Genomic DNA, 230,686 nt, shown 5'->3' with positions numbered 1-230,686 from the left:
CCACTATGGTCAGTCTGTGTCCGCTCCTCGGTCTGTTGGGAACCGTTACCGGCATGATTGAAGTGTTCAATGTACTGTCTGTAACTGGTGGTGGTGATGCTAAAGAAATGGCCGGTGGTGTATCGAAAGCAACAATCCCGACAATGGCGGGTATGGTTGCAGCACTGTCAGGGCTTTTTGCCAACACCTATCTGACTCGCATAGCCAACCGTGAAAATCAGTTGCTTGCTGACCATCTAACGATGGATCACTGAGGCTGGCAGACACCAACCAGTTAAAAGAGAATTGCCATGAGCAGTAGAAACCAAGCCGAAGAAGATCAGGCTGGAGCCATTGACTTGACTCCGATGCTGGACGTGGTCTTCATCATGCTGATCTTCTTTATTGTGACTGCAACGTTCATTAAAGAGACCGGGGTGGAAGTCGAACGTCCCGATGCGACGACGTCTGAAGAGAAGAAAAACGCCAGCATTTTGATCGCGATCACTGGTGATGATGAGATCTGGATCGACAAGCAAGAAGTGGATCCGCGTGGGGTGCGGGCGCAAATTGAGCGTCTGCTTGCAGATAATCCAAACGGCACTGTTGTTATTCAGGCGGATACTGAGGCGAGTGTAAAACTGCTTGCTGAGGTGGCCGATACCGCTCGTCAGTTGAGTGTGAGTAACGTAGCCGTTTCAACTGTGAAGAACTAGGCCGCTATGAATTTTGGAAGAGTAATAATTTCGATTGCATTAGCGGTGGGCACGACGTTTGGCCTTCTATTTCTGATGCAGGCATTGATTAACACCGATCTGAAGGCCGACGATCAAGAAGAGACGGTTCGGATTGAAGATATTCATATGCCAGATACCACCATCGAAACTCGCTACGAAGCTGCAAAGCCGGACAAGCCGGAAACCCCGGATACTCCGCCGCCAGATATTCCTGAGCCTGATTTCGATACCCCTGAGATCAACCCGCAAGCCTTGAATATGGACGCCCCTAACCTGGGCTCCGATATCAATATCAGTACGTCTGGTTTGGGTGGTGATGGTGAATATCTGCCGATCGTAAAAGTGGCTCCACAGTACCCGCGTCGCGCAGCGCAGCGTGGTATTGAAGGCTTTGTAACCGTTGAATACACCGTGACAACAACCGGGGCGACCCGAGACGTTGAGGTGATTGAAGCGATTACAAAAGATGGCGACGAAACCTCCATCTTTAACCGAGCCGCGATTCGTGCCGCCGAGAAATTTAAATACAAGCCGCGGGTTATTGACGGTACTGCGATTGAAGTACCTGGCGTTCGCAACCGCTTTACCTTCGAGCTGCAACAGTAAAGGTGGTGAAAATGAAGAAGTTGAAGTCCGTAATTTCCAACACCTTGCGTAAATCGGTTGCTGTTTCAGTGATTGCTGCGGCGCCTATGGCGCTGCTTAGCTCAGCTGATGTGTATGCGTTAGATGTGGCGCCCGCGAAAGCGCAGGCGTTGCAGCCCGCCGAAAAGCGTCCAGATCCACGTCGTTTGCCGGGTTTGCCACAGTCTTTTATTAAAGATTATGGTGAAATTACCTCGACACTGGAGCCTACTGAGGAGCAAGTTGCAGAGGGTGCCAAACCAAATCCTGCCAAAGCCTTTGAAATGGCCAAGGATATGGAAGAGGACGTCGAGGATTTGAACCCGTATTCTAAGGCTATGCTGTATCAGGTGCTGGGTCAGATCTACTACGAGCGCGAAGATATGGCGAATACCATTCGCTACTTCGAAAAAGTGGTTGCGCAGAGCCCGAACTTACCGGCCGGTACTGAAGCTCAGTTCTACTACTTTTTGGGTCAGCTTTATGCCCAGGAAGAGAACGAAGCCAAAGCTGTAGAGTATTTGGAAAAGTGGTCGAAAATGGTGGCAATGATTTCTGCCAGCCAGTACGCGACGCTTGCGCAAATCTACTATGGTGCCGACCAGCAAGAAAAAGCACTGGCCAACATGCTGCAAGCTGTGAGCATGTTTGAAGCCGATGGCAAAATTCCTCGTGAGGATTGGCTGAGCTTTTTGCGCGCCATGTACTACTTTAAGGAAGATTATCGCTCTACTTTAAATGTAGTTAAAGCGATGGTACGTCATTACCCGAAGATGAGTTACTGGTCGCAGTTGTCTAGCTTGTATTATGAGCTCGGCGAAATGGAAAACTTTAGTCGCACTCAAGATTCCATGTACGTTATGGGCGGTCTGAAAAAAGAGACTGAACTGAAAGGTTTGGCCGGCTACTTTATTGAGAATGAAGCGCCTTACAAAGCCGCCAAAATTCTTGATAAAGCCATTAACCAAGACAAATTGGTTAAAGCTGATGCTACTAACCTGGAGCTGTTAGCGAATTCTTGGCGTCTGGCTCAGGAAACTGAGAAGGCTCTGGTCGAGATGAAACGCGCAGCCGCGAAATCAGACGATGGTGATCTGTCGTTTAATTTGGCTCGGTTGTTGTTCTCGCGCGACGATTTCAGTGGTGCTTCGTCAGCGGCAAAAAGCGCACTTAGGAAAGGCGGTTTAAGTCGCCCGGATCAGGTTCATATGACCATTGGTCAAACCGAGCTTGAGTTAGGCAATTTTGAAGCCGCGATTGAAGCCTTCAAAAAAGCCGCACGTGATAAGCGCAGCCGTCAGTTTGCCAATCAGTGGATCAAATTCACTGAGGGTGAGAAGAAGCGACAAGATGCACTGAAAGATGGCTAGTTTTTCATAGACCATCGCTAAAAAAACCGGCCGCTGGCCGGTTTTTTTATACCGCAAGATTACTGGATATAAAAAAGCCCGCGTATGCAGGCTTTAAGGCAGTGTTGCTTAATCGCGTTTCTAGTCGAGCTTGCTCAAATCACGAACCGCGCCTTTGTCGGCGCTGGTGGCGAGCATGGCGTAGGCTTTTAGCGAAGCACTGACTTTACGCGGGCGGGCTTCTACCGGTTTCCATGGGTTTTCACGCGCATCCATCTGTTCGCGGCGCTCGTGCAGTTCGCGCGCGGATAGCTTAACGTCGATGGTGCGGCTGGGAATATCGATACGAATGATATCGCCACTTTCTACCAGGCCAATAGCGCCTCCTGCGGCGGCTTCGGGGGAGGCATGGCCGATTGAAAGTCCTGAAGTGCCCCCGGAGAAGCGGCCGTCGGTTAGCAGTGCACAGGCTTTACCCATACCCTTAGATTTAAGATAACTGGTCGGGTAAAGCATTTCCTGCATACCCGGCCCACCGCGCGGTCCTTCGTAGCGAATAATCACTACGTCGCCTTCCTTGACCTTGCCTTCCAGTATATTTTCCACGGCAGCTTCCTGGCTTTCGACCACGTGTGCCGGGCCTTCGAATACCAGGATGGAGTCGTCCACACCCGCGGTTTTAACGACACAGCCGTCCTCGGCGATATTGCCGTAAAGTACTGCGAGCCCGCCCTCTGTAGAGAAAGCGTGATCAATATGACGAATGCAGCCCGTTTCGCGATCGCCATCCAAACTGGGCCAGCGCGCGGCCTGACTGAAGGCAACTTGGGTGGGGATGCCACCGGGTCCGGCTTTGAAAAAGTCCACCACTTCGGGGCTAGGGTCTCGCATAATGTCCCAGGTATCCAGCGCCTCTTTCATGGTGTCGCTGTGAACGGTGGGCACTGAAGTGTCGAGCACACCGGCCCGATCGAGTTCGCCGAGAATGCCCATAATGCCGCCGGCGCGGTGTACATCTTCAATGTGGTACTTCTGTGTATTGGGAGCCACTTTACAAAGCTGAGGTACTTCACGGGAAATGCGGTCGATGTCCGTCATTCCGAAATCCAGTTCGGCTTCTTGGGCGGCGGCCAATAAGTGCAAAATAGTATTGGTAGAGCCGCCCATTGCTATGTCCAGTGCCATGGCGTTACCGAAAGCTTTTTTGCTGCCAATGGCCCGCGGCAGCAAGTGTTCTTCGTCGTCTTCGTAGTAGCGTTTGGCGATTTCCACAATGCGGTGGCCGGCACGTTTAAACAGTTGCTCACGGTCAGCGTGGGTGGCGACGATGGTGCCGTTGCCTGGCAGGGAAAGCCCCAAGGCTTCGGTCAGGCAGTTCATGGAGTTGGCAGTGAACATGCCTGAGCAGCTGCCGCAGGTCGGGCACGCGCTGCGCTCTACTTCGGCAAGTGTTTCGTCGTCAACGCTGTCGTCGGCCGCCATTACCATGGCGTCAATCAAATCGAGGCCGTGATCGAGCAGCTTGGTTTTCCCGGCTTCCATCGGTCCGCCAGAGACAAAGATCGCGGGCACGTTGAGACGCATGGCGGCCATTAACATTCCCGGAGTGATTTTGTCGCAGTTGGATATACACACGAGCGCATCGGCGCAGTGGGCATTCACCATGTATTCTACGGAGTCGGCGATAATGTCGCGCGACGGCAGCGAGTACAGCATGCCGTCGTGGCCCATGGCAATGCCGTCATCAACGGCAATGGTATTGAATTCTTTGGCGACACCGCCGGCTTTTTCGATTTCACGCGCAACTAGCTGGCCCATGTCCTTGAGGTGCACATGCCCTGGCACAAACTGCGTAAAGGAGTTGGCGATCGCAATGATAGGCTTTTGAAAGTCATCGTCTTTCATGCCCGTGGCGCGCCACAGCGCGCGTGCACCTGCCATGTTGCGGCCGGCGGTAGTAGTTCTGGAGCGGTAGGTAGGCATAGTATCCCCGGATTTGCTAAAAAGCCCGTTGGGCTCATATCGATTAACCCGAAAGGATACCAGATTTCAGGGCGTGGCGAGAACCGGCGACGCCTAAATGGGGCCGCCGGTTGGCTGCGTTAGAGGTCTTTGAAAAATATTTTAGAGCCGCGCTGGTAATTGTAGAGTGACTGCTTTTTCATTGGCAGCTCGTCAATCTTGCCGGGTACAAACCCCTGTTCTAAAAACCAATGGGCGGTTTGTGTTGTCAAAACAAATAAGCGGCGAATTCCACGGCCGCGGGCACCCTGTTCGAGTTGCTCGAGCAAAGCCTGGGCGCGCCCACCTTTGCGATAATCTGGGTGCGTGGCAACGCAGGCGAGCTCGGCTATATCGTCGTAGGGGTAGAGTGAGGCGCAAGCGATTATGGTGCCGTCTTTCTCCATAACATTAAACTGGTCGATTTCGGTTTCCAGCAGCTCCCGCGAGCGACGGACTAAAATGCCCTCGCTTTCGAGCGGCGCGATCAGCTCAAGTATGCCTCCGACATCTTCAATGGTTGCCGAGCGCAGCTGCTCATAGTGGCCGGAATAGACCATAGTGCCCATGCCGTCGCGAGTAAACAGCTCTCCTAGCAGAGCCCCGTCTCTGGTGAAATTAACCAGCTGCGAACGTCTGACGCCCTGCAGGCAGCTTAGGTAGGCGCTCTGTAGTGCTAACCCCACCAGCTCGGGCAGCTGCCCTCCGCGCTGTTCGAAATATTGTTTGCACTGATTGAGGGTAAACTGACGGATCAGTGAGCCCTGCGAGTCAGACACACCATCGGCATCGCAAAACGCGAGAAGCTTGTCGGCGTTAAGAGCCGCTGCAACGTGCGTCGCGACATCGGCGTATGTCAGGTTAAACACCTCGCCGGTCGCGGAGTAACCCAGTGGCGATAGCAGGGCGATGGCGCCGGCATCGAGAGAGCGCACTAGCTGTTGCGTATTAACACGGCGAACTTTGCCTGTGTGTTGTAAGTCGACGCCATCAATCACACCGTGTGGCATGGCCGACACAAAGTTACCACTGATGACCTCGATGCGTGAGCCGTGCATGGGCGAGTTGGGCAGGCCAGTGGAAAGAGCCGCTTCCATGGTGATTCTGGCCTCGCCGATAGCTTGCAGTACGCCGCTTAAGCTGGCGCTGTCGGTAATTCTCAGCTTGTTGTGAAACTGTGACGGGCTATTGCTGGAGGCCAGGCGTGCATCAATTTGCGGGCGCGCCCCGTGCACCAATACAAGGCGCACCCCCAGGCTTGCCAGCAGCGCGAGGTCGTGAATGATGTTGCTGAAATTTTCATGGCTCAACGCTTCGCCAGGCAACATGACCACAAAGGTTTTTCCCCGGTGGGCATTGATGTACGGCGAGGAGTGGCGAAACCACTTTACATAATCCGTTTGATTGTCGTCACTCATGTTTTGCCCTAGCTGTCTGCCATACACAGAGTTTCAATTAACCCTTTAAAGCTGTTCACGGCCGGTTGGAGCTGGTCGATAGCAATATATTCGTTGCTTTGATGCGCCTGATCAATAGATCCGGGTCCCATTACCACGGTTTGCATACCCATTTCCCGGTAAAAAGGTGCCTCGGTAGCGAAACCAACGCTGGCGGGAGTTTGCCCGGTTAATCGTTCGCACGCTTTAACCAGATCGGAATCTGTGTCCTGATAAAACGGGTCGACACCCTCAAACAGCGTTGAGAAAACTATATCAACTTTGCGCCGCTCGGCCAAAGGGGAAAGTCTGCGGCTGATTTGTTCGCGCAGTTCGTCATTGTGCATGCCGGGTGTCGAGCGCAAATCGAAATGCAGCTCGCACTCGCCGCAAATGCGATTGGCGCCGTCGCCGCCGTGAATACAGCCCAGGTTCAGTGTTGGGATGGCTACTGAGAAGCCCGGGTTGCAAAAACGTTCCTGCAGCTCGGTGCGATAGCTCATCAGCTCGCCCATTACCTCGTGCATGGCCTCCAAAGCGCTGTTACCCAGTGCGGGGTTCGAGGAGTGACCGGCAGCGCCCACAACGCGGATGGATTCCATCAAAATGCCCTTGTGCATATGGATGGGCTGCAGGCTGGTAGGCTCACCGACCACCGCATAGCGCGCCTTTAGGCCGCCGGTCGCTACCAGGTGGCGAGCTCCGCTCATACTGCTCTCTTCATCGGCAGTCGCAAGTACTATGACCGGTTGCTGTAATTTGCCTTTGTCGATATCGCGAATGGCCTCGAGAACGGCAGGGAAAAACCCTTTCATATCGGTCGCACCAAGTCCGAACAGTCGGCCATCGCGCTCAGTCAGGCTAAACGGGTTGCTCTGCCAGCGCTGCTCATCATAGGGCACAGTATCGCTGTGGCCGGCAAATACTAAGCCGCCATCGCCGCTGCCCAAAGTTGCCAGCATATTAAATTTGCCGGGGTGCTCGGGGACGGGCAGCACCTCGGCTGTAAAGCCGAGCTCGGTGAGCCAGTTGGCGAGCAGTTCCACTACCCGCTGATTGCTCATGTCCCAGCGGGGGACGGCGCAACTGACGGAAGGTTCGGCCACCAACTGGCGCAGGTGGTCGGTGTAACGTTTAAGGTTGAGTGACATCGATGTGCTCCACAAATCAGCGCATCAGTGTAATACAGACACAGATGCAGCGGTATGGGTAAGAAAAGCTGTCACACACTTGCCATTGAACCCTGAAACTCTATAGTCATTTAATGGCGTATTACATTTTTAAGGGGCAGGGGGATATATGGACAAAGTATCGAGTGTTTGGTTGAAGGTATGGTTGTTGGTGGCGGCGTTAGTCGTGCCCAGTGTGGCCGCGGCGCTGGACTTTTTGGCAGCTACGCCGGTGGGCAGCTGGCAGGTGCGTGAAGAGGCAACCACAGACCACAAAGGGCGGCAGTCAGTGGCGGTTGTGCGTACCTCAATGGTCGGGCAGGAGTCGCGCGGAGCCGATACTCATTACTGGATAGAGGTTGAGCTAACTAACTACCAGGTGAAAAAAGGCAAGCGTAAGCAACAAGGGGAGCGCTCAATTATTAAAGTGTTGGTGGCTGAAGCTGCACTCACCCGAGACCCCGGCGACGTGATGACCAACCTGCGTGGTATCGGCAGCGAGATTATCATGCAGACCGGCGATCAGCAGCCCATGCGTATTTCCGGGGGCGGCGCTATGGCCGATGCTATGCTGCAGGCGATGGGAACGCAAATGGAGTACGACTTCCAGCAGGGTGGCGCTAAAGAGGTCACCGTGCCGGCTGGCACCTTCAAATGCGAAGTACAGCGTGGCAGTGGCTATACGGAAATGAAAGTGATGTTCAAAACGTTTCGGGTCGAGAGTGAGGCCGAAATGTGTTTCTCTACTGAAGTGCCCTTTGGCATTGTTGCCAGTCAATCAAAAAACACCACCAATGGCGACACGTCCGCCACCGAGGTGACTTTGCTGGAGTTCGGGGCCAGTGGTGCGGAGTCGAAAATTAGCGGCGAGCCGAGCGAGGCCCCGTCCCTGCCGAATTTGTTTAACTAGGCAGTAAATTTGGCTGCTCGGTAAGTGGCGGGAGGGGCGGGCCCTCCCCCGCAGGGCTTAACCGAAAATGCCCTTGAAGAAGAAGAAAAATAGAATGGCCAGGCCGGCACCGGCGGGCAGGGTCACAACCCAGGACATAAAGATCGAGCCCACAACGCCAAGATTCAACGCGCCAATACCGCGCGCTAAGCCCACGCCAAGTACCGCACCTACCAAGGTGTGAGTGGTGGAGATGGGCAGGCCGGTACCAGAGGCAAGTACTACGGTCGCAGCTGCTGCCAGCTCAGCGGCAAAACCACGGCTTGGGGTCAGTTCGGTGATTTTTTTGCCAATGGTGGCCATTACTTTGAAACCGTAGGTGGCAAGACCAATCACAATACCGACACCGCCAATGAGCAGCACCCAGCTCGGCATAGCCGATTTTGCGGTTACGCTGCCTGTTTTCACCACGTTGATTACAGCGGCCATGGGGCCTACGGCGTTGGCTACATCGTTGGAGCCGTGGGCAAAGGCCATGGCGCAAGCGGTAAAGATCATCAGTACCGCAAACATCTTCTCAACACTGGCAAAGCGATTGCCACTGTCGGCTTGCTCTGGCTCCACGCGGCGCAACATGACAACCCCGATGGCGCATACGATACCGCCAATGACACCGGCAATCAGCATGCTCTCGAGAAAGCTTAGAGAAAATCCAGAGTCTTTGAAGACGTGCTTGAGCCCTTTTAGGAGGGTTACCATCGCGATCAAGAAGCCTACCGCGAACATATAAAATGGGATGTAGCGCCTGGCTTGAGTGAAGGGGTCCTCGGTATTGAGAATCAGCCTCTGCACGGATCGAAATATAAAAAAGGCTATGGTGCCGGCAAGCATCGGAGATACCACCCAGCTGGCGACAATGGAGAGCACTTTACCCCAGGCCACGGCCTCAGTAGAGATGCCTATTGCCGCAAAGCCAACGATGGCACCGACAATAGAGTGGGTCGTCGATACCGGCCAACCTAATATGCTGGCAATCAGCAACCAAGTGCCAGCGGCGAGCAATGCCGACAGCATCCCGTATACCAAGAGTTCCGGGGTGCCAGCCATTATCGCGGGGTCGACTATTCCTTTGCGTATGGTCGAAGTTACCGCGCCACCGGCGAGGTAAGCCCCTAAAAATTCAAAAATCATGGCGACGAAAATCGCCTGTTTAATGGTCAGCGCTTTAGAGCCTACCGATGTGCCCATGGCATTGGCGACATCGTTGGCGCCCACGCCCCAGGCCATAAACAGGCCGAATACGCAGGCGAGGATAAGTAGTATCTGGCCGTATTCTGCGATAACGGTCATGTGGCATTCCCCAGTATGATTTCAGAGTTGTTCGGTTAATTTTTATACTATTGGTTAGCGAGCCAGCAGCAGTTGCAGGCGGCTACCCACGGATTGGGAGCGGTCCGCCAGCTCACCAATCCAGTCGATGACCTGGTAAAGGAACATCACATCCACCGGTGGTAGGTTGGCTTCGAGCTTAAACAGCGCTGCGCGTATTTTCACCTGCAGGGCGTCATTGGTGCGCTCATACTGATCGAGCTTCTCGATCATGTTTTCGACAATATCGAGTTCGCGGCCACTAAAGCCGGTTTCCAGCAGTTCGTCTAGCTCATTAATAGCGATCAGCGCCTGTTCTGCGGTGTGCAGTGCGGAATCTACAAATTCGACAAAATCTTGCTGGAGCGTAGCGGGGATGGACATCTTGCGGCCAAGCATAATACCGGAGATATCCTGAGCCTTATTGGCAATGCGATCCTGCATGCTCAGCAATTCCAGCAAATCGGTGCGCGGAACAGGCAGGAACAGGCTTTTGGGCAGGTGCAGGCGCAACTGCTTTTTCATGTCATCGGCCTGATGCTCAATATCGGATATTTCTTTCTGGATTATGGTGGCCTTGTCCCAGTCGCCAGCAATAACCGCTTCAAAAAAGTCAGATAGGCGACTTGAGGCCTTAACGGCGACACTCATGTGCTCTTGCATGGGCTTAATCGGGGACTGCCCAAACATATTGGAAAAGGGGTTACTAAAGGCCATATTGATATCCTTCTGTAGAATTAGCGCGCAGTATATGAATTATATGCCCCGAGGTCACCCCAAACGGCCGCCGGATTGTCGATCTGGTCGTGACGGCTGGTAGTTGCAGAGGCTACAATCGACTCAACGCTATTACTACATAAGGCACAGGGAGCCCGCTATGCAGCAACAGGCCGCCGCGCAAGCGGTGTTGGACTTACGCTCGTTGATCAATGATTTGGTCAACGATGGCCGGATGAGCCAGGAAGACGCCAATGTGTTATTGGGGGCCAATCGCACACGCAAACAGTCGGTGATGCACCCTCTGGCCTACATCGCCACCCAAAACGTAGAAGATGTCAGTCGAGCGGGCAAGCTGCTCGATGGCGAGGCGCTTACGCAGTGGATGGCCGATCGCGTCCACCTGCCGATTTTTCATATTGACCCACTCAAAATTGACGTGCCTAAGGTCACCGCAGTCGTTTCCTACGCCTTTGCCAAGCGCCACGAAATTCTCTGCGTGGGGGTTACGCCGGATGAGGTCGTGATCGCCTGTGCACAGCCCTTTGTCGAGGGCTGGGAGCCGCAGGTTGAGCACGTGGCCCGCCGCAAGATTAAGAAGGTCTTTGCGAACCCAGCCGACGTTACCCGCTACCAAATCGAGTTCTATACATTGGCCAGGTCGGTGTCCGGTGCCAGTGGCGGCAAAAGCTCGGTGGTCACCAACTTTGAGCAGCTGGTAGAGCTTAAATCGCTCGGTGATGCAGAGGCCGATGACAAGCATATTGTCAATATTGTCGACTGGTTATTGCAGTACGCCTATGACCAGCGCGCCAGCGATATTCACGTCGAACCGCGCCGTGAGGTCGGGCGCGTGCGGTTTCGGATTGACGGGGTATTGCACGATGTATACGAGTTTCCGGCCAGTGTAGCCATGGCCGTCGTCAGTCGCTTTAAAGTGTTGGGGCGAATGAATATCGCTGAAAAGCGCAAGCCGCAAGACGGCCGCATTAAAACCTTGCGGGCGGATGACAGCGAAGTGGAGCTGCGCTTATCCACTTTGCCCACGGCGTTTGGTGAAAAGTTGGTAATGCGGATTTTTGATCCTGAGGTGTTGCTGCGAAGCTTTCATGACTTGGGGCTAGTGGGGGACGATTTTAAACGGTGGGATGGCATGCTGTCCCGTCCCAATGGGATTGTGTTGGTTACAGGGCCCACCGGATCGGGTAAGACCACGACGCTTTATTCTTCATTGCGTAAGCTAGCGACGAGCGAAGTTAATGTCAGCACGATTGAAGACCCGATAGAAATGGTGGAAGAGAGTTTCAATCAAACTCAAGTTCATCACAAAATTGAGCTGGACTTTGCCGCCGGCATTCGCACTTTGATGCGGCAGGATCCGGATATTATTATGGTCGGTGAGATGCGGGATTTGGAAACTGCGCAGATGGCCGTACAGGCTGCTCTGACCGGCCATCTGGTGTTGTCTACACTGCATACCAACGATGCCCCGGCATCTGTCGCTCGCTTGTTGGATTTAGGCGTCCCCGCCTACCTAATTAACGCCACAGTGCTCGGCATTATGGCGCAGCGATTGGTGCGAACCCTCTGTCCGCACTGCAAAGAGCCCGGCGAGATGAAGCGCGATGACTGGGATGCGCTGGTGTCACCCTGGAAGGTAAATATGCCGGACACCGTGTATCGCCCGGTAGGTTGTTTGGAGTGCCGCAATACCGGGTACCTGGGCCGACAGGGTATTTACGAAATCATGCTGATGAGTGACCCGGTAAAAGACATGGTGGGCGAAAACTGTAATTTGCAGGCACTGCGTAAACAGGCGATGCGCGAGGGTATGCGTACCTTACGCTTGTCCGGTGCGCAAAAGATAGCGGCGGGACTGACTACCATGGAAGAGGTGCTGCGCGTAGCGCCGCCACCGGAACGGGCGGAGCGGTAATTGTCTCTGAGTTTAAGTGCCCATTAAAGCAGGTGTTTCGTGTGAGCGGCACACATAAAATATTTCGAAGAGTCGGCCAACCATAACAGAAATAATCGATAGCGCTGGAGTTTAGATGTTTGCACTTTCCCCACTGCCCGATGCACTTGTTCATGATGCGCAAAGACAGCGCAGTGCATTGGAGCAGGCCTTTTCTTCTGCAGGCCTTGATGATTTACAAAGTGTACTGGAGCAAAGTCCGGTTCCTCTGAGTTGGCATGAATTCGAGGCTCAGTTGCATCGACTGTTAGCCACGAGTGAATTCGTCGCGCAAACCTGTATTCGCAACCCCGGTCATTTGGCCCAGCTGATGACCAGTGGTGAGTTGTTTCAGCCGCAAAGTCATGTCTATTTGACGCAACTGGCGCAGGAATTAGAAGCTTGTGCCGATGATACCGCTCTGGATCGGGCCCTACGTATAGCGCGTAATCGTGCCATGGTGCGAATTGTTTGGCGGGACTTTACCCGTCAGGCAAGTATGTCGGAAACCACAGCCGAGTTGTCCAAGCTTGCCGACACCCTAATCGATAGCGCCCTGAATTGGCACTACCGGGCATTGGTCAAGCGGTTTGGCGAGCCTGTCGGGCGCGATTCCGGCGCTGTGCAATCTATGGTGGTATTGGGCATGGGTAAATTGGGTGCCCTGGAGCTGAATGTTTCGTCCGATATAGATTTAATTTTTGCCTACCCCGAATCCGGGGAGACCAATGGCGATCGAAAAAGTCTGTCTAATCACGAGTTTTTCGTGCGGCTCGGGCAAAAGCTGATTCAGTCTCTGGATGCGCAAACCGCCGATGGCTTTGTGTTCCGGGTGGACATGCGCTTGCGGCCTCACGGCCAGAGTGGCGCTTTGGTGCAAAATTATGATGCCCTGGAGAGCTACTACCAATCGCAGGGGCGCGACTGGGAACGCTACGCCATGATCAAGGCGCGACCCGTTGCCTGGACACCGGGGGGCGAATTGGCCAGTCAAGATTTGATGGGCATGTTAGCTCCCTTTACTTACCGGCAGTACGTGGATTTTAGTGCGATTGAGTCGCTGCGTGAAATGAAGGGTCTAATTAACCGGCAGGTGCAGCGCAAGGGTATGGACCTCGATGTTAAATTAGGCGAGGGCGGTATTCGTGAAGTCGAATTTGTGGTGCAACTGTTTCAGTTGATACGCGGTGGGCGTGAGGTGGCGTTGCGTGAACGGCAGGTGTGCAAAATGCTGCCGATGCTAGAGGCGCAAAAATACCTGCCGCCAGGCAGTGGCGAGGCTTTGCTCCGGGCGTATATTTTTTTGCGCAATACCGAGCACGCCATTCAAGGTTTTCAGGATCGTCAGACGCAGTCCTTGCCTATGGACGAAAAGGGCCAGTTGCGCTTGGCTACGGTGATGGGTTTTGCTGACTGGCCAACCTTTTTGGCGGAGTTAAGCTCCCAGCGCCAGTGCGTCAACCGCGAGTTTCAGGAGGTTATTGCCGACCCGGATCAAAGCCAAACTCTGGATGAAGGCGAGTTGGATGACTGGCGTAGCCTCTGGGATGGTTCACTGCAAGGCGAAGAGGCGCTGGAGTTTTTGTCGGCGCATGGCTGCGAACAAGGTGGTGCGGTCATAGCGTTGTTGGAGGAATTGAAAGGCGCTCGTCAGGTAATAGCGATGCAGGCATCAAGTCGCAGTCGGCTTGATCAATTTGTGCCCCGGCTGCTGATTCACATTGGCAGTGAGGCGGATCTCGATTTTGCCGACACACTGAAGCGCATATTGCCCTTTGTCGAGTCGGTGGCCAGGCGCAGTGCCTATCTTGTACTTCTGGTTGAAAACCCCACAGCGCTCAAGCAAATGGTGCATTTGAGTGCCGCAAGCCCCTGGATTGCGGATCAATTGGCCCAGCACCCCATTCTGCTCGATGAACTGCTGACGCCCGAGAGCCTTTATAGCCCACCTGACCGCGACGCTCTGCAGGACGAGCTTAGGCGCGAGCTACTGCGCTTTGGGTGGGATGATCTGGAAGGGCATATGGAGACGCTGCGTTATTTTCGCAGTGCTCATGCCTTGCGGGTGGCGGCCAGTGAGGTAACCGGAGCGCTGCCGCTTATGCAGGTCAGTGATTATTTAACTTACATCGCCGAGGCAATTCTGGAGCATGTGCTGGTGTTGGCCTGGGAGCAAATGACCGCGCGCCATGGTTACCCGCGCCGCAGCGATGGTGTAGAGGAGCGCGAGCCCAACTTTATTGTTGTCGGTTATGGCAAACTCGGCGGCATTGAATTAGGGCACGGTTCGGATCTGGATTTGGTGTTTGTGCATGACGGCGATACCGGAGGCGCGACCAGCGGTGAAAAATCGGTGGATAACCTTACTTTCTACACCCGGCTTGGTCAGCGAATTATTCATATTCTCGATACGCAGACCGTCTCGGGCAAGCTGTATGAAGTGGATATGCGGTTGCGGCCGTCGGGCAACTCCGGAATGTTGGTGACCTCTTTGGGCGCTTTTGAAAAATACCAGAGGACTGACGCATGGACCTGGGAACATCAGGCTCTGGTGCGGGCAAGGCCGGTAGCGGGCAGTGCTGAGTTGGCGCAGCGCTTTGACGCCGCGCGCGCCGAGCTGCTTAGCGAGCAGCGCGATCTCGGCAAGCTGCGCACAGACGTGACGGATATGCGGGAAAAAATGCGTGGCCACCTCGGAAGCGGTACAGATAGCAACAAATTTCATCTCAAGCAGGACAGTGGTGGTATCGTTGATATTGAATTTATGGTTCAATACGCCGTTTTAGCGTGGGCCCACAAAGCGCCTGCGCTCACCCGGTACACGGACAACATCCGCATACTCGAAACCCTTGAGCAAGAGGCTTTGCTGCCCGGTGAGGTGGTTTCGCAATTGATTGACGCCTACAAGGCTTATCGATCCACCGGTCACCGCCTCGCGCTACAGCGACAAGAGGTGGTACTGCAAGGTGACGATGCTTTCGCTCAAGAGCGTGAGCAGGTTACTGGGCACTGGCGACAGTTAATGCTCGATGCGACAGCTTAGGTTGGGTGCGTTATTGGGCCTTGATCTTTTTCCCGAATGACAATTGAGACTTTTTAGGAGTTGGCTATGTCACTTGCCGATCGCGATGGCGTAATTTGGCTGGATGGCGAACTGGTACCTTGGCGTGACGCTAAGGTGCATGTACTGACCCACACCTTGCACTATGGCATGGGTGTGTTTGAAGGCGTGCGTGCCTATGAAACCGCTGAAGATGGCACCTGTATTTTCCGTTTGCAGGAGCACACTGACCGTTTGTTCCGCTCGGCGCATATCATGCGCATGAAGATGCCGGTTGGCAAAGACGTGTTGAACGAAGCCCAAAAACAAGTGGTGCGTGAGAATGGCTTGCATGAAAGCTACTTGCGGCCGATGGTGTTTTACGGCTCCGAAGGTATGGGGTTGCGCGCCGACAACCTCAAAGTGCACGTGATGGTCGCAGCTTGGGATTGGCCTTCGTACATGTCGCCGGAGGCGCGCGATCTGGGTATTAAGGTACGTACATCGAGCTATACCCGTCACCACGTGAACATTTCCATGTGTAAGGCTAAGGCCAATGGCCACTACATCAACTCGTTGTTGGCCTTGCAGGAGGCTCTGGATAGCGGCTGTGAAGAGGCTCTGTTGCTGGATAACGAAGGCTATGTGGCAGAGGGCAGCGGTGAAAACGTTTTTGTCATTCGCGATAAGATCATTTACACCCCGGAGCTGACGTCGTGCCTGGATGGTATTACCCGTAATACCATTTTTAATCTGGCGGCGGAATGCGGGTATGAAGTGCGTGAAAAACGCATTACCCGCGATGAGGTGTACGTGGCCGATGAGGTGTTCTTTACCGGAACCGCCGCTGAGGTTCTACCGATTCGCGAACTTGATGGCCGCATGATTGGCGAAGGTAAGCGAGGCCCCATGACGACCGAGCTGCAGTCTCTGTATTTCGATGCAGTCAAAGGGCGCTTGTCACAGCACAAAGGCTGGCTGGCCCCTGTTAAGGGTTGAGCCCCGCTGTTTGGCGTGAGAAGTCGTAAGTGAGTACAGCGAAACGCGTACTGATCGTCGGCCCTTCTTGGGTGGGCGATATGGTGATGGCGCAGTCCTTATTTAAGGCGCTGCGTCGGCACTCCCCGGATATGCACATTGACGTATTGGCGCCGGCCTGGAGCCGCCCTATTACCGAGCGCATGCCCGAGGTAGCCACTAGCATTGATATGCCCGTTGGCCATGGCAAGGTCATGCTAAAGGCGCGCTGGCGTTTAGCGCGCGAGCTCGCCAAAAGCGGTTATGATCAGGCGATTGTCCTACCCAATTCACTTAAATCGGCCTTAGTTCCGGCATTTGCCGGTATTGCGGTGCGTACCGGGTGGCGCGGCGAATGGCGTTATGGCTTGTTGAATGACATTCGCACGCTCGATAAAGAGCAATTCCCGTTGATGGTCGATCGTTTCGTCGCGCTGGGTGCTCCATCCTCGGCGCCGTCTCAGCTGGCTGCGCCCTGGCCATCGCTAAGCAGTGATCAGTCTCGTTTGCCTTCGCTGTTACACAGATATAATCTGCGTACGGATTCGCCGGTATTAGCCTTGTGTCCAGGCGCTGAATTTGGTCCAGCCAAGCGCTGGCCTGCTATACACTACGCCGCGTTGGCGCAAGCGCAAATTGAAGCCGGTTGGCAGGTTTGGGTGTTTGGTTCAGCGAAGGATGCCCCCGTTGCGCAAGACATTGTGGCGCATTTGCCCGAGTCCTCCCGCGCGCAGGTATACTCTTTGGCGGGGGAAACCACCCTTGCCGATGCTATTGATTTGCTGGCAGCCAGTGACGCAGTAGTGAGCAATGACTCTGGCTTAATGCATATTGCGGCGGCACTGGGGCGGCCGCTGGTAGCTGTGTATGGTTCCACCAGTACCGCATTCACCCCTCCTTTGGGGGACAAGGTGAAAACTGTGTCATTGTCGCTGTCGTGCCAGCCCTGCTTTGCCCGACAGTGCCCTTTGACGCACCAAAAGTGTTTGGTCGACTTAGCGCCGGCACAAGTTATTGACGCCGTGCGCTCCCTTGTTTCAATTTAGCGGTTGCGTTTTTTAACATTTAATTAGCGACTGGGACTGGGGGGCTGTGGCTTCTTGTGTTTCAATGACATGCGGCCAATTTGTTCAGGTTAGGTTCAACTTAGTGGTCGCACAATGGAGTTTGCTAAAATTAAGAATAGATACGCGCATGTTTATAGAGCCGGATTACAAATACATGCCAACCACTACTGGCATCTCGTTACCTTCCCCTAAAGGCAGTCGCTTTGTTGCGAGCTGCATCGCTTTGACGTGTGTGCTGTGTTTCGTTTTGCCTTCAGGATACTCGTACGGCTCGGCACTGCTGTGTCTTACCTGTATTCCACTGCTGTTGTGGTTTCGCCCCGCACTGAGCTTGACTCGGGAAGATCTCTGGATCTTATCGGCTTTAGTGTTCTATGTCATAGCGCACTTTGTCATTATTCAGTATCACGGGTCTGCCTCCAGATATTTTGAGGAGCCCAGTCGGTTTTTGTTGGGTATATTTGTATTTTTAGCGGTTATAGGGTTTAAACCTTCTGAGCGTAGCTGGTGGCTTGGCTTGGCGATAGGCACCATTCTCGGTGGTATGGTAGCGCTGTGGCAGTTGTTGCAAACAGATTTACCGCGTGCCCAGGGCTTTATGAACGCCATTCAATTTGGCAACTTATGTCTACTCATGGGGTGTATGTGCCTTGCAGGGCTGGGGTGGGCACATCAGCAGGCCTGTCCAAGGCGCTGGGTTTGGTTGTTGATACTAGCCGCCGTGATGGGTTTGGCAGCATCGTTCTTTTCGGGAGCGCGTGGCGGTTGGGTGGCATTGCCGTTTCTGTTGGGGTTGTTGTACTTGTGTTTTCGTCATCGCATGCAGCGTCGGTTTTTGTTGATTGGCTTGACACTAATGACCGCGCTAGTGGTGACCTTATACCTTATTCCGCAAACCGGAGTGCAGCTGCGTATAGAGCAAATGTCATCTGGTCTAGGCGGCTATATGCAAGGCACACACGTCGACCAGTCTATAGGGGTTCGCCTGGAAATGTGGCGCGCAGCACTGGCTGTGGCGTCCGAAAAGCCCTGGATGGGTTGGGGCGAAACCGGGTATGTCGAGCCCTTGGTGCAGTTAATATCGGATGCAGCCTCACGCACCCAGGTAGCCGAGCTAGACCACCTGCACAATGACATTCTTGATACCTTGGTGAAGCGTGGGGCGCTAGGCGTTATTGCTTTGTTGGCGGTGTATCTCATGCCGTTAATAGTGTTCGCACGTGTATCGTTGCGTGCTTCGCCTGAGGACTATAGGTTGCGGGCGTTTTCTTTGTGTGGCTTGCTGTTGGTCACTGGTGTGATTATGTTTGGTTTCACGCAGGCCTTTCTCCGTCACAACAGTGGCGTTACACTCTTTGCCTTTTTTATGGTGGTACTTTGGGGCTATGTAAGATTGGCTGAGCCTAAAGTCCACAGCGAATAACACGGATACCCCTCAGTTATGTCCGAGTCAGTGCTGCTCAGTGCTGTCCTGATTGTAAAAAATGAACAGGATAAGCTTTCCGAATGTTTAAAAAGTCTGCAATTTGCTGATGAGATTGTGGTTGTGGACGCTGGCAGTACCGATAATACGGTGCCGATCGCGCACGAGCTTGGCGCACGGGTTGAAGTTGCCGCCGACTGGCAAGGGTTTGGTGTGCAGCGCCAACGCGCGCAAAGGCTGGCAAGGGGGCGCTGGATTTTATGCATCGACGCAGATGAGCGGGTTAGCGCGGAATTGGCCAAGGAGATTGAACGGGTTATTCAGGGCGATGACGCCATTTACGAATTAAACCGTCTGAGTTGGTGCTTTGGTCGTTTTATGAAGCACACGGATATGTATCCGGACTGGATTCCTCGTTTGTACCCGCGTGAGCGGGCGAGCTTTGATGACACGTATGTCCATGAGCGGTTACAAAATTCCAGTCGGTTGCCCGTAAAGCGCCTTTCGGGCGATTTATTGCATTATGTTTACGACAGTGTCCGTCACCTGGTGACTAAGTCGGCCCTTTATGCTGAACACTGGGCGGTTGCCAGGGCGGCCAACGGCCGTAAAGCGTCTCTGTTTGGCGCCTGCCTGCATGGTTTTTTCTGCTTTATCCGCATGTACGTGCTGCGCCGTGGATTTCTTGATGGTGGGCAAGGATTGCTGATAGCGCTGGTGATGTCCCATGCGACTTTTGTAAAATACGCGGATCTTTGGGTTCGCACAAAAGCCGACCCTCCAGTTGGCGACCGTTAAGGGTACTATGGCTTCCTCTAAAAACTCACCGAACACAACGTCGGGCACGGGGTCGCTCTCCGTCTATCTAAGGCTACTTGCCTATATCAAGCCGCACTGGATGAGCTTTTTGATCAGTGTCTTGGGTTTTATAGTCTACTCTGCTTCCCAGCCGGCAATGGCGCAGTATATGGAGTATCTGCTTAACTTTATTGAGGCCGAGCAGCGCCCACCATTATGGCACCCCTCTGCCATAATAATTGCCATTATTTTTGTGCGCGGGTTTGGCGGATTTATTGGCAATTTTTTCATTGCCAAGGTTTCTTTTCGCATTGTTGATACGCTTCGAGTGAAGCTGTTCAACCATATGGTCTACTTGCCCGGCGAGTATTATGAGCGCAATGATTCGGGGCAATTGATTTCCCTGATAAATTTTAATGTTAACAATGTAACCACCGCTTCCACCGAGGCGTTAAAAACCATTATTCGTGAAGGGACGACAGTGGTTGCTCTTTTGGGTTATCTCTTTTACAAGGATTGGGTGCTAACACTATTGATGATGGGGGTGGTACCCGTAATCGCTGCGTTGGTTGGTTTTGTGGGTAAGCGATTGCGGCGCCTCAGCACGAAAGTACAGCACAGCATGGGTGATATCACACAGGTAACCTCAGAGATGGTTAATGGCTATCGGGTGATGCGCAGCTTTGGTGGCGAAGAATACGAGAAGTCTCGGTTTGCCGAAGCAAGCTGGCGCAACTATGTGCAAAATATAAAAATTGTTCTGACCTCAACACTCAATACCCCTTTGATTCAAATTTTGATTTCACTGGCAATGGCCAGCTTGTTGTGGGTTGCACTGGGCCAAATGCAAATTCAGGATGCGGGTGCTTTTGTTGCCTACTTTCTTGCGGTAGGTATGGTGCTCAAACCCATGCGCCAGCTGAGTGAAACCGTACCTATGATTCAAAAAGGGGTTGCGGCAGCTGACAGTATTTTTCAAGTGCTTGACGAGACACCTGAAGAAGACAATGGCAAGCATGTACCGACAAATATTCGCGGCCAGGTCGAGTTTAATAATTTAAGCTTTCGCTACAAAGGTAGCGATCGAGAGGCACTCAGCAACATCAACTTAAATGTCGAGCCTGGGCAGGTTGTCGCTCTGGTCGGGCGCTCGGGCAGCGGCAAGTCGACTTTGGTCAATCTTTTAGCGCGCTTCTACGGTGGTGCGCAGGGGAGTATTTTAATTGACGGTACTGACATTACGACTTTCACTTTAAAGGGGTTGCGCTCGCAGATTGCTCTGGTAACTCAACAAGTGGTGCTTTTTAATGATTCTGTCGCCCACAATATTGGCTACGGCGGCCTCAATCAGACACCGATCGAGCAGATTAAAAATGCCGCTGATCTCGCTTTTGCTTCGGAGTTTATTGAGCAGTTGCCCGAGGGATACGATACATTTATTGGCGAAGGTGGTGCCAAGTTGTCCGGTGGGCAACGTCAGCGGCTGGCCATTGCCCGCGCGATTTTAAAAGATGCGCCTATTTTGATTTTGGATGAGGCTACATCAGCACTGGATAATGAATCCGAGCGGCATATTCAAAATGCTCTGGAAACTGTGTCCAAGGGGCGCACCACTTTCGTTGTCGCACATCGTTTATCCACGATTGAGAAAGCTGACGTTATTGTGGTGATGGATCAGGGCGAAATTGTCGAGACCGGGACGCACACTGAATTGATGAAAAAGCAAGGTCATTACACGCGTTTGCACAACGCCAATCAATCCGATTCACTGACTCTTTAACCGCTGGAAAATTAGTATGCAACTGCCGTCACCACGTTATGATCAATCGCAAGTTCTGGTTATTGGCGATGTCATGCTCGATCGTTATTGGGTGGGCGAGACTTCGCGAATTTCACCTGAAGCGCCGGTTCCTGTTGTCAAAGTAAATACGACCGATGACCGGGCCGGTGGCGCTGGTAATGTTGCGCTCAATATTGCAGCGCTGGGTGCGGCCGCCTCCTTGGTGAGCGTCGTTGGCCGGGATGAGGCCGCCGAAGTGCTGCGTGGCCAGTTAGGTGCAGCGGGAATCTTGACAGATTTTCAGGTTTCTGTAGATAAGCCAACTATTACTAAGCTGCGTGTTATGAGCCGTCACCAGCAATTAATTCGCATGGATTTCGAACAGTCTTTTGGGCCAGATGACTGCTCGAAATTTGCGGACAAGGCTCGTCAACTATTGTCTGGGGCTGGCGTCATGGTCTTGTCAGATTATGCCAAAGGCTCGTTGGCAAACTGCCAGGCATTGATTGCGGCTGCGCGCGAGCAACAGGTACCGGTGTTGGTCGACCCCAAGGGCAGTGATTTCTCTCGCTATAGAGGCGCGACATTGCTTACACCGAACATTCACGAGCTGGAAATCGTTGTCGGCGCTTGCCCTACTGAGCAGGTCTTGGTGGATAAAGCATCACAGCTGATGCAAGAATTGGAGTTGTCGGCGCTGTTAGTGACACGAGGTGAGCATGGAATGACACTGTTGCGCCCCAATCAACCTGAACTGCATTTGCCCGCAAGAGCGCGCGAAGTGTTCGATGTAACTGGCGCTGGCGATACAGTTATTGCAGTGTTAGCATCTTCTCTGGCGGCGGGCTATTCGCTGCCGGAAGCAACAGGGCTTGCCAATGTGGCAGCGGGTATTGTGGTGGGCAAGCTGGGTACTGCGACCATTAGTGGTCCGGAGCTACGTCGTGCGGTTGGTATGGAGCGTGGAGTTGAACGCGGTGTAGTGAGCGTAGATCAGTTACTTATTGCGCTGGAGGAAGTCAGACAACAGGGTGAGAAGGTTGTATTCACTAACGGCTGCTTTGATATTATACATGCAGGCCATGTTGGTTACTTGGAGCAGGCGCGTGAGCAGGGCCACCGCTTGGTCGTTGCCATTAACAGCGATGAATCTGTATCCCGTTTGAAAGGCCCGTCGCGCCCTATTAATCCGGTTGAGCGGCGTATGGCGGTATTGGCAGGATTGGAGGCTGTCGACTGGGTGATTAGCTTCTCTGACGATACGCCCGAAGAGTTACTGCGCCTAATTAAACCCGATGTATTGGTGAAAGGCGGAGATTACTCCGAAACTGAAGTGGTAGGCTGGGAAATTGTCAAAGCCTATGGCGGAGAAGTTGCAGTGCTCAACTTTTACGAAAACTGCTCGACGACGGGCATTATTGAGAAAATCCACGAAACATCTTAAAAGCGTAAACAAGATCTTTAGCGTTACTGATCGCGTGTCTCAATAGAAATACTCTCTAATTATTATAACAAATCACATTGACCCCTGGTGACATTGCCGTTGCCATGGGTGTTTGTGTTTGTTGGTGAAAATTTTATCCGATTTTATAGTACAGGACGTATTGTATGGAAAAGCAAATCGCATTTGTCAGCAGTGATCGTATGGGGGATTCTCTTATCGGCATGGTGGCTGTTAATAATTTGTGTCGGGCAGGTTATACGGTGACGGTATTTAGTGATTATCTGTTCCAATTGCGGGATTGGTTTCCGGGCTTTTCAATTCGGTCTTACCCACACACATTCAAAAGCAAGGTTGATTGGCAGGATTTCGAACGAGTCGTAGTGCTGTTTGATCGCCCGTTTGTTTCAGACTTAAAAAGTCACCACCGTCACGTTGAAGTGATGAGCGAGTCTGAGTTGTTCCGGTCATCGAAGTCAATGGTTGATATTCAATTGGATTATTGTCGGTGTCATTGGGGTATTGCTAATCCAGTAAGGGATAATGGCATTGCATCAGTCAAGACAACGGGGCGACTCGAGAATAGGGTAGTGCTTCACCCCACCTCAGTGGACCCATTTAAAATTTGGCCGCAGGAGAAGTTTTTACGGTTGGCAGAAGCGTTGCGACGTGATGGCTTGAAGCCGGTACTGGTGGTTGCACCTAATGAACGACCCGACTGGCAACGCGCTATAGAGCAAGGTTATGAAGTGGCATGTTTTGAGTCTCTGTCAGAAGTGGCAGGCTTTCTGGCCGAGAGTCAATACTTTATCGGTTGTGACTCGGGCCTGGGGCATTTGGCATCGTGTCTAGGGGTGCCTACGGCAACCATTGCTATTCGCAAAGGTACCGCGAGGCTGTGGGCGCCGTCGTGGCATGTCAATGAAGTGATACTGGCACCATCGTGGTTGTTTTGCCGTCCGCTGAAAAGCCGGTTCTGGAAGCGCGCCCTGAGCCCTCAGCGCGTGATGAGTGGTTTCCGGCGAGTAAAGGGGCGCGCGCAAATAAATTGATTTGGAGATTTTAGCGGGCGGCTAAGTAAATTCTTCGATAAGCAAAAAACGCCAAAATAAACGTGTAAGGAGCTCCGAGCTCCAGTACCTCTTCGGCGATGGTGGTGAGTATCTCATTGTGCTGCGTAACAACTACGCCAAAATCAGCCGCCTTGCGGCTAATGCCATCCAGTGTTCTGGCCAAGACAAGCATGCCACCCGCGAAGCAGGTTATAAAAGAAACCGCTTCTAAGTGAAAAAAGCTCGAGATCAGCGTCCTCCAGTAACGCTTGATCAGCAATATGGTGAGCGATGCAATAGCAGCAATAATGACGATGGTAATGCCCTTTTCTAACAGTGACACGTCACTCGCTTTAAGGGTGGCCGATTTAAACAAGCCATAAGTGGAAAATTTCTTGTCTAGGTCTAACTCGCGCATGCCTAACAAAGCGAGCGAAAGCATTAGGGGCCAGTGGTAGCGAATGACATGGTAACCGCCAAAGATGAGCATGGTGGCGACGCCAATAAAATATCCTAGGGCTGACGACCAATCAATCAGGTTGCCTTCCTGAGCTGCGGCTTGTGCTATTTCATCAGGGCCGCTCACGTAATAGCTAATGATCAGTAATTGAGCCAGCAAAATGGCGGCCAATAGGGAGATATAGCGCAAGGGGCGAAGTGGAATAATAGATTGAGATGTCTGCATTACTTTTATCTAAGGGCGCTATCGTGACTGGAAAATACGCATTGTAGCTGGCTTGGCCGCTTTTTGCGAAACTCTATGTAGGTAAAGGATCGTATCAGCTGGTGCCACTAAGGTTAGTCGCTGACAGGATGGAACTTAAGAGGTTGTACGTCGGGGTCCCTCGACTGGCCTGCTTGTTCAAGTGCAGTTAAATATTTACCCCAGTATTGATCATGGTTTTTGCATAATTCATAAAGTAGAGCCCAGGTATAGATTCCGCTGTCGTGGCCGTCATCAAACACCAGTTTGATACCATAGTTGCCCACGGCCTCTAAGTCCTGTAGCTGTACATGCCTTTTGCCTGTCTGAAGTTTTTCATTGCCCGCGCCATGGCCGCGAACCTCGGCGCTCGGTGAGTGTACGCGTAAGAACTCTGCGTCGAGGCGAAAGGTGGTGTCGCCATAGCTGAGCTCGAGTTCAGCGCTTTGGCGTAGCAATTTTACTTTGGTTGGTGTCATGCAGCGGCGCTCATTGGCCATGTCTATTTGAGAGGTCAACAACTCAAATAGACATGTGACTTAGCGTTTAAAGTATGTAACGGCTAAGGTCTTCATCTTGAGCCAGCTCGTTGAGATGACTGTCGACATAAGCCGCATCGATGGTAAAGCTCTGCTGGTCGCTACCTGCATCAAAGGAAATATCTTCCAGTAGGCGCTCCAGTAGGGTGTGCAGGCGGCGGGCGCCAATATTTTCGGTGCGTTCATTGACCTCGTAAGCGGTTTCAGCGATGCGGCGAATACCATCCTTGCTAAACTCGATCTTCACCCCCTCGGTTGCCAGCAGAGCCTGCTGTTGCTCGGTCAGTGAGGCAGATGGTTCGGTGAGAATTCTCTCAAAATCGTCCGGTGTCAGAGCGCTGAGTTCCACCCTAATGGGGAGGCGTCCCTGTAATTCCGGGATAAGGTCGGAGGGCTTTGACAGATGGAAGGCGCCAGAGGAGATAAATAATATGTGATCAGTTTTCACCATGCCGTGTTTGGTGGTGACGGTGCAGCCCTCAATGAGAGGGAGTAAGTCGCGCTGCACACCTTCGCGAGAAACGTCGGCACCGCCGCCACTGTCGGCTCGCTTGGCAACTTTATCGATTTCGTCGAGAAAGACGATGCCATTTTGCTCCACCGATTCAATGGCCATGGCCTTAATGTCTTCGTTGTTTACCAGCTTGGCCGCCTCCTCTTCTTCGAGCGCTTTCATTGCTTGTTTAACCGTCATTTTGCTGGTTTGCTTGCGGTCATTAGACATCGAAGAAAACATATTTTGCAATTGATTCGTCATGTCTTCCATGCCAGGAGGCGCCATGATTTCTACGCCCACAGGTGTGGCCGCCAGATCGATTTCAATTTCTTTTTCGTCGAGCTCGCCTTCGCGCAACTTCTTGCGGAAAACCTGTCTGGTATTGGCACCGCTGTCGCTGTCTTGTTCACCGCGCGCTTTGGGTAGCAGGGCGTCAAGCACACGTTCCTCGGCCGCTTCCATGGCGCTTAGTTGCACGCGCTTCATGGCTGTTTCACGCTGCATTTTCATGGCACTTTCCACCAGGTCGCGGATGATGGATTCGACGTCGCGGCCAACGTAGCCCACCTCAGTGAATTTAGTGGCCTCCACCTTTATAAACGGCGCGCCGGATAATTTAGCCAGACGACGGGCAATTTCGGTTTTACCTACCCCCGTTGGTCCAATCATCAGGATGTTTTTCGGCGTGATTTCTCCGCGCAAGTCGGCGTCTACCTGCATGCGGCGCCAGCGGTTGCGCAGGGCTATGGCAACGGCGCGTTTGGCGTTGTTCTGACCGACGATATGGCGGTCTAGCTCGTGAACTATTTCACGTGGCGTCATACTGGACATAATGAGCTCGCAGTTAAAATTCCAGAGTTTCAATGGTGTGATTGTGATTGGTGTAAATACAGATATCACCGGCGATCGTCAGGCCTTTTTTGACAATGTCTTCGGCGGTCATCTCGGTATTGTCCAGCAAGGCGCGGGCAGCCGACTGAGCAAATGCACCACCTGAGCCTATTGCGATCAGGTCATCTTCGGGCTGTATTACATCGCCGTTACCGGTGATGATTAGCGAGGCCTCTTTGTCTGCCACCGCGAGCAGTGCCTCTAGGCGGCGCAGCGAGCGTTCGGTGCGCCAGTCTTTGGCTAATTCTACGGCGGCGCGTGTCAGCTGACCGTTATACGCTTCGAGTTTGGCTTCAAAGCGTTCAAACAAAGTAAAGGCATCCGCCGTGCCACCAGCGAAGCCCGCAATGACTTGATCGCGATATAGGCGGCGCACTTTGCGCGCATTGCCTTTCATAATGGTGTTGCCGAGCGACACCTGACCGTCACCGCCAATAACGACGGAATTGCCGCGGCGAACGGATAGTATAGTGGTACCCCGGTATTGTTCCACGAGTACTCCTTAAGCTGAGTTATATTGAGTGTATTGGCTAAGAGATAGGTCGTTTATGGGGGCTGCCCTGAAATTTTCAAGGCAGCTCGGTGGCCCTTACCGGGCTTGGTTATACGTCTGCAAGCAATTAACTTTCAGTTTTGCGTTTGAGTACCAGGGCGCTATATCGGTTGGAAACCAGCGTGGAGCGTGCTTTGGACATGCGGCTTTGATTGTCAAAGGGGCCTACCACCACTCGGTGCCACTGCTCGCCGCCACGTATCGTAACCCGCTCGGTGTAAGCGTCAAGATTGAGCAAAATCAATTGCGCGCGTAAATTATCAGCATCCTGGGCGCGGCGAAAAGAGCCCACTTGCAGCAAATACTCAACGGGCGCTGCGGCTGTCGAGTCAGTTTCTGCAGGCTCTGTGGCGGGCACAATTTCTTCGCTTTCCTGCAGTAGTTTATAGAAATCAAAGCGTGGCTTGGGCAGTTCTTGTTGATCTGCGGCAGGTTCCTCTGTGGTGTCGCTGACAGCGGGCGCCTGCTCTGTCACTGGCGTGCGCGCCGTTAGGTCGACAGGTGGTACACCTGACAAATACACCAAAAACATAATAAAGGCACCGAGGATAGAGCCAATAAACAGCCATACCCAAGGGGGGACCTGAGATTTAGGTGCCGCTTTTTTTGCTTGGGCGGGGGGGCGTTTTTTCTTAGCGTAATCGCGGGTCATCAAGTTAGCTCTAAGTAAAAGCCACTATTTTACGACTGGCGATGCGCGGGGGGCAATGCGAACCTGCTATTTGTTTTTACGGCTAACGCAGGACGGGATCGATGAGCCGGGCGTCAATCTATGGGATGAGCGAGAACTGGGCCGCTTACTGAGCAGGGTGCTATCCGTATTGAGCAATATTAACCCATGTCTTGTGGATCAACGTCGATCGACCAGCGCAGATCGCGGGGAGCTTTATTTGCCTCAAGTCGCATGCTCAAAGTCGCTAGAAATGTTTGCAGTGCGTGACGCGTATGGGCCTTCAATTGTAATTGGTGACGGTAGCGCTGGCCTTTCTTTTCCATAAGTGCCGGCATCGGGCCTAACATTTGTACTTGATGTTGTTCGGCCAAAGCGCTTAGTTGGTGCTTAAGTTCAGTAAGAAAGTGGCGAGGGCTATCGGCATTTAGGGCATCTGCACGAATAAGTGCTATGGGAGCGTAGGGCGGCATTTGCGTTATTTCACGCTCACTGAGCAGCGCGTCGGCAAAGGCGCCATAGCCTTGATGAATTAATTGTTGCAGCAGAGGGTGATCGCGGTTTTGACTTTGCAAAATCACTTCGCCGCGGCGCTCACCGCGCCCCGATCGTCCCGCCACCTGAGTAATAAGTTGGCCTAAACGTTCGGGGCCACGAAAGTCGGCACTGAGCAAGCCGCCATCGACATCAAGAATGACCGCAAGCGTTACCTTGGGAAAATGATGTCCCTTGGCCAGCATTTGCGTGCCCACCAAAATGCAGGGTTCTCCGCTGTTAATGCGGTTGAATAGGGACTCCAGAGCCCCCTTGTTGCGGGTGCTATCCCGGTCAATGCGCCACACGGGAAACTCCGCAAAGCGCTTTGCCAGTGCTTCTTCGCTGCGCTCTGTGCCCTGGCCAATGGGTTCCAGGTTGCGGCCATGACAACTCTCGCAGCTGCGCAATACCCCGCGCTGAAAATCGCAGTGATGGCAGTGCAAGTGTTTAGGGGTGTGATGTAAGGTGAGTCGGGCATCGCAGTTGGGGCAGCAGACTACCGTACCGCAATCGCGGCATTTAAGCGTCGGCGCATAGCCTCGGCGGTTAAGAAATACCAGAACTTGGTTGCCTTGGTGCAAGTGCCGTTTAATCGCCTGCAGGCTTGGTATGGCTAATCCTTGGTTGTGCTCTACGGTATCAATAACTTCAATAAGTGGGGCAGCTTGACGGTTGGCGCGTTGTTGCAGGGGGAGCGTTTGAAAGCGTCCCATCTTGGCGTTGTGCAAACTCTCCAGTGCCGGCGTAGCGGACCCAAGTATTAAGGGAATATTGAGGGATTTGGCGCGCACGCAGGCAAGGTCGCGCGCCGAGTAGCGGAACCCATCTTGCTGCTTAAACGACGTGTCGTGTTCCTCGTCGATAATAATCAGCCCCGGGGTGATCATCGGGGTGAACAACGCTGAGCGCGTACCAACGATGATCTGAGCTTCGCCAGTGGCTGCACGAACCCAGCTATTGAGGCGTTCACGATCGTTGAGCCCCGAGTGTAAAACCGCGAGAGTGCCGCCAAAGCGCTTTTTGAAGCGGCCAATGGTTTGCGGGGTGAGGCCAATCTCCGGTACCAGAACCAGCGTTTGCGCGCCAGCTCGCTGCTGCTGTAGTTGGGCGATGGCTTGCAGATAGACCTCTGTTTTCCCGCTCCCTGTGGCGCCGTTTAGCAGGTAGGTTTGATAGTGTTTGTAGCTAATGGCATCGAGAGCGGCTTGCTGCTCACTGTTAAGCACTAGGGGACGCTCAGTGGGCGCTGGCGGCGGTTCTTGGGCCTCTACAGCCAGCCCTTTGCCCCGCAGGCGCAGCAGTGTGTCCCGGGCGTAGCCTGCCTCTTTTAACTTACTCCAGGGGCAGCATTTGTTTGCGCGCAGGTGTGCCAGTAGTAGCGCCTGCTGCGGCGCTTTACGCAGCGCGTTGTCGGGCAGGCCAAGGCCCTCCGTTGTGAGTTGCCACCACTGTTCGCTGGTTGAGGTTTGCGCTTGCAGTGGGGCGCCTTGACGGAGTAGAACTGGCAAGGCTGTTTGCAGAGCTTCGCCGATGGGGCTTTGGTAATAATTCGCGGCCCAAATGATAAGGCCGAGCAGCTCGTCGTTGAGCACAGGGGTGCGGTCAATAACCTGCTTAATGGGCTTGAGCTTTTCTCGCGGGGTGTCACTTTGGTCGCTAAAACTAACCACTATGCCTATCAGTGTACGATTCCCGAAAGGCACTTCAACCCGAGAGCCTGCCGGGCAGTGGGGGCTATCCGCTGGCCACAGGTAGTCAAATACCCGGCGCAGGGGCACGGGCAGAGCGATTTGAACCAAGTTTAGAGGTGTCATAGCTTTGGGTGGTTATTCACTGGCAGGGGCCTAAGTGTTGTCGGGATGGTGATGCTAGACAGTTCATAGAGGCGGCTACCAGGGTTACTTTTGAGTGCGATAGCTTAATGCATTTAGTGATAGGCTTCAGCGCCCTATCCGCACGCCAGCCCAATCGTGTGAATATTGCACATTTTTTCTTGATTTGGTCGTTAGCTGTGGTAGTATCGCCGCCCCTAAGTACTTAGCAACCTGAAGTACCGTGCTCGGCACAGAGGCTGATCTAGTTTTATGATCGGGTGGCGGTATAGACAACACGGGCAATGACCATGAAAGCAGATATCCATCCAAAATACGAAGACGTAACTGCCACGTGCAGCTGCGGCAACAAAATTCAAACTCGATCCACTCTGGGCGAAGACTTCCATATTGATGTCTGCTCTGAGTGTCACCCATTCTTCACCGGCAAGCAGAAGGTGGTAGACACTGGTGGCCGTATCGACCGCTTTAACAAGCGCTTTGCTACCCGCATTGGCGGCAAAAAGTAAGCGATTGTTAGCGAGATCGAGTTTAAAAACCCGCTTTTAGCGGGTTTTTTTATGCCTGTAATTGAGTGGCAATAGTATTGTCTGTTAAAAAAGCTCTTCCGGCAGTATATCGACCGTGCCATTGTCTTGGGTGTTGGCGTCAGTTTCAGGTGCCGTGGGGACACTGTCGGCACGGAAAATCTCAAAAATTGCATCCGGGTCGTTAGCGGATGCGCGCTTGCCGGTTTCGGGGTCAATCCGAACGGTTACGATTCCCTCTGGTCGGCGCGCGGGAACCTCGGGGTGATCCTTAAGTGCTTCGCGCATATAGTCTATCCAGATGGGGAGCGCCGCGGAGCCGCCATATTCGTTATTTCCCAAATTGGTGTTGTTGTCGAAGCCGAGCCACGTAATGGTGGTGATATTGGGGTTATAACCTGCGAACCAGGCGTCGCGAGGGCCATTGGTGGTACCCGTTTTACCCGCTATATCGCCGCGTTCTAGCACGCGAGCGCGTCTACCTGTGCCGCGCGCAATGACGTCGCGCAGCATTGAATCCGCAATAAACGCCGTTTCGGCGTCGAGCACTCGCGGTGCGCGGGGGAGTTCCGGTTGTGGGTCTTTAGCAGCCGTATCGGCTTTGCTGCCAAGCAGCTCTTCTAAAGTTTGCGCCTCTGGGGCTTCCTCGTTCACGTGGGGCGCCAGAGATTTTCCTTCACATTCACGACAGACGGTGGCGGGTGCCGCTGCAAACAAAACTTCGCCATCTACATTCTCGATGCGAGAAATTAAAAAAGGGCTCACCTTGAACCCGCCGTTGGCGAAGGTGGCGTAGCCCTCCGCGAGTTGCAGCGGTGTTACATCGTGGCTTCCCAGTGCCAGAGACAGATCATAGGGAAGTGCTTCAGCGTCGAAGCCAAACCTGCCGATACCGCGATGAGCGGCCTCCATACCGATAGAGCGCAAAATTCGAATAGAGACTAGATTTCGCGAACGGTACAGGGCAGTGCGCATGCGCATTGGACCGAGAAAGCTGCCCCCGTCGTTGACAGGTCGCCAAGTGCCTTCGAGGCTGGCGTCTTCAATAACGATAGGGGCGTCATTGATTATGGTGGCTGGGGTAAAGCCATTCTCGAGCGCGGTAGTGTAAATAAAAGGTTTAAAGGATGAGCCGGGCTGGCGAGTCGAAAGCGTCACGCGGTTGAAATTACTTTTGTTGAAGTCAAAACCGCCGACAAGGGACACGATAGCGCCGTTTTCCGGGTTGAGAGAGACCAGCGCGGCTTCGGCTTCAGGAAGCTGAGAGAGCTTCCAGCCTTCCTCGCTCGCTTTTACGCGAATGACTTCTGCGGGCTTAACTATATCGGAGGTGGTTTGCGGACGCTTGCCCCTGTAGCTCTCGTTTACGTAAGGGCGTGCGCTGGACAGCCCATCTTCCCATTGCAGTTGGTAGGTGCTTGCGTCGGCAAACTGAATGTCGGCGCTCTGTTCGTCAATTGCGGTCACGACAGCGGGGCGTAAATCGCCGAACGTAGGGAAACTGTCGAGCTGGTCAAGCCAGCTGTCTGGGTTCTCTAATCCGAGATTGGCCTCGGCGCCCCGATAGCCGTGGCGTTGATCGTAAGTGATAACGCCTTCGACCAGTACCTGCTGGGCGACTTCCTGTAAGCGTGAGTTTACGGTTGTGTAAATAATGTAACCGTCGTTGTAAGCCGCATTACCGAATTGGTCGATTGCATATTGTCGCGCCATTTCGGCAACGTAGGGGGCGTAGAGTTCTGGTGTCAGGCCGTGATATTTAGCACTAATGGGCTCCTGGATTGCACCGTTATAGGTTGCCTGGTCAATATTGCCCAGCTCAAGCATACGACCCAGAATCCAGTTGCGTCGAATCAGCGCTCGCTCTGGGTTGGCTAGAGGGTTGTAGGCTGAAGGCGCTTTCGGTAATCCGGCAATCATCGCCCACTGAGCTAAACTTAACTCGCTGATGTCTTTTCCGTAATAAACGTTTGCGGCAGCCTGGATACCATAGGCTCTGTTACCAAAGTAAATTTTATTGCTGTAAAGCTCGAGGATTTCAGCCTTGGTGAGTTCGCGTTCGATCTGTAAGGCGAGCAATATCTCATTGAATTTGCGGGCAAAGGTCTGCCTAAAGGTTAGGAAGAAGTTGCGTGCCACCTGCATAGTGATTGTACTGCCGCCGGATTGAATCTGGCCTGTTTGTAATAATTGTGATGCCGCTCGCAAAAGTCCTCTGATGGACACGCCGTTATGATCGTAGAATTGAGCGTCTTCTGCCGAAAGTAGTGCTTTTATATATAACGGCGGGATCTCGTTATAACTGATGGGGGTGCGGCGCTGTTCACCAAATTCACCAATCAGCTTGTTATCACTTGAATAAATGCGCAGTGGAGTCTGTAATTTAACCTCCCGCAGAGTTTGTACATCGGGCAGCTTAGGGGCGAGGAACAGGTAAAGGCCGGCAAACGTGACGCCGGTCACACCGCATCCCGCGAGGAATAGCCAGAAAACGACTTTGAAAAAAGAATATTTTTTAAGCATTTTTTCTATGGGAATTAGTGGGTTAGCGATTTTTACCGCATGGTGGGCGCATTATACGGGGTTTTTTCCTGTTTACATACGTACGTTCTTGTTGCAGGCTTAACTTAAAGTGCTATAACATAAACGACGGCTAAGTTACGGATATAGATAGAAAAATGGGCATTTTCGGGTTCCTGGATAAAAAGACCAAGCCGGTGTTAGGGCTGGATATCAGTTCTACTTCGGTCAAGCTCCTGGAGTTGAGCCGCAATGGCGACCGCTACCGGGTTGAAACCTATGCGGTCAGACCATTACCGCCGAACGCTGTCGTTGAGAAAAATATCAACGACGAAGAAGCGGTGGCGGAGGTGATACGGGCGTTGGTCAAACAGTCGAAGACCAAGTTGCGGCAAGCTGCAGTTTCTGTGGCAGGCTCTGCTGTGATCACTAAAGTGATCGAAATGCCCGCCGGGTTATCAGACGATGATCTGGAAAACCGCATATACATCGAAGCCGATCAATATATCCCATTCGATACCGACGAGGTATCCATTGATTTTGAAGTTCAGGGGGAGTCGCCCGATGACCCAGAACAGGTGCAGGTCTTACTCGCCGCCTGCCGAACTGAGAATATCGACACTCGCGTGGCAACCATACAGCTAGCTGGCCTTGAAGAGAAGGTGGTTGATGTCGAAGCTTACGCTATGGAGCGCGCCTTTGAGTTTGTCCTCGAGCAACTGGAAGATCAGGACAATCAAGTGGTCGCGGTGCTCGACGTCGGGGCCACCATGACAACCTTGAGCGTGCTAGTGGACGGTAAAACCGTATACACCCGTGAGCAGCTGTTTGGCGGCCGTCAATTGACTGAAGAAATACAAAGGCGCTATGGGTTGTCAGCGGACGAGGCAGGCCTTGCTAAAAAACAGGGCGGTCTGCCCGATGATTACGAATCGGAAGTGTTGCAACCATTTAAAGAAGCTGTGATTCAACAGGTTACCCGCTCGTTACAGTTCTTTTTCTCCGCCAGTGAGTACAACGATGTCGACTACATTGTGTTGGCAGGTGGCGTTGCGTCAATGGAAGGCTTGACTGAGTTAATCGAAGAGAAACTGGGTACTCAAACCCTAGTGGCAAACCCGTTTGCCAATATGTCGGTGGCCTCAAGGGTAAATGCGGCGGCTCTGGCGAATGACGCTCCTTCATTGATGGTGGCTGCGGGCTTGGCGATGAGGAGTTTTGACTGATGGCGACAATTAACTTACTACCCTGGCGCGACAAATATCGCGAGGAAAAGAAGAAAGAATTTATAGTCATAATGCTTGGCGTGGCAGTGATCGCTGGATTGGTGGCGTTTGTCTGGATATCTCATGTAAACGGCAAGGTGGATCACCAGCGACAGCGTAACCAAATGCTAGAGCAAGAAATTTCCCAGCTCGATAAAAAAGTCAAAGAAATTGAAGATCTGCAAACCCGTCGCGAAGAATTACTTGAGTTGATGAGGTTGATTAGAGACCTGGAAGGTACCCGTTCGGTCATTGTGCATCAATTCGATGACTTGGTTCGCGCCCTGCCTGACGGTGTGTTTTTAACTGAGCTTTCGCGGGTCGGAAGTATCGTCAGTATTTCAGGTATCGCTGAGTCGAATAACCGCGTATCGAGTTTTATGCGCAACCTAGCCGCTTCCGATTGGTACGACGAGCCTAACCTGTCCTCGGTTGAAGTGGCGCCAGAGGAGGGTGGTCAGGCTAACTCATTTGAGATGACTGTTAAGGCAGTGTTGTCGCCAGAGCTCCGCAAAGCGGCCGAAGAGGAGGCGAACTAATGTCTTGGAAAGATTCAATAGAGCGAGCGCGGGAGTTTGATTATAGCGACTCAGAAAAACTGGGTGTATGGCCTCTGCCGACGAAGATTCTCATTTGTTTGTTTATCGCTGGCGCTCTTGTTTTCGCGGCCTACTGGTTCAAGGTGAAGACTATTGAGCAGCAATTGTCTGGTGAGCAAGCGAAAGAGCGAACACTTTGGAGTTCATTTGAATCGAAGGCCGCGCAGGCTGCCAACCTGGACGCTTACAAAGAGCAAATGCAAGAGATGAAGGCATCCTTTGAGTCACTGCTTTCTCGCTTGCCGACAGATACAGAAGTTGCCGGCTTACTAGACGATATAGATGCGCGCAGTGTCGAGAGTGGGTTGGGTGATTTTAAATTAGATTTGCAAGCAGAGCAGGATGCAGAGTATTACGTTGAAAAACCCATACAGGTGAGTGTTAGGGGTGGATACCACGATTTCGGCGGTTTTGTCAGTGGGATTGCTGGCATGCCGCGTATCGTTACTTTGCACGACTTCTCGATTGAGCAATCCGACGGCGGTGGTGATCTTACCATGCAGATTACGGCTAAAACGTATTATTACCAGGGAGGGGAGCAAGGCGATGCGCAATAGATTCTCCAAATTGGTAGTGGTTCCAATGGTGCTAATGTTAGCGGCTTGTGGTGGCGGTGGCGATCTTAACGGGTTGCGAGATAAGATCGAGGAGACCAAGCGGCGCCCTGGGAAACAAATAGAGCCATTGCCAGTATTTCGCCCGTTGCCGCCATTTGCTTATGCTGCGATGACGTTGCGTAGTCCTTTTGAGCGGCCGATTGAAGAGTTGGCCAGCGTGAAAGGCGGTAAAACCGTAGAGCCAGATTTAAGTCGCCCCAAAGAATATTTAGAAAACTTCAGTATCACCAATATGAGTATGGTGGGTACTGTAGAGCAGAACGGTACCCTTTGGGCGTTGGTAGACACCGGGCCCGGAAGTCAGCGCAGTGTTGAACCGGTTACTATTGGAAATTATATGGGGCGGAATCACGGCAAAATCATTACGGCATCACCCAATCAAATTGAAGTGATGGAAATTGTTGCCGATGGCGATGGCGGCTGGGTCGAGCGTCCTCGTATTATTAAATTAGAAGAAAAGGAATAGGCAGTCATGCGTGCTTTGTTCTTAGTGGGGTTTAAGATGAAAAACACTCTAGCTTTGTTATTGGTGTCGATGCTGGCTCCACTGGTTGGGGCTGCTACCCTCGACGATATTCGCTTCGCCGAGCTGCCTAATCAGCGCTTTGAGGTACAGTTGACCTTTAGTGATGCACCACCGGAGCCGGAAGGCTACACCATAGAAAGTCCCGCACGTATCGTTCTGGATTTTCCCGAAGTCGTTAGCAAGTTGGCCGAGCGTCGGTATCCTCTGGCTTTTGATAATGGCAACAGTGCATTGGTTCTGACATCAGGTGAACGCACACGCTTGATCATCAATCTGGAGCGCTTGTCTTCTTACAATGCCCGGGTTGAGGGAAATACCTATTTTGTCGAAGTGGGGGCGGGCTCGTCAGAGCTGAAAGTCAGTAATCGTAAGACCGAAACTGCCACTGCGGTTGAGCAAAGTAAAGGTGGGGATGTCGGTGGTGAGCGTGAGATATCGGCTGTTGACTTTCGTCGGGGTGAGGACGGTGAAGGTCGTATTATTGTCGACTTGTCTGACAGTACAATCAGTGCTGATATGCGCGATACTTCTGAGGGTTTGCGGGTTCGCTTTTCCAACACCTTTGTGGCACAAGCGTTGCGCCGCCGTCTGGATGTCATTGACTTTGCCACTCCCGTCCACCTGATTTCTGTCGATAATGACTCGGGCGATGCCGTTATCAATGTTAAAGCTGAAGGTGATTACGACTACCTTGCCTATCAGACGGGCAATCGTTACGTGGTGAGCGTCAAGCCGCTAACAGAGCGAGAAAAAGCCGAGCAGGAGCGGTTGTTTGAATACACGGGGGCGCGTCTATCCTTTAATTTCCAGGATATTGAAGTGCGTGCGGTATTGCAGATTATTGCCGACTTTACTGATCTCAATCTGGTGGCGTCCGATACGGTACAAGGGCGGATTACACTTCGTCTGGACAACGTACCCTGGGATCAAGCGCTGGATATGGTGCTAAAAACGAAAGGGCTCGACAAGCGTCAGGAGGGTAACGTCTTGATGGTAGCGCCAGCTGCAGAAATTGCCGAGCGCGAGCGTCAGGAGCTGTCTACCAAGCGGCAGCTAGAGGAGTTGGCACCGCTGCGTACTGAATATATTCGCATCAGTTATGCCAGTGCCGAGGAAGTATTTAATATCGCAATGGGTGGGGAAAGTGGAAATCGTCGCGACAGTAATCGAGGAGCGACCTACTCGCTGATGTCCGAGCGAGGCCATGCGGTGGTTGACCAGCGTACTAACTCAATCATCATTACAGATACCGCCGATCGCGTTGAAGCTTTTAAGCGTTTGCTAGAAGAAATTGACGTGCCGATTAAGCAGGTCATGATTGAGGCGCGACTGGTAATTGCTAATAAAGACTTCCGCGAAGAGCTGGGGGTTCGTTGGGGCGGCGTTGGCGCAAGCCTGACCAGCGACGCACTGTTTGAGGTGGGCGGCTCTACTTCGGGTCTGGACTCCTCCCCTGGTAGTCCGGCTGATTTCATCTACGGTGGTGGGTCAATGAATCTGAATGAAAATATGATGGTTGATCTAGGGGTCGCTAACCCTGTAGGAAGTATTGCGTTTGGCCTTTTGACTGACAACACCTATCTTGATCTTGAGCTTTCTGCCATGGAGTACAACGGCTATGCGGAAATTGTTTCGCAGCCAAAAGTTGTGACGGGCGACAAGCAACAAGCCGTGATCTCTACCGGTAGTGAAATTCCGTATCAGGAGGCCTCTGCCAGTGGTGCTACAGCAGCCTCATTTAAAGAGGTATTGTTGGAGCTGGATGTGACCCCGCAGATTACGCCTGATAACAACATTATTATGGATTTGATTATCAAGAAGGATCTGCTAGCTGAGTTTAACCAAGAGTTTGGCGTTCCCATTATCGATGTAACGCATGTGCAAACGAAAGTGTTGGTGAACGATGGCCAGACAATTGTACTGGGCGGTATTTTTGAAATGGAGCAACTCAAGGGTATCGATAAGGTGCCATTCTTGGGGGACATTCCTTACCTTGGTCGATTGTTCCGCCGAGATACAGTAGCGACAGAAAAGAGTGAGCTACTCGTGTTCATTACTCCGCGCATTATGTCGGATGAGCTGACCGATTGATCCATGAGTAAGCCCCACGTATTTCTTGTCGGCCCCATGGGGGTCGGCAAGTCCACTATTGGTCGACTTCTGGCCAGCGAGTTAGGTTTGCCTTTCGTCGATACTGACCGGGTTATTGAGGAGCGTACCGGCGCCGATATTCCCTGGATTTTTGATATGGAAGGCGAAGAAGGTTTTCGTCTGCGTGAAACCAATGTACTCTCTGATCTTTGCCAAATGCGGGCTGCGGTCATTGCAACCGGCGGTGGCATAGTGACTCAGGAGGCCAATATTGAGCTTATGCGCAATCACGGTTCGGTCTGTTATCTGCGTGCCTCACTTGAGCAGTTGGCTGAGCGTACCGCTCGCGACAAGAAGCGGCCTCTGCTTCAAGTCGAAAATCCTCGCGAAAAAATCGCTCAGATTCTTATGGAAAGAGAGCCTAGCTATACGTCTGTGGCAAATTTCACGGTAAACACCGACCGTCACGGTCCTAAAGCGGCGGTTCAGGAGATATTACAGCAGCTTGGGCGTAGCAGGAGCTAAGGCTCTAGTATGCTAATATAGCGGTTTTTAATACAGATGGGCTGCTATGAAAAAGTTGAGTGTCGAGCTGGGTGAGCGCAGCTACCCTATTTATATCGGTTTTGACTTAATACAGAACGATAATCTACTGAAGTCCCATATTCATGGGAGACAGGTTTGCGTGGTCACGAATGAGACCATTGCCCCTCTTTACTTAAATCACTATCGACAATCACTTGGCAGCGCAGGCTTTGAAGTCTCGACAGTAGTGCTTCCCGATGGTGAATCTCATAAAAACCTGGCTACGTTAGACCGTATCTTTAGTCATTTGCTGGAGCAGCGCTTTGATAGGTCTTGCACGTTGATTGCGTTGGGCGGTGGTGTCGTCGGGGATATGACAGGCTTTGCTGCGGCCAGTTATCAGCGCGGGATAAATTTCATCCAGGTACCTACAACGCTCTTATCTATGGTGGATTCCTCGGTGGGAGGGAAAACAGGCGTTAATCATGCACTGGGCAAGAATATGATCGGTGCGTTTTATCAGCCGCAAGCAGTGATCGCCGATGTCGCACTGCTCGCGTCACTGCCCAGACGTGAACTCGCCGCGGGGGTTGCCGAAGTAATCAAGTATGGGTTGATTTGCGATGCCCCGTTTTTCAATTGGCTCGAGTCGAACATTGATAGTGTGATGGCCGGTAATGTAGAGGCTCTGTCCTACTGTGTTGAGCGCTCTTGTGACGACAAAGCTAAAGTGGTTGCCCAGGACGAGCGCGAGGGCGGTGTTCGTGCCATTCTCAACCTTGGTCACACGTTCGGCCACGCTATCGAAAATGCTCAGGGTTATGGTGTTTGGTTACATGGCGAGGCCGTTGCCACCGGGATGTTAATGGCAATAGACCTGTCTGTGCGTATGGGGTTGTTGGCAAGCGATGTTCTCGATCGATCAATTAAATTGATTGAGCTCGCGGGTCTACCGATCAAAGGGCCAGCCAATATGACAAACCAGCAGTATCTAGACCTTATGTCAGTTGATAAGAAAGTTCAGGATGGTCAGCTGCGTCTTATATTATTGAAGAGCCTAGGTGAGGCCTTTGTGACGTCCGATATTGATAGTGAATTGTTGTTGCAAACCTTGGACGCTTTTCGAACATAGGTGGAGAGGCCATTGCCCATTATTGATTATATGGACGAGCTGGATTTACATTCGGATCCATTTACTTCTGAGCAAGACGAGCTCTGGCCCGGGTTGGTTCAGCTGGGCCAGCTGCTGGTACACGAGCTTGAATTCTCTCAGTCTTTAGCTTACCTCAGCGGATGTGCTGGGGAGGGCAAGACAGTTCTCGCTCAGTGGGCATGCCGCCAGCTAGGGGCGAGCCATGAGGCGCTATTTTTAGATGCACAGAAGGGTGAGGGGGCACTCCAGATCGCTCACAAACTCAATGATTGGTTACTGTTGCCGCCCCCAACTGGTGGTGAACCAGTCGAATGGTTTGCCGGCGCGGCGCAAGTGATCAATGGGGAAGGTTTAGGGATTGTTTTTATTGTTATCGACAATATTGATCGTATTCCTGCGAAACAAACTATTGATTGGCTGTTAGCTTTAGACCGGCTGCAGGTTTTTCAGACCGGTCGGCTCAAGGTTTTGCTCTTAGGGCGTGTACCTGCTTGTGATGTTATACCAGAAAATTTGACCTGCACTACATTTACGGCTGCTCTGCCAAAGCCCGATGCAGCTGAGCTAACCGCATGGCTGAATCAGCGATTTTTACATGCAGGTGCAGATGAGCTAGTGTTCGATCTGAAAGTAGGTGAGCATATATGGCAGGTAGCTGATGGCAGTTTCGCGCGAGCTCTTGAATTGGCTCGCAGGGAGATAATGGAAAATGGTGCGGCTATTAACCAAGTCAAACCAAAGGCCCGGCACTCATTACCGGTTGTGCATATTGTCGCTGTCGCCGCCTTAATCGCAAGTCTTTCCGTAATCTACCTTTATAGTTCTGATGATGGACCTGAGGAGTCGCTGGTCACAAGCAGGCTCGAATTGCCAAGGAGCGCACAGCTAGAAAAACCGTCAAATAATACTTCACAGGCGGAGCATTCAAGCAGTAGCACTGCTTTTCAAGCCCCTGATCGTGTTATTGATCGGGAATTGGACCTTGGTGCGGGGCATGAGTTTGACGAGTCGTTGGAGCCTAAGGGTATTGTGGCTGATCAGGCTTTGGAGGAGGGGGGGCACTCAGAGGCGGCTTCACCTCAAAGTATTACCTCAGAGCCTAACGTGCCGGTGGAGGAGCAATTTTTCAGTGTCAGGCCTGAGTGGATTGAATATAGCGATGATGAGCTTGAGTTGTTGTCGTGGATAGCAAGTGACTTTACTTATCAGGTGTTAGGTGTGAGCAGTTTACGCTCGGCAAAGCGCTATGTGGAGGAGCAAAGCAACTCTGATATATTGCGTATCTACAACACAAGGCGAAAAGGAAAGGCTTGGTTTGTTGTAGTGGCCGGTCGGTTCGCGACTAAGCCAGAGGCACAAGCGGCTAAAGATACCAGTTTAAATTCAACGCAACTGGCTGCGGGGCCGTGGCTGAGACCGCTAACGGATATTCAGAGGGAGATTTCTAAAGATTAGGTTTGCTATGGGTTTTCTGCTAAAGCTGAAAGATTGTTAGGTGACAGCAAAAAGGTAAAATACACAGGTCTCTAGCGCAATCAGCAAAGCCCCTTGTCGTTGTCGATAAGGGGCTTTGCTCTGGGCAGGGAATAGCCGTTTAGTCTTCTTCAATAACGCTCGAGCTAGTGACGGAGATGAAAACCGTTTCAATAACGCTGCCGCCAAAGGGGCCCGGAATTTCTATGTTGATAGCAGCCAGGCCACTTGGTAGCTCGGTTGTGCCTCCAACAAATACAACCTGCATAATTCCAGGTTCTTGCGATTTGGCCACGCCCCCGTTGGGGTAAACTTCGGCTGAATCAATACCTGCACCGGTGAAATCCAATGAAAGCTCCGTACCGCCAGGGATGCCATTGCCATTGCAGTCGGCTAGCAGCATTGCGATTGAGACCACGCCTCCCAATGGCACATCAACAGCCTGAGTGGGTTGCCCGGGAAGCCGGCCGTCGCTGGTGCGCAAGGTGCTGTTGCACGACATGACCAGAAGCATGTCATCGCGGACCAATATAGGCGCGCGACTGCACAAGCCCGCTGTCTCATCTTCGGCGCGACACAATACGCCATTGTAAATTTCATTGCCGTAGTTATATTCCTGATCGACCTCTTCATTGATTGTTGCTATTTCTTCTTGGGCATCGTACCGGCCGTTGAAGTTTCTATCTATGTAGGGATCTCCTAGGTCGTCGCAACCGTAGGCGTCGGAGTTCTGCGACGTTTGGTGCGAGGCAGAGCCTGACGTGGGGACGTTATTTAGACAATTCTGTCGGCGGGCCGCAGGGTCGCCCTCCTGGCTGTCCTCGTTGTAAAACACATCTACTTCCGGATCGTAGAGGCCATTGCCGTTACTGTCTATAAAAGACTCATTACCTATGGTTGTGGCGACAATTTTAAGTCTTCCGTCCCGGCACTCCGAACCATTGGTGCCGGCCCGATTGCCATCAGGGCATATTAAAGTTAAATTCTGCTCGTCGATGGTGAAGTTTTGATCAAACTCGGGTCGAGGGTTTTGACTCTGCCAGGTTACACTGCAGCGGCCCGAAGCGTCATCATCAAGGCTGGTTGAAACTAAGCAGGCCGAGCTAATCGCGCCGCCGCTTGTGGTGAAATATACCGGGGTACCGTCTGGGGCGGGGTTATTAAAGGCGTCTGCTACGTTGACGGTAATCTCCGAAGTAACACCATTAAAGTTCCACGAGTTAGGAGCAATATCAGACGCCGCAATGCTCATGCTGTTCTGGTCGGGGAGGCCTGTTGAAACTACTACTTCACTCGACTGAGTTGATATTCCACCATCGGTTGTGGCGGTGATTCGAACGCTTGTTGGCACTGTGCCAGATTGCACGGTTGTGCTGACGTAGCCGTCGTTATCACTGATGGCGCTGTCGTTAACGAGTTTCAGGCCGCCGGCGGTAGTATTAAGTTCAAAACTAACATTGACGTCTTTCATGGGGGCACCGGTACTGCCCTTAACACGAAAGCGAATAGAGGTGGATTCGTCTCCGCCCGTGCCTTTCAGTGAAATAAATTGTGGATCGGCATCAATGTAGCTAAGGCTGCTCACCGTGTCGGCTTCTACTTCGATGGTAGCAGAAGCGGAAATTACGCTACCTCCGTAGCTGGTTGTCGCCTGAATGCTGTCTGAGCCTACACAGCCATTAGCGATGTAGCGGATAGAAGCTTGTCCGTTACTGGTGTTAACAACGTTGGTGGGGCAGTCCGCATCGCAGGTTAATCCACCGCGCGGCTCAAACAGGGACTCCTCGTTGGCAAAGCAGGGTGATGTAAAGGTAACCTGCACGCTGTCGGTGATTAGGCTGCCGTTGTTGACCACATTTACGCTAAGCAACGTGTTGCCGCCCGCGGAAAGTGCAGATTCGCCGATGCCAACGTTTATCTCGCCGGCGCGAAAGTCGGTACCGTTACCTGCGCCAATTTGCGCAAGATCATTGCCGGCATCTCCACCAGCACTGCTGCTGCTTCCACCACCGCCATTGATGCCGTCAAGCGCAGTGCCGCTGCTACCGCCGCCACAGGCCGCGAGACCTGCGGTCAGTATTAAGATGCTGGTGAGTGTCGATGCTCGTGACCCGAATGTCTGTATCCGCATGTCTATGTCCTGAAGTTATCGGTATTGTCTTATTTCCTGGCCACCGAATTCTATATGCCTTTGAGTTTGACTGTGCTTATCTTCGGTGTGAATTCTGGGTTTACGAGCACAAAATACTCGAAACACCGCTCCAATTGCTTAAACTAGCGCAATTTTCGAGCGGGATAAAGGCCTGATTGGATTAAAATGTCGATTAGTGACACATTTTTACAAATTCTTTTAATTTCAGGCTCTTGTTGGTAGGTGTTATTGTAGTTTCTCAGTACCGGCGGCGCCAATTTGGCGATTGTGTGTTGCAATTTTGAGCGGTTGCCCCTAATCTCGAAACAACAGTTCTGGCACCTCAAATCTAACAAAATCTGTACGGTCGTGAATGGCCGGCATTTTGCTCGCCCGCTTGCCTAAAATGGCTCCAGCGGGTAATATTCTGCGCCCATTTGTATAGCCCCTCTAGTTCAGGGGCTTTTTTGTCTGGCGCACTGCAATGGGCTGATTTATGCGACGGTGCGAGTTTAAACAGTATTAATTGAGAGACAGCGTATGACCACTGGTCTGTACAGTTTGGACGAGTTCAAAGACAATTGTGGCTTTGGGTTGATTGCCCATTTAAAAGGTAAAACCAGCCACCGCTTACTCGAAACTGCTATCGAATCATTGACCTGCATGACCCATCGCGGCGGCATTGCGGCAGATGGCAAAACCGGTGACGGCTGTGGTCTACTGCTGCAAAAGCCCGATTCTTTCTTGCGCGCGGTTGCGCAAGAGGCTGGCTGCAACCCCCTCAATGAGCTCTACGGTGTAGGTTCTGTCATGCTAAGCCGCAGTGTTGAGCAGGCCGAAGCGGCACGCAAAGCGCTGGAAGAGGCGTTGCAGGGCGAGGGACTTGAGGTGGCCGGGTGGCGTGAAGTCCCGGTGGACTCCAGCTGTTTGGGGCCAATGGCGCTTGAATCGCTGCCGCTGTTTAACCACATCTTTATTAATGCTGCGGACGACATCCCGAAAGAAGAGTTCGGTGCCAAGCTGCTGATGGCCCGTCGCCGCGCTGAGTTGGCGCTCAAAGACGATCCGTCATTTTATATTGCCAGCCTAAGCACCGGCATTTTGTCTTATAAAGGCTTGATGATGCCGGTGGATTTGCCCCAGTTCTTTACCGATCTGGCCGACGAGCGTCTGGAAACAGCAATCTGTGTATTCCACCAGCGTTTCTCCACCAATACCTCACCCAAGTGGCCGCTGGCTCAGCCGTTCCGTATGTTGGCGCACAATGGTGAGATTAATACGGTCATGGGTAACCGCAATTGGTCTGTGGCGCGTACCGATAAGTTCTCTACGCCGCTGCTGCCAAAAATCTCCGAAGTGGCACCTTTGGTGAATCGCACTGGCTCCGATTCATCCAGCTTAGACAATATGCTTGAAGTGCTGCTGATCGGTGGCATGGAGCTACACCGGGCAATTCGTATGCTGGTGCCGCCTGCGTGGCAGAATGTCGAGCATATGGATTCTGACCTGCGCGCCTTCTATGAATACAACTCAATGCACGTCGAGCCCTGGGATGGCCCTGCCGGTTTGGTGATTACCGATGGCCGTTATGCCGTATGTACTCTGGATCGCAATGGCCTGCGCCCGTCGCGCTGGGTTATCACCAAGGATGACTTGATTACGGTTGCCTCAGAAGTAGGCGTATACGACTACAAACCCGAAGATGTGGTGGCTAAAGGTCGTTTGGGGCCAGGTCAGATACTATCGGTAGACACTCAGACCGGAAATTTGTATCACACCAAAGATATCGATGAACAACTCAAGCAGGGTAAGCCTTACAAGCAGTGGCTGAAAGACAATGCGGTTCGTATAGAGTCCACGCTTGAGTCTGATGTGGCAGAAAATGGCCTGGCCGCCGATGTCATGAAAGCCTATATGAAGCAATATCAGGTCACCTTTGAGGAGCGCGATCAAGTGTTGCGCCCGCTAGCTGAAGGTGGTCAGGAGGCCGTAGGATCGATGGGGGATGACACCCCTATGGCTGTGCTCAGCAGTAAGCAACGTCAGCTGTACGATTACTTCCGTCAGCAATTTGCGCAGGTAACTAATCCTCCGATCGACCCGTTGCGCGAAGCGATCGTCATGTCGCTGGAAACCTGTATAGGTCGTGAGCTATCGGTTTATGAGGAAACGGAAGAGCATGCCAACCGGGTGATTCTGACCTCTCCGGTCTTGTCGCCGTCCAAATTCCGCGCGCTGAAAAACTTAGGTCGTGACGACTACCGGGCACAGACGTTTACGCTGGCATACGATCCGGACGTTACTCATCTGCAACAGGCCATTGAATCGCTGCGTAGTGAGGTGGCTGAGGCTGTGCGAAGCGGTGTGGTCATCGTTATATTGAGTGATATGGGGCTGTCCAAGGGCCAGGTGCCAATTCATGCCCTGCTGGCAACCGGTGCGGTACACCACTACCTGACACAGGAAGGGCTGCGCTGCGATGCCAATATCGTTATAGAGACCGGCACTGCACGTGATTCGCATCAGGTGGCGACTTTGATTGGTTACGGCGCTACCGCGGTGTACCCATACCTCAGTTACTATGTGATGAATGACTTGATCAACAAGGGCGAGTTGCTCACCGATGTGGATCACGCCTACAAGAATTATCGCAAAGGTCTCGATAAGGGGCTGTTAAAGATTCTGTCTAAAATGGGTATCAGCACCATTACCTCTTACCGCGGAGCCCAATTATTTGAAGCGATTGGCTTGGCAGAAGATGTAGTTGATATGTGCTTTACCGGCACTGCATCACGCATTAAGGGTGCCCGGTTCGAAGATTTAGAGGCCGACCAAAAAGCGTTGGCAAAAACTGCCTGGCTGGATCGCAAGCCAATCATTCAGGGTGGTTTACTCAAATACGTTCACGGTCAGGAATATCACGCCTTTAACCCCGATGTGGTGCAAGCGCTGCAGGTTGCGGTTCAGTCGGGTGATTGGAAGCACTGGCAAAAATACTCGGATCTGGTGAACGATCGTCCGGTTGCCACACTGCGCGATTTGATAAAAGTGCGCGGCGGTGTCAATGAACCTATTGCGTTGGATGAAGTTGAGCCGATAGAAAAAATTATTCAGCGCTTTGACTCTGCCGGTATGTCTTTGGGTGCACTGTCGCCGGAGGCTCACGAAGCCTTAGCTGAGGCTATGAATAGCCTAGGCGGCCGCTCTAACAGTGGTGAAGGTGGTGAAGACCCTGTTCGCTTTAACTCCCCTAAAGTGTCGAAAATCAAACAGATTGCTTCGGGCCGTTTTGGTGTAACGCCGCATTACTTAGTGAACGCAGAAGTTTTGCAGATTAAAGTTGCTCAGGGCGCCAAGCCTGGTGAGGGTGGACAGCTGCCCGGCGGTAAGGTGAATGATCTAATCGCGCGTCTGCGCTATTCAGTGCCCGGTGTAACCCTGATTTCACCGCCGCCACACCACGATATTTATTCGATCGAGGATCTGGCGCAGCTGATTTACGATCTCAAGCAAGTGAACCCGGATGCACTGGTGTCTGTGAAACTGGTCTCTCGTCCGGGCGTGGGCACCATCGCCGCGGGTGTAGCGAAAGCGTACGCTGATTTGATCACAATTTCCGGTTACGACGGTGGTACAGCGGCCAGTCCGTTAACCTCGATTCGTTACGCGGGTTCGCCTTGGGAGTTAGGCCTGTCGGAAACCCATCAGACCCTGCGTGCCAATGACCTGCGCGATAAGGTGCGGGTGCAAACAGACGGCGGCTTGAAAACCGGCTTAGACGTTATTAAGGCTGCCATGTTGGGTGCCGAGAGCTTCGGCTTTGGTACCGCCCCAATGGTGGCGCTGGGCTGTAAGTACCTGCGTATATGCCACCTGAACAACTGCGCGACTGGTGTTGCTACCCAGAACGACAAATTGCGCCGCGATCACTATATCGGCACGGTTGAAATGGCAAAAAACTTCTTCCGCTTTGTGGCTGAGGAAGCGCGTCTGCTGATGGCAGATCTTGGGGTTCGCTCGCTGGCGGAGCTGGTCGGCCGGGTGGATCTACTGGAGCTGACCGAAGGCGTTACCAACAAGCAAAAGCAGTTGGATTTGAGCCCAGTGGTTCATACCGACGACTTCTTGGCGACTAAGCCGCAGCTTTGTGGTGTTGAGCGCAATGTGCCTTTCGACAAAGGCGAAATGGCAGAAGCTATGGTGCGCGAGCTGTTGCCAACCATCGAAGCGAAATCTGGTGGTGAATTTTCTTTTCATATTACCAACTGCGATCGCTCCATTGGTGCGCGCATCAGCGGTGAAATAGCCAAGCGCTACGGCAATCAGGGTATGGCCGAGAAGCCTATTAAGCTGAACCTGACCGGGATTGCCGGCCAGAGCTTCGGCGTATGGAACGCTGGTGGTTTGGATATGTACCTTGAAGGCGATGCCAATGACTATGTCGGCAAAGGTATGGCCGGCGGTAAAATTGTTATTCGACCACCGAAGGGCTCTGAGTTTGCATCCAACAAAACCAGCATCATCGGTAACACCTGCCTGTATGGTGCTACCGGCGGTAAGCTGTTCGCCTCGGGTACGGCCGGTGAACGCTGCGGCGTGCGCAACTCTGGCGCACACGTTGTGGTGGAAGGTGCAGGTGATCACTGCTGTGAATACATGACAGGTGGTGTGGTCACGGTGCTTGGTGATACCGGTGTTAACTTCGGTGCAGGCATGACCGGTGGTTTCGCTTACGTGCTCGACGAGAACAATAACTTTGTTGATCGTTACAACCATGAGCTGGTAGAGATTCATCGTGTTGATACCGAATCTTTGGAAGCGCACCGCAATCACTTGCGCGGCATAATTGAAGAGTTTACTCGTGAAACCGACAGCACTTGGGGTGCCGAGCTGCTGGCTAAGTTTGATGATTATGTGGGTAAGTTCTGGTTAGTCAAACCTAAAGCAGCCAGTTTTAAAAGCTTGTTAGAAAGTTTTAAAACACACGGCGAATAATTCTTTAGGTTGAACAGTTTAGAGGCATAAAATATGGCCGATCGTTTAAGTAACAACTTCCAGTTTCTCGATGTGGGTCGTCAGGACCCGTCGAAAAAAGATATTGCTACCCGCAAACATCAGTTTGTGGAAATTTATGAACCCTACAGTAAAGAGCAGGTGGCCGACCAATCCCATCGCTGTTTGGAGTGTGGCAATCCCTACTGTGAGTGGAAGTGTCCGGTACACAACTTTATTCCTAACTGGTTGAAGTTGATTTCTGAGGGCAATATTTTTGAAGCTGCCGAGCTGAGTCATCAGACCAATACCTTGCCTGAAGTGTGTGGCCGTGTTTGCCCACAAGACCGCTTGTGTGAAGGTGCATGTACTTTGAATGACGGTTTTGGTGCGGTGACTATTGGTAATGCTGAAAAGTATATTACCGATACTGCCTTTGCCATGGGCTGGCGCCCTGACATGTCCAAGGTAACCTGGACAGATAAAAAAGTTGCCATTATTGGCGCCGGTCCTGCCGGGCTGGGCTGCGCTGATGTGCTTGTGCGCAATGGTGTGAAGCCTGTAGTGTTTGACCGCTATCCCGAAATTGGCGGATTGTTAACGTTTGGTATTCCAGAGTTTAAGCTGGAAAAAACCGTTATGAGTCGTCGCCGCGAGATTTTTACTGATATGGGTGTTGAGTTTCGGCTCAATACTGACGTAGGTAAAGATGTCACCATGGAGCAGCTGCTTAGTGATTATGACGCTGTGTTTATGGGTATGGGTACTTATACATACATGAAGGGTGGTTTTGCCGGTGAAGACTTGCCGGGCGTTTACGATGCGTTACCCTTTTTAGTCTCTAACGTGAATCGCAATTTAGGCTTTGAAAAAAGCGCTGATGATTTCATTAGTGTTGCCGGCAAGCGTGTGGTTGTCTTGGGTGGTGGCGATACCGCTATGGATTGTAACCGTACCTCAATCCGACAAGGCGCAGAAAGTGTTGCGTGTGCTTATCGTCGCGATGAAGAGAATATGCCGGGATCTAAGCGCGAAGTAGCTAATGCGCGTGAAGAGGGGGTTGAGTTCTTGTTTAATCGCCAACCTGTTGCCATTGTCGGTGAGGACAAGGTGGAAGGTGTTAAGGTGGTTACTACCCAGCTCGGTGAACCCGATGAAAATGGCCGTCGCCGTCCCGAACCTATCGCTGGTAGTGAAGAAATATTACCTGCGGATGTTGTTCTGATTGCGTTTGGCTTTAGACCTAACCCTCCCGAGTGGTTAAAAGATCACAATGTCGCGGTCAATGGCTGGGGCGGAGTGGAAGCTCCTGAAGAGCAAGAATTTAAATTCCAAACCAGTAACCCTAAAGTATTTGCCGGCGGTGATATGGTGCGTGGCTCCGACTTGGTGGTTACTGCCATTTGGGAAGGTCGCCAAGCCGCGGATGGCATCCTCGACTACCTGGAAGTTTGATCGAAGGCCGGTCTTAAGACCGGCTTTTTTTTGCCAAATGGTTTATCCACTGTGTGATGTGCCCACCTTATTGAAATGAAGACCGCAGAATTGAAGTTATGAGTGAGTTAAAGAACGACCGTTTTCTTCGTGCCCTATCGCGTCAGCCTGTAGATGTAACGCCCGTTTGGATGATGCGTCAGGCTGGACGCTATCTACCTGAATATCGCGCATCCAGAGCCAAGGCTGGAGACTTCATGGGCTTATGTGGCAACCCGGAGATGGCTTGTGAGGTGACCTTGCAGCCGCTCGAGCGCTACCCTTTGGATGCAGCCATTTTGTTTTCCGATATTCTGACCATCCCCGACGCAATGGGCTTAGGCTTGTACTTTGAGACCGGTGAAGGCCCAAAGTTTAGAAAGCCTGTGCGTACAGAATCAGACATTCAGGCCCTTCAGGTTATCGACCCCCATAAAGATTTACCCTACGTCGTGGATGCTGTCAGCTTGATTCGCCGTGAGCTAAACGGACGGGTTCCTTTGATTGGTTTCTCCGGTAGTCCCTGGACGTTGGCCACCTATATGATAGAGGGCGGCTCCAGCCGAGATTTTCGTCGCGCCAAGCAGATGCTCTATAACACGCCAGAGCTTATGCATCAGCTTCTAAACACTTTGGCCGAATCAGTCATTGTGTATCTAAATGCACAAATTGAAGCCGGTGCCCAGGCGGTACAAATTTTTGATACCTGGGGAGGGGCACTCTCCCACTCAGCCTATCAGGAGTTTTCGCTCAGTTACATGCAAAAGATTATTGACGGTCTAATTCGCGAGCGTGAAGGCCGAAAGGTGCCTGTCATACTGTTTACCAAAGGCGGAGGGCAGTGGCTGGAGTTGTTGGCGGATACCGGGGCAGACGGATTAGGTTTGGACTGGACGACCGATATCGGGCAGGCCCGTGCGCGAGTAGGCGAGCGAGTAGCGCTGCAGGGCAATATGGATCCGACAATACTCTACGCCTCACCTCAGCGTATACGCGAAGAAGTTAGCCGTATTTTGCAATCCTTCGGTGCAGGTTCCGGGCATGTATTCAATTTAGGACATGGCATTACCCCAGAGGTTGATCCTGAGCATGCCGGTGCCTTTATTCGGGCCGTGCACGAATATTCGGGTCCTTACCATACTTGATTATGCTCTATCTAGCGTAGCGATAGAATATTGATTAAACTGCCCTTAGCTTCGTATTGCCTTCAATGCCAAGGTGGCGACATTTCAGGAAACGCTAAAGGGGACGTTTGTGGGTATTAAGCAGTTAAAGCTCAATGTCAATGAACTGACAATAGGGATGTTTGTCTCCGGCCTGGATCGGCCGTGGACGCAAAGCCCATTTCCTTTGCAAGGCTTTTATATACGAGACATGGAAGAGCTTAAAAAGCTTAAGGGCCTGTGCAGCCATGTATATGTCGACGTGGTCAAGGGGCGCGCGCCCGTGGCCGCTAATCTAAAAAACATTGTCCCTGACTCGTCGCGCCCAAGCCCTAAAAGTCGCTCTTTTGGCGGTGCCCCCGTTGCGCCCTCCATCCCGGTAAAACCCATCAAAGTAAATCACAATCAATATCCGCTGGTTAAGGGATTGCATCGCGAAGTCAAAAGCGCCAAGCAACTCCACCAAAAGGTTTACACGGCGGTAGGAGAGATTCTTCAGGGGTTCGATTCGGAGCACGCTCACAATATTCCAATTGCGGAAACACGTAAGCTCGCCAGCGATATGGTCGACAGTGTGGTTCGCAACCCCGATGCCTTAACGTGGCTCACGCGGGTAAAAGAAGCCGATGATTACACTTACTCGCATGCTTTGCGCGCATCGGTGTGGGCGATTTTATTTGGTCGCCATATTGGCATGGCGAAAAAAGAGCTCGACGTGTTGGCGTTAGGGGTTTTGCTCAAAGATGTGGGTAAGACCAAATTGCCCCGACGATTGCTGGTAAAGTCAGATCTGTCCCCTGAAGAGCAGGAGGAATACCAGGCTTTTGTCGAGTTGGGCGTGGAGATTTTGCGCGAAACCGAAGGTGTAGAGCCTAAGGTTATCAGTGTAGTACGCACTCACTGTGAGCGACTGGACGGCAGTGGATTTCCCAAACATTTAGTAGGCGACAAGATACCCCTTCTGGGAAAGGTTGCCGGTATAGTGACCTATTACGATAAGGTCATTTCACCTCGAGGTGCAACAGTACCCACGGCGCCCTCAAAAGCCGTTGCTCAACTTTATGAGCAGCGAAATACCAGCTTTCAGGAAGATTTGGTGGTTGAATTTATTCGCGCGATTGGTCTTTACCCAACGGGTACATTGGTTGAGCTAAGTACCGGTGAGGTGGGTGTGGTGGTCGAACAGAACTTTGAGAGACGCCTAAAGCCCAAAGTAATGGTTGTTTTGGACGCGATTAAAGAGCCCCTGGATAAAACCAAATTACTTGATTTGTCTGAAGACGATCGACGCAAACAAGCGCTTATCGATGCCGGCAAAAAGACCCTGGCCGAGCTGCAAAAAATAGAAATCGTACGCGATTTGGAGCCCGGCAGTTATGATGTTGACATCATAAAAATCCGCGATGAATACTTAACCGCCGGCGCTAAAAAAGGTATTAAAGGACTGATTAAACGCCTAACCAGTAGCTAAAGAGCGCAGCGTATTGGTTAAGCGGGTCACGAGCTATGAGTGTTGGCTCAGCCTGCCCAGTACTTCTCCCATCTTAGTGGCTGCACCTGCGGTCAGATCGGGCTCCCATTGCGCTTGGTCCTTTGCGAACAGGACAATGGCGGTCGACCCGAGTTTGAATCTACCCATTTCTTCTCCCTTTGCCAGTTCAATGCGCGCTGGTGTTGCATCGCCGTAATGAGTGGTACTGATACGGCGTTTAAGGGGGGCCTGCGTTCCCGCCCAAGCTGTTTCAATACCCGCGACAATCATAGCGCCAACTAATATCACCGCCATCGGGCCGGCGCTGGTATCAAAAATACACACCACACGCTCATTGCGCGCGAATAGCCGGGGCACATTCTCTGCTGTGACTTCATTGACCGAAAATAGGTCGCCGGGGATCGTTTTCATAAGTCTCAGTTTGCCCGCTAGCGGCATATGCACCCGATGATAATCTTTGGGTGACAGGTAAATGGTGGCAAAGTCACCTTGGGCAAACTCTGCGGCGAGCGCATTATCGCCACCAAGCAGTTCGGTTGTACTGTATAGCTGCCCCTTGGCCTGAAATATTCTACCGTCATCGATATCGCCCAACTGACTAATGCTGCCATCGGCTGGCATGACAATACTGTTAGGCGCGGCATCAATAGGGCGAGCTGCAGGTTTGAGAGCCCGGGTAAAGAATGCATTAAAAGTGGAATACTCTGTAAGGTCTTCAATTAGCGCTTCACTCATATCAACTTGATAGCGCTTGGCAAATGCTTTGATCAGCAAGTTTTTCAGTCCAACCAGTTGGCATTCGGCCAGTAAGCCAACCAAACGCGACAGCAAGTGTTGGGGAATGACATACTGCAACACAATAAATAATTTATCTTTCATATGACTCTCGTTGTTGGCCGGTGTTGACGCTCTGTGGTCATCGAATGGCCTTTGGGTGCCAGCCTCAGGCTGGTAGAATGCTCGATCAGCTATGATGCATCGGGGGCAACGTGCTACACGTCGAAATTATACCGGTTACCCACTACCAACAAAACTGTAGCTTTATCTGGTGTGATGAAACGCTCGAGGCGGCCCTGGTCGACCCCGGTGGCGAGCCAGAAAAGTTAATCGCCAGAGTGCAACGCTCTGAGTTTACCTTGACCAAAGTATTACTCACCCATGGTCATATGGACCATGTGGGTGCCGTTACACCGATTGCCCGTGCTTTTGACACCCCTGTTGTAGGTCCCCACCGCGCTGAGAGCTTCTGGTTGGATATGCTAGACAAGCAGGCGTCGATGATGGGCTTTGCGCCTTGCGAGCCTGTAGTGCCGAGTGTGTGGTTGAATGATGGCGACGTCGTCACCCTGGGTAACCGGCACTTACAAGTTTTCCATTGTCCTGGCCATACTCCGGGACATGTTGTGTTTGTTGACCTGGATGCGGCTATTGCGTTTGTCGGAGATGTATTGTTTAAGGGCTCGGTCGGGCGTACAGACTTTCCGCGAGGCAATCAGCAGCAGCTAATTGACTCAATTCACAGCAAATTGTGGCCCCTGGGTGACCATATTCAATTTGTTCCCGGCCATGGCCCAACGTCAACCTTTGGTGCCGAGCGCGCATCCAACCCCTTTGTGGCAGACAAGCATTTTGGCTGATTCTTTTCCCTGGCCATTGGAATACCGGTTTTCTCAGAGGCGTAAATCGGTCGGATTAGAGGTGCGCGAAGGGCGAGTTATCGTAAGAGCACCGGCTGGTTACCCGAGCGTGTTATTGGCGCGTATCGTGCGCAACAAGGTGCGTTGGATATCGGCCAAGGTCGCAGAGCAAAGCGTGCGTATGGCAGCCAGGCCGCGCTACAACTATCAAGATGGCGACCTTCTGCCTTACCTCGGGAGCCATCTCAGATTGCGGGTTGGTGCCGGCCGCAAGCAATCGGTAACACGTGAGGCTGATACCCTGTCGGTTTGCACGAGTGCACGCTCCAATAAAACAACCCGGCGACAAACGTATGAAGAAGTGAGCCTGTGGTACCGGCAGCAGGGTTTGGCATTGTTAACGGAAAAAACTCATAATTTGTGCGCGCGCCAGGGGTTAGAGTGCCGCTCTGTCAAGGTGCGGCTGACCCGCTCAAAGTGGGGGCATTGTACTCGCACAGGGGATATACAGTACAGCTGGCAAATACTGCTGGCCCCCGAGCCTGTGGTGGATTATCTTGTAGCCCACGAAGTCAGTCACCTGCGCTACCCGCATCACGGAGCGAGTTTTTGGCGTTATGTTGAGCAGCTTTACCCTGGCTTCGAGCCTCAACGGCAGTGGTTGCGTGACCATGGCCACACTTTGATTTTACCGGCACCGGAGTAACCCTATGGAACCACTAAGCGACGATTTTGAGGAAAATGCCGATCGATTTATCGTCGAGGGTATTCAGTCGGGGTGTGTCTGGGGGCTGGAGGGGCCGGATGGCTGGGCTCTGTGCGACTCTGATCGCTATGAGGAGACCGATGTCATGCCCTTGTGGTCCGACCGGGAGCTGGCGGCGGCGGTCTGTGTTGATGAGTGGAAAATCTACAAGCCAGTGGCTATCGCGCTAGAGGAACTGCTGGAAGAATGGTTGCCCGGTATGCACGATGATGTGCTGCTCATCGGCCTCAATTGGACCGGTGAACTGGAGGGGGACGAGTGGGAGCCCCTGGACCTATTGGCTGAATTTGAAAGTGAGCTGCGCTAGTGAGCCTCAGCCGATACCCTCTTAATTTACTTACCCGGCCTGATTGGCCGCCTCGTCAACCCCAAACAAGTAGTCGTGCAGTATATCTACCTGATTATCACAAACGTAGTGTTCCAGCTGCTCGAGTTCTGAAAATGCAGGGGTGATTGCAAAGTCAGGGTCACCGCTGAAATCAGCCTTTGTCAGCACTACAACGCGTCGCGGCGCAGCGGTTTCAGACTCTGGACTGAGAAGTAATTGAAGCACCTTAAACTTAAAATCCAGGCAAAAGCGCATCAGGTTTGGGTAGATCGACTCCTGTCGGTTGTTGAAGCGTATTTCCCTGCTGCCAAGCAGTGCCTGGCTTATTGAGCGGTGGTCAGACATAGATCCTCATTCACCAGCCGAAGGGGCGTTAAATTATTGCCCTGATTAGAGCACACTCACATTTGCCACATTGTGATCTGTGTCACAAAAAGGCGGCTGTTATTATCTTTCGCTATGAAAGCATGGGGCGCCTTAGAACTAAAATTGTAAAATCCGGCCGTTGTAATCACCACATTTAGCGACAGCCGTATCTGTATATAATTCATCGCCTAGGCGCCGGGCGCCGAGTCAGGTATTGCGCAGCCATTTGTCGGCGAGCGGGATTCCCTATAGCATATCCCTCAACAGAGGCTGGCACTGTTGGTTTTGGTTGGCATTTGCGCTTGCTTGCAGGATGATTGACCAAACAGGCCCCGAATAAGTAAAGCACTTGCGCACTACAGCGTGGCAAGTGAACAACAGGAAACTTTATGTCTGAGCACACGACATTTGCGGAAGCAGAAGAATTTATCTCGTTGAAAGAGTATGCCGAAAAGGCCTATCTCGACTATTCCATGTACGTCATTCTTGACCGCGCTCTACCGCACATCGGCGACGGTCTGAAACCGGTTCAGCGCCGGATTGTCTACGCAATGAGCGAGCTGGGCCTGAAATCAACAGCCAAGTTTAAAAAATCCGCCCGTACGGTCGGCGATGTCATTGGTAAGTTTCACCCGCATGGCGACTCTGCGGCCTATGAGGCAATGGTGATTATGGCGCAGCCATTTTCTTATCGCTATCCTCTGGTGGATGGGCAGGGCAACTGGGGATCTCCCGATGACCCTAAATCATTTGCCGCAATGCGTTATACCGAGTCCAAACTTGCCCGATATGCCGAAGTATTGCTGGAAGAGCTGGGGCAGGGAACGGTAGATTGGCAGCCTAATTTCGATGGTACCATTGATGAGCCAGAAGTATTTCCGGCCCGGGTGCCCAACGTCCTGCTCAATGGTACCACCGGTATTGCTGTGGGCATGGCGACCGATATACCGCCACACAACTTGCGTGAAGTGGTTAGTGCGTGCGTGCATTTACTCGACAACTCCAAAGCGACCATCGAAGAGTTGTGCGAGTTTGTGCAAGGTCCGGATATGCCCACGGAAGCGGAGATTATTACGCCGCGCAAGGATATTCAGGCTTTGTACAAAACAGGCCGCGGCAGCTTAAAAATGCGCGCCCTGTGGACACTGGAAAAAGAGACTGGAGATTTCGTGGTAACCGCATTGCCACATCAGGTCAGTGGCGCCAAAGTGCTGGAGCAAATAGCAGCACAAATGCAGAATAAAAAACTGCCTATGGTGGCCGATTTGCGCGATGAATCGGATCACGAAAACCCTACTCGGCTGGTTATTACGCCGCGCTCGAATCGTGTCGATGCTGAGCAGGTAATGCAGCACTTGTTTGCCACCACAGATTTAGAGAAATCTTACCGTATCAATATGAACATGATTGGTATTGATGGTAAGCCCGCGGTAAAAGACCTGCAGAAGATTCTCAGTGAGTGGTTGAGCTTCCGGACGGTCACCACTCGCAGGCGGCTGCAGCACAGATTGCAAAAAGTCGAGGAGCGCCTGTTGCGTTTGGCGGCATTGATGATTGTGTATCTCAATGTCGACGAGGTGATTCGAATTATTCGCGAAGAAGATCATCCCAAGCCAATACTCATGCAGCGATTTAACCTGGTCGAAATGCAGGCGGAGTACATCCTGGAAACCAAGCTGCGCCAGTTGGCCCGCCTGGAAGAAATGAAAATTGCTGAAGAGCAAGACAAGCTGGAGAAAGAGCGCGATAAGCTCAACAAAATTCTGGGTTCAGCGGCAAGACTAAAAACCTTGGTTCGTAAAGAGCTGGTTCAGGTGGCCGAAGAGTTTGGCGATGATCGTCGCTCGCCGATTGTTGAGCGTGCCGAAGCGCAGGCTTTCAGTGAAACTGATTTAATCACAGTCGATGCGGTAACCGTGGTCTTGTCTGATAAAGGCTGGATTCGCGCTGCGAAAGGTCACGATGTTGACCCCGTGGCCCTCAACTACAAGGCGGGTGACTCATTCAAGCTGGCCGTCCTTGGCAAGTCAAATCAGTCCGTTATTTTACTGGATTCCACCGGTCGCAGCTATGCCATAGCAGCCCACACATTGCCATCGGCGAGAGGCCAGGGAGAGCCGGTTAGCGGGAAGCTTAACCCACCTAATGGCGCAACGTTTGAAGGGTTATTGATGGGGGCAGATGCCCAGTCAGTATTACTGGCAAGTGATGCGGGTTATGGCTTCGTGACCAGCATGGCGGATTTGTACAGCAAGAACAAAGCAGGTAAAAGTACTTTGACTTTACCGAAGGGAAGTCAGGTGTTGCCGCCAATATTGGTAAAAGATCCCGAGCAAGACTGGGTGGCGGCTGTCAGCAATGAGGGGCGCTTATTGGTATTCTCTATCGCTGAACTGCCAAGGCTCGCGCGCGGCAAAGGCAATAAGATAATCAATATATCAGCGGCTCGGGTACAATCGCGTGAGGAATATGCTATTGCGATTGTCGCATTTAGCGCAAGCGACTCTTTGACGGTATACTCAGGCAAGCGACATTTGACCCTGAAGCCTGCCGATCTTGAACACTACCATGGCGAACGCGGTCGCCGTGGTAACAAATTGCCTCGCGGCTTTCAGAAAGTAGATAAGTTAAGTATTACTGAAAAATAAAAGGTACTTGTATGGACGACAAGCGCGATCACCTGCGAACACCTATGGTTTGTCAGATTAAAATATGTCACGAGCAGCTAGGGGAGTTGTTGGTGAAAACCCGAGATATTTCCGAAGGTGGCGTGTTTGTTATTCTCGACTCCGATCATAATCTTCCCATCGGGGCCAGGGTTACTGGTCAGATACAAGGGTTGTTAGACGATGCTCCAGTGGTTGATATGGAGGTTGTTCGGGCCGAGCCTGAAGGCGTTGGCTTAAGGTTTATATCTGAATAGGGATGAGTGGTGAATTTTATAGCCTGGTTCATTGGTGGTATTGGTTTATCACTCAGCGCTTTATCTATTGCGCAGGTATATACCTGGAAAGATGAGTCAGGCAAGGTCCATTATTCTGATCAGCGGCGAGCTGACAATGCCGAGGCCACGCAAATTGATATTGGTGCGATGCCGCCACCCATATTGGTTAATGCGCTAGCTCCGGTGAGTTTCTCAAAAAATGCAGCGCCGTTGGTACTTGATGGATTCTATTACGCTCAAACTGTAAGCGTCAGCGAAAAAGAGCTGATTACTTACTATTTCGGTGGCGATTGTGTCTCCCCTACCTCGCAAGACTTTAATCAGTTGCGAACCACTTATCCTAATGTATTGCGCGAAGAAAAAAATTTAATGGCGGATGTATTTCGCGCTTTCAGGCTGCAGGGCTATGGCAACTTGTACCGTTCAGGGCACTACAGTACCCCAGATTTGTCAGCGGTAAACGCCGTCACCTTGAGTGGTGAAATTGTTGATTTGAGCATCAATGCATGCCGAAGTCAGCTAATGAGCGGCGCCCGAACCGGAGACTTGGAAAACTCAAGCGTTGGTCAGTTCGATTTGTTGAACGCATGGCTGCAAGTGCGTTGGCGGGTAAGCCTCGCGGGTGAGTCAACCCCTTTATTTGAGATCGAAACCGAAGGTATGGCCGCAACACGGCTGCAGGAGCGACTGGGGTTAACCAGCGCGGTGCGGGTTGCATTTGAAATGGCTGTCAATAATTTGATTGCCCGTGAAGATTTCCGCCAGTCGGTGACATTCCCCGGCGATCGTAATGCTTATGATGTAACAACCAAGGAGCCTCGCCATGTTGACGACGAGCCCCTTGCCGTTAATCCGTTAGATACGGAGCGGAAACTGTACGAACGGGCCTTGCTTCAGTCCAGCTTTAGCCAGGCGTTACAGAGATTGTCGTTGTTAAAGATTGGTGTGGCAGAGTACTTTCATATACAGGGCAGTATGCCGCTGACAATTGACGACCTCGGCTACAATGCAAAGGCGATATCTGCCAATCGCTATATTGATTCCGTTAAAATGCGCGCACCTGGCGTTATTTATGCCGAGCTGTCTGAGGAACACTTCCCCGGCTCACACTTTATTGAGCTTGCGCCCGAGGTGGAGGAGGGGTTTAGCTATATCCAGTGGGCCTGCCTAACCAGTATGCCTAAATACATAGCTCCGGGCGTCTGTCATCAACCATGAAGCCGGGCAAATTCTTTTTCCTGTTTCTTGCATTTCTCTTATCCACCCAATCAAGTGCTGGGGTAATCCTCTTGTATCATCATGTCAGCGATGATACGCCCCCTGTCACATCCATCTCACCTAAGCTTTTCAGGCAACAGTTAAATTATTTAGTAGAGCAGAATGTTAAAGTGCTCCCACTTAAGGAGCTGCTTGATCAGCAGTTAGCCGGTGTGCAAAGAGCGCCTTCGGTGGCGATTACCTTCGATGATGGGTACAGCGATATTTATGAAATAGCTGCGCCGGCCTTACTGAAAAATAATTTTCCTTTCACTGTATTTATCAATACGGAATCAGTGGGCGCGCCAGGGTATATGAGTTGGTCGCAACTTAAATCCTTGCAAGAAATGGGCGCGAGCGTGGCCAATCATACTGTTACTCACCCGCACTTAATGCGCCGACAAGAATCAGAAAATCGCAGTCAGTGGCGCCGACGCATAAAGCGCGAGATTGTGGAGGCACAGTCTGATATCGAAGCGCATCTGGGGGAATCGCCGCTTTTATTCGCTTATCCTTACGGTGAGTTCGATGCTTCAGTAACGGCGCTTGTGCAGTCACTGGGTTACAGGGGATTGGGGCAGCACTCTGGCGCCGTGGGTAAGTTAACAGACCCTTTGCGCATTCCGCGGTTTCCCATGGGCGGGAATTACGGTGAACTGGACAGTTTCGCAACTAAGGTGGCATCACTCCCGTTGCCGGTGGTAGAGGAGGGGGTAGTGCAGCGCAGCGATGGGTTGAGTGACGCCTACGTTCTGTTGGCAGGGCAAACGGCGACCCTGAAACTGGCGTTGGCAGAGCCCGGCCTTGGCAATCGTCTCAATTGTTTTTTTCGGGGTGAGCAGATTGATGTGGTAGAGAAAACGCCTGAGATAGTGCATGTGCCCTTACCGGATGCGCTAACAGCCGGCCGAACAAGGGTTAATTGTACAGCGAAAGAGGCGGGTGGGAATCGTTACTACTGGCACTCTTATCCATTGTTTATTAAGGGCGAGGACGGCGCATGGAAGCATCAAGACTGAATGCAGTGATTCAATTTTGGTTTGTAGAGCTCTCCAGTTCAGACTGGTTTGGCAAGAATCCCGCGGTTGATCAACTTATTAAACAGCGTTTTGCTGGATTGCACAGTGCGCTGGTGCAGGGCGAAGGCCAAGAGTTGGCGTGTAGTGGAGTTAACGTGCTGTCTCAGGTCATTGTGCTGGATCAATTTTCCCGGAATATTTACAGAGACGATGGCCGCGCGTTTGCGTTTGATGATCAGGCGCTGGCGTTGTCACGGCAGGCGATAGAGCAAGGCTGGGATGAGGCACTTAAAGACGATCAGCGAGCCTTTTTGTACATGCCTTTTATGCACAGCGAGCGCGCTGAGGTGCACGAGCAAGCGCTTGCGCTATTCGGTCGGCTTGATAATAAAAACTACCTGGAATTCGAATACAAGCACAAAGCTATTATTGATCGTTTTGGCCGTTACCCGCACCGCAATAAACTACTGAACCGTGTCAGTACTGACGAAGAGCGCGCTTTTCTCGCGACACCAGGGTCCTCGTTTTAATCAAAACGCGTTAAGCGGTTGTAGCGGATGAGCTCCTTAATCTCTTCTACGTACGGCTGTCCGCGACTAGAATAGCTCGTTAGGTGTTCTGCTAACTGAATTCCGCTAACGCTTTTATTTTGTTGGTGGTATGCCAGTCGTTCACTGCGCAGTTCTGTGTAGGCTTGGTGCGTATTAAGGTTGCGAAAGTAGGCATCGATGGCCGGTTCAAGGGCCGCAAACTTTTGTACTTCATGTCGCGCCCCGCGCGAACGTCTTTTAGGAACGAGGCCGCAGCCTTTGCGGTAGCACCACTGGCCAAATAAATTATTGGCTTGGCGGGCGAAGCGCGATGTACCCCAGCCGGATTCCGCCGCAGCCTGGGCCAACACCAATGATGTGGGAATCGTGTCGAGCCTTCTAAGCAGGGCGCGAACTCTGTTAGCGACACTTTTTTCCTGTTGTTCGGTGAGTCGGTAACGTTTTTCCAGGCGCTTTAGCAATACCATGTCTTGGTTGGCGAGTTCACCTTGCTCAAGCTGTTGTTGCCACTGTTGCAGAGTCTGTCGCAAGCTGCTTAGCTGGCCGTTTTTCTGCTCAATAAGTGGCGTTAAGGTATCGATAAATGTTTGCTTGCGAGTGGGGATATCGCGAATGGCTCGCATGTCCGGTAATTGGGTGTTGCCGCTCAGTAGGCCAAGGCTTGAGGCGGTAGGGCGGTGTTGCGAGAGATACATAACGAAAGCAAATGTGCCCACCGCGTAGAGGACAAAAATCCCGGCCAGAAATAAAGACTTACCACGATCCATAATCAGAACATCCGGTTGTCAATTTTGTTGAACTCAGAGCTAGCGCTCACTCAATCATTAATACGTTAAAGGTCAAGCTCGCTGCGCAGAGCCTCAAGTCGGCGCTGGTTTTCCTCGCGCGACAGAGGTGTTTCGATATTTTCGGGCAGCGCAGGGGCATTGGGCTGGGGCAGTCTGATGCCGTTTATGACTTGTTCGCAGAGTCTTTTGTAATGCTGTGCGAACACCGGGTAGGCCGCTCGCTCGGACGAGCTCGCTAAAAAATACCAATCACTGGCCTTGCCTGCGTAATATACGGCCGGATGGCTCCACCTGTGAGCCGCTTTAGGTGACGGAGCGTGACAGGCTTCAATATAGGCCGCGTGAGGCTCCTTGAGCCCGTGCTTGCTTAAGCTTCCCTGACACGCAGCAATCATGCGGTGCAGCGTCGGCAGATAGTCTGAGGTCTCAATGACTTCGCGCGCGCCGCGGCGGATGGTCTCGGGTTCAAAGCGCACCAGAGACTCCAGCCAAAGTTTTTTAATCTGGGCCAGAACCGTAGAGTCGCTGTAAGCTTTGTAATACTGATTGTGATAGTTGATACGAAACAAGGCGAAGACCTCGTTCAGCGCATCAATGTGGCCATCAGTCGCCTTAGCGGCGGGTTCAGCTTGCCCAGCTGCGGTCTGTGAGGTCTTCGATAAGGCTTCGATCTCGCGTTGCGCTTGCTCCAGCAGATGGTTGCTGTTGGACATGGTGATTACCTTGAGTTGCCGTGTTAGTAAGCGCGTGCTGGCGCGCCCAGTGATATTTTACATGCTGCAGAAACTTTGTGTTCCACGATGAATATAGCTTATTGCTCTCCCGCCAAAATAGCACAAATTCGGCAACCTGCCGCTTAGCAAATTCCAGGTCAATATTGGCCAGCGTCAGAACATCATAGGCATCCTCGCTGGGTTGCCAGTTGTCGGGGATGCGCTTGGGCTCAGTATCGTGCTCTATGGCGCTGGTAAAACGAGCCCACTGGCGTTTTACATGCTGGGTAAACTTACTGTTCCAAGTGCGACCAATTTCGCCTCGCTCCTGCCAATAAAGAACAAACTCCGGTATGGCATCTTCGACAAAGGTAAGGCTAATACCCGAGTGGCGCACCAGCAGCTCGACCGCGTCGCGTGACGGTCGCCAATCGGCGGTCATGGCGGTGTCCTGATCGCGCTGAAAAAGCCCGGTTTGGTGCTCGCGCCAGCGTCGCACTACCTGTTTAAGAAACTTGTTGCCCCAGGCGTGATGCGCTTCTGCGCGCTCGCGCCAGTAGGTGACAAATTCTGGAACCTGCTGGCGAATAAAGTAATCGGGAATACTGTACTGGGCCAGTTGGGCCATCAGCTCACTGTCGGGTTGCCAATTAGGGGCAATTTGATTGCTTTGTCTGCCCGTTATGGGGGCCGGGCGCGGTGCCTGGGGGGCGGAGGGGGTTGCCGCGCTTGACGGCTCTGTCGCCAGCACCCCTTCGCTAAAACACCAGGCGATGCTCTGGCTTTGCAAGTAGGGGGCTCCGGTCAGCGTGACAATGCCTTTTTCTTGCAGATTCTTGCTGATGCGTTGGACATCAGCGTCGGACCAAAATGGCAGTCGCCGTTGAATTTGCTGGCGGTTAAGATGGTATGCGGTGCCAACCTGATGCAGAGCTGCATCGCTCAGTACCGCCAGCAATATAGCCTCCTCCAGGCCAATTGTTGCGGCCAATGAGGGGGAAATAAGCAGTGGCTGTTCAGGGATAAGTGATGATTCCATAGCGCGCACTTTACCCTGAAGCGGCTGTCGATTGTAGTGGCTTAACGGTTTTCCAGCCGATTAAAATCCAAAAGCCCCGCTCGCTGAGGTTGTTGCTCAGCATAGGCGCTGTGGATGGCATCGCTGATTTCCCAGAAGTTGGGGTCTGTTCGTCCAATGCCGAAGCGCGCCCGCAAAATGCGGTAATCTTCAGGTGTCTTTAGATTGGCGACGTCCTTACCGAACACCGGCCAGTCCGCCTCGTTGAGCAGCCAGAAGCTGTTGGGGTGAGATCCGACAATCCCCTTGGTTATCACTAATTGGTCGTTTTCTGGCCGACGGCGCGATGACTCATCCAGCATTGACGTTACATTGCTGTGGGCGCTGGTTCGAATTATGGAGTAGACGCCATCTTGCGGCACCCATATATGGCTGACTTCCGGCATTAACGTGGCGGCCTGGCCGCGGATGGCTTGTAGACCATTAAATGTCTCGCGTAGGGCGTCCGGCCAGGCCAGTTGACGTACATAAGGGCTTGCGTTTAGCGCTGGATCTAATTGCACATTTAACCGGTTTAACAGTTCATCGCGTGGCTCATCGGTTTGATATTCCAGCACATGCAAGGGCGACAGTCGATCAAGGTAGTGCTCCAGGTAATCGTTAATATCGTCCTCTGCCCCTTGATACCAGTGTGCAAGTTGTTGATCTTGAACGTCCTTGGGGAGGAATGCGACGAAATTCATTTCCCCTTCAATACGTAAAAAGTCCATATACAACCGGCTCAGTAACTGGTGAGATACATTGCCGTAGACATCGAATCCGGCCACCAGTAGGTAATGGATGCGTTCGAGCAGGGTGTAGTCGATGACCCAGCTGGTTTTTGGTTTCGGGCCAATCAGGCCGCGAGTAACGCTGGCGCTATCGTTGTGGCGAAAAATTGTCAGCGCGGCGTTGTCATTCACGCCGTCGCCATCCCAAATGACATCCAGAGTTAGTTGGGGCCGCTGTTCAATGCGCTGGTTAACATAGTCGGCTCGCACCTCCATGTAGTCTTTTTGCAGCTTGGCGTATTGTCGCCAGTGATGGAGCGGGCGAAAGGTGTTGCCGGCCTCGGCCGGTAGAGCCAGATAGTGGGCGTTGTCGGCCAGAAAGTCGGCTCCCGACTTGGTGTCCAGAGCGTCGGGTGAGATAAAAAACACCCAAAAGTGGTCGCGGATTACGTTAAGCGCCACTTGACCTCGACACACCGGGCCTTTGATAAAGTTCATTATAGTGAACTCGGCTTCGTCTAATAAAAAGCGATAGCGACCATCAATAGGCAATTCGGCGAAGGTGGCAAATGGATTTGACGCGACTTTAAGCTCGTAGGTCGGTAATTCCGATACCTTGTAGTTGCCTTTGAAAAACCACTGCTGCCACTTTGCCATACGGTTGTCGTTGAGCCGGTAAACCATATTGCTTTTGGTGAGCGCGGTTGAAGGGTCTCGCCATAACCGGTAGTAAACCCGGTCGACATGCGGGTTGTCGAATGGACGACGTGTCGCGATTCGATCGATTGGCTGGCCCGGAGGCGTTTTGGAGCGCACAAGCTTAAAGTGATGGTCGGGGTCTGTGTCGAACGTTAAATTGGCGAGAAACAAATGCTCGTACAGGTAGCGGCTCACCAGTTGTGTTTTTAAATCATCGCCGTTAAAAAAGCGTTCCCATCGGGCCTGCTCGGTAACAAGCTCGGGGCTGGGTGCGTAGGGTGGCGCGGCCGCGTAGCCGCCGTCCTCTAGCCAGGCAATGAGCGTATCGTGATTCTCCTGCGACAGCCCCGGCAAGCCATAGGGCATGCCCCATAAGGGGTAGTGTTCGCGATAATCCGCGATTTGGTCGGGCTTGGGACACTGTTGATTGCGATTAATGCCGAGGTCAAAGCTCTCGGGCAGCACAGGGGTCGCTGGCTGCGGGTTCTGCTGCTTGAGCAGCAACAGTTGGGCCAGCACATTATTTTCCAGCCCAGCCCCCTCATTATTAATGACGGGGTAAAAATCCTTGTTTCGCCAATCCGCCGTGTTGTTGCCATCCTCGAACAGTCGGGTTAGCTCACCACCGAGCAGGCGTGCACCGTCGTAGACTTTCGATTTGTGTGCGCCGCGCATAAGCCCGGCTGCGGCATCCAGTTTCAGTTGGCAGGGGGCATCGTAACAGCCATGGCATACCGTACAACGGGCCTCAATGATCGGACGGATTTCTGTGTTGTAGCGTAAATTTTGTGCAGCTGTGATTGGTGGATCGGGAGGAGAGTCCTGATCTGTCTGGTTATTTTCAAGTACTTTACAACCGGCGACGAATACAATCGCCATGAATATCCAATAGAGTTTGGGCATTAGCCACCTCGCAATCACAGGTTCCAATAGCATATCACAGCCGAATTGCACTAAAGTGTGAACGAGCGAAGACTAATCAGGAGATTTTATGCCTTTACCACCGGCCAACAAACTAGCCGATCCTAAAACGCATTTGACGGTACGCAATGCGACACTGGCGGATGTGGATGCCATTGTGGCTTTATCCAAACGTGTCTACGAACCTGTGAATATGGAGGCCTATGCGCCCTCGGCCGTGGTCGGCCAAATTAACAATTTCTCCCAGGGGCAAATAGTCGTTATGGTGGGTGAAGTGCTCGTGGGGTACTGCGCCACCTTCCGTATTGCAGGGAAATACGCGCTCAAGCCGCATAATTGGGTCGAAATAACCGGCAACGGTTATGCTTCGCGACACGATATTCGCGGCGACTGGCTTTACGGCATGGAAGTGTGTGTGGATGACGACTATCGGGGTTACCGCATTGGTCAGCGCCTTTATGACGAGCGCAAAAAACTCTGTCAGTCGCTGGGCTTAAAAGGTGTTGTGTTTGCCGGCCGTATGCCAAACTTGGCAAGGCGAATAAAAAAATTCAAAACGGTAGAAAACTACGTCGATCAGGTGGTGCATAAAAAAGCCAAAGATCCCGTACTGTCGTTCCAGTTTCGCAACGGTTTCGAAATGATCGGCATCCTTGAAGATTACCTCGACGAGGATAAGCAGTCCCTGGGCTATGCCGTGCACATGAAATGGGAAAACCCCAACGTGCCGGCCGAAGATGACAAGCCGGCGAAAAAATACGGTGTGAGTATGCCCGAGGTGGTGCGCGTGGCCACCGTGCAGTATATGCAGCGCAAAATATCCTCATTCGGTGAATTTTTGAAATACATTGAGTATTTTGTCGATGTGGTGGCCGACTATAAAAGTGATTTTGTGGTATTTCCGGAGTTGATGACGCTGCAGTTGCTGTCTATTGAAGATCAAGAGCTGTCACCGTTTGAGTCCATCGAGGCGCTGACCAAGTACACGCCCAGGCTTAAAGAAGCATTTCGCAATATGGCCCTGCACTATAACGTGAACATTATTGCGGGCTCTCACCCTACTCGTATGGAAAATGGCCGCATCGAAAACATTGCTTACATATTCTTGCGCGACGGACGGATGTTTGAACAGCCCAAGATTCACCCCACTCCCAACGAAGTCTACTGGTGGGATATCGAGGGCGGCAGTAGTTTGCGAGCAATCGACACCGATTGCGGGCCGATAGGCGTATTGATTTGCTACGACTCAGAGTTTCCCGAGTTGGCTCGTCACTTGGCAGATCAGGGTATTCACTTTTTATTTGTGCCTTTTTGTACCGATGAGCGCCAAAGCTACTTGCGCGTGCGTTACTCCTGTCAGGCGCGGGCGGTAGAAAATCAGTTCTATGTAGTAATGTCCGGCAATGTTGGCAACCTACCTAATGTTGCCAATATGGATATCCAATACGCACAAAGCTGTATTCTGACCCCCTGTGATTTTGGCTTTGCGCGCGATGGAATTGCGGCAGATACCGATCCAAACGTAGAAACTGTCGCTTTTGCCGATCTTCGGCCCGAGGCCTTGTTGACGGCGCGAAACAGCGGTACTGTGCAAAATCTGAAAGATCGTCGGCACGACCTGTACCGAATGATCTGGAAGGGCGATAGAGTAAGACCCATAAAAAATAGCGGTCAGTGACCGCAACAGTGAGCCTGATGATGATTTCCGTTATGAATTGCTTCACAAGCGAAAAGGATTCATCGTAATGATAAAAAATATATTTCTACTATTGACCTGTTTGGCTATATTCACAGGCGTAAGCGTAGCCGCTGCGCCGGACAATGAAGACAAGTCACAAGCGGATAAGGTGATCATTGGCTATGTCTTTAGCCCCGATAAACCACTCGATCCTGCCACCATCGCCGCCGAAAAGTTAACGCATGTAAACTATGCATTTTCAAATCTGGTTGATCATAAAATAGTGAACGGGTTTGAGTTTGATGACCAAAACTACCGCCGACTGAATGATTTGAAAAAGCGTAACTCTAGCTTAAAGATACTGTCATCGGTAGGCGGTTGGACCTGGTCGGGCGGGTTCTCTGATATGGCGGCCACAGAGGAATCTCGTCAAATTTTCATCAACAGCGCAGTAGAGTTTGTGCGTCGTCATCAGTTGGATGGTATTGATATCGACTGGGAGTATCCGGGCTTGCCAGGGGCCGGTAACAAACACCGCGCGGATGACGGCACGAACTTCGCCTTGGTGCTAAAAGGCCTGCGCGCGGCTTTTGATTCTTTAGAGGAGGAACTAGGTCGCCCTTTAATGCTGACGATTGCCACAGGTGGCTTTCCGGATTTTTTGGCGAAAAGTGATATCGGCGAGTGGCAGAAATACCTCGACTACATCAATATCATGGCGTACGACTTTAATTTCCCTCGCGCAGGCGGTACCACGGGCCATCACACTGCGCTCTACAGTCGTGCGGAAGATGACTCTGGTCAATCGGCCGATGCCGCAGTGCGCAACCACAATGCCGCTGGCGTGCCCTTACATAAACTGGTAGTCGGCGTTGCGTTTTATGGGCGCACCTGGGTGAATGTAAATTCACAGGAGGCAGGGCTAAACCAACCTGGTGACGCCGGAGAGCCCAGTTTTGGCAGTGCGCGCTATAACAATTTAGTTGCGTCAGTTATAGGCAAGGGCACTTACCAGCGACATTGGGACGATATTGCAAAAGCGCCCTGGTTGTGGAGCGCGCAAGAAAAAACGTTTGTCAGTTACGACGACCCAGAGTCTATTGCTGCGAAAGTTAAGTATATTCAGGAGCGGGGCCTGGGCGGGGTGATGTTCTGGCAGTACACGTCAGATCATAATAACCAGCTGTTGGATGCCATTAACAATGCGCTGGAGCGGTAGTTGACGGGGAATGGGTAACGGGGTGTTGATGGAGAATGGTTGACGGTAAACGGGAAGTATAGAGTGATCGCCAGACGTCTGATGCAAAAGTAATATATGGATTGTATAGGCTACGGTAGTAGGGTTGATATAATTTTTTCACCGTTCACCGTTCACCGTTCACCGTTCACCGTTCACCGTTCACCGTTCACATCCGACTTTCTGTCTCCCAACCCAACATTACTTGAACGCAAATGTAAATCTCGCTGCGGGAAGGGAATTTCCACACCGGCTTCGCGCAGTGCATCGTCTATCGCCCATATGTAATCTGAGGTGACTTGGGTGGGACGTTTTACCGCGTCGGGCTCTACCCATACACCCAAACTGAAATCTAGGCTGCTGTCGCCAAATCCGGTCATCCAGACAATGGGTTTGTGTGAGTCGTCTGTTAAGGTGTAGCTGACTTTGGCGGCCGCTGCGAGTACGGCATCGCGCACCTTGTTTTTATCTGAGCCATAGGCGACGCCAAAGGGGATGCGAAACCGGCGCACGTTTTCTTCCAGTGTCCAGTTAATGACCTGGCCGCTAATAAATTCTGAGCTGGGCACTAGAATGTCGATGTTATCGTTGGTGCGTATCAGGGTCGAACGCAGGCGTATTTCTTTTACCTCACCCATTAAGCCCGTGCCGAGCTCGATAAAGTCCCCCACCTTGATCGACTTTTCCAGCAAAATAATAATGCCTGAGACAAAATTATTGACGATGGATTGCAGCCCCAGACCAATGCCAATACCTAGAGCGCCACCGACCAACACTAATTTATCGAGCTGAAAACCAAGTACCGATAGCGCACCAATAAAGCCGATGACAATCACGGCGTAATAGACAATGCGGTTGATGGTGTAAATCTGGTGGCTGACGTGGGCGGGGCGAAGTCGCGATAAGCGATTAATGGCCCGGCTGATAAGCCCGGCGATAATAAAGGTAACAATTACAACGCTAATACTGGCGACTAATGCGCCGCTGGTAAGCGTGTAGTCGCCGACGGTCAGTAAAGTGACGTTGAGCCAGTCCACAGGGTTAAATCTCCACCGGGGTGTCTGGGTGGTTGCCCCACTCAGACCAGGAGCCGTGATAACCTTTTATATCGAAGCCCAATGATTTGCCCACTAAATAGGTAAAGCCCGATCGATGGTGACTTTGGCAATGGGTGACAATGGGCTTGTCACCGGTAATGCCGCGTGCTTGTAAATACTCGCGAGCGTCTTCGCGAATGCGCAGGCCGTTGTGGCGATTCATAAGCTCCGTCCACTCCACGTTGATCGCTCCGGGAATATGGCCGGCTTTTTGGGCCAGTACCTTGGTGCCGTTGTACTCACCGGGGCCGCGTGCGTCCCAGATTTGGATGCTGTTATCCTCCAGCCCAGTCAGTATGTCGGGAATTTCCACTAAATGATTGGAGTCAATCTCGACGTCGACTTGCTGGCTTTGCGGGTCTACCACGTCCGCGGTGACGGGGTACTCTTCACCCAGCCAGGCGTGCAAGCCACCGTTCAAATAACTATATTTTGTATGGCTAATGGTATCGAGCGTCCAGATAAAGCGTCCCGCCCAGCCGCCGCCCTCGTCATCGTACACAACCAATTGCGTATCTGGCGTTAGCCCCAGGTAGGTGAACAGTCGAATTAATTGCTCAACGGGCGCAATGCGACCTGGCGCCGGAGGATGATTGCACAGTAGCATTTGCGGTGGCACATGCACCGCGCCGGGAATATGTCCACGGCGATAATTGTCTTCACTGCACAGGTCGATAATCAGTGGCGCCTTTGGGCTATCGAGTAGTGGTAAAAGTTCAGCGGGTTCAAGAATAAGTGGCAGCTCGGGCATAAAAAATCCTTTAACAACTAGAGCAAGTGACAGCTATCGATTGGGGTGCATATCCGCCAAAATACGGCGGTAACCGTCCAGTCGACCTTCGGTGATTTTACCGTCATCCAATGCTTGTAAGATAGCACAGCCGGGTTCATGAGAATGTGAGCAATCCCGAAATTTGCAGCCGCCCATGAAGGGGCGAAACTCTTTAAAGCCTGCCAAAACGTCTTCCGGCTCAACGTGCCACAGGCCAAATTCGCGAATGCCCGGAGAGTCTATCAGTCTTCCGCCGCTCGGAATGTCATAAAGTGTGGCGTTGGTGGTGGTGTGGGTGCCGGTTTGCCGTTCGCTCAACTCGCCAACCCGAATATTGGCCTTGGGTAGCAGCGCATTGACCAAGGATGATTTACCCACGCCGGATTGGCCCACAAACACGCTGGTAAAGTGCGATAGATAGTCACGCAGCGGTTCCAGACCGTGGTCTTGGGTGGCGGAGGCGAGAATGACGGTATAGCCAAGAGACGTGTACAAAGCTTGAATATTGGCAACCTTGTCACGCTGCTGGTCGTCGATTAAATCCACCTTGTTAATTACTAGCGCAGGCTCAATGCCAATGGCCTCTGCCGCGACCAAATAGCGGTCAATCAGATTAAAGTGCGGCTCGGGGTAGGGCGCTACAACAATCGCTATACGGTCGATATTGGCGGCAACAGCTTTCATATCCCCGTAGGGATCGGGGCGCATTAGCGATGTGGCCCGGTCGATGCGGGCAACCACCACGCCAAAAGGGTTGCCGTCGCGCCATATCACCTTGTCTCCAGTGACAAGCCCTCCCAAATTACTGCGAAAGTGGCAGCGCTTGGCCTCTCTGGTGGCGGCATCTTCCACCATAACCTGGGTGCCGTAATGGGTTACGATCAGGCCTTCTTGCTCCTGCCCTAAGTCGCTTTCGCCGAGCTTTTCGTCGGCCTTATCATCGCGCCGCGAAGCGCGCTTTTCACGCTCTTTCTGAATCTTTTCTATGCGCCAGCTCTGGCGACGTGTCAGTTTGCGCTTGCTCAAAAGGCAGTTCCCGGTCAGCGGTGTTAAGATAGGGCTATCGAAGGTTACAAGCTCTATTGTAAAGGAAACTGATTATGAGCCCTACTGTCAGCGCCGACAATTTAATTTGGGTCGATTTGGAAATGACCGGGCTGGACCCGGACAACGACGTTATTATTGAAATCGCCACCATTGTCACCGATGCTCACCTCAATATCCTCGCCGAAGGCCCCGTAATGGCGGTGCATCAGCCCGATAGCGCGCTGGACGCCATGGATCAATGGAATACCAATCAGCATGGCAAGTCCGGCCTGACCGAGCGGGTGAAAAACTCCACCACCAGCATCGAGGCGGCAGAAGCGGCGACGATTGAGTTCCTCGAACAGTGGGTTCCGGCGGGCAAGTCGCCGATGTGCGGCAACTCAATTTGCCAGGACCGCCGCTTTATGGCCCGCGGCATGCCCGCGCTCGAGCGCTACTTCCACTACCGCAATTTGGATGTGAGCACCCTAAAAGAGCTTGCCCGTCGCTGGAAGCCGGCGGCGCTGGAAGGATTTAAAAAGTCCGGCGCGCATCTGGCGATGGATGATATTAAAGATTCCATTGCCGAGCTGGTGCACTATCGTGAAACCTTTATTGATTTGGGGTGATGGAGTGGGGACGGTTGAGGGTTGACGGGAAACGGTTGACGGAGAATGGTGAACGGTTGGCGGGAAACGGAGAATGGTGAACGGTTTAAGGGGATCAGAGTGGCAGCGTATGCGGATTCCTTACGCACTTAAAATACTATCAATCGCGAAAGCAATCTAGGCTGTTGACAAACCCCTTGCATGTTCAGCGAGGCCTGCGGGACTTTCAGGCTTGCCCGTACTCGTCGTTGCCACTTTTCGATGGGTGGGCACACACCGTCAAAGTGGCGCCTAGATTACGAACCAGCCTGAGAGTCTGAGTACGTAAGGATTTTTTCAACAGCCTGCCAGGAGAGTGATATGTCCAACCCATTTGAAAATCTGGAATGCCTAACCCTGGAAAATCCCAAAGCCGGGGCAAGTGACGCCTGTGTGATTTGGCTGCACGGATTAGGGGCTAGCTGTAATGATTTTGCGAATTTACTGCCGGAGCTGGCGCTCTCTGCAGGAGCCAAAATTCGCTTTATATTCCCACAGGCGCCAACCATGCCCGTAACCGTCAATGGCGGTTATGAAATGCCGGCCTGGTACGACTTACTGAGCCTTGATGTAGACCGAAAATTTAACGAGGAGCACCTCAGGCAGGCCAGCGCGGCCATTAGCGAAATAGTCGCGCAGCAGGTGGCTCAGGGCATTGCCAGCGAGCGCATTTTAATCGCTGGCTTTTCCCAGGGCGGTGCGGTGGCCTACGATGTCGCCCTGAACAGTAACCATAAACTGGCCGGGTTGATGGCGCTGTCGACTTATTTCGCCACCAGTGCCACCTGCACCTTTGCCGAAGCCAATAAGCACTTGCCCATATCCATCCAGCATGGCCTACAGGATGAGGTAGTTGTGCCGGAGTTGGCTAAACGGGCGCAAGAGCTATTACGGGGACGTGGCTATAGCGTTGAGTCGCACCGTTACCCCATGGCTCACGAAGTGTGTTTTGAGCAAATTCAGGGCATCAGCGACTTTATAAATCGCTGCTTACCAGCCTTGTAGGGGCTTTACTTCTTGGCTTGCTGGCGGGCGTGAACATTGGCTAAAAGTGCCTTGAGCTCGGTTTCAGCCCAAGCCGTGGCGTCTGCTTCGGTCGCAAAACCGCCTTGCGCTTTCGACACAACCGTTTTGCGAGCGGTGGCGCGGCGTGTAAGCTCTGCGCGCCAAGTGCCAGCAGATTCAATAATGCGATAATCGTATTTCTTGCCGGTAGTCATAGGGTTCCTTGCATAGGTTATATGCGCTGTTTGATCATGCTTGTCGGGTATTGAGATTATATTTGCGGTTTCGGAATATATTGATAACATTCATCATCGTGTATGAATCCCGCAGTCCGAGTCGCTTCTTGCCTTATGGATTGTTAGGGTAGTTGAAGTATCGGTGATAACTATATGTAATTGGGTTGGTTTTCTCGCTAAGCTGCCGATTCAGCAAATCACTTGCGAACTCTTCCTTAACTTGAGGGCGGCATAAGCAGAGTTTATCATAATCTGTCGCAGGGCAGATCATGCCTTAACAAGTATTATACAAGTGAGCGCCTGCAGGCCTAGTTTAGCTGTAGCGATCATGACCTAGAACGGGATATGGCCCGCTCCGTAATGAGATAATGAAATGAGAGCAGTATTAGATATCGGGGATGAAAAGACAGGGTCCAAATCCCGCCAAATGTTCATACACAATAATAAAGTGGAGTTATTGAAGAAAGGGTTCTTGTCTCTAAAATCAACAAAAGTTGGTTACTACGATATGGGGTTAGCTGCTTATGCTGGTAATCGTCATTTTATAAAGATGTTTAAAGACAAAAATGCAATATCTGAGAATGTGGACTTAGATGCGCTCCTAGAGAATGGAATAGCTGAAGAAATAAAAGGCAGTGACTCTCATACGGTTATTTTTTCTTTCGAGGGTTTGATTCGGCTAAATTCTAGTGAGATTAGCAAGTTAACTTCGATGCTAAAGAAGTACTTCTCTGAGATTTTGGTTTTTGGCTTTTTTAAGAGGCAGGACAAATGGGCTGTAAGTGCCTATACAACCAGGCTTACGAATAGAGGGGCGACAGATTCAAAAGTTTTTTATTATTCTTACGGAATTCCTAGGGGGCGCAATTATTTTAAAGTACTTAAAGGATGGGCATCATTCCTTCCAAAAGAAAGTTTGATTTTCTATGATTATGATAAGTGTGGTGATGTGGTGAGAACTTTTTCGGATGTTGTAGGTATGCCCGACAACTTGATTTTTGAGAAGTCTAGGCGCAATCCGTCAATGTCAGCGCTTGGGGCAGAAGTTTTGCGACGCTTTAACAAAGATCTCTCTGATAGCAATAAGTATAAAGACAGAACCGCTCAGGTAATAAGGCGAATTAGACAATTTTATGTTGGGACGCCTTACCTTCCCCCTAAAAACGAGGCTCGGAAACTATTTAAGAGGTTTTCACGTTCGAATAAAAAACTTGCGAATACTTTAGGATCAAATGAAAAATACTTTTTCAGTGAAGATTTTTCCGGTTATCCTGATAAGTCTTCAAAAATCAAGCTTACCCTTGGCGAGGTTGAAGGTTACATTGATAAAGCCTTGGAGGCCTCTTCAAAAGCCACCTTCGACTAATCGGGGTTGAATTCTTGGGTTAACGAAAAACCATATCACCGAAATATTGGCGACCTAGCCCCGCTGAGGCTCTGAGCATGCAAGGGGGGAGGTCAACAGCCTGCTAGTGATAGGGTATCTTCTTACTAGAGTGCCAAAGAACACTATTCTTGTGCCTCCAGTAATTTAGGAATAAATGCCAAGGCGTCCAGATAAACCTGCTGGGTGCAGAGCCTATCGAACTGAAACAGTAAAGCGGCTAAAGTCACATCTTTTGCCTTAACCGACTGCAATGCCGAACGTCGAAGGGATGCCTGCTGGAGTGCATGTGGCAAGTCTTGTAAGCTCTTCAACGTAAGGGGCCAATTGCTCCCAAGCGGTTCCAGGGTCCAGCGGCCCCAATCGGTAATCCAAAGCTGTTCTTCCGCATCTACCAGCAGAGTGTTGGAGTTAATGGTGGAGTTTACTATTATCAGTGGCAGATTGCGAACAGTCTCTAGCATGCTCGGTAGCTGCTGCTCCAGGCTTTGTACGATTGGCAAGGTGCTCTCGTCAGCGGCCATGTTTAAACGCTCTAGCACGGTGGAATCCAAGCGCTGCCATAGCATAGGGTGTGAGCGCGCGTAGCGTTCGGCTAAATCATTGGGCGGCTCAAAGGCGAATAAAGCGGTTAAGTAATTTTGTGTGTGTTTGCCAGGAGCCACTGATGAGCAGCCTTGGGGCAACGAGTAGATATGACAAGGCCACTTTCCTACCTGGCCTGCGGCCAGCAAGGGTAGGGCTGGTAAGCGCGTACTGGATTCATCCAATAGCAGCGTAGCCTCATGGCTGGCAGGCAATGAAGGGTTTTTTCCGTATACTCGAACCAAATAACTCCCTATTAGTTCATTCTCAGAGTTGTAGGCTTCAGCCTCCAGGGCAATCACTTCGCTAGCCCCGGTTTGATGCCATGTAACGTTCAAATTGGCTGGGTCTATTGCTAGCTGCTCACGCAGCAGCGGGTGAAGCCAGGTCTGTCTGGTTTCTGATGCAAATAATGACCAAAATTCCGTTTGCTTATCGTCTACCTGAGTCAGCGAATGCTCTGCAAAAAACATGGCATTTAGCTTACGCCGGTTGCTGTACAAGCTTACTCCAGAGCTCACCAGTTTGTTTGTTCTGTTCAATGCCTGCCTTGTTAGAATGACGGATATTATCGCCACTAAAAAACCTTGGACAGCGCCGGATAAAAACTGCTGCACTAACAATAAAAACGCCAGCATAAACCCCAGCCCCGTTAGTACGGGCACTATAGAGGTTAAATTATCGTCAATGCGTTCGCGCAATGATTTACTGCTTTTGTGGGCCAATGCTAAAAAGATCACACAGAGTGTGGTGAAGCCAATCAGTAACACGCACAGAGGGGGGAATAAAAAACCCAATGCCAGCCAGACGCAGCCAATAAAAACCGTATTTGCCAGTGCGAGCGCATAGCGCTGATAGCTTGAGGCGGCTAGGTCATCTTGATTTTCGAACAAAATAATTTTGCGGCTTCTTTCCAGAAGTTGTTTGGCCCCCATATTGGATGCCCACTGAACTAGCCGCTCCATAACCAGGTGGATAATATAAAAGGCGGGTGTCGCGATGCTTAGCGCTAAAATCAGTGTATTCCGGTCGACTTCAATAAAATCTTGCGAGAGGTAACGGGGAATACGGTCTGAGCCGATAAGTATTAAAACTTTTAACGGAAGTAAAAACGCGAGTAACATAGCCACTTGTGAGACCAGTGTGGCGGGAATTACAAACAGCGTCGCCCCCGGGGCTACTCGAAAGAACTTACCGCCTAGGGTTAAAAGCCAGCGAAAACTGTCAGAAACAGTGTTAAACAACGTTATTCTCCTGATCTTTGCGGCGTAAAGCCGCGTATTGTAGGCTTTTTAGGTGTTTAAAACTACACATGCAGCTCAATGCTTATACAGTCAGTTTTCCAGATCAGGGTAAGAAATCAATGTTCGAGAGTTTTTCCTTCGCAGTATCGGGTATTAAGGGGTACCTGAGTATGATACTGACATGCACCGAACAATTCTTGTGGCTGAGTGTTGGCGTATTCTACTGAGTAAAATAGGCTCGTGTGTATTCGTGAACTTGGCTGTTTTTTAAAATGTCGTTTGTTGACATCCACCGGTATTGTGCATGCTGAGTTTTAGGCAAGCTTTCTGTCGCTTCGCTAAGTGCAATTTCAAACGCCAGCACAACATAATGCGTTGAAACGTCTTGATGTGATTCGTCGCTGAAAACAAAGTCATCGTAAAAGTGCTCGTACACGCCTTTCCAGCTTGCCTCCGTCATAGATACCGGTTGCCCCAACTCTTCTTGCGTCAGTCGTAGAAAAGCATCCTCTAGGCGCTCGCCTTTCTGAACGCGTCCGCCGGGAACAAACCAGTGATCTTTTGCAGGGCGGTTGTTTCGCCAACCCAAAAGAAATTGACCTTGAGGGTTTCTCACCACAAGGTCAATGGAGACTAACGGGGTATGGGCAATTGCGTGAGTAAAATCGGCCTTACTTAAATGCAACGTTACCCCCTAAAGTGGTCTTGGTTGTTTAAAAACCACTGGTAAGCATTGTGAAGACCGTCTTCCAATTCAATTGCGTAACTCCACCCAAGATTGCGCAGGCGAGACACATCCATCAACTTGCGCGGGGCGCCATCTGGCTTACTGGGGTCCCACTCAATGTTCCCCTCAAATCCGACGACCTTGGCGACGGTTTCAGTGAGTTCTCTAATGGTACAGTCTACTCCAGTACCCACGTTAATATGGCTAAGCATAGGCTGGGTATGTTTCTGGTAGGTGGGGTTGTCGAGGTTCATTACAAATACACTGGCAGCAGCCATATCATCTACGTGTAAAAACTCTCGCATGGGAGTGCCCGTGCCCCAGGCAGTAACCTTGGCATCACCACGCTCTTTTGCCACGTGAAATCGGCGCAGTAGAGCGGGAATTACATGACTGTTCTCAGGGTGAAAGTTATCGTTTGGCCCGTATAAGTTGGTTGGCATAACCGAGCGGTAGTCGCGGCCATACTGCCGGTTATAGCTTTCACACAGTTTTATGCCCGCAATTTTAGCAATGGCGTAGGGCTCGTTAGTTGGCTCCAGAATACCGGTAAGCAACGCATCCTCGCGCATCGGCTGTTCTGCCATTTTAGGGTAAATACACGACGAGCCCAAAAACAATAACTTCTGAACACCTGTACGATGCGCCGAGTGAATAATATTTGATTCAATCGTCAAGTTTTTGTAGATAAATTCAGCCGGGTAGGTGCTATTAGCATGAATGCCGCCAACCTTAGCCGCAGCCAAATAAACGTGGTTCACAGGCGTGGATGCAAAGAAATCCTGTACCGCTTGCTGGTTGGACAAATCCAGCTCATCGCGCGAGGTGGTTACAATGTTCTGATAGCCCAAAGCTTTCAGGTGGCGCACTATGGCCGAGCCCACCATCCCCTGGTGGCCCGCTACAAATACGGTTTGATCACGTGGAGTGTGCATGTCGCATCAACCTTCGCGCGTAAGGGGCACATTGTGCCCATTGGCCTTGAGCAGCGCATGCCGCTTGGCGGCTTGCAGATCTTCCTCCACCATTTCCGCGCACATTTGCTGCGCAGTCGTCTCGGGCTCCCAGCCCAACTTTTCTCTGGCCTTGGTGGAATCGCCCAGCAGTGTTTCCACTTCGGCAGGGCGGAAGTACCGGGGGTCAATTCTTACTAGCACATCACCGGGCTTAACATTCGGCGCGGCGTCGCCGCTAACTGAGTCAACAACGGCGATCTCATCCACGCCCTTACCATGAAAGTGCAGTGCGATTCCCAGCTCGCCAGCGGCCCACTCAATAAACTGGCGCACCGAGTACTGTTTGCCGGTAGCGATTACGAAATCTTCTGGTTTGTCCTGCTGCAACATCATCCAGGCCGCCTGCATGTAATCTCGGGCGTGTCCCCAATCGCGCTTTGCGTTGAGATTGCCCACATAAAGGCAGGTCTCCAAACCCTGGGCAATATGAGCCAGTCCGCGAGTCACTTTGCGGGTCACGAACGTCTCGCCACGACGGGGCGACTCGTGATTGAACAGTATGCCATTGCAGGCGTACAGCCCGTACGCTTCGCGATAATTCACCGCTATCCAGTAAGCGTAAAGTTTGGCGGCACCGTAAGGGGAGCGGGGGTGAAAGGGTGTCTGTTCACTCTGGGGTGACTCTTTAACCAGTCCGTACAGTTCAGATGTAGACGCCTGGTAGAATTTGGTTGTCCCTTCGCGGCCCAGCAACCGAATGGCTTCGAGCAACCGTAACGTACCCATGGCATCGACATCGGTTGTGTATTCCGGCGACTCAAAACTGACTGCAACATGGGATTGCGCCCCCAGGTTGTAGACTTCGTCTGGCTGCACTTCTTGCAAAATACGCGTTAAGTTTGACGAATCCGTCAGGTCGCCATAATGCAAGACAAGGCGCTGGTGTTCAGTATGAGGGTCCTGGTAGATATGATCGATTCGCTGGCTATTGAACAGGGAGCTACGGCGCTTGATACCGTGAACCTGGTAACCCTTATCCAGAAGAAGTTCAGCGAGGTATGACCCATCCTGGCCGGTGATGCCGGTAATCAGTGCTTTTTTCATGTGTTATCTACTCGTGCGAGCCTGCGGACCAATTAAAACAGCTTTGGGCCTTGACCTGTTGATAAGCTTCCAGCCCCTTCGTCTGCCGCTTAACCACCTCCTGCATGGGAATGGCGCGTAGCCAGGACGGCAACCCTTCCAGCGAGCTGTGGGGGTAACGAAGAATGATGGCATCCCAATCGATAGAACTCAAACTACCCCCGTCAGGCAGGGCGGGAACCTCCCCGAGCAATACCGGTACGGCCCCCACTGCGAGCGCCTCCCACAATCTCAGGGTATTGGGCCCGGCACCAGACGGACACAAAGCGAATACCGAATCACTGAGCAAGCGATTGTAATCGGTGACCGACTCGTCAAGCCGGTAGGCGGCAGAGAGATCCGCACCACTGATTTGATGTTGATAGACAACGTCCTCAAAATGCCACTTGTCGGTTACCTTCACCACACAGTCGGGCTCGTTGTTCAAGGGGGCAAGTTGAAGGCGTATATCACTCAAATAGTGGGGAGCATGGGCGCCCACGAACGACGCCAACACAGGCTTTTCAGCAGGGGGCCTGCCCACCACCAAGCCCTCCTGGCGATCCGAGTCTTCAGCATTAACGGCATACAAAGCCCAGGGATGTAGGTGAACTCCTTCCACGAAAGAATCCTGCAACTCCGGGGTGCAGTGAGATACCCAGGCATCCGTAACACCCAGCTGTCGCCATATCTGCAACATATCACGCCAGTAAATATGCTGGCAGACTGTATGGACACGCAGTTGATACCCCAAGGTAGAAAGCGCATGGCGATAGCCACTTAAGCGCACAGCGAGGATTCGAACCTGCATTTGTATTCGCTGGCGAACATTGCCATCCCAGCCGGTTTTGCGATACAAGTCTATCCAGGTAGCCCAAGGCAGCCCCAAATAAATATTGAGGGCGCCCGGTGTACGAACCGCATTGGGTTGTTTTAGGTGGTTAAGCCATGCGGCCTTTTCAGTAATGCAGGGAAACTGCCAGAACATGGGCGCCTGGTCATGCTCCGGCCCATCGGATACCTCTGCGCTGCATAAGGAGGCGGCAGACGGAAGAAAGCCATACTGAAAGTAAGAGAGTGTTCTTTGCGCTCCTTCCTGGCCGGAAAATCGATTGAGGGGCAGCACACGACAGCCAGGGATCAGGGCATCCCTGAAGATCAAACTGTCTGAACTCCGGGATACCTGAAATCTTCCGAACCAAAAGGCTTCTGAAGTGGTCATCTTCAACTACCGGTCAATCCTGCTCAAAAAGATCGCGAGTGTAGACTTTCTCTTCTACGTCCTTAATTTCATCGGACATGCGATTGGCCACAATCACATCCGCCATAGCCTTGAACGTATCCAGGTCGCGGACAACTTCTGAGTTGTAAAAGCTGGACTCCTTTAGCACAGGCTCATAAACCACCACGGGAATCCCTTTCGCTTTAATTCTCTTCATCACGCCCTGTACAGAGGAGCTTCTGATATTGTCGGAGCCTGTTTTCATAACCAGGCGATAGTTCCCCACCATTTTGGGATTACGCTTGATAACGGATTCGGCAATAAAGTTCTTGCGGGTGCTGTTGGCATCGACAATGGCCCCAATCAGATTGTTGGGCACCGCATCGTAATTGGCCCGAAGCTGCCGGGTATCCTTGGGCAGGCAATAACCCCCGTAACCAAAAGAAGGGTTTTTGTAATGATCGCCCACTCGCGGGTCCAGGCCCACGCCTTCAATAATATGACGAGAATCCAATCCATGCACTTCGGCATAGGTATCCAGTTCGTTAAAATAGGCCACCCGCATTGCGAGGTAGGTATTGGCAAATAGCTTAATAGCTTCGGCTTCTGTACTGTTGGTGAACAAAACGGACACACTACTTTTCAACATGCCCTGCTTAAGCAAATTGGCAAAGGTTTCTGCTCGCTCAGATTGCTCACCCACGACAATGCGGGACGGGTATAGGTTGTCGTAGAGTGCCTTTCCCTCCCGAAGGAACTCTGGCGAGAAAATTAGGTTCTCAGTACCCAGATTCTCTCGAGCGCCAAGGGTATAGCCCACGGGCACGGTAGACTTAATCACAATAACAGCACCGGGGTTGATGCTCATCACATCGCGAATCACTGCCTCGACACTACTCGTATCGAAATAGTTGGTTGCCGGGTCGTAGTCCGTGGGCGTGGCAATGACAACGAAATCTGCGCCCTGGTAAGCCAATTCCTTATCCAGTGTCGCAGTGAAATTCAAGTCGTGATTGGACAGGAAGTCGGATATTTCAGCGTCCTCTACCGGAGACACTCTGTCATTCAACAGCGCTACCTTCTCTGGTGCTATATCCACCGCGACCACTTCATTGTGTTGTGCCAACAACATGGCATTGGACAGGCCTACATAGCCGGTACCAGCAACTGCTATCTTCAAAACTAACCCCCAAATTTTTTGGCTTCTTCTCTTCTCAGTCGTTTGGCAAAGGCACACCGGCAGGTAGTTGGCCTGTCGTCAGCCTCGCCAATTGCTCCCCCCAGCGCAGCGCACGCGCGCGCCGAAGTGAGCTTTCTTTCACAATGCTCCCAATGATCGGCGCTACAGCCTCCACGGTAAGTTCCGCTTTAAAAACGGCGCGGCCTTTTTGTCTATGGGATTGGTCACCAGATGCCAGCCACTGCTGTAGGCGACCTTTAAGGTTATCCCGGGTAACTGGAATAAAGGCGCCTTTGGCAGCCAAGTCCTCCAGTGGTGGCGTCACCTGGGCAAAAACGGTTAAGCCCATACCAAGAGCATCTACCAATTTAGCAGGAAACTGAAATCGACTGACCGGGTTGTCGGCATCTTGCAGCAGTACGCAGGCATCGCCCATGGCGACAATATCGGCAGTACGCTCATAGGGCTGAGAGTCCAGCCAGCGAATATCAAGCCCTTTTAAACGCGCAAGGCCGTCCCGTGTTTCCTGATCTGGGTCGCCGCCAGCGATGACGTAGCATATATTCTTTTGTGGCAAGCTGGCCAGAACCTCAGCAGTTTCTACAACACCCTTGTGAACCCGCGGTGATCCGTAGAACAGAAAGACTGTTTTATCCTGGGGAATACCGAATTCCTCCCGGCTTGCCGCCGTCTGTGCGGCGGAAGGGGAGAACCGCGCAGAAGGGCGCACATGGGGAATTATCTGCCCACCATAACGTTTCTTAAGCGCCACATTAGAGACGGTAACCGCGTCAAATTGACCGATCATGCCCACGGCCAGGCGCGTCCACTCGGCCTCGCGCAGCGAACGCAGAGGAGGCAGCCTGCCCTTGGCTTGAAGGTAACTGGCGGGGTCAAGGGGAGAGTCCGCTCCGACAAACGCTAGCTCCTCGTCATCCACGTCCATTATAACGCGGGCCCCCCACACCAACTGATACAGCCAACCCATAATAACGTTGTGAATCCGGGGTTTTGATAGGTGTACCACATCAAAAGGATGCTGAACTACCAAACTAAAGGCTTGGCGCACAAATGCCTCTTCCGAGTGCATGGAAAAATAGTGGCAGGGGATACTCATTTCCTGCATGGGGGGCCATAGCGTGACGCCTGGCCTAGGAGGCAGACACCCGATTAGCGCTACATCGGACAGTGGCGCATAGGCTTCAGCAAGCGCTATTGCGCGGCCCGCCGCTTGGTGATCCAGGCTCCAACCACACACGCCAACTTTCGGGCGATCGGCTATTACATCATTGCGGTTCAGCCAGGCTCTGCGTAGGGCCACAAAGTTGCCCTCAAGCCCCGGGTACCCCGGGCGCTCAAAGGCAAGCTGTGCGTAAAACTCTCCCGCGCGCGCATAATCACCGACCCGAAACGCCTGGTTGGCGGAGCGAATCAAACTCATGACCTCAAGCACCGGTCGGTAAATCCGATAAGCGGCTTCCCGGCTGTTGCCATCGGAGCGCCAGCCCGTAACGGTAAAGCCATCTTCTTGGTAATGCGCCAAATCATCCGTTGCCACCTTGCCCTTCCAGCGGTTAACAAACACAGCCCGGTTCTGATCCACCTGCTTAAAACGCCCCTGCGTCTTGGACTCATGGTGTACCACCACGCTGTCTGGCACATAGGCTCCCAGCTTACCGGTATGCTCATGTAGGCGCAGACACAAGTCCACATCCTCCTGTCCATTAATGTACAGGGCATCAAAACCTTTCATCCCGGCAAAGTCAGTGGCATTTAACGCTAGGCAGGCGGCGGTCAGCGCTTTGAATTTTCGGGGCTTATTCGCCGCGCAATCGGAGGGGGCCATTTGGGCGTAGATGGGGTAGCCAAGCGTGCTCTTGTCAGAAAACACCACGCCCATGCATTGAAGCGTACCGTCCGGATAGCGCAGTTGAGGCTGAACGGCAAAACAGTCGCCCACGTCCAGACGCGCCATCAGCCGATCCAACCAGCCGTCGGTAACCGTAGTGTCATTATTTAAAAATACCACCCGAGCGCCCAGGCTTTCGCCAAAGCCGGTGTTGCAGCCCAAAGCAAAATTCAGGTTGGTTTCGTGGCGCATAAGACGCAATGCAGGGAATTCGTGAGCCAGCCGCGTCAACATTGCCCCAGTGGTTGCGTCACTGCCATTGTCCAGGCACACCACTTCAAAGCAAACAGTTGTTGTTACAGAGAACAACGAGCGAATGCATTGCTCGGTCAGCTCGGGCTGGTTATAAATTGGGACAATGATTGATACCAAATCCGGTGCACGATGCGCTACTTGCCAACGGTCCCAAGGCATCTGCCAGTCGTTTTGCCGTTTCAGACGCCAGGCTTTGGATGCCGAAACACGGTGATCAAACTGCCCAATTAGCAGGTAATGGCGATAGAGGTCGACCGAACCCACCACCTCGCCCTCCAACGGGTAGTTATCAGCATCCAGTAAATCACACTGGACAAGGGCTTCGAAGTCCTGTTCGAAGGACTCAACCTGAAGGGCAAGCTCGCGGCTATACGCCTGATTAATCGCTTCCCCCATGCGCACTCTCTGCAGGGAGTGCTGTTCATTTCCGGGGGGGGCATGGATCAGACCAACCGACAAACCGTCCTGACGAACCATCACCCCAAAAGCCCTTTCAACGGCATGGGTCCAAAGCCCGTCGGCTTGGTAGGAGGATGAAAATCGATGTGAATTGTCTGTGGCCCACGCGGCGATGGGCAACAAAGGCTCAACGCGTGCCGCAAACATCGTACCGGCAAAATAACCCCAATCCATCGAGGGTATATTAAGGTTTGGAATTTCACTCGACAGTGAGCGCACCAACGACTCATCATCCCGTATTAGTTTACGAGCTGATAGAAAAAATGGCGCCAACCCAACTATATCCAAATCCGGATAGTGCCCAAAAGCCCGATCTATCGCGCTCATTACCGGCTCTCGGCACATATCTTCCAGTAGTGCCTTGCCCCATACTGCACTGGCGTCATCCGCGCCGCGCTTGGTGTGCAACTTCACTACGGCGGAATAACCGGCCTCGGCCAGCTCTGGCAGTACACGTAGGAATGGCAACACATCCATACCGGTGTTTGGGTAATCCCGCACTTGCGCAACCAGCCCGTGGCGGGCCAATAGCGCCTCTACGTCCGCGCGTTTTTCCGTGGGCACCGTGATCCAAAGCGCAAATCGGTCGCTAGTGGCCAGCCAGCCTAGCTGGCTCAATAAACGCTCGGCAATATCCAGGTAATAAATGTGCAGCGTAATGGCCAGGCGGCCACCTGAATCACCCATAGCGATTCCAGATTTGTGCTACCCGCAAGGCCAGGTCTTCCCGCAAGGCGGGGGTCTCAATACCCGCCAAGGCCCGGCTGACTGTTTGCCAGGCCGGCGGCCCGTTCACCTGCCGCCGAGCCCACTTATTGAACTCCGCCCGGCCCTCGGCCTGCCCGATTTTCAGTAAATAGGAAATTCGGTGGCGCTCCAGAATGTCCGATGGCGCCGAGACCGAACCCAGCAGAGCAATGGCCTCATGGGTATTGCCCAGCAAATCCAGCACCGTGGCCCGGTAGTGCATCAGCATGGGCACTTCCCCCAGCCGCATCAGTGCATCGGCCAGCACCGCTTCCGCCGCCTCGGCCTGACCGGTCACCAACAAAATACAGGCTAGGCGAGCGTGGCCGGCACTGTCATCGGGTTTTAAGGCAATGGCCTCACGGGTGTCTTGCTCGGCCTCACTCAGTTGCAAAAGCCTATAGGCTTTATGGGCACTAGACGATAGCGCCTTATTGGAGCGCTCATTCGTTTCCACCGCCTTGGGCGAAGCACCTGCCGGTTTGGGCGCCGGCGCAGCGGGCACCCCCTCAAACGGTGAGGCCGACACTACACTGTGGGCCAACCAGCGGTCCCGCAGTTGATAAGTGTCCGGTACCCAGCGGGGCGTCTCCTGCTCCGAACGGTGGTCCGCAAAAGCCAACAACCGCTCCCACAGGCCATTCATCCGATTGATATCATCCTGGCTCAGGAGTGTGCGAACGGATTCCGTCACCTCATCGTGCACCAAGGAAGGTTTGATGGGGCTGGGAGTGTCGGTGGCTAGTGGAATGCCAAATTGCTCTTTGACTAGCTTCGGCAGGGCTAGCCCCTGCATCAAAGCCTGCTGTGTGACCACCAGGCGCTGCGCCGAGGGGCACTGCTCCAAAAACGCCACCAGCCTCTCGTTATACGCCAGCCAGACACGGGCTGCATGGCCAGCGTCCCGCCAAAAGCGACCATCGATTGTGGCATTACCGACCCCCAGCGCCATATCCCGCGTGGAGCGCTTCAGGAGTGATTGAATGCTTACACTCCAATGGCGCAGTACCACCAGATAACGTCCACGCTTTCCCATCACCTGCTGCCAATGAGGCAAGAACAGGCACTGACGCGGGTCCTTCATGCCCCAGTGCTCGCCGTGCAAGTGGTTCCGCAGCGCGGCGTAGCGTTTCATCACGTCCAGCCCAACATCCGCCGGAATATCCACCTCACCGGAGAATTGCCAGTCGGTGCCCTGCGCCTTGAGCAGGTCATCGTGCAGCGCGACCAGGGGCATATCCTCGTAATACCCCTCCGGGTTTGCCGGAGAAGGGGGCATTAAGTACTCGCCCATGCACAAGCCGGATTTGTGCAGCCATTGGGCAGCAACCGAAGTCAAACTACGATGAAATCCAATAACCGCTAGCATCTAAATCCTTATTTCTCCCACAACCATCTACCGCTATGCACAACAATACCAATCGAACAGCCAGCGCCACCCCGCATACAGCAAGCCAAATCCAAAAGCGCCCATGCTCACATATCACGGAAGCCAGTCAAGAGTACAAGTGCCGAACTGTATCAAACCTGGGGAGCATGATTGTTTTCTTCATCCCGCTAAGAATCTCTTCAACCAACGGTTCAGGTGGGCTGCGCTTATCAGCTTGTGATCCTAGCAGCCGCCTAAAACGCTTTTGATTATAAGGCTGGTCAACTAGTGTGGAATCTATAAAGCGGAACGCATGACGCTTAAATTCACTAAGTTTTGATTCGGAAATACCGGACGATTTGCCCAATTGGTCAATAATTCGATTACCTTGGCGAACAGCTTCTAGCGTTCGCCCATCCAAACCACTATAACGTGGCTGGCTACTCCACTCGATGTTCAACCCAAATACTTGGTTCAACCAACAACGCCAATCTGATGACGTGCCGAAGCCCATCGCTTCTACCGGAAACACCTCCACTGATCCCGGGCCGAAAGCTCTTTCATAAATGTATGATAGGTTATCTAGACAGCTTGCCTGCCTAAGATAACCTTCGTTCCTTGAACAAAAATCGTCAAGAGAAAGGCTTTCCCCAGCTTTAACGTACTGCCCGTGCAAGCTTCTTAGCCAATCCCTCGGGTTACGTGCGAGAAGCAGAACTTTGGCCGGTGCAAACACGTCGTAAAGTAAACTGCAGCATCGTTCTTGATACGATAAAACTTCGCTCTGAGACAAAAACCGAAAGTCAAAATGGCGCCAACTGGAAAGCCTTTCATCGCTTACTATCAAAGGCGACTCACTTCTCAAGACCCCTTTTAAAGCTTCTTTCAGAGAGGCAGCTGCCCGCTTCTCATTCTGTTCACCGAAAGCAGCTAAACGCAGCGGTTTAAGCGCAGGGTGCTCGAGGAAAGAGGCTCCGAGCATTTTTTTTACATGAGTCTGAAGGTAAGTCGAACCGGCCTTTGGCAAACCAATATGGATACACCTTTCCTGCATCACTAGTCATCACTCCTCGAGTCATATAAGGCATCTTGGGGGAGCTTCCCCTTGGAGACCAAGCCCTCCACGCGCTCATCGGGTACGGCCAGACAATCGAACAAGCTCTCATTCAACAATAAACTGTCTATTTCCTCGATGACAAAGTCATCGTTTTTGGAGTTTCTTGGACCAGTATTGCGAAACAACCGGTAATTCCGCTCCTTAAGCCAATCGTCCATAGAAATCGCTGAATCCCCTGCGCGGCGCAATTGATCTGCCGACACCTCCAGGTACAATAGCGGGCGATGCAGTTCAATGGTATTCTCGCCCGTTTTGAGCACAGCCAGCTCCATACCCTCTACATCAATTTTAATAAGCGACGGTGAAGCACCACTGCAAAGGCTGTCTAGCGTTACAGCCTCAACTGACGAATTTTTAGACCCGGGCCGGAGAAATCTCGCTTCGGTATTACCTTCATCTGAAGCATAGTGGTCTTTAGACTGCGGACCAATAGCCCCACCAAACAGCTCAGCCTGCCGATTGCATTGATTTATAATTAGATTCTGGCTTAGTCGTGCCTGGTTTAGCGGTTCCGGCTCAACGCAAATGACGCGTCCAGCTTTACCAACTGTTTTTGCAATAGGTACTGAAAAGCTCCCTATATGCGCTCCAACATCGACCACACAATCTCCGGGATCAAGCATGCTCAAAAGCATTGCCAACTCATTTCGAGTGTGTCCTTCGTATTCCAGAAACTGCTTGGAAATAAGATCGTCCGGCTTTGACCAAATAGCTCCGAACCTCGTATCAAACAATCTCTGACAATATGGGGTAGGATCGTTGATACTTACGTTAACTACTGTAGTATCTCTATAACCCGCGACTATCTCGATTTCAGCCGTAGGGGCAAGTCGCTGGATAGTGGTAGAAATAGGCTCGTAGTAAAAGGTAATTTCGGAACTATGCCATGGCTTCTGGTTATAACCACTGAGCACCAAGTTCCTACCGGTGAGGCTAAGCAAGCGGCCTATTAAGGCAATATAGGCAATAAAAGTGGGCTGGTGAATCAAAACATCAAAGCACAAAACCAGCTCACTCGTCTCCAGCTCAATATCGAGTGGGTTACCCTCAATAAAAAACCACTCCGGGCGTTTACGTTTTGCAACATGCAACGCTTGCTCGCTAAGGTCTAATCCTGTGTAATTTGCAAAGTCGACACTCTTAGCCACTTCAAGGTCGCCACAGCCAATATCCAATACACTCAACGGCTGTAGGTCAGAGTTCAACTGCGAGAGACACGTTTTCTTTAATTGTAAGCTCTTTTCACGAGAGCCTACCCCAGAGCCCAAAGCGGGAAACTCTGCATAGCGGAAGTCCCAAAATACTTGATTGTTAAATTCTGTGCGGCGTCGTTTCCGGATAACATCATTGATTCGTTCGATTTGTGCATCGACATTGGGTAAGCCCACAGGCAGCAGAAAATGGCTCGGGTTGACATGGGAATGGTAGTGGATCACGGAGGGTGCGATATCTGGCTTAGGATGCACAGATGTATGAGTCGGATAATTTTCAGTCAGTTCAAGCGACTCTACCGGTAGCGCTTTTTCAAGGCAGGCAAGGCCAAAGGATACCTGGTCAATGTGTTTGCGATATTGGTCACTTAGTAATTCTGGGTGATCCATTAGCCAACGGGCCCAGCGAGGCCAAGCATCGGAAAGCACCCGAAAGTAAACAGCGGGAATGATGTATAACCCACCATTAAAGTTGATGGTGGGTGTCGGATGTTCACCGAAGCTAGTGATTGTGCGCTCTGGGCTACGCAGCCCACTTTTCTCGATAATCTGCTCCCACACCGGCATTGGTGGGTTGGGGAGGTCCACCACTTTCGCGCGAATAACATCTGGGCGTATATGACGTTCAAATGGTTGAGTAAACACGATATCGGTATCGCACAAAACACAGACGTCCGCGTCTTGCAAAATGCGTGATTCCAATTGCCTCAGCTTATTGCAATAAGGATGTTTGTCGTGAAACGGGGCAAAACCTACCACCGTTACCCCCAGTGCTCTTAACGAGCGGATGGCCACTTGGTTACTGCCATCAAGTGCATGAACCACTATTTGATCGGCAGAGACATTCGCTCGATCAATTAACGACCAAGCCCAAATTAAAACCTGAACTGCAAACTTTGGTTTCTCAGCAAGAACACACGAGTAAACAACTTTATTCATAGAATGATGACGGACCTATTAAAATGGGTTGGCGCGGTTAAGTTTCACGTCAGGTTTGTGTCAGCCTTGCTGGTAATCAGCGCCTTTCATAATCGTCGCGGCCAAGCGGAGAGCTGTATTTGCAAAATACCTCCCGGGGCTGTCTTCAAAATGGCCGTTGGCAATGCAAGCAAAAGCTGAGGAGCATTCCCCCGGCTGAGTATACAGTAAAGACCGGTGGCTTGGTCCACCACCAGTGTTGCTCCTTTCACACTCGGAAACCACTCTCGGGTATGATTCCAGTGCCAGAGCACCTCGCCGTTTGCCTGCAAAACTGTTATGCTTTCAACTTCAAAGCAGCCGGGTCTATTCGCGACATCAAAGCGCAACTTGGTGATCACTTGTTCCGGGGCAGCGATGGGTAAGCGTAGCATCTGGGGGTTGCCATTTAGTAGCGCCAAAGGAGCAGTGCTGGTTTTACTTTCCGAGAAACTTTCCGACTCGGTCGCCCAGCAAAGCTTGGCCTCGTCGGCCAGGGAGCGAGATTTCTCACGGGCGACAAAGGGCTTCAGTGTTGGTAAAGCAGTGCCTGTAACTCGTTGACAGTGAGCCGCGTGTGTTTTGTGGCCCGCTTTATCGAGCGGATGTCCAAGTCGGCTCACCACCGCATGTGTAAGGGCTACAGAATTCAACCACTGCGCTTCTTTCGGCTCAGCGACCGAGCGCAACGTACCAAATGTGCTCAGCAGCCCCCTGTAAAGCACCATTGCCAAGGGCGCAGCCTCCTCAGAGTCGGTTGTCTCCCGAAGGCATTGGAAGCTACCATTCGGGCGCTGCACCCAGCGGGCTGGCGTTGCCAGAAACAGCCGGCCCGGCACTCACAGATCATAGTCCCCGGCATAAGCACCTTTGCGCCGTAAAGCGCTGCTGGCATCTAACAACGACATTTGAAAAGCTACGCTCACTCCACCTATAGTTACATGGTCGTTTGAAGTAGAAGAAGTTCAAAGTACCGCTTTGCGCCAGCTTTCGGGTAGCCTTCCAAATCGCCTCTCTAGGCTGTCCTTCATGTCTGCATACTGGCGTTCAAGATGAAGCAGCAGGGCGTTCGGGATTGCAGCCGGGGGGGCGGCTAACTGTGTTGGGGGTAAAGTTTGGTCTGGTTGAGCTGCAATATCGAGAAAATTCATAATCTCATTAATTTTCGAACTGGTGGAGTCTGGGTGGTGGAGGTCTTCGAAGAAGATCGTTAGAATTTGTTGTTCATCAAAGGCCTTTTCTATCAGTTCCAAAGTAATATCGTAGCGGGTTCGCGCAATGCTTTCGTGGGTGTTAGCGAACGCTATTGCGGACTCCGATTCAAGCAGCCCCGGATTATTGAAGAAGGTTGCGTAGAATCTAATTTGGGACCAAACGCGAGCGGCTGGGTCTCGCATGATAAAAAGTATTTTCGCTGATGGCGATAGGCGGGCCATATGCCGGAACCCTTCTAAAGGTAACATGGCGTAGGCGGGCGTAATGTCGCCGGTGACGCGCTGGGCCGGGCAATCGCGGAATAGTTGCGTGTACCAATCGTCATCAAGTTTTTCAGCAAGTGCAAAATGCGAAAACCAGCGAGCAGTGGCTAGTTTCTCATTGCCCGGAGGAGCGCCAACTCTTTCTAGCGCTGTTTTTAGTCGCTCGATTCGCCTTTCTTGAAAGAAAGTGGCGTGATCATCGGACAAGTGTAAGCAGTCGAAGTAGTGAAGCTCTTTATGCGGTGTCAGCCAGACATCGGGATGTTTGCGAAGCAAGTGATAGAGCCAGCTTGTTCCAGATCTTTGCGCCCCGATACAGAAGAAGTCAGGCGAGCGACCTTTGGTACGAGTCATTTCAGTTGATGTCTATGCATTAGTCCAGTGTTATGTCGCAAGCCTAAGGCGGGCGTGTTTCCGAGTCAATGGTGGTATTTAAAGGGTGCAGGCGCAGCAAAATGCCGCACCAGCGCCCGAGAAAATGAAGTTCCGCTGAACGCTCTACAGGCTGCCACTCTGAAGGAGGGCTTGTTCGAGTCGCTCCAGGCGTTCTTCCAACCGTTTATTCTCATCATGCAGCGCCTTGACAGCGGCCAGGGAAAGGCCGGCCATATCACCTGGGGCAATATGCTTGTTGTCCGGACCCAGACCAAAGGCGTCAAAGAAGTCTTCAGACATAGGGCCCACGTGTCGTTGATCTGGAGCCTCATCATATCTCCATTCATTTATTTCAAGCTTTGAGAGATTTGAAAGTACCCACTCTCCACTTAGTGGTTGGATATCGTGCTTAATGGCACGGCTCGAACCTTGGCTAAGTGTACCGGAGATGCTTAGATTCCCGGCGTTGCCAAGCTCCATCTCTGTTTGGCCGCTGAAAGTTCGACTTACTCTAAATCCGGGCTCGGTGGTGGCGAATACCCAGCTGCGTGAGTCGTTCCCCGATTCAGGCGCTGTTCGGTTTCTGAAATAAATCCGGCTGCCTCCATCATTGCTGAGCAGAAGCATGTTTGTGTCCGCCGCCGCGCTTGTGTGGACATGAAGTGGGGTCTCTGGAGTGGCCGTTCCCATTCCAACCCCGCTCTCAGTCACCACGACGGCGTCCTCCTGCCCAATGGCCGAATGAGGTGCTAAAACAGTACCCAGCAAGCCGGCCGCCAGCACAGAGATGAGGAGGTATGTAGGTTTTGTTCGCATGTGGCTTACTCCTTTGTTTGAAGAGTAATAGTAACGTTAGGGTCTGGTAACAGGCAAGTTGATCCCTACGATCAAAACTAGACGCTAGGCTTACGGAGGGTTGCTTGCTTATCTACCTCAGGGCTCGCACACCCAAGGCGCTCTGTCGCCTGGATCGTTTGCAAAACGCTTCGTTATATTCAACTGGCCACTGAAGTATAGTTTCTCTGTTGACCAGAAGCTAGCTGTCCACCAAAATCGACTATCAACGGTGGCATACGGACCCCCAATGCAATATCCCGCGTGGAGCGCTTCAGGAGCGATTGAATGCTTGCACTCCAATGGCGCAGTACCACCAGATAACGCCCACGATCCCCCACCACCTGCTGCCAATGAGGCAGGAACACGCACTGACGCGGGTCTTTCATGCCCCAGTGCTCACCGTGCAATGCAACCAAGGGCATATCCTCGTAATGCCCTTCCGGATTCGCGGGTGAGGGGGGGCATCAAGTATTCGCCCATGCACAAGCCGGATTTGTGCAACCACTGAGCCACGACCGAGCTCAAGCTCCGGTGAAATCCTATAACCGCTAACATTTTAATCCTTATTTATTTCCAGTCGTTGCGGCCAAGCTGACAAGCGGACTTTAAGCTCGCCGCCTGCACAGAGGGCAGGTTCCGGTAAATTTAATACCAACTGAGGGTCATTCCCTCGACTCAATAGACAAGAGCGACCGTCTAGTACGAGAGTCGCATTCCGAATGCCCGATAGCGCTTCACGGGTATGATCCCATCGCCAGAGCACCTCACCGTTGACCTGCAACACGGTCATGCTTTCGATGTCAAAGCAGCCCGGCCTATTGGCCACATCGAAACGCAGAGCGGTCACAGTCTGGTCCGCGCTGGCGATAGGCAACCGCAGGACCTGACTCCTCCCGTCCAAATTCAAGGTGTCGGTGCTGGTTTTACTTTCAGAAAAGCCCTCCGACTTTGTGGCCCAGTAAAGTTTGGCTTCATCTATCATAGGGTGTTGATTCAGCCGAGCAAAAAAAGCTACCGGCTTAGGGAGCTGGGTGCCGCTTACTTTCTGCCAGTTGAGCACCAGTACCTCGTAGTCATGCTCAGAGATGGAGTAACCAAGCCTGCCTACCACGGCCTCAGCCAGCGCCAAAGGCTCAAGCCAAGCAGAATCGGCAGGTTCCGCGACCGAGCGAAGGGTAGTAAAGGCGCTCAGAAGGCCAACGTACAGTACTGATGCCATTGGCACTGTACCATCGGATTCCGCCGTTTCGTACAAACAGTGAAAGCTGCCATCTGGGCGCTGAATCCATTGGCTGGGCGTGGCGAGAAGCAGCCTGGCTGGCACCTGGAAGTCATAATCTCCGGCAAACGATGCCGCAAAGGGTTCATCGGACGATGATGCCTCGTCAGCATCAATAGAAGCCAGCAAACAGCGCAGCCACACGGCGCTCCACTGCAACACTTGTTCAAATGCCCAGCCGGGGGTTTGTAGCAGGTCATCCAACCGGTCCCGGTAGACCGTGCCATTAATATAAGGCGTTACAGAGACAGGTTTGACGTTGCCCTGGCTATAGGTTTCCACCCGGATATCGCCGCTCTCTGCATCATTGCTGGCCTCAATTGTAAACCGCGTTTCTTGTACATCATCGCCGGAACCTTGCCGAGAAAAGGCACTTGCTAGCCAGCCACCAAACGAAAACTGAGGCGCTGCCGACTTATGGCCCAAAAGCACATAACCATCGCTCCAGTCCGCTAGCGCACCGCCCCGCGTTATTTCGCTCAGCACGCGGCTTTCGGAAAATCGGGCCAGGCGCTCGGGCTCAATACCCGCCAAAGCGCGACGAACCAACGTTTCAAGATTCCAGCGCTCGGCCGGTAATTCACACCCCTGAGGAGACACCAACAGCCGAGGCTGCGCGACCGTGCCCATCAATGCACAAGGGGCTTGGGCCTGAAACCCCGTCTTGGCGAGTGCTCGATGAACAGCTTTTGCCGACCACAGCTTCGGGCTGCCACTAGGAAATAGTCTTTCGACTGAGGCCGCCCCCTCGCGCCCATAGACGTCGCGCTGCCCATTAAAATGCCGCAAGGCTAAAGCATTGTGCCCGGCAATAACAACACTGCCTCCAGGCGCCAAAGCCGAATAGGCTCGGCGCAACAGGTGACTCAGCGGATCGACCATGTTTGTGTCGCTGGCAAACGTCTCGTGATAGCCTGCGATGACCACCAGGTCATACTGTCCAGACAAAGGCAAGGTTACGGGTGCGTCGACTTCGATGATTCGCAGACTGGGCCCGCACATATTAAGTGTTCGCAGTAACCTAGCTGCCGCCGATGAGCAAGAATGAGTAAACGACGTTGCTGAGAGCTGGGCTCCCGATAGCAGTGCGAGGGAGCGTTGGACATTGTCCGCCAATAGGCGAGCGGCCTCCTTACGGGACAGAGCCCCCTCGGCCAATGCTTGCCGAATCTTATCGACGGATGGGACACTCGCCGTTACATTGCTCACTTCAATCATACCTCGCAATTCCACCCCTGCATCTATTTCGACGGCTTCACATCATAATAGGAAATTCCTCGCAAGTAATCTCGCTCAGCCGTGGCAATTTGGTACCTGTCGGGCTCGCAGTGACAACTGGGCTGAAAGCTACCGCAGCCTTGATCTCGAAAAGCCCTGGAGACCAGAGGTGATTCTGTATAATAGAAGTACCCTCAAAAAGAAAACCGTCTACTTTCCCAGAATCGCAGAAAATGACATTCCGTTAAATGGAGTATTATATATTCCCAGCACCCGAAGTGAGATCAAATTCAAGTCATGCAACCTAGTCACTATTTCTTCAAAAGAATTCTCAGTAAAAATCCAATTATGATATCCACTTGCCGCTACGCTATCGCTCGCCGTGCGCCGAAACCTCTCTATACCATCCAGAATACTTTTCTTATCAAAGCCTAGATCTCCGTGAGATCCTGCCCAATGTTCCTTAGGGTTATTATGCGTACGTCGATTAATTTCCAAAAGCATTGATTTAAGAGGCAAACTTGGTTTTTGATTGCAATCGAAATGTGCCGCCAAGATATCTTCAAGAATAGAGACTGGCTTAAAGTAATCAAAAGTAAAATTTTTATTGGGTACCACCAAAACGTATAAACCATTACCTTTCAAAACCTCTTCCACCTCATTAAGGTGAGCTATGAAATCGAACGTATGCTCAATAGCGTGCGACGAGAATACAACATCAAACTTGTCATTGATGCCGCCTAGCGACCCCTCCTTATCGACATAATGAATTATGTCCGGTATTTGAGAAGAGCTAACGTCATTTATATAGCGATCTTCAAGCTCTTTCTTCGACTTTACATCAAAGTATCGAACATTGGGCCCCTTAAGTTTCGGCGCACTTCCAGGGCCGATTTCGAGCATCAGGTCAGGCTTTAATCTATGCACAAAACGAAGCAGATAGCCTTGGTCGCAAGCGGGGGAACCCTTGAAGCCTTGGCGCTTACCCTTGCTCAAGAAATGATCAGTTGCTTCATCTGCAGATTGAAGAAACGGTTTATCGCTCCTATAAAATTCGACGTCGAAGCTTTTAGGGATATTCAAATTATCTACGAGCATTGTGTTGTCACCTAGTATATTCTGCGATCTGCCACAGCCTCTATTTCTCTTACTGGTATACTCTACCGGTAGCGATAATGTGGCTGATAACTTCTTACTTTTCGACCTCCACCAGGAGCGGAGCTGCCTAGCCTGCGACGAGCCGGAAAACTCCAATGCCGGTTAACTTGGCCCGAGGCATGAAGTCGACGGGCCAGGCCGAAACCCCAATAAAAGCAAAAAGCCGAGCCCCCATAACGAACGCTATGGGCTCCCCCTCGTATTAACGGCCAGTACCGTGCCGCCGTAAAGCTAGCGTTGCATCCGAACCAGCCAGAGGAGCGCTTTCCGTGAATCTTACAGCGCTGAGTATCGATTTGGCGAAGACGCTCAGTATAGTAGGCAAGCAATGCCGCATCAAGTTTATCTTTTATAGTAACCAACGCCACAGCTGAATACGTATTGCGAGAAAATGGCTTCAAAAAAATATTACGATAGAAAAGACCTAGCTGTCTCATTATCTCAGCCGCAAGAAATCTGAACTTCTCATCGCACACCAAAATCGATGCTCCAGCCGCAACCCCGTTCAGTCTCACCGAATTTTCTTGCGGCATAGTTTTGCTGCTCTTCAAAGGTAAAAATTGCTTTAGGTATCGTTCGCGGGACATAGGTCAAAGTCGGCAACTCGCGCCGCTCGACAAAACAATTGGCTTTAGTACTGTGATTCAATTGCTCCTTAATTTATTCCCATAATAATCCATATGTCACTCGACAAAATAATTTACAACCTCCTCCACAGATATACTAGGCTTATACTTGGTGTCATTAGTCAGCCTTCTAACATCCGCACAAGTATCCGGGGTATCACCTGATTGGATAGGTAAAAATTCATTAATCGCTTCGCAGCCCAAAGATTTTTTAAGTGCGGAAATATAGTCCATTAGCTCGACAGGACTTTGATTGCCGATATTGTAAATACTCCACGGTGCCTTACTGCTGCTCACGTCAGGATTTGACGGTTTCCATTCAGGATTGGGGGTGGCTAGGCGGTCAAGAACACGCAGAATCCCTTCAACAATATCATCAGTGTAGGTAAAGTCTCTCCTGTGCCTGCCATAATTAAAGACTTTTATTGGCTCTCCATTCAAAATAGACCTAGTAAACTTAAACGGCGCCATGTCCGGCGCCCCCAAGGCCCATAAACGGTAAAAAATCGCAACCCGGACGTCGGAAGCACATACAGGTGGCTATAAGTATGCGCCATTAATTCGTTGGATTTTTGTCGCTGCGTACAAGCTCAGAGGATGATTTACATTGTCAGTTACAGGGAGGGGCGTTCTCTCGTTTGCGCCGTAGACGCTAGAGCCGCTCGCGTAAACCGAATGCTCAATCCTTGTATCTCGATAGACTCCAAGGACATTTCCGAAGCCCACGATACTTGATTGAATATAGGCTGATGGATTTTCAATCGAATAACGAACGCCCGCCTGAGCCGCCAGATTTACTACCAACTTGGGCTTATGCACAGAAAATACCCGTTCCATTTCTACTTTATCTGAAAATGTCTATTCGTTGATGAGAATAGTTGTCATGCCTCAGTAATTTTTTCAGCCGCCCCTCTTTTAAGGCTGGGTCATAGTTGTCGTTGTGATTGTCCACGCCCACTATAGCTGCTCCTGTGCTGAGCAATGCCTCGGCAACGTCCGCCCCTATAAATCCAGCCGATCCGGTTACCAATATAGTCACTCATGCTCCTATTAAAACCTTACCGATGCCGGCTATATATTCAGAAAGAAAAGCGTCACGTAAACTGACGCTAAAGGTTTCGTTGTTAGCTTGAATTCAGCTTGCATCCCCATCTAGATAAATACATCGATTCTCAATTGCCAATGAATACCGCAGCGTAGAGCAAGAATTCTTTGCTGAAAAAAGTGTAAATCGACTCCGTTTATGCAACTTCAGAGATTTAGACAAATTGAAAGTTGAATGATTGATTGTTTTGCAAACTACAACTCGAAGCCGTGCTATATCTATAAAAATTACTCAAAGTATCCGGTCATCAACCTTAAAGTTCATGCTATTAAGAGCCCGTTTAACTTGCTACCGAGGAGTATCATCGCCCCGAAAGTCTCATTTTCTCACTGCCAACAACGAGCCCCAGCAATCTCTCAAAGACGTGCGCCAAATTCTTGTAGTCTTTTGTCTTAAATTCATCGGACCGAAAATTATCAACCGAAACCCCAACGTCAATTAGCTTCTCGAAGGGATATGCCTTGGCAATGAACATCGATCCTCCGACATACTCTTCAGAGTGCGCGAGGTGAGCTCTACCACGCCAATATGGCAAGCTGTAGTTTCGCTCCTCATTATTCTCGGATGTTCTAAAAATAAAGTCCTTGTCGGAGATGCAGCCAATTCTTTCATCACTTTCTAGGAGGCTAATATTGGATTTAAATACCTCTTCATTACCCAAAACAGCGTCAACCAAGCGGTCGCGCCAAGTGTTTCCGGGAACACCGACACCATAAACTTCATCTTGCCCAGCGGGCCTAAAATTTTTTGTGTGGAGCTTCATCACAAAATCATATTGAGAAAGACGATTTTGCTTAAGAACGACTAAGAATGGATAAATATCATAGCCCGAATTTTCAATTGTAAGTATTTTAACGTTAGGGAATCGTCTTTTTATAAGTTTTTCGTCAGCAGGGTTTCTTTCTACTTGTGTAACGTAAAGATCAAAATCGACGCCTGAAACATTATCAAGTTTATCCATAAAATATGGAAGCTGATCTCGATAATACACATGAAGGTGAATAAGAACTTTAGGCTTTTTCCACTTTTCAAATGCAATGTAATCCTTAATCTTTTCTAGTCCTTGCTCATCCAGTCTGTGCTTGCAATCTTCTAATACATCCCGTTCAAACCGGGATGCCTCAACAAATTTCCAAAACCGATCGGCAAGCTTCCACTCCGGCTTATTGTAGTACTTATCCCCGCTTGCATAATGTATAATTTTAGGGTGCAGCCGGCCTTTTGCGTAATCATAAAAAACGTCCTTAGGTAAACTCGACTTTAAGTAAGAGTAGTCCTGAAGGTACCAAACGTGATTCCATGCCGTAGAAAAAAAAGAAACATCTTTGTAAAAAATCTTATTAAAAATACATTGGTCAAAAAATATTGGTTTACCAACCGCTTTCAATGCTTTGATTGAATCACCAAGGAGGTCTATTTTTCTAACTGCTTCAAGATCGATAAGAACCGCGCCCGCTTGAAAGTAATCTTCGTATTCATTTACGCCCAATACATTATGGACATAGTCTCGAAACGGAAAACCTTTTATTTCTTTGTTGACAAAAGCTGCATTAATATTGCCAACATTCCTGCTGGCCGCAATTGACTTTCCGCTCATCTCATGATGATAAAGATCCGCGACATCCGCACATATTAAGATGTCTGAATCTAAGTACAAACACCTCTTGTACCCTTCAAAAATCTCTGAAAGAAAGCATTTGTTATACGTTTCCCTTGGTACATATCCATCAACCGGGAAAATTTGATTTCCAATTTGTGAGATCAAGCCCTCCATATAATAAAATCTAACGGAAATGTTGGAGGTCTCTACAGAGCTTAATTTGACAACGTTCGCCTCTGAAAGGCTAGAATGGAGTATCACTATGTCATAGGAGGTTGCCTCACTAGAATGCTTAACCAGTGATTCCAGTGCCACCGCCAAATATGGAACAAATGTATCATTGCAAGAAAAAGCGACAAGCACAGCACCGTTAACAGTTGGTGTCAATTTTTCAGTATTATCACCAAGGAGCTTCTTGTTATCATTATGTGCAAAAACTCTAAAGTTTTTGTAATTTATTCGACAGTTTTCTATGAGGCTGCTCTTAAGGTCAATCCCGTATCTCCAAAAACAATACCCCAGTCCCAGCTGGTCACGAGCAGAATAGTTTTTGAGAACCCAGTGCCATAGGTTCATCATGGATTTTACTACTGGGTCGTGATGTTTTCGATAAATAAAGTTGTTCTCGGATAAGCCCAATCCTTCCGGATATCCCTCATCGGAAAGAAACTGTCTTTGTCGCTCAAAATCTTCCTTCTCTTCTCCGGTAAACCTTTGCGATGCTTTAACTGCCGCGATCTCATCATATATGCAAGTTCGGCAAAAGTGTTTAGGAAGTAGTATCTTTTCGTCCGATAAAAAAATTACTTTAAAGCAGTAATCTCCAATAATGTTTATATTGCCGTCAATATAAATACTTTTTTCGTGATCAGGGAAAAGTAAATGCGGATGCATCTTGTACCACCGATTAACTCTTCCAGGAGTTTCAGCTTTGATCTCAATTGGCCGGAGCTCCCAAATTCCACAATGCTTTCCACTTCTCAATACATCCACGTTATCGGTAAAACAAACATAGTCCCAGTCAAAATCAATATATGCGGGCTGAACGAGGTCGTTGTAATCTCCAGACAGGCATGTGTAAATAACCTTATCTGACTGTCTTTTTGATTTGAAATTTAAGTAGCTGTCAATTTTTTTTTGATTTGGAGATGGGCCAGCTTTCTTGAAGTGGTATCCTTTGAACCTCAGGACGTCAAGAAAATATGAGACATGGTTAACCCCAAGATCTTCGGGGTAAGGAGAGTTCTTTATTTCGAAATCAGGGGATGGCAGGTGGCCTTTCTTCCAGCCGTAGGCAATATAGTACTCTAGCGGTGCTGCACTATCCGGCCCACTCATAATGTCTTTGCGATATCTTGCGGCGTACCACTCTTCATCCCAAAGGCCTGAATTCAGCACTTGATTTGCTATCCTAAGTTGATCAACAGCTTGAAGCGCCTTGGAGAAGCCGAACTTGCCATTCATATATCTTTCTGCAGCATGAATATTAAAATCAATAGTGTCTGAAAGCTCGGGCTTTTCTCTCTTTATTTTTTCATAAAGCTCTATTGCGCGCACATAATTGGCGGCTCTGAACTCTCTATTAGCTTTTTCTAGAGTAAAGTCATCTCGATCACTCATATCAAAACCTAAACCTTTAATTCATCAAAGCCCAGTTACGGAATAACATTAATGGGTTGAGTATATTTGGATTGTTTTCTGCTAAATGGCACTTATTATTCTAAACTGTGACATAGTCCAAGAACATATTTTCCGTAGGGCGTCTTTTCATATTTTTTTCCTTCATTGATCATTTTCTCTTCGCTAATCCAATCATTGTTCCAGCTTATTTCTTCTAAGCACGCGACCTTCAGGCCTTGCCTATGTTCAATGGTCTGCACATACTGCGAGGCCTCCATCAAACTGTCATGAGTACCGGTATCCAACCATGCGAATCCTCGCCCTAGGCGTTCGACACTGAGATTGCCGCGCTCTAAATAGGCGTTGTTAACGGAGGTAATTTCCAGTTCGCCTCGTTCCGAGGGTTTTACGGACTTAGCGATTTCCACCACGTTGTTGTCGTAGAAGTAGAGGCCCGTTACTGCATAGTTGGATTTGGGCTCTTTTGGCTTCTCTTCGATACTGATGGCGTTGTTGTTGTTATCGAACTCTACGACTCCGAAACGCTCCGGATCTTTTACCCAGTAGCCAAATACTGTGGCGCCTTTTTCTTTATTGGCAGCGCGCTTTAATTGCTCGGTAAAGTGCTGGCCATGAAAAATGTTATCGCCCAACACCAGGCAGACGCTGTCACTACCAATAAACTCTTCGCCAATAATAAAGGCTTGTGCCAGACCGTCCGGGGTGGGTTGAACTTCATAGCTAAAGTTAACGCCAAACTGTTCCCCCGACCCTAATAACTTTTGATATTGCGGCATATCGTCAGGGGTGCTGATGATAAGAATATCGCGTATACCCGCCAGCATGAGTACTGAGATGGGGTAGTAAATCATCGGTTTGTCGTAAACCGGCAATAGTTGTTTTGATGTCCCCAGGGTAATGGGGTGCAGACGAGTTCCGCTGCCGCCGGCCAGTACAATGCCTTTCATGATTGCTCCTGGTATTCGAAGTATTCTTCAAGGGTCTGGAACAGTTGGTCTTCCCAATCCGGTAACTGGGTGCTCAGGGCTTGCTCCAGCTTTTGCAGGCTGAGGCGTGAGTTCAATGGCCGCCGAGCTGGTGTGGGGTAATCTTTGGTCGGGATGGAGTTGACCGCCTCAGGCGCGATGGTCAGTTCCTGGCCCATATTTATTGTATGCCTGAATATGGATCGGGCGAAGCCTTGCCAGCTGGTTTCACCTCGGGGGGCTAGGTGGTATACGCCTTGCTCTATGTTGTGGGTGTAGGCCAGCAGAGAGACCTGGGCGATCAGTCGGGCTGGCGTGGGGGCACCTATTTGGTCCGATACTACCTTGAGTTCTTTTTTGTCTTTGCCCAGGCGGAGCATGGTTTTCATGAAGTTGTGGCCGCGGGCGCTGTAGACCCAGCTGGTGCGAAAGATGTAGTGATTGCAGCCGCTGGCGGTGATGGCTTGGTCGCCTTCGAGTTTGGTTTTTCCATAGGCGCTGAGCGGGCCGGTGGTAGTCTGCTCAGTGAAGGGTTTATCGCCCTGGCCAGGATAGACGTAGTCCGACGAGTAGTGGAGCAGGGTAGCACCAACCTGTGCTGTGTACTCCGCGAGTTGCGCCGGGAGCTTGGTATTCAGGCGTGTCGCAAGCATTGGTTCACTTTCGGCTTTGTCGACGGCGGTATAGGCGGCGGCGTTCAGGATCAGAGCTGGTTGGTGTTTGTCCAGATAGCGCTGCACGGCCTCTTTATTTAAGAGGTCGAGTTGATCGCGGGTAGGGGCGGTTATAGTGCCCAGGGGCGCGAAGGTGCGTTTTAGTTCGAAGCCGACCTGGCCTGTTTGGCCGAGCAGGAGGATTTTCATTTTACAGTGCCAGTTTCATGTTTTTTGGGCGGATGCGGCCTTTAGCCTTATCCAGCCTATAGAAATTTTGGGGTTTCAGCGAAATTTGTGCCTTTGGCGTCTTTGGTGGCGAGCTGGGGCTCGATACCATGGGGCCATTCGATGCCTACAGAGGGGTCATTCCATAACAGGGAGTACTCGTCGCCGGGGTTGTAGTAGTCGGTGCACTTGTACTGGAACTCGGCCGTGTCACTGGTAACGAGAAAGCCGTGGGCGAAGCCCGGCGGCACCCAGAGCATCTGTTTGTTGGTTTCGCTGAGGGTGGCGCCAACCCATTGTCCAAAGGTTGGGGAGCTTTGGCGCATGTCGACGGCGACGTCGAATACTTCGCCTCTGGTGGCGCGTACCAGTTTGCCCTGCGGCTTTTGGTGCTGGAAGTGCAGCCCGCGCAGGACGCCCCGGCGAGAGCTGGAGTGGTTGTCTTGGACAAATTGGTAGTCGCCGCAGTATTGTTCAAATTCGCTTTGGCGAAAAGTTTCCATAAAGAAACCGCGCTCGTCACCAAAGACTTTGGGGGTTATGAGTTTGACGTCGGGGATCGCCAGCGGCTGGTATTCCATAGTTTGTCCGTTTTAATCCGTCTTTTAAGAGTTTATAGCTCGTAAGTGGACGGCGCGCTTCACGCCTGCCCACTTTAGTCGAGTGTAATTAAGCGCCGATGCCCAGGCGTTCACCGCGGTAGCTGCCGTCCTGGACTTTTTGCCACCAGGGTTTGTTGTTCAGGTACCACTGGACGGTTTTTCGCAAACCGGTTTCGAAGGTTTCCGCCGGCGTCCAGCCCAGTTCTGTCTGGATTTTACTGGCATCAATAGCATAGCGGTGGTCGTGGCCGGGGCGATCGGTCACGAAAGTGATCAGGCGGCGGTAGTTGGCGTCTTGCGGCACCAGTTCCTGCAGCAGGTCACATAGGGTTTGTACGACTTCCAGATTTGCTTTTTCGTTGTGGCCGCCAATGTTGTAGGTTTCACCCAGTTTTCCTTTTTGAGCCACCAGAATCAGAGCGCGGGCGTGGTCTTCCACGTAGAGCCAGTCTCGAATTTGCTGGCCGTCGCCGTAAACCGGCAGCGGTTTGCCTGCCAGAGCGTTGACGATCATCAGCGGGATCAATTTTTCCGGGAAGTGATAAGGGCCGTAGTTGTTGCTGCAGTTGGTAATGACCACAGGTAGCCCGAAAGTGCGGTTCCAGGCGCGGACGAGGTGGTCCGAGCTGGCTTTGCTGGCGCTGTAGGGACTGCTGGGAGCGTATGGTGTTGTTTCGGTGAAGAGGTCGTCGGTGCCTTCCAGATCGCCGTAGACTTCGTCGGTGGAAATGTGGTGAAAACGGAATCCTTCGGCTTTGACGGCATTACTGGTTTTCAGGTCGCTCCAGTATTGACGCGCGGCTTCCAGCAGAGTGTAGGTGCCAACGATGTTGGTATGAATGAAGTCTGCCGGGCCGTCAATAGAGCGGTCGACATGGCTTTCGGCGGCCAGGTGCATGACGATGTCCGGCTGGTGCTCGGCCAGAATTTTGGTCATTTGTTGGGCGTTGGTGATATCCGACTGGAGGAAGTAGTAGCGCGAGTTGTCGGCCACGCTGGTCAGGGAATCCAGGTTTCCGGCGTAGGTGAGCTTATCCAGATTGATAACTGTGTGCTCGCTGCTATTGATCAGCTCGCGTACCACTGCAGAGCCGATAAAGCCGGCGCCACCGGTCACCAAAATCGTTTTAGGCATCTTTGCTGCTTTCCTCGTTCTGAAGGAGTTCCTGTATCAGTTCAATTTGCTCTTGGGCTTTGCGTAGCTCTTCATCCAGCTGTTGTTGCCGCTTCTGGGTTGCTTCGTTTTCCTCGAGCAGCTGGCGGTTTTTGACTTTGAGCTCATTGATTTCACTATTTTGCTCGTCGATTTGACGGCCTTTGTTCTGAATTTCTTTTTTGGGTACATCAATTTTTTGCTCAAAGAGATGCTCCATGCGTTCTTCGAGTGCGCTCACAGCTTTCTGTTGAGTCAGCTGTTTTTCAAGCTCACTGTATTGAGAGTTCACAACTTTGAGCTCGGTTTCAGATTGCTGCAGTTTTTCGGTTATTTGTAGCTCTCGTCGACACTGCTCTTCCAGCTCGTAACGAATGCCGTGGGTTTCTTTTTGGACGGCATCAACCTTCGTTTTAAGGTCATCATTTTGCGCTTTGAGTTCACTGTGTTGTAGCGCTAATTGGCTGTGTTGCGCCTCTAGCGCGCTGTATTTCTTTTGTTGCTCGGCAAGCTGGACTTTAAAGTTTCGCCCGTACAGTGCTGTGCCGATAAGCGGGTTGCTTGATTCTGTTACGACTAAGCGAGTAAACCCTAAGGGCAGTATAACGGCGTCACTCTCTTTAAGCGTGGCTCCTGATTCGTTGGCTAGTTTGTTGCCAGTGGCGACACGCACTTCAATCATGTCTAGCGACTCCAGTGCGCCGTTTAAGCCTTGTAACAGGCGTGCTGCGGGTAGGCAGTCAATGGTGAGCCAGTTGTAGCTTTCCGGACTTTCCCCGTGCTCTTTGAGTAATTGGCTAAGCGAGGTTGTGGGCCGCTGGATTTGCTCCAGCTCTTGAATGTTCGGCCACAGTTTGCACAGGATTTGGACTGGCAAAAGCCCGTTGTCTTCTTCGCGGCTTAGGTGGTGCCAGGTTGCTAGCCCGTTAGATTCATCGAGCAAGGCGTGTGCGGCTTTCCAGTTTTGGCGGGTCGAGGTGGTATAGGCGAGCAATTGGCTTGCGTGCTCATTGGCCTCTACGGCCAGCAACTTGGGGACTTTTGCAAATCGCGCATGTGCAAGCATTTCGCCGCGGCCTGCACCCACGTATAGCCAGCCCTGTACCGGGTTAAGGGTCTGCAGTAATAGCTGCCACTCGGCAATGCTTGTTGAGTTTTGCATAATTGGTTACTTCAGCCTTTATGTGGCGTTACCAGTGCCCGAGCATGAATAGATTTTAAGCGTATTGCCAGTTGGCGATGGTCATCGCTGTCTTTTCCTGCGGGCGATAGGGTCTTGGGGAAGCGAAGCTCCAAATTCCAAGACGCCTGTGGTTTTCCATTCGCGGACTCTACCGTTGCGCTCACCTGGCACGGGAAGCGTTTAATGGGTAGTTTGCCGAACTTATATTTAAGGCGAAGTGGCTCGCCATTAAGCAATATTTGCATTTGCTTTACGATGCTGACGTCCAGGGCATGAACAATATCGAATACAAGCTCGAATGGCCCCTTGCCTAGGGCAGGCAGGTTGAGCGTGCTGTTTGTGCCGGGGCCCGCCCAGCGGCCATCTTGCTCTGCGTCGTACCAGTTGTTTCCTATAATTTGCTCGTTGCGCAGATCAAAAAGGGTTTCCAACGCCAAGCCTGCTGTTGCGATAGTCGGGTGAGTCGTGGCAACGGAGTGGCGGCTAGCCGGGTCGGTCAGCTTCTGATATTCACAAAAGTAGTGCTCCAGTTCTTCTTGTACTTGATGCAGTTGTAGCAAAAGCAATTCGTTTTCTTCTTCAAGTTCTTTGGTTTTTTCTGTTACGTCAACACTTTGCGGTCGCATATTGTTTTCTTTAGAAAGCTCTTTGTGCTCACTGGAGCTGCGCTCTAGCGCTTCTTTTGTCTGATTCAGGTGCAGCAGAAGGCGTTTGTTCTCCTCCTGAAGTTCTTGCAGTTCTTGGCTTTTTTCGTGGTGTTGCTCGGCTACGACAATCAAAGTGGCGTGTTCGGACGCTATTTGTTGGAGTTCCTTTTTCAGGCTTGCCCTGTATTGGAGTATGGCGGTTTCGCCGTTAGCGTCGGCCACGGTTTCCAGATCGCGATAGAGGCTGGCGCTGTTTTGGTCAGTATAGGCAAGGCTGGCGCCCAGAGCTTCAAGCAGTGGTTGAGCTGTTTGCTCGGGGCTTATTACCGCTTCTGCTGTTATGGCTTGGCAAGTTTTATTGGCAAGCGCCGCTAGTGCCGTATTGGGGGGGTGCAGCAGTGCCAGCTCGTTTACCAAGGTGCAGTGCTCGCGATTGAGCATAAAATGGCGCAGCAAGGTGCGAGCCTGATCGGACCAGTTTTGTAGGACTTGGTCGCAAGCGGCCTCGGTATCGCGCTTTAAGGCATGTGCAAGGGCGAGGGCAGGCGGGCAGTAGATAAGCAAGGTGTGCGCGCTGTCCTGCAGTGCGGTCTGCAGGGTGTGTTCGCGCGCCAGATCTTCACAGCGCAAAACCTGAAAAGGGCCTTGCTCGAAAAGTTGCTGCGCGGCGATATGTCGTCCGCCGGTAAGACCGATAATGCTCAGAGACTGCACTATAACTGGCTCCTTGTATTTTTTACCCAGATGTTCCCGTGGCTAGGCCAATCCTATATTCAGCGCGGCATTGTAGCAGAGAGTGCCGCTAGAAATGTAGTGGAAATAGACGCAGGGCAGTTTAGTGAATTTGGGTCACCTTATTTACGTAGCTGGGCGCGATTAATTTAGTCTGGCCTGAGGGGGGGCAACCTAGCTCAGCGTATTTGGGGTGGGTTTTCAATGTGTCTGCTATTTTGCCAAGCTCGGCTTCATCGAGAAAAGGCGTTGCGGCCTCTAAAGTTTTGAGTGCATGCACTGGCAAGGTCTCGCTTTTGGGGGGCATGGCCCCGCTTTCCATAAGCTCGGAGAAGTAGGTGAGCAGCCAGTGCCCCGGTGCCGTGCCCATGTGTCGGTGCAGTACCTCTAGCCCTTCTATGGCGACCCAATAGCGCATATTAAGGGTAATGCAGTCGTCGTGCAGTCGCGAGCAGGCTTGCACTTTGTCAATAAAGCCGATGCGCCCTGAATAGGCTTTGAAGGCCCGCAGCCAATACTCAAAGTCAAACGCGGTTTTTATGCTTTCATCCAGCGGGCCAAGTAATTGATAGGCGGAACGGGTAAAAAACATAGTAGGCTGGCAAACAAAGCAACCATTGGCGAAGCAGCTGTAGGGTGTAGAGGGGGGCAGGGTGGGGTAGCGGCTCAGCTCGTTGCCGTGCTCGTCGACATGGATACCATGGCCGTATACCAAGGCGTATCTGGCGGGCCCAGTAAGTTCGGTTACCGCTCGGCCAATAGCGCCGGGTGTGTACAAATCATCTGAGTTAAGCCAGCCAATCAGTGTGCCACGAACCCGCTCGAAAGCCTTATTGAGGGCATTAGCGGGCCCATTGTCGGGCTCGGAAAGCCAGCGCAGTCGGTTGTCCTGAGCTTGAATGCGTTGCAAAACCTCTACCGTCCCGTCCGTTGAGCCGCCATCGGCAACAATGAGCTCAAGGCGTGGGTAGCTTTGACCAAGCACGCTGGCTATAGAAGACTCGATAAACGCCGCTTGGTTAAAAGAAGGCATTACGATGGATACAAGAGGTGTCATGAACGTGTCAGGTAGGCCTTTAGGTCACTGCATATTTTGGGTTGCACTAGAAATCATATCTGCCGCTGCGAGCCAAGTATAACGTGGGAGGGTATTTGTTGTCGCGCCCCTCGTTTTTCAACAGCCTGCTAGCTGGTAGAGATTGTTTGCAGAAGCTTCGCCAACAAGGCACGGGTTGGCTAGATTGGTGGAGCTTGCTGAGATATTTTATTGGGGGCGGGTACTGGTTCTAAATTGTGGCGAGTACAGTATAATCGCTTGCTTTAAATGGGTAGACAAAGGCAGTTCATGGAGAGAGAGTCAGCATCGGTACGCGGAGACAGAATAGTACTGCACTTAGGCCCAGAAAAGACTGGAACAAGCTCAATACAGCATTTTCTCTCAACGAATCGCGCTGCTCTGGCGAACGACGGGGTTGTACCCACGTTTTATCGGAACTGATGGCGGTAGCTTGTGGGGAGCTTGCCGCTGTACAGGAGACACCCTGGCAAACGGAAGTCGGCGTTGGCCTTGGCGTTCGAGATCAACCGGGCCTGCGGCTTACCGGCAAAAGTTGGTAGAGTCCATCGATAATGAGCTGTTGGCCTGCCCTGAACGCCGCACTTTGATTATACCTGTGAGCACTTCCACTGCCGGCTAAGACGACCCTGCGGTGTACGAGCACTGAAAAAAATTCTGAGCCGATGAAGTGACAATATGCAAGTCGTTGCATACTTCCACCGGCAAGATCGTGTAGCGGTTAGCTACTACTCTAGCAAGTTGAAATCGGGGGAGCGCGTGCCCCAAGTCGTCCCGCTGTTGAAGGATGACCTTTGTCCTTATTATTACGATTATGAGCGTATTTACGCCAACTGGAGCCAAATATTTGGTGGAAAGACAGTGCAGACCGGTATATTTGAATCGCTGCATTTGGCGGGTGGAGACCTGCTGACGGATTTTTGCAGTCGGGTTGGCATAAAAGAAGATGAAAAAATCCGCCCGCCCAAAATCAACCGATCCCTCAGCCAAAAGGAGGTACAGCTACTATTAGAGCTCAACCGACAGTGGCCTAAAAAGGCGTGCACGGGTTTAACCCCTCGCGAGAATCATTTGTGGCGCGCATCGCCCGCGAGCACACGGGGCGCAACTTTCCTGCCGTATGCGCAGAGCCCCAGGCCTTTTATGCTAATTTTGCCTCCGGTAATGAGCGACTTGCCCGAGCCATATATTCAGAGCTGAACGGCTCACTAGATTTGATGATGACTATAGTGATTACCCCGAGGAGGAGATCCCATTGCAAGGCGATTATAGCGAAGATGTGTGCAACCCTATTGAAAGCTGGCGATTGACGACTGTGGCGAAGCAGAAAAGTGGTCTTGGTCGCGGATTACTTATTGCAGGGAGGCTGCTGAACCGCTCACTGAAGCGGATCAAGGAGCTTGTAGGTTCCGTTTGGTATTGGCGTGCGCGGGTCTTTAAAGCGCCACCTTCCGGCTTACCTCCATTTTTTCTACATGTAGGGTTGCCCAAAACAGCCACTACAACCCTACAGAACACCTTATTGAACCAGCATTCTGGTATTTGTTACTTGGGGAAGCGCAGTGGTTCGAAAGCGGAAAAGCAGTGTTCCACAGATGAAATATACCGTGCCTTGCGGCCTATTCTTTGGCACCGCAATGAACCTACCGACATAGGTTATGTACAATCTGTGTTGCAGACCTATTCAAAAGCACAGGGTCCAGAAAAGCCTATTTTGGGGTCATGGGAAGGGCTGCTTATTAAACCACCTATGCAATTTCGGGCTTTATTGCGTGAGCTACAAAATGTGACGGGTGACGTTAGAGTGGTAGCCACGCTGCGTAACCCGCTAAAGCGTCTACCCTCAGCTTACTTGCATGCAATTAAGGCCTGTGTGCGGCACGGTACTCACTACACCATTCCGAAAGGTAGGGTGTTCATATCCTTTGATGAATGGCTGGCAGGGACGCACCGACCATCGGCGATACATGACCCCCGGTTTGACTTCGATAAGAATCTGCGCTTTGCAGCAAAGTTCCTGGGTAAGGAGAAATTGGGTGTATTCCTGATGGAAGACATGATTGAGGATCATCAGGCCTATTTCGCTCGTATACTGGATTTTTTGGGCGTTGAAGACTCTGGAATGCTCTATGAGCGCAAGCATCTAAACGAGGCGTTTACGACTGCGCAGCTGGAGTTTCTTCAGGCTATTGAAGGCTCCGACGCTGAGCGGGCGCGGTGGCTGGCGCTAGATAGCGGCGAGCGCCATCGTCGCATGGCTGCAGTGGCGCGGGAGGATAACGCTGATAAATGTAAGATTACCCTGAGCGACAACCAGCGAGAATTGATTGCGGGTCGCAGCCGAGATCTGAACCGCTGGTTGGTGGATACTTACAATCTTGATTTGGAGCGCCATGGGTACCCGCTGTGAGTGATACGATGCAAGCGCCGCGCCGGATTTTTATAGAGTGCACTCATACTTATTTTGTTGGCGGCAGTAGCGGTATTCGCCGAGTGGCGCGCAACTTGGCTAACTCCCACAAGACCGCCTCCAGCGATGAAGCGCAGCTAGTGCCGTTGGTCTGGGCCGGGCGCTGTTTTTTGACCCCGCGGTGGCCGCTTACCGAAGCGGCGCACCCCTTTGTAACATGGGGGGGCAGAGTGTTGAGTTTGGCTTCGCAGGTGATTGGTACGGTAGCAAGGTGGCCGCTTTTAACTCATATACGGGAGCCGCTCAAAGAGAGTCTGCGCAAATTACACCAGAAGCGGCATAGGCGGAAACAGCCTGGCAGCTCTTCTCAGGCTGGGACCGAACCACCCTCGCAGGGCTCGCGCGGTAATTCTGATGGGTTTTATCGCGTATTCGGTTTATTGATGTGGCCCTTGGGATTTCTTTGGGTGAAGCGGGTACGCTTTAGCCGTGGGGATATTGTGATTCTAGTGGACTCCACCTGGGACTCTCCCGCCATGCTTGAGGCCTTGTTCAGTGCCCGCGAGCGCGAGGGTATTCAGGTTGCGCCGATGTTACACGACCTGTTTCCGCTGACCTTGCCGCAGATGTGCCAAGCCCGCACCGTCGCCGGCTACACCGGTTGGTTTCAGCAGGTGTCGGAGCGGGCGGATTTTTTTATTACTAATTCTGCTGCCACCACACAAGCGTTAAAGGGCCATCTACAACTGGCCGGAGCGGCGCGTGCTCGCGAACTACCAGCGGGCAATTTTCGGCTGGGAGCAGAACTACACCAAGAGGCTCAGGCGTTGACGGGGTCTAACCCACTGGAGGCCTTGTCGGGGTTTGTAGTGCTCGCGGTAGGCACGATCGAGCCGCGCAAGAATTATAAGATCATCCTGGATGCACTGGACTTGCTGTGGGAGACGCACGATGTGAGTTTGGTCATTGTCGGGCGCCCGGGTTGGTCCAGCGAAAGCGTCATGGCGCGTTTGCGTGAACACCCTCAGAAAGGACAGCAATTAATGCATCTGGACGACGCGGACGACGCCACGCTCAATGCGTGCTACAGGCGCGCGGATGCGCTGGTTTGTGCCTCTTGGGCCGAGGGTTTTGGGTTGCCCATTGTTGAGGGGCTACGCCACGGAGCGCCTGTGGTGGCCTCTGACATAGATGTCTTTCGGGAAGTGGGCGGCGAGCATTGCCGTTATTTTGCTCCAGACCGGCCGGAGGCGTTGGTCGCAGCGCTACAACAGCTGGTGCAACAGTGGCAGCAGGGTGCCCCGGTAAGGCAAGAAGAATGTGATCTGGCCATCAGCTGGCAAGAGAGCGCTATTCAGTTTCGCGACGAGGTTTTGCGTTTGGCGGATGCAGCTTCGCGCAGTACCGCGAGTGTTTGTTCGGCGGCCCGGTCCCAGCAAAAGCGCGACGCTTGAGTCCCGGCTGCGTTGGCCAACTGAGTGCGCAATGAAGAATCCTGGGCAATGCGCTGCAAGCCTACCGCTATGGAGCTTGTGTTCAAAGGGTCTATCAGTAAGCCGGCCGGCCCGGCTACCTCGGGCATGCTGGCCGTGTTAGAGGTTATTACGGGTAGGCCCGCCTGCAAGGCCTCGACAATGGGTAGACCGAAGCCTTCGTAGAGTGAGGGCATCACCAGGCACAGAGCATTGGCATACAGGGTGGCCAGTTGTGTGTCCGGTACGGATCCCAGTAAATGAATGCGCCCGTTTAGTTCCTGTTGGTTAATCAGAGCTCGCAGATTTTCACCCCCCCAGCCATGCCCCCCTGCAATCACCAATGGTGGTAAATTCCTCTGTGTCTTGCTTGCCCTAGCGTAGCCTTCGAGCAATCGTGGCAGGTTCTTGCGCGGTTCGGGCGTTCCCACAAACAAAAAGTAGCCTCCCTTTTTTAATTGCGGGTTAATATCGGCCAAAGGGCCTGGCGGTGGCAGGGCTTCGGCTGCGCCGTGAATCACGCTGATTCGGGGTTGGGCTTTAGGCCAGCGGGTGGCAATATCGCCGGCGGTTGCCTCGGAGACGGATATAACCCGCTCGGCGCAGGCGACAGAGTGCCCCATTAGGTTGCGATCTAATAGGCGGGTGCTGTGGCGCAGGGTTTCGGGGGCGCGGGCCCAGGCGAGGTCGTGGATGGTGACAACCCCGGCGGTGCTCGCGGGCAGCCAGAGTGGCAATCGGTGCGCGGGTGCCCAAAATGCATCAGGTTTGTCGAGCCAACACCAGTAAGGTAGCGAAAGTATTGGTGACAGTATTCGGCCGGGATGCACTGGCAGGTGGTCTTGCCGCAGGCGGGCAGGGTCTGGCAGTTTGGCGCACGCCGAGACAGAGCGCGCATACAAATACCACTCAATTTCATCGCCCGTATTGACCATCATTCGCGGTAGCAGCGCGCGCAGGTATCGGCCCAGCCCGCCATTGCGGCTGGATAACAGGCTGCAATCAACCGCTACACGCAATGGGGTAGGGTCAGTCATGGTGAGCGGTGGGCTTAGTCATACACAAAATACCGCGAGGCGTTGTAAGTTTTGGCAGCACGTCTCGCAGCGGTGGCTGGCAGTTGCCCGGCAGGTTGGACTTGCCGGCCGCTAGCCAGATAATGGCATCCACGGCAGCCATTTTTTTGGGCGACACCGGGCCATCAATAACGTATACAGAGTGGGGCAGCAAATTATATTTTAAGCGTCGCAAGGCAAACTTTTGTTCGCCATCTGCAGTCGCAATGATTCTGTGGGGCTGTGCATCGAGCACGGTATTTACCTGTCGCGCTAGCTTTAGGGTGGCGTCGTCATTCGCCAAATCCAGAGCCTCGGGGGTTTGGGTCTTGGCATAGTGTGCCTGGGTAGCCATGGCCTGGTGATAACTGTTGAGCAGCCAGCGCGCATCCAGCAGCAGCCAGGCCGATAGGGCTACGCCCAGAAATGGCATCAGCGGAGCGGTTGCCCCGTTGATTAGGCGCAGAGCCAGCCAACACAACAGTACCCATCCCCCCGCGAGTAAAGTCAGTGATGGTAGGCTCGACTCTGTGCTCAACGTGATGCGGTTGATTGACGCTTGTGTCCAGAGGTCGGGGGTGAGCCAGTTGGCGATAGCAATATGCAGGCGTGCAAGTGCTGTTAATGGCGAGAGTGTCATTTGCTGCAAAGACACGGGATGGTTTGGGTTTGGGTAGAGGATTAGCCCTACCTCGGTAATTTCACCTTGCCAGTTTTCGTTATCACTGAGCGTAACAGGGCCGGCGCCCAGTACTAGGTCACGGATAAAGGGTTGGCTTGGGTTGGCGGCGGTGCGCCAGAACAAGCTTTGTACGTCTTGGCCTGCCCCGTCTATATTGGCGTCAAGTAGGTCAAACGTTGCTGCGTCAAATTGTACCGGCCCAGTCGTAATAATGGCGCGCCCTTCTGTGGCTGGTGCCAGCTGTAGTTTAGTTGGTAGTTGGCGCACTGGGCCGTATACGGCGTGCAGTTGCTGTGCGCTAAAGTTCAGCGCGGGTTCTGGGCTGCTCGCCGGGCTTGCAGTCGAAGTTAGCCAGATAAAAATAATAAGCAATGTGCAAAGTGAGCTGGCTGATATTGCCAATGCTGTGCGCCCCCAGCGCTTAAATGGGGTTGGCGTGAAGTGGGCACATATCAAGCAGACCAACGCGAATATCAAGAAGGGAGTCACTTGCAGTAGCAATCGGCTAGCGGCGGTAATAATCCAGCTGCCCGCATGGGTGGCTCCAAATAGGACTAACTGGCTCAATAGTATTAGCGCTAATAGCGACCCAAAAGCTTTGGCCGTAATACGTGCCGGTGACTGGGGAAGTAAGGCAAGCAGTAAGGCGCCGGGCAACAAGTACCAGAGAATGTGCCAGCTGTCCGCAATCCAGAGTAGCTTTGCGTACTGGCTGAAGTCTGGATTCATTTGTAATTGGATGCGGGACAGGCCATAAGCCAGTGCTCCCAGTGAGAGCGTTATTGTCAGTACCAATTTGGTGGGTGCTAGCTGGCGCCCGCGCATTAATCCGATCAGCAGCAGGCCACAAGCCAGCCAGATTATGGCATCGTGTTTTACGAGCAGCCCTAACACTGCCGCTGCTAGCCCCAGTACGAGTTGACCGCGATGCTCTTCTAACAGCCCACGGGCGATGGCAATCAATCCCAGCCCACTGAAACCTGCGAGCCATAGGTCGGCGTAGCCAGCCAGCGCTATATGTGTGTGCAGAAGAGGTAGCGATAATAGCAGTGCGGCGGCCAGGGGGCCGGCCAGGTGCCGCCCTGTAGCGGCTACTGCCTGCCCCCAGAGCGCAAGGCCCAGGGCGACAGCGGCTGGCAGTGCGGGCCAGGTCACCCGGTTGTCCTGCCAGCTACCCAGTATACTTGCGGACCACCAGGATTGTGCCGGTAGCAGCCAGGGGTAGTGGTGACCTTGCACCGTGTAAGCGTCAACATTGGGGTCGCGGAGGTTGAGCCACTGATTGGGAGGGAGCATGTCCACTGGGGCACCGCTGAAATACCAGGCCTTGGCAGTATAAGCCCAGGTCTGCCAGGCGTCCCAGGGGTAAACCGGGCGCCAGTACAGTTCGAAGGCCGCGAAGCCCAAATGCAAAGCCATCAGTGCCAGCAATAGTGCCGTTAGCCAGCGTTCGCATCGAGTAGTGGAGTGTAATAATAGTGGCTTGTCTGCCGGTAGGCGTCGTACCGTTCGGGTAGCGCCCACAGTGACAACCAGTGTCAGAGTGGTCAAACACACTAGTAGGCCTATTGTTGTGGCCAGCCAGGTAAACAGTGAAGCGAGAAAGGCGCATGCGGTTAACAGGGCGGCGCCGAGAAAATAGCCGTAGCCAAGCCACCCGGCCAGGGTGAGGCTCAATCTCTCGCGCAGTGGTCGCAGGGCTACAGCTCCCGCCACCCACGGCAAGAGTAGGGCAATAGGTAACAGCAAAGCGTTCATGGTGCGGAGGAGTGGTCGTCGTTTTTGTTGCGTCGCTGGAGGTTGCCTTCAAGAATTGCAAGCCGCTGAATTAGGCGCTGCTGTTGCACCTCAAGGCGCGCCTGATCAATATCCATTAGTAAGATTTTGATAACCAGCACAGCGATTATGGCCACTATTGCGAGTACCGGTGGGTAACCAACACCGAGTAATTTCGCTAACCAGTCTACGAAGGAAGGGGCGAAGCCCAAGCCGGCGAATGCCAGCGCCACGAATAGCCAAAAAACGCCGTGGCGAACATGCAGCTTGTCCCGCCGTATTAGAAACAGGATGGTTGCCGCCACCAGCAACCCGATTGAGGCACTGATCCATAAGATCATGTCTTACTCTCCATTGGCCGGCCCAGTTTGCGCTTGGAAAGGCCCAGTACTAAGGTCTGCAGCATATAGCGGCCCACTACCAGCCAAGAGTGGAAAATACGCGAAGAGCCGCCGCAGCGTTCTTGCATTTGCACGGGTACGTCCAGCAGAGTCAGCTTGGCGGCCTGCAGGCGCAGCAGCACGCCAACATCCTGATAGTCAAATAAAGTAGCGCGCGGGTCGGCCAGCTGCTGCATTGCCCGCCGGTTGTACACCCTGAAGCCGGAGGTGATGTCCTCCATGCGCAGGCCGGATGTTGTCTTCATCATCATCCAGGCTACCAGCCGTAAGCGAGACACGCGTTCGGGACAAGTGCCTATTGCGACGTCGGCGTCGCCATGTAAGACGGGTTTTAGTAGCTCAGGTAGCGATTCTGGCTCGTGCTGGCCGTCGGCATCCAGTGAGACGACGATGTCGAAGTTTTGCTGCAGGAAATAGCGAATGCCGGTTTGTGTCGCCCCCCAGGCACCCAGCCGGGCCGCCAGTGGCAACACTTGGGCACCAGCTTCAGTCGCGATTTGCACGGTGTCATCTTCGCTGCAGTCATCGATGACCACAACGGGGTAATTGCATCTTAGTCGCAGGGCAGAGATTACCCTGCCAATGGCATCGGCTTCATTGAGTGCTGGGATGACGACGCCAACTTTGGGTGGACAACTGGCTCGAGCGGTCACATAACATCCTATTTGTGTGTGCTTTTTTTGAAAGCGAGCGAGTATAGGTGAGACGCTAAGTATATTCTATGGTTGGGAAGGGATTCCATGGTTATTTGGCTTCCATTCCAGTCAATTCGCTGTAGATTTTTGCTATCGTGTCCGCTGAGGCGTCAATGCAGAATTGCTCCGTAAAGCGTTTCAGTCCGATTTCGCCCATCGATTTGCACAGGGGCCGGTTTGCCGCCAGCCGGTTTAGGGCTTCAGCGAGTGCGCCGCTATCGTTTGGCGGCACTACCAGGCCGTTAAGATCATTCTGCACAACCCAGGGCATACCTGTGCCCGGCACGTCAGTCACAACGCAAGCTTTGCCTCGGGCCATGGCCTCTAACAGTACTACGCCAAACGCTTCGGTGCGTTCTATAGAAGGCAGACACAGGCAGTCGCTCGCTCTAAGCCGCTGATCCAATTCGCCCTCAGACAGGTTACCCAGCAGAGCGACTCGGTCGCTTAGTTGTAAATCGTCAATCAGGGCGCTGAGCTCGTGTCTACATTCTCCGTCACCTATGAGGCCCAGTGTCACCTGTGGGCACTGGGTGAGAGCTCGAAGTAGTACCTCAAAACCCTTGTAATAGGTTAGGCGGCCCACGGCAATTAGTTGCAGAGGTGAGTTTTGCTCTGTCGCTGCCGTCTGGTCACTGCTCACAGGTGCCGGTTCACGAATGCCTAAAGGCACTACCCGGCTACGCTCAAGAAAGGGTTTCAACGGCGCGCTGCTCCGCATATATGGTGGAGATGTGGTGACAATCACCGCTGCTCGGCGCAGCACCCACCGTTCAAATGGCCTGTAAATTCGGTAAAACCATCGAATACCTCGGTGCAGCGCGCCTACCGGTACATCGGCATGCCAGTGTACAACCCAGGGTATTCGGCGGGCCCGCGGTAAAAACAGCGCCCAAAAGGCCGAGACATTGGGCATATGTAAGTGCAGTACGGAGGGGGATTCCTCGCGCAGTAGGCGGTTTAATTGCCACGCAAACCCGGGGCTGATAGGCGTGAATAAAAGGTTGGCCCAGACTGCTGCTCTCACCACTGTAGGGCTGTTCCCAGTAGTCTCACCTGGATCGGTTTGTTTCTCGTCGGCTGAGCTTTCGGGTGAATCATGGACCAATGCTATGCAGCGAACTCCTTGGTGCTGCAGCGCCGTTAGAAGATCACGCAGGTAGGTTTCCATGCCGCCACGATGAGGCGGGTAAAATTTGCCCACGTGCAAGGCGGTAATGGTCTTAGAAGAATCTGAAGTCAATTGCAGGTGTCCGCTGGGCTTTTTCAATGTGTAAAAAGTACCACCTGGCTCGGGGGCTGTCTATTTCGCCATTAGCAGGCTGTTGAAAAACCCCTTAGGTACTCAGACTCTCAGGCTGCTAGCTCTGGTGTGGCGCGAGTTGCGCTTTGGAGCTTTCAGGAGCCCAGCTTCAAATAGAGTTCCTAAAGGCTTTACTCTTGTGCGCAATCCTCAGGCGAAAGGTCTCGCAACATGTTCAGAGTCTGAGGTTCGCCAAGTTGATGGCAATGTTCCCAAGCAAGCTGCCAGCTGGTTAGGGCTTCCCCATAGCGACTTGAGTATCTGCGTATTTGGGGGTTTATTGCGTCCAAGTCTTGCCGGTCTGTCTCAATACCTTGGCGTAAGCGATTCAGGAGTTGCTGCATGTCTTCAGCCAAATAGGCTGGCGGATTCAATGTTTGTAGGTTTTTAATTAATTGTTTCGCCCAGTGTGCGCGATCACCTGCCAGATGACGGTAGTATTCGTCGGTCAATGAGCTTGTCGGTATCTCTGCGATTGCCTGTAGGGATTGCCCAAGCCATTGCAGGCGAATATTGGGGGAGGCGCTGGGTACGGCGTGGCGGAGTTTGCGTAGCGTTTTGGACAATAGGCGACTTGTGGAGATGCGGGCGGGTCTGCTAAGGGCATCCCGGTCATATTGCCGTCCATGCTCTGGTATGTGTTTGAGCATCCAGGGTAGCTGGGCGAATAAACTCTCGGGGTATACGCAACACACCAAATCCGCAAACAGTACATCTTCGCCGCGACCATTGGGAAATGTTGGCGGCATTAGTTCGCTGTTATCAATCCCCACCAGTGGTGAAAGAAGGCTGTGCCAAGGCAACAGCTTTTGTCCTTGGGGGTGTCGTGCCAGTAAGCGACTTGAAGTAAGCTGGCGATAATGCTCTTCACTTTCTAGGCATGGTGTCAGCTTTTCTGGGGGAAGTCCCAGTAGCCAGCTGCCTCCGCCAGTTCCAGGGTCCCCCAGCAAGCCATTTACACTGACTTTTACTTTTGCATTAGGCTTAAGGTTTGCTAAACCTGATCTTGAGATCGACTGCCAAAATGTTTCGGGCTTCGATGTCTGTTCGATCGCGGTGGACAATGATTGCCCCAGCCACTGGCTGTGGGCCTTCAGCGGATCCAGGTCCAGCACTGACCAAGCGTCTTCCATATCTTCTGGGGAGGAGTACATGGTCCAATCGACGTGCTCAGTGCTGGCAACGCTCATTTGCGAAAGATCTGTTGCATCACCGTAGGGCGTTAGCTGACCGTCATCGTCTATGACGGCCGTTTTGGTGCCTGCGCTAAGTAAAAGGGCCGTGTTAAATGTAGCTCCTGCGGTCATTTCTGGATCGTTTGGGTCTCCGTTTAGCCACCATCTAAGATCTTGCGCTTCGGCGCCCGAAATTTCTGCTAGAGCATCTGCTAACCGGTTACGGTCGGCCCGGGTTATATGAATTAAATCCGCTGGCAATTTCGCGCGGTATGAATTCAGCAGTACCCTGGTGCGCGCTATATCTGATTCCTCGCGTGCGTCGTCTATTACCACGAGTGTTTGTAACGAGGCGCCTGCACGCCCAGTCAGCGCACTTTGAAACAGGCGCTCAAGGGCTTGGGGGCAGCAATAGGTGCGCACATAGAGCGTTTTAATTCCTTCGGGCGCAGGCGTCGATGAGGGAGGGGCGGCAAAATTTTGGGAGAGCGAGTCTGCATCTACGAGCAATCCAAGGCTGATCAAATGGAGCAAGCCCTGGTGTAGCTGAAGTGCGTGAGCTTGGAGCTGTGGCATTTTTTTTATGGTTACATCAAGATGCTCTTCAAGGGAGCGCCATTGATCGCACAGCATTAGCGTTTGCGCCAAAGTCTCATGCACTGGTTGGGCTTGACTGCCATTTTGGGCAAGTACCAGCCGTTCGCCCTCGTGCAGTGGCCAGCTAAAGAAAGGGACTGCAATATATTTTGTGTGGGCGTTTGTTGGGGCGCTTTGCACAGCCAAAGATATCCTTTTCCGCAGATTTTAAGGGTTGTATAGAACAGCCCGATCGTGTCGGCTCATTCTACTTTGGCAACCAATGCTCGGCAAGGTGCGGTGTTCGTCGTTGTAAAGGTGCCATAGCGCATTTCGCGAAAAGCATGGTGAGTAATTCGAAGGAAGAATCAATCAATTGGGCAGGCGCCGGAGCTACCGGTAAGTGGCGGCTACTTAAGCCTGCCTATGCTCCCCGATTTGGTGCGTTCGTTTCAGCGATTAATGTTTGTTATGTCCATGTCCGGCAACCAATAGATGTGGGTTATGCTTGGTCGTAAAAAATGGCATAATTCGGATTTTTCAGAGTCCGGAGAAGACGCCCACGAATCATTGTCTGACGAGTTCGTGCGGACAACGAAATGGAGGTAAGCTCTTGTCCAGTAAGCGATTATTAATCTACAACGATATTAATCCCCTTTTAATCGATGAATACCCGTTAGCTGCGCGCGAGTTTCGTGTGGCTATTGGTGCAGGCTAGTGGTCCGTTAAAGTGATAATGGGCTTGCTTTGGGGGTATGTTTATTTAAACTCGAAATCATTAATTGCATGAACAGTTGTACGGCTGTAGCTACGGTTAGCAACAGTGACGTCGTAGGCGCCGGACAGCCTTATAGATTTTAGGACCAGTAATGAGCTTAGATGCAGAAAAAATAGAAATAGAACAGCTGGAAATGCTGATTTACGGCGGACGATATGAACATGCGGCGGCGCTGCTATTGCGATTATTAGATGCAATGACCGTGAAGGGACTGGCGTTTCGTCCCTCAGAGCATTTGCAGTCGGAAAGGGAGCAAGATCACGAGCGACGGCAAATGAATACGCGACTGGCGGGTGCGATTACCACAATGCTGGCATCGAAGAAATTTCTGCCACCGAAAGAAGGTTATATACTCTTGATGTCCTATAAAAGAACTCTGCGTTCTATTTTTATGGCGTCGGGGTTTGGCGATATGGACCATTTGCACTGGCATATGTTGAAGTATGACGCCAATGGGCAGGGGGTTGTGGAAAATCAGGGTGCACTGTTTAAATTGCTTTTGACAGTCACCCCTGGCTCTCCACAAGATGAAGGTCTTTATCGCCGCTGGATAAAAAGCTTGCCACTAGAGGTTTCTCTGCCATTCTGGCTCTCGTTTATCGATACAGATGTCGTGTTAGACGAAAAGTCTGATCAAACGCGGCAGCGCGTAGCGTCAATGTATTCTGACTTTAATTTGCCAGAGGACTTCGAGCTACCTAAAAACTTGCTACAGGGTGTCATTAACGCCTGGATGTTGTGCAGCTACATGGGGTACGAGGAGAAACACAAGCCAAAAATATTCCTAAACAAAATTCTTAAGCAATTTGCGGAAAAAAATGGTGTTAAGCCGCCTGTTATTGCAAAGCATCTTCCGCAATTGTGTACGGAGACGGGGCGCAAGCCGAAGCTGGTTGTGGGTTTGGAGAGATTTACCAGTTCACATGCAGTGTATCGTTGTTTCCGCAAGCGGATAGATGATCTTAGGCGATACTTTTACCTTATTGGAGTAGGGATTGAAGACCAGTTGGATGATACCTCTAAGCAAGCATTTGATGAGGTTTACACTTTTTCTGAGAATGAGCCCTTTAGCAATATTGCTAAAAAAATTGAGGCAATGCAGGCAGACGTACTCTACTTTCCTAGCTTGGGTATGGAGGTTTGGGCCGTTGTGTTGGCGCAATTTCGTTTCGCTCCAATTCAAATGATGTCGTTGGGCCACCCCGCAACCAGTATGTCACCTGTTATGGATTATGCGTTGGCGGAGAAAACGGACCCCAATATTTTTGGCGAGCGTGTCGTGTATTCGGATGAAAATGCCTCTTCGGTTGCGGTTCCTCACCCTGACGGCAATGACTTTTCATACAACCCACAGCCGGGTGAAAAAGTAAGAATTGGGGTTAATGCAAAGCTTTATAAAATCAATTATCGGCTGATTAAAGCCTGCCAGGAAATTGAGGCAAGGAGTGTCTCTCCGGTAGAGTTTGTATTCTTTCCCGCCAGCAGCGGTGTCACGCTGGATGCCTTCAAAGTTGAGCTTAGTCGGTATATAAGTGCAACGGTTTACCCGCCTGCCGCCTACCCAGAGTTTATTGATAATTTACGCACTTGCGATATGGTGTTGAACCCGTTCCCTTTCGGAAATACAAATGGGATTTTTGATTGTGCCCATATAGGCCTTCCCTTTGTTTGTATGGATGGTAAAGAGCCGCACTCGCGTGTAGACGTGCTATTAAGTGAGAAACTCGGTTACCCGGAATTCCTTCGCACTCATTCTTTGGAGGAATATATTCAGGCTGCCGTTAGGCTGGTAGATGACAAAGAGTTGAGGCAGGAAATCATTCAAGAGATACCCGCTAAGCGAGAAAGAAGCTCTCAGGGAACGAATGCAGTGAGTTTTGGTGAAGTGGTTTACAAGCTGTTTACTCACCATGACACGATTCAGGCAGGCGATGAGCGCTTGATTGATATTGATGGGTACTCTATGCCCGACTCGAAGACTGAATAATGGATAGAAAGCCGATACTTGTTACCAAACCTGCATTAGCGCCACTCGAGGAGTTTTTGCCATATCTGGAGGAAATCTGGGAGACTCGCTGGCTGACCAACTCTGGTCCTTTTCATCAGAAGCTAGAGGCAGCACTGGCGGAATATTTAAATGTTAAGCATGTTGTGCTTTGTAACAACGGAACATCGGCGTTATTGCTGGCGTTGCGAGTGCTGGGTTTGCAAGGGGAGGTGATTACTACCCCCTATTCATTTATTGCTACTGGGCACGCAATTATATGGGCCGGTTTAGAGCCTGTTTTTGTTGATATAGGCGCTGACAGTTGTAACCTAAATCCTGAGCACCTCGAAGCCGCGATAACTGAGCGTACAGCTGCGATAATGCCTGTACATTGCTATGGCAACCCCTGTGAGACAGAGGCAATCGGGCGCATTGCAAAAAAACACGGCATTCCCGTCGTATATGATGCTGCGCACGCGTTTGGAGTGGTAACCGAAAGCGGCTCATTGTTAAACGAAGGTGACCTTTCGGTTGTCAGTTTTCATGCTACTAAAGTGTTTAACACCTTTGAAGGTGGCGCGATAATTTGTCATGACGACGCTATGCGCAAAAAGTTGGAGTACTTGCGTAATTTTGGCTTCGAGGATGAAACGCATATTCCTGAAATAGGCGTTAATGCGAAGCTGAATGAGTTTCAGTCTGCGCTAGGGCTTTTACAATTGCAGCACTTGGAAGAGTGGTTGACCAAGCGTGCTGAGCTGTCCCGACTCTATTCTGAAGGCCTTAACGATGTAGTCGGCTTGCAGTGTGGCGCAAAGCCGTGGGCCAAAAAGCCCAACTACGCTTATTTCCCAATAATGATCAACGAGGAATATCCTTACAGTCGGGATGAGGTAGTGGATATGCTGCGGGCAAGGGAAGTTCATGTTCGTCGTTACTTTTACCCACTGATCACAGATTTTCCTTTGTACAGAAACGCGCGTTGCGTTCCAGCGTCTTTGCCAAATGCCAGGCGTTCAGCGGATAGCGTGATTTGTTTACCTATTTATCCCGACCTGCTTGCAGAAGATGTACGGCGCACCTGTGAGTACTTGCGATGCTGGGCGGTGCCGAAGTAGCTACTTGATTTACGAAAATCCATTTGTTGCGGCTTTGTGTAAGATGCTATTTGTATGGGGGCGCTACTCACTGAGCATGCAAGGGGTTTTTCAACAGCCTGCTAGCTCTCAGCCGTACATGCATATTGAGGCACGGGCCGGCCTGATCTTGAGCGATTAATGCCGACACCGTTCTAAATGGCGAATATCAGTGACTCACAAAATCCAGAAGAGTTGTGCCTAAAATACAGCTTCCTTTTTACTTTCTCCATCAGGAAGGTGTTGGGTCTTGTCAATGTCTTCGGGTTTGACGGTCGGCAGCTCCTCGCCGTAGGAGCCAAACAAGTACACGGTCTTAGAAATCATAACGGTTTCCCGTGGTGTGACTTGTTTGCAAAGCCCTGGCGAGTTCAAGCCCCTCGATGGCGCTTTCAAGCTTAAAAGTAGGGTTTTCTAAGCTGCTGCCATGCTGAATTGTTTGCGCTATGTCGTAATAGCAGTTTGCGAAGGCCTCGATAAATCCGGCGGGATGCCCGGCTTTAAAGCGGTTAATGTTTGGTGCTTGCGCCGCGAAGGCCTCTGGGGATAATCGGTCTAGCAGGTGCGTTTCACCTGATTGGTCGCTGAATATTAAAGCTTCCGGCTTCATTTGTACCCATTCTAAGGTACCTAATTCTCCAAATATTCTTACTTGTAAGCCGTTCCGGTAGCCTAGTGCCGCTTTTCCATACCAAGCGCTTAACGTGGAGCCGTCGTCGTAATCAATGAGCGCATCGACGTCGTCAATAAGGCCTGCTGAAAGCTGGCTTATGCTGCGCATGTTCGCAAATGCCGAGACAGGTTTGGCAGGGTTTAAGAATTTCATTAAGCTATGAATGTGCGTAAATAAATCCAGAGAGGCGCCGCAGATCTCCCCGTCGGAAAGTCGCCATTGTTGGATATTGCCTGGCGTCGACTCGTTCCTCATTCTGAGAAAACTGTCCTGAGGCATTTCAATCATTGCTCGATGAATTTTACCCAGCTTACCCTGCGCCAGCATGCTGCGCATTTCTTTAACCATGGGGTAACAGGTGTAATTGAATAATGTAAAAACCTGTTTTTTATTGTTTTCCAGCTTTTGTTTTAGCTGTAACGCTTGCTCTACCGTGCTAACAGTAGGCTTGTCCGTTATGACATTGATGCCGTAATCCAATATGTCGAATATCGCATTTGCATGTTGGTCGGTCGGTAGTGCAACGACTACTACATCAAGGTTGTCTTTTTCAGTGTCAAGGAGTTGTTTCAGATTGTCATAAACTCTACTGTTTTCTATGCAAAAGCTTTTCCCACTCCTTTCGTTCACCTCTTTGTCGCGGCTGAAGCAGCCGGCTACTAAGTCGAACTTGTGGTCCATGCGCATGGCTACATCATGTACTCTACCCACTGCGGAATTGATGCCCCCGCCGATGAGTGCCGTTCTAAGCGGTTGATTTTTGGCTTCACTGTTCATATTGGTGGGAAATTCCATAGTTCATACGTACATTCATGCGAGAGTGGTGTTTTCTTGTATTAGTTTATCTTTTACCTCAAGAAGATGCTCCTGAGATTCGCACTCGTAAAAAACAATAGCTTGTCTGGTTTCCTTGGCCTGCATGGCTTGTCCGGGCAGTGCAAGCGGTATTAAAGCTTTAATGGGGGCAGGATGGCTAAACTCCAGCCAAAAGTGGTTGAGGTTGGTTTTTGCTTTGACCGTCTGCCTTAGAATAAAAGGGCTGTGATTTTTGGGGCTTGGTTGGGGGCTTCGCCCTAGAAAACCGGCAACAAAATTTTTGATGTATGAGGTTGCACCGCTAAGCTCGATGAGTTGGCTGTATAAATCGCCTGGGCACCGGCGGGTAATTTCAACAAACCAAAATTTCTCACCATCGCTAATAAACTGAGTATGTATTAAGCCATCTGTTAGTTTAAGCTCTTTCGCTATAGACTCAACCTCTCGTTGAATGTTAGTTCTAATGTCGCTTGTAAGTGAGTAGTCTAAGTGGCTTATGTCTACGACAAACGGACAGACGCTGCAGGTTTCCTCAACGAAATGTTCGTCTATAACTTTCCCGTTGCTGAGAAACGCAGAGTGGCTGTATAGTTTTCCGTCAACAAACTCCTCAATAACCACTTCGCCGGTTGCTGACTGCGCGCACGCTTTGTTATAGGCAATTGTCAGCGCGTGCTCGGACGGTTTTTCTAAATGTGTTATGCCTTTTCCGCTAAATGAGTCTACCGGTTTTACAATAATTGGTAAGGATTGAATCGCGCTTGATTTATCAAATACCCTTGGTGCTGACAAGTTGTTCTGCCATAAGAAGTCGCGGAACATTTTTTTATTGTGCAGTGTTGCGTGAGCGGCGGGTGAGTCTAAACCGGGAAGTGTTCCCGAAGTGTTTAAGCTCAGGCAGCTTGAATAGGAAACATCTGTACAGCCAGGTACTGCATAATCAATTTTCTCATCATTGGCCACTTTCGCGAGCGCTTCAGAGTCGGAGTAATCAATTAATCTGTGACAGGTTCCTATACCGACCAAAGGGTCGCTACCCCGTGCGCCTACGGTCACAATATCATGCCCCTGACGCGTTAGCTCTCTGTAAATGGGCACTGCAGAAAAGGCTGCATCTACCAATAGGACTTTCGCCATTAAGTACCTTCTCGTTTTTGTAGCACTTACAGGATGTAGGCTCACTTATTTAGGTGAATAGCGCTCACTAACCCCAATGTAAGCCTTCGTGCGGTGTCTGTTTGGCTGTGTTTACCGCTCTCGGACCACTGTGCTGTGGCGCGCGAGTCGTGCCGAAGGGGGGTAGTATAAATACTTTTATGCTTCAGCGCATTTATGCGTCTGAGGCCACAGCCTGCTGTTGATATACCCTGAACAGCGATAGGCCGTGTTGGAGGGGTACGGACATTGGCCCTTTATGGCACTTTCTTACGCTACAGTCCTGACTGGGACTTAACGCTGGGGCGGTTGTGTCTAAAATTGACACTTTGTTCGTGCTACTCTTTTGCTTCCTGGTGGAATGTTTGTGGTCTGGAGGGTGAGTTCCTATCGCTCAACACGTCTCTGGAGCGCCAGTCTGGAAATGAAGAGCCGGAGCCGCTGACCCGATTGCGGTAATACCTCGGGTTGAGTTTGGCGCTAGTGGGTAATGTTGCATGCTGAAGGTTTGGCCAGCGTATTGCGGCACAATATTATCAGAGCTTCACGGGATTGATGGTTTATTTGCTATGTGTACACTCGCCCGAGATAATACCCCTTTACACCTTACATTTCCCTGTTCTGAGATCCCTATATGTCACTTCCCCCCTGTCCCAAATGCAACTCTGAGTTTGTCTATCAGGACCAAGCTTTACTCATTTGCCCAGAGTGCGCTCACGAGTGGTCTGCCAGTGGCGAGGACAGCGCTGATGAGGAGCCGTTTGTGCGCGACTCTAATGGTAACAAGCTGGTTGAGGGTGATACCGCGACCCTGGCGAAGGATTTGAAGGTAAAAGGCACCTCTGACGTTCTTAAAGTAGGCACCAAGGTGACAATAAAGCGCATTGCCGATGGCGACCACAATATCGACTGCAAGCTCGCCAAGGGCGGCGATATGATGCTGAAAAGCGAATTTGTAAAGAAGGCCTAGTCGATTGCGCAGAGTTTGGCGTACATTTTGTTGTCGTCAAAGTCCGGAAAATTTTTGGTGTCTACTGGGTGTTTAATAAGTTCAATAATGGATGACGTATGCCATCTTCCGAGCATTAACCTTTTTTGCACCAGTTGTTTGTACGGTGGCGGAGGTGGCGGATTTTTACGTAGGTGTCGGCGCGTGTTGCACGTGACACAAGCGGCTACTATGTTGGACTTTGAGTCGCTTCCTCCGTCGCACTTCGCTCTTAATTGCTCGGCGATAGCCCCCTCATGCATCATTGCTGTACAGCGAAAAGAGTGTGTTGGGCGGTTAGAGGGAAAGTTCGGCAAATGTCCTAAAAATAACCTGAATAACAGTGGCAAGGTCAGTCGCCGATCTCTGGCGCCCGAGCAATTCAAATGCCCGGGCACGCATCCATTTACAAGCCAATATCGGGGTCGATCTCCACCGAGAACGTGGCTCCTTGTTCGACCGTAAAATCGTTTTGCAGCACCACCTCTCTGCCGGCGGTAGCGCTGGTGTCGCCGGAGATTATTACCGCGCCATCGTAAGTGACGCTTATGCAGGCTTCGTGTTCATTGGTGCCGGTATAGATAGAAGACAGTGTTTGGCGCGAGGACGCGAAGGTACAGTTATTGGCCACAACGTCATTCCAGCCCATATCCTGTAGCATCTCGCCGGTGAGCAGGAGCTTCTCGGAGCCGGTGGCGCTGGGCTCCATCAACTCGTGGTTGCCGTCGGCGGTTTGAATGGCCGTGTCCCAGTGGGAAACCGAAGAGCCTCCCTGCACCGGGTCCGGGGCGTACATTTGGGCGTGGCCGCCGGAGACGCCGCCCGTCAACGAGCCGAGAGCCGCCGTCACATTGGCGCCTACCCAGTGTAAGTCTGAGGTGTCAATGGCCGAATTCATGCGCTCGGTATCGTTCATCTCGGACCACAGCTTGCCGGTGCTGTGATCCTCCAGAAACTTCATGTATATATCATCCCTATCGGAAAAACGCGCGCCGCTGGCCTTGTCAACAAAAGTCAGCACACCAATGCCGTGGCCAATCTCATGCAATGCGGTGGCAAAGAAGCTAGTGGTTCCGGGCGGTGCCTCACCCAGGGCGTAATACCATGTGTTTGATCCCAGGCAGCTCGTGCTTTCATCGATTTTTTTATTGAACTCCGAAGTGATATCAGGGGTCCCAGGGATAAGGTCCTCATTGGCAATTCTGTTGGCCAACGCGATGGAGTACCAAGTGTTCGCTTCTGAAGGGGCGCTTCCGCCCGGTCCGGCTGCCCAGTCACGACTTACCGACCGGGGGCCGGCCGAGCCCAGTATGGCGCTGAATTCATCACACGCTTTGTCAGTCATTTGAGCCGCCACTTCAATGACTACATTGCTGTCTAACCTGCGCTCCCAAAACTCTAGCGCCCGCTCAAAAGCCCAGCGTCTTTGTTCGCCAAGGGTAGCCCCTGGATTGCCATCGTCACTGGAGGCTGCATGGGGTGGGTCGATGGAGTTGAAGCCTACAAGAGCCCCGTCGCCATACACTGGCGTCAATACAGCATCGGCCAGTGTGCCTGCGCTCCACAGTGAAATTATTGCACAAAGAAGAGTGCGTCGGAGCATCATGGCGCATCTTCCTCTGGTGATGTGTGGTCACTAAGCATTCGGCGACTGATTTCAGGGCCATCGGGGCTTAAGAACATTTCCCCCCCAATTCTTTGCGTCTTTACATTGCCGTCTTTGTCGATGGTCGCCATCGTGCCCTGCTGGAAGCGCCCCTGTAAATCAACTACAACCGTCCCGTTAGGCAAAGTCTCGGGGACTATGCCAACATCGGAGGTGCTGAAACTGCGCAACGCATTATTGTCGACCGGCAAGGCTACACCTTTAGGCGGTGGTTCTTTCGACAGCTCGCCAGTGTTCGGGTCGAGCCAAGCGGTCCAGCCACCTTGGTAGGTGTCTGCCTCGGCATCTGGCTGGCTGGAATCGTCGGTTTCAGCGATTACCAACGGCGCGGCTAGTATCACTGACAGTATGCCCAAGCCGAAAAGGCATTTTGATGCGAACGTCTGATCCATCACTATCTCGCTAATTTTTTTGTTAACAACCTTGCAATTTTAGGTGCCAGCTTGCCCAAATTCAAGCGGTAAACCCGTATGGCAAAGAAACAGTCGACAAGACCGGCCAGCAGCTCTGCTAATGTGAGGGTTTGGAATAAAGAAGCTCAAATTTTGAGTTGAACGGTCTTAAAAAATTACAACGCTTTTCTCCGGAAGCAGGCATATTTCATCATTGCACGCCTGTAGAGGAAGGTTAACTTTCGTCTTGTGGGTTTCTTCGTTTGGCTTCTTAGTAATTACAATCGAAAATTCACCTGCAAAAAGACTTAACGGCTCTCTTTGAAAACCAAGCGTTTGTGTGATGGGTTCAGGATATTCGACAGTCAACACAGAACTGGACTCTACAATGGTCGGCTTGAGGTAGTCTTGCAGTGGTGTGTTCGAGTTTATATGCCACCCGTCATTCAGGGTAAACTCTAACGCAAGCGAGGCGCAGGCATTGTCTATTTTTTTCGCGCAAACAATGCTAAAACGGCCCATGCCATTGGCGAAATATCGGACATTCCCAGAGCTTCCATGCAGCCCGTTATTCAGATGGGTCAGGGAGGAGATGTGTCCGATTGTTGATTCCGAAGCGCGACTTTTAATCTGATTCAGAATGCTCACGCTCGGTTTGAACAGCTTGGGGTCAAGCGTTCTGTTTTTGAGTGCAAGCTCTACTTCCTGCAATATGACAATAGGGGACATCAACTCGCCATCCGCAAGGCTGGGCGAGGCGCTTGGCCCCAACTCTGTGGCTTTGGTGAGTTGCGGTGGCGAAGAATAAGCTTTGGCAGAGTAATATATAGTTTTTGCTCGATCCAGCCATTTAGGGTTTTGTGTAACATCATAGAGCCCAACATAACCTCGGCTAAGATAGGCGTAATCCTCGAGGCTGAAAAGCTCTTGGCTTGTGTCTGATGTCCTAAACAGCTTTCCCGTTTTCGTGTCGAACCTGGACACCCATAGTGCATCACCAACGCTTTGGGCTATCTTGAGATAGTCTTCTCTGTTGAGCTCTCGTGACGCCATTGCCAAAGAGTGGATCATGAGTCCGTTCCAGCTTGTAATTACTTTGTCGTCTCTGTGTAAGTCGCCACGAGCATGACGTTTTTGGGATAACTTGTTGAGCGCTTTTGATATTTCAGGAGACCGATATTCAGGTTTACTCAAAACACCCATTTTCCGGTTCGATTTATTGTCGGCAGGTTTAAAGGAGTAGTACGATATACCTTCCACTTCTAAAGCGTCTTCGATGTCCGCTTCTGCCCACAAATAAAATCCCCCTTCTTCGCCTTTAAAGTCCGCGTCCAGAGCGGAATAGAAGCCTTCCCCTGCTTGATAGAGATGCTCAATGGCAAAATCCAGAGTTTCCGTCGCAATAAACTGATAGTCTTCATCGTACAAAACTTGCCAGGCCTCCAGGTAAACCTGAGCCATCAGCGCTTGGTTGTACAACATTTTCTCGTAGTGGGGAACGATCCATTCCTTGTCTGTAGAGTATCGGTGAAAGCCGCCGTCTACATGATCCCGAATGCCTCCGTTCATCATGTTGTTGAGCTGTACTAACAGGAGTTTTTCCAGGTCGGGGGCCGCGCTCCTTCGCAGTTCATCGAGTAAATACAGTAGCAATGTTTCCTGCGGGAATTTGACTTCTCCCTTCAGTCCTCCGAACTCGCTGTCCAGTGCGGTCAAGATCTTGTTTTTTGAGCTGTTTAAAAGTTCGGCAGTGTCGATATCTGCGTGATTGCCGCCTTCAGTTTCAGGGGGCGCGACTAATTCTGAGATGGTTCTCGCTGTTGCCAGTAGAAATTCCGGGTTGTTTTTCCAGGTGGTGTCCACGCGAGTCAGTAAATTAATGAGCTTGTCTTTTGGTAGGTAAGAGTCAATGTAGATTGGCAAGCCTTCGCTGTTGATGATGGCCGTAATCGGCCAGCCAGCAGAGCCTTTGACCGCCTCTAGCAAGGAGGCGTAATACCTGTCAATTTGTGGTAGCTCCTCTCGGTCGATTTTTATCGCGATATAAGAGCTATTGACCGCCTTTGCTACCTCGGCATCAGAAAAGCTCTCCTTTGCCATTGTGTGACACCAATGGCATGTAGAGTAGCCTATGGATAGAAAGATGAGCTTGTTTTCAGCCTTAGCTTGCTCTAAATATTTGCTGCGCCAAGGCTTCCAGTTCACGGGGTTCTTGGCGTGTTGGCGCAAATAAGGGGAGCTGCTGTTAACCAAAGCGTTTAAGTACTTTCCCTCTGCTTTGGAGAAAACTTTATCCTCGTTTTTTCGCTTTGCGGCTTTATTCCATTGGTCAAACTGAGTTTTCTCTCGTTCCGGCAGGCTTGGGGGGCGCTTAAACACTGCATCAGCGTTCACTTGAAAACTGATGCAGATAACGAAGATAAATAAACCAGCCAACTTCATGGCTTTTGATATCGGCATTAAATCACTTCTGCTCGATTACATGGGAGTGGTTTAATGTCAGTGTGTCAATGGTGGTTGTGTCCCCATTGGGCCAGATGACGTTTACTTTATCTATTTTCTGATCGCCCAGGCCAATATGTTGCTCTTTAGGGTGAGCGGACATATAGCCAATTGTGCTGTGGACTTCTCTCCAGATTTTATCGCCGGCAGAGGTGTGAAGCACTATTCGTGCACCAATGGCGTCTCGCGAAACTCCTTTAGTCGGGTCCCCAATAAGCTTAACTTTTACCCAATTGGAGCTGTTTTCTGAGCCTTCCAGTTCGTTCCTGTAGAAGTATGCTTTTTCGTGGTAGTTGTTCAGAATCACATCCAGGTCGCCATCATTGTCAAAGTCCAGATACGCTGCACTTCTTGAATTACCGACTAGGTCCATCCCCGACTCTTTTGATCGGTTGTTAAGCTTTCCGTTTTGATTAACAAAAAAGACATTGGACTCTTTTGTCGCGACAGGCATGTAGACATTTTTGGCCTCATTAGAATGAGGGTCGGTATAGTATGGGTTTGCACTGCTGTATATATTAAATTCATTCATGCCGTTGGTGACATATAGATCGTTATCTCCATCATTGTCGAAATCAAAGAAGTCAGCGTCCCAGGACCACCCCGTAGACGAATAGCCTCTTCCCACGGCATCACTTAGCTCGTAAGAAGGTGAAGTGCCAGGCCTTGACAAGAAAAGATCGTTAGCTTCGACAACTCTCATGTTCGCTAATTTCTCCGCATTGAACTTCATGGTGGTGTCTTCGTTGGGCAAGACATACTTTTCATCTTTATTCATGGTGACAATATTTGAAATATATATGTCGGGCCGTAAGTCTTGATTGAGGTCTGCTATGCCAATGTTCATGGTGTAAGACGGCTTGTCCGTTCCCAGCTCTTTGGAGATATTCTTGAACTGGTTGTTGCCCATATTTTTCAAGTACGCGTTCACACCAAAGTCGTTGCCAACAATTAAATCCTGCAGTCCGTCCCCGTCAAGGTCTGTATGCGCTACGGCTTGCCCCCATCCGGTGTTTGCGGTTCCACTACCTTTGGTGATGTTTTTAAACTTGAATCCGCCCATATTTTTGAATAGCTGATTGGGTAACCCGTTGTCGTTTCTTCTTTTAAGTGTGGGCAGGACACCTTTTGTGTAGTGACCAAAATAGGTGATATAAATATCTAATAGCCCGTCATTGTCAAAGTCAGCTACCGTTGCTGGTCCGCCAACCAAATTGGTGCCGCCTAGATTGGCTATATCGGTAACATCCTCAAATTGTCCGTTGCCCAAATTCTTATAGGCTCGGTGAGAATCTTCGACATAAGTGATAACAATGTCCTGCAGGCCGTCGTTGTCGAGGTCGGCAATAATGGGTTGCCGAGGCTCGCCGGGTGTGTTGTCAGTCTCTCGTTTCCAGCCCAGTCCGGAAGACTCGGTGATGTCGACAAACTTCTCTCCGTTTTTATTGAGATAGAGCTTGTTGCCCAGGCCGCCAAGGATCAGAATGTCGTCATAACCGTCGTTATTAATGTCCTCAGCCGCGACCCCGCTGCCGCCAAATGCCGGAGGGATTGTGATGACACCTACGCCTTCTCCTTTATCCAGATAGCTCCTAAGTTGACGGTTTAGCCAGTCCGAAGTTCGATGCATAAAGTCAATGCCAGTCGCAGACGAAATATCGGTAAAGAATGTTGTGCTCGACTGAGGGGCGGCGTCGGCTCCAGAAGAGACGATTTTATTCTCTTTGTCGTCGACACTCTTAATGCTCGCGTGGCGATTTACTTTGGCTTGAATGGATTTAAGCCCAGAAACAAATGCGGCGGACGATATCCTTTCTTGATTCTGTGATTTTGCTATATCTCCTGCCGTTCGCAACGACAAGACGCCGAACTGAGCGATGTTTTCCGTAATGAGCTCCAGTGCAAACGGGTCCGGCTGAAGCTTTGCATTAAAGTCGGGAGAGTTGATGGCAAACTCCAGGTAGCGCCAGTGTAGCCCGCCATCGCGAAAAGAATCCATATCGTAAGATTCTATGGCTACTTGATCGCTTTTGCCGAGTTTAGGGAAAAATAATGCGTCTTCATACTCATCAATTTGGTGGGGGATAAATACATCCACCAAGGACTGAACGTCTTTCTCCTGGATCGTTGAGTGCCCTCTTGCGAGCGCAATTTTTTCGGATTCTAGATAAAAGTCGCTTGCAAACTGTATTAGCGTTTCAGTGTAAAGAGTTTGAAATTGTTTCGCTTCTTCGGGGTCTTTCGGCCAGCTGACTCGTGCGAAATACACTTGTAAGTTTCTTATGAAAAGTTGCTGTGAGATGTTGTTGTAAACTTCGTATGAATCGACTTTTTGCTTTATGATCTTTTTGATCAGAGACAGGTCTGCAGCCTGGGGCTCGGCTGTTTTTGCGGGGAGGGGATTTCCTTTTTTCTGTGCTTCCGATTTTTGCGGTCCTAAAAGTTCTGTCCATACGGAAACCAAGTTGTCAACGCTAATCTCGTGTTTGTCGCTTCTTCTGGCTTTTTCGTCAGAGATCTTTAATACCGCCAGGCTGTGAAGGTCTAGGGCTTCCTTAAGTTTGCCGATGACTTCTTGGTCGATGGGTAGCAGGTTTGAGTTAAGATCAAACAGCGATTCTTGCTGCACCGCTAATATGGCTCGCAAAGCATAGGCAATAGTGGAGTATTGGCGTTTATCCACATTGTTGATGTTGATTTGCTTGCCGTCGGAGTAGGTTACTTGCCAGTGGTCGTCCTTTCCCTGTTGATAGCGCATCGAGCCGGCCAATGCCTGGTTTAACGTTTCGAGTGTTACCGATGACTGCCCATTTTGTTTCGCTTTAACGCTAGCCTTTTCCCAAATTGACTGTGCAAATTGCTTCTGTAGCAAGTTTTTGCTAAAGCGCGCCTCGTTCGATAGCGGTGTTCCGAACATGAAGTCTTCTAGTCTGGACGCCGTGGCATAGCACTTGGGGTCTCTCTCTTTTTCAAGAAGCTTAATCTGATTGACGATGTCCTCAATCGAGTCTTCGGCTTGCGAGCTGGTAATTGCTAGACTGTATGCCGAGCAGAGTAACGTACAAGAAAAAACGACGGTTTTAGTGATTTTTATCATTGAGTGGGTTGCTCCAAGCTTTTTCGATTTCTTTTGGTTTTCTACCTACAGTCTAGGGATCGTAGCGTGCGGCCATGGGTGGGGGCTGTCACGGGGTGCTCTCAGTTAGTGAAAAGCCATAATGTGTTGTCGCCTCGAGCCTGGTATTACTGCGTGCAGATCTCAAGACGTTCTAAATAATCCTTAAAAAAGAGTCCCGGCTCAGTGAGGTGGAGCCTGCCCCCTGATCTGACGCCGATGATAGATCGGTTAAGCACGGGTTTCCAGTGCTCATTAGCGTCGGCCGCTATTGACGGGCCGGCGAGTGGGAGTCTCAGGAAGGCCGCCAGTGGGTGTGCGTAGCCATTTTCCGCCCCAACAAGGTGAATTATGAAGTGTGACGCTTCTCACGGATGGTCTGTGATGCTATTCTGTACAGAGGTCCGCATTATTTGCTTTGCAGGCAGCCACAAGGGGCCCCAACATGCAACTAACTTAGGTTAATTGCCATATCGGGGGTGGTAATGGGGGTTATAACTTAAAAACGGTCGGTTCAACTTAGCTTAACCATACCGTAACAACAAGAATATCAGGGCAGATAATATGCACTCAACGCAAGCGGCGGCCGACCGGTCGGGTAGGTTCCGGCGGTTTATCATCTCGGTTATCACCACTTTTTTTGCTCTAGCCTTCGCCGGCGAGGTGGCGGCTCAACCGACTTTCTCGAAAACGTTTTCCCCTGACATTATCGGCCCCGGCAGTGTTAGCACGCTGACCTTCACGATCAACAACGGCACCGCCTCGCCGGTTACCGACCTGGCTTTTACTGATAACCTCCCATCACTCGGTCCCGGACAGCTGACAATCGCCGATCCTACCTTTCTTAGCAATGATTGCGGTGGGACCCTGACGGCGCCAGCCGGCGGCACGACCATCACCCTGAGCGACGGTTTTGTCGGCGGGTCCAGTAGTTGTCAGGTCACAGTCGATGTCACCGGCACTACGCCAGGCGCGTACAACAACAACTCCGGCGACTTGACCTCTTCGGCCGGCAACAGCGGCCCGGCGCCGGATACGCTGACGATTGCCGATGATCGCCCTGGTTTCACCAAGAGCTTCGCCCCGAGCTCGGTGCAATTCGGTGCGCGCAGTACCCTGATTTTTACGATCGACAACTCGCTGAATGCCGATGCTATGAGTAGTTTGGCTTTCACTGATGCGCTTCCCGTGGGCCTTGAAGTTTCCAGCCCCGCCAACGCTGTCAATGATTGCAACGGCAGTGTACTGACTGCTGTGCCTGGAAGTAGCACTATTTCCCTCGCCAATGATTTTGCAGACCCTGGCACTCTTGCCCCCGGTGCCATGTGCACGATTACCGTCGATGTTCAGGCCACAGGCGTGGGAACGCTGAATAACCGGACTGAGGAGCTAACCTCCGTCTCCGGCTTCTCCTCTCCTCTAGGTAGCGGCATGGCGAGCGCTTCGGTCGAAGTCGTAGTCGACGAACTGGCACTGATCAAGAATTTCATTGATGACCCAGTCCTCCCGGGCGGGACTGCAACCCTTGAGTTTCAGATCACCAACTTCGACCGTGTCGAGACAGTCACCGATATCACCTTTACGGACGACCTCGACGCCACCTTGTCGGGGCTTGTTGCCACCGGACTGCCAGCCAATGATATCTGTGGTACCGGTTCAAGCCTGACCGGCACAAACGTGCTGACGCTGACCGGTGCATCTTTGAGCTCAGGAGCGAGTTGTACTTTTTCAGTGACTCTCAATGTACCTGCTGGTGCAACCCCGGGCAGCTATGCCAACACCACCAGTGCGGTTACCGGCAGTACTGCCGGCGGTCCGATCAGCGGCCAGCCTGCCTCTGACGATCTGGTCGTTGACGTATTTCCCGTGCTGACTAAGATGTTCTTGGATGATCCTGTGGGAGCTGGTGATACGACGCGTCTCGAATTCACCATTGAGAATACCAGCACCAGCGCCAGCGCCACATCCATAGCGTTTACCGACATTGTTGTTGGGTCGCTTAGTGTTGACAGTCTGCCGGCCAACGGTTTCTGTGGCGCTGGATCGTTTATCTTCGTAAATACAGTTGGTGGCATCCCTCAGCTGAATATCTCAGGCGCCAATTTGGCGCCTCGTGCAAGCTGCACTTTTGAGGTCATTCTGCAGGTGCCGGTTGGGGCCCCCTCCGAATCGTTACTCAGCACCACGAGCGAGATTACCGCAACGGTTGACAGCCAAACCCGCACTGGCCCCGCGGCCGCAGACTCACTGGCCGTGGTCGGCGCTCCTAGATTAACCAAATCGTTCCTCGGAGATCCCGTGGATTCAGGGGCCACTGTGACGTTGGAATTTACACTGGAGCATAGCGAATTCGCCCCCGGTAGTGCCACCGGTATTGCCTTTACCGATGATCTCGACGCTGTCCTTACCGGGCTGGTGGCCACCGGGCTGCCTCAGACTGACATATGTGGTGCAGGCTCGTCGATCACGGGTACATCCTCGCTCAGCTTCACTGGCGGATCACTGGCCGCGGGCGCAACCTGTACCTTTAGTGTTGACCTGACCGTACCCGCTGGAGCCGCACCGGGCGTCCACCCGAATACCACAAGTGACGTCTCGGCAACGGTGAGCGGGGTGTCAACCAGCGGCTTACCGGCCAATGACAATCTGCTTATCTCCGCTGTCGAGCTCACTAAAGAGTTTATTGGAGACCCGGTGCTGCCGGGGGCTAGCCTGCCGCTGCGTTTCACTATTACGAATACCAACCCAGATTTCGATGCCACCAGCATCACTTTTTCCGACGATCTTGACGACGCTCTGTCTGGCCTCGTCGCGACCGGCCTGCCGTTAGATGACATCTGTGGTAGTGGCTCTCAGGTCGTCGGTTTGAGCAGTAACAGTCTCTTATTTTTCATCGGTGGTGAGCTGGCACCGCAGGCGTCGTGTACGTTCGATGTGACCGTTCAGGTGCCGCCGGGTGCTGCCACAGGGACCTACGTCAACACCACTGGCGCAGGCAGCGCGACTCTCGATGGAGGATTCGTTCCGTTCGGTAACGCTCAGGACGATCTGATCGTGGACAACAACTTGCTTTCGCTGGTTAAACAGTTTACGGATGACCCGGGCACTCCCGGTGGAACTGTGACGCTGGCGTTCACCCTTACCAACGATAGCCTTACTGATTCGGTTGCCGATATCAGTTTTTCTGACGATCTGGATGCGGTATTCAATGGTTTGGAATCGGAAAGCGGTACGCAAAACGGTATATGCGGTGTTGGCTCTCAATTGTCAGGTACCAGCACTCTTAACTTTACGGGTGGTGCTCTGCCTGCAGGTCAATCGTGCAGTTTTTCGGTAACATTGCGGATCCCCGGCAACGCTACTGGCAGCGCCACTAGCACCACATCCGCTGTCACCGGTGCTGTCGGTGGCGTAGCAGCCACCGGCATTGCTGCGAGCGATACACTGAGCATCAACAATGTTGATTTCTTAAAGAGTTTTTCCGGGCCCAGTGCTGCGAGCAATACCGTGACATTGAGTTTTACCCTAGAAAATTTCGATGCCACTGCTGGAATTAGTGGGTTGTCGTTTACCGACGACCTTAACGCTGTAATCGCTGGCTTGATTGCAACTAACACTCCGCAGACCAGCATTTGTGGCGCCAGCTCGCAACTTGGCGGCACCAGCCTGTTAACCTTCAGTGGTGGCGAACTTGGCCCCGGCCAATCTTGCACCTTCGATGTCGAGCTGCAGGTGCCGGTGTCGGCCACACCGGGCGGCTTCAATAGCATTACATCGAATCTGACGAGCAACGGGTTATATGTGTCTGCTGCGGTCTCGGACATCTTGCAGATCGAGCCACCGCCGTCATTCGCAAAGGTATTTATGCCCAATGCCATTGCCCTTGGCGGCACTACAACACTGACGTTTACTATCGATAACAGCGCCAGCACCTTGGCCGCGAGCTCGCTGGCGTTTACCGATAACCTGCCCGCCGGCCTCGTTGTCGCCGGCGCGCCCAATGCCTCCAACACCTGCGGCGGCACCCTAACGGCTGTCGCAGGAGCGGGCACTATCGCGCTCAGCGGTGGCGGTGTTGCCGCCGGCGGCCAGTGCTCCATTCAAGTTGATGTTGTCGGCAACGCCGAGGGGACATTTGTTAATACTTCGGGTGCATTAACATCGAGCTCCGGAACCAGCGGCGCTGCTACCGACATTATTGATGTCGTCATAGGTGACTTTGTCCTGCTCAAGTCATTCCGCACCCAGCCTGTGATACCGGGTGGCTTGGTCGAAATGGAATTGTCGGTTGTTAACGGCTCGGTCTTTGCTCTCACAGACATTGCGCTGACCGACGACCTCGATACTGTCCTTTCGGGCCTGGTGGCTGAAGGGCTACCGATTGCCGATACCTGTGGTGCCGGATCGTCGCTCACTGGCACAAGTATTGTTGCGCTGACGGGGGGCAACCTGCCCGCAAGCGGCTCTTGCACCGTGGTGGTTCCAGTGCGCGTACCGGTCGATGCGCCGACCGGTACTTATACCAATACCACCAGTGCTGCCTCCGCTACGCGCCAGGGTATCCCGGTTGCAGCAGCGGCAGACAGTGCGGATCTGGTGATCGAGCCTCTTGTACTCACCAAGGTCATTGACCCGAGTACTGTCGCGCCCGACTCGACAACCACGGCTACCTACCAAATTACCAACCCGGATCCGGCCAATGCCGCAACTGTACTGGCTTTTAGTGATGATTTGGATGATCTGGTGACGGGCTTGACCGCAACTAATACACCGATTAACGATGTCTGTGGTAGCGGCTCTCAAGTTAGCGGTGCCAGCTTGCTCACATTCAGTGGTGGGACGGTAGGCGCTGGTGGGTCTTGTACATTTGATGTTGAGCTATTGGTACCGAGTACCGCCACCCCAGGCAATTACAGCAGTGTCACATCCAGTCTAACGAGTAGCGCTCAGCCTGTGGCCGATCCAGCCTCGGCAGCACTGGAAGTTGTGGCGCCTCCGACATTCGCCAAAGCGTTTGTGCCCAGTGATATAGCCCTTGGCGGCACTACAACACTGACGTTTACTATCGATAACAGCGCCAGCACCTTGGCCGCGAGCTCGCTTGCGTTTACTGATAACCTGCCGGCAGGGCTCGAAGTGGCCACGGCGCCGAACGCCTCCAGCAGCTGCGGCGGCACTGTGACAGCTATCGCCGGAGCCACTACGATTGGGTTCAGTGGGGGCAGTGTTGCTGCAAGTAGTCAATGCACCCTCCAGGTTGATGTGCTTGGTATTGCCAATGGCACAATTGTTAGCACCAGTGGCGCGTTGACTTCGAGCTCCGGTGACAGCGGCACTGCCACCGCCAGCTTGGCGATTGGTCAGGCTGCCAGGTCGCCGGCGTCGCTCCCTGCGATTAGCTTCAAGTGGCTTATTTTACTGACGTTGTTATTACTCGCCGTTGGCTGGCGAGCTTTGCGAGCAACAAACCACAAAGCGGGGTACGGGTAGATATAGGCCGGCCCTCGGCGTGGTGAACAACTAAAGACTATAATGTATGGCAAGTAATCCGTGAGAGATATTTAAACGACGGAAAAGCAATTATCGGGTGTGGCCCAATGGTCGCACCTAAACGGCATAGAGCTCGCTTGCGAGCGCATATTGAAGAGGGAACAAAACGTGAACGCTTACAAAAAATTTCAACTGACCATATTCGCGGCCGTCATTGCTGCGACGTGTTCTTGGTCAAACGCTGAAGAGACGTCTCTTTTTGAAAGTCAAATTCTGAATGAATCATTAGCTTTCGCTCCCAAAAGCGTGGCGGGTATTGATGCCGAGGTGGATCTTATTATTAAAGGTCCCGAGGGTTTCTACTTGCGCAAAAGCTTCCAGTCTGGAATGCCGGTAGAGTTCGTTCCGGCCGTTATGGTCGAAGGCGGAATGCCCGATGGTACCTATCGCTACGAGTTGCAGGTTATGGGAATTTACGGAGTCACTCGCGATCGTAACAGTGACCAACCTGTAGACTCGCAGCCGTTGCAGGGCCACTCGGGCACATTCTCGGTTGTAGGTGGCCAGATTGTTAACCCGAACGTCGAAGAGTCACCCTACAAGCCAGCAGGTTTCCGGGCCTCCAAAGTGGCAGTTACGGAAACGATCGAATTAGACGTTACCGCAGAACAGACATTTGTCCAAGATGTCGAAATCCAAGGCAGCTTGTGTGTTGGGACTGACTGTACCAGTAGCGAGAACTTTGGCTTCGATACCCTCAGGTTAAAGGAAAATAATCTTAGGATTAAGTTCGACGATACCAGTACCTCGGCAAGCTTTCCGAATCACGATTGGCAGCTGACAGCGAACGACAGCGGCAATGGAGGCGCGAACAAGTTCTCGATCGATAACATAACCACTGGAAAAACCCCGCTCACAGTTGTTGGAAACGCGCCCACTAACTCGCTGTACATAAGCGACGCGGGCAACATTGGCATGGGTACCAGCACCCCGGTGGTGCAAGCTCATATGAGGGACGGCAACACGCCGGCCCTGCGCCTGGAGCAGGACGGCAGCTCGGGCTTTACCCCGCAATCCTGGGATGTGGCGGGTAATGAAACCAATTTCTTTATCCGGGATGTGACTAATGGTAGTAAACTGCCGTTCCGAATCAAGCCGAACGCACCCAATGACTCCATTTTTGTCGCGGCAGATGGTGATGTGGGTCTTGGAACGGATGGCCCTGATACGAAACTTCATGTCCGTGGGACGAGCGGATCGACGGCGGCAAAAATCGAAGAAGCCTCCGGAACGGTCGCTGATCGAACTTTATTGACCATGACGAACAATGGCGGCGGAAGAATCCATTTTGAAGATAATTCCGCCAACGACAACGACTGGGTGATTGCCACAACCGGTAGCGAATTAATTCGTTTCACCAAAGTCGGAAGCGGCGGAGCAGAGTTTGAACTCGACGGCGCAGGAAACATTACGATTACCGGGACACTGACTACAGCATCCAACGTGTATCCGGATTACGTATTCAAGGACGGTTACGCATTGATGCCCATCAGGGAAGTGGAAGCATTCATTCTCGAAAACGGCCATCTTCCGAACATTCGACCTGCCGACGAGATTATTCGGGACGGCCTTGACCTGACGGAAGGGCATGTAAAAATGATGGAGAAAGTGGAAGAGTTGACACTGTATACTATTGAGCAGCAAAAATTAATTGACGAGCTTCGTTCCCGTTTGGATGAGCTCGAAGATTCCTGAGCATTTCGAAATAGGAACCAACGAACCGGGAGGCCAGCGGGCCTCCCTTTTTTGTTCACAAAAAAATGTCAAATATTACCAACTACTGTGTTCTGGCGGATAAACCGAAATTCGCCGTTCAGGCGCTTATATGGGCCTGGCCTCTTATGGATCTTGCCGGCGTTTCACCCTCGCGCCTGATAGTACATACACCACCCGGCCGTTGCTCATAAATCACTTGGTCACTACGATCAATGGGCGTGCGTATTCAAAATGTAGATCCATTCCACCCAGATCACCCATACCGCAACAAGCTGACACAGCTTAAAACTCCAGAATTGACCAAAGCAGATTTTTGCATCCTTTGCGACACTGACACTGCCTTTGCTCAATCAGTCGAACCCCTCCTCTCGACCGCATCGGTACGTGCCAAGATCGTCGATCTCGCCAACCCACCGGTCGAAGTTTGGCACGATTTATTGGAGACAGCAGTATTGCCGTGCTCCTCTACTATTATTACAAGTTTCGGCGAACATCTACCACCTACCATTAACTGCAATGGCGGGCTATACACGATTCCGAACGACCACTTTCATGCGCTCCAGGAATCTTGGCCACGCTGGGCTCGCTGGTTGATAGAAAATCTCAATCTGATTCCGGAAGCTTACCAAAAACACATTGATTAAATGTCGTTTGGTCTTGCGGTGCATGAGTCGGGCATTTAGCTTGAACATCTGTCGCTAGCAGAAAACTATCCGATCCACTGCTCGGTCGGTGACAAACAAGGCGTCTCTCCAAAAGTGATTCACTACCATTCGCATGTAGACCCCAGCCACCGACTTAAGCCAGTTGACAACCCACTCGCCTTGATAAACCGGATGATTCATCAGAGCAGGAGCGAAAGTTTCGGTGTAGTCCCCAATATTAAACAGCCGTTAAAAGAAGAGGGTTATGCGGCCTGTAGTAGCTACCGTGGCGGGACACCTCCGATTGAGGTACTTGGCCGCTCATTGTTGTACTGCCATTACCACTAAGTCACTAGCTTTTCTGCCTGCTGTGTACATAACCATGTCATACATATCAAACTGAGCTAACGTGAATAGTATAAATTATCCTTGAAGTTGAATTCATGCTCAGTCTAATCCTGAACAATTACTAATGTATTTTAATTGGGCAGGGGGGGCGGCTTTATATTAATGTTTTCCCCGCCATGTGTTTTTGATTTGTTTCCACCAGTAATCGAGCTGAAACTTTTCTAAAACTTCCAGACGCAAATCCGGGTCATCGTAATAGGGCGCAAGCTGCTGCCGCCACTCACGTAATTTTTCCTCGCTTAGTGAGTGTTCATCCCACCCATCTACAATTGCTACAGGGAGCTGGCAATAGGCGTCATTGAGAGGTGATGACGCAATAATAGGAATTGCCCCATGTGCGATAGCTGTCCATGCTTTCGGGGAGGGGTCGATACGTCCTCCCTGAACACAGAGAACAAAAGCATGCTTTTCGATTAAGCTTAGAAAATCGGGTTCGCCCACTTCCTGGTCCACTATGGTCACCAGATCACAAAATTTCTCATTGCACAGTTTGGTGGCTTGGCGGCGAGTCTCGCACCGTGGACCGTGAATGTAAAAGTTGTCTTTTCCCTGTCGCCCATTATGTCACTTCCCCATGCCCCAAATGTAATTCTGTGTTTGTCTATCAGGACCAAGTTTTGTTGATTTGCCCAGAGCGCGCTCATGAGTGGTCTGCCAGTGGCGAGGGCAGCGCTGATGAGGAGCGGTTTGTGCGTGACTCCAATGGCAATAAGCTGGTTGAGGGCGATACTGCGACTCTGTCTAAGGATTTGAAGGTAAAAGGCACTTCTGACGTTCTTAAGGTCGGGACTAAGGTAACAATAAAACGCATTGCCGATGGCGACCACAATATTGACTGCAAGCTCGCCAAAGGCGGCGATATGATGCTGAAAAGCGAGTTTGTAAAGAAAGCCTAATCGCTTTTGTTTTGGGCAATAAAAAACGGGGAGCACAAGCTCCCCGTTTTTTATTATCGCAATTCAGCGTCAGTCTTCAGACATCCGACCTCAGACGTCATAGGTCGTAGACGCCGTATCCCCACCGCGACCGGTCCAGTTGGTGTGGAAGAATTCACCGCGTGGTTTGTCCAGGCGCTCGTAGGTGTGGGCACCAAAGTAGTCGCGCTGCGCCTGCAGTAGGTTGGCGGGTAGGCGCTCGGTGCGATAACCGTCAAAGTAGTTCAGCGCTGCGGTCAGGCAGGGTACGGGTACGCCGCTGGTGATGGCGGTCGCTGCAACGTTACGCCAGCCTTGTTGGGCACTGGTGACAACGCCTTTGAAGTAGTCGTCCAGTAGCAGGTTGTTCAGCTCTGGATTCTTGTCGAATGCCGCTTTAATGTCTCCCAAAAAGGCCGAGCGAATAATACAGCCGCCGCGCCACATTAGGGCAATGCCGCCGTAGTTGAGGTTCCAGCCGAACTCTTTGGCTGCTTCGCGCATCAGGGTGTAGCCCTGAGCGTAGGAAACGATTTTGGCCGCCAGTACCGCTTGACGTAAATCTTCGATAAACGCGGCCTTGTCGCCGGTGAAAGATTTTTCCGGGCCGGTCAGTACTTTAGCGGCTTCGATGCGCTCACTTTTCAGCGCCGAGATGCAGCGGGCGAATACCGATTCGGCAATCAGAGTGAGAGGGACACCGAAGTCGAGGGCAACAACACCCGTCCACTTACCGGTACCTTTTTGGCCGGCGGTATCGAGGATTTTCTCAACCAGTGGTTCGCCGTCTTCGTCTTTAAACGCCATGATGTCGCGGCTGATTTCTACCAGGTAGGAATCCAGCTCGGTTTTGTTCCAGTCGGCGAACACTTGATGGATTTCATCGGCGCTCATGCCCAGCAGTTCTTTCATCAGCTGGTAGGCTTCACAAAGAAGCTGCATGTCACCGTATTCAATACCGTTGTGCACCATTTTTACAAAGTGGCCGGCGCCGTTTTCGCCTACCCAGTCGCAGCACGGTGAGCCGTCATCCACCTTGGCAGCGATGCCCTGGAAGATAGGTTTAACCGACTCCCAGGCTTCAGGGGCGCCGCCGGGCATGATAGATGGGCCTTTCAGTGCGCCTTCTTCACCGCCGGAAACACCAGCACCAATAAAGTGGATGCCTTTTTCGCGCAGATACTCGACACGACGATTGGTGTCGGGGAAGTGGGTGTTGCCACCGTCGATGATGATGTCACCTTGGTCCAGGTGCGGAATCAACTGCTCGATAAAAGCGTCTACAGGTGCGCCGGCCTTAACCATCAGCATAATTTTGCGTGGTTTTTCCAGCGATGCCACCAGCTCTTCAATCGATTCGGCGCCGCGAATGTTTTTGCCTTTCGCGCGACCTTCAATAAAGTTGGTTACCTTTTCCACGGAGCGGTTATACGCCGTTACCGTGAAGCCTTTGCTTTCCATATTGAGGATAAGGTTCTCACCCATCACGGCGAGACCGACCAAACCGATATCAGACAGTGTTTTCATAGCGAACCGTACTTTTTCATTAATTTGCGGGAGCGTGTAACCGGTTATCACCACCTAAAACTATTGGGCAAGGGCGGTGCCCGGCTCTCAGAGGGCGGCAATTGTACCTTAACGCGGATCATTTTGCTTGCCGCTCATTAATTTTTATTGGCTATGTCGGCAATAGAATTTGCTAACGTGAGTTAGCTTATCGATCCGTTTGGGGGGCTTTTATTTTACGTTTGCGGCGTCTGGCGGGTGAGGCTTGTTGGTCCAAGGCCCATTGAATGTGCTCATCCACCACGGCGCTGTATGCGCCCAGGCGGTCGCGCAGGGCTTGTTCAACATCGGGCGATGAGGGCGCATTGCCAAGGCCAATGGCCAGGTTCCGCAGCCAGCGCTCGTAGCCAATACGGCGTATGGCGGAGCCTTCGGTGTTGGTTAAAAACGTGGCCTCGTCCCAGAGAAAGAGCGTTAGCAAGTCGGTGTTGTTGAGGCCGTGGCGGGGTAAAAAGTCGGTTTCGCAGGTAGGTTTCGCGTATTTGTTCCAAGGGCATATGGCCTGGCAGTCGTCGCAGCCAAATACCCGATTGCCCATCGGCTCGCGAAATTCCTCCGGGATGCTGCCCTTGTGTTCGATGGTTAAATACGAAATGCAGCGCCGGGCGTCCAGCGTGTAGGGCGCGGGGAACGCATCGGTTGGGCAAACCTTAAGGCACGCGGTGCAGTCGCCGCAGCGGTTGGGTTGCTCGGTCGCGTCGACTGGCAAGGGTAAATAGGTAAACAGCTCGCCCAGAAAAAACCAGCTGCCGGCCTCGCTGTTGAGGATCAGCGTGTGCTTACCTGTCCAGCCGAGCCCGGCTTTATCCGCCAGTGGCCTTTCCAGTACCGGTGCGCTGTCAACGAAGGCGCGGTTCTGCCGCTCATCTGTTGGCTTAAGCTCCACAGGCAGGGCCGCTTCGATTTTTTTGCCCAGCTGCGCCAAACGTTTGCGGATCAGTTTGTGGTAATCGCGTCCCAGTGCGTAACGCGATATGTAGGCTTTATCTGGGCTTTTCAGCACCTTGATTTGCTCGGTATCGCCGGGCAAATAGTCCATGCGCACACATATCACCCGCGCGGTACCGGGCACCAATTCGGCGGGGCGCGAGCGTTTATTGCCGTGGTCGGCCATCCAGCTCATTTGGCCGTGGTAGCCGCGCTCCAGCCATTCTTGTAGGGCCGGCTCGTGAGCCGATAGGTCGGCATCGGTAATGCCTACCTGCTGAAACCCCAGCTCACGGCCCCAGCGTTTTATGTCTGCGGCGAGTTGTGTGAAATCAAATTCGGTCAAACGGCGCCCTTGCTTTGTCGCAGTGGTGAGTTAAGTTTATCGGTCCGGTAGGTTTAACGTGGTTAAGCCCCTATAATAGCGACCAGATTATACCGAGTTTGCCTCCATTACCGAGAATTTACCGAGAGTTTGTATGATTGCCAATCAGCTTTATACCGCCGCCGATGTTCGCGCGCTCGATGCCGCCTTTATCGAATCCGGCGTGCCCGCTACACAGTTGATGAAGCGCGCGGGTCGCGCCGCTTTTGAAGCAATGCTAGCGCGCTTTGGTGAGCCCGAAGAAATAACCATTTACTGTGGTGCCGGCAACAATGCCGGCGATGGTTTTGTGGTGGCGGCATTGGCTGCGGCCAGGCGTACTCCGGTAACCGTTATTGTTGTGGGGGATGTGGAAAAGCTTAGCCCCGAGGCGAGTGCGGCCTATCAATACGCGCGCCAGGAGGGCGTGATTATGATGCCGCCGGGGCCCGCGCCGGCGGCCGGGCTTATCGTCGACGCTCTATTGGGCACCGGGCTTAGCGGTAATGTGCGCCCGGAGTATCAACGCGCCATTGAGCAAGTTAACGCCAGTGGCTTACCGGTAGTGGCGCTTGATGTTCCCTCGGGTCTTGTTGCCGATACGGGTGATGTGGCCGGTGTGGCCATCAAAGCGGTATTAACCATTACCTTTATTGGTGTGAAGCGCGGGTTGGTAACCGGTCGTGGCGCTGCCCTGTGTGGTGAGCTGGTATTCGAAGACTTGGGCGCACCCGAGTCGATCTATCAATCACGTCATCCTGCTGCGGTGAAGGCCGATTACGCCGCATTGCGTGCCGCGCTCCCTCCTCGCGAAGCCGACGCCCACAAAGGCTGCTTTGGTCATGTGATGGTCATTGGCGGCGATACCGGGCGCGGAGGCGCCGCGATTATGGCGGCAGAAGCGGCAGCGCGCAGCGGCGCTGGGCTGGTAAGCCTGGCCACCCGCCCTGAGCATGTCTGCGCTGCGCTGGCGCGCCGCCCGGAGGTCATGACCTGTGGCGTTATTTCCGGTCAGGAGTTAGAGCCTTGGCTGGCGCGCCCGAGCGTGCTGGTCGTCGGCCCGGGGCTGGGGGAATCGCCTTGGTCTGAGCAGATGTTGCAGCAGGCGCTGGCTACTGATTTGCCCCTTATTTTGGATGCGGATGCGCTCAATCTAATTGCCAAGGGGCGGCTTTGGACCGCTGGCAAAACACGCGATAACTGGATTTTGACCCCGCACCCGGGTGAGGCGGCCACGCTGTTGGGTGAAACTACGGCTTTTATTGGGCGCGATCGGTATGCCGCGATAGCCGACCTGCAAGGCCGCTACGGTGGTGTCGTGGTGTTAAAAGGGGCCGGTTCACTGGTGGCAAGCGAAGGCGCGCCTGTATCTGTTGTGACCGCAGGAAACCCTGGTATGGCTTCTGGCGGTATGGGGGATGTGCTTAGTGGGGTATTAGGCGCTTTGGTGGCGCAGGGGGTGGAGTTGTCGGCCGCTGCAGGGCTGGGGGTGAGTTTGCACGCCCATGCCGCCGATCTCGCTGCCGAAGAGCGCGGTCAACAAAGCATGTTGGCAACCGATCTGCTCGATTATATCGGGGTTCTGTTGAGTGACTGAGTGGTCTTGTTATCTGGCCGATGAATCGGCAACCGTGGCCGCCGGTAAAGCGCTGGGGCAGGTGCTTGCGGAGTGCGCAGATGGGCTATCACTGCATCTGGCGGGTGATCTTGGCGCCGGTAAAACGACGTTCACCCGTGGTGTGCTGAACAGTTTTGGTCATTCAGGCGCGGTTAAGAGTCCAACCTATACGCTGGTGGAAGAATACCAATTGCCCACGCGAACATTGCACCACTTTGACTTGTATCGACTGGGCGACCCGGAAGAATTAGAGTACATGGGCATTCGCGACTATTTTACGGCGGCTGACATTTGCTTGATTGAGTGGCCGGTTCGGGGCGAGGGCGTCCTGCCTCCGGCCGATGTCTTAATAACACTTAAGGTGCAAGAACCGGGTCGAATTGTTAAGCTAGAGTCAGGAACTGAGCGCGGTTCGCGTCTTGTTCAGCAATTAGCTCAGCTAGCTATGAGGGCTCCCCAATTCGAGCAACAACAAGACTGAGTATGACCAACGCCGGACGAACTCAAAACTCGCGGTTACTGCGCAACTTGCTGTGCGTTGTCGTCGCTATTTCGCTTGCGATCGTGGCGAGTGCCGAGGCCGCTACCCGGGTTGACGGTGTCAGGGTGTGGCGCGCGCCCGATCATACTCGCCTGGTGTTTGATTTGTCTGCCCCTGCCGAGCACTCCCTATTCACGCTCGAAAATCCAAGGCGTGTCGTTATTGATGTCAGCCAGGCTACGTTTAATGCCAGCCTCGATAAGTTGAATCTATCCGAGACCCCTATTAAAGGCATCCGACACGCGCCGCGCAATGGCAGCGACTTAAGAGTGGTGTTGGATTTATCCTTCGACGTTAAACCCAAAAGTTTCTTCCTTAAAAGTCAGGCCGGCGCCGCCGATCGGTTGGTGGTGGATCTGAACGATTTACAACCCAGGCCCGAGCAGGGGCCGCCGCCGGTCAGTGTGCCTGAGCCCGCCTCTAGCAAACGCGATATTATTGTGGCCATCGACGCCGGTCATGGCGGCGAAGATCCGGGTGCCCTGGGTCCCAATCGTCTGCAGGAAAAAGACGTTGTATTCAAAATAGCCAAGTCCCTGGCGGATAAACTGAACCGCGAGCCCGGCTATACCGCCAAGCTTGTGCGCACCGGCGATTACTACATACCGTTGCGCGAGCGTCGCAACATCGCCCGCAAAATGCAGGCGGACCTGTTTATGTCTATTCATGCCGACGCTTTTACCAAACCTTCGGCACGCGGCGCTTCAGTGTTCGCTTTATCGCGCCGCGGTGCCACCAGTGAAATGGCGCGCTTCTTAGCCCAGCGGGAAAACGAGTCGGATCTTATCGGCGGTGTCGGCAGTGTAAGTCTGGAAGACAAAGACGAAGTGTTGGCTGGTGTACTGGTGGATTTGTCGATGACGGCAACCCTGGGGGCCAGCTTGCAAGTGGGTGATTTTGTTCTTAAATCGATGGGGCGGGTAGCGCACTTACATAAGCATCAGGTTGAACAGGCCGGTTTTGCCGTATTGAAATCACCTGACGTACCTTCGATTTTGGTGGAAACCGGATTTATCTCCAACCCCGGTGAAGCAAAGAATCTGGCCAGCTCCAGCTACCGCAGCAAACTGGCGGGGCAGCTGTTGGCCGGGGTAAAACAATATTTCCACCAGTACCCCCCCGCGGGTACGTACATCTCCTGGCAAAAATCAGGTGGTGGTTCCGGTGTTATGGAGTACACAATTTCCAGTGGCGATACCTTGAGCGGCATCGCCCAGCGCTTTAATATTTCGGTTAACCAATTGCAGCAGTTTAATGGACTCAATGGCCACGTTATTAAAGTGGGTCAAGTGCTGCGAATTCCCCCGACTACTTAAGTTGTAAACACTCTACATGTCCAAAATTAAGCTGTTAAGTCCTCGCCTTGCCAACCAAATTGCCGCCGGTGAGGTGGTAGAGCGCCCCTCGTCCGTCGTCAAAGAGCTGCTTGAGAACAGCCTTGATGCCGGCGCCACTCGTCTTGATGTTGAGGTGGAGGACGGTGGTGTTAAATTAATGCGGGTGCGCGATAACGGCTCGGGAATCGATAAAGAAGACTTGGCGATGGCCCTGTCACGCCACGCCACCAGCAAAATTACCGATCTGGATGATTTGGAAGCGGTGGCGACCCTGGGGTTTCGCGGTGAAGCTCTGGCGAGTATTAGCTCGGTGGCGCGTTTGGCCTTGACCAGCGCTACCGATGAGACCGGTTCCGGTTGGCAGGTCACTGCCGAAGGGCGGGATATGGAAACGGAGTTGGCGCCGGCACCCCACCCGCAAGGGGCCACTGTCGAGGTGCGCGATCTGTTCTTTAACACCCCGGCCAGGCGCAAGTTTCTGCGCACGGAAAAAACCGAGTACAACCACTTAGAGGATGTGGTCAAGCGTTTGGCGCTGTCACGCTATGACGTTAGCTTTACCCTGCGCCACAACGGTCGCGCTATTCACAATTGGCGCGGTGGCGCGAGCCAATCTGAGCGCGAACGACGTGTCGCTCAGGTATGTGGGCCAGCGTTTATGGATAACGCTGTGCATTTGGATATTGAACGCTCAGGGCTGCGTTTGTGGGGGTGGGTGGCGCTGCCAACGTTTTCCCGTTCGCAGGCAGACTTGCAACACTTTTACGTGAACGGCCGCGCGATTCGCGACAAGCTTGTTTCCCACGCGGTGCGCCAGGCCTATCAGGATGTGCTCTATCACGGTCGTCACCCTGCGTTTGTCCTCTACCTGGAAGTTGATCCGGCGACGGTCGACGTCAACGTGCACCCCACCAAGCACGAAGTGCGTTTTCGCGATGGCCGCACCGTGCACAATTTTATTTTTAGCTCCTTGCATCACGCGCTGGCGGAGGTATCGCCGGAGGATCGGCTGGCTCGCACTGAGCAGGAGTCAGCCCGACCGAGCGTAGACTCCACCGGGCAGATGTCCCGGCAAAGCCCGATGGCTTTTAGCGCCGAGCGCCCAGCGGGCAACTGGCGCGACAATTATTTTCCCGCCGCAATGCAGTCGGCTGGCGCCGATGCGGCTGTAGCCGAGCGCCCGTCTGGCAGTGCAGGGGTTGGCGAGCAGAGTGTGGGTTACGCCGCCGGAGCAGTTCAGGCGCCGTCGTTAGACTCAATGAGCGCGGTCGAAGGGGAAATTCCCCCGCTGGGTTTTGCCATTGCTCAGCTCAAGGGTATTTATATTCTGGCTGAAAATGCGCAGGGGCTCATCATTGTCGATATGCATGCGGCGCATGAACGTATCACCTACGAGCGGATGAAAGCCGCCTTTGCCGGAGGAGCCATTCAGGCCCAGCCGCTGCTCGTGCCCGCGACTTTGGCGGTGAGTGAGAAGGAGGCCGGTTGCGCCGAAGAGCACCCCGATACCTTTGCCGCTTTAGGCTTTGAGATACAGCGAGCCGGTCCGGAGTCGTTGTTGATACGGCAGATTCCGTCGATATTACACGGCGCCAAGGTCGATCAGTTGGTGCGCGATGTGCTCAGTGATTTGATTGAGCACGGCGCCAGCGAACGTTTGGCCCACCACGTGAACGAGGTACTCTCCACCATGGCCTGTCACGGCTCGGTGCGCGCCAACCGCAAACTCACCATCGCGGAAATGAATGCATTGTTGCGCGACATGGAGGCCACGGAGCGCAGCGGCCAGTGCAACCACGGCCGCCCGACCTGGACACTGCAATCACTGGATGAGCTGGACAAACTCTTTATGCGCGGCCAGTAGGTTGAAAGTGAGTACTGACAAACCGCAAGTAATCATGCTGATGGGGCCCACCGCCTCAGGTAAAACTGATCTGGCCTCTGAGTTGTATCAGCGCCTGCCGGTGGAGTTGGTCAGTGTCGATTCCACCTTGGTGTATCGGGGCATGGACATCGGTACCGCCAAGCCGACCGCCGCAGAGTTGGCTCGCGCTCCGCACCGGCTGATCGATATTCGCGATCCGGCCGACCCATATTCGGCGGCCGATTTCGTTGCCGACGCCGAGCGAGAGATTGCCTGTATTCATGCCAGTGGTCGCACTCCGCTGCTGGTGGGCGGCACTATGCTGTACTTTAAAGCCCTGCTCGATGGTCTGGCCGAGATGCCGCCGGCCGATGCCGAGGTGCGCGCTCAGATCGAATCCGATGCCGCCGAACTGGGCTGGCCCGCCATTCATAAGCGCTTGGCCGAGGTCGACCCCGAATGTGCGGCCGACATCCATCCCAATCACTCCCAGCGACTCTCGCGTGCGCTTGAGGTGTACTTGTCCAGCGGTGAAACAATGACCGAGCTGCGCCGGCGCCAGCACGCCGAGCGTGGCCCGGCGTTTAACGAGCGCTTTCACGTCAGTCAGCTGGCTATAGCGCCACGTGATCGCAAGGTGCTGCACCAGCGTATAGAAACACGGTTTGCCAAAATGCTGGAGGCAGGATTGGTGGAAGAGGTGGCCAGATTGTACAACCGGGGCGACCTTAGCGAGGATCTACCCGCTATTCGCGCAGTGGGCTATCGCCAGGTCTGGGATCACCTGGCCGGACGCCTGAGTTTGGACGAATCGGTAGAGCGCGGCGTGATTGCCACCCGTCAGTTGGCCAAGCGTCAGTTCACTTGGTTGAAGGGTTGGGAGGGGTTAAATTGGGTATTTACACAAAATAACGCCGGTAAGTCGCTATCTTTGCAAGAAATTGTACGATTTAGCTTGAATTCTCTACCATCGGGGGCCATATAATATCAATGTGGAATCCCTAGTCAGTATTTCATGCTTGTCATCGCCCCCTTTCAGGCGGACTTATGTAACCGAATTTGAAAGACTTAGGCGTACTATTATTATCTAAAGGAGAACAAAGATGTCAAAAGGGCATAGCTTACAAGACCCTTACTTGAACGTGCTGCGTAAAGAGCGTGTTCCGGTATCCATTTACCTGGTAAATGGGATTAAGCTGCAAGGCCAGGTCGAGTCATTTGACCAGTTTGTTGTATTACTCAAAAACACTGTCAGTCAAATGGTTTATAAACACGCCATTTCTACAGTAGTACCTTCTCGCGCTGTTCGTGTGCCCCTTCTTAACCCCGCTGCTGAAGGCGAAGGTGAAGGAGATGAAGGGCAGGGCGAATAAAAACTAAGAGGTAAGTCATTGTTTTTTGATCGTCCCGATTCAGGTGAGCTGGCGGTGCTGGTTCACCTGGATATTTCCAGTGGCCAAGAGCCTGAAGACCCCCGCGAATTCGAAGAATTAGTCCTTTCTGCCGGCGGTGACCCTGTTGCCATGGTGTTCGGTTCCCGCGATACCCCTCATGCTAAGTATTTTGTCGGTACCGGCAAATTGCAGGAATTGCAGGAGTTGGTGGAAGAGCACCGCGCCGAACTGGTGATATTTAACCACACCCTGAGCCCATCGCAGGAGCGTAACCTTGAGCATGCCTTAAAGTGCCGTGTGCTTGACCGAACCGGTCTGATTTTAGATATCTTTGCCCAGCGCGCCCGCACCTTTGAAGGTAAGCTGCAGGTTGAGTTGGCGCAACTGCGCCATATGTCGACCCGACTGGTGCGAGGCTGGACTCACCTGGAGCGGCAAAAAGGCGGTATTGGCCTGCGCGGCCCGGGTGAGACTCAGCTGGAAACCGACCGTCGCCTGTTGCGTGGTAGAATTACCAGTATCGAGCGCCGCCTGCAAAAAGTGCGCACACAACGCGAACAGGGACGCCGCTCGCGCCAGCGGGCATCCATTCCAACGGTATCCCTGGTGGGCTATACCAACGCGGGCAAGTCGACGTTGTTTAATCAAATAACCGGCGAAGATGTGTACGCTCAGGATCAATTATTTGCCACGCTGGATCCGACCATGCGGCGTGTCGAGCTCGATGACATCGGTGCCACCATTCTGGCCGATACCGTGGGATTCATCAGTCACCTGCCACACAAATTGGTAGAGGCGTTCCGGGCCACCCTGGAGGAAGCCACGAATTCCAGCTTGCTGCTGCACGTCATTGATGCCGCAGCCGATGAGCGCATGCACTATATAGAGCAAGTTGAAGAAGTGCTCGATGAAATCGGCGCCGGCGAGTTACCCCAGTTGCGGGTCTTTAACAAAATCGATTTGCTCAATATGGAACCGCGTATTGATCGGGACGATGACGGTAATCCGATTGCCGTATGGTTATCGGCGCAAACGGGTGTTGGCATTGAGCTTCTGTTCGAGGCTATTACCGAATTGCTCGGTGAGGAAATGATCGAAGGCGATCTTATTCTCGCACCCACCGAGGGGCGTTTGCGCGCCAAGCTCTTTGAACAGCATGCCGTGGCCGAGGAGGCCTACCGCGAGGATGGCTGCAGTAGGTTGTCGGTGCGTATACCGCAAAGTGACCTAAAGCGCATATTGAGTTCGGTGGACATGAAATTTGATCAATTGCGCTGGGATGGCGAGGCGCCTGAAGAACATCAAATCGCACAAAACTTTTAGCGTACCTGCTGCGGGTGCTAGAATCCGCGACGGAATTTCGGGAACGGGCAATGCGCCCATTCCCCCACATTATAAATTGGAGACAACCTATGGCCTGGAATGAACCGGGAGGCGGGGATAAAGACCCTTGGGGTAATCGTGGTGGTAATAACGATGGCCCGCCAGACCTCGACGAAGCACTGAAAAAACTTCAGGAAAAGCTCGGCGGCATTTTTGGTGGAAAGTCAGGTGGCAGTGGTAATGGCGGCTCCAGCAAAGGCCTGGGCGGCTTGCTGATTGGTGCCATTGTGATTGCATCGATTTTTTACGTCATTTCTGGTGTTTACCAGGTGGACGAGAAAGAGCGTGCTGTTGTGCTGCAGTTTGGTGCCTTTAGTGAAATCAAACAGCCAGGTTTGCGCTGGAATGCGCCTCTTATCACCGAGGTGTTTGTTGAGAACGTAACAGAAGAGCGTCAATACCCGAGTCGCGGTCTGATGTTGACCGAAGACGAGAGTATTGTTGAGCTGCCCATTACCGTGCAGTACAACGTCAGCGATGTAAAAGCTTACGTGTTGAATGTGCGCGACCCGGAAGTCAGCTTGCGTCATGCGGCCGACTCGGCCCTGCGTCATGTGGTTGGCTCTACGGAGTTGGAGCAGGTGTTGTCCGAAGGTCGTGGCAAAATCGCCGAAGAAGTTGAAGATCGTCTGCAGCAGTATCTGGACAGTTACGGCACCGGCATTATGGTGCGCGACGTAAACATTCAGGAAGGCCGCCCACCGGAAGAGGTGCGGGCAGCGTTCGATGACGTGATTAAAGCAAAAGAAGACGAAGAGCGTCTGAAGAACGAGGCTCAGGCTTACGCTAATGCTGTGGTTCCTGCCGCGCGTGGTACCTCTCAGCGCATGCTGGAAGAAGCCGAAGCGTACAAGGCCGAAGTTGTTAGTCGCGCCGAGGGTGAAACCGAACGTTTCCTCAATCTACTCGCCGAGTACCAAAAGGCCCCCGAAGTGACTCGCCAGCGTTTGTACATCGAGTCGATGGAAGAGGTAATGAGCAAGTCGTCGAAGGTAATGGTGGATGTCGAAGGTGGCAACAATATGATGTATCTGCCCATCGATAAACTGATGGAAAGCAACAGCGCGAGCCAGGGCGGTCGTGGCAACGCCACTCTGACCCAAGAGCAGTTGCGTCAAATCAGTGACTACGTGGCTCGCCAACTTGGCCGCACCAATACCACCTACCGGGAGGGCCGCTAATGTCTAATCGATCCTTTTTGGGGCTGATTGTCCTGGCGCTGGGCCTGTTTGTCGCGGCCAATAGTGTCTACATTGTCTCTGAGTACGAGCGCGCCGTGGTTTTACGTTTCGGTAAATTGATTAACCCAGACGTCGAGCCCGGCCTGCACGTAAAAATCCCGCTCGCGGATAAATTGCGCAAGTTTGATGGTCGGATTCTGACCACCGATGCGCGCCCGGAGAGCTACTACACCATCGAGAATAAGCGTCTGATTGTAGACTCTTACTCGAAATGGCGTATTCAGGATGTGCAGAAGTACTACAAAGCTACTGGTGGCGATGAAGCTGTAGCCGCTAACCTTCTGGCCAGCCGTGTTGCCAACGCACTGCGAGATCAGGTTGGTGGTCGCACCTTACATGAGGTGGTATCCGGTAAGCGCGATGAGCTCATGCACGAGCTGACGCTGGAATTAAATGGCGTTGCTAACGAGCTTCTCGGTATCGAGGTATTGGACATCCGTGTTAAGCGTATTGATTTACCCGAAGATGTTAGTCAGTCGGTGTTTGACCGTATGGCTGCGGATCGGGAGAAAGAAGCGCGCGAATACCGCTCTAAAGGTGCCGAGCAGGCCGAAGTTATCCGCGCCGATGCCGACCGTCAGGTGGCCGTGCTGGAAGCGAATGCCTACCGCGATGCTGAGAAGGTGCGCGGTGAAGGTGATGCCACAGCGGCGGCGACGTTTGCCAATGCTTATGAGCAAGATCCGAACTTCTACGCCTTTGTGCGCTCTCTGACCGCGTACAAAAAGTCGTTCGCCAACAAGGGTGACTTGATGGTGGTAGATCCGGACAGTGATTTCTTCCGCTACCTGAAAGACATCAACGGTAAAAAATAGGCGATTTTTCGCTCAACATTTGCCGCGCAAAAGTGGTAAAATCCCCCAGCCGGGCTAGTGTGTCCCGTCACTAATACTGTGAAAGCCACAGTATTAGTGACGGGGCACACCGAGGTCCGGTTTTTTTGTGTCACATCGACACCCAATCTGGCTTTGCCAGAGTGTTTCAACCGAAGACCCGAAACCGATAGAGTCTGCTATGACCTACGCCGACCGCTGGCTATTGCCCGACGGAATTGAAGAAATTTTGCCCGATGAGGCCCGCCCCATCGATTTGTTACGCCGCAGGTTAGTGGAGCTTTACCGCACCTGGGGCTATGACATGGTGATTCCCCCTTTGCTGGAATACACCGACTCATTGCTGATTGGCCTGGGCCGTGATGTGGATTTGCTCACCTTTAAGGTGACCGACCAATTAACCGGCCGTACCCTGGGGTTGCGCGCCGATATCACCCCGCAAACTGCCAGAATGGACGCTCACAGCTTTAAGCGTGAGGGCGCCAATCGCCTGTGCTATGCCGGTCATGTGGTGCATACTAAGCCGAAAAACCCACTGGCGACCCGCACACCAATTCAGGCGGGCGTAGAGTTCTATGGTGAATCGGGCCTTGCCGCCGATGTTGAAGTGGTCTCACTGCTTCTGGAGTCTCTGCGTGCAGCGGGCTTGCCTAAATTGCATATCGATTTGGGGCATGTGGGTATCTACAGTGCCTTGATTGCCAAGGCTGAAGTCAGTGAAGCGCAAAAAGACCTGTTTTTTGCCATGCTGCAACGCAAAGCCGTGGCCGAAATTGAAGCGTGGGTATCTGAAAACATTACCGATGCTGCGATTGCTAAAGTCTTACTGGCTTTGCCCGGGCTTGCTGGCGCGCGCGATATTCTCGATAAGGCACGTGATTTGTTTGCCGCCGTATCAAGCGAAGCGGTTAATGCTGTGGATGAACTCGCCTCCGTAGCCGAGGTGATTCAGACCCGCTACCCGGAAGCCGAGCTTTACTTTGATTTGGGTGAGCTGCGTGGCTATCACTACCTAACTGGCCTCGTATTTGCGGCCTTCGCGCCTGGCTATGGTAACCCTATCGCCAGCGGTGGCCGCTATGATCATATTGGTGAAGTGTTTGGGCGCAGTCGTCCGGCCACCGGCTTCGCGGTCGATATTACGGCACTGTCCAAACTTGGATTGCTGAGTGCTCCGCAGTCCGGCCTGGTCGGTTTTGTAGATGACGGTAGTGCCGAGCAGTGGCGTAAAGTCGCTGAGCTACGTGCGGCGGGTGAGCGCGTAGTCAGTGCAACCAGTCGGGAAGAATTTGCCGCACTTGGCTGTGACCAGGTGTTGGAGAAGCAGGGCGATACTTTTCAAGTATCATCACTGTAACCCTTTAAGTTTTCGTTAATTTAAGAGAGTAAGGCCAATCATGGGCAAGAATGTTGTGGTACTGGGCACCCAGTGGGGTGACGAAGGTAAGGGTAAAATCGTCGACCTGTTGACCGATCAGGTATCGTTGGTGTCGCGTTTCCAAGGCGGACACAACGCTGGTCACACTCTGGTGATCGACGGTAAAAAAACGGTACTGCATTTAATTCCATCAGGCGTGTTGCGCGAAGGGGTTACCTGCTTGATTGGCAACGGCGTTGTGTTGTCACCTGAAGCGCTGTTCACCGAAATTGCCGAACTCGAAGATGGTGGCGTACCGGTGCGCAAGCGTTTGCGTTTGTCGCCGGCTTGCCCCTTGATTTTGCCCTACCACATTGCCCTGGATCAAGCGCGTGAAATTAAGCGCGGCGCGGACAAAATTGGCACCACCGGGCGCGGTATTGGCCCCGCTTACGAAGACAAGGTCGCACGTCGTGGTTTGCGTTTGGGTGATTTGCTCGATCTGGAAAGCTTCGCCGGGAAATTGCGCGATGTGATGGAATATCATAATTTCGCTTTAACCGAGTACTACAAAGTTGAGCCCGTTAGCTTTGACGAAGTACTGGCGCAAGTGACGGCCTGGGCTGAAGAGCTCAAGCCGATGATCGCCGATGTGACCGAAATTCTGCATACTGCACGTGAGTCGGGCGAGAGTATTTTGTTTGAAGGTGCACAAGGCTCCTTGCTGGATATCGACCACGGTACCTACCCGTTTGTAACCAGCTCGAATACCACCGCAGGTGGTACCGCAACAGGTTCTGGTTTTGGCCCTCTGTATTTGGATTACGTTTTGGGTATTACCAAAGCGTATACCACGCGCGTTGGTTCTGGCCCTTTCCCAACCGAGCTTGGTTGTGAAGTGGGGCAGCACTTGGGCGAGAAAGGTCATGAATTTGGTGCGACCACAGGTCGCCAGCGTCGCTGCGGTTGGTTCGACGCCGTTGCCGTGCGCCACGCCAACCGTATTAACTCTGTTTCGGGCATGTGCCTGACCAAGCTGGACGTTCTGGATGGCCTGGAGACGGTTAAGATTTGTATCGGCTACCAAGATAAAGACGGCAACCCTATGCCGATTCCATTCGACGCCGATGGTTGGGATCGCGTAGACCCTATCTACGAAGAAATGCCAGGCTGGAGTGAGTCTACCTTTGGTATTCACAAGCTTGAAGATTTGCCGCAGAACGCGATTAATTATATTAAGCGTTTGGAAGAACTGCTGGCTACACCGGTTGATATTATTTCCACCGGCCCGGATCGCGTTGAGACAATCGTTCTACGTCATCCATTTGCGTAATAAACTTTAATGTGAGATAAAGAGATTCAAGCTTGAATCTCTTTAATTTAAAGCTGCTCAATGTATTGATGTATGACTAAAGTCGAGGAGGTCTTATGTCAAAAGAGAATAAAAGTGGAGCTGTAAAAGCTAAAGCGCATAAAAGAGATGCCAGTGAAGGTTCCGTTAAGCTACAAATGGACGGGTATCGAGGAGTAAAAATGGATCTTTCATCGTTAGGTAATAACCGGGCGGTTCAGCGTCAAGCTATGTACGTACAAAGGCTGCTAAAGGGTGAGGAGCCGTCGAAAGCATAAGATTTTAATGCTTAAACCCTCATTTCTATTTATTTTAATTCTATTGATCTCGGGCTATTTGTTTTGTTCGAGATCATCATTTCTTATATTTAAATTTAAAAAGTCTAGTGGCTATCACACCTTTCTAAGAAGTGTATCTTGTGGTCTAGTTTTATTTTTTATATCCATGCTTCTTTTTGGGGCAACACTTCCTCTGACATTGAAAGCTAGTTGGATATGGGATGCCGTTCAATATATATTTCCAGGCTTAAACTTGGAGACTTGGCAGTTTCGATTTTTTCTTATCTCAGTTGTCACTTTAAGCATCTCTTGGCTTGCCCCAACAACTATTGATCGCATTTTATCTTGGAAGACAGAAGTTGATCCTTTTCTTGCTCGGTTTAAAGACGAATCAATCACTGACTCCTTATCAGAGTTTTCATCTCTGTTCGTACGATCTGCTGAGTATGGATTACCAATAGCATTTACACTAAGTTCGGGCAAAGTTTATATAGGGTATCTGCCATATATAAATTTTGGTGAGGTGAATGATATTGAGCTGATTCCTTTGGTTAGCGGGTACAGAAAGGATAAAACTAAAAAGCTCGTGTACACGACGAATTATCATGCGGTTGTAGATGATTTAAGTAATATGAGCGGTAATACTGAAAGCTTGGATAAGTTTCTTATTGCTCTTCCGATAAGGGAAATTGTTCATGCTAATTTGCATGATTTTTCTTTTCGGGATACGTTTGATAAGCACGAAATTACATAGCTTTCCCTTCATTGCATACCTAGCAGGCTGTTGAAAACCCCATGCATGCTCAGCGTAGCGTGAAGCGTGCAGATGTCTTGTCTCGACGGACAGGGTGGTTCCCTTTGCTAGAGGCAAGGCGCAGCAGATGTGCGCTTCAGGCCAAGCCCTGCGGGGCTTTCAGGCTGGCCCGCACCCGTCGTTGCCCTTTTTCGATGGGTGGACACACACCTTCAAAAGGCCGCCTAGATTACGAGCCAGCCTGAAAGCCTGAGTACGCTTGGGGTTTTCAGCAGCCTGCTAGCCTCGCTGGTTGTCGGCTACAAGCGCTTTGTAGCGCTTGTAGGTGAAGATCATCATGCCAAGCAGTGTAATCACACCACCCACTGCCCAAAGTTTGCCTTGAAACAATCCGTAGAGTAGGTAGCGAACCTGATGCCCGCCATCGGTGAACGCCGTGATTGTACCCAACCCTTCAGCATCGAAACCCGAGGTCTGGCTCGCCAGATCGGTGTACAAAGGGGCCATCTCAGTGGCAATCAATAAGAACGTAACAACGATAGGAATACCCGCCAATACGGCGCGCAATACATTGCCCCGGAACATCAGCACGGACAGTGACATGACCGACAAAAGATTGGGCAGATCACCAATGGGCAGTACTTTGTTGCCCGGCAATATAAGCGCTATGCCGATGGCAATCGGCATTAGCAGCAGTCCCGTGACGATGACGGATTTGTGGCTCATCAAAAAGCCGGTATCCAGTGCAACCACTAGGTTTTTGCGCTTAGGAAAATATTTTTCGACTTGTGCTCGCAGCGACTCGGTGATTGGAATCATGGCCTCGCCAATCAGCCCGGCACTTTTCGGCAACAGAAACATCACGGCGGCTATGTGCACCGCCAGCTCCAGGCTGTTTTTTAATGAATAGTCGGCCGCCAATGCCAGCAACAGGCCAATCAAGATACCGATGACCATAGGCTCGCTAAGTATGGAAAGGATACTGGTACTGCTTTGATGATGATTTTGTTCGGCTTGGGTATCTGAGTCCGTGGCAGAGATTTTATCGGGGTTATAGTCGAGTCGATTGATTACCGGTATCCGGTCAAACAACCAGTTCATGCAGGCGGTATAGGGAACAATGCCGTTAACCGACACGGGTGAGGCGGACACGCCCTTGATGCCAATTTCCCGCTCGACATCCGGTGCCGTCCATTCGGTCAGCTTAAAGCAATAAATCGCCAGCAACGCGGTAGCACCGAGACCTAGCCAAAGGCTGCCCGAAGTGGCCATTACCAGTGCGCCGAGAAAGGCAAAGTGCCAGTAGTTCCAGATGTCGATATAAATAGTGCGCGTCAGCCCCAGGGCCAGAAGTGCGATATTGAGTAGCAAAATCATCGGAATAGAGAGGGCGGCCAGCGGAGATGCCCAGGTGATCGCAGCGAGCGGCGGCCAGCCTACATCCAGTATGTGATAGTCGAGCTGGTGGATGGCCACCAGTTGTTCTACGGCCGGTTTGATGTTGGCGACAAAGAAATCAAAGGCGATAAAAACGCCGGCAAAGCCCACGGCTAACTCGATGGTGCTGAGAATGGCCTTGCGCAAGGGAACACGCACCGCCAGAGCAATCAGAAAAATCACCACCGGTAACATTACATAGGCTTTAAAGCTGAAAAAGAGATCGAGGAAGTCGTTTATGGCGGTCATGATAGGGGCTCAAGGGTGCAAATGGCGCGTGGGCGTCTTTTTACCGGTTTTCTGGAGTTAACGCAAATGCGCTTACGCGCCTGTATAGAGTCGGTGGTTTGAGTCTACTCTGGTGGGGTGACAGGTGGACCAAGCGGAGACGCTAATTTGATGAGCACACGCTTGGATGAATGGACGGCCTGCCAACCTTTTGCGAATGGCGGGTGCGAAAAAAACAGTTCATCGTAGCTGCCATCTTCGACAGCCAATTTTAGTCCTGCCAGTACGCGCTCGGCCAGAGCGATATTGTCACGGTTGACGAAGAAGTAATAAGGGGCTTGGTAATGCAGCATTAGCCGCTGCTCTAGCTCGAAGGTCTGGAAGTCTGGGCGCAATAACTCTTGCCAAACTTCGTAAGCGCCTCGCGCTACATAATCGAAGCGTCCGGCTTCCAGCATTGCAAACAAGTTGTCCCAGCGGACGCTAGTCACGATGGGCAACTGATTCGCCTCGAAAATACGCGAGTCCTGCCAGTGGGTGCCACTGCCCGCCGTGAAGCTGCGTAAGTCGGCCAAATTTTCTACGGTGGCGAAGCGAGCTTGTTCGCCTTTGCGAATAAGCAAGAGGCGATACTCGTTTAAACCTTTGAGTAAGGCAAAGGGTATAGCCCTTAAATTGGATTCTCGCTCGGGATTAGTCGTGCTCCAAATTATGGAGATTTCACGGCCCTCGTGAAGAAGTTTACGGATTCGCTCTTTTTCCGCTGCTGAGCTAAATTCGCGCAGTTGATATGGGCCGTGGCTGTCAATGGTCTTGTCCAGCACCAGCGTAAGCAGTTTGGCAAAATAGGGGTGAGGTTGGTGTGTAACCACCAATGGCTCCTCGCCAGCGGTGTTTGGGGCGAGGCCGACAGATGCAATGAGTAGCAAGCAAATCAGTGTTCGAAAGACCATAGCAAATAAAAGTGTTTTTGTGAGCTTTCTTTCCAAAGTATAGTTGATTGTGCTCAAAGGCTCCGCTCGGTGTCATAGAGCAGGCTGTTAAAAACCCCTTACGTACTCAGACTCTCAGCCCGCTAGGCGCTACTTTGACGGTGTGTACCCACCCATCGAGAGGTGGTAACGACGAGTACGGGCCAGCCTGGAAGTCCCGCAGGGCGTGACCTGAAGCGCACATCTGCTGCGCCTTGCCTCTAGCATAGGGAGTCACCCTGTCCGTAGAGACAAGACACAACATCTGCACGCTTCGGGCCTCGCTGAGCACGCAAGGGGTTTTCGACAGCCTGCTGGCTGGCGTGTCTACTGTCAGACTGCGATAATGCAGGTTAATAATTCTGTGAGAGAGTTCTATTGAAACTGTTGTTAACCGATTCATCGCATTCACTGGGTGTGGCGATAGAGCACGAGCTGGAGCGAGAGCCCTTTAATCTGCTCCAGCCTGCACGCGCCGATATTGACTGGCGTGACGCCAACGCAGTGGCTGAATATATAGCTGCCCAGCGACCTGATATTGTCATCAATACCCTGGGGTGGGGAGACAGTAGTATCTCGGCGGATACAGACCTATTGCCCGTTGCGGCCCACAATGTGGCCGCTGCCTGTGCCAACCACGGTATTGTTATGGTACAGCTCTCTAGCTACCGGGTGTTTGGCGATGACAACAAAAGCAAGCACTCGGATACCGATGAATGCGCGCCCAACAGTGAGTTGGGGCAGGCGTTCTACCAAGCCGAGCAGGCCGTATTGCGTTCTCAGGAAAAGGTCTTGGTGCTGCGAACCAGCTGGCTTATCGCCGGCTATGGTGACAACCGGTTGACGCATCTGCTGCAGGCTCTCGACGGTGATCGAGTCTGGCAGCTGAACACCCGCTTGCGAGGAGCCCCAACGGCGCTGTCCGACTTGGCCCGGATAACGGTCGCAATCATTAAACAAATGAATTGCGGTGCCGATTGCTGGGGTATTTATCAGTATTGTTCGGGTGATGCCTGTAATCAGGTGGAGTTCGCTGAGCAATTGTGGGAGGCGTTGCGCCAACAGGGCTATCAAGGGGGAGAGCCGCACTGGGATGTCATCGACGAAACACCGCAAGGTGAGCCGGTGAGTGCGGTATTAAGCAGTCTCAAGCTGCGCAACGATTTTGGTGTGCAATCACGCACCTGGCGAACCTATCTCGTTCCCATTATTAAGCAGTGGCTCAGTAGCAAGACGGGGGCTGATCAGTAGCGGCGACCCTGACCGGGCGCTGAATGTCAAATAGAAGTGAACGGATAGGCAACAAGCCGTCCCTGGCTTGCAAACGGTTGAATTAACCGCCGTATTTTTGGAAGACCAAACAGGCGTTAGTACCGCCAAAGCCAAAACTGTTGGAGAGAATCCGCTCCAGTTTCACCCCGTCCTGGCGTTCACGCACAATAGGAACGTCCGCCGCTTCGGCATCGAGTTCGTCAATGTTAGCCGAGGCGCAGATAAAGTCATTTTCCATCATCAGCAATGAATAAATAGCCTCTTGCACCCCTGTGGCGCCCAGAGAGTGACCGGTCAGTGACTTGGTCGAGCTGATCGCCGGTATTTTATCGAAGGTGCTGCGTATTGCTTTTAGCTCGGCCAGATCCCCCACCGGCGTGCTGGTGCCGTGGGAGTTGATGTAGTCAATGTCGCCGTCGAGTCCTGCCATTGCCTGGCGCATACAGCGTTCTGCGCCTTCACCTGAAGGCGCCACCATATCGTAGCCATCAGAGGTGGCACCATAGCCTACAATTTCGCCGTAAATCTTCGCGCCACGCGCCTTGGCGTGTTCCAGCTCTTCGAGAACCAGACAACCACCGCCACCGGCGATCACAAAGCCGTCACGTGCGGCATCATAGGCACGGGAAGCGCTTGCCGGGCTGTCGTTGTATTTGGTCGACAGCGCGCCCATGGCATCAAACAGGCAGGTCAAAGACCAGTGTTCTTCTTCGCCGCCGCCGGCAAATACAACGTCTTGTTTGCCCAGCTGTATCAGTTCCATGGCGTTGCCAATGCAGTGCGCGCTGGTCGCACAAGCAGAGGATATGGAGTAATTCACCCCTTTAATTTTAAACGGAGTCGCCAGGCAGGCTGAGGTTGTACTGCCCATGGTTTGGGTTACCCGATAGGGCCCAATACGCTTGAGCCCGCGCTCACGCAGAATGTCGGCTGCATCCACCAGATTTTGTGATGAGGCCCCGCCGGAGCCCATAATAATGCCCGTGCGCTCGTTGGATACCTGATCCTCGCTGAGCCCAGAGTCGCGAATCGCCTGATCCATGGAAATATAGGCAAATGCTGCTGCATCGCCCATAAATCGCAATATTTTGCGGTCAATGTGCTCTTTTAGGTTAATATCTACCGAGCCCGCAATCAGCGAGCGGAACCCTAACTCTTCGTAGGCTTCCTGGTGCTTTATACCGGAGCGTCCCTCACGCAGAGCATCGAGTACAGTGGCTTTATCATTACCAAGGCACGAGACGATCCCCATTCCGGTAACTACAACGCGTTTCATAGGCTACCTCTTTACTTGCCCAGCCCTAGCCGGTGGCAGAAGGTTTCTGCCGGTTGCGCTTATAGTGTAGCGCTGTTGCTGTGAAGGTGTATGACACCTTCGGGCGAGCTTAGTGCCCGGACAATACCGGGCTATTCATTTATTGTTAAAAAGAGTCGGTATTGGAAAACAGGCCAACCCTTAGGTCTTTGGCGAAATAGATATCCTTACCGTCCACCGATACGCGTCCGTCGGCGATTCCCATAATCAACTTGCGCTCAATGACACGCTTAAGGTTGATGTGATAACTGATCTTCTTTGCTGTTGGCAAAATCTGGCCGGTGAACTTTACTTCACCGCAACCCAGAGCGCGCCCGCGTCCCGGGTTACCTTTCCAGGCCAGGAAGAAGCCAACCAGCTGCCACATGGCATCAAGGCCCAAACATCCAGGCATTACCGGATCTCCCGGGAAGTGGCAGTCAAAAAACCATAAATCCGGATTAATATCCAATTCGGCGACGATCTCGCCCTTGTTGAACTCGCCACCCACCTCACTGATATGCGCGATGCGGTCAAGCATCAGCATGTTGGGGACGGGTAATTGTGCGTTACCGGGGCCAAACAGCCGGCCATGGCCGCACTCGAGCAGCTCTTCCAGGTCGTATGAGCTCTTTTGGACAAATGATGTCATAGTGTCAACTCTAAACAGTTCTTGGGTCGCGGACAGCCGCAAAGGGGCACATTCTACCTTTTGCCCGCCACTTGTCCAGTAGCGAGCCTTGCTTGCGGGTGCCAAATGACTGAATTGTGATCAGTGATCGCGGGCCAGAGCGAATTCGGCAAGTTCTTGCATTGCCTGCCGAAACCTTGAGGCAGGAAGTACTTCGAGCTTGAGAAGTGCTCTGGATACGGCATCTCGCGCCGCTTTTAAGGTGTACTCCATAGCGCCGGTAGCATCGACAATAGCGACGATATCTTCTAGTTTGCTGGCATCGCCATTTTGAATCGCCTGCCGAATAATATTGCGCTCGGGCTCCGCGCTTTGGCTCATGGCGTAGATTAATGGCAGTGTCGGTTTGCCTTCGGCGAGATCATCGCCCACGTTTTTGCCCAATGTTTCGGTGTCACCCCGGTAGTCGAGGGCGTCGTCCACCAGCTGAAAGGCCAGGCCAACCTCCAGACCATACTCTCCGAGCGCTGCGCGGGTGGCTTGGTCGGCACCGGCAATGGCGGCGGCGACCTCACAGGCGGCTGCAAACAACACGGCCGTTTTTTTGCGAATCACTTCACGGTAGTCCGCTTCGCTCAGATCAGGGTCTTTCGCGTTGATAAGCTGTTGAACCTCACCTTCGGCGATGATGTTGGTGGTGCTCGAAAGAATAGTCATCACATCCATATTACCGATGCGGACCATCATCTGGAATGATCGAGAGTAGAGGAAATCCCCAACCAAGACGCTGGGCGCATTGCCCCATTCAGCATTGACTGTAGGCCGGCCGCGGCGCAGTGACGACATGTCGACCACGTCGTCGTGTAGCAATGTGGCCGAATGAATAAATTCAATAATCGCGGCCAGGTCAAGGTGGTGTTGCCCCTGATAGTTGAGTGCCCGCGCTACCAAGAGTACTAATAGCGGCCGCAACCTTTTGCCACCGGCTTCAATCAAATAGTGGCCAATGTTCTCCACCATGGGGACGTCGGAGTGCAACTGACGAATAATCAGCTCATTGACCTGAGTGAACTCGTCGGCAACGGGGTCGTGAAACGGCAGCATTGGGGCGTCCTAGTTTAAGAGCAGAGCGAATCCTAGGCAGGGGGCCGGACGCTGTCAAGCACCGGCCCCGCTTGCCGGGCTTTACTGTGGTTTTTAATGCAGTTTCAGTTTAGGTTTGAGCCAGCGGTTGATACTGCCGGACAGCATTACCAGTGCGGTTTTGATGTAACCGTGAATAGCAACCTGGTGCATCCGGTAAAGCGATACGTACACCAGCCTGGCCAGGCGACCTTCAAGGAATAGAGTTCCCCGGCTCAGGTTGCCCATTAAGCTGCCCACGGTGGAGTAGTTGGACAGGGACACCAGAGAGCCGTGGTCTTTATAGCGGAACACCTTTAAGGTGCCGCCATTCAACTGCGTACAAATGTTGTGAAAGCAGATGTCGGCCATTTGGTGAGCCGACTGCGCGCGCGGCGGGACGCGGGTGCCATCGGCCTGCACGAATTCAGCGCAGTCACCGATGGCAAACAGGTTTGCTTCGTTCTTAATCTGCAGGTAGGAGTTCACCGGTACCTGGTTGATGCGGTTGGTGGCAATGCCCCCGATGTTTTTAAGGGCGTCGGTCACTTTCACACCGGCGGCCCACACCATCAGGTCTGCTTTGATTGTGGTGTCATCGGCGGTTTCCAGGCCGGCGGCCGTTGCCGACACAATGCGTGTGTTGAGCTTAATATTAACGCCGAGCTTGGCCAGTTCACGGCTGGCAGCGGCAGAAATGCGCTCTGGCAGGGCAGGCAGGATGCGCGGCCCCGCCTCAACCAAGGTAACGTTTATATTTTTGTTGTCGATGGCGTCAAAGCCGTAGGCGTGAAATTTGGCCACTGCATGGTGCAGTTCGGCCGACAGTTCCACACCCGTGGCGCCACCACCTACAATCGCAACGTTGACTGACTCCCGAGTGCCGGGAACGCGCTGGATACGCAAAAATTTACCAAGTAACTTATTGCGAAAACGGTGGGCTTGTTTCGGGCCATCGAGGAAAATACAGTGGTCCTTCACACCGGGGGTGTTGAAGTCATTGGAAGAGGAACCCATGGCCAACACAAGAATGTCATAGTCGATGCGGGTTTCTGGCAACAGCTCTTGCCCGTCTTCATCGTGCATTGCGGTAAGTACGACTTGCTTGGCTTCGCGGTCGATATCGGCCATGGTGCCTATGCGAAAGTGGTAGTGGTTATCGAAAGCGTGGGCGCGGTAGCTGACAGCGTCGACCCCTTCATCCATGGTGCCAACGGCAATTTCGTGCAGCAGCGGTTTCCAGACGTGTGTGGTGTTCTTATCGATCAGCGTGACGTGGGCTTTGCCTTTGCGGCCAAATTTACGCCCGAGCTTGGTCACTAGCTCCAACCCGCCGGCTCCGCCGCCGACCACAACAATTCTCTTCACAGGTATTTCTCCTCGTGGGCGAGGGGTAACTCGCCGTTTAATAACTGGGCTTTTGGCCCGCTTACATATGTTGTATCAATCGATTTTAGACGACAATATTGTTCACCGTTCACCGTTCACCGTTCACCGTTCACCGTTCACCGTTCACCGTTCACCGTTCACCGTTCACCGTTCACCGTTCACCGTTATAGACTTTTCCATACGCCGTCTTGTGCACTGGCGACAATTGCATCCAGTGCCTGCATATTGGCGAGAGCGTCGCTGAGCGGTGTGGGCACATCACTGTCATTGATAATGGCCTGACAAAATTGATCCGCCATATTGCGATAGTGATTGGCAGGTGCAATATCAATAATGTGTTCACTGCCGTTTTGGCGAACAACGACTTGAGTTGGCGTGTCAGCGACCGGATTGAAGGGAATAGCCAGGCGCACGCTGCCGTTCTCGCCACTTACCAGCACCCATTGCCCGCCTTCGGTTTTGGTGGAGCAACTAAAGCTCGCGCTACCTTGCTCGAATTCCATTAACGCGTTGGTAATGGTGTCGACCTCAAAACCCATAAACTGCTGATGGCCTAGTACCCGCTTGGGTTCTGCGGCAAATAAAAAGCGTGCTAGGGAAATTCCGTAGCAGCCAATATCCATTAATGCGCCGCCACCCATGGCGGCCTGGTTGCGAATATTATCGGCCTCGCGGTTGTTGTAAGAAAATTCGCATTGAATATTGCGCACCGGCCCAATGCTACCGAGCAGATCTTTAACTTTTTGCCACTGGGGGTGAAAGCGGTACATAAATGCTTCCATCACTTTGAGCTTTGGGTATTGTCTGCTGGCGTTTAGTAATTGTTGTGCTTGTGCTTGATCGAGCCCGACTGGCTTTTCGACCAAAACGTGTTTTCCGGCGGCGAGTGCTTTGAGCGTCCAGGGTACGTGGAGGTGGTTAGGAAGAGGGTTATAGATGGCATCAATATTGGGGTCGGCCAGAAGCTGTTCGTAGCTTTCATGACCACGCGCGATACCCAGCTCTTGCGCTGTTTGCTTTGCCTGCGCCGGATGGCGCGAAGCGATAGCATTAATCTCACCGTAATGCGAGGTTTGTATGGCTGGGATTACATGATTACGAGCAATTTTTGCGGTACTTAACACGCCCCAGCGAACCTTGTGCATAACTTCCCCTCAATAAGTTGAATCCGGGGCCAATTATACGCGAATAACGTGTTTTCGTCTGGGGAATTTCAGAGGGGTTCTAGAGATGTGCGAGTCTTAATCGCACTGGGTAACGCGCCGGTCCAGCGCTTAAAGGCACGCCTTAGGTTGCGACTGTCGTGAAAGTGCAAACGTTGTGCGATTTCATCAATGGATAATTGCTGGCGGGTGAGCCAGTCAATAACCAGTTCCTTGCGAACCGTATCGTAACGGTGCTGGAAGCTGGTGTTATGTTTTTTAAGTTTGCGTTTTAACGTGGCGGGGCTCATCGACAGTTGCTCGGCGAGCGTTTCCAATGAGAGCTGCTGCGCCTCGGCGTTGCGAATGCATTCGTCGATATAGGCTACGAATCCCAAAGTCGCCGTACCTTGCTGTTGTTTCTGGTACTGGTTGCGGGCAATTGTGGAGCTGGTGTTGTTGGCGTACTGGCAGGGAGTCGACAGAAACTGGCGTGGTATACGCATTGCGGCAATATGTTGTTTGGCGTGCACCTTCGCTCCAAAGTTAACTTGATATTGCTCGGGCGCGTCGATGTCACCCGGAATAAGATATTCCCACTGGGCGCCTACGCCTGTTAGGTGGGAGCACAGCGATGTGATTGCCGTCATCATCATTTCTAACAAGAATGAAAAGTGTTCCCCGCAGGCTATGTTGTTTTGCCAGTGCAGGTATAGGTACTCGGTGTCGACGGATTTCCTAGCGAACAGCAGTGGCGTTAATGACGCCTGATGGCAAGTGAAGTTGTCGATAGCATCAGCTAGGTCACAGGAGAACCACACCGTATTGAGAGCGGTGCCAAAGTTGCCTGGGTAAAGCCGGTGACCCAGTAAGAAAGCTGTATCTTTTTCGGGTAGTAAACGGCGTATATTAAGCAACAGCTGTAGGCATTGATCTGGCTTAATGCGCAATTCGCCGCTTAAGTAATCCTCCCAGAAGATACCCGTCCCCCGCAGCAGCTTGTCGATAGAGATATCGCGGCTTGTCGCCAGCTCAATAATGGCGGCCGGAAATTCATGTGCGATTATGTAGCGTTCGTCGCGCTCGCGCCAAAGAGACATTAGGCTGCGCTCTCCATTTTCTTGCGGTCTTTGGCCGCGAGCAGGCGAGCGGTAGCGATTTCGGTGACGGTTTTATTGGCATCTGGGTTGTCAGCGGCCACGCCGACACTGGCACTGTGGTAGATCGTTTCGCCACTGTTGGTCTTGTAGGCGAAGCTTGATACCGCTCTTGTGAGTTGACCGGCCAGCTCGTTGGCGAGCAGCTCGGGCGTGTTGGGCAGTACGATGGCAAAACGATCGCCTGCATAGCGGCACAGCAAGTCACAGCGACGTAGATTCAAAATAAGCAATTCACTGAGTTCGCGCAGCAGTCGATCACCTTCTTTGTGGCCGAAAGCGCGATTGGTGGCATTGAATTGGTCGAGGTCGAGCAGAATCAGCGCCAGAGGCTGACGCGCGGCACGGCACTGGCGCAGCAGTTGGTCCAACTGCTGATTTAAGAAACGGGCGTCACCTAAGTCGGTTAATTGGTCTTGCCAGCGGTATTCGCGGATGTCCTGCTCACGGCGCCGTCGCTGTTCGACAAAGCATAACTGTTCCTTGTGCCAGTGATAGAGGCCAAAAGTCAGTACCAGTAAACCGATAGGCATCAGAGTTGACTCCAGGCCGCCGCGTAAAAAGGACCCTTCCGGTAAGGCAATGACTTCGTCGAGCAGGTCTTGAAATGTGCCGACAAAAATGAACCCAAGCCCCAGACATAAAAGGTTAGTAACATTGCCGGCTGGCCGACTATTGAGAGTGAACACTAGCCAGAGTGCCGCCAGCAGGCTGACACCGCCTTCGCCGACGATATCGAACCAATCAATCTCCCCCCATACTTTTATCTCGCCCAAGGCAAGGGTCAGTAAGATGGTGAAATTGGTTGCCACAGCAATCAGTAACAGCTTCCACTTATGCAGTTTGATCATTTTCTTTCGTAGGTTAAGGAAATTACTGTCCTAACTATCAGCACTATGTAACAAATTTGTGACAGAGGGTTGGGGCAAATCAGCTCAGACAAAATTTTTATGCGTACCTCGAATGGCAAAATATAGCCCTGACGTATTGTGGGCTCTGGCCTGTAAGGGGGCGCATTGGCTCAATCGCGCCGGTAAACCCCAGCATATTTAGTACTTGGCTGAACGCTGTCATATTTCTGTCACCGGCGCTTTTTAGCGTGTCCCCACTTTCAAATTGCAACACACACTATCTGCACTAATTTTTTGGGGAGCGACACGTGACTCTGCACACAAAGAAAAAACCTTCTTTTAAACGCAATTTACTGATCGGCGCAATAAGCGCACTGGCCGCAGGTGAAACATGGGCCGATGGTCAGATCCGTGGACAGTTAACGGCTCAGTTGAGTGGGCTGCCGCTGCAAGGTAGTCGGGTAAAAATTGAAGAGCTCAATGTGAGCGCGGTAACCGCGCGCGATGGCCGCTTTGTTCTGAGCGGTATTGCGGCTGGCGATTACACCTTGAGTGTGAGTTACCTGGGCGTGGAAACACTGAATCGTCAGGTTTCAGTGCGTGATAACGAAACGCTGATCAGCAATTTTCAAATTGCACCGACCACTCCCAATACCGAATATCTAATCGTGTTGGGGCAAGCCGGTAGTTTAAACAAAGCCTTGAACCGTCAACGCTCAGCCGATAACGTTGTGAGCGCTGTTGCGGCCGACGCCATTGGCCAGTTGCCTGACACCAACGTGTCCGAAGCGCTGCAGCGTCTGCCAGGCTTGTCAATCGAGCGTGATCAGGGTGAGGGTCGTTATGTTCGGGTGCGTGGTCTCGGTCCCGATTACAATGCCGTCACCATTAACGGCGTTAGCCTGCCCTCGCCAGACAGCGGCCGCCGCGCCGTCGCTCTCGATGTGATTCCCTCGGATTTGCTGGAAGGCTTAGTCGTCAGCAAAACCTTGACCCCGGACATGGACGCGAACGCTCTGGGTGGCAGCATTGATATCCAAAGCTTGTCGGCGTTTGATCGCGACGACATGTTCTATTCCTTTACAGCCGAAGGCAGCTATAACGACTTAACGGAGGAGTCCAGCCCTAAGTTGGCGCTAACGGCTTCCGACAAGTTCAGTATCGGCTCTGGCGAGGACAACTTTGGTATTGCGGGGGGAATAAGCTGGTATGACCGCTCATTCGGCTCTGACAACATCGAAACCGGAGGTGGCTGGGATTTTGACGACGACGGCGCTTTACTGGAAGAAGTAGAGCAGCGTGACTACACCATTAGCCGCGAGCGTTCGGGTCTGACTTTAAATCTAGACTACAAGCCGAGCGAGAATACAGATTTGTATTGGCGCAACCTGTTCAGCAAGTACACGGATGCGGAAGTACGCCTGGCCAATATCTTCGAGTATGAAGACGGCGTTATGGCTGGTGAAGAAGGCGTTGCTGAGATTGAGCGCGAACTGAAAGATCGCACCGAAACTCAGGAGATTTTTTCCACATCTTTGGGGGGCACCACACGCGCGGGTAATTGGACACTGGATTACCGTGCGGCACTTTCCGAGTCTGGTGAGGATGAACCTGAGCATGTGTCCGGCGCCGTATTTGCCGGAAGCGATGCCTTTGCCGGCGTATCGTTTACCGATACAGTGCAGCCTTGGATGTACACCCCGGCGAATTTCGTTGACCCCGCAGCTTACGAGCTGGATGAGGTAGAGTGGGCATCCTCCCAGACCAACGACGAGGAGCGGTCCTTCCAGTTTGATATAACGCGCGATATGTTTGTTGGCAATAACGCGGTGCAGTTGAAGGTTGGCGGTAAGTATCGTCAACGGGAAAAAGACAACGACGTCAGTGTTTGGGTGTTTGGAGATTTCGATGAGCACGGTTTTAGCGACGAGCAACGGAGCTTCTCCGCCTACAGCGCGAATGGCCCTGACTATACGCTGGGCACCTTTGGCCCGGGTATTAATGCCAATGCGGTCGCCGGTGCCATTGCGCCACTGGACAAAAACGAGTTTTACGAAGAAGAGGACTCGCGCATTGAAGATTTTACCGTGCAAGAAGATGTGGCCGCCGCTTACGCGATGGGTCGCATCGACATAGGCAACTTGCGTGTGCTTGGTGGCGTTCGTTACGAAGATACAGACTTTAATGCCGCCGGTACCAAATACGATGGCGATGAGTTTAGCGATACCAGTGCCAGCAAACAGTATGACCATATTTTGCCATCGCTGCATGCCCGCTACTCGCTTGGTGAAAACACGCAAATGCGCGCCTCTTGGAGTAACGCGCTAGTGCGTCCTAACTTTGAACAAGTGGCCCCCTTCTTTGTGATCGATGATGAAGAGGCTGAGTTCGGTAATCCGGATCTTGAGGCGATGGAATCGAGCAACCTGGATGTGGGTTTTGAGCACTATATGGGAATTGCCGGTGTTTTCTCGGCATTTGCCTACTACAAAGAAATAGACAATTTTATTTATCAAACGGATCTGGCCGGTACGCCTGGCTTCACCGAATACGATGAAGCCGTTACTTTCGCCAATGGTGATGAAGCGGAAATTCTCGGTGCTGAGCTGGCATTGTCTAAGCAGTTAGACTTTTTGCCGGCGCCATTTAACGGCCTGTTGATATCCGCGAATGCCACTTTCTCGGATTCAGAGGCAACATTGGATTATTACGATGAAGACGATGGCGCAATGAGTCGTACCATCGTCATGCCAAGCCAGTCAGACACCACGGGCAACTTGAGTGTGGGTTATGAGTCCAGCAGTTTTAGCGTGCGCTTAGCCGCCAACTATAAGTCTGAGTACTTGCTGGAAGTGGGTGATGTCAGTGACAGTGAAGAAGATGTGTATGTTGATGCGCAAACCCAGCTTGATTTGTCAGCCCGTTACTATATTACCGACGGTGTGCAAGTGTACCTTGAGGCAATGAACTTAACCGACGAGCCTTACTACGCTTATCTGAATGATCGTAGCTACAATGCGCAGTACGAAAGCTATGGGATGACATTCAAGATGGGTGTTACTGTTACTAACTTTTAAGGTTTGACCAGAGCAGCGCCTAGCCTTCGTCAGGAGCTAGGCGTTGTTCGTAACGGATGGAAATGCGAAATGCAATTTAAAACAATGATCGCGGTACTAGCGTTACTGATAAACGTCAATGCCTGTGCCCACAATGAAACCTCAACAATGAATCATCAGACTGCACTGCCGCTGAGCGAAAATGGCAGTCAGTGGGCATTCATTAATAGTGCCGGGCAACTGGTCATAGATGATGCCGTTATTACCGCCAACGCTGAATTGCTCGATTCAGTCAGTGTAGGCTCAAACGTTTTAGTGGCAACCGTTGTGGGGACTGCCGCGACACCACGTATCTTTCAAGTCAATGGCACCTCAGTGAAAGAAGTGGCAGCTTTGCCATCGCCAGATTTCCTCCCGGAAACATTGTGCATGGCGGTTAACCCACAAGGGGAGGTATCTCTATTTATTGTGGATGAGCGCGGCAGTGCGGAACATTGGCTGGTCTATGCCGGTGGTGAAATCTCGCCGATTAAAGTGCGTAACCTACCCATACCACCGAATACTATCGCCTGCGATGCCGATAGTCGCGGTGGCTTATTCGTACTGGAAGAGGGGGTGGGAATATGGCGTTATGAGGCGGACCCGGAGCGGCCATCGGGGCGTGAAATCATTGACTTGGTAGCTCCGCGTGGGCAACTAGCCGGCGGCGCTGAAGCCATTAGCGTGGTGGGAGATGAGCTTATCGCCGTAGCCGCTGATACTAAACAAGTATTTTCTTATCGCAGTGCTAACCAACGCTGGACGGCGCAGCCGATTGGGCAATGGGCTGCGCTGGGCGAAGCCGAGTCATTACGTACCTGGGTTGTTGACGATAAATTGCATTTAATTGCCCGTGACGATGACTTGGGCCATACCGTGCAAACACACCTGAGTTATCAGCCCGTGTCACGAGCTGCAACGAACACTGTAAATGACGTATCCATCGTCAAGCCGATTATGCAAACCGAGCCTGTGGTTCGCTTTGGCGATGCCGCCGATGATCCGGCTATTTGGGTGCACCCAACCCAGCCTGAGCTGAGTCGTGTGCTGGGTACCGATAAAAAACATGGTCTTGGGGTCTATAGCTTACAAGGGCAGCAACTGGACATGTTGGAGACGGGACGTCTCAACAATGTGGATCTTCGCTATGGGTTTGATTTCGGTGATGGGGTGGCCGATATTGCGGTTGCAACGCAGCGCGATGAAAACAGCTTGTCTGTTTACCGTATTCACCCAACCGAAGGCAGTGTGGTGCATGTGGCGGAATTGCCTACAGGCCTGGAAGAGATTTACGGCTTGTGTATGTATCAGGATGGCGATGCAACTTACGCGATTGCTAATGGTAAAAGCGGTCGGTTTGAACAATACCTGATCAGCGCAACCAATGGCAAACTTCACGGGACTCTCGCGCGCAACTTTGCCGTAGATACTCAGCCGGAAGGGTGTGTGGCGGACGACAAGCGTGGTCGTTTGTTTGTCGGCGAAGAAGATATCGGCGTTTGGACACTCTCTGCCCGAGCCGAGGATGCAACAAAGCTTGAGTTAGTCAAAGCTATAGATTCTGAACTGGTGGCTGATGTGGAAGGATTGGCGCTTTACCCCGCGGTTGATAGTCGCTTTTTGATTGTATCCAGTCAGGGTGACGATGCGTATTTGGTGTTGAATGCACACGCGCCTTTTGAGGTGTTGGGAAAATTTTCGGTTGGCAATAATTTGCCTCTTGGTATCGACGCCATTAGCGAGACCGATGGGTTAGAGGTGACGCATCGATCGTTAGGGAAGGGGTTAGAATACGGTGCGTTTATAGCGCAAGACGGCCATAACGTTATGCCAGAACAGCCGCAGAATTTTAAGCTGGTGCCATGGCAGGATATTGCCCGGGAGTTGCAACTGAATGACTAACCCGCTCAATAAAAATTCTCTACAAAAAGATTACGGATTTGGCGATGTTGATGATTTGGCGGTTAATCCAAGCGCAGCGGCGGCAACTGCCGAGTCAAATCTTGAACAACTCTCCTTCTCGCGACGCTCTGTTTTAACAGGCTCAATGGCGAGTTGCCTGGCGCTTGGCGCCGGGCCTTTTTCGTTAAGCGCCTGTAGCTCGCATACAAGTCAAATATCCACTGACACCTTTGCCGATACGATTCGTCCGGACATTGGGTTTCAGTCAGTGCCGGTCGCTTTGGGTGATCAGGTAGATACCGTCACTGTGCCACCTGGCTATACCGCGCGGGCTTTTTTTAGTTGGGGAGATACAGTCACCAACGCCGCGCCGGGTTGGACAGACAGTGCCGATGCTACCGCCGATGTACAAACACAGCAGGCTGGGCAAAATCACGATGGGATGCATTTTTTCCCGTTTTCGAACGAGCCCAATGCCCACGGCTTGTTGGTGGTAAACCATGAATACACCAATGACACATTGCACCCGAATGGCCCGACTGTCATCACGGGTAAGCATGGCGAAAAAATTCGCCCGCTTGCGCAAGTGCAAAAAGAGCAAGCGGCACACGGCGCCAGTATTATAGAGGTAAAAAAAGATAGTGCTGGGCACTGGCAGAGAGTTCTGCCATCGGCGTTTAATCGGCGTTTAACGGTAAACACGCCAATGGAAATTCGTGGCCCGGCGGCAGGTAGCGATGCTATGAAAACGGCCCAGGACCCTACCGGTACCCGAGTCCTTGGCACTTTAAATAACTGTTCCATGGGGGTGACACCCTGGGGCACTTATTTAATGTGCGAAGAAAACTGGAAAAACTATTTCGTCAATCGCGATCACGACGATTGGCAACAGCGCTCTTCGCATCATAGGTACGCAATAGCGCAAGGGCCGCACAGTCATAAGTATTACTGGGAGTCGGTTGATCCGCGTTTTGACGCAACCCCCAATGACGCTTTGCCATATCAGGGCTTTGTCAACGAACCCAATCGGTTTGGCTGGGTGGTGGAGTTTGATCCCTTTGACCCACAGTCGACGCCAATCAAGCGCACTGCGCTGGGTAGGCTCGTGCGTGAAGGCTGCACTTGTGTATTGGCCGACGACGGTACCATGGCGTTTTATTCCGGCGACGATACTCGCGGCGAATATGTGTATAAATTCGTGCCCAGTGCACGCTTTGATGCCGCCCGGCCCGAGCGCAATAAACACTTACTGGATAAAGGCACGGTCTACTGCGCCAGTTACAATGCTGATGGAACCGGGCAGTGGCGCGCTTTAGAGTACGGTCAAAATGGTTTGACCGAGGTCAATGGGTTTCACTCACAGGCCGATGTTTTGATTGATTTACGCCGCGCGGCCGATACCGTTGGCGCTACCTCCATGGACCGGCCTGAGTGGGTGGCGGTACATCCGCAAACGACGGATGGTTACATTTCGCTGACCAATAACTACAAGCGTGGCGTTGTTGAAGATCAACCGTTAAACCCGGCCAACCCGCGCGCGGAGAATCACCATGGGCAAATTTTGCGCTGGCGCGAGCACGAACAAAACCCAGCAGCGCTCAGCTTTGAGTGGGAGTTGTTTGTGTTGGCCGGACCGGTGCTGAGTACCATAGGCGATAACGGCGAGCCACAGCCTCTTAGCGGTGACCGTTTTTCCTGCCCGGATGGGCTTTGGTTTGACGGCGACAACCGCCTCTGGATTGCGACCGACTACGATGAGCTAGAGCTAGAATACAACGGGCAAGGCTGCAATCAACTCTTGTGTGCCGATACCGTAACCCGGGTTGTTAAACGTTTTGCCACCGGCCCTATTGGGGCCGAAATTACCGGGCTTACCGGCACACCCGATGGTAAAGCCCTTTGGTTTAATGTGCAGCACCCGGCAATAAGCTACCCTGCCAGCGATGGTAAGACACGACCGCGCTCAACCACCGTGTTAGTGACGAAAGACGATGGTGGCGTTATCGGGACTTGATCAGTAGCGGCCGTGGAGGGAATCTCTGCCGGTGACGAGATTACAGACGGCTATGAATTGACCGGCCTAACAGGCCATTTTGAAAGCCGCAGATACAACCGCCAGAAAAAATAAAAACAGGTATTGGATTGAATTATCTCGACGCTAGCATTTTGCTAGAGTCCCTTTTTTGCGTTTCCATTCTCAACGCTATTTGGCAGCGGGCAGATAGTTAAAAAGGGGCGGCGCAGCCGCCCTAAGAGGGGGTGACAATGAAAGGGGAATTACTTTGGTCTAGTGGGCCTGCGCTACGCTGGCCAGGTCGGTTGGGTTGATGATTTTAATATCTACCCGCCGCTCCAGAGCGTAGGTTTCGTAGTCGCCGATGACTGCCTGAGTGGTCGAGGCGCCGTGCGCATTGATGCGAATGCGTGACTCGTCAATACCTGCTTTGAGCAGTGCCGTTTTAACCGTATCGGCCCGGTACTGCGATAAAACATTGTTGTACTCATCGGTACCGCGCGGGTCTGCGTAGCCGTCCAGGCTAACGGTAAGCTCGGGGTTATCCTGTAAAAATGTCGCGAGTGTGGTCAGCGCTTTTGCGTTTTGCGGGTTGAGGGTATCCTCGCCGGTTTTGAACATCACTTGCAGTTGCAGCTGGTCGAGTGTGATGGTTTCAAATTCGCTGATCGTGGTATTCGCTGCGTGAAGCTCTCGGTTTAGGTTGTGTAGCTCTTGCTGTGAGCTTAAAAACTCCCGCTCAAGCTGTTTTGCTTCTTCATTATTTTCCATCTGCTCTGTCACGTAAATGGTACCGATAAAGGCCGCCAGCATACCCACGGGCCCGCCAGCTAAAGCGCCAGCCACAATGCCGGCGGTGGCGACACCGGCTTGTTTGGTTTCCAGCTCGACGGCTTGCGAAACCTGAGGGTGAAATGCTGTGCCAGCGATGATCGCACTGGCAAGAATGGCTTTTTTCATGGTGGAACTCCTTATTGGCTTCAATGTGTTGTCGGTTGCTGAGTGTTATTAAAGCGAACAAAGAAGGCACTGCTATGTATGAAAAAAGGCAAGGTGACGAGCAATTGTGGCGAAATGTGGTAAGTGACTCTTGGGGGTTAGTCTGCCTTGAGAAAGTAGGCAAGTGGGTATTGTGCTGCGGATTGTCTACTACATTGATTGAGCTGCACAACCAAATTTTTCACCTCGGGCCATTCCTTGGGAAGGTGTATTGTCCAGCTTAGCTCGATATTGCCCCCAGCTGCACGTATCCTTAGGGTTTCCGTGTTGCCGCCACAGACATAGTGGTCTGAGCGTGGCAAGCCAAGGTTTAGGTTGCCCGATAGCCTCGTCAATGTCGGTAGGCGCGTCAAACACCGGTAGGCCTTCTTCGTCTAGCAGGCAGGGGCAAAAAGTCAGCCGCTAGCAGCCTTCCCCTTTATGTGCAGACACGCAAAATGTATCGGGCTGGCCAATCATACCGAAATTAATTTGATTGGAGTAAATGACTTTCATGCATTATTTCCTTTGGGCGGTCAGGCTTGGCACTTAATGATGAACACCTTGCGGTGAGTTTTACATCGAGTGCCGAGTTCTATCCATTGAGTTACTATCGCGCTAATTGTTTTTTCAGCCAAGCGAATGCGCCTGCATTTTTCCACTGTGGTCGGGTTGCTTCGCGGTACAGCCAGGCTTCATCGTCCCCACCTAAAGTAATACCAAAGCTCGACATTTCGGGTTGTTTTACCGAGTTTTTGCTTAGCATGATCAGGGCCTTGTCATGGCGTTTGCGGGCTTTTTGCAGTGCGGTTTCTGCCTCGGGCAGGCGGCCGAGTGTGTACAGTGCGAGTATGCGATTTAAAACGAGTGGGCAGGCCACGTCCTCTGCAAAATCATTGGCAAGTGCCAGTGTTTTTTCCGGCTGCTCCGTTTGCAGGTAAAGCGTAGACAAATCCCAGCGCACTGCCTGGTTGTCGTCTGGGTTAAATGCCAATAGTTGTTCACCCATCGCGCAGGCCTGCGGCAGAGCGTTAATGTCTCGATAACTTTCCATCAGTTTATACATTAAACTCAATAGCGGGCGGTTTTCGTGAATGCCCCAAGGTAGAGTTTGCCCGGGCTGAATGCTATCGATATTGGCATAAATCAATTCTTGAGCGCGGTACAGCAGCAGAGGCATCAGTTCGATAAGCTCGCTCTGTGTTACGACGTCGATCAAATCGTTGAGCACCTTAACGCTTTGCCACAGTTCAGGCACACTCAGTAGCAGCGCAGCCCACTCGTCGGCCGACTCCCATATCTCGCCGTCAAACCAGCACTCGGTTGTGTCGCACCAAAGCTGCTCGGCCTCCGCCAGTGTGTCGCTGGGTTCCAGCACACAGTGTTCGCCGTATGTTTGCGCCGTGTATTCGGCAACGGGCTCTGGCGCGTTATCCAGGGCTGAGGCAATCTCGTTTAGCAAAGACTCATCCGCCGAGCAGGGAAAGCCGGCAGCCCCCATGAGTATTTCAGGGTTGTGACAACACTCCTCCAGCAAGCTCAGTAGATCGGGGTTGTCGTAGCCCTGACGTTCCAGACGCACCAACCAAAATTGCGCGCGAGCCTTGGCTTGGTCGGTTTGCCCCTGAGCGCACAATAGCGTCAGTTCCAGAATTGCCAGCGCTGGAGAGTTTGGTGCTGCTCGCTGGGCCAGTTGAAAAGCCTGCCAGGCGCCGTCAATATCGCCGTCATCCATCAGAATTGTCGCCTTACGCTGTAAGGCATCGGCTTTAAGCTCGGTGTCTTTTGCCTGGCAGGCCCGCTCCAGCAATTGCTCGCGTTTGCGCGGTTTGCGTACCTCAAGGTAAACATCCATCATTGGATCAAACAACGGTGTGTGACGCTTACTTAATGGTTGTTTGCCTTTAAACCAGGGCTCCAGTAACGCCATGGCGCGGTTTATTTCGCCCTCGGCCAGCCATTGCATGGCGGTGTCCGCCACTGCGTAAGTATCCGCCCGGCTCTGCACCAGCTCGGCCATCGCGTTTTGCGGGTAAGCGTCCAGCACGTGGCGCAACATATTGTAGTTATCCAGTAGTGGTACGCCTTCCATATGCTGGCAACATTGTTTGTACTTGCGGCCTGAACCGCACAGGCAGGGCTCATTGCGCTTGGGTTTGGGTAAAGGGTTGGGGCGGAAGTCATTGCCAGGCAGAGGCGTAATATTGTAAATCTGCACTCCCATTAACCGAAAAAACTCCCCAGTGCTACCACCGTGAGGATTAATGTGCCCATTCATATTCGGCGCCAGACCGGGGCCAGCATCGGCTATCCAACCTAAAAAATCAGCCGCATTCGGGTTGCTGGCCAACTTGCGGCCGGCGATGGCTAAGAGGAGGTGCAACTCGTCGTTGGGCTCTATGGTAGATTCGTACATATCAGCTACTGTGTCGTGAAAAACGTAGGTTTACCTTAGCGGGTTAGCGGGTGGGAATAAAGTGTGTTTATGTTAGAGCACTTTTATGACCGATCTTTCATCTTGATGGAGCCGGAGGTATGATCAGGTGTTTAAATGAGCGCCATATAATGCTGTAGCTGGATAATCGTCGGGGCATAGTTGGTGGATTAATAACAGCGCACTTCAGGAGATCAGAGATTTGAGGGTTCTAGGCAGGTTGCAGCATGCACGAAGGTATCTCTTTGAGCTAAATTCTCAAGTACACCGAGTGCGAAAATCTTGCACTCTACTTGCGTTGCTTTTTTTCGGCGCCCTAGTCGGTGTACCTTTTGGTGCGCTGGCAGCTGGCCAATCGGCTGAAACACAGACTAAAGGTATTGACAAGATCCACCTCTTTAAGAGCGCGTATGCCGCCAGTTCGGTTAACGTCGTCGCAGGCAGTCGGCAGACGTTATTTACTGATAACGGATATCAGTACGCGGGCTTCTATAGCGCTCAAGGTGAGGTGCACTTGGCAAAACGTCGGCTGCCAGGCAAACAGTGGGAAATTCAGTCTACGGGTTTTCATACAACCCCGGAAGATGCACACAACACCATTAGTCTTGTGGTGGATGGCCAGGGGTATTTGCACTTGGCGTGGGGACATGACAATACCCCATTAAACTACAGCCGAAGTCTGAAGCCGGGAAGTTTGATCATGGGCGAGCCCCAATCAATGTTGGGAGAGGGCGAGAAGAGTGTCACTTACCCGCAATTTTTTCGCCGTGCTAACGGCAACTTGCTTTTTCTTTATCGAGATGGCGGTTCCGGCAATGGCAGACTGCTGCTGAATCACTACGATACTAAAAGTGCACAGTGGTCAAGGCGCCAAAACAATCTGATTGACGGTCAAAACGAGCGCAGCGCTTACTGGGATATGACGATCGATAAAGAGGGTCTCTTGCATCTGGCCTGGACCTGGCGTGAAACGCCGGATGTCGCCAGCAACCATGACCTGCTTTATGCCCGCTCCGGGGATGGCGGCCATACTTGGCAGCGCGCAGATGGGACTCGCTATAAGCTGCCGATAACACAGGGCCGTGCCGAGGCGGCTGCCATCGTTGCGCAGCGCAGCAATCTAATGAACCCTCCGTTTATTGCTGTGGGGAAAGATGGCCAGCCGATGATCGTTAGTTACTGGTCTCCTGCTCCGGGAGCGCGGCCGCGCTTTAACTTGGTTTATCGGGACGATACAGTATGGCGAACCGTGGCGGGACCAGAAGCGGGGCAGGACTTTTCCCTTGCAGGCCATGGTACTAAACGGCCGCCAATATCTCGAGCGGCACTGCTGAGTGAAACAAGCGACAACAGTTCGCGCGTCCATTTAATTTATCGCGATGATAGCGAGGGCGGCCGTGTTGTGGCCGCAACACTCGATAGCTTGCAGGACAACACGTGGCAGCTTCGTTTTTTGACCACGCAGGGCGTGGGTGGCTGGGAGCCTTCCCTCGATCCTACTCAATGGAAGCAGTCGCAACAGGCGCATCTGCTGTTGCAAACCGTGGGGCAAGTTGATGGCGATGACGCGGGCGGCAGCGGTATCGGGCCGACGCCATTAGACGTTTTGATATGGCATCCTTAATTGTTATAGGGTTCTGGCAGCCTTAGGTGTCAATAATTTTCGTTGCCGAGTTTTTAGTAGTTAATTGGTGCAAGATACAGCGGTTCCTTTTTTTGCGTCGATAGCTGCGTTTTTAGGGCTGACGTTTATAACGTTGCAATATGTAAGACCATGCAGGGCGCCGGGACGCGTTGTTATGATTCACGAGCCCAGTGAGTAGAACGGCAATGGCGAAAAAGTAAGATAATGACGTGGCACGACTGTGTGCCCGAAACGGTTGTTGGCAAGCTCGGGAATGGCCGGCAAACTAAAATAACGGGAGTAGGTATGAAGAAGTACGTGGTCGCACTATTGGCATACTGCATTGCGGTTACCGCTTGCGCGAGTGACGATGTCGGCGGATACCTTTTCGTCACTTTTCGTGGCGCGGCGACACCTATGACAGAGCAGGTTTATTTTATGGTGAGCGAAAATGGCCAACGCTGGGAGGCGCTCAACAATAAAGAGCCTGTGCTGGTGAGTACTGTCGGTGAAAAAGGTGTGCGGGATCCGTACATTATCCGCTCGGCTGACGGCGACGGCTTTTATCTTATTGCTACTGACTTGTCGATTCATCACAACCCAGACTGGACTCGTGCCCAGACCGCCGCCAGTCAGTCCATTGTGGTTTGGGAGTCAAAGGATTTGGTCAACTGGTCCGCCCCGCGCCTGGTAAAAGTAGCGCCCGATGATGCCGGCTGTACATGGGCGCCTGAAGCCATCTACGACAGTGAAAATGATCGCTATATGGTTTTTTGGGCTTCTAAGACCGGTAGGGACAATTACAGTAAACATCGTATCTGGGCTGCGCACACGCAGGACTTTAAATCGTTTAGCGAGCCGTTCGTCTACATCGAAAAACCGCACACCGTAATCGATACCACCATTGTCAATGAGGAAGGCACTTTTTACCGCTTCAGCAAAGATGAGGCAGAGAAAACCATCACCATGGAACGCAGTGAGCACTTAATGGGGGAGTGGGATTTAATGGAAGATTTTTCCCTCGCGTCGCTAACCGGTTATGAGGGGCCAGCCAGCTTTGTGCTTAAATCACACGAAGATGGCGAGCCATCGCATTGGAGTTTGCTGCTGGATTTCTACAGTAAAGGGGAGGGGTATCAGGCATATGAAACGGACAACCTGAGCAGTGGTGACTTCAAGGCCGTTGAAGCCATGAAATTTCCTTTTCACCCGGTGCGTCACGGCACGGTTCTCAGTCTTAGCACTGCAGAATTTCAGCGCTTGAACGCCGCAGATAAGACGGGTTCAATAACGGTATCAGATTGAGGGTTATGTTGATTACTATGCGTTTGCGCTCTGGGCGTGTGCGGGTGATACCCGCAGTGACAGTAGAGACTGGCTGATCGCCCGTATGGCGGGCTCGCCGGGAGTCCCGACTGCATTGTTGGCACACACAAAAAAGCCCCGATCAGAGATCGAGGCCTTTAATGTTTGGTGCCCAGGAGAGGGTGAGGCAAGCGTTAATAAAGCATTGCTTTATGCGCCGCCGAACGCGGGTCAGCTGTGCTGTCTCGCAGGGAGTCCCGACTGCATGTTGGCACACACAAAAAAGCCCCGATCAGAGATCGAGGCCTTTATTGTTTGGTGCCCAGGAGAGGACTTGAACCTCCACGCCCGTGAGAGCACTAGCACCTGAAGCTAGCGTGTCTACCAATTTCACCACCTGGGCAGATGGTTGGCGGTGATTAAATACCCGATTGGTCTTGCGTTTGTGTCAGTTTGCCGACACGCTACGCGGGTCGCTATCGACTCCGTTCTTTTGCGACACTCGTACTTCCTGTACGTCGACAGCTCTCGGACTCCTGTCCTTTGCTGCACTCGTACGTCCTGTACGTCGTCTACCAATTTCACCACTTGGGCAAAGCTGTTTGGCAAGGTGCCAAAAGCAGAGGACGCGAACTATACGGATAGCGCTTATTCTTGTCAACGCTTGAGCTAAGAAATTTGTTAAATTCTTGAGGTGTAAGCCAAGTTGATGATTTCACAAACTTTTTTGTGTGTATTGAGGGGTTATTGCGCCTTATGAAGTATTATAATACAATTTGCCCAAGTGCGAACTTCGTTCAATAAAGACAATAGCTTAGAAGAGGCAACTATGAACAAATCAATTATGGGTTTGGCGCTCGCATCCCTGTTAGGTGCATCCCAAGTGGCAAGTGCTTTAACCGTGGGGTTTTCTCAGGTCGGCTCTGAAAGTGGCTGGCGCACGACTTTTTCCGAATCCGTCAAAGCGGAAGCCGACAAGCGTGGAATTGATCTGAAGTTTTCCGATGCTCAGCAAAAGCAGGAAAACCAGATTAAAGCGATCCGCAGTTTTATCGCCCAAGGCGTGGACGCCATTGTCGTTGCCCCGGTGGTGGAGACGGGCTGGCGTCCGGTTCTGATGGAGGCGCGTCGCGCCCGTATTCCTGTGGTGATTGTTGACCGCAATGTTGCCGTTAATAACGACCAACTTTATGTGACCCGTATCGCGCCAAACTTTGTCGATGAAGGTCGTAAAGCTGCTAATTGGTTGATGGATGCAACCGACGGGCAGTGTGACATTGTCGAGCTGCAAGGAACGGTTGGCTCCAGCGCTGCGATTGGCCGTATGGAAGGTTTTAACGAGGTAATTGGCAAGTACGAGGGTGCCAAAATTGTCCGCTCACAAACCGCTGAATTTACCCGGGCTAAGGGTAAAGAGGTCATGGAGAGTATTCTGAAGGCCGAAGGTGGCGGTAAGGAATTGTGTGCACTGTGGACGCACAATGACGAGATGGCATTGGGAGCCATTCAAGCCATTCGCGAAGCGGGTTTGAAGCCGGGTGAAGACATTCTGGTAGTGTCAGTGGATGCCGTTGATGATATCTTCAGTGCCTTAAAGGCCGGTGATGTCAACGCCTCGGTTGAAATGAGCCCACACCTGGGTGGCCCTGCCTTTGACGTTATTGAAGCCTACCTTGATGGCAAGCGCGACTTTGAAAAGTGGATGGTAATGGACGGGCGAATTTTTACCCAAGAAAATTATCAAGACGAATACGAGCTGCGCAAGAGCCAGTAAAGCGGTTTGCAATGTTGTAACCCGGCGCTTGGCGCCGGTTCCTGGAAAATACTATGAGCACAGATGATACAGTTCTGGCGCTGCGCGGGGTGGTGAAAACCTTTCCCGGTGTGAAAGCGCTGAACGGGGTGGACTTCACCCTGAGAAAAGGCGAAATTCACGCTCTGTTGGGCGAGAACGGTGCCGGTAAATCCACCCTTATTAAGGTGATGACGGGTGTCTACCGTCGCAATGGTGGCATTATCGCCTTGGACGGCACCGAGATTCATCCCGCCAACACTGGCGACGCTCAGGATCTGGGGATTAGTACCGTTTATCAGGAAGTGAATCTGCTGCCCAACCTAACCGTGGCCCAGAATGTTTTTCTGGAGCGCGAGCCCAAGCGCTTTGGCATTATTGACTGGCGCCGGATGAATCGTGAGGCGCGTGAATTATTGCTCGGCTACGATCTGGATATCGATGTAACCGCACCGCTCAACAGTTACTCTGTGGCTGTACAGCAGCTTATTGCTATCGCCCGTGGTGTTTCCATGTCGGCCAAGGTGCTTATTCTCGATGAGCCTACCGCAAGTCTGGATGCGGAAGAAGTTGCCTCCTTGTTCAATATCATGCGGGATTTGCGTGATCGCGGTATCGGTATTGTGTTTGTCACCCACTTCCTTGATCAGGTGTACGCCGTTTGTGACCGCATAACCATTTTGCGCAATGGCACCTTGGTGGGGGAGTATGAAGCGGCCACCTTGTCGCAGCAGGATTTGGTCAGTCACATGCTCGGCAAGGAATTGGAAAAAGCCGTGCACGAAAAAGTGGGGCAGGCTGAGGCCCAAACCCGCGAAACGCTATTTGAACTTAACCAGGGCTCCAGTGATGTACTGGAGCCTCTCGATATCAGCGTGTGTGCAGGCCAGGTGGTAGGTTTAGCCGGTCTGCTTGGTTCTGGCCGCACTGAGCTGTGCAAGTTGGTGTTCGGCGTTGACGAGCTAAGTCAGGGCGACGCCAAGCTAAACAATCAGTCCATTCGCTTTAGCAACACCCGTCAGGCGGTGGTTGCCGGCCTTGGTTTATGTCCTGAAGACCGTAAAAAAGACGGCATTTTGGGCCCCATGTCTATTCGCGAAAATATGATTATGGCGCTGCAGAACAAGCGGGGTTGGTGGCGCTATATCCCCATGAAAAAGCAGCGTGAGCTGGCCGAGCATTATGTCAAAGTGCTCAAAATTGCCACCAGTGATATCGAAAAGCCGATTAACCAATTGAGTGGTGGTAACCAGCAAAAGGTGATTCTCGCTCGTTGGTTGGCCGCCGAACCCAAGTTAATGCTGCTGGATGAACCCACCCGCGGTATTGACGTGGGCGCGCACGCTGAAATTATTCAACTGATTCGCAAGTTGTGCGATGACGGTTTGGGGCTGCTGGTAGCGTCCTCAGAATTAGAAGAGTTGGTCGAATTTGCCGATAAGGTGGTGGTCATGCGCGATCGTCGCAAGGTGGCTGAGTTGAGTGGTTCAGACATCTCACAGCAAACCATTATGCAGGCCATTGCCGGCCAGTCTTAGGTGTAAAGATTATGCGTTATAAAGATTTATCTCCCGCTGTTCGGCGCAGCCTCTGGCCAATTATTGGGCTGTTTGTCCTTCTGTTGGCCAATGTGCTGATCTCTCCGGAGTTTTTCAGTATAGAAATTAAAGACGGTCGCTTTTATGGCAGCTTGATTGATGTCATGAACCGTGCGGCGCCTGTGGCACTGCTCGCTATTGGTATGACACTGGTGATTGCCACCGGCGGCGTTGACCTTTCCGTAGGGTCGGTTATGGCGATTGCCGGCGCGGTAAGTGCCGGGCTGATTGTCGGCGGTGTCGACAATATTGCCATCGTTATTGGCGGTGGTTTGCTGGCCGGTGTTGCCGCAGGCTTCGTCAATGGTTTTTTGGTGGGGTACTTTGGTATTCAGCCGATTGTGGCGACACTTATTCTAATGGTGGCCGGCCGTGGTATCGCGCAGCTGATTAACTCCGGGCAGATTGTCACTTTCCATCACGAGGCGTTCGAGTATTTAGGTGTTGGCTATCTCTTTGGCTTACCCTTCCCAATTATCTTAGTGATCATTACGTTTGTACTGGTGCAGTTGTTAATGCGCCGTACGGCGCTCGGGCTTTTTGTGGAGGGTGTCGGAGCCAATGCCAGTGCCAGTCACTACATAGGCATTAACGATAAGCTCATTAAACTGATGGTGTACTGTGTGTCGGGCTTGTGTGCGGCCGTTGCGGGTATGATTGCGGCGGCTGATATTGGCGGTAGTGATGCCAACAACGCCGGCCTTTGGCTGGAGCTCGACGCTATTCTCGCGGTAGTCATTGGCGGCGCCTCGCTAATGGGTGGGCGCTTCTCAGTGTTTCTGTCAATCATCGGCGCGCTTATTATTCAGGCGCTGACCATTACCATTATTCTCAGCGGTGTTCCGCCTAAGTTTAATCTGCTGATTAAGGCTGCCGCGATTATTGTTATTTTGCTGTTGCAGTCACCGGAGTTTCACCGTCAGATTGCGCGATTTAAGAAAGCAGGTGGTGCGCAATCATGAATAAGAAGTTTCTACCTTTATACGTAACCTCTTCGCTGTTTGTGTTGCTGTTTTTGGTCGGCTCCGTGCAGTTTGAAAACTTTGGCACCCTGCGGGTGTTTATGAACCTGTTTACCGACAATGCCTTTTTGATCATCGCGGCAATTGGTATGACGTTTGTCATTCTGTCGGGCGGTATTGATTTGTCCGTAGGCTCCACCATTGCTCTCAGTGGGGTCATTATTAGCGTTCTGTTGCGTGATTATGGTTGGCATCCCATTCCGGCGTTTGCCTTTGTGTTGGTGCTGGGGACGCTGTTTGGTGCCGCCATGGGCGCGATTATTCACTTTTATCAGCTGCAACCGTTTATTGTCACTTTAGCGGGCATGTTTTTCGCCCGCGGTTTAAGCTCGGTGGTCAGTGAAGAGTCGGTACCGATTACTCACATGTTCTATGATAACGTCGCCATGTTTGGCTTTGAGTTGCCGGGTGGCGCCTGGTTGGGTAGCTCGACCATTATCGCCTTGGTGGTGTTGGGGCTGGCTATTTGGCTGGCTAACTTCACCCGCTTTGGTGGGCGTGTGTACGGCATTGGCGGTGACGCTCAGTCTGCTGCCTTAATGGGGGTGCCTATTGCACGCACCACCATCAGTGTTTACGCCTTAAGTTCTTTTTTTGCGGCCCTGTCCGGAATTGTGTTTAGCTTCTACACCTTCTCTGGTTATTCATTGGCGGCGGTGGGCGTTGAGCTCGATGCGATTGCGGCCGTGGTGATAGGCGGTACCTTGTTAACGGGTGGGTATGGCTACGTTGTAGGCACCTTATTTGGTGTGCTGATTATGGGGGTTGTGCAAACCTACATCTCTTTCGATGGCACCTTATCCAGCTGGTGGACCAAGATTGTGATTGGCCTACTGCTGTTTGTTTTTATCGCTTTGCAGCGCTATCTGGTGCGCCGTGGTACCAAAGCCTAGTCAATGATATTGTGGCCTTGGGCGGTTAGTTTTAACCGCTTAAGGTTTCTAGCTTCGTGTTTATACCGGGTATTGAAGTCTCAATACCCGTACCCGCATACGCTATACTGTGTAACGAGTCTTCTTATTAGCCTTACTGTGCGCTAGCTGGTGACTAAATGTGTTGCTAAAGTCGTTGTTTTTAATCGTTTTTTTGTCGACTTTCACGTTGCCAGTGGCGGCGGACGAGAGGGCTGTCGTGCGCTATCCGCAGTCAACAGGTGTTGATCCCGTCTATCACCGGCAAACCGAATATTTTCTGGCCATGTTAGCTTTGGCATTCGTTAAAGTAGGGCAGGACTATGTGCTGGAACCTGTGTCGGTGGATGTCATTACCGATAGTCGCAATGCCCGTAATATGGGGCGAGGCTTGTATGATGTGAGCTGGCTTCATACCAATCCGGACAGGGAGTCCACCTTACGGCCTGTTCGCATACCTCTGTTTAAAGGGCTGACGGGCTGGAGGCTGCTGCTCATTCAGCCTAAAGAAGTTGAAAAGTTTCGCAACATTACCGACATTAATCAGCTGCGCGCTTTGCGTGCGGGTTCTGGCAACGATTGGCCCGATACCCGAATTCTGCGAGCCAATGGTTTTCAGGTGGAATCCTCGGGAAGTCGGGATAGTCTGGTAAAAATGTTGCGTGCCGGCAGGGTGGACTATATGCCGCGCTCGGTGATGGAAGTATGGGATGAAATTGAATTGGGCAAAGCGGATGGTGTGTTGCTGGAGCCAACATTGGCGCTGCATTATCCTTCGGCGTTTTTCTTTTTTGTGGCGCGGTCTAATCAAGAGTTGGCCCAGATTATTGAGCAGGGATTGGAGCTGGCGATTGCCGACGGCAGTTTTGATAAGTTGTTTATGCAGTACTATGGCGAATCAATAAAGTTGGCTGAGCTTGATAAGCGTCAGGTTATTGCCATCAAGAATATCCCCATGATTTACAATAACTCAATTAAAAGAAAAGAACTTTGGTTTCATCCCGACGCGTCTCACTGATGAGACACGGCCTTGCGTCGTCGGAATACGAATAACCGGATTTAATTGGAGGCGGTATTGTGCTCTCCCGTTGTGGAATGCAATTTACCTTAGTGTTGTGGTTACTGTGGGTACCTGTCGAAGTTTTGGCAAAGCCGGTTGATGAAGTGATGCATGTTCGCTACCCGGAGTATGTGGGCGATGATCCGGTTTTTACGCGCCTTGTCGGCTATTGTGTAGAGCTGCTGGATCTGGCAATGTCCAAGTCTGGTCGCGCCTATCAATTAGTGCCTGTACCGGGCAATGCAGTCACCGATCGTCGCGCGGCACGCTTGCTCGATGGCGGCTCTTACGATGTCAATTGGATGAATACCAACCCCTATCGAGAATCGAGCTTACACGCTGTCTATTTTCCTCTTTTTAAAGGCTTGGCGGGGTGGCGACTGCTATTAGTAAAAGCCGACAGTGCCGACGCGTTTGTGGAAGACTTTGTCGAGTCGGATCTCAAGAAGATGCGTGTCGGGTTAGGGCGGGACTGGCCAGATGTAGATTATATGCAGTCAAATGGCTATAGCGTGGTGACGTCGATCAACCGCGATAGTCTGGTTAACATGTTGCTGGCTGATAGAGTAGATTATTTGTCACGCTCAGTGATTGAAATATGGGATGAGCTTACTTTCTACGATGACAGGCCCTTAGCGATAGCGTGCTGTGTGGCTTTGCATTACCCCGCGGCGTTTTATTTTTTTACCTCTCGCAATAATCCGGAATTGGCCGCATCTATACTTAAAGGCTTAAACCAGGCTGCGAAAGATGGCTCGTACCAGGAGTTATTTACCCGTTATTATGGCGAAGTCATAAAGAAGGCAGAGCTCGATAAGCGGCGTGTGTTCAAATTGGAAAGCCCTGTTTTGAGTGACAAAGCTCCGCTTGAGCGCACTGAGTTGTGGTATCACCCTTAGCCGGTGTGAGGGATCTGTTTGAGCCGGCAGTTGAGTGCAATAGTGGGCTATTGTCTTGCCCTTGTGCGTGTTAAAGTGAGCGCCCTTGATTCTTCCTGATGTAAAGGTGCCCCCTTGTTCGATCAATACCAAGCCATTATCTTTGATATGGATGGCACGCTGGTGGATAGCGGTCAGCTGCATGAGTTCGCCTGGACGCAAACCCTTAATCGATACCAGATTCCCATCGACCGACCCTTGATGCGTTCGTTAGCCGGTGTTCCGACCAAAGGCACTCTCGAAATTCTGCTGAACAAGTTTGCCCTAAAGCCAACGGCGAGCCTGGACGAGATGAATGACTTCAAAGAGCAGGTGGTGGGTGATGTGGCTCAGCAGTATGTTAAGCCTACTGCCCTGCAAAAAGTAGCCGAACAATACGCGGGCAAAAAGCCCATGTGTGTGGGAACTGGAGCCTACACCGAAGAGGCGGAGTCGATTATTGCTCACTGCGGCATGAGTCATTTGGTTGATTTTGTTGTGGGGGCCGATCAGGTGGCCAACCCGAAGCCGGCACCGGATACCTTTTTGCTTTGCGCTCAGCGTATGGGGATTGCACCTCGGCACTGTGTGGTGTTTGAAGATTCCAGATTGGGGCTTGAAGCGGCAGAACGCGCAGGCATGGTCGGAATCGACGTGCTGGCCGAGCTTGGCGTGGAAAACGATTACTTTCTTTAGTTTGCGGAGCGGTGATGCTCTAACAATCGGTAAGCAGGTCAACCGCCTCTATTTTGCCGACCAGCAACCCCAGTCGTGTGACCCACAGAGTCTGATTGGAAGCATGTAACATTGCGGCTTTCAGTTCAGATTGGCTGGCGCTAATATCAATTTGGTTGTCCGCCGGTTGCATGATCTGGTGTACGGTACAGTATACCTGTGCACGCCTGCTCCATTGAGTGAGCTCATCTAGGTTGTCGATGTCGGAACCGGTTGTGCGCCTAAAGTTATCGTTTACAAGTTGTGCACGGTAAGTCTCTTCTTGGTTCATCAGCCGGTAAATATCGGCGCTACCAACACTGCCGACCAATTGATGATCTGACGCTATTACCGGGACTCGTGTCAGCTCCTTTTGGTTCAGTAAATTCTGTAGGCGTTGCAAAGACCAGCCCTCGTAGGCACAGTCTACGTGTGTAGTCATTATTTGCTCGATGCCCTGCTTCATTACCTGCCCTTTTTAGTGTGAGTGTAAGCATGGGAGAGCTGCGTGCCAAGGGGTAGTGTGTTCAGCACTAGCTTGAGTGGGGTTATAAATTTCCGGTTAATCCAAAGTAAGAAATATTTGACAAAGGCCCGTCCCGCTCGGATAATATTATAATACAAAATAAAGACTCCTCCGTTTTGCTGGGGGTAGATAGGGTTTGTCTTATGGTTTCTTATGCGCTGGGCCTCGATTACGGGTCCGATTCAGTTAGAGCACTGCTTGTAAATACCGCCACCGGGGACGAAGTTGCCTCGAGTGTGGTGAATTACCCTCGCTGGGCCAAAGGCTTGTACTGCGAGCCCGCTCAGGATCAGTTTCGTCAGCACCCGCTGGATTACCTTGAAAGTTTGGAGCAAGTGCTTGCTAACCTGTGGGGCGAGGCTCCAGAAGGGGCTGCGGAATCAGTTGTGGGGGTTAGTTTTGATACCACCGGCTCGACACCGGTCGCGGTTGACGCCGAGGGTGTGGCTCTGGCGCTCAAGCCGGAATTTGCTGAGAATCCCAACGCAATGTTCGTGTTGTGGAAAGATCACACGGCGGTAAAAGAGGCGGCTGAATTTACGGAGGCAGCCAGTCGCTCCGAGCCCAACTACTTAAAGTATGAAGGTGGGATCTACTCCTCTGAGTGGTATTGGTCGAAAGCTCTACATGTGATGCGCGCAGACGGCTCTGTTAAAGAGGCGGCACATATGTGGGTAGAGCACTGCGACTGGATGACGGCGGTGCTGACCGGCACTACGCATCCGAGTGAGCTGCGTATGGGCCGTTGCGCCACTGGCCACAAAGTAATGTGGCATGCAAGCTGGGGTGGTTATCCGCCCAATGACTTCTTTGCCGGTGTTGACCCCATTCTCGATGGGTTTGTCGATCGCTTGCCTGCGGAAACTTTTACCGCCGATCAGGCCGTTGGGCCACTGACCTCTGAGTGGGCAGCGAAGCTTGGCTTACCTGCGGGCATCCCCATTGGCTTTTCTGCCTTTGATTGTCATATGGGCGCGGTAGCGGCAAACGTGCAACCCGGCGTACTCACCAAAGTGATGGGCACCTCTACCTGTGACATTACCATCGCATCGGCTGAGGTTATCGGCGATACCTGTGTGCGCGGTATTTGCGGTCAGGTCGACGGTTCGGTTATTCCTGGGATGATTGGTCTGGAAGCTGGGCAGTCCGCTTTCGGTGATCTTTACGCCTGGTTCAAGAACTTTGTTAATGGCCCTGCCAAAGCCATTATTGAGCAGTCCAATGCGCTGGACGCCGCTGCTAAGTCACAGCTGATTGCAGAGCTCGAAGATAAGACATTGATTGAGCTGTCCAACGCGGCTACCGCTATTGCCCCCGGCCAAACCGGTGTTACCGCGCTTGATTGGGTTAACGGGCGCCGCACCCCCGATGCCGACCAAACAGTAGCCGGTGCAATCTCCGGACTGAAAATGGGTAGCGATGCAGCTGCAGTATTCCGCGCGTTGGTTGAAGCCACGGCTTTTGGTGCTCGCGCCATTATTGAACGTTTCCGCGAGGAAGGCGTCGCCATTGATAGCGTGGTTGCCATTGGCGGTATTTCGAAAAAGTCAGATTTCGTGATGCAAACGTGTGCCGATGTTTGGAATTGTCCGATTGACGTGCTGGAAAGTGACCAGAGCTGCGCTTTGGGGGCCGCTATTTTTGCCGCTACGGTGGGCGGAGCACACGACAGTGTCGCCAGCGCACAGAAAGCGATGGGTTCCAGTGTTTGCAAAACTTATCAACCCAAAGCCGAGGCGGCTCGTACCTACGATGCGCTGTATGAAAACTACAAAGCGCTGGGTCAGTACGCGAATGGAGGAGTAGCGTGAGCTATACCGAATTAAAACGCGAAGTTTATGAAGCTAATATGCAGTTACACCACCGCAATCTGGTGTTGTATACCTGGGGTAATGTATCGCAGGTTGATCGCGAGCGCGGTGTTGTAGCGATTAAGCCCAGCGGCGTGGCCTACGAAGATATGAAGGCCGATGATATTGTTGTCGTCGACCTTGAGAACAATGTGGTTGAGGGCCAAATGCGCCCGTCTTCGGATACCAAAACCCACACCCACTTGTACCGTCACTTTGACAATATTGGTGGTGTAACACACACCCACTCAACCTATGCGACGGCTTGGGCCCAAGCACAGCAACCCATTCCTTGTTTAGGTACAACTCATGCCGATTATGCGTACGGGCCTATCCCCTGTACGGCGGTTATGACCGACGAGCAGATTGAGCGGGATTACGAGGAAGAGACCGGAGTTCAGATTACCGATTGTTTTAAAGGTAAGAATCCGATGGAAACTCCGATGGCCATCATCGCAGGTCACGCGCCTTTTACCTGGGGTAAAGATGGCGCCCAGTCGGTATACCATGCGGTTATTCTGGAAGAAATAGCGAAAATGGCCTATTTGACACGCACTTTAAAGCAAGACGTGCAGTCGCTCAAGCAGGGTATTGTCGATAAACATTATTTACGCAAACACGGAAAAAATGCCTATTACGGGCAGAGCTAAGAGGTTAGTTATGAAAGTCTATGGCGATAAAAAAGTTTGGTTTGTAACCGGCTCGCAGCATTTGTACGGCCCGGCTCTGCTCAAAGAAGTAGCCGATAACAGCGCCAAAATTGCGAGTGGTCTTACCGCCAGTGAAAATGTTGCCGCTGAAGTGGTAGCGAAGGGTGTTGTAACCACCCCAGAGGAAATCCTGGATATTTGTCAGGCCGCCAATAGTGACAAAAACTGTGTCGGTCTGATTCTTTGGATGCATACATTCTCGCCAGCAAAAATGTGGATCTCAGGTTTATCCGCACTGAATAAGCCCTACATGCACCTGCACACGCAGTTTGGTGCACAGCTGCCCTGGGGCGAAATCAATATGCATTACATGAACCTGAATCAAAGCGCACACGGTGACCGCGAGTTCGGTTATATCGGTACGCGTTTGCGTCAGGAGCGTAAGGTCGTTGTTGGCCACTGGGAGCGCGAAACCGTTCAGGTCCAGATTGATAATTGGATTCGTGCCGCCATGGGTTGGAACGAAGCTCAGAACCTTCGTGTTGCCCGCTTTGGTGACAACATGCGTCAAGTGGCGGTGACCGAAGGCGATAAGGTGTCGGCTCAAATTCAATTTGGTTATGAAGTGCACGCCTATGGTTTGGGTGACTTGGCCAAAGAGTGTGACGCCGTGTCAGATGCCGACATTGCCGCTCAGCTTGAACTCTACAAAGCCGATTACGAAATCGATGCAGCCGTGTTTGACGATGCTCACCAGTTAGAAATGTTACAGAACGAAGCGCGCCTGGAATTAGGTATGGAGCGCTTTATGGAAAAACGCGGCTGTATGGCGTTTACCAACTGCTTTGAAAATCTCACAGGTTTGTCTGGGTTACCAGGCCTTGCGACTCAGCGACTGATGGCCAAAGGCTACGGTTACGGTGGTGAGGGCGACTGGAAAACCTCAGCGATGAATCGCATCGTTAAGGTGATGAGTAAAGGTCGCACGGGTGGTACCTCCTTTATGGAAGACTACACTTACAATTTCGCCGCTACCGATCAAGTGCTGGGCGCACACATGCTGGAGATTTGTCCGAGCATCGCCTCCGGCAAGCCAAAAGTTGTGGTAGAGCCACACACCATTGGTATTAAGAAAGATATTGCGCGCTTGTTGTTTACCGGAGCCAGCGGCCCGGCGCTCAATATTTCCACTATCGATATGGGAACACGCTTCCGGATTATTGTGAATGAAGTGGAGACTGTTGAACCGCCGGCCGAGTTGCCACACCTGCCCGTTGCTAAGGCTCTGTGGGAGCCTAAGCCTAGCCTGGAAGTGGCAGGTGCCGCCTGGATACATGCCGGTGGTGCTCACCACAGTGTATACACGCAAGGCATTACCACTGATCAGGTGGCTGACTTTGCCGAGATGGCGGGTGTAGAGATGGTAGTAATTGACGAAGACACAAACATTCGCGCGTTTAAACAGGAGCTGCGTCACAACGCCGTGTTCTACCACTTAAACCAAGGCATTTAAGCCTGCCAATAAAGGGCGCTACGGCGTCCTTTATTTTATCTGAGCCTGGTGAGTGACTGCCAATTCGCTCGCCCGGGCAACAATAAGAGATTGCCATAATAATGAAAACTGAAAAATTATCAGTCGTCGAGAAAGTAGGTTTCGGTGCCGGTGACATGTCGGTAAACGTCATGATTGCGGCCATGTTCTACTTTATGCAGTATTTTTATACTGATATTTTTGGCCTTAAGCCTGTCCATGTCGGCACCTTGTTTTTAGCCGCCCGGTTTGTCGATGCATTGAGTGACCCTTTGATGGGGTTGTTGACCGATAAAGTTAAAACTCGCTATGGTCGATTCCGCCCTTACTTTTTGTATTTAGCGATTCCGTACGGATTTGCTGTTTTCTTATTGTTTACCACCCCCGATTTTGACTATAACGCCAAACTAGTTTGGGCGTATGTGACCTATCTGTTCGCCACCTTGATGTTTACGGGTGTAGCCATTCCTTATATTTCTTATATTGGCGTACTTACCAGCGACCCTAAAGAGCGGCTGTCGGCGAACGGCTATCGCATGTTCTTCGCCAAGATCGCCAATGTGGTGATTGTTGCCTCAATACCGAAACTGGCTGAGATGTGGGGAGCGGGCGATGCCGCTAAAGGCTATCAGTTGGCGATGGGCTTTATGTCTTTGGTTGGTGTTGGCTTATTGCTGATGTGCTTTGCAACAACCCGTGAGCGGGTAGAGCATGTGGTTGACAAAAAGCCGTTACGGGAACAACTGGCTCTATTGATCAAAAATGACCAATGGTTGGTGTTAGCGGCTTGTTGCATGCTGGGTACTCTCGGCTATGCAATGCGTGGTGGTGTCGCGTTTTACTATGCCATTTACTATCTGGGCGGCACCGAGTCGACCGCGGCCATGTTTACCAGTGCGGGTATTGCCGCCTCTATTGTTTCCATGGTCGCCTCAACCTGGATTACAAAACGCTATTGTAAGGTTCAGCTGTTTCGCTGGTCGCAAATTGCAGTAGGGGTTATCAGTGCCTTTATGTTCTTTGCTGTCTCTCCTGGAGACATAGTGATGGCGTTTGTCGTCTACGTTGTACTGTCGTTTGTGGTGGATTTGCACGCGCCGGTCTTTTGGTCAGCCATTGCCGAGGCTGTGGATTACGGTCAGGCAAAAACCGGTAAGCGTGTATCCGGCTTGGCATTCGGTGGCATCTCTTTCTGCCAAAAAGCGGGTGCCGGTTTGGCTGGTTTTATTACCGGGCTATTGCTGACGCTATTTGGTTATCAGGCCGGTGAAACCCAAACCGAATTTGCCCTAACCGGTATCGCACTGATGCTGACCGTTATTCCCGGGTTGTTTCACGCGTTACTCGGTTTTGTGATGTTTAAGTACAAGATTACCGACCGTTTTTACAACGACATGGTAGCGCGCGGTGAGATCGAGTCGGAGTCGCCCGCCCATACTGTTGAAGATATGACCTAATTTTTGTTTTGGAGAAAAATTGTGACTGTATTAAAGCCTTTGATTGAGCAGCGTGCTGACCCCCATATCTACAAGCACACCGATGGCTATTACTATTTTACGGCCAGTGTTCCGGCTTACGACGGTATTGAGTTGCGCCGGGCCAAAACGATTTCCGAACTGGCAACCGCCGAGACCGTTATGGTTTGGCACAAACCCGAAACAGGCCCCTACAGTGACCTGATTTGGGCGCCGGAAATACACTTTAATCAGGGCGCTTGGTATGTCTATTTCGCAGCGGCCCCTTCACGCGAAATCAAATACGATCTGTTCCAGCATCGTATGTACGCGATTTCCTGCAAAGACGATAACCCGGTAGCCGGAGAGTGGACGTTCGAAGGGAAAATCGACACGGGTATTGATACCTTCTGCCTCGATGCCACAACCTTTAGCCATAACGGCGTGCTCTACTATGTGTGGGCGCAGAAGGAAGTGGGTATTCGCGGTAACTCGAACCTTTACATCGCACCGATGAAAACCCCCACTGAAATTGAAGGCGAGCCTATTCGTTTGTCTATTCCGGAATACGATTGGGAAATTATTGGGTTCTGGGTTAACGAAGGCCCGTCAATCGTTAAGCATGGCAACAAAATCTTTATGACCTATTCTGCCAGCGCGACGGATGAAAACTACGCAATGGGACTTTTGTGGGCTGATCAGGATGCCGATTTGCTCGACCCTACCAGCTGGAGTAAGTCGCAACAGCCGGTCTTGCGCTCCAGCCCGGAGAACAAAATATTCGGCCCCGGTCATAATAGTTTCACCAAAGCTGAAGACGGTGAAACCGATCTGTTGGTATACCATGCCCGCACCTACACCGAAATTGAGGGCGATCCTTTGTGGGACCCCAACCGTCACACCTTCGTGAAAAAACTGAAGTGGGATGAACAGGGTATGCCTGTGTTTGGTGATGCTGCATTCGACGACTAGAGGCGTTACAAACTATTTGTTCATTGATTAAAGCCTGCACGGTATCTGCCTTGCAGGCTGTTTTATAAAGGGAAGGCGAGTCATGATAAAAAAAATATCTCTGGCAGCTTGTATTGGTTTGACGGCTTTCAATGCTCAAGCTGTTGATTACTTTGACATTGACCAAGTACGGCTACAAGACGGCCCGTTTCTGCATGCTCAGGAAAAAAATCTTGAGTACGTACTGACCATGGAGCCAGGCCGGCTGTTGGCTCCCTTTCTGCGTGAAGCGGGACTTAAGCCAAAAACCAACAGCTATGGCAACTGGGAAAATACCGGGCTTGATGGTCACATCGGCGGTCATTATTTGACTTCGCTAAGTCTGGCCTACGCGGCAACCGGCCGCGAAGACGTGCGCAACCGAATCAACTATATGTTGGATGAGCTCGAACGAGCTCAAAAGGCCAATGGCAATGGCTACCTGGGCGGAGTTCCGAACAGCGACAAGCTCTGGCAAGAGATTGCCAAGGGTGATATCCGCGCCGATTTATTTGCTCTGAACGGCTATTGGGTACCTTGGTACAACTTGCATAAAATTTTTGCGGGTTTGCGCGATGCCTACGTCTATACCGACAGCGAGCAAGCCAAACGAATGCTGCTGGATTGGGCAGACTGGGTTGCCACCTTGGTATCCGATTTGTCGGACGAGCAAATCGAAAAAATGCTCAACACCGAATACGGCGGCATGAATGAGACGTTCGCTGACGTATACGCCATAACCGGCGAGAAGCGTTATTTAACATTGGCCGAGCAGTTTTCTCACAAGAAAATATTACAGCCCTTGCAGAATAAAACGGATGCATTGACAGGCCTGCATGCCAATACCCAAATTCCGAAAGTAATCGGCTATGAGCGAGTGGCTCAGGAAACCGGCGATGAAAGTTGGCATGAAGCTGCCGATTTTTTCTGGGATACTGTGGTCAATGAGCGTTCAGTCGCCATTGGTGGCAATAGTGCGCGCGAGCACTTTCACGATAAGAAAGATTTTAGCGGTATGTTGGAAGAGGTAGAGGGGCCCGAGACTTGCAATACCTACAATATGCTGAAATTGACTAAACTTTTGTACGGGCGAGATACTTCGCTGGAATATGTAAACTATTACGAGCGTGCACTTTACAATCATATTCTCTCTTCGCAAGATCCTGAAACCGGTGGTTTGGTCTACTTTACCCCGATGCGTCCCAATCACTACCGCATGTACTCACAACCTCACGAGGGGATGTGGTGCTGTGTCGGTTCCGGGATTGAAAATCACTTTAAGTACGGAGAGTTTATTTACGCCCACGAAGATGATGACCTTTACGTAAATCTTTACATTCCCTCCACGCTTACCTGGGCTGAAAAAGGCGTGACTCTGACTCAGACAACCGGGTTTCCCGACACATCTAAAACGCAATTGACGCTCGACTCTTCCGGTGAGTTTACCCTTAACTTGCGTTACCCCAAGTGGGCCGTGTCCCAGCACGCTGAAGTCACCGTTAACGGTGAGCCGGTTGTGGTTAAGGCGATGCCGGGTGAGTATATAAGCTTACCCCGGCAGTGGAAAAAGGGTGATAAGGTCGAGTTAAGTTTACCTATGCAGACTCATCTTGAATCTCTGCCAGACGGATCTGACTATTATGCGGTTATGTATGGTCCCATTGTGCTGTCGGCAAAGACCTCGCCATTTGACGATGAGGTGTTGAATTATTATTCCGATGCCAGTCGTATGGGGCATATCGCCAGTGGTGAGCGCTGTCCGATAGAGCAAGCCCCAATGTTGGTGGCAAAGGATACTGATTTTGCCAATCAAATTGAGCGGATAAGTGAGGATGAATTGCGCTTTAAAGCCAGCAATGTCATTCAGCCTGCGCAATATCAGGACTTGGAGCTTATTCCGTTTTTCCGGGTACACCAGTCGCGTTACATGCTTTATTGGCCCTACAGTACTCCGCAAAATGTAGATCAATTGCGCGAGCAGAAAGCCGTTGCAGAAGCGCAAATGCTGGAGTTGGAAGCGATTACGGTTGATAAGGTCGCACCCGGCGAGCAACAGCCTGAATCGGATCACTTTTTTAAAGGCAGTCAAAGTGAAGCTGGAGTACACCTTAACCGGCACTGGCGACACGCGCATGACTGGTTCAGTTATCAGTTGAATGATCAAGAGCTTCAGGCTAAGACGCTGCGCATTACCTATTTTGGCGGCGATGTGGGGCGTGAATTTGCTATAGAGTTTAACGGCGAAACACTTGCCGAAGTTAAGCTGCCTGAAGGCAAGGGCGCCAACTTCTATACCGTCGATTACCCAATCTCGAAAGAGGCTTTACGAAAATCTGAGAATGGTAAGCACTTGTTGAAGTTTATCGCCGCGGAAGGTTCAGTTGCCGGTGGCATCTATGGTGTTCGTTTGCTATCTGAATAACACGTATACAATTTTGTGATAGCACAAGGCCGGTGCGTTGAACGTACCGGCCTTTTTATTGTTGAGAGTAAGTAAGAACTAAAGTTTCGGCGTGCTTTTGCAGGACGCTGTACGGCTTCGTTATTGCTGACACAAGGTCGAAGCGGTAGCCAAAGACGGTGTTCAACAGCCTGCTAGGGGTAACCCCTTGGGGCGACTGAAAGCCGTTCAGCCTGACGGCCTTATTGGTTTTGGTAAGGTAAAAGGGGTTTTCGGCTTACTGGCCGTAGAGCACTCACGGTATGGTAAGCTTATCGAAAGCCTATACGAAACAATAATAAATCAGTTAAATTTGCTGGAGGGATGCCATGGCATGGTCTGAGGAAGCGTTGAGTCGGCTAACCGTTCGCGGCGGAATGCGTCTGCGCGGTGAAGCCATGACGCGAATGGAGGTTTTTTCCGACGCCGCCTTTGCCTTCTCCCTAACCATGCTGGTGGTGTCGGTTGGCTCCATACCGCAGAATTTTGCCGAGCTGGTGCTGGCTCTTAAATCCATCCCGGCATTTGCCATGAGTTTTGCTCAGTTGTCGGCGTTTTGGTTGGCTCACCGAATCTGGAGTAATCGCTACGGCTTGGAGGATAAAACCTCTACCTTTCTCACTCTGCTGATGATTTTCACCGTTCTGGTGTATGTCTATCCACTGCGCCTGGTTTACTCTTCATTCGGTGCCTTTGTGTCGGCCGGATGGCTCCCCAGTGACTTTGTTATCAATAGCCCGGAGGAGTTAGGGGGCTTATTCATTGTCTACGGCTCAGGCTACGCTGCGTTGGCGACTGTTGTCGCTTTGCTTTATGCCCATGCTGTTCGGCGCAGAGAGTATTTGGGGCTCGATACTGCGGAACTGATACGTACCCGGCACGGAATCGCGATTTGGGGGGCTCAGGCGCTGTTTGGTGTGATGTCGGCGCTCAGCGCCTTGCTGCTGCCGGGGCCATACAAGGCGTTTGCCGGGTTTGCCTATTTTGGTTTAGCGGTTGTTATGCCCTGGGTGTCTATCGTTTACAATCGGCGCTTCCAACGGGCGCTTGCTGATCAAACCTAGTGGCTATTTTTCGCGCATTCCTGTATGCTTCGCGCCCCTTTCCCAAGCGCCACGCCCAGAGCAATTGTCATGAAGTTTACCGAATTAGGTCTTTCCCCCAACATCCAAAAGGCCGTTGCCGAGCAGGGATATGAAATCCCAACGCCGATTCAGGCACAAGCTATTCCAGCAGTGCTCAAAGGGCGGGATGTTATGGCGGCGGCGCAAACCGGAACGGGCAAGACGGCCGGTTTTACCTTGCCTATGTTGCAGTTGCTCAGCAGCAGCGCCAAGACTACCTCGCAGGCGAAAGGTAATGCGGTACGTGCACTGGTGTTGACTCCCACACGTGAGTTGGCCGCGCAGGTTGGCGACAATGTGGCTTTGTATAGCCAGCACATGCCAATTAAGTCGACGGTGGTGTTTGGTGGAGTAAAGATCAATCCGCAAATGATGCGATTGCGCGGTGGTGTCGACATTTTGGTAGCAACCCCCGGCAGATTATTGGACTTACACCAGCAAGGCGCCATTCATTTTAAAGACCTGGAAATTCTGGTGTTGGATGAAGCCGATCGCATGCTCGATATGGGCTTTATTCACGATATTCGTAAGATCCTCAAAATGTTGCCGGTTAAACGGCAAACGCTGATGTTCTCGGCGACCTTTAGCAAGGATATTCGGGAGCTGGCGAAGTCGCTGGTGAATGACCCGATTGAGGTGTCAGTCAGCGCTCCCAACAGCACCGCGACCCGCGTAAAACAATGGTTGTGTCCGGTAGATAAAAAGCAAAAAGCCGCTCTGCTGATTCATCTGGTGGAAAGCAACGATTGGCAGCAGGTTTTAGTGTTTAGTAAAACCAAGCACGGTGCCAATAAGTTGGTTAAGCAGCTCGATGCGGCAGGGTTGCGGGCGATGGCGATTCATGGCAATAAAAGCCAGAATGCCAGAACCAAAGCTTTGGCAGATTTCAAATCTGGACGAGTGCGTGTGTTGGTGGCGACAGACATTGCGGCCCGTGGATTGGATATCAATCAATTGCCTCAGGTGGTTAACTTTGACTTACCGCAAGTAGCTGAAGATTACGTGCATCGCATTGGTCGCACCGGTCGGGCGGGCGCCGAAGGTGCCGCAGTATCGTTGGTGTGTGCCGATGAAATCGATATGCTGCGTGAAATTGAAAGGTTGACTAAGAATATAATTCAACGTGAAGAGTTGGTTGGCTTTGAGCCGATTCATACTTTGCCAGAATCAAGCTTAGATGCGAAGCCCCGCAGTCATCGCACAGCTAAGTCACCGAAAAAACCACGCAGAAACCGGCCCAGCCGTCATCAATCATCTGCCGATGACAGTCGGGGGCAAGCGCAAAAACCACCGGCCAAAAGTGGCAAAGGCCCTTTGGCCAAGAAACCAGGCTCGACGCCTGGTGGCAAAATCAGTAATAACCGTCGTCGCGCCAAGCCGCCGGCGGGTAAAAACTCTCCGGGTGGGAACAAGGGGCGCGTTTAGCGCCCCTTGACTACGACAACCGCTTAGTTACAGCTTCCGCTAAAGCAATCGTCGGTATTGCCAAAACCAATAACACCGCTGCAGTGCATAGTTTCTGAATAAGAGCCTCCACCGCACTCGCCGTTACCATAAGTGGCAGTGTTGTACTCCATATCTTCTGCCTGACGGTTCTCACCGTTAACCGTGACGTAATCCAGTATCACATCGCGGCCAGAGGCATCATTGGTGTACTCTACATTGACGTCACCGGTGGCGCTGCCAATGTAAGTGTAGTCTTGCATGCCGGTACTCAAAGTCCAGTCGGCAACCACGCTACCGCCAACCAACAAGTTAATGTGCTCCGCGCCGCTTACGCCGCGTGCGCGTACCACCACATTGTCGTTGCTATTGGAAGCGCCGTTGCCGCCAGAGCTGCCACTGTTTGATCCACCGCAGCTGCCACTGAAACAATCACCAGTACTGCCGAAACCAATAACGCCGCTGCAGTGCATGGTTTCTGAGTATGAGCCGCCACCGCATTCGCCATTGCCGTAAGTCGCAGTGTTGTATTCCATGTCTTCGGCTTCGCGTGTTTCACCATTCACGTAAACAGAATCCAGAGTGACATCCCGGCCGGAAGCATCGTTGGTGTATTCCACTTGTAAGTCGCCACCAGCGCTACCGTAATAGGTGTAATCTTGCATACCGGTGCTGAGGGTCCAGTCGGCGACAACATTGCCATTAACAAGTAAGTTGACATGCTCGCTGCCACTGGCACCTTGGGCGCGCACCACAATGTTGGTGCTGCTTGGGTTCGAATTGCCGCCGGTATTCCCGTTACCACCATTATTGTTGCCGCCGGAAGAGCTGCCAAGGGTAATGTTGGAGCTGCCGCTACTTTGATAGCCTTCGGTCGCCATGACCATATAATCATGACTGCCAAGGTTAAGCCCGTGACTTGCCCAGGCGTCAAAGTGATTGCCGGTAGAAATCGTTCCGCCGGTACGTTTTTGTTGGCGAACGCTCCAATACTGATAAAAAGTGGCAGTGCCTTCAATCGAGGGTTGGTTAACCCGTTGCGTGCGATATATATCGTAAGTACCACCGTCGGTATTCACCGTGCCGTAGTAGGTGCCGCTTTCACCGGGGCGGTAAGAACCCCAATTGTCGACAATGTAATACTCGACCAATGGGCTGCGGGTCCAACCGTAAAGCGTAAGGTAACCATTGCCGGAAGGATTGAACGTGCCCGAGTAGGAAACCGTGCGGCGCCCGCCGGGATTCCAACCTTTACCGCCTACCCAGTTGCCGGTATTGCTCCACTGCGAGGTGTAGTTGCCGCCGTTCCCTAAAGTCATGGAAACCGTACCCGGCGCATCGGTCCAGAATGAGTAGTAATAACCGTTATGAGTACCGGTTTGGTTTGAGGTAAGAGTTTGTGCGTTTGCCTGTGTGCATAGGCAAATCGCCGCGGAAAATGTGGCGACGATGCCAAGGCTCTTCTTTGCGTGCTTTGTTGCTGCTTTCATTATTGTCATGGTTATTCTCCATTTTTTTTAACCTCAACCAATACTGCCGATAGAGGGAAAGGCTTTGAGGTACTGCCCAGGTCGAGCAATATTTTGAGTGCAACCCCTGTCGCTGTTATCGGTTTTGTTGCGCCAGGTAGCATGGAGACTACGAATCAAAATTTATATTGTCAATAGGACTATATGCTTTTGGTCAAAATAACCATATGACAGCGGTGTCAATGCAATTTTTGACGTCGGCGTTTTGATAAGTGAAAAATTTTTCCAAGCAAACGCATGACTTATGTAGAAAATATCGGTTTAGACATATGCCTTGCTGGGTGTATCTATAGATTTTTTTGCGGTAAAAGTGTCGGTAGCGCGATCGACACTTTTTACGATTTTAGTAATAGATGGGCGCTGATTGAGAGAACACATATTCGCTAAGTGCTGCGCAGATTACGGTGAGAAAACTCAGTGTAATTATTATCCCGTCTATCATTCGGGATGGCTGTTTATGTTGCACAATCAGCAGGGCGCTAAGTGCCAGAGTAAAGCTAACCACATTGACGTCGGCATAGAGGGTACAAAACAATAATAGCCCGGTAATAAGTGCCGATAATCTTTGGGTTGAATGCGTAAACAGTTGCGATTGGCGCCATAACTGGGAGAGCGCCGGCAAGAACATAAGAAAGCTCATACTGGCGGCTACTAGCCCCAGCTTTAAACTGCCACTCATTATAGTGGTTAGGCTTATTGCACCGGCAACAGCTCCAATTCCTACGGCGGAGGCTTTAAAGTGTTGCCTGGCTTGGCATTGTTGCCAAAACAATGTCGCAATCCCCGTTGCCGTAATAAGCCAGAGCATGCCATGGCTGGCCCAATTCGCCTTGTAGGTAAGCGCGGGCCAGGCAGCCCATAGCAGTCCTGCGCTTATAGTCAGTGTAATGGCAGTGGGCCGATAGCCGTTGGGGAAGGTGGGTGATGCCAGAAGGAGTAATGTCGTGCACCACAAAACGTCGAGGGCGTTTCTTGGTGGCAAGTTGGGTCCGCTCATTATCCAGGCGCTGATTGCCAGCCAAGCGACCATTACGACCGCTTCATTGGCTTGTCGTGAATAATATTTGAGCTTGTTTAATGTGCTCAAAACCACCGAAAGTAATAGCGGGGTAAGCGCCGCTTGCAAAATGACGTAGATAGGCATGAGGCTCTCCTGATAGGCGGGGCGGAGCAGGGCGCCTGCTCCTGTGCAGATTATTGTTTAACGGCTTCCAGGTTTATCGTGAGGGTAACTTCGTCACCGATACCACCTTGCATAAAGTTCATATCAAAGTCTGACCGCTTGATGGTGGTGCTCGCTTTATACCCGATGCGGTATAAACCCCAAGGGTCCTCGCCCTCTTTACCTTTGGATATAGCTAAGGTGACGGGGTGACTCTTACCCAGTAGCTGAAGTTGTCCTTCAAACTGTGTGGGAGAGCGATCTTGGTTCAATTGAGTCTGGCCACTAAAGGTAATGGTAGGAAACTGTTTTGCGTCAAAGAAGTCTGGGCTGCGCAAATGATCATCGCGCTTGTTGTGATTGGTATCTAAACTGGCGGCGTCAATGACAATCTCGACGTCTGCGCTGCCGTTCGCATCGACCTTGACCTGACCTTCGAGCTGGTTGAAGCGCCCGACGACGTCGCTATAGCCCATATGACTTACCGCAAAGCCGACGTGCGTATGGCTGGCATCGAGTACATAGGAGCCGGTTAGGGGAACTTCGGCAGCCTGCAGGGCGATTGAAGATAGCGTGATGAGTGAGGTGAGCACTAAACGGGTTGTTGACATGATGTTCTCCCAATTTTATCGAGGTTAAGATTTTGGCGCACCGGATTAAGCCTTTTGGCTTCGCCGTACGCTTAAACTCATTAAAGCAATGACCGTACGAGTACACAATTACCTGTATTTTTTATTGAGTGTTTAAATTAAGTTAACAATTGGGGGTGAGGGTCAAGCTCTAAGCGGTAAGCCAAGGCGCTCGCAAAGCGCTGTTTTTTACTGCCGTCGCATTTTTATCGGTATTCGTATGTGATATATTTTTTATATATGCCTTTTGGGGCGTAGTTGTGATTAACGTAGTGGCCATTGTTTGTTCGCAATGGGCTCAAACCAATAACGATAATAAACGGGTGAATAACATGAACGTAAAAGTGTTTTTGCTAAGTCTTTGTCTGGTGTCGGGAGCGGCTTTCGCGGCCAATGAACCCAACCCCAACTTTGTTTATTTCACCGGAGGCCAAACCCCCGGCAATTGGGAGTGGGTACTGCAAGACCCCGACAATTGGTGGAAACCAATCCCCGACTCCGGAGGCGAGAGTGGCTCGGGTAAGTTGGTAGTGGTCGAGGCGGGTGATACGACTTTTCCCGGTGCCCTGCGATTTTCTTGGACCAAGTCGGAACATGGCGTCAATGCAACCATAAGCGGCACAACGCTGGATCTTTCTGCGCTTGCCGATAAGGCTGAATTGATGCTGGCGCTGAAGGTAAACTCCAGTGTTCCCAAAACGGTCAACCTCAAAATAGCTTGTGGCGAAAATTGTGAGGCACAGGTCAATATTGCGGATAATTTAAAACAAGCTGAGCCGAACACCTGGTTTGCTTTGCCGTTGGCGCTCGATTGCTTTACCGCCAACGGGCTGGACGCTGGCAAAATTAATTGGCCGGTCAGTATCGGCACCAGCGGGGCACTGGATTTAGACATCGCTGAAATTAGCTTGTCTGCTATGGCTGAGGGTGACGAGGGATGCGTACCCAACCCTTAATCGTTAGAGGCTCGCATTGCACAATGGCTATCTTTGCTCGTCTGGAGCAAAGATAGCTGTGCCTATGGTCCAACATATGTCACTCAGACACCAATTGGCGCGCAATTGAAAACCTTTCTACATTTAATGAGTGCCCTACATCCGCCCAGATAAGCATTGCAACGATAGCTTGTTAACGCGTTGGTTGTCGGGTCGACAGGTGGCGAGGGGCTTCGCATCATGATACAAAGGCTGGTCTTGTTGCCATTAAGTGTATCCATTTGGTCTAGCGGGCTGTTGAAAAGCCCCGGGGGGGCGTGGCCTGAAGCGCACATCTGTTGCGCCTTGCCTCTAGCAAAGGGAACCACCCTGTCCGTCGAGACAAGACACAACATCTGCACGTTTCAGGCTACGCTGAGCATGCATGTGGTTTTTCAACAGCCTGCTAGGAAGACGTTTATGTTACATGTTCATATAAATACCGCCGCTTTAATAGTGACGCTGGAGCCTGAGGGCTCTTTAAGTCAGGCAGACTTTGAAGCCGCAGCGCGTATTGTGGATCCCGTGATTGATCAGTTCGGTGAAATTAAAGGTGTTCTGGTTAAAACACAGTCTTTTCCCGGTTGGAACTCCTTTGCGGCACTTGTTGCCCATTTAAAATTTGTTAGGCAGCATCATAAGGACATTGCCCAGGTGGCCCTGGTCACTGATTCGAAAATTGCTGGCCTTGTTGAAAGTGTTGCTCAGCATTTTGTTAGCGCTGAAGTGAAACACTTTGGCTTTGCGAAGCTTGATGAAGCGAACCATTGGTTGGGATTGCCAACGGCCTAGTAAGTTTATGCTGGCCCCGTTATTTCATTCAGGAGCGACTGTATGTTGCGAGTATTGATAAAAATAAAAATGTTTAGTTTGGTGTTGGTAATGTTGTTGGTTGGCTCTGCCGCCTGGGCAACAGATGATTTTGCAAAGCTACGTATGATGGGACGATTCGAGGTGACTCCGTCTCAAAAGGCTTCGTTTACCTGGCCCGGATCTACCATTGAATTCAATTTCTACGGTACCGAGGCGAGCATTGAAATGTCATCCGAGCAGCGCGTCCGGTTTCAGCTTACTCTCGATGGACTCAGTAGAGATTTATGGTTAGAGCCAGGTACTCGCCTTATACAGCTCGCTCAAGGCCTGCCACTGACCGAGCACACCGTACGTCTGACTCGTTTGGCAGAATCGTTTTCAGGGGTTACGGCTTTGCAAGGGTTACCCGAGGTTGATGGGCGTTTGCTGGCACCTCCGCCTGCATCGGGTCGCCGCTTGTTGGTCATTGGTGATTCTATTACCGCCGGTTATGGCGTTGAGGGCGAGAGCAAAGACTGCAGCTACTCCCAGGATACCAGCAACCCCACCCAAGCTTACGCCGGGTTGGCAGCAGCAGAGCTTGCCGCTGACATTCACACCATTGCCTGGTCAGGTATTGGCGTTTGGCGCTCCTATGGTGAAGAGGTGCCCAGTGCGCCTACAATTGGCGAGCGCCGCCGCCTGACGCTCGCGGATAATTTTTCAACGATTTGGCCGGTCGCAAAGTACCAGCCCGACGCGGTTGTCGTGACGATAGGTACGAATGATTTTTGGCAGGGTTCGGCGCCCGGTTACCAGGCAGGCATGCAAGCGCTGGTGGATGCATTGCAAAAAGATTATGTCGGCGCTCCGATATATTTGGTGGCAAGCCCGATGTTAAGTGGTGAAGTGCGAACCGATCAAATCAGCCAGTTGCAAGCTCTGGCCGATGAGCAAATTCAGGTGCTGGATCTGGGGCGTATTGAGGCTGATGATGGCTTTGGTTGTGACTGGCACCCTAATGTGGTGACTAATCAGCGTATGGCAAATAACCTGGTGGCCAAGCTTAAGCAGGACCTGCAATGGTAAGCATTTTTTAAAAAATCAGTCTTTAGGAGTTAAAGTGGATAAGCAGTTACAAACAGAAATTGAAGCGGCTGCGTTTCGCCGATTGCTCGCACATTTAGATGAGCGTAAGGATGTGCAAAACATCGATTTGATGGATCTGGCAGGATTTTGTCGCAACTGTTTGGGTAAGTGGTATCAGCAGGCGGCCAACGAACGTGGCCTAGACCTCGACAAAGACCAGGCACGGGAAATTATTTATCAAATGCCTTACCGTGACTGGAAGGACAAATACCAGACGCCGCGTGATTAGTGTCAGGAGTATTGTGGTGGTTGCCCTGTTAACCACCACAATGTCTGCAAGTGCTGCTGCGCCCATAACTCTCGATGGGTTCAGTGATGCCGTTCATCATTGGTACAACCGAACCGGTCAAGCTGATGCGCCACTCCACAAACCTGTGGATGTGAAGGCCATTGCCGATAATATTGTTTTGTACCAACGCAACAATGGCGGCTGGCCGGAGAATAAGCATCCACAACGCCTATTAAGTGACGTTGAAAAAGCCCGAATTGTTGCTAATAAACCAAACAACGATGCCAGTTTCGATAACCGCAATATTTATCCGCAAATCACCTATTTGGCCCACGCCTACCAGATAACCGGCGACGAGCGCTATCGGCGCGCTGCCATTGCGGGGCTAACATTCACGTTAGATATTCAGTACGCCAACGGCGGTTGGCCGCACTCGCCCGGGCGCGAGGATCGATCCTATGCCGAGCACATTACCTTTGCCGATGAGGTCATGCCGGGCGTACTCGGGTTTCTCAGGCAGGTCGCAAGTGCTGCGCCACCTTTTGAATTTGTGCCCAAAGATTTGCGCGAGCGTGCACGAGGTGCAGTCAATAGAGGCGATCAGCTGATCCTCGACTTACAAATTGTTATCGATGGAAAACCAACCATTTGGGCGGGGCAGTATGACAAAAACACACTGGTTCCGGTTGCTGCGCGCTCGTATGAGTTGCCGGCCTTGCAAACCTGGGAGAGTGTTGCGGTCGTGGATTACCTTATGTCCAAAAGCCAGCCGTCAGCTAGAGTGATATCGGCCGTTGATGCTGCCGTTGACTGGTTTGTTGATCATCGTATTGAGGGGCTTAGGGTTGAGGAGGTGGCGATTAACCCGGTTCGGTTTGAGTATCACACTGCAACCTTCGACCGTAAATTGGTGCAAGACAGCACAGCTCTGGGCCTGTGGGCCAGATTTTACGATATAAAAACCCGCCAGCCATTTTTCACCAATCGGGATGGCTCGCGGGTAGAGTCGCTTGCCGAGGTCCACTTAGAGAGGCGCAGCGGTTACCATTGGTACGGTACTTGGCCTGAAGGGCTATTGAGCGAAGACTATCCGCGCTGGCGGGCTAGCCACAACGCTCGTTCCAGTTACGCAGGCGAACTAACAGAGCCAAAATAGGGAATACCGTGACCCGCTGCGCTGACTTGCGTAGCGCAGACTGCGAGCTAAATTTTGTTCTTGCAAAGAGTTGGGAAAACCTTTCGACCGCGGTTAGTCTCGTTGAGAAGATGCGGCTTGTAGGCGTAAGTTATCCTCTATTGCTAACAAAATAGTAAGGAAAGCCGCGAGGGCATACAGCCCCAATGCCGTTGCCAGAAAAGGCACGGCAAGTACCACTCCACCTATCATTGAAGAGAAAAGAGCACTCATACCTGCCAGCAATCCTATGGCGACAAAGATCAGTGCGAGTAATACTAGAAAGCGGGAAAAGCGCAATACGCCACTAAATTTTTGTGTTGTAACATGTCGAAAAGGTAGCAGAGGCATAAATAATCCATCCTTCCTTAATTATTGGGTGTATAAAAAAGGGGGAGCCAGGCTCCCCAAACAGACAACATCGTTGCGTAACTGACTAGAAATACCGCTGTGGTAATAGGCAATCAGAAACCGACAGAGGTATTAATCAATACTTTTTACCTGAACACTTTGATATTCATCGAGTCCGGCGGGGTCAACAGTGGGCCAGCCATCTTGCCACTCGATGGGGAGAATCTTTAACTTTTGCAGCCCGTTATCGGCCGATTCATAGGCGTGAAAAACCAAATAGTCGGCGCCATCAAAGGTGTAGGCGCTGTTGTGGCCGATACCCGGCCATTGCTTGTTACCTTTTAAAATGACGCTGCCGCCGCCTTGCGCCAGGTCTCTACCGTCTTTGTCCAAATAGGGGCCCGTTACCGATTCACTGCGGCCTACGCCAATATGATAAGTGCTGTCAGCGCCGCGGCAGCATTTACCGAGCGAAATAAACTGATAATAGAAATCGCCGTGTTTGAACAGGAAGGGTGCTTCGAGCTCGGTCGGACCGGCCTCACCCGGAGGGACATCGGCAGGACGGTAACCAAAGGCGATGCCGTGCCATTGTTGGGGTTGCGCAGGCGCCGTCCAGTCTTCATTAAGCTTGAACAGCTTGTGACCACTCCAGAAAGAGCCAAATGCCATCCAGCCATCGCCGTTTTCATCGCGAATAACGGCGGGGTCAATCGCATTCCAGTTATCTCGCCCCGGGACCGATTGGATCACAATACCTTGATCCTGCCAGCCGTAATTGTCGGCGCTCGGGTCTAGTGTTTCAGTGACGGTGACGCCAATCGCTGAGGTGTTTTTGCCAAAGGCTGAGACGGAATAATACAGGTGAAATTTGCCATCCTTTTCCACCACATCGGGTGCCCACAGGTGCCCGCGAAAGCCCGGTGCGACGGATTTTGCCCAGGTGGGTTCAGTGGCGAAGGCTCGCCCCTGAAGCTCCCAGTTGATGCGATCTTTGGAGCGATAAATGGTAATGCCGGGGCCTGTACTAAACAGATAGTAAACGCCGTCTTCTTCGGCCATAACCGGGTCGTGAATGCTGACTTGTTTGCCAATGCGGTCAAACTCTGGTTGGGCCTCACTGCATGCGGAGGTCAGCGCTGCTATCGCGCCAATCGCAATAGTAAATGCCATTCCGCGTAAAACTGATAGAGATTCGTGTTTTTTCATCTGGCCCTCAGTTGTTATTGTTAACGCTTCTTAACGTTGATTGGTTCACCCTGAGGATAAATGATCCATAGGGCGCTTGTACCAATTATTGTATTATAATAATATTCAAATGCAAGGTGTAAAGGTTGAACCCAATAATAGACCTAACAAGGGGATACATGACTGTGAACAGAATACTCACATTACTCGCTGTAATCGCGGCGAGCTTTTGCATTGTGACTACCGCGTCGGCTGGCGAATCAGGCGCCGTCGACTACGATAATCCAATTGTCGAGTTGCGCGCAGATCCCTGGATTCACCGTCACACGGACGGCTATTACTACTTTATTGGCACTGTTCCTGAATTCAATCGACTGGTGTTGCGCCGGGCCAGAACCATAAATGGCCTATCTGACGCCGAAGAAGTCACCATCTGGCAGCCAACTAAACAGAGCAGCATCGGTATTAATATCTGGGCGCCAGAGTTGCATTATTTTGATGATCAGTGGGTGATCTATTTTGCCGGTGCACCGGTGGATGAGCCATGGATGATTCGCATGCATGCCATCACCTCAACAGCGGCTAATCCGTTGGCCGGCACGTGGAGCAAACCCGTTCGTATGCATACCCCCTGGGACGACTTTTCCCTGGATGCAACAAGTTTTGCCCATGATGGCAAACGCTATTTGGTGTGGGCGCAAAAAGACCCTGCAAAGAAATACAACTCTGCGCTGTATATGGCTGAGCTGGAGAGCCCGGTTAAAATCAAAGAGCCTGTCATTATGCTGACAGAGCCAACGCTAGACTGGGAAATCATTACCTACAAGGTCAATGAAGGTGCGGCTGTGTTTAAAAAGAACGGTCGTATTTTTATGACCTATTCAGCCAGTGCGACCGATCACAACTACGCTATGGGGATGTTGTGGGCAGATGCCGATGCCGATCTAATGAAACAAGAATCTTGGCATAAACTGCCCGAGCCCGTGTTCTATACCAACGAAGCGGTTAAACGTTTCGGTCCCGGCCACAACAGCTTTACGGTTGCGGAAGATGGTGAAACAGACCTATTGATTTATCACTCACGCGATTACAAAGAGTTGCAGGGCACACCGCTTACCGACCCCAATCGCGATGCACGGGCTCGGGTGTTACATTGGGATGAGCAGGGTTTTCCCGTGTTCGGCCAAGAGCTTGGCGACTAAATTCACTCAACTGAAGATGAAATATGTTTGATATTAAATCAGCTCCTTTTGGCATTTTGCCAGATGGGCGGGAAGCGCAGCTGTTTACCTTGACCAATCCAGCTGGAATGCGTGTCTGTATTAGCAACTACGGTGGCATTATCACCGAGTGCTGGGTCCCAGATAACAAAGGTCAGCTTGCGGATGTCGTGTTGGGGTTTGATAACCTTGATGATTATGTCAAAGACTCGCCTTACTTTGGTGCTCTGATCGGGCGGGTTGGCAACCGATTAAACTCAGGTCAGTTTACGCTTAGGGGCGAGACCTACTCGCTGGCTAAAAATGAAAATGACATCAGTCATTTACACGGCGGTGTTGTGGGATTCGATAAGGTGGTGTGGCAGACCGAAACTCGGGTCACCAACGATGCTGCCGAACTGCATCTGCGCTACATTAGTGCCGATGGCGAAGAAGGCTATCCCGGTGAGCTTACCGTAGATGTTGTGTATCGGCTCAGCGCTGATAACGCATTGGTTACCGAGTACAAAGCGACAACCACCGCCCCTACGCCGGTCAACTTAACTCAGCACAGCTACTTTAACCTGGCGGGTTCGGGCAGTGTGGAAAATCACACGCTATGTATTCATGCCGAACACTTTACCCCGGTGAATGACGAGCTCATTCCTACCGGAGAGATTGAGCCGGTGGCCGGTTCTGCCTTTGATTTCACTGCAGCCAAAGCGATTGGCTGCGATGTCGCTAGTGATCATCCGCAACTCAATATTGCCGGTGGTTATGATCACAACTTCGTACTTAAAAAAACACACAAGTCAGATTTTGTTTTGGCCGCGGAAGCGATTGAGCCTGCGTCTGGGCGAATATTGAAAGTGTATACCACTGAGCCCGGCGTTCAGTTTTACTCCGGTAATTTTCTCGATGGCAGTATTCGTGGCAAGGGCTTGACCTATCACAAGCACGCTGGTTTTTGTTTAGAGCCTCAACACTTCCCCGATGCGCCAAATCAGAAAGACTTTGATGATATTACATTGCAGCCTGGTGAGACCTATACGTCAACCATGAGCTTTCAGTTTTCAGCGTTATAGTCCAACCGCTGAAGCTCAAGCGATCGCCACAACAGCCGTATTGAGTGCAGTGACTTACTGCTCGATTGTTAAGCGAACGCTCTCGATAATAACAAAGGAGAGTCTATGAAATTTCGATTGCTTGCAATACTTGCTCTGGCTGGGTGCGGAGCAGATCAAACGTACACCTTGTCCAGTCCCAACGGTGAGGTGCAGCTAAGCTTGCAGGAAAGCACCAATGGCGGTGTTGAGTATTCTTTGACCCACCGTGACAATGTTGTACTTGAGCCCTCGGCCCTTGGTTTGACATTAAGCGACGCTGAGTTTAACACCGGCCTTAGTGTACAGAGCGTTGGCAACGTTGAGTATGTGTCCGAGCCGTACACCATGTCTCATGGCAAACAGCGTGATATTACGTATCAGGCCAACGAGCAAGTGTTTAAGGTTGAGAATGCTCAAGGTGACGTGTTGACACTCGCCTTTCGGGTTTCTGATAATGGTTTGTCTTTCCAGTACCAAATTCCAAACGCCGGTCAAAATAGTCGGCATGTTGTTGAAGAGCACACCAGTTTTGATTTTACCCCGGACAGTAAAGCTTGGTTACAACCCGTTGCTGTCGCTCAAACCGGCTTTGCTAATACTAACCCGTCTTACGAAGAACACTACCAGATGGACATTCCGGTCGGTACGGCCAGCCCTACCGAAGCGGGCTGGGTGTTTCCTTCGCTATTTTATACCGGCCACGATTGGGTATTAATTGGCGAGGCGGGAATGCAGGGCGATTTCCATGCATCGCGTCTGGCTCAGAACTCACCCGAGGGCGAGTATCAAATTGGTAAGCCTATGGCACCCGAAGTGATCACCGGTGGTGAACTGATGGCTAACTCTGATGAAGCGCTTACGTCGCCCTGGAGAATTATTGCCGTGGGTGATTTGGCCACTGTGACAGAGTCAACATTGGGCACTGATTTGGCTGCACCAGCCGTAGGTGATATGCCTTGGGCGAAACCCGGGTTGGCAGCCTGGAGTTGGGCGCTATTAAAGGATGACTCGGTTAACTTCGATACCACCATGGAGTTTATTGATTACGCCGCCGACATGGGTTGGCCTTATGTTCTGATTGATGCGAACTGGGATCGGAATATCGGCTGGGAAAAACTGGCGGAGCTCGTGGATTACGCTGAGGAAAAAAATGTCGGCGTGCTCGTTTGGTATAACTCATCGGGTGAATGGAATACCACGGAAATGACTCCCAAAAGTCAACTGGTGGATCGGACTAAACGTCTCGAGCACTTTGCCCGATTACACGAGGTTGGCGTGAAGGGGGTAAAAATCGATTTCTTCCCGGGTGATGGCCAGTCGGTTATGCAGTACTACAACGATCTGCTAAGCGATGCGGCAGATTATGAGCTGTTGCTGAATTATCACGGTTCATCATTGCCACGGGGGCTGCATCGTACTTACCCCAACATGATGACCATGGAATCTGTTCACGGCTTTGAAATGATTACGTTTATGCAGGCCAGTGCGGATAAAGCCGCCAGCCATATGGCCATGCTGCCTTTTACCCGTAATGTGTTTGACCCTATGGATTTTACTCCCACCACATTCGATGAAATCCCCAATATCGAGCGAAAGACCTCCAACGGCTTCGAGTTGGCGCTGCCGGTTTTGTTCACCAGCGGTATCCAGCATATTGCCGAAACTCCAGCGGGTATGGCAAAGGTGCCGGATTTCGTTAAAGAGTATATGCGTGATATCCCAACGCTTTGGGACGAAACACGATTAGTGACCGGCAGCCCTGGTGAGTATGCAGTCGTTGCCCGTCGTCGCGGCAGTGACTGGTTTGTGGCCGGTATTAACGGTACCGATGCTGAAGTAACGCTGAATATGGATTTGACATTTATTGCCAGTGAAGGACAGATGATTACAGATGGCGATGATGACCGATCCTTTAGTCGTCGTGATGTTAGCGCAGCGAAGGCTTTCAAGTTGACAGTGCGCCCACGCGGTGGGTTCGTAATTAATTTCTAAAGTGGAAGGTGTGAGGTTGTGATGATTAAGTGGAAAAAATTTACCAGTATTTGTGCGCTGGCGGCAGTTGCCGGCTGTGCGCAAACTGACAATGTGGCAAACTCTGCGCAAGAGCAAACCCTGCCCGAAGGCTATTTTGCCAATCCACTGTTTGCCAATGGCGCTGACCCTTGGTTGGAATACTGGGATGGTAACTACTACCTCACTACGACTACCTGGACGTCGCAGCTGGTCATGCGCAAATCGCCAACTCTGGCAGGTTTATCCGAAGCATCACCGATTAATGTCTGGTCTGATACGGACCCGGCGCGCAGCTGGAATTTTTGGGCATTTGAATTTCACCGTTTAAACGGCCCTAATGGCTGGCGCTGGTATTTAATGTATACCGCCGGTGTCCACGGCACCTTAGATCATCAGCATCTGTCGGTACTGGAAAGTGCGGGTGATGACCCCATGGGCCCTTACGAGTACAAGGGGCACTTTATGCCCAACGAATGGAACATCGACGGTACTTACTTAGAGCACGATGGCAAATTGTATTTGCTCTATTCGCAGTGGCACGGGCCAGAGCAGTTAAATCTGATTACCGAAATGGAAACCCCCTGGACGCTGAAAGCGGGCTCTCCTAAAGTTGTTATCACTCGCCCTGAGTTAGATTGGGAGATCAGTGGTCGTGAGGTTACAGAGGGCGCTGAGATTCTCAAGCATAAGGGGCGCACCTTTTTGATTTATTCTGCCAGTTATTGTGACACCCCCGATTACAAGTTAGGGATGAAAGAGTTAATTGGCAGTGATCCGCTCAACCCAGATCACTGGAAGCAGTATGAAGAGCCTGTTTTTCAGCGTGGTAATGGCGTCTTTGGCCCGGGCCATAATGGTTTCTTTGTCTCTCCCGATGGCACGCAGGACTGGATCGTGTATCACGGCAACTCGAAAGAAGAGTATGGCTGCGGCTCAACCCGCTCGGTCCGTGCACAGCAGTTCACCTGGACCGACGAGGGTCTGCCTAACTTTGGCGACCCAATACCGGAAGGTGAGCCGGTTAAAATGCCCTCGGGTGAAAACGGCCCTATTAAGGTGTCTGTGCAGGGGGTTCAGCAACAGTTAGTCAATCGTGCCGGTAAATGTTTGGTCGGGAACGGTGGCGACCTTGCGTTAGCCGCCTGTGCTGGCAGCAAGGCCAACTGGGTGCTGGACTCAACCGCCGATGGGGCATATCGCTTGGCCCACGTCGACAGTGGTACCTTTATCGACCAGAACGAGCAAGCTACCCCCTGGGTGAATACCGACACGCAGCGCTGGACGGTTGCTACCGATGTTAACGGTTGGCTCACCCTGACTAACCGCGATACCGGCGCGACACTGGGCGGTAATGATGCTCAATGGCGACTAGCACCGACGGGTGATGTTGCTGTTATGAGCGTTCAAAGTGGCAAAGCGCTCGTTGCTGATGGCGGCAACGTTGCACAGGATGGCTGGCAAGGCAGTGACTTACAGAAATGGCAGTTCAGCTCGACCAGCGAAGCCTTCTACAGCGTGAAATTGGCGGATCAATGTATGACCCTGGCCGGCAATCCAATAGTGCCGGGTGCCAATGCGGTGCTGGGAAGTTGCGATGGCGCCGAAGCTGAGTGGGCGGTTGTACCTCTGGGTGACGGTTCCGTGCAGTTACGCAACCGCCACAGTGGTCTATCTTTAAATGCTGATAGTTGCGCTTTAGCCAACGGTGCGAACTTGTCACAGTCGCCATGGTTTGATAATGACTGCCAAAAATTCCAGCTTCGGGAAGTGAATTAAGTAATGTAAACGCCCACTGCAATCTAGTGGGCTTTTTTGTATTATAGAATGATAATAAATCAGGAGACCGTCATGAAATTAAAAAGCCTCATTGCCGCCGGTGTGCTGCTGGCAAGCAGCCCGCTAATGGCCAAAGATCATCAAGTGGACATCGAGTTTAACGTCAGTAATGCAGGCCCGGTTATTGATAAAGATATTTACGGACAATTTGCCGAACATCTGGGGCGTGGAATTTACGAAGGTGTATGGGTCGGGGAAGACTCTGATATTCCCAATACCCGAGGTTTTCGCAACGATGTATTAAATGCCCTAAAAGAAATTAAAGTGCCTTTGGTGCGCTGGCCCGGAGGCTGTTTTGCCGATGAGTACCACTGGCGCGAAGGTATTGGTCCGCGTAATGAGCGCCCAGTAAAAGTAAACACCCACTGGGGCGGCGTAGAAGAGCCCAATACGTTTGGTACTCATGAGTTCTTCGAGTTTGTCGAGTTGCTGGGCGCGGATGCCTACGTCAACGGTAATCTGGGTAGCGGTAGCGTTCGGGAAATGGCCGAATGGGTCGAGTATATGACCGGTGAAAAGGGCTCTACTCTGGCCAATGAGCGCCGTGCCAATGGCCGTGAAGAACCTTTCGAAATTGCTTACTTTGGTATTGGTAACGAGGCTTGGGGCTGTGGCGGGCATATGCGCCCTGAGTACTACTCTGACTTGTACAAGCAGTATGCAACCTTCTTAAAAACACCACATGGCAAAAAGCCTAAGTTTGTCGCCAGCGGCGGTCACAGTGAAGATACGACCTGGACCGATGTGCTGAGTGCCAACATCGAGCAAAATATCGATGGTATCAGTTACCACTATTATACCCTGCCGAGCGGAGACTGGGACGCCAAAGGACGCGCCATTAACTTTACCGAAGACGAATGGCTCGCGACTATGAACCGTACTTACAAAATAGACGGTTACATCCGCGACAATGTCGCTGTACTGGAAAAGAATGACCCGGACGGTGATGTCAAACTCTACGTCGATGAGTGGGGCACCTGGTACGACCCGGAGCCTGAGCGCGACCCCGGCTTTTTGTATCAACAGAACACTTTGCGTGATGCGGTTGTCGCGGCGGTAAATTTCAACATCTTTCACAAATACGCTGAGCGCGTAACCATGACCAATATTGCGCAGATGGTGAACGTACTGCAGGCGATGATCCTTACCGATAAAGAGAAAATGGTACTGACACCGACTTACCATACCTATGGTATGTACAAAGTGTTCCAGGATGCCACATCCATTCCTTTCGAGATCGAAACTGGAAACTATGGCAGTGGTGATAAATCGGTTCCTGCGGTTACCGCATCCGTTGCCCGTGGCACGGATGGTAAGCTGTACTTGGCCTTGGTCAATCTCGACCCTAAAAACGGTGCCAGTATTGATTTGGACGTCGATGGCGCCAAGTTGACTAAGGCCGTAGGTCATATATTGACAGCGAACGAGTTGGACGCTCGCAACACTTTTGCAGCGCCAGAGCAGCTTCAGCCTGCAGCATTTGAAGCCTCGCTAAAAGACTTCGATATACCGGCTAAATCTGTGGTTGTCGTAGAGCTTAAATAATTCGGTTGTCTAAACCCTCTTGGCCCGCGCAGTGAAATGCGCGGGCTTTTTTGTGTCTGCCTGGCAGGCTGTTGAAAAACCCCTTATGTACTCAGACTTTCAGGCTGGTTCGTAATCTAGACGCCACTTTGACGGTGTGTGCCCACCCATCGAAAAGTGGTAACGACGAGTACGGGCCAGCCTGTAAGTCCCGCAGGGCGAGGCCTGAAGCGCACATCTGCCGCACCTTGCCTCTAGCAAAGGGAACCACCCTGTCCGTCGAGACAAGGCACGACATCTGCACGCTTCGGGCCTCGCTGAGCATGCAAGGGGTTTTTCAATAGCCTGCTAGTGTTAACTGGTTAAAATTTGTGCTATATCTGGATGAATGTAGGGCCAGCAAGTAAGCTCTTTTTCATGTTCTACCCAAGGATCAGGAGGCAAGGCATGCTGTTCGTCACCAATCGCACCCCCGTGCAGTCGGCGCGTTCGCGCACTAATCGCAACATCAGTTTTGACTATCAAAATACCGCCGTATCGCAGTACCTGTATTTTTGCGAACGCAATGGCAAAGATGATTACACCGAAATTAAAAGCAAAGCTTTTTTTCAGCGCTTAAAAGCGTTGCCGGAAAAGGTTCAGCTACTTCTATATGTGCATGGCTTTAATAACAACATGGAGCCCGATGTGTTTAGTAACGCACAAACCTTGCAGCAGCTTATGGATGCACAATCGCCGGGCTTGGTGCAGGTCGTTCCCTTAATTTGGCCGTGCGATGACGACTCTTCTGCCGCTTTTGCCGATGACTACTGGGATGATCAAGACGCCGCTGATGCCAGCGGATTAGCCTTTGCCCGAATGCTCGGTAAGTTTGACGACTGGCGCCGGGATAAAGCTCAGCAGGAAGACCCTTGCCTGCGCCGAATGAATATGTTGGCCCATTCAATGGGTTCACGCGTGTTGAAAAATGCCCTGCGCGAATGGGCGGAAAAGCATTCCGCCGGCAATATGCCACAGTTGTTTCGCAACGTATTTTTGGTGGCGCCAGACCTTGCCAATGAAATTCTCGAGGGCGATAACGACGGCCGTTACATCATCGATTCCACCCGCAATACTGTTGTCTATTTTGCCAATGATGACTACGCCATGCCGGCATCAAAAATAGCCAACGTGCGCAACAAGGTGTTATCGCGTCGCCTAGGTATGACCGGTCCGGAAGACCTAGCAAAACTGCCAAATCGAGTGTACGAGGTTGATTGCGATGATTTCAATAATCGCTTTGATCGCAAAGGCCACTCCTATTTTTTAACCGATAGTGCAGGGGTGCCAAGTCCGGTTGTGCGACATATGAGCGATGCGATTGATGGTGGGAGAGTGCAGCCAGACGAGCGGAGCATTCTGCTGCCGAGTCCTCCTTAGTATTGCCAGCATATTTTATATTTGCCCCCTGTGTTAGCCTTTGGCGTTAACAAATAATTTTAACAAGCAGCGGTTAAAACATGTCTAATAATTACCGGGGGAACCGATGAAGCTCGTCAGCTTGTTCGTACTTATGTTGAGCGCATCGCAAGTGTTTGCGGACGCGAAAACTCTTAAAATCAATGCATTGGATTATCAAGATCGACTCTACGGTTTCTGGCTTGGGCAAAGCATTGCCAATTGGAGTGGTTTGGTTACTGAGATGGATAAGGTCGGCAATATCGGTGAGATAAAAACCGGCGCGTTTTATACGCGCGATGACTGGGGCAAACCTGACCAGCCCAGCATTTGGGGACAGGGCATACCCAGTGACCTGTCCGCAAGCATCGATTTTGTATTCGCCGCTCCAGGGGGCGTGTGGGGAGCGGATGACGATACCGATATTGAGTTTATCTACCAGCACTTGCTCGACCAGCATCAAACCAGCATTTTGACGCCCGGGCAGATACGTGACGGCTGGTTGACGCATATCTATGCCAGCGATGAACCCACCCCTTATGGCAAAGACCCTGCGGGCGACTATGAGAATTATCTCTGGGTATCGAATCAACGTGCTTATGACTTAATGCGCGCTGGTCTGTTACCGCCGCATACGGGTACGCAGGAAAATAACGAACACTACGATATGATTGACGCCCAATTAACGACCGAAATATTTGGTCTGTTCGCTCCTGGCAGGCCAGATGTGGCGTTGCGTATGGCGGACTTACCTATTCGAACGACCGCGGACGCAGAGGCCGCAGAGATCGCACGCTTTTATGTCACGCTTTATGCTCTGGCCGGTGGCGTAGACAAAGGTGCGCCCACTAAAAATGTTTTAATGTGGATGGCCGATTCGGCTCGATCTGCACTCAGTGATGATCAATATCCAGCCGCAATGTACGATTTTGTAAAAGGCCAATACATTGCGGGCATACCTTGGGAAGACGCGCGCGATGCTATTTACCAGCGCTATCAAGTTGAGCAACAAGATGGCTACGACCTGACATCGCGCAACCTGTATTGCAACGGTTGTTTCGCAGCCGGAATAAACTACGCCGCGAGTTTGCTGAGTTATTTTTACGGTGAGGGCGACATTAAACAAACCATTAAGATCGCTATGCTGGCCGGCTGGGACTCTGATAACCCTGCGGCTACCTGGGGTGGCATGTTGGGGTTTATGTTAGGGCGCGAGGGGGTTGAGCAAGCATTTAATCGTCAATTCGCCAGTGTCTTTAATATTCATCGTACCCGCCGTCAGTTTGACCACAACGGCCTGTACACCTTCGACCAGATGGCCGGCATGGGCATTAGTATTACCGAGCGTGCCCTGACAGACTTGGCTCATGCTGAGGTTCGTGGTGATCATTGGCTGGTACCTGTTCACAATTTTCCCACATTGACTCATTGAAGGATGCCGACATCTTGTAGCGTCCCGGCTAGCTGTTGCGTCTGATAGCGCTATCAATTTCTTGTGATGTATACGGTTACCTGGGTAAAAATTGTTCCATTATTGCTGTTAGTGTGATTCTCGTCACAGAAAAAGCTTGAAATACCACTATTATGCGCCGTTTTTACAATGGCGCTTGATGCGAGCTTTGTGTGTGAAATGGTAGCGCTAACATGTCGCCCTGAAGAAAGGTAAGGTGCAGTGATTTATTCCAGTAACTATGGCGCGCGGTGGCATTTGTCGTGCGCTCAATCGATGCCTCGGGCCTATGGCCGTTTGGTAAACAAACACCGGACAATGACGGTCAACTGTCATGGTGCCGCTAAAGTGCTAACGGCAAAGAGTGCCACTGCGGATTCATTTGCTCGTCGCTTTTATCTTTGCGATCCGGACGAGGGCGGCATAGCCGTTTTGCCTTATGGTGACGGAAATACCGAGCCATCCATGTTCGATTTTTCCGTCGGTGATGGGTGTTTGGTTTGGGATACCTGCTATCACGAGGTTGATGCTCGCTTGGTTGTGACCTTGGCGCAGCAGGACAACGTAGAACTCTGGTCGGTTACGCTGGCCAATCGCAGCGCGGCGGCGCGTCATATAAAATTGTATCCGGCGTTCTCATTCGGTCAGTTGCGCTCCAAAAATAATTCTGCAGAATACCGGCCCGATCTGGAAGGTATTGTGGCAACGTCTGTTGTTACTCAGTCTCACCGCGGTGAGACTGAGTGTCGTATTCAGCAGCGATTTGTGTTGCACGAATTTCCGCCGGTGACTTGGCAGTGCCGGCAGGAAAATTTCTTAGGCGGTAAAAGTTGGCAGCACCCTCAAGCCTTAGATCGGGCGGAGCTCGATTGCGACGCGTCCCACCAGTGGTCCGAACCCATGGCCGCTTTTCACTACGATGTAGATTTGGCGCCAGGCGAGGCTAAAACGCTTCGCTTTATGGTGGGCGAGGGCGAGAGCAAAACCGCTATTTTGAAGCTTCGCGATAGATACCTATACCCGGCAGGTTTCGCGCGTGTGCTATCAGACAATCAGGCAATATACCGAGACACTCATCAAAGCATTCAACTCGACAGCCCGGAGGATGCGTTTAATCACTTCACCAATCACTGGCTTGCGCAACAAGTGTTAACAGCAAAAGCCGATGGCTTGCGTGAGAAGTTGGCGAATACCTTGTCTTTGGTTTTTGTAGATCCAGCTCAGGCGAGGTGCAATATATTGCAGTTTTTGGAGGAGGGCCGGTTGAACGTAACGACGCCTGTATCGGGTTTTGCGCAGTGCTGCGCCGAGCTGATTATGGTAATCGATGCGTACCAGGAGGAGACGGGGGACGCGGCATTATTGCGAGAGCTCATTGACGTGCGACGAAAGCGCGTCAGTGTTTTTGAGTGCCTGAATACAGTGGTACATGGTTTAGTCGAACAGATTGACGATCGAGGGCTGCTCGATACCCGGCGTGGTGATGAAGACGGAGCCAATTGGCGCTCTTTGCGTGCATGTGCCAGCGCGACTTTTTCTGGCGTATTTACACTTGAGCGGTGGGCCGTGATTTGCGAAAAGGTCATGTTGCTGCAATCGCTAGGCAAGGAGTACCGTGCGCACTGCGACAGTTTACGCAGCGCTGCCGTACAGTATTTGTGGTCTGGCGATTGGTTCGCTCAAGGGGTATCTGTGCGCGGTAAGCGCCAGGGGGAAGTTGCTAGCCATGAAGGTAGAATACATTTAAAACCACAAAGCTGGGCCCTTTTGGCCGGGTGTGGCACCTTGGCTCAACCAATAGTCGCGTCTGTGGATAAACATTTGAAAACCGAATACGGCTTGCTGAATCTTTGGCCGGCTTATACAAAATTGGATGATGAGTGGGCGAGCTGGCTGGCCTGGCAGCCAGGGTGTGGCTTGAACGCTTCGCACCTGTCTTCGGATTCGGCACAATACGCCTATGCTTTGTATGAAATTGGTGAATCGGAGCGAGCCTTTGAAGTTCTGCATTCGGTATTGCCCTGTCTCCATCAAGACGATCAGGAGCAAGGTGCCACGCGGCGATTGGGGGTGCTTCCGACGTACATTCCGGATTACGTTACTGGCCCCGTTGAAGGTGATGAAAGCTGGTCCGGCAGGGCAAGTATTGCGCCCAGTACATTTGCCAGTGGCTGGGTGTATCTTGCATTGGAGCGGGGCTTACTGGGCATTCGCGGAACGGATAAAGGCTTGCAAATAAACCCGCAGTTGCCCATGGCTTGGTACGGTTTGAAGGCAGTCAAGCATATCCGGGGAGCCATACTTTATTTGTCGATCGAGCGTGACAATACTTTGGCGGAGTCGCAAATGTGGGTTGATGGTGAGCTGCAAAAGAGCCACACGATCGAGAAGCTGGAGCCTGGGCGGCGCTATCAGGTAGAGATTGCCTTGGCGCGAAGCAGGTCTGTAGCCTTAGGCTTGCCAAGACTTGTTGTCGGCGAAGCCTAGGATCGCGCATGTATTGCTGCTGTCCGCGGCAAAGCCTCTGGCCACAGCGACGCACTTAACTCAGCCCAGTGCTCATAGCAAACGTGGCCTTTCGTGTGTTCAGCTACTTTTGTCGGCGTTGCTCGCTGGGCCTATTGTTACTCTGAGCAGCATGCATTCTGACCCCGCTGCCACTTTTTTGTTGTTTGTAGCCTGTTAAACTACAGCCTTGGGCAGTGGCAGCGAGAGTATTTCTATGTACGACGGCGAACGCATTAACAGTATTACCCATTTAGTGGGTGCCGTTTTAGCGCTGGTAGGTTTTGGTGCGCTTTTAACCATCAGCATTCAACAGTGGGACGCGGCGCTGATTGCGAGTTTTACTGTGTTTGGCATAACGTTGATACTGCTTTACACCATGTCCACGCTTTACCACAGTTTCCGTTCTCCCAAGTTAAAAGCGGTATTTCGCCAACTCGACCACGTATGCATTTACTTGCTGATAGCTGGTACCTACACCCCCTTTATGGCCGTGACGGTCGGCGGAACCACCGGCTTAATTATGTTGGTGGTTATCTGGGCGCTGGCGGTGGTGGGCTTACTGTTGGATATATTACCCAAGCGACGTATCAAATGGTTGCAAATTACCATCTACCTGGTGATGGGGTGGGTATGTGTGGTCGTCTACCACGACTTGTCCGCCGGGTTTCCCGCTGCTGGGTTAACCTGGCTATTTTTAGGCGGGGTGGCCTACACCGTGGGAGTGATTTTTTATGTGCTGGATGGTCTGAAAAAACTTAAGCACGCCCACGGTATTTGGCATATGTTTGTGTTGGCGGGTTCTTGTTGCCATTTCGTATCGGTTGTCGCTTACGTGCGTTAAGTTGCCTGGACGATTTCTGAAGTGTGCTGATGGCGCGTACGCGCACTTTTAATCACCGTCAGAGCAAAGGCTAAAGCCAGAACAAGCAAGCTTATATTGACGCCAAGGGCGGTGCCCGAAAGCGCGTATTGACCAAAAACCACGACGTGGGCGATTGCGGTAGCTGCCAACAATAGAGCGCATGCCGCCTGTAAGCGTCGCTTGGCGTGGGGGTGGCTGTCGACGATTTGTGCCCACACCATTGCCAGCAAAATCGCGCCCCAGAAGATCCCTATCGAGGTGATGCCAAATCCGATTGAGGCGAGGGCGCTGGCACTTAAGCCAACCGGAGTTCCCCACACTATGCCGGTCCAAAGGTTGTTGAGCGCATCGCGCTTTTTGCGTTTACTCAGCCATATATTAATACCGCTTACCGAAATGACCGTTAAGGCGAGTCCCAGCAGAGCGTAGACCCATTGCACCCACTCACCGCCAAAATGCCCAAAGTGGATACGATACACCGAGAAAATGGCTTGTCGGCCCGCATCGCCATCTGAGAAACCGACCTTGTCCATGTAACTACCGGCGCTGTCAAAGCGATATTGTTCCGCGTAAATCAACCGGCCCGGGTGAGTCGCGCCCACCATAATAAACTGCTCCGGTGAGTCGATGCCCTCAATGGTGATATACAGTGGTGTGGCCTCGGGGGCTATGCTGTGCATTTGTGCCAGAGCCCGACCCACCTGAGCCGCTTGTGGCGGTTGATCGAGTTCAGGCTCCGCGCCGTAAATGGCGGGTATGACTTCACCTAAATCGCCGTCATAAAACGCATTGGCCGCGACATAGCCAAATAAATTAGCTAAACCGAAAAA

At 51.9% G+C, this 230,686-nt stretch carries 179 protein-coding genes, 1 tRNA gene and 3 pseudogenes (2 of these 183 only partly in view); 98 read left to right on the top strand and 85 right to left on the bottom strand.

Annotation, left to right across the window (positions count from 1 at the left end; translation table 11 throughout):
* The 4 genes in view from QWI17_RS16380 to QWI17_RS16365 are tightly spaced (at most 36 nt apart) and all read left to right on the top strand, a layout consistent with a single transcriptional unit that may run on beyond the window.
* Positions 1-254, top strand: the 3' portion of a protein-coding gene (locus tag QWI17_RS16380) for a MotA/TolQ/ExbB proton channel family protein (RefSeq protein WP_302723597.1). 271 nt of this gene lie to the left of the window's left edge; the window shows 254 of its 525 coding nt (coding positions 272-525); its start codon lies off the left edge, out of view; its stop codon occupies positions 252-254.
* A 36-nt stretch (positions 255-290) separates the two neighbouring features.
* Entirely contained in the window at positions 291-695 is a 405-nt protein-coding gene (locus QWI17_RS16375) for an ExbD/TolR family protein (RefSeq protein ID WP_302723596.1), read from the top strand.
* A 6-nt stretch (positions 696-701) separates the two neighbouring features.
* Complete coding sequence (locus QWI17_RS16370; RefSeq protein ID WP_302723595.1) at positions 702-1,322, top strand: energy transducer TonB; 621 nt, start codon at positions 702-704, stop codon at positions 1,320-1,322.
* Between the two features lie 11 nt (positions 1,323-1,333).
* Positions 1,334-2,710 (top strand): tetratricopeptide repeat protein, encoded by a 1,377-nt coding sequence (locus tag QWI17_RS16365; protein WP_302723594.1) that lies wholly within the window; start codon positions 1,334-1,336, stop codon positions 2,708-2,710.
* Positions 2,711-2,830: 120 nt separating this feature from the next.
* Here the strand turns inward: QWI17_RS16365 and ilvD are convergent, their stop codons facing one another.
* From ilvD to argE, 3 genes are all read right to left on the bottom strand, one after another.
* On the bottom strand, positions 2,831-4,672 hold the full coding sequence (gene ilvD / locus QWI17_RS16360; protein WP_302723593.1) for a dihydroxy-acid dehydratase: 1,842 nt from the start codon (positions 4,670-4,672) through the stop codon (positions 2,831-2,833).
* 119 nt (positions 4,673-4,791) lie between these two features.
* A complete protein-coding gene (argA, locus tag QWI17_RS16355; protein ID WP_302723592.1) occupies positions 4,792-6,108 on the bottom strand; it encodes an amino-acid N-acetyltransferase in 1,317 nt (438 codons plus the stop codon).
* Positions 6,109-6,116: 8 nt separating this feature from the next.
* Positions 6,117-7,277 (bottom strand): acetylornithine deacetylase, encoded by a 1,161-nt coding sequence (argE, locus tag QWI17_RS16350; protein WP_302723591.1) that lies wholly within the window; start codon positions 7,275-7,277, stop codon positions 6,117-6,119.
* 148 nt (positions 7,278-7,425) lie between these two features.
* On the opposite strand from argE, the gene QWI17_RS16345 reads away from it, so the two are divergent.
* Positions 7,426-8,205, top strand: coding sequence for a hypothetical protein (locus QWI17_RS16345; protein WP_302723590.1), 780 nt, complete (start codon positions 7,426-7,428; stop codon positions 8,203-8,205).
* Positions 8,206-8,262: 57 nt separating this feature from the next.
* Here the strand turns inward: QWI17_RS16345 and QWI17_RS16340 are convergent, their stop codons facing one another.
* Together QWI17_RS16340 and QWI17_RS16335 are read right to left on the bottom strand one after the other, a co-directional pair.
* Positions 8,263-9,534 (bottom strand): inorganic phosphate transporter, encoded by a 1,272-nt coding sequence (locus QWI17_RS16340; RefSeq protein WP_302723589.1) that lies wholly within the window; start codon positions 9,532-9,534, stop codon positions 8,263-8,265.
* Between the two features lie 54 nt (positions 9,535-9,588).
* Complete coding sequence (locus tag QWI17_RS16335; RefSeq protein ID WP_302723588.1) at positions 9,589-10,269, bottom strand: TIGR00153 family protein; 681 nt, start codon at positions 10,267-10,269, stop codon at positions 9,589-9,591.
* A gap of 160 nt (positions 10,270-10,429) precedes the next feature.
* On the opposite strand from QWI17_RS16335, the gene tfpB reads away from it, so the two are divergent.
* The 9 genes from tfpB (at position 10,430) to QWI17_RS16290 (ending at position 23,841) form a co-directional block, all read left to right on the top strand.
* The gene (tfpB, locus tag QWI17_RS16330; RefSeq protein WP_302723587.1) at positions 10,430-12,205 is read left to right on the top strand and encodes a type IV pilus assembly ATPase TfpB; all 1,776 of its coding nucleotides are present in this window, start codon (positions 10,430-10,432) and stop codon (positions 12,203-12,205) included.
* Positions 12,206-12,320: 115 nt separating this feature from the next.
* Positions 12,321-15,266, top strand: a complete 2,946-nt coding sequence (glnE, locus tag QWI17_RS16325; protein WP_302723586.1) for a bifunctional [glutamate--ammonia ligase]-adenylyl-L-tyrosine phosphorylase/[glutamate--ammonia-ligase] adenylyltransferase — start codon at positions 12,321-12,323, stop codon at positions 15,264-15,266.
* A gap of 66 nt (positions 15,267-15,332) precedes the next feature.
* A complete protein-coding gene (locus tag QWI17_RS16320) occupies positions 15,333-16,262 on the top strand; it encodes a branched-chain amino acid transaminase (protein WP_302723585.1) in 930 nt (309 codons plus the stop codon).
* Between the two features lie 29 nt (positions 16,263-16,291).
* Positions 16,292-17,326 (top strand): lipopolysaccharide heptosyltransferase II, encoded by a 1,035-nt coding sequence (waaF, locus tag QWI17_RS16315; protein WP_302723584.1) that lies wholly within the window; start codon positions 16,292-16,294, stop codon positions 17,324-17,326.
* Positions 17,327-17,474: 148 nt separating this feature from the next.
* The gene (locus tag QWI17_RS16310) at positions 17,475-18,770 is read left to right on the top strand and encodes an O-antigen ligase family protein (RefSeq protein WP_302723583.1); all 1,296 of its coding nucleotides are present in this window, start codon (positions 17,475-17,477) and stop codon (positions 18,768-18,770) included.
* Between the two features lie 18 nt (positions 18,771-18,788).
* On the top strand, positions 18,789-19,568 hold the full coding sequence (locus tag QWI17_RS16305) for a glycosyltransferase family 2 protein (protein WP_302723582.1): 780 nt from the start codon (positions 18,789-18,791) through the stop codon (positions 19,566-19,568).
* Positions 19,569-19,575: 7 nt separating this feature from the next.
* Complete coding sequence (gene msbA / locus QWI17_RS16300; protein WP_302723581.1) at positions 19,576-21,348, top strand: lipid A export permease/ATP-binding protein MsbA; 1,773 nt, start codon at positions 19,576-19,578, stop codon at positions 21,346-21,348.
* Between the two features lie 16 nt (positions 21,349-21,364).
* Positions 21,365-22,792: a bifunctional D-glycero-beta-D-manno-heptose-7-phosphate kinase/D-glycero-beta-D-manno-heptose 1-phosphate adenylyltransferase HldE gene (gene hldE / locus QWI17_RS16295; RefSeq protein ID WP_302723580.1), complete on the top strand. Its 1,428-nt coding sequence runs from the start codon at positions 21,365-21,367 to the stop codon at positions 22,790-22,792.
* 164 nt (positions 22,793-22,956) lie between these two features.
* Complete coding sequence (locus QWI17_RS16290; RefSeq protein ID WP_302723579.1) at positions 22,957-23,841, top strand: glycosyltransferase family 9 protein; 885 nt, start codon at positions 22,957-22,959, stop codon at positions 23,839-23,841.
* A 10-nt stretch (positions 23,842-23,851) separates the two neighbouring features.
* Here the strand turns inward: QWI17_RS16290 and QWI17_RS16285 are convergent, their stop codons facing one another.
* The 6 genes from QWI17_RS16285 to QWI17_RS16260 all read right to left on the bottom strand — a co-directional run bounded on the left by QWI17_RS16285 (position 23,852) and on the right by QWI17_RS16260 (position 30,044).
* Positions 23,852-24,526 carry a hypothetical protein gene (locus QWI17_RS16285; RefSeq protein ID WP_302723578.1) on the bottom strand — a complete coding sequence of 225 codons (675 nt, stop codon included), beginning with the start codon at positions 24,524-24,526 and terminating at the stop codon, positions 23,852-23,854.
* 113 nt (positions 24,527-24,639) lie between these two features.
* Positions 24,640-25,023 carry a gamma-butyrobetaine hydroxylase family protein gene (locus QWI17_RS16280; RefSeq protein ID WP_302723577.1) on the bottom strand — a complete coding sequence of 128 codons (384 nt, stop codon included), beginning with the start codon at positions 25,021-25,023 and terminating at the stop codon, positions 24,640-24,642.
* Positions 25,024-25,090: 67 nt separating this feature from the next.
* On the bottom strand, positions 25,091-26,410 hold the full coding sequence (gene hslU / locus QWI17_RS16275) for an ATP-dependent protease ATPase subunit HslU (protein ID WP_302723576.1): 1,320 nt from the start codon (positions 26,408-26,410) through the stop codon (positions 25,091-25,093).
* Positions 26,411-26,423: 13 nt separating this feature from the next.
* Positions 26,424-26,963 carry an ATP-dependent protease subunit HslV gene (gene hslV, locus QWI17_RS16270; RefSeq protein ID WP_302723575.1) on the bottom strand — a complete coding sequence of 180 codons (540 nt, stop codon included), beginning with the start codon at positions 26,961-26,963 and terminating at the stop codon, positions 26,424-26,426.
* A gap of 127 nt (positions 26,964-27,090) precedes the next feature.
* Positions 27,091-27,675 carry an SPOR domain-containing protein gene (locus tag QWI17_RS16265; protein ID WP_302723574.1) on the bottom strand — a complete coding sequence of 195 codons (585 nt, stop codon included), beginning with the start codon at positions 27,673-27,675 and terminating at the stop codon, positions 27,091-27,093.
* 179 nt (positions 27,676-27,854) lie between these two features.
* On the bottom strand, positions 27,855-30,044 hold the full coding sequence (locus tag QWI17_RS16260) for a primosomal protein N' (RefSeq protein ID WP_302723573.1): 2,190 nt from the start codon (positions 30,042-30,044) through the stop codon (positions 27,855-27,857).
* A 308-nt stretch (positions 30,045-30,352) separates the two neighbouring features.
* On the opposite strand from QWI17_RS16260, the gene rpmE reads away from it, so the two are divergent.
* Complete coding sequence (gene rpmE / locus QWI17_RS16255) at positions 30,353-30,571, top strand: 50S ribosomal protein L31 (RefSeq protein WP_302723572.1); 219 nt, start codon at positions 30,353-30,355, stop codon at positions 30,569-30,571.
* 84 nt (positions 30,572-30,655) lie between these two features.
* Here rpmE and QWI17_RS16250 read toward each other — a convergent pair whose 3' ends face one another.
* Positions 30,656-33,112 carry a penicillin-binding protein 1A gene (locus QWI17_RS16250; RefSeq protein WP_370659593.1) on the bottom strand — a complete coding sequence of 819 codons (2,457 nt, stop codon included), beginning with the start codon at positions 33,110-33,112 and terminating at the stop codon, positions 30,656-30,658.
* A 155-nt stretch (positions 33,113-33,267) separates the two neighbouring features.
* Between QWI17_RS16250 and QWI17_RS16245 the strand changes: the two genes are divergently transcribed.
* Genes QWI17_RS16245 through QWI17_RS16210 form a run of 8 tightly spaced genes read left to right on the top strand, consistent with a single transcriptional unit; the run spans position 33,268 to position 41,340 of the window.
* Complete coding sequence (locus tag QWI17_RS16245; RefSeq protein ID WP_302723570.1) at positions 33,268-34,335, top strand: pilus assembly protein PilM; 1,068 nt, start codon at positions 33,268-33,270, stop codon at positions 34,333-34,335.
* A complete protein-coding gene (locus tag QWI17_RS16240; RefSeq protein ID WP_302723569.1) occupies positions 34,335-34,913 on the top strand; it encodes a PilN domain-containing protein in 579 nt (192 codons plus the stop codon). Before QWI17_RS16245 ends, QWI17_RS16240 begins: the two co-directional genes overlap by 1 nt.
* Positions 34,913-35,530 (top strand): type IV pilus inner membrane component PilO, encoded by a 618-nt coding sequence (locus QWI17_RS16235; RefSeq protein ID WP_302723568.1) that lies wholly within the window; start codon positions 34,913-34,915, stop codon positions 35,528-35,530. The genes QWI17_RS16240 and QWI17_RS16235 overlap by 1 nt, the downstream gene beginning before the upstream one ends.
* The gene (locus tag QWI17_RS16230; protein ID WP_302723567.1) at positions 35,520-36,056 is read left to right on the top strand and encodes a pilus assembly protein PilP; all 537 of its coding nucleotides are present in this window, start codon (positions 35,520-35,522) and stop codon (positions 36,054-36,056) included. Before QWI17_RS16235 ends, QWI17_RS16230 begins: the two co-directional genes overlap by 11 nt.
* A 36-nt stretch (positions 36,057-36,092) precedes the next feature.
* Entirely contained in the window at positions 36,093-38,207 is a 2,115-nt protein-coding gene (locus tag QWI17_RS16225; RefSeq protein WP_302723566.1) for a type IV pilus secretin PilQ, read from the top strand.
* A 3-nt stretch (positions 38,208-38,210) separates the two neighbouring features.
* Positions 38,211-38,732, top strand: a complete 522-nt coding sequence (locus QWI17_RS16220) for a shikimate kinase (RefSeq protein ID WP_302723565.1) — start codon at positions 38,211-38,213, stop codon at positions 38,730-38,732.
* Between the two features lie 46 nt (positions 38,733-38,778).
* The gene (gene aroB / locus QWI17_RS16215) at positions 38,779-39,864 is read left to right on the top strand and encodes a 3-dehydroquinate synthase (RefSeq protein WP_302723564.1); all 1,086 of its coding nucleotides are present in this window, start codon (positions 38,779-38,781) and stop codon (positions 39,862-39,864) included.
* Positions 39,865-39,876: 12 nt separating this feature from the next.
* Positions 39,877-41,340, top strand: a complete 1,464-nt coding sequence (locus QWI17_RS16210; protein ID WP_302723563.1) for an SPOR domain-containing protein — start codon at positions 39,877-39,879, stop codon at positions 41,338-41,340.
* A gap of 139 nt (positions 41,341-41,479) precedes the next feature.
* Here QWI17_RS16210 and QWI17_RS16205 read toward each other — a convergent pair whose 3' ends face one another.
* A complete protein-coding gene (locus tag QWI17_RS16205) occupies positions 41,480-43,489 on the bottom strand; it encodes an Ig-like domain-containing protein (protein ID WP_302723562.1) in 2,010 nt (669 codons plus the stop codon).
* Positions 43,490-44,029: 540 nt separating this feature from the next.
* Here QWI17_RS16205 and gltB point away from each other — a divergent pair.
* The 4 genes from gltB to QWI17_RS16185 all read left to right on the top strand — a co-directional run bounded on the left by gltB (position 44,030) and on the right by QWI17_RS16185 (position 52,588).
* The gene (gene gltB, locus QWI17_RS16200) at positions 44,030-48,484 is read left to right on the top strand and encodes a glutamate synthase large subunit (protein WP_302723561.1); all 4,455 of its coding nucleotides are present in this window, start codon (positions 44,030-44,032) and stop codon (positions 48,482-48,484) included.
* 33 nt (positions 48,485-48,517) lie between these two features.
* A complete protein-coding gene (locus tag QWI17_RS16195) occupies positions 48,518-49,936 on the top strand; it encodes a glutamate synthase small subunit GltD family protein (RefSeq protein ID WP_302723560.1) in 1,419 nt (472 codons plus the stop codon).
* Between the two features lie 98 nt (positions 49,937-50,034).
* Positions 50,035-51,099: a uroporphyrinogen decarboxylase gene (hemE, locus tag QWI17_RS16190; protein ID WP_302723559.1), complete on the top strand. Its 1,065-nt coding sequence runs from the start codon at positions 50,035-50,037 to the stop codon at positions 51,097-51,099.
* A 109-nt stretch (positions 51,100-51,208) separates the two neighbouring features.
* Positions 51,209-52,588, top strand: a complete 1,380-nt coding sequence (locus QWI17_RS16185; RefSeq protein ID WP_302723558.1) for a cyclic di-GMP phosphodiesterase — start codon at positions 51,209-51,211, stop codon at positions 52,586-52,588.
* Positions 52,589-52,621: 33 nt separating this feature from the next.
* Here QWI17_RS16185 and asd read toward each other — a convergent pair whose 3' ends face one another.
* Positions 52,622-53,488: an archaetidylserine decarboxylase gene (gene asd / locus QWI17_RS16180; protein WP_302723557.1), complete on the bottom strand. Its 867-nt coding sequence runs from the start codon at positions 53,486-53,488 to the stop codon at positions 52,622-52,624.
* Between the two features lie 110 nt (positions 53,489-53,598).
* On the opposite strand from asd, the gene QWI17_RS16175 reads away from it, so the two are divergent.
* The 3 genes from QWI17_RS16175 to QWI17_RS16165 are packed head-to-tail and all read left to right on the top strand — an operon-like array spanning position 53,599 to position 55,319.
* Entirely contained in the window at positions 53,599-54,246 is a 648-nt protein-coding gene (locus tag QWI17_RS16175; protein WP_302723556.1) for an MBL fold metallo-hydrolase, read from the top strand.
* Positions 54,239-54,952 carry a M48 family metallopeptidase gene (locus QWI17_RS16170; RefSeq protein WP_302723555.1) on the top strand — a complete coding sequence of 238 codons (714 nt, stop codon included), beginning with the start codon at positions 54,239-54,241 and terminating at the stop codon, positions 54,950-54,952. The genes QWI17_RS16175 and QWI17_RS16170 overlap by 8 nt, the downstream gene beginning before the upstream one ends.
* Before the next feature lie 4 nt (positions 54,953-54,956).
* Positions 54,957-55,319, top strand: coding sequence for a DUF2750 domain-containing protein (locus QWI17_RS16165; RefSeq protein ID WP_302723554.1), 363 nt, complete (start codon positions 54,957-54,959; stop codon positions 55,317-55,319).
* A 30-nt stretch (positions 55,320-55,349) separates the two neighbouring features.
* Here QWI17_RS16165 and QWI17_RS16160 read toward each other — a convergent pair whose 3' ends face one another.
* Positions 55,350-55,685: a hypothetical protein gene (locus QWI17_RS16160; protein ID WP_302723553.1), complete on the bottom strand. Its 336-nt coding sequence runs from the start codon at positions 55,683-55,685 to the stop codon at positions 55,350-55,352.
* A 410-nt stretch (positions 55,686-56,095) separates the two neighbouring features.
* On the opposite strand from QWI17_RS16160, the gene parC reads away from it, so the two are divergent.
* From parC to QWI17_RS16135, 5 genes are all read left to right on the top strand, one after another.
* Positions 56,096-58,354, top strand: a complete 2,259-nt coding sequence (parC, locus tag QWI17_RS16155) for a DNA topoisomerase IV subunit A (protein WP_302723552.1) — start codon at positions 56,096-56,098, stop codon at positions 58,352-58,354.
* Between the two features lie 11 nt (positions 58,355-58,365).
* A complete protein-coding gene (locus tag QWI17_RS16150) occupies positions 58,366-58,629 on the top strand; it encodes a PilZ domain-containing protein (RefSeq protein ID WP_302723551.1) in 264 nt (87 codons plus the stop codon).
* A gap of 9 nt (positions 58,630-58,638) precedes the next feature.
* Positions 58,639-59,868: a DUF4124 domain-containing protein gene (locus tag QWI17_RS16145; protein ID WP_302723550.1), complete on the top strand. Its 1,230-nt coding sequence runs from the start codon at positions 58,639-58,641 to the stop codon at positions 59,866-59,868.
* 170 nt (positions 59,869-60,038) lie between these two features.
* The gene (locus QWI17_RS16140) at positions 60,039-60,926 is read left to right on the top strand and encodes a polysaccharide deacetylase family protein (protein ID WP_302723549.1); all 888 of its coding nucleotides are present in this window, start codon (positions 60,039-60,041) and stop codon (positions 60,924-60,926) included.
* A complete protein-coding gene (locus QWI17_RS16135) occupies positions 60,908-61,456 on the top strand; it encodes a DUF924 family protein (RefSeq protein WP_302723548.1) in 549 nt (182 codons plus the stop codon). The genes QWI17_RS16140 and QWI17_RS16135 overlap by 19 nt, the downstream gene beginning before the upstream one ends.
* On the opposite strand, the gene QWI17_RS16130 is transcribed toward QWI17_RS16135, so the two are convergent.
* The 4 genes from QWI17_RS16130 to QWI17_RS16115 all read right to left on the bottom strand — a co-directional run bounded on the left by QWI17_RS16130 (position 61,453) and on the right by QWI17_RS16115 (position 66,368).
* Complete coding sequence (locus tag QWI17_RS16130) at positions 61,453-62,244, bottom strand: glucosaminidase domain-containing protein (RefSeq protein ID WP_302723547.1); 792 nt, start codon at positions 62,242-62,244, stop codon at positions 61,453-61,455. The genes QWI17_RS16135 and QWI17_RS16130 overlap by 4 nt on opposite strands.
* A gap of 65 nt (positions 62,245-62,309) precedes the next feature.
* Entirely contained in the window at positions 62,310-62,978 is a 669-nt protein-coding gene (locus QWI17_RS16125; RefSeq protein ID WP_302723546.1) for a replication protein P, read from the bottom strand.
* Positions 62,890-64,017: a DnaT-like ssDNA-binding domain-containing protein gene (locus QWI17_RS16120; protein ID WP_302723545.1), complete on the bottom strand. Its 1,128-nt coding sequence runs from the start codon at positions 64,015-64,017 to the stop codon at positions 62,890-62,892. The genes QWI17_RS16125 and QWI17_RS16120 overlap by 89 nt, the downstream gene beginning before the upstream one ends.
* A 41-nt stretch (positions 64,018-64,058) precedes the next feature.
* On the bottom strand, positions 64,059-66,368 hold the full coding sequence (locus QWI17_RS16115; protein ID WP_302723544.1) for a fatty acid cis/trans isomerase: 2,310 nt from the start codon (positions 66,366-66,368) through the stop codon (positions 64,059-64,061).
* An 88-nt stretch (positions 66,369-66,456) separates the two neighbouring features.
* On the opposite strand from QWI17_RS16115, the gene QWI17_RS16110 reads away from it, so the two are divergent.
* Both QWI17_RS16110 and QWI17_RS16105 read left to right on the top strand, forming a co-directional pair.
* Positions 66,457-68,064: a carbon-nitrogen hydrolase family protein gene (locus QWI17_RS16110; RefSeq protein WP_302723543.1), complete on the top strand. Its 1,608-nt coding sequence runs from the start codon at positions 66,457-66,459 to the stop codon at positions 68,062-68,064.
* Between the two features lie 67 nt (positions 68,065-68,131).
* On the top strand, positions 68,132-69,283 hold the full coding sequence (locus tag QWI17_RS16105) for a glycoside hydrolase family 18 protein (RefSeq protein ID WP_302723542.1): 1,152 nt from the start codon (positions 68,132-68,134) through the stop codon (positions 69,281-69,283).
* Positions 69,284-69,456: 173 nt separating this feature from the next.
* Here QWI17_RS16105 and QWI17_RS16100 read toward each other — a convergent pair whose 3' ends face one another.
* The 3 genes from QWI17_RS16100 to rsgA are packed head-to-tail and all read right to left on the bottom strand — an operon-like array spanning position 69,457 to position 72,196.
* Positions 69,457-70,338, bottom strand: a complete 882-nt coding sequence (locus QWI17_RS16100; protein WP_302723541.1) for a mechanosensitive ion channel family protein — start codon at positions 70,336-70,338, stop codon at positions 69,457-69,459.
* A 4-nt stretch (positions 70,339-70,342) separates the two neighbouring features.
* Entirely contained in the window at positions 70,343-71,149 is an 807-nt protein-coding gene (locus QWI17_RS16095; RefSeq protein WP_302723540.1) for a sulfurtransferase, read from the bottom strand.
* Between the two features lie 33 nt (positions 71,150-71,182).
* Positions 71,183-72,196 carry a small ribosomal subunit biogenesis GTPase RsgA gene (gene rsgA, locus QWI17_RS16090; RefSeq protein WP_302723539.1) on the bottom strand — a complete coding sequence of 338 codons (1,014 nt, stop codon included), beginning with the start codon at positions 72,194-72,196 and terminating at the stop codon, positions 71,183-71,185.
* A gap of 74 nt (positions 72,197-72,270) precedes the next feature.
* Between rsgA and orn the strand changes: the two genes are divergently transcribed.
* The gene (gene orn / locus QWI17_RS16085) at positions 72,271-72,825 is read left to right on the top strand and encodes an oligoribonuclease (RefSeq protein ID WP_302723538.1); all 555 of its coding nucleotides are present in this window, start codon (positions 72,271-72,273) and stop codon (positions 72,823-72,825) included.
* 339 nt (positions 72,826-73,164) lie between these two features.
* Positions 73,165-73,848: an alpha/beta hydrolase gene (locus tag QWI17_RS16080; protein WP_302723537.1), complete on the top strand. Its 684-nt coding sequence runs from the start codon at positions 73,165-73,167 to the stop codon at positions 73,846-73,848.
* Between the two features lie 5 nt (positions 73,849-73,853).
* On the opposite strand, the gene QWI17_RS16075 is transcribed toward QWI17_RS16080, so the two are convergent.
* Positions 73,854-74,063: a DUF3622 domain-containing protein gene (locus tag QWI17_RS16075; RefSeq protein WP_302723536.1), complete on the bottom strand. Its 210-nt coding sequence runs from the start codon at positions 74,061-74,063 to the stop codon at positions 73,854-73,856.
* Positions 74,064-74,457: 394 nt separating this feature from the next.
* Here QWI17_RS16075 and QWI17_RS16070 point away from each other — a divergent pair, with 394 nt between their 5' ends.
* A complete protein-coding gene (locus tag QWI17_RS16070) occupies positions 74,458-75,450 on the top strand; it encodes a hypothetical protein (RefSeq protein WP_302723535.1) in 993 nt (330 codons plus the stop codon).
* 143 nt (positions 75,451-75,593) lie between these two features.
* Here QWI17_RS16070 and QWI17_RS16065 read toward each other — a convergent pair whose 3' ends face one another.
* The 26 genes and pseudogenes from QWI17_RS16065 to QWI17_RS15940 all read right to left on the bottom strand — a co-directional run bounded on the left by QWI17_RS16065 (position 75,594) and on the right by QWI17_RS15940 (position 109,065).
* A complete protein-coding gene (locus tag QWI17_RS16065) occupies positions 75,594-77,297 on the bottom strand; it encodes a hypothetical protein (RefSeq protein WP_302723534.1) in 1,704 nt (567 codons plus the stop codon).
* A 220-nt stretch (positions 77,298-77,517) separates the two neighbouring features.
* Positions 77,518-77,982 carry a GDP-mannose mannosyl hydrolase gene (locus QWI17_RS16060; RefSeq protein ID WP_302723533.1) on the bottom strand — a complete coding sequence of 155 codons (465 nt, stop codon included), beginning with the start codon at positions 77,980-77,982 and terminating at the stop codon, positions 77,518-77,520.
* 2 nt (positions 77,983-77,984) lie between these two features.
* A complete protein-coding gene (gene fcl / locus QWI17_RS16055; RefSeq protein ID WP_302723532.1) occupies positions 77,985-78,959 on the bottom strand; it encodes a GDP-L-fucose synthase in 975 nt (324 codons plus the stop codon).
* A gap of 6 nt (positions 78,960-78,965) precedes the next feature.
* Complete coding sequence (gene gmd, locus QWI17_RS16050) at positions 78,966-80,084, bottom strand: GDP-mannose 4,6-dehydratase (protein ID WP_302723531.1); 1,119 nt, start codon at positions 80,082-80,084, stop codon at positions 78,966-78,968.
* Positions 80,085-80,091: 7 nt separating this feature from the next.
* The gene (locus tag QWI17_RS16045; RefSeq protein ID WP_302723530.1) at positions 80,092-81,324 is read right to left on the bottom strand and encodes an exostosin domain-containing protein; all 1,233 of its coding nucleotides are present in this window, start codon (positions 81,322-81,324) and stop codon (positions 80,092-80,094) included.
* 13 nt (positions 81,325-81,337) lie between these two features.
* Entirely contained in the window at positions 81,338-82,504 is a 1,167-nt protein-coding gene (locus tag QWI17_RS16040) for a nucleotide sugar dehydrogenase (RefSeq protein WP_302723529.1), read from the bottom strand.
* A 34-nt stretch (positions 82,505-82,538) separates the two neighbouring features.
* Positions 82,539-85,814: a glycosyltransferase gene (locus tag QWI17_RS16035; protein ID WP_302723528.1), complete on the bottom strand. Its 3,276-nt coding sequence runs from the start codon at positions 85,812-85,814 to the stop codon at positions 82,539-82,541.
* The gene (locus QWI17_RS16030) at positions 85,807-87,243 is read right to left on the bottom strand and encodes a hypothetical protein (RefSeq protein WP_302723527.1); all 1,437 of its coding nucleotides are present in this window, start codon (positions 87,241-87,243) and stop codon (positions 85,807-85,809) included. Before QWI17_RS16030 ends, QWI17_RS16035 begins: the two co-directional genes overlap by 8 nt.
* 127 nt (positions 87,244-87,370) lie before the next feature.
* Positions 87,371-88,300 carry a hypothetical protein gene (locus tag QWI17_RS16025; protein WP_302723526.1) on the bottom strand — a complete coding sequence of 310 codons (930 nt, stop codon included), beginning with the start codon at positions 88,298-88,300 and terminating at the stop codon, positions 87,371-87,373.
* Positions 88,300-90,510, bottom strand: coding sequence for a class I SAM-dependent methyltransferase (locus tag QWI17_RS16020; protein WP_302723525.1), 2,211 nt, complete (start codon positions 90,508-90,510; stop codon positions 88,300-88,302). Before QWI17_RS16020 ends, QWI17_RS16025 begins: the two co-directional genes overlap by 1 nt.
* Before the next feature lie 86 nt (positions 90,511-90,596).
* Entirely contained in the window at positions 90,597-91,367 is a 771-nt protein-coding gene (locus QWI17_RS16015; protein WP_302723524.1) for a hypothetical protein, read from the bottom strand.
* A 126-nt stretch (positions 91,368-91,493) separates the two neighbouring features.
* Complete coding sequence (locus QWI17_RS16010; RefSeq protein WP_302723523.1) at positions 91,494-92,360, bottom strand: sulfotransferase; 867 nt, start codon at positions 92,358-92,360, stop codon at positions 91,494-91,496.
* Between the two features lie 144 nt (positions 92,361-92,504).
* The gene (locus QWI17_RS16005; protein WP_302723522.1) at positions 92,505-93,197 is read right to left on the bottom strand and encodes a tail fiber domain-containing protein; all 693 of its coding nucleotides are present in this window, start codon (positions 93,195-93,197) and stop codon (positions 92,505-92,507) included.
* 179 nt (positions 93,198-93,376) lie between these two features.
* On the bottom strand, positions 93,377-93,634 hold the full coding sequence (locus QWI17_RS16000) for a sulfotransferase family protein (RefSeq protein WP_302723521.1): 258 nt from the start codon (positions 93,632-93,634) through the stop codon (positions 93,377-93,379).
* Positions 93,635-93,774: 140 nt separating this feature from the next.
* Positions 93,775-95,715, bottom strand: coding sequence for a hypothetical protein (locus QWI17_RS15995; RefSeq protein ID WP_302723520.1), 1,941 nt, complete (start codon positions 95,713-95,715; stop codon positions 93,775-93,777).
* Between the two features lie 210 nt (positions 95,716-95,925).
* A complete protein-coding gene (locus QWI17_RS15990; RefSeq protein ID WP_302723519.1) occupies positions 95,926-96,813 on the bottom strand; it encodes a methyltransferase domain-containing protein in 888 nt (295 codons plus the stop codon).
* 743 nt (positions 96,814-97,556) lie between these two features.
* A pseudogene (locus QWI17_RS15985) lies at positions 97,557-98,336 on the bottom strand (NAD-dependent epimerase/dehydratase family protein).
* Positions 98,337-98,343: 7 nt separating this feature from the next.
* Positions 98,344-98,538 carry an NAD-dependent epimerase/dehydratase family protein gene (locus tag QWI17_RS15980; RefSeq protein WP_302723518.1) on the bottom strand — a complete coding sequence of 65 codons (195 nt, stop codon included), beginning with the start codon at positions 98,536-98,538 and terminating at the stop codon, positions 98,344-98,346.
* A gap of 367 nt (positions 98,539-98,905) precedes the next feature.
* On the bottom strand, positions 98,906-101,824 hold the full coding sequence (locus QWI17_RS15975; RefSeq protein ID WP_302723517.1) for a glycosyltransferase: 2,919 nt from the start codon (positions 101,822-101,824) through the stop codon (positions 98,906-98,908).
* A gap of 95 nt (positions 101,825-101,919) precedes the next feature.
* Entirely contained in the window at positions 101,920-102,792 is an 873-nt protein-coding gene (gene rfbA, locus QWI17_RS15970; protein WP_302723516.1) for a glucose-1-phosphate thymidylyltransferase RfbA, read from the bottom strand.
* Positions 102,789-103,673, bottom strand: a complete 885-nt coding sequence (gene rfbD / locus QWI17_RS15965; RefSeq protein WP_302723515.1) for a dTDP-4-dehydrorhamnose reductase — start codon at positions 103,671-103,673, stop codon at positions 102,789-102,791. The genes rfbA and rfbD overlap by 4 nt, the downstream gene beginning before the upstream one ends.
* A gap of 56 nt (positions 103,674-103,729) precedes the next feature.
* Entirely contained in the window at positions 103,730-104,272 is a 543-nt protein-coding gene (rfbC, locus tag QWI17_RS15960) for a dTDP-4-dehydrorhamnose 3,5-epimerase (RefSeq protein ID WP_302723514.1), read from the bottom strand.
* An 88-nt stretch (positions 104,273-104,360) separates the two neighbouring features.
* Entirely contained in the window at positions 104,361-105,428 is a 1,068-nt protein-coding gene (gene rfbB / locus QWI17_RS15955; RefSeq protein WP_302723513.1) for a dTDP-glucose 4,6-dehydratase, read from the bottom strand.
* Positions 105,421-106,608 (bottom strand): hypothetical protein, encoded by a 1,188-nt coding sequence (locus QWI17_RS15950; RefSeq protein WP_302723512.1) that lies wholly within the window; start codon positions 106,606-106,608, stop codon positions 105,421-105,423. The genes rfbB and QWI17_RS15950 overlap by 8 nt, the downstream gene beginning before the upstream one ends.
* Before the next feature lie 11 nt (positions 106,609-106,619).
* Entirely contained in the window at positions 106,620-107,990 is a 1,371-nt protein-coding gene (locus tag QWI17_RS15945; protein ID WP_302723511.1) for a hypothetical protein, read from the bottom strand.
* A gap of 121 nt (positions 107,991-108,111) precedes the next feature.
* A complete protein-coding gene (locus QWI17_RS15940; protein ID WP_302723510.1) occupies positions 108,112-109,065 on the bottom strand; it encodes a glycosyltransferase family 2 protein in 954 nt (317 codons plus the stop codon).
* A 696-nt stretch (positions 109,066-109,761) separates the two neighbouring features.
* On the opposite strand from QWI17_RS15940, the gene QWI17_RS15935 reads away from it, so the two are divergent.
* Genes QWI17_RS15935 through QWI17_RS15925 form a run of 3 tightly spaced genes read left to right on the top strand, consistent with a single transcriptional unit; the run spans position 109,762 to position 112,947 of the window.
* Complete coding sequence (locus QWI17_RS15935) at positions 109,762-110,283, top strand: hypothetical protein (RefSeq protein WP_302723509.1); 522 nt, start codon at positions 109,762-109,764, stop codon at positions 110,281-110,283.
* A gap of 55 nt (positions 110,284-110,338) precedes the next feature.
* Positions 110,339-111,493, top strand: a complete 1,155-nt coding sequence (locus QWI17_RS15930; RefSeq protein ID WP_302723508.1) for a hypothetical protein — start codon at positions 110,339-110,341, stop codon at positions 111,491-111,493.
* Positions 111,490-112,947 (top strand): glycosyltransferase family 4 protein, encoded by a 1,458-nt coding sequence (locus tag QWI17_RS15925; RefSeq protein ID WP_302723507.1) that lies wholly within the window; start codon positions 111,490-111,492, stop codon positions 112,945-112,947. The genes QWI17_RS15930 and QWI17_RS15925 overlap by 4 nt, the downstream gene beginning before the upstream one ends.
* Here QWI17_RS15925 and QWI17_RS15920 read toward each other — a convergent pair.
* The 6 genes from QWI17_RS15920 to QWI17_RS15895 form a co-directional block, all read right to left on the bottom strand.
* Entirely contained in the window at positions 112,848-114,002 is a 1,155-nt protein-coding gene (locus tag QWI17_RS15920) for a glycosyltransferase family 4 protein (protein ID WP_302723506.1), read from the bottom strand. The two genes, QWI17_RS15925 and QWI17_RS15920, sit on opposite strands and share 100 nt — an antisense overlap.
* Positions 113,995-116,460: a hypothetical protein gene (locus tag QWI17_RS15915; RefSeq protein WP_302723505.1), complete on the bottom strand. Its 2,466-nt coding sequence runs from the start codon at positions 116,458-116,460 to the stop codon at positions 113,995-113,997. Before QWI17_RS15915 ends, QWI17_RS15920 begins: the two co-directional genes overlap by 8 nt.
* Positions 116,457-116,819, bottom strand: a complete 363-nt coding sequence (locus QWI17_RS15910) for a DUF2304 domain-containing protein (protein WP_302723504.1) — start codon at positions 116,817-116,819, stop codon at positions 116,457-116,459. The genes QWI17_RS15915 and QWI17_RS15910 overlap by 4 nt, the downstream gene beginning before the upstream one ends.
* Positions 116,816-117,532, bottom strand: a complete 717-nt coding sequence (locus tag QWI17_RS15905) for a glycosyltransferase family 2 protein (RefSeq protein ID WP_302723503.1) — start codon at positions 117,530-117,532, stop codon at positions 116,816-116,818. Before QWI17_RS15905 ends, QWI17_RS15910 begins: the two co-directional genes overlap by 4 nt.
* 91 nt (positions 117,533-117,623) lie before the next feature.
* Positions 117,624-118,817: a glycosyltransferase gene (locus QWI17_RS15900; protein WP_302723502.1), complete on the bottom strand. Its 1,194-nt coding sequence runs from the start codon at positions 118,815-118,817 to the stop codon at positions 117,624-117,626.
* A gap of 191 nt (positions 118,818-119,008) precedes the next feature.
* Positions 119,009-120,829, bottom strand: a complete 1,821-nt coding sequence (locus tag QWI17_RS15895; protein ID WP_302723501.1) for a hypothetical protein — start codon at positions 120,827-120,829, stop codon at positions 119,009-119,011.
* 668 nt (positions 120,830-121,497) lie between these two features.
* Here QWI17_RS15895 and QWI17_RS15890 point away from each other — a divergent pair.
* Positions 121,498-123,393 carry a hypothetical protein gene (locus QWI17_RS15890; protein WP_302723500.1) on the top strand — a complete coding sequence of 632 codons (1,896 nt, stop codon included), beginning with the start codon at positions 121,498-121,500 and terminating at the stop codon, positions 123,391-123,393.
* Positions 123,393-124,511: a DegT/DnrJ/EryC1/StrS family aminotransferase gene (locus QWI17_RS15885; protein ID WP_302723499.1), complete on the top strand. Its 1,119-nt coding sequence runs from the start codon at positions 123,393-123,395 to the stop codon at positions 124,509-124,511. Before QWI17_RS15890 ends, QWI17_RS15885 begins: the two co-directional genes overlap by 1 nt.
* Before the next feature lie 219 nt (positions 124,512-124,730).
* Here QWI17_RS15885 and QWI17_RS15880 read toward each other — a convergent pair whose 3' ends face one another.
* Genes QWI17_RS15880 through QWI17_RS15870 form a run of 3 tightly spaced genes read right to left on the bottom strand, consistent with a single transcriptional unit; the run spans position 124,731 to position 126,981 of the window.
* On the bottom strand, positions 124,731-124,856 hold the full coding sequence (locus tag QWI17_RS15880; RefSeq protein WP_302723498.1) for a hypothetical protein: 126 nt from the start codon (positions 124,854-124,856) through the stop codon (positions 124,731-124,733).
* On the bottom strand, positions 124,846-125,997 hold the full coding sequence (locus QWI17_RS15875; protein ID WP_302723497.1) for a Gfo/Idh/MocA family protein: 1,152 nt from the start codon (positions 125,995-125,997) through the stop codon (positions 124,846-124,848). Before QWI17_RS15875 ends, QWI17_RS15880 begins: the two co-directional genes overlap by 11 nt.
* 15 nt (positions 125,998-126,012) lie before the next feature.
* On the bottom strand, positions 126,013-126,981 hold the full coding sequence (locus QWI17_RS15870; RefSeq protein ID WP_302723496.1) for an ATP-grasp domain-containing protein: 969 nt from the start codon (positions 126,979-126,981) through the stop codon (positions 126,013-126,015).
* Positions 126,982-127,807: 826 nt separating this feature from the next.
* Here QWI17_RS15870 and QWI17_RS15865 point away from each other — a divergent pair.
* Positions 127,808-128,143, top strand: a complete 336-nt coding sequence (locus QWI17_RS15865) for a zinc ribbon domain-containing protein YjdM (protein WP_302723495.1) — start codon at positions 127,808-127,810, stop codon at positions 128,141-128,143.
* Between the two features lie 424 nt (positions 128,144-128,567).
* On the opposite strand, the gene QWI17_RS15860 is transcribed toward QWI17_RS15865, so the two are convergent.
* The 4 genes from QWI17_RS15860 to QWI17_RS15845 form a co-directional block, all read right to left on the bottom strand.
* Positions 128,568-129,767 carry a hypothetical protein gene (locus QWI17_RS15860; protein WP_302723494.1) on the bottom strand — a complete coding sequence of 400 codons (1,200 nt, stop codon included), beginning with the start codon at positions 129,765-129,767 and terminating at the stop codon, positions 128,568-128,570.
* Positions 129,764-130,219: a post-PEP-CTERM-1 domain-containing protein gene (locus tag QWI17_RS15855; RefSeq protein WP_302723493.1), complete on the bottom strand. Its 456-nt coding sequence runs from the start codon at positions 130,217-130,219 to the stop codon at positions 129,764-129,766. Before QWI17_RS15855 ends, QWI17_RS15860 begins: the two co-directional genes overlap by 4 nt.
* A 168-nt stretch (positions 130,220-130,387) precedes the next feature.
* Positions 130,388-132,661 carry a thioredoxin domain-containing protein gene (locus tag QWI17_RS15850; RefSeq protein WP_302723623.1) on the bottom strand — a complete coding sequence of 758 codons (2,274 nt, stop codon included), beginning with the start codon at positions 132,659-132,661 and terminating at the stop codon, positions 130,388-130,390.
* A 22-nt stretch (positions 132,662-132,683) separates the two neighbouring features.
* Positions 132,684-135,818, bottom strand: coding sequence for a CRTAC1 family protein (locus tag QWI17_RS15845; RefSeq protein WP_302723492.1), 3,135 nt, complete (start codon positions 135,816-135,818; stop codon positions 132,684-132,686).
* A 582-nt stretch (positions 135,819-136,400) separates the two neighbouring features.
* Here QWI17_RS15845 and QWI17_RS15840 point away from each other — a divergent pair.
* The 3 genes from QWI17_RS15840 (at position 136,401) to QWI17_RS15830 (ending at position 143,746) form a co-directional block, all read left to right on the top strand.
* A complete protein-coding gene (locus QWI17_RS15840) occupies positions 136,401-141,326 on the top strand; it encodes a beta strand repeat-containing protein (RefSeq protein ID WP_302723491.1) in 4,926 nt (1,641 codons plus the stop codon).
* Positions 141,327-141,494: 168 nt separating this feature from the next.
* Positions 141,495-143,081, top strand: a complete 1,587-nt coding sequence (locus QWI17_RS15835) for a hypothetical protein (RefSeq protein WP_302723490.1) — start codon at positions 141,495-141,497, stop codon at positions 143,079-143,081.
* Between the two features lie 233 nt (positions 143,082-143,314).
* Positions 143,315-143,746: a hypothetical protein gene (locus QWI17_RS15830; RefSeq protein WP_302723489.1), complete on the top strand. Its 432-nt coding sequence runs from the start codon at positions 143,315-143,317 to the stop codon at positions 143,744-143,746.
* Between the two features lie 507 nt (positions 143,747-144,253).
* Here QWI17_RS15830 and QWI17_RS15825 read toward each other — a convergent pair.
* Complete coding sequence (locus QWI17_RS15825; protein WP_302723488.1) at positions 144,254-144,607, bottom strand: hypothetical protein; 354 nt, start codon at positions 144,605-144,607, stop codon at positions 144,254-144,256.
* A gap of 65 nt (positions 144,608-144,672) precedes the next feature.
* Here QWI17_RS15825 and QWI17_RS15820 point away from each other — a divergent pair, with 65 nt between their 5' ends.
* A complete protein-coding gene (locus QWI17_RS15820) occupies positions 144,673-145,050 on the top strand; it encodes a zinc ribbon domain-containing protein YjdM (protein ID WP_302723487.1) in 378 nt (125 codons plus the stop codon).
* A 90-nt stretch (positions 145,051-145,140) separates the two neighbouring features.
* Here QWI17_RS15820 and gnd read toward each other — a convergent pair whose 3' ends face one another.
* Both gnd and queG read right to left on the bottom strand, forming a co-directional pair.
* Positions 145,141-146,595, bottom strand: a complete 1,455-nt coding sequence (gene gnd / locus QWI17_RS15815) for a decarboxylating NADP(+)-dependent phosphogluconate dehydrogenase (protein WP_302723486.1) — start codon at positions 146,593-146,595, stop codon at positions 145,141-145,143.
* Positions 146,596-146,782: 187 nt separating this feature from the next.
* Positions 146,783-147,907, bottom strand: a complete 1,125-nt coding sequence (queG, locus tag QWI17_RS15810) for a tRNA epoxyqueuosine(34) reductase QueG (RefSeq protein ID WP_302723485.1) — start codon at positions 147,905-147,907, stop codon at positions 146,783-146,785.
* Between the two features lie 133 nt (positions 147,908-148,040).
* Between queG and QWI17_RS15805 the strand changes: the two genes are divergently transcribed.
* The 13 genes from QWI17_RS15805 (at position 148,041) to QWI17_RS15745 (ending at position 161,876) form a co-directional block, all read left to right on the top strand.
* Positions 148,041-149,522 carry an NAD(P)H-hydrate dehydratase gene (locus QWI17_RS15805; RefSeq protein ID WP_302723484.1) on the top strand — a complete coding sequence of 494 codons (1,482 nt, stop codon included), beginning with the start codon at positions 148,041-148,043 and terminating at the stop codon, positions 149,520-149,522.
* Positions 149,515-150,024, top strand: coding sequence for a tRNA (adenosine(37)-N6)-threonylcarbamoyltransferase complex ATPase subunit type 1 TsaE (gene tsaE / locus QWI17_RS15800; protein WP_302723483.1), 510 nt, complete (start codon positions 149,515-149,517; stop codon positions 150,022-150,024). The genes QWI17_RS15805 and tsaE overlap by 8 nt, the downstream gene beginning before the upstream one ends.
* A gap of 2 nt (positions 150,025-150,026) precedes the next feature.
* A complete protein-coding gene (locus QWI17_RS15795; protein WP_302723482.1) occupies positions 150,027-151,400 on the top strand; it encodes an N-acetylmuramoyl-L-alanine amidase in 1,374 nt (457 codons plus the stop codon).
* A gap of 16 nt (positions 151,401-151,416) precedes the next feature.
* Positions 151,417-153,285 carry a DNA mismatch repair endonuclease MutL gene (gene mutL / locus QWI17_RS15790; protein ID WP_302723481.1) on the top strand — a complete coding sequence of 623 codons (1,869 nt, stop codon included), beginning with the start codon at positions 151,417-151,419 and terminating at the stop codon, positions 153,283-153,285.
* 34 nt (positions 153,286-153,319) lie between these two features.
* Positions 153,320-154,270: a tRNA (adenosine(37)-N6)-dimethylallyltransferase MiaA gene (gene miaA / locus QWI17_RS15785; protein ID WP_302723622.1), complete on the top strand. Its 951-nt coding sequence runs from the start codon at positions 153,320-153,322 to the stop codon at positions 154,268-154,270.
* A gap of 118 nt (positions 154,271-154,388) precedes the next feature.
* Positions 154,389-154,658 carry an RNA chaperone Hfq gene (hfq, locus tag QWI17_RS15780; protein ID WP_302723480.1) on the top strand — a complete coding sequence of 90 codons (270 nt, stop codon included), beginning with the start codon at positions 154,389-154,391 and terminating at the stop codon, positions 154,656-154,658.
* An 18-nt stretch (positions 154,659-154,676) separates the two neighbouring features.
* Positions 154,677-156,002 carry a ribosome rescue GTPase HflX gene (gene hflX / locus QWI17_RS15775; protein ID WP_302723479.1) on the top strand — a complete coding sequence of 442 codons (1,326 nt, stop codon included), beginning with the start codon at positions 154,677-154,679 and terminating at the stop codon, positions 156,000-156,002.
* Between the two features lie 89 nt (positions 156,003-156,091).
* Positions 156,092-157,243 (top strand): FtsH protease activity modulator HflK, encoded by a 1,152-nt coding sequence (gene hflK / locus QWI17_RS15770; RefSeq protein WP_302723478.1) that lies wholly within the window; start codon positions 156,092-156,094, stop codon positions 157,241-157,243.
* The gene (gene hflC / locus QWI17_RS15765) at positions 157,243-158,118 is read left to right on the top strand and encodes a protease modulator HflC (RefSeq protein WP_302723477.1); all 876 of its coding nucleotides are present in this window, start codon (positions 157,243-157,245) and stop codon (positions 158,116-158,118) included. Before hflK ends, hflC begins: the two co-directional genes overlap by 1 nt.
* 199 nt (positions 158,119-158,317) lie before the next feature.
* Positions 158,318-159,493, top strand: a complete 1,176-nt coding sequence (locus QWI17_RS15760; RefSeq protein ID WP_302723476.1) for an ATP phosphoribosyltransferase regulatory subunit — start codon at positions 158,318-158,320, stop codon at positions 159,491-159,493.
* A gap of 40 nt (positions 159,494-159,533) precedes the next feature.
* Complete coding sequence (locus QWI17_RS15755; protein WP_302723475.1) at positions 159,534-160,826, top strand: adenylosuccinate synthase; 1,293 nt, start codon at positions 159,534-159,536, stop codon at positions 160,824-160,826.
* A gap of 95 nt (positions 160,827-160,921) precedes the next feature.
* Positions 160,922-161,122, top strand: coding sequence for a hypothetical protein (locus QWI17_RS15750; protein WP_302723474.1), 201 nt, complete (start codon positions 160,922-160,924; stop codon positions 161,120-161,122).
* Positions 161,123-161,375: 253 nt separating this feature from the next.
* Positions 161,376-161,876, top strand: coding sequence for a hypothetical protein (locus QWI17_RS15745; protein WP_302723473.1), 501 nt, complete (start codon positions 161,376-161,378; stop codon positions 161,874-161,876).
* A gap of 279 nt (positions 161,877-162,155) precedes the next feature.
* Here QWI17_RS15745 and QWI17_RS15740 read toward each other — a convergent pair whose 3' ends face one another.
* Positions 162,156-163,562, bottom strand: coding sequence for a PTS transporter subunit IIC (locus QWI17_RS15740; protein WP_302723472.1), 1,407 nt, complete (start codon positions 163,560-163,562; stop codon positions 162,156-162,158).
* A 104-nt stretch (positions 163,563-163,666) separates the two neighbouring features.
* Positions 163,667-164,413: a transporter substrate-binding domain-containing protein gene (locus QWI17_RS15735; RefSeq protein WP_302723471.1), complete on the bottom strand. Its 747-nt coding sequence runs from the start codon at positions 164,411-164,413 to the stop codon at positions 163,667-163,669.
* A 477-nt stretch (positions 164,414-164,890) separates the two neighbouring features.
* Between QWI17_RS15735 and QWI17_RS15730 the strand changes: the two genes are divergently transcribed.
* Positions 164,891-165,763, top strand: a complete 873-nt coding sequence (locus tag QWI17_RS15730) for a sugar nucleotide-binding protein (RefSeq protein WP_302723470.1) — start codon at positions 164,891-164,893, stop codon at positions 165,761-165,763.
* An 82-nt stretch (positions 165,764-165,845) separates the two neighbouring features.
* Here QWI17_RS15730 and fabB read toward each other — a convergent pair whose 3' ends face one another.
* The 7 genes from fabB to QWI17_RS15695 form a co-directional block, all read right to left on the bottom strand.
* Entirely contained in the window at positions 165,846-167,060 is a 1,215-nt protein-coding gene (fabB, locus tag QWI17_RS15725; protein WP_302723469.1) for a beta-ketoacyl-ACP synthase I, read from the bottom strand.
* Between the two features lie 145 nt (positions 167,061-167,205).
* Complete coding sequence (fabA, locus tag QWI17_RS15720; protein ID WP_302723468.1) at positions 167,206-167,730, bottom strand: 3-hydroxyacyl-[acyl-carrier-protein] dehydratase FabA; 525 nt, start codon at positions 167,728-167,730, stop codon at positions 167,206-167,208.
* A gap of 120 nt (positions 167,731-167,850) precedes the next feature.
* A complete protein-coding gene (locus tag QWI17_RS15715; RefSeq protein ID WP_302723467.1) occupies positions 167,851-168,813 on the bottom strand; it encodes a polyprenyl synthetase family protein in 963 nt (320 codons plus the stop codon).
* Positions 168,814-168,906: 93 nt separating this feature from the next.
* A complete protein-coding gene (locus tag QWI17_RS15710) occupies positions 168,907-170,199 on the bottom strand; it encodes an NAD(P)/FAD-dependent oxidoreductase (RefSeq protein WP_302723466.1) in 1,293 nt (430 codons plus the stop codon).
* A gap of 185 nt (positions 170,200-170,384) precedes the next feature.
* Positions 170,385-171,365: a Gfo/Idh/MocA family protein gene (locus tag QWI17_RS15705; RefSeq protein WP_302723465.1), complete on the bottom strand. Its 981-nt coding sequence runs from the start codon at positions 171,363-171,365 to the stop codon at positions 170,385-170,387.
* A 68-nt stretch (positions 171,366-171,433) separates the two neighbouring features.
* Positions 171,434-172,462 carry a helix-turn-helix transcriptional regulator gene (locus tag QWI17_RS15700; RefSeq protein ID WP_302723464.1) on the bottom strand — a complete coding sequence of 343 codons (1,029 nt, stop codon included), beginning with the start codon at positions 172,460-172,462 and terminating at the stop codon, positions 171,434-171,436.
* Positions 172,462-173,370 (bottom strand): GGDEF domain-containing protein, encoded by a 909-nt coding sequence (locus QWI17_RS15695; RefSeq protein WP_302723463.1) that lies wholly within the window; start codon positions 173,368-173,370, stop codon positions 172,462-172,464. The genes QWI17_RS15700 and QWI17_RS15695 overlap by 1 nt, the downstream gene beginning before the upstream one ends.
* 308 nt (positions 173,371-173,678) lie before the next feature.
* Between QWI17_RS15695 and QWI17_RS15690 the strand changes: the two genes are divergently transcribed.
* The 3 genes from QWI17_RS15690 to QWI17_RS15680 all read left to right on the top strand — a co-directional run bounded on the left by QWI17_RS15690 (position 173,679) and on the right by QWI17_RS15680 (position 180,381).
* A complete protein-coding gene (locus QWI17_RS15690; protein WP_302723462.1) occupies positions 173,679-176,447 on the top strand; it encodes a TonB-dependent receptor in 2,769 nt (922 codons plus the stop codon).
* 69 nt (positions 176,448-176,516) lie between these two features.
* Positions 176,517-178,367 carry a phytase gene (locus QWI17_RS15685; protein ID WP_302723461.1) on the top strand — a complete coding sequence of 617 codons (1,851 nt, stop codon included), beginning with the start codon at positions 176,517-176,519 and terminating at the stop codon, positions 178,365-178,367.
* Positions 178,360-180,381 carry a PhoX family protein gene (locus QWI17_RS15680; RefSeq protein ID WP_302723460.1) on the top strand — a complete coding sequence of 674 codons (2,022 nt, stop codon included), beginning with the start codon at positions 178,360-178,362 and terminating at the stop codon, positions 180,379-180,381. The genes QWI17_RS15685 and QWI17_RS15680 overlap by 8 nt, the downstream gene beginning before the upstream one ends.
* Before the next feature lie 273 nt (positions 180,382-180,654).
* Here the strand turns inward: QWI17_RS15680 and QWI17_RS15675 are convergent, their stop codons facing one another.
* Both QWI17_RS15675 and QWI17_RS15670 read right to left on the bottom strand, forming a co-directional pair.
* Positions 180,655-181,341 (bottom strand): OmpA family protein, encoded by a 687-nt coding sequence (locus QWI17_RS15675; protein ID WP_302723459.1) that lies wholly within the window; start codon positions 181,339-181,341, stop codon positions 180,655-180,657.
* Positions 181,342-181,969: 628 nt separating this feature from the next.
* Positions 181,970-183,775 (bottom strand): SEC-C metal-binding domain-containing protein, encoded by a 1,806-nt coding sequence (locus tag QWI17_RS15670; RefSeq protein ID WP_302723458.1) that lies wholly within the window; start codon positions 183,773-183,775, stop codon positions 181,970-181,972.
* A 289-nt stretch (positions 183,776-184,064) separates the two neighbouring features.
* Between QWI17_RS15670 and QWI17_RS15665 the strand changes: the two genes are divergently transcribed.
* Both QWI17_RS15665 and QWI17_RS15660 read left to right on the top strand, forming a co-directional pair.
* Positions 184,065-185,417 (top strand): BNR repeat-containing protein, encoded by a 1,353-nt coding sequence (locus QWI17_RS15665; RefSeq protein ID WP_302723457.1) that lies wholly within the window; start codon positions 184,065-184,067, stop codon positions 185,415-185,417.
* 306 nt (positions 185,418-185,723) lie between these two features.
* Entirely contained in the window at positions 185,724-186,722 is a 999-nt protein-coding gene (locus tag QWI17_RS15660) for a glycoside hydrolase family 43 protein (protein ID WP_302723456.1), read from the top strand.
* Positions 186,723-187,038: 316 nt separating this feature from the next.
* On the opposite strand, the gene QWI17_RS15655 is transcribed toward QWI17_RS15660, so the two are convergent.
* Positions 187,039-187,125: transfer RNA gene (locus tag QWI17_RS15655), tRNA-Leu, on the bottom strand.
* Positions 187,126-187,551: 426 nt separating this feature from the next.
* On the opposite strand from QWI17_RS15655, the gene QWI17_RS15650 reads away from it, so the two are divergent.
* From QWI17_RS15650 to QWI17_RS15620, 7 genes are all read left to right on the top strand, one after another.
* Positions 187,552-188,496 carry an ABC transporter substrate-binding protein gene (locus tag QWI17_RS15650; protein WP_302723455.1) on the top strand — a complete coding sequence of 315 codons (945 nt, stop codon included), beginning with the start codon at positions 187,552-187,554 and terminating at the stop codon, positions 188,494-188,496.
* A gap of 53 nt (positions 188,497-188,549) precedes the next feature.
* Positions 188,550-190,052 (top strand): sugar ABC transporter ATP-binding protein, encoded by a 1,503-nt coding sequence (locus tag QWI17_RS15645; protein WP_302723454.1) that lies wholly within the window; start codon positions 188,550-188,552, stop codon positions 190,050-190,052.
* Between the two features lie 11 nt (positions 190,053-190,063).
* The gene (locus QWI17_RS15640) at positions 190,064-191,074 is read left to right on the top strand and encodes an ABC transporter permease (protein ID WP_302723453.1); all 1,011 of its coding nucleotides are present in this window, start codon (positions 190,064-190,066) and stop codon (positions 191,072-191,074) included.
* Positions 191,071-192,027 (top strand): galactofuranose ABC transporter, permease protein YjfF, encoded by a 957-nt coding sequence (gene yjfF, locus QWI17_RS15635; RefSeq protein WP_302723452.1) that lies wholly within the window; start codon positions 191,071-191,073, stop codon positions 192,025-192,027. The genes QWI17_RS15640 and yjfF overlap by 4 nt, the downstream gene beginning before the upstream one ends.
* A 160-nt stretch (positions 192,028-192,187) precedes the next feature.
* Positions 192,188-193,063: a substrate-binding periplasmic protein gene (locus QWI17_RS15630; protein WP_302723451.1), complete on the top strand. Its 876-nt coding sequence runs from the start codon at positions 192,188-192,190 to the stop codon at positions 193,061-193,063.
* 77 nt (positions 193,064-193,140) lie between these two features.
* Positions 193,141-194,004: a substrate-binding periplasmic protein gene (locus QWI17_RS15625; RefSeq protein WP_302723450.1), complete on the top strand. Its 864-nt coding sequence runs from the start codon at positions 193,141-193,143 to the stop codon at positions 194,002-194,004.
* Between the two features lie 114 nt (positions 194,005-194,118).
* Positions 194,119-194,718: an HAD-IA family hydrolase gene (locus QWI17_RS15620; RefSeq protein ID WP_302723449.1), complete on the top strand. Its 600-nt coding sequence runs from the start codon at positions 194,119-194,121 to the stop codon at positions 194,716-194,718.
* Between the two features lie 19 nt (positions 194,719-194,737).
* On the opposite strand, the gene QWI17_RS15615 is transcribed toward QWI17_RS15620, so the two are convergent.
* Positions 194,738-195,178, bottom strand: a complete 441-nt coding sequence (locus tag QWI17_RS15615) for a CBS domain-containing protein (protein ID WP_302723448.1) — start codon at positions 195,176-195,178, stop codon at positions 194,738-194,740.
* Positions 195,179-195,405: 227 nt separating this feature from the next.
* On the opposite strand from QWI17_RS15615, the gene QWI17_RS15610 reads away from it, so the two are divergent.
* From QWI17_RS15610 to QWI17_RS15575, 8 genes are all read left to right on the top strand, one after another.
* Complete coding sequence (locus QWI17_RS15610) at positions 195,406-197,073, top strand: ribulokinase (RefSeq protein WP_302723447.1); 1,668 nt, start codon at positions 195,406-195,408, stop codon at positions 197,071-197,073.
* Positions 197,070-197,762, top strand: coding sequence for an L-ribulose-5-phosphate 4-epimerase (locus tag QWI17_RS15605; RefSeq protein ID WP_302723446.1), 693 nt, complete (start codon positions 197,070-197,072; stop codon positions 197,760-197,762). Before QWI17_RS15610 ends, QWI17_RS15605 begins: the two co-directional genes overlap by 4 nt.
* 10 nt (positions 197,763-197,772) lie before the next feature.
* Entirely contained in the window at positions 197,773-199,275 is a 1,503-nt protein-coding gene (araA, locus tag QWI17_RS15600; protein WP_302723445.1) for an L-arabinose isomerase, read from the top strand.
* A 101-nt stretch (positions 199,276-199,376) separates the two neighbouring features.
* A complete protein-coding gene (locus QWI17_RS15595) occupies positions 199,377-200,750 on the top strand; it encodes an MFS transporter (RefSeq protein ID WP_302723444.1) in 1,374 nt (457 codons plus the stop codon).
* Positions 200,751-200,771: 21 nt separating this feature from the next.
* Positions 200,772-201,719 (top strand): glycoside hydrolase family 43 protein, encoded by a 948-nt coding sequence (locus tag QWI17_RS15590; RefSeq protein ID WP_302723443.1) that lies wholly within the window; start codon positions 200,772-200,774, stop codon positions 201,717-201,719.
* 82 nt (positions 201,720-201,801) lie between these two features.
* Positions 201,802-204,159 carry a glycoside hydrolase family 127 protein gene (locus QWI17_RS15585; RefSeq protein ID WP_302723442.1) on the top strand — a complete coding sequence of 786 codons (2,358 nt, stop codon included), beginning with the start codon at positions 201,802-201,804 and terminating at the stop codon, positions 204,157-204,159.
* A gap of 347 nt (positions 204,160-204,506) precedes the next feature.
* The gene (locus tag QWI17_RS15580) at positions 204,507-205,241 is read left to right on the top strand and encodes a TMEM175 family protein (protein ID WP_302723441.1); all 735 of its coding nucleotides are present in this window, start codon (positions 204,507-204,509) and stop codon (positions 205,239-205,241) included.
* 69 nt (positions 205,242-205,310) lie between these two features.
* Complete coding sequence (locus QWI17_RS15575) at positions 205,311-206,726, top strand: DEAD/DEAH box helicase (RefSeq protein WP_302723440.1); 1,416 nt, start codon at positions 205,311-205,313, stop codon at positions 206,724-206,726.
* Positions 206,727-206,752: 26 nt separating this feature from the next.
* Here the strand turns inward: QWI17_RS15575 and QWI17_RS23765 are convergent.
* The 4 genes and pseudogenes from QWI17_RS23765 to QWI17_RS15555 form a co-directional block, all read right to left on the bottom strand.
* Positions 206,753-207,097, bottom strand: a pseudogene (locus QWI17_RS23765) (carbohydrate-binding domain-containing protein); the annotation flags it as partial.
* 195 nt (positions 207,098-207,292) lie between these two features.
* Positions 207,293-208,234, bottom strand: a pseudogene (locus QWI17_RS23760) (glycoside hydrolase family 11 protein); the annotation flags it as partial.
* A gap of 382 nt (positions 208,235-208,616) precedes the next feature.
* On the bottom strand, positions 208,617-209,417 hold the full coding sequence (locus QWI17_RS15560; RefSeq protein WP_302723439.1) for a hypothetical protein: 801 nt from the start codon (positions 209,415-209,417) through the stop codon (positions 208,617-208,619).
* Between the two features lie 50 nt (positions 209,418-209,467).
* Positions 209,468-210,046, bottom strand: a complete 579-nt coding sequence (locus QWI17_RS15555) for a YceI family protein (protein ID WP_302723438.1) — start codon at positions 210,044-210,046, stop codon at positions 209,468-209,470.
* 350 nt (positions 210,047-210,396) lie between these two features.
* Between QWI17_RS15555 and QWI17_RS15550 the strand changes: the two genes are divergently transcribed.
* The 5 genes from QWI17_RS15550 to pelA all read left to right on the top strand — a co-directional run bounded on the left by QWI17_RS15550 (position 210,397) and on the right by pelA (position 214,364).
* Entirely contained in the window at positions 210,397-211,020 is a 624-nt protein-coding gene (locus tag QWI17_RS15550; protein ID WP_302723437.1) for a putative glycoside hydrolase, read from the top strand.
* Positions 211,021-211,458: 438 nt separating this feature from the next.
* Positions 211,459-211,830 carry a SpoIIAA family protein gene (locus tag QWI17_RS15545; RefSeq protein ID WP_302723436.1) on the top strand — a complete coding sequence of 124 codons (372 nt, stop codon included), beginning with the start codon at positions 211,459-211,461 and terminating at the stop codon, positions 211,828-211,830.
* 42 nt (positions 211,831-211,872) lie between these two features.
* The gene (locus tag QWI17_RS15540) at positions 211,873-212,919 is read left to right on the top strand and encodes an SGNH/GDSL hydrolase family protein (RefSeq protein WP_302723435.1); all 1,047 of its coding nucleotides are present in this window, start codon (positions 211,873-211,875) and stop codon (positions 212,917-212,919) included.
* A gap of 34 nt (positions 212,920-212,953) precedes the next feature.
* Positions 212,954-213,208, top strand: coding sequence for a DUF1244 domain-containing protein (locus QWI17_RS15535; RefSeq protein WP_302723434.1), 255 nt, complete (start codon positions 212,954-212,956; stop codon positions 213,206-213,208).
* A 13-nt stretch (positions 213,209-213,221) separates the two neighbouring features.
* Positions 213,222-214,364: a pectate lyase gene (gene pelA / locus QWI17_RS15530; protein ID WP_302723433.1), complete on the top strand. Its 1,143-nt coding sequence runs from the start codon at positions 213,222-213,224 to the stop codon at positions 214,362-214,364.
* A gap of 93 nt (positions 214,365-214,457) precedes the next feature.
* Here the strand turns inward: pelA and QWI17_RS15525 are convergent, their stop codons facing one another.
* A complete protein-coding gene (locus QWI17_RS15525; RefSeq protein WP_302723432.1) occupies positions 214,458-214,733 on the bottom strand; it encodes a hypothetical protein in 276 nt (91 codons plus the stop codon).
* 132 nt (positions 214,734-214,865) lie between these two features.
* Positions 214,866-215,942, bottom strand: coding sequence for an arabinan endo-1,5-alpha-L-arabinosidase (locus QWI17_RS15520; protein WP_302723431.1), 1,077 nt, complete (start codon positions 215,940-215,942; stop codon positions 214,866-214,868).
* A gap of 164 nt (positions 215,943-216,106) precedes the next feature.
* On the opposite strand from QWI17_RS15520, the gene QWI17_RS15515 reads away from it, so the two are divergent.
* From QWI17_RS15515 to trhA, 9 genes are all read left to right on the top strand, one after another.
* Positions 216,107-217,123: a glycoside hydrolase family 43 protein gene (locus tag QWI17_RS15515; RefSeq protein WP_302723430.1), complete on the top strand. Its 1,017-nt coding sequence runs from the start codon at positions 216,107-216,109 to the stop codon at positions 217,121-217,123.
* Between the two features lie 23 nt (positions 217,124-217,146).
* On the top strand, positions 217,147-218,205 hold the full coding sequence (locus tag QWI17_RS15510) for an aldose epimerase family protein (RefSeq protein ID WP_302723429.1): 1,059 nt from the start codon (positions 217,147-217,149) through the stop codon (positions 218,203-218,205).
* Between the two features lie 105 nt (positions 218,206-218,310).
* The gene (locus tag QWI17_RS15505; RefSeq protein WP_302723428.1) at positions 218,311-220,218 is read left to right on the top strand and encodes a glycoside hydrolase family 97 protein; all 1,908 of its coding nucleotides are present in this window, start codon (positions 218,311-218,313) and stop codon (positions 220,216-220,218) included.
* Between the two features lie 21 nt (positions 220,219-220,239).
* Complete coding sequence (locus tag QWI17_RS15500) at positions 220,240-222,015, top strand: family 43 glycosylhydrolase (RefSeq protein WP_302723620.1); 1,776 nt, start codon at positions 220,240-220,242, stop codon at positions 222,013-222,015.
* Between the two features lie 72 nt (positions 222,016-222,087).
* Positions 222,088-223,620, top strand: coding sequence for an alpha-N-arabinofuranosidase (locus QWI17_RS15495; RefSeq protein ID WP_370659585.1), 1,533 nt, complete (start codon positions 222,088-222,090; stop codon positions 223,618-223,620).
* A gap of 426 nt (positions 223,621-224,046) precedes the next feature.
* Positions 224,047-225,018, top strand: a complete 972-nt coding sequence (locus QWI17_RS15490; protein ID WP_302723427.1) for an alpha/beta hydrolase — start codon at positions 224,047-224,049, stop codon at positions 225,016-225,018.
* Between the two features lie 106 nt (positions 225,019-225,124).
* Positions 225,125-226,468 carry an ADP-ribosylglycohydrolase family protein gene (locus QWI17_RS15485; protein ID WP_302723426.1) on the top strand — a complete coding sequence of 448 codons (1,344 nt, stop codon included), beginning with the start codon at positions 225,125-225,127 and terminating at the stop codon, positions 226,466-226,468.
* Positions 226,469-226,708: 240 nt separating this feature from the next.
* Positions 226,709-228,973 carry a GH36-type glycosyl hydrolase domain-containing protein gene (locus QWI17_RS15480; protein WP_302723425.1) on the top strand — a complete coding sequence of 755 codons (2,265 nt, stop codon included), beginning with the start codon at positions 226,709-226,711 and terminating at the stop codon, positions 228,971-228,973.
* A gap of 235 nt (positions 228,974-229,208) precedes the next feature.
* Complete coding sequence (gene trhA, locus QWI17_RS15475; protein ID WP_302723424.1) at positions 229,209-229,835, top strand: PAQR family membrane homeostasis protein TrhA; 627 nt, start codon at positions 229,209-229,211, stop codon at positions 229,833-229,835.
* Here the strand turns inward: trhA and QWI17_RS15470 are convergent.
* Positions 229,832-230,686: the 3' portion of a PepSY-associated TM helix domain-containing protein gene (locus QWI17_RS15470; RefSeq protein WP_302723423.1), read on the bottom strand. The gene runs 633 nt beyond the window's last position; 855 of the gene's 1,488 nt are visible here — the last part of the coding sequence; its start codon lies off the right edge, out of view — the gene reads right to left on this strand; its stop codon occupies positions 229,832-229,834. The two genes, trhA and QWI17_RS15470, sit on opposite strands and share 4 nt — an antisense overlap.

Source organism: Gilvimarinus gilvus (assembly GCF_030518155.1).
Taxonomy (GTDB): domain Bacteria; phylum Pseudomonadota; class Gammaproteobacteria; order Pseudomonadales; family Cellvibrionaceae; genus Gilvimarinus; species Gilvimarinus gilvus.
Note: the sequence above shows the minus strand (reverse complement) of the source record. Positions and strands in the feature narration are given on the sequence as shown.

Coding starts and splice junctions, on each gene's coding strand:
- QWI17_RS16240 (WP_302723569.1), top strand. CDS start 34,335: ATGGCGACAATTAACTTACTACCCTGGCGCGACAAATATCGCGAGGAA.
- miaA (WP_302723622.1), top strand. CDS start 153,320: ATGCTGATGGGGCCCACCGCCTCAGGTAAAACTGATCTGGCCTCTGAG.
- QWI17_RS16320 (WP_302723585.1), top strand. CDS start 15,333: ATGTCACTTGCCGATCGCGATGGCGTAATTTGGCTGGATGGCGAACTG.
- QWI17_RS16035 (WP_302723528.1), bottom strand. CDS start 85,814: ATGGGTGATTCAGGTGGCCGCCTGGCCATTACGCTGCACATTTATTAC.
- msbA (WP_302723581.1), top strand. CDS start 19,576: ATGGCTTCCTCTAAAAACTCACCGAACACAACGTCGGGCACGGGGTCG.
- QWI17_RS15540 (WP_302723435.1), top strand. CDS start 211,873: ATGTTGCGAGTATTGATAAAAATAAAAATGTTTAGTTTGGTGTTGGTA.
- QWI17_RS16045 (WP_302723530.1), bottom strand. CDS start 81,324: ATGACCACTTCAGAAGCCTTTTGGTTCGGAAGATTTCAGGTATCCCGG.
- QWI17_RS16305 (WP_302723582.1), top strand. CDS start 18,789: ATGTCCGAGTCAGTGCTGCTCAGTGCTGTCCTGATTGTAAAAAATGAA.
- QWI17_RS15705 (WP_302723465.1), bottom strand. CDS start 171,365: ATGCACAAGGTTCGCTGGGGCGTGTTAAGTACCGCAAAAATTGCTCGT.
- gltB (WP_302723561.1), top strand. CDS start 44,030: ATGACCACTGGTCTGTACAGTTTGGACGAGTTCAAAGACAATTGTGGC.
- QWI17_RS15550 (WP_302723437.1), top strand. CDS start 210,397: ATGAACGTAAAAGTGTTTTTGCTAAGTCTTTGTCTGGTGTCGGGAGCG.
- QWI17_RS16265 (WP_302723574.1), bottom strand. CDS start 27,675: ATGACCCGCGATTACGCTAAGAAAAAACGCCCCCCCGCCCAAGCAAAA.
- QWI17_RS15740 (WP_302723472.1), bottom strand. CDS start 163,562: ATGACCGCCATAAACGACTTCCTCGATCTCTTTTTCAGCTTTAAAGCC.
- aroB (WP_302723564.1), top strand. CDS start 38,779: ATGAAAAAGTTGAGTGTCGAGCTGGGTGAGCGCAGCTACCCTATTTAT.
- QWI17_RS15995 (WP_302723520.1), bottom strand. CDS start 95,715: ATGATTGAAGTGAGCAATGTAACGGCGAGTGTCCCATCCGTCGATAAG.
- QWI17_RS16225 (WP_302723566.1), top strand. CDS start 36,093: ATGAAAAACACTCTAGCTTTGTTATTGGTGTCGATGCTGGCTCCACTG.
- QWI17_RS16280 (WP_302723577.1), bottom strand. CDS start 25,023: ATGACACCAACCAAAGTAAAATTGCTACGCCAAAGCGCTGAACTCGAG.
- QWI17_RS15670 (WP_302723458.1), bottom strand. CDS start 183,775: ATGTACGAATCTACCATAGAGCCCAACGACGAGTTGCACCTCCTCTTA.
- QWI17_RS16030 (WP_302723527.1), bottom strand. CDS start 87,243: ATGCTAGCGGTTATTGGATTTCATCGTAGTTTGACTTCGGTTGCTGCC.
- QWI17_RS15915 (WP_302723505.1), bottom strand. CDS start 116,460: ATGAACGCTTTGCTGTTACCTATTGCCCTACTCTTGCCGTGGGTGGCG.
- QWI17_RS16310 (WP_302723583.1), top strand. CDS start 17,475: ATGTTTATAGAGCCGGATTACAAATACATGCCAACCACTACTGGCATC.
- QWI17_RS16005 (WP_302723522.1), bottom strand. CDS start 93,197: ATGCGAACAAAACCTACATACCTCCTCATCTCTGTGCTGGCGGCCGGC.
- QWI17_RS16195 (WP_302723560.1), top strand. CDS start 48,518: ATGGCCGATCGTTTAAGTAACAACTTCCAGTTTCTCGATGTGGGTCGT.
- rfbC (WP_302723514.1), bottom strand. CDS start 104,272: ATGGAATACCAGCCGCTGGCGATCCCCGACGTCAAACTCATAACCCCC.
- QWI17_RS16160 (WP_302723553.1), bottom strand. CDS start 55,685: ATGTCTGACCACCGCTCAATAAGCCAGGCACTGCTTGGCAGCAGGGAA.
- QWI17_RS15910 (WP_302723504.1), bottom strand. CDS start 116,819: ATGATCTTATGGATCAGTGCCTCAATCGGGTTGCTGGTGGCGGCAACC.
- QWI17_RS15760 (WP_302723476.1), top strand. CDS start 158,318: ATGACCTACGCCGACCGCTGGCTATTGCCCGACGGAATTGAAGAAATT.
- QWI17_RS15485 (WP_302723426.1), top strand. CDS start 225,125: ATGAAGCTCGTCAGCTTGTTCGTACTTATGTTGAGCGCATCGCAAGTG.
- QWI17_RS15660 (WP_302723456.1), top strand. CDS start 185,724: ATGAAGAAGTACGTGGTCGCACTATTGGCATACTGCATTGCGGTTACC.
- QWI17_RS16245 (WP_302723570.1), top strand. CDS start 33,268: ATGGGCATTTTCGGGTTCCTGGATAAAAAGACCAAGCCGGTGTTAGGG.
- hfq (WP_302723480.1), top strand. CDS start 154,389: ATGTCAAAAGGGCATAGCTTACAAGACCCTTACTTGAACGTGCTGCGT.
- QWI17_RS16095 (WP_302723540.1), bottom strand. CDS start 71,149: ATGCCCGAGCTGCCACTTATTCTTGAACCCGCTGAACTTTTACCACTA.
- QWI17_RS15795 (WP_302723482.1), top strand. CDS start 150,027: ATGACCAACGCCGGACGAACTCAAAACTCGCGGTTACTGCGCAACTTG.
- QWI17_RS16335 (WP_302723588.1), bottom strand. CDS start 10,269: ATGGCCTTTAGTAACCCCTTTTCCAATATGTTTGGGCAGTCCCCGATT.
- QWI17_RS15505 (WP_302723428.1), top strand. CDS start 218,311: ATGAAATTTCGATTGCTTGCAATACTTGCTCTGGCTGGGTGCGGAGCA.
- QWI17_RS15560 (WP_302723439.1), bottom strand. CDS start 209,417: ATGCCTATCTACGTCATTTTGCAAGCGGCGCTTACCCCGCTATTACTT.
- QWI17_RS15855 (WP_302723493.1), bottom strand. CDS start 130,219: ATGGATCAGACGTTCGCATCAAAATGCCTTTTCGGCTTGGGCATACTG.
- QWI17_RS16130 (WP_302723547.1), bottom strand. CDS start 62,244: ATGGATCGTGGTAAGTCTTTATTTCTGGCCGGGATTTTTGTCCTCTAC.
- QWI17_RS15840 (WP_302723491.1), top strand. CDS start 136,401: ATGCACTCAACGCAAGCGGCGGCCGACCGGTCGGGTAGGTTCCGGCGG.
- orn (WP_302723538.1), top strand. CDS start 72,271: ATGAGCCCTACTGTCAGCGCCGACAATTTAATTTGGGTCGATTTGGAA.
- QWI17_RS15975 (WP_302723517.1), bottom strand. CDS start 101,824: ATGAGTGATCGAGATGACTTTACTCTAGAAAAAGCTAATAGAGAGTTC.
- QWI17_RS15490 (WP_302723427.1), top strand. CDS start 224,047: ATGCTGTTCGTCACCAATCGCACCCCCGTGCAGTCGGCGCGTTCGCGC.
- QWI17_RS15640 (WP_302723453.1), top strand. CDS start 190,064: ATGCGTTATAAAGATTTATCTCCCGCTGTTCGGCGCAGCCTCTGGCCA.
- QWI17_RS16235 (WP_302723568.1), top strand. CDS start 34,913: ATGTCTTGGAAAGATTCAATAGAGCGAGCGCGGGAGTTTGATTATAGC.
- QWI17_RS15685 (WP_302723461.1), top strand. CDS start 176,517: ATGCAATTTAAAACAATGATCGCGGTACTAGCGTTACTGATAAACGTC.
- QWI17_RS16125 (WP_302723546.1), bottom strand. CDS start 62,978: ATGTCCAACAGCAACCATCTGCTGGAGCAAGCGCAACGCGAGATCGAA.
- QWI17_RS15680 (WP_302723460.1), top strand. CDS start 178,360: ATGACTAACCCGCTCAATAAAAATTCTCTACAAAAAGATTACGGATTT.
- hldE (WP_302723580.1), top strand. CDS start 21,365: ATGCAACTGCCGTCACCACGTTATGATCAATCGCAAGTTCTGGTTATT.
- QWI17_RS15875 (WP_302723497.1), bottom strand. CDS start 125,997: ATGGAATTTCCCACCAATATGAACAGTGAAGCCAAAAATCAACCGCTT.
- argE (WP_302723591.1), bottom strand. CDS start 7,277: ATGTCACTCAACCTTAAACGTTACACCGACCACCTGCGCCAGTTGGTG.
- rfbB (WP_302723513.1), bottom strand. CDS start 105,428: ATGCCTAAAACGATTTTGGTGACCGGTGGCGCCGGCTTTATCGGCTCT.
- QWI17_RS15500 (WP_302723620.1), top strand. CDS start 220,240: ATGATTAAGTGGAAAAAATTTACCAGTATTTGTGCGCTGGCGGCAGTT.
- QWI17_RS15595 (WP_302723444.1), top strand. CDS start 199,377: ATGAAAACTGAAAAATTATCAGTCGTCGAGAAAGTAGGTTTCGGTGCC.
- QWI17_RS16150 (WP_302723551.1), top strand. CDS start 58,366: ATGGACGACAAGCGCGATCACCTGCGAACACCTATGGTTTGTCAGATT.
- QWI17_RS15755 (WP_302723475.1), top strand. CDS start 159,534: ATGGGCAAGAATGTTGTGGTACTGGGCACCCAGTGGGGTGACGAAGGT.
- QWI17_RS16110 (WP_302723543.1), top strand. CDS start 66,457: ATGCCTTTACCACCGGCCAACAAACTAGCCGATCCTAAAACGCATTTG.
- QWI17_RS15555 (WP_302723438.1), bottom strand. CDS start 210,046: ATGTCAACAACCCGTTTAGTGCTCACCTCACTCATCACGCTATCTTCA.
- rpmE (WP_302723572.1), top strand. CDS start 30,353: ATGAAAGCAGATATCCATCCAAAATACGAAGACGTAACTGCCACGTGC.
- rfbA (WP_302723516.1), bottom strand. CDS start 102,792: ATGAAAGGCATTGTACTGGCCGGCGGCAGCGGAACTCGTCTGCACCCC.
- QWI17_RS16115 (WP_302723544.1), bottom strand. CDS start 66,368: ATGCCCAAACTCTATTGGATATTCATGGCGATTGTATTCGTCGCCGGT.
- mutL (WP_302723481.1), top strand. CDS start 151,417: ATGTCCAAAATTAAGCTGTTAAGTCCTCGCCTTGCCAACCAAATTGCC.
- fcl (WP_302723532.1), bottom strand. CDS start 78,959: ATGCACACTCCACGTGATCAAACCGTATTTGTAGCGGGCCACCAGGGG.
- QWI17_RS15990 (WP_302723519.1), bottom strand. CDS start 96,813: ATGCTCGTAGATAATTTGAATATCCCTAAAAGCTTCGACGTCGAATTT.
- QWI17_RS16250 (WP_370659593.1), bottom strand. CDS start 33,112: ATGCTTAAAAAATATTCTTTTTTCAAAGTCGTTTTCTGGCTATTCCTC.
- QWI17_RS16285 (WP_302723578.1), bottom strand. CDS start 24,526: ATGCAGACATCTCAATCTATTATTCCACTTCGCCCCTTGCGCTATATC.
- QWI17_RS15850 (WP_302723623.1), bottom strand. CDS start 132,661: ATGAAGTTGGCTGGTTTATTTATCTTCGTTATCTGCATCAGTTTTCAA.
- QWI17_RS15750 (WP_302723474.1), top strand. CDS start 160,922: ATGTCAAAAGAGAATAAAAGTGGAGCTGTAAAAGCTAAAGCGCATAAA.
- QWI17_RS16205 (WP_302723562.1), bottom strand. CDS start 43,489: ATGCGGATACAGACATTCGGGTCACGAGCATCGACACTCACCAGCATC.
- QWI17_RS15645 (WP_302723454.1), top strand. CDS start 188,550: ATGAGCACAGATGATACAGTTCTGGCGCTGCGCGGGGTGGTGAAAACC.
- QWI17_RS16370 (WP_302723595.1), top strand. CDS start 702: ATGAATTTTGGAAGAGTAATAATTTCGATTGCATTAGCGGTGGGCACG.
- QWI17_RS16220 (WP_302723565.1), top strand. CDS start 38,211: ATGAGTAAGCCCCACGTATTTCTTGTCGGCCCCATGGGGGTCGGCAAG.
- QWI17_RS16120 (WP_302723545.1), bottom strand. CDS start 64,017: ATGGAATCATCACTTATCCCTGAACAGCCACTGCTTATTTCCCCCTCA.
- QWI17_RS15650 (WP_302723455.1), top strand. CDS start 187,552: ATGAACAAATCAATTATGGGTTTGGCGCTCGCATCCCTGTTAGGTGCA.
- yjfF (WP_302723452.1), top strand. CDS start 191,071: ATGAATAAGAAGTTTCTACCTTTATACGTAACCTCTTCGCTGTTTGTG.
- QWI17_RS16080 (WP_302723537.1), top strand. CDS start 73,165: ATGTCCAACCCATTTGAAAATCTGGAATGCCTAACCCTGGAAAATCCC.
- glnE (WP_302723586.1), top strand. CDS start 12,321: ATGTTTGCACTTTCCCCACTGCCCGATGCACTTGTTCATGATGCGCAA.
- ilvD (WP_302723593.1), bottom strand. CDS start 4,672: ATGCCTACCTACCGCTCCAGAACTACTACCGCCGGCCGCAACATGGCA.
- QWI17_RS16345 (WP_302723590.1), top strand. CDS start 7,426: ATGGACAAAGTATCGAGTGTTTGGTTGAAGGTATGGTTGTTGGTGGCG.
- QWI17_RS15575 (WP_302723440.1), top strand. CDS start 205,311: ATGAAGTTTACCGAATTAGGTCTTTCCCCCAACATCCAAAAGGCCGTT.
- QWI17_RS15520 (WP_302723431.1), bottom strand. CDS start 215,942: ATGAAAAAACACGAATCTCTATCAGTTTTACGCGGAATGGCATTTACT.
- QWI17_RS15510 (WP_302723429.1), top strand. CDS start 217,147: ATGTTTGATATTAAATCAGCTCCTTTTGGCATTTTGCCAGATGGGCGG.
- QWI17_RS15865 (WP_302723495.1), top strand. CDS start 127,808: ATGTCACTTCCCCCCTGTCCCAAATGCAACTCTGAGTTTGTCTATCAG.
- fabB (WP_302723469.1), bottom strand. CDS start 167,060: ATGAAACGCGTTGTAGTTACCGGAATGGGGATCGTCTCGTGCCTTGGT.
- QWI17_RS15580 (WP_302723441.1), top strand. CDS start 204,507: ATGGCATGGTCTGAGGAAGCGTTGAGTCGGCTAACCGTTCGCGGCGGA.
- QWI17_RS16230 (WP_302723567.1), top strand. CDS start 35,520: ATGCGCAATAGATTCTCCAAATTGGTAGTGGTTCCAATGGTGCTAATG.
- hflC (WP_302723477.1), top strand. CDS start 157,243: ATGTCTAATCGATCCTTTTTGGGGCTGATTGTCCTGGCGCTGGGCCTG.
- QWI17_RS16340 (WP_302723589.1), bottom strand. CDS start 9,534: ATGACCGTTATCGCAGAATACGGCCAGATACTACTTATCCTCGCCTGC.
- QWI17_RS15495 (WP_370659585.1), top strand. CDS start 222,088: ATGAAATTAAAAAGCCTCATTGCCGCCGGTGTGCTGCTGGCAAGCAGC.
- QWI17_RS15845 (WP_302723492.1), bottom strand. CDS start 135,818: ATGATAAAAATCACTAAAACCGTCGTTTTTTCTTGTACGTTACTCTGC.
- QWI17_RS15830 (WP_302723489.1), top strand. CDS start 143,315: ATGGGCGTGCGTATTCAAAATGTAGATCCATTCCACCCAGATCACCCA.
- QWI17_RS15525 (WP_302723432.1), bottom strand. CDS start 214,733: ATGCCTCTGCTACCTTTTCGACATGTTACAACACAAAAATTTAGTGGC.
- QWI17_RS15675 (WP_302723459.1), bottom strand. CDS start 181,341: ATGAAAAAAGCCATTCTTGCCAGTGCGATCATCGCTGGCACAGCATTT.
- QWI17_RS15885 (WP_302723499.1), top strand. CDS start 123,393: ATGGATAGAAAGCCGATACTTGTTACCAAACCTGCATTAGCGCCACTC.
- QWI17_RS15715 (WP_302723467.1), bottom strand. CDS start 168,813: ATGCTGCCGTTTCACGACCCCGTTGCCGACGAGTTCACTCAGGTCAAT.
- QWI17_RS15940 (WP_302723510.1), bottom strand. CDS start 109,065: ATGACACCTCTTGTATCCATCGTAATGCCTTCTTTTAACCAAGCGGCG.
- parC (WP_302723552.1), top strand. CDS start 56,096: ATGTCTGAGCACACGACATTTGCGGAAGCAGAAGAATTTATCTCGTTG.
- QWI17_RS16135 (WP_302723548.1), top strand. CDS start 60,908: ATGGAAGCATCAAGACTGAATGCAGTGATTCAATTTTGGTTTGTAGAG.
- QWI17_RS16075 (WP_302723536.1), bottom strand. CDS start 74,063: ATGACTACCGGCAAGAAATACGATTATCGCATTATTGAATCTGCTGGC.
- QWI17_RS15880 (WP_302723498.1), bottom strand. CDS start 124,856: ATGATTTCTAAGACCGTGTACTTGTTTGGCTCCTACGGCGAGGAGCTG.
- asd (WP_302723557.1), bottom strand. CDS start 53,488: ATGAAAGATAAATTATTTATTGTGTTGCAGTATGTCATTCCCCAACAC.
- QWI17_RS16375 (WP_302723596.1), top strand. CDS start 291: ATGAGCAGTAGAAACCAAGCCGAAGAAGATCAGGCTGGAGCCATTGAC.
- QWI17_RS16365 (WP_302723594.1), top strand. CDS start 1,334: ATGAAGAAGTTGAAGTCCGTAATTTCCAACACCTTGCGTAAATCGGTT.
- trhA (WP_302723424.1), top strand. CDS start 229,209: ATGTACGACGGCGAACGCATTAACAGTATTACCCATTTAGTGGGTGCC.
- QWI17_RS15625 (WP_302723450.1), top strand. CDS start 193,141: ATGCAATTTACCTTAGTGTTGTGGTTACTGTGGGTACCTGTCGAAGTT.
- QWI17_RS15935 (WP_302723509.1), top strand. CDS start 109,762: ATGCAAGTCGTTGCATACTTCCACCGGCAAGATCGTGTAGCGGTTAGC.
- QWI17_RS16165 (WP_302723554.1), top strand. CDS start 54,957: ATGGAACCACTAAGCGACGATTTTGAGGAAAATGCCGATCGATTTATC.
- QWI17_RS15890 (WP_302723500.1), top strand. CDS start 121,498: ATGAGCTTAGATGCAGAAAAAATAGAAATAGAACAGCTGGAAATGCTG.
- QWI17_RS16070 (WP_302723535.1), top strand. CDS start 74,458: ATGAGAGCAGTATTAGATATCGGGGATGAAAAGACAGGGTCCAAATCC.
- hslU (WP_302723576.1), bottom strand. CDS start 26,410: ATGTCCAGTATGACGCCACGTGAAATAGTTCACGAGCTAGACCGCCAT.
- QWI17_RS15700 (WP_302723464.1), bottom strand. CDS start 172,462: ATGTCTCTTTGGCGCGAGCGCGACGAACGCTACATAATCGCACATGAA.
- QWI17_RS16290 (WP_302723579.1), top strand. CDS start 22,957: ATGGAAAAGCAAATCGCATTTGTCAGCAGTGATCGTATGGGGGATTCT.
- QWI17_RS16105 (WP_302723542.1), top strand. CDS start 68,132: ATGATAAAAAATATATTTCTACTATTGACCTGTTTGGCTATATTCACA.
- QWI17_RS15805 (WP_302723484.1), top strand. CDS start 148,041: ATGATTGCCAATCAGCTTTATACCGCCGCCGATGTTCGCGCGCTCGAT.
- QWI17_RS15920 (WP_302723506.1), bottom strand. CDS start 114,002: ATGACTGACCCTACCCCATTGCGTGTAGCGGTTGATTGCAGCCTGTTA.
- araA (WP_302723445.1), top strand. CDS start 197,773: ATGAAAGTCTATGGCGATAAAAAAGTTTGGTTTGTAACCGGCTCGCAG.
- QWI17_RS15585 (WP_302723442.1), top strand. CDS start 201,802: ATGATAAAAAAAATATCTCTGGCAGCTTGTATTGGTTTGACGGCTTTC.
- QWI17_RS15860 (WP_302723494.1), bottom strand. CDS start 129,767: ATGATGCTCCGACGCACTCTTCTTTGTGCAATAATTTCACTGTGGAGC.
- QWI17_RS15695 (WP_302723463.1), bottom strand. CDS start 173,370: ATGATCAAACTGCATAAGTGGAAGCTGTTACTGATTGCTGTGGCAACC.
- gnd (WP_302723486.1), bottom strand. CDS start 146,595: ATGAAAACACTGTCTGATATCGGTTTGGTCGGTCTCGCCGTGATGGGT.
- hflK (WP_302723478.1), top strand. CDS start 156,092: ATGGCCTGGAATGAACCGGGAGGCGGGGATAAAGACCCTTGGGGTAAT.
- QWI17_RS16010 (WP_302723523.1), bottom strand. CDS start 92,360: ATGACTCGTACCAAAGGTCGCTCGCCTGACTTCTTCTGTATCGGGGCG.
- argA (WP_302723592.1), bottom strand. CDS start 6,108: ATGAGTGACGACAATCAAACGGATTATGTAAAGTGGTTTCGCCACTCC.
- QWI17_RS16260 (WP_302723573.1), bottom strand. CDS start 30,044: ATGACACCTCTAAACTTGGTTCAAATCGCTCTGCCCGTGCCCCTGCGC.
- gmd (WP_302723531.1), bottom strand. CDS start 80,084: ATGAAAAAAGCACTGATTACCGGCATCACCGGCCAGGATGGGTCATAC.
- QWI17_RS15615 (WP_302723448.1), bottom strand. CDS start 195,178: ATGACTACACACGTAGACTGTGCCTACGAGGGCTGGTCTTTGCAACGC.
- QWI17_RS15950 (WP_302723512.1), bottom strand. CDS start 106,608: ATGCAAAACTCAACAAGCATTGCCGAGTGGCAGCTATTACTGCAGACC.
- QWI17_RS16020 (WP_302723525.1), bottom strand. CDS start 90,510: ATGAATAAAGTTGTTTACTCGTGTGTTCTTGCTGAGAAACCAAAGTTT.
- rfbD (WP_302723515.1), bottom strand. CDS start 103,673: ATGAAAATCCTCCTGCTCGGCCAAACAGGCCAGGTCGGCTTCGAACTA.
- tfpB (WP_302723587.1), top strand. CDS start 10,430: ATGCAGCAACAGGCCGCCGCGCAAGCGGTGTTGGACTTACGCTCGTTG.
- fabA (WP_302723468.1), bottom strand. CDS start 167,730: ATGACATCATTTGTCCAAAAGAGCTCATACGACCTGGAAGAGCTGCTC.
- hemE (WP_302723559.1), top strand. CDS start 50,035: ATGAGTGAGTTAAAGAACGACCGTTTTCTTCGTGCCCTATCGCGTCAG.
- QWI17_RS15610 (WP_302723447.1), top strand. CDS start 195,406: ATGGTTTCTTATGCGCTGGGCCTCGATTACGGGTCCGATTCAGTTAGA.
- QWI17_RS15545 (WP_302723436.1), top strand. CDS start 211,459: ATGTTACATGTTCATATAAATACCGCCGCTTTAATAGTGACGCTGGAG.